Raw genomic sequence first — 205,278 nt, 5'->3', positions numbered from 1 at the left:
GCCCCGGGCGCCCGGCTGCCCCCCGGGGGCCCCCCCCCCCCCCCCCCCCCCCCCCCCCCCCCCCCCGGGCGGCGGCGGGGCGGATGGCCGGGGTGGCCGCTTGCTATGCGAAGTCGCCGAAGAACTGGACCTCGCCGAGGTTGCCGTGCCAGCGGTTCGGGTTGTAGATCTTGAAGTAGCGGTAGTACGTGTCGTCGGAGACGGGCTTCCCCTGCCAGACACCGGCCGCGGTCTTGGTCAGCGGCTCGGTCAGGGTGGTCCAGGACTGGCCGTCATTGGAGCCCTGGACGATGGTGCCGTCGGACCGGGAGGTGCAGCACAGCCGAGGCAGGAAGAACACCTCGTCAAGGCGCACGGACGCACCTTCCCCGAAGTCCACTGTGTAGTACGAGCCCACGCCGGTGTTCAGGTCCCCTGCCGTGTTCTCGTCGCCGTCGAAGAGCAGGTAGCCGATCTCGTCGGCGGGGAGCCCGTTGCCGGGCCACTGCTTGTCGGAGGCGAGCACGGTGGCGAGGTTCGCCACGTCGATCAACTGGTCGCGGTTGCCGCCGACGAACAGCTTGGAGCCGTCGGTGGTCCCGTAGAGGGTGGGACCGGCTTCGCCGTCAACCTTGTAGTCGGCGGCGAACGTGACCGGTCCGGCCTCGACGCCCTCGAGCGGCACCGCCGCGGTCCAGGTGACACCGTCCGCTGAGGCCGCCTCCGCGGTCACGCCCATCACGTTCACCGAGACGGCGTCGACCGGCTGTTTCGTGATGACCGTGGCGGTCACGGTGTCACCGATGGCGACCTTGCCCGCCACCGCGTCCTCTGAGGCGATGGTGGCGGACTTGATCTGGTTCCCGATCTCGTGGCGCTCGCCGTAGATGTGGAACTCGGTCATCTCGAACACGCCCCGGATGATCCCGTAGAGGACGTCCGGGAGCTGTTCGATCATCTGGACCTTGACATACCTGAACTGGTCGTCCCGGAGCTCCGGTGCCACTTCAAGGGTGTTGAAGTCCTGGGTGAACTGCGTGACCCCCGGCGTGAGCCGGGTCCAGTTGACGCCGTCGTTCGAGCCGTACACCGCCGAGTTGGCGAGCCGGTCCGCGAAGATGTTGCTCTGGAACCCGAACTCCCTCGCCGACACCCGGAAGTCAGGGCCGAAGTCGAAGACGTGCGACTTGTTGACGGCCTGCGGGTAGCCGGTGCCGGTCTGGTTGTCGCCGTCCACGAGGAGCGGCGTGCGCTCTGCAGCGGTGGAGGCGTGGAGGACGTCCGAGTAGTCGAGACTGCCGTCCACATCGGTCTTCGGCGAGATCAGGCGGAGCCCGTCGACCGCGGCGACCATGCCCGCCAAGGCGGTCGCGAACGCCGCGTCCGTGCCGTCCTGAAGCGCTGCCTCGGCCGCTGCACGAGCGGCGGTGAAGGCGGCCTCGGTCGCCGATTCGTACCCGTCCTCGGGCTCATACTCCTCTTCGGCTAGCGCCAGTGCTTCCTGGCGATCGGAGGCGGCGTCGAGGACGATCGTGCGCGCGGCGACGCTCGTGCCGTCGTCAGCGGCGACGGTGATCGTGCCCGAGTCATCGCCGGTCCACGTCAGAGTGCCGGTCTCAGGGTCGAGTTCGGCGCCGTCGGGGAGGTCGGAGGCGCTGTAGGCGATGCCGTCGGGGCCGGTGGCGGCGAGGTCGAGCGTGAGGTCGGCGCCGGACCAGCCGACGATCCGGTCGGCCGCGTCCTCGGGGAAGACCGGTCCGTCGAGCTCGGCCCCGGCGTTGGCGTTGATGTGGTCGATGTCGACCGTCGCGCCCTCGGTCTCGATGAACAGGATGTTGTCCATGCCTCTGGTGACCGTGACGTAGCGCCACTCGCCGCCGGTGTCCGGCACGGTCACCGTGGTGTCGCGCCTGACGGTGTCATTGTGGCTGACGCCGCCCAGGTGGATCACGGCCGCGCCTTCGGTGCGGACGAGGAAGCCCTGCTCCGGCTTGGTGTTCGCGCCGCTGAGGTAGGCGATCTTCGATCCGCCTGCCATGCTCACGAATCCGTCGCCTTCCTGGACGTCACCGGCGAGGTGCGTGTACCGCTGCTCGACCTCGAGGATGTTCGGGTCGCCCGGCGGCGGGGCCGATTCGCCGACCGCTTCAGCGGGCGCGAACATCCACGAGTCGCCGCCGCCGTCGCGGCCGTCCCAGCCGATGAAGGCGGGACCGGGCCGGTTGGCGTAGGCCTCGGCGAAGAAGGGGGCCATCTCCTCGACGTCTTCACCGCGCGTGAACGTGTAGTAGTAGTAGATCTCCCAGAAGCTCGCGGTCCCGTACCGGCCTCGGTAGCCGTCGGCGATGTGGTCGTAGGTGTCGCGGATCGTGCCGTCGGGCGAGATCGCGTATCCCACGGGCGTCCACTCGGGGTCGCGGCCGGACATGAACTGCCAGAAGTAGTCGGCGGCCTTGAGGATGCGGTCGTCCAGGAACTCGTAGGGCCCCACGGCGTCCTCGGCGGTCGAGACCGTGCCGTCGACCGGGTCCACCTTCGTGCCCTGCGCCATCATCATGCGCGACAGGGCCGCGAAGTTCGTCAGGTTGCCGCCGCCGTGGGCCTGGTCTCGGCCCATCTCGACGAGCTGCACGTGGGGGTCGTCGATGGCCTCGCCGGTCTTGTCGTTCTTGTCGACCCAGCGGGCCAGCCGGGCGATGGAGCCGTTGAAGCCCTCGTCCTTGGCGGTCTCATTGACGGTGAACCATTCGACCTTCTCCTCGTACAGCGCGGTGTCGTCCATGAAGATCGATCCGGCCATGGAGCCCAGGAGCGGGTAGTTGTGCTGGTTCATGAAGTGGTCCGGGGAGGACATGAACGTCGCGATGGCGGGCCTGATGAGGTTGTCGCTGAAGGCCCGGGCGTCGTCGTCGGTCAAGACGAGGGCCGGGTCCTCGCCGCAGCTGGTGTACCGCAGCAGCTCGGCGGCGGCGGCCATGCGGAAGAGCGGCATGCCGTTGTGGATGTGCGAGTCGGTGTAGTACTCGAACTTGGTGGGGTCCATCTGCTTCCAGTTGCGGATGATGGCCAGGGCGTTCTTGCGGTACACCTCCTTGCCGGTGAGCACGTGCATGACCGCCTGCGTGTAGGACTTCAGGCCGTCCGCCTCGAACATCCCTCTGGTGCCCGCGTTGAACGCGGTCGTGCGCGGCTTGGTCGGGTCGGAGCCGGCGTTGGACGGTTTCACGTTCTCTCCGGCGGCGCTGGACTGCTTCAGCGCCTCGAACCCGGAGGCCCACGGCTCGGCCCCGGCGGCGAGCTGGGTGCGCACGTTCTCCAGGATCGGCTCGGTGAACCCGATGCCGGGGTGGTTGAACCCGGCGTCGCTGGTCGAGGAATGGATCTGCACGTCGCAGGTCCCGGCGTCTTGCCCGGCCGCGGGTTCGGCGGCCGGGACGAGTTGGAAGAGTCCGATGGACAGCAGCATCGCCGCCGTGAACGCGACAGCCCGCCTGGGGAAGGCGGCGCGGTCGCGAAGGGCGGCCGTGGGGGGATGCATTGAGGTACCTACTCCGTTCGAGAGATCGTTTTCTATCGATGGATAACGATATCTCATTGCAGTCCCGGAGACAAGGTTCATGCACGAGACTACAAACCGCCTGCATGAGACCAGATTCGACGATGGCCGCCTCCGGCACAAGGGCATGAAGCCCACTGATCCAGGCCATTGAAAAGCGCGAAGGGAGGAGTGGATAGATATCGTTATCTGGCGTCTTCTGGGCATCCGCGGACAGCGAACCCGGGACCGGCACGGCCGGGCGGCCCTCGAGAAACACCTCCGGGCCGGAGCGAACCGCTCCGGCCCGGAGGCGAATGGATTTGTCAGCTCCACAGCGAGTAGCTGTTGCAGTTGAAGTTGCGGCCTCCGGCCGACGAGGTGATCTCGAAGCCGAACGCGATCTCGTCGATGCGGACCCGCGGCATGCGGCCGTTGGCCACCAGCCACTGGCAGTGCGCGGTGATGTCCACCCAGGAGTCGGTGGTGTGCGAGCGCGCCAAGAAGCTGTGAACGGCGTTCGAACCGTTGCTGCCCTGGTAGTACGCCCAGGCGCGGCTACCGAGGTTGACGTCGGTGACGTAGGAGCCGATCGGGCCGACGGCGCCGTGATACTGCGTCCAGATCATGACCTCGTAGTCGTGGCCGTTGCCCCACACGTCGTAGGTGGTGCAGTAGGCGAGGTTCGAGCCGGTGGGCACGGTGACGTTGTGGTTGCTGGAGACGTTCCCCATGTTCCACACGTCGCGCCCGAGCTGGTAGCTGACGTGCGGGTAGGACTTGACGCCGCCCGTGTTGGGATGGTCGGCCCAGACACCCCAGTTGGAGTAGGAGTTCGCCCAGATGGACTGGGCGCCGGCGCCGCTGCCCCAGACGTGGTTGGCCACCGTGAACGCGCCATCGGTCCACCGCCCCCAATCGTCCTCGGTGTACCAGGCGGCGGCTTGTGCGGGGGACTGGAGGGCGCCGACGGCGCCTGCGGTGGCCAGCGGTGCGGCCAGTGCTGCGGTAAGGAGCGATCTGCGTCTCATGAAGGACACGCCTTTCTCGAGGAACTCGGCTTCAGCTTTGCGAAGTCCACGCATCTAAAACCATCGATACATTAATACAATCACATTACAAAGTCAATGTCCATACCCCTCATATCACACTAAATCGGCCAAGGACGCTTGAGTGGATGTGTGAAGGGTGCGAGGCGATTTGCCCTCAACTCAGGTGCAACGCCCAGCAACTTAATCCTGTCGGTTGACAAACTCGACGGTTGTTGCGTACTGTGCTGCACAGTACTTCAGAGATCTGCATTCCTCGATGCGTCGACCCCCCGACCCTTCGCAGCACAACAAAGCAGACCTGCGCGGTCGCACCGCCGCGCAGGTCGATCCCTAATCTATTGTCCACAAGGGAGTACTTTATGCGACGACGCACATTCACCACTTCGCTCGGCGCGGCAGCGGTCGCGGCCAGCGCCCTGCCCGCCCCGGTCCTCGCCAAACCCGGCCCGCAAGGCGGCGATGCCTACTCCTGGAAGAACGTCGTGGTCAACTGCGGCGGTTTCGTGCCGGGCATCGTCTTCAACGAGACCGAGCCGAACCTGATCTACGCCCGCACCGACGTCGCCGGCGCCTTCCGGTGGCAGGAGGAGACGCGGACCTGGAAGCCGCTGACCGACTGGGTATCCCGCGACAAGTGGGGCTACCAGTACGTGGTCTCGATGGCCTCCGACCCGGTCGAGACCGACCGCGTCTACGCCGCGGTCGGGGCTTACACCATCAGCTGGGACGGCAACAACGGCGCGGTCCTGTACTCCGACGACAGGGGCGAGACCTGGGGCGTCGCCGAGCTGCCGTTCAAGCAGGGCGGCAACATGCCCGGGCGCGGCATGGGCGAACGCCTCGCCGTCAACCCCGCCGACAACGCCGAGCTGTACCTGGGAGCCCCTTCCGGCAACGGCCTCTGGCGCTCGAAAGACTACGGCCGCACCTGGGCGAAGGTCGAATCCTTCCCGAACCCCGGCAACTTCGTCGTCGACCCCGACAACGAGTACCTCTCCGACAACCAGGGCGTCATCTGGATCGACTTCGACCAGATCGGCGGCAAGATCTATGTGGGCGTGGCCGACCCGGCCGACCCGCTGTACGTCTCCGAAGACGGCGGCGCCACCTGGCAGGCCGTCCCCGGAGCCGCCGAGGCGCTCGGCAACGCGGACGGGAACCGCACCATCCCCAAGCAGTCCGCTGTGGACAACACGAACGGCTACCTGTACGTCATCACCAGCTGGGACCCCGGCCCCTACAACGGCGGTCCCGCATCCGGCCGGGGCGGCCGGATCCAGCGCCTGTCGACCCAGACCGGCGAATGGACCGACATCACCCCGCCCTACAACCCGGGCCGCCCCGTCCCCGGCTTCGGCGCGGTCACCGTGGACCGCCAGAACCCCGGCACCCTCATGGCGTCCACGTGCAACAACTGGGGCCCTGACGAGATCCTGTTCCGCTCCACCGACTCCGGCGCGACCTGGTCGCTCAGCTGGGACCTGGTGAGCGAGAACGTGCGCACCGACCGGTTCGTCATGGACAGCACGGACTCGCCGTGGCTGGACTGGCGCGGCACCGACAACGGAGCCTCGTACGCGGTCAAGCACGGCTGGATGATCGAGGGCCTGGCGATCGACCCGCACAACTCCGACCGCATCATGTGGGGCACCGGCGCCACCATCTGGGGCACCGAGAGCCTGACGCAGTGGGACACCCAGGGCGAACTGATCGGCGAGAACGAGGCCGGCGAACGCGTCGCGCTCCCGGTAGACCGGTTCACCGTGGGAGTGCGGGCAGAAGGCATCGAGATGACTTGGGTCCGCGACCTCGCGGCGCTCGGCGGGACGCTCGTCTCGGCCATGGGCGACGTCAACGGGTTCGTCCACACCGACCTCGGCCGGGCCGAGCGGATGTTCCACGGCGGCTGGGGCGGCCAAAGCCTCGACTACGCCGCCTCGGACCCGGATGTCATCGTCGGCAGCGGCGACGTCCACAGCGACACCGCCGGCCACGTCACCGTCTCCACTGACCGCGGCCAGACCTGGCAGGACGCGACGCGACCCGCGGGTGTCCAGAACGGCAGCGGCGGCACCGTCGCGATCACCGCCGACGCCAAGGTGATCGTGTGGTCCCCCAACAACACCGACAAGACCCCGTTCTACAGCACTGACCGCGGTCAAACGTGGCAGTCGGTCCAAGGGCTCCCCGCCGGTGCCCGGGTCCGCTCCGACCGCGTCGACGCCTCGGTCGTATACGCCTACTCGGGCGGCAAGTTCTTCCGCAGTAACGACGCGGGCAAGACCTTCGCCGACACCGGGGCCACCGGCCTGCCCGCCGAAGGCGTCGACGACTTCCGCGTCGCACCCGGCAACAAGGGCCACGTCTGGCTCTGCGGGCGCAGCGACAAGGCCGAGGTCGCGACCGGCCTGTGGCGCTCCAAGGACGGCGGCACCACCTGGACCCGCATCGCCGCGGTCGACCTGGCGATCGGCGTCGGCTTCGGCAAGGCCGCCTCGCGAAGGGGCTACCCGGCGATCTACATCTCGGCCGATGTCGAAGGCCAGGAGGGCATCTTCCGCTCGATCGACTGCGGCACCACCTGGATTCGCATCAATGACGACGCCCACCAGTGGGGCTTCGCCGGGTCCGCCATCACCGGCGACCCGAACATCTACGGCCGCGTCTACCTCACCGCCCGCGGCATCGTTTACGGCGACATCGCCTGAACGAGCAGGCCGCCCCGCCCTGCGGGGCGGCCTGCCCCAGACTCCGATCCCCGCACCCTTCCGGATTCCCCCCTTCCGACAAAGGAGTCTCGAGATGAATCCCACTACCGGGCAAAGGAGACGGTTGCGCCTCGGCGTGATCGCCGCCTCCGCCCTCGCTCTGCTGGCCACCAGCCCCCTCGGGGCGGTCAGTGCCCAAGCGGCCCAAGGCTGCGAGGTCGGCTACCAGGTCACCGGCCAGTGGTCGGGAGGCTTCAACGCCAATGTCGAGGTCACCAACCTCGGCGACCCCATCGACGGCTGGACCCTCGAATGGTCCTGGCCCGACGGCCAGCGCGTCACGAAACTGTGGAGCGCCAAGGACAAGAGCGCGGGCGATGCGGCCAAGGTCGAGTCCTTGGGCTACAACGCGAAGCTCGCGACCGGCGGCTCGACCTCCTTCGGGTTCACCGGCTCCTGGACCGGCGCCAACACCGACCCGACCGGGTTCCGCCTCAACGGCCGCCTCTGCGACGGCACCGTCGGCGAGCCGTCGACCGGCTGGGCCAACGCTGAAGAGCAGGTCGCCGCCATGCAGCCGGGCTGGAACGTCGGCAACACCCTCGACTCGCTCGGCGGCGAGACCAACTGGGGCAACCCGATGATCACCGAGGCGCAGCTCCAGACGGTGAAGGCGGCGGGCTACAACTCGATCCGCCTGCCGGTCACCTGGGACGAGTTCACCGGCGAGAGCCCGGATTACACGATCGCCCCTGAGCGCATGGAGCGCGTCGCGCAAGTCGTCGACTGGGCGCTCGCGAACGACCTCCAGGTCATGCTCAACATCCACCACGACTCGTGGATGTGGATCGACCAGCTGCCGAGCAACCACGACAACGTGATGGCCAAGTTCGAGGCGATGTGGACGCAGATCGCGACGCGGTTCAAGGACTACCCGGCCGGATTGTCGTTCGAGAGCAACAACGAGCCGGCGTTCGAGGGCGTCTCCCTCGAGGAGGGCGACGTGTACAACGCGGAGCTCAACCAGGCGTTCTACGACGTCGTGCGGAACTCGGGCGGGAACAACGGCGACCGGCTCCTGATCCTGCCCTCGCTGCACACCAACGCCGAGCAGGTGCGCCTGGACCCGCTCAAGACCATGATCGAGGGCCTTGAGGACCCGATGGTCGCCGCGACGATCCACTACTACGGCTTCTGGCCGTTCACCGTGAACATCGCCGGTTTCACCACTTACAACGAACAGGTCCAACAGGACCTCGCCGGCTATTTCCAGCGGGCGCACGACACGCTGGTGGCGAACGGCATCCCGGTGATCGTGGGCGAGTGGGCGGTGTTCAACTACTCCCATTGGTCGCCCGAGCGGATCGAGCAGGGCGAGATGCTGAAGTTCTTCGAGGACCTGCAGTTCCAGGCCCGCGAGAACGAACTGACGACGATGCTGTGGGACGCGGGCCAGTTCCTCAACCGCGAGACCCTCGAATGGCGCGACCCGTACATCGCCGAGCGTCTCCAGACGGAAGTGACCTCGCGTTCGGGTACGACCTCGTTCGACCGGATCTACCTGGAGCAGTCCGGGACCATCACCGACGAGTCGCTCACGTTGAACCGCAACGGCCTTGATTTCGAAGGCCTGTGGGAGGGAAATGTGAAACTCTCCGAGGGCACCGACTACACGGTCTCGGGCGACACGCTCACCCTGACCGCCGCGGCCCTCACCCGCCTCGCCGGCGACCGCGCCTACGGCGTCAACGCCATTGTCGAGGCCCGCTTCTCGGCCGGATCGCCGTGGCGGATCTACATCAAATCCAATGACCAGCCCGTGCTCTCGGACGCGACCGGAACGACGACCTCGTTCGACATCCCGACCGAGTTCAACGGCGACAACCTCGCCACCATGGAGGCCAGGTACGCCGACGGCACCAACGCCGGGCCCGCGACCTGGACCCCGTTCCAGGAGTTCGGCCACAGCTTCATCTACGACTACGAAGCAGGCACGATCATCCTCAACACCGCGTTCCTCGACACCCTCAGAGAGGGCGAGCCCGCCACCCTGACCTTCCACTGGTGGGGCAGCGACACCGTCGCCTACACGGTCACCAAGACCGGCACGACAGTGACCGGCACGGCTACCTAACCCCCCTGAACGCGGGTCCGGCGCAAGGGACGGCGCCGGGCCCGCGTCCCCTGATCACAAGGAAGGAACCTTTCGATGACTGCAGTCCACCAATGGCGCCGCAGTGCCGCCGCGGTCTTCGCGGTCGCGCTCACGCTGGCGTCCGCGCTGGCGGTCTTCATGGCCCCCAAAGCAGCCCATGCCGCACAGCTCACCCAGATCACCGAGTTCGGGGACAACCCCGGCAACCTCGAAATGTACGTGTACGTGCCCGACAACATCGGACCGAACCCGGCGATCCTCGTCTCCAACCACTGGTGCACCGGCTCCGCGACCAACCTCTACGACTGGATGCAGTTCGACGAGATGGCCGACCAGTACGGCTACATCGTGGTCTACCCGTCGGTCACCCGCGCCAGCAAATGCTTCGACGTCGCCTCGCAGGCCTCCCTCTCGGGGACCGGCGGCGACTCGGTCAGCATCAAGTCGATGGTGGACTACGCCATCGACGAACTCGGCGGCGACCCCGACCGGGTCTTCGCCACCGGCATCTCCTCGGGCGCGATGATGACCAACGTCCTCCTCGGGGTCTACCCCGAGGTGTTCAAGGCCGGGTCGGTCTACGCGGGTGTGCCGTTCACCTGCTTCGCGACGACGGACGGTTCGGAGTGGAACAGCACCTGCGCGACCGGGATGATCGACCGCACACCGCAGGAATGGGGCGACGCGGTCCGCAGCGCCAACCCCGGTTACGACGGGCCGTGGCCACGCATGCAGATCTTCCACGGCACCGAGGACCAGGCGCTCTACTACCCGAACTTCCAAGAACAGATCGACCAGTGGACCAACGTCCACGGCACCGACCAGGTCGCGGAGTTCACCGACCACCCGGAGCCGAACGCGACCCGCACCCGCTACGGCACCATCGGCGGCCAAGCCCTGGTCGAGGCGGTCAGCTATGAAGGCGTCGACCACAGCGTGCCGCACCGGCTCCTCGAGACGCTCCGTTTCTTCGGGCTCGTCTCGGCCGAACCGATCGTCGGCGAGATCGCGGGCGCGGCCTCGAAGCGCTGCGTGCACCTCCCCGGCACGGGGACGGTGAACGGGACGCAAGCGGTGCTGTGGAAGTGCAACGGGGGCGCCAACCAGACGTTCACCCAGACCGCCTCCGGCGAGCTGCAAGTGAACGGCAAGTGCCTCGAAGCGAAGGACTCGGGAACGGCAAACGGCACCAAGGCCGTGATCGACGACTGCTCGCGCGGTACGAGCCAGCTCTGGAACGTCAACGCCGACGGCACCATCACCAACGTCCACAACGGCCTCTGCTTGGACGCATTCGGTGGCGGTACCAACAACGGCACCGAGATCATCCTGTGGATCTGCACCGGCGGATCGAACCAGCAATGGACCCTCCGCTAGCCGATCCCCGAGACGAGCCCGCTTGACTCTCGCACGAGGCTGGCGACCCTGAGGCATCCGAATCCGCGCCGCCTCAGAGGGTCTGCCAGCCTCGGTGGGTCGCCCAGCGTCAGTGATGAACTCGCGGACGGCGTGCTCACCTAGTGGCCGAGAGAAGCCGAACACCCCGGTCGGCGGAGCAAGGTGTCTTCAAAGATCAGCGCCGCAGCGAGACTGGCCCGGGCAGGGGATGGTGGCGAGGGTCCAATATGGTGGAATCGTGGTTGCACCCCTCAGAGCCCGAACGCTCCTGGCCGCTCAGGTGCTCTTCGTCCTCGTGCTCAGCATCGTCTGGATGTGCACGTTGGGCGAGTTGGTGATGTCGGAAGCGGCGCTGTGCATAGCCCCGGACGCGCCGGCGGGCTGTGCGGAGTCGAACCCCGCATTGACGGCCCGGAACGCATTGTGGCTGGTCCCGGTCCTCGTGGGTGGACCGCTGATCGCAGCCGCCGCTTGGCTGGCGCTGACACCGCGCGGCCAGCGGAATGCACCGGCCTGCGTCCTGTTCTCCTTCATCTGGCTCTGCGCGGCTCCGGCCCTGTTCCTCGACGCCCACTCTTGCACCGCGGCAGTCGACCGGTACTGCGGGAGCCACGCTCCGATCGCCAACGTCCTCAAGGAGGTCGCTGCGTCGGTCGGCCTCGTGGGGGGACCGGTGGTCCTCGCTGCGATCGCCTACCGCTCCGGCAGGCGCAACCTTGGGCGCGTCTTCGCCGTCGCGGCATTCGCCGCGATGGTGCTCGTCCTGGTCAAGACCGCCGCCGCCATCATCCTCTAAACCGCCGCCTGGAGCAAGCTCGCCGAACCGGCTTGTTCCCCGCCGCGCTCGACGGTTCTCTGAAGGCTGTCCCGTTCTTAGAGAGCATTTGGGGCCCGGTTCGGTGAATCGATCCTGTCTCACGCGAGACATACACCGAAACTGGTCGCCGCCGCCAGACACGGCCGGCTAATCCCCGCCCGTCGAGAGCTGGTCACCGAGGACGCGGGCCGTGACGTCCCTGAGCCACATGTGGGCGGGGTCGCTGTCATGGCGCCGGTGCCACAACAGGTGGAGGGGGATCGAGGGCAGCTCGAGCGGGAGTGCCAGTGCGGCCAGGCCGAAGTGCTCGCGGGCGGCACGGGTGGTCCTGTCGGGCATGGCGACCACGAGGTCGGTGTCTCGGGTGAGTTGGAGGGCGATGGCGATGTTCGGTGCCGAGGCGACGACCCGTCGCCGGTGCCCGAGCGAGCTCAGGGCGTCGTCGATCGGGTCGTACAGGCGTCCGCGCCGTGAGACGGTGAGGTGTTCGACCGCCGCGTAGCGTTCGATCGTGACGGGTTCGCTCATGAGGGGATGACCGGGTCGTACGGCGAGGATGAGCGGGTCGCAGCCGATGAGCCGGTGGCGGGTGTCCGGCAGCGACGGCGGGCCGGCATTGGTGGCGAGGTCGACCTCTCCTCGGCGCAGTTCGGGGGAGTCGCTGCCGAGTTCGGCGGTGAGGCGCAGCCGCACTCCCGGGGCCCCGCCGCGTACCGCGGCTACCAGTGCGGCCCCGCAAGTGGTGGCGAGCGCGTCGTGCAAGCGGACGGTGAAGACCCGGTCCAGCGTCGCGAGGTCGAGCGTCGTCTGCGCGGAGAGGAGCTGATGGGCCTGCTGCACCAGGGCGTGGACCTCGGTGCGCATGGCGACGGCACGGGTCGTGGGCGTCATGTGGCGGCCGGCGCGGACCAGGATCTGATCGCCGGTGGCCCTGCGAATGCGGCCTAGTGAGCGGCTCATCGCCGGGGCGGTGACGTGGAGGCGAGCGGCGGCCCCGGCGACGCTTCCTTCTTCGAGCAGTGCGTCCAGAGCCGTGAGCAGATTCAAATCCAGTTGCATGGCGGTAATTGTATGAGTAACGAACATGCACTTGCCGGTAGCATCCAGCGCTTGTAGGTTTCTGAGCGAAAGACGGAGAAACCTCTCGAATCGGCTCGCCTTCAACGAGATCCGGGGACAAGCCGTGGACATTGCCGTGCAGTCTGCCCCTCAACACTCCACTGTCGACGGTTGGTATCGCCGCTTCGCGCTGACTTCGCCCCCTACTAACGGAATCGAACTCACATGACGACCACCGTGCCGACGCACAACCTCGAAGGCGCCGGCCTGGCGCCGATGCACGACCGCGCCGACCGGCACCGGCACGCGTCGGCCGCACCTGCATGAACCGTCGCTCACGTGCAGGATGGGCGGACCTTGCAAAGGGCATCTGCATCATCCTCGTCATCCTCTGGCACGTCATCACCAAACACGCCCACTTCGTCGACTGGGGACCGGCGCAAGGACTCGCCTCCCTTTGGGCGGTGTCCAGTGCGCAGCTGCTGCCGCTGCGGATGCCGCTCTTCTTCCTGATCTCCGGTGTCTTCGCCGCCGGGGCCGTGTTCTCCGCCGACTGGAGCCGGACCCGCCGCCGCATGGCGCTGCTGTTCAGCCTGTACGCCCTGTGGTTGACGATCCAGACCTTCGCGCTGTGGGCGATCGCCCCGGACTTCGACACGGCCCGAGCCCACAACGTGCTCGAATACCTCGCCGAGCTGACGATCAGCCCCACCAACCTCTGGTACCTGCTCGCCCTCGGCTGGTACCTGGCCATCGCCCGTGCCACCAGGAACGCCCCCGCACCGCTCGTCCTCGGCGCGGCCTTCGCCGCGGCGGCGGTCGCCGGTACCGGCATCCTGCCGGACGGCCTGGGGAATCTGTGGCAGGTCATCCAGAACCTCGTGTTCTTCCTTGTAGGCGTACGTCTACGAGACCTCGTCACCCGCGTGGCGGGCTCGGTCGGCGTATGGAAAGCCCTGGCGGCGGGTGCGGCCTTCGCCGTCGGCCTCGGCGCAGTGGGGTACCTGGACGCACGTGCCTGGTTCGGCGTCTGGACACTGCTGTGCCTGGCGGCCGTGTACGCCGGCCTGTCCTGGTGCGTCCTGTTCGACCGGTGGCTCCCACGAGCTTCATCGCCACTGCTCAGGATCGGGAGAAACACGCTCCCGATCTACGTCCTCCACATGCTGCCCCTGGCAGCGATCGACCGAGTCGTGCGCGGCACCGGAATCGAGGACGCGCTGGCGAACCACCCGACGGCGCTCGGCTATCCGGTCGTATTGACCGCGTTGGTAATCGCGATCTGCACGTTGCTGCACCCGCTTCTGGACCGAATCGGCCGTGGATTCCTGTTCAACCCGCTCGTCGTGCTCCCCGCCAAAGCCGAACCGGCCGCTCCCAAGTCGATCGATGCGACACTGCAACTGCCACGGCAGTTCGGCAATCCGCCCGCGCCCTCTCCTCTGAGGAGCTACGGGCAGCCGATGAGCGACGCGACCGTGCTCCTGACTCGACGCCCCCGCGGCCTCGTCAAGCAAACGCCCGAAACGGTGCGGCCGCCGGTCGACGACCGCACCCTGCTCCTACCCCGTCAGCCGCGGACACCGCCGCGAGACGACCCTCCCCCAGCGGTCGGAAACGAGTGAGGTGCAAGTCTCCGACCTCGGTCGGAGGCCAACTGACGATAGCCTGTCCGAGTGCCGGCATCTACTACGTCTTCGGCCGGGCGGCTGCGCTCGGACCTGAACCAAACGGTCTCTTAGCGCCGAGGGTCGCCGATCGCTGCGGTTCAGTTCAGCAGCGCAACTTGACTACACCCGAACCACCAGGAACACCACCGCGACCGGCAACCCTCAGCTCCAAGAAGGGACCGCCTTGGGGTCAGCGGAGCTGTTCCGTCCGATTGCGCAACCGCCAGACTGCGGCGAGGAGGACGAGCAGGGCTCCCAGCAGTGTCGCCGCGAGGCCGATCGCCGAGACCATGCCGGTCCCTTACCCTTGTGCGACAGGAAGACTAGGAAATCGGTACAGCACGAGGCTTCCGTTGGCCGGGCGCATCTGATGCGCGTCTTCCGGCGCAACGCGCTCGACTAGCGCACGGATCGCACGAAATGTAGTGCCATGGGTGAAGGCCACAACGTTGACCGACGCCGCAACGGCTTCCTGCGCTTCGGTAAGCCATGGCCGCACCCGCGCCATGACATCGGAGAGCGACTCACCGCGGGGAATCGACATTCCTAGCTCAGGGTGGCGTGACCGATGCACTGCCTGGCGCGGGTCGTCGACATCAATGAGCGGAGGACGCTCATCGCCCCAACGCCACTGGTCCACTCTGTCCACACCGTGAGTCGCGGCCAGATCTGCACGCAGCGCACCTTCCAGATCGCCGACATGACGTTCGTTGATGCGCCAGTCAACGATGTGCGTAGTGGGACGGTGGCTCAGCTCAGCCAAAGCTACGGTCGCTGTCTCCACCGACCGGCGCAGAGTAGACACGTAGACGGTGTCCCACTGCACACCGGCTTTGGCCAGAGCCATCCCGGCCGCCTGGCCGTCGAGGCGCCCCTCCTCGGTGAGTCCCTCATCGGCCCAACCGGTGAAGACGCCGGTGCGGTTCCACTCAGTTTGACCGTGCCGCACGATAGCCAGGTACGTCACCTGCTCACCTCTTCAAGGATGCGAACGACGGCGCCGCGACACCGCATGTCGGAGATCAGCAGGTTGACCACCTTCATCGTTGTGCAACTCCTTCGATCGTGGAGGCTTGCTGCGCACCGGTGACCGGCGCGATAGTACCCGTCAAGGCGATGATGCCGCCGCCGTCTTCGACGGCAACGGCATCCTCGACCTGCCGACGTCGCAGCGGCTCTAGTGCGCTCCTGCTGCGCGCCGACCCTGATCAGCTGCTGCTGATGGGAAGTGCGTGAGGGCCTGCGGCGAGCCCGCGACTTCGTGAAGCACTCCCCCGGTCTCAGTGCTCGCCGCAGATCGTGCAGGTCGGCGGCGCTGGTGGGAGGCCATCGCCGAGCCGCTGAGCGAACGCGAGCGCGAAGTGGCCCGCCTGGTCGCCCGTGGCCTCACCAACGCGGAGATCGCCGCCGAACTCTTCAACAGGACCGGCACCGTCAAGAACCACTTGGCGAACGTGCAGCGCCGCCTGGGCGTCCGCAACCGCGTCGAAATCGCCGCTTGGGCCTGGTCGACCGGCGAGGTGAGCGCCTGAGCCGTCATCAGCCCCCATCGCATAGTGCTCCGGAGGAAGGTGATCGGGCTTCCTCCGGAGTCGCGAGTCAGCGCTGGGTGAGCGAGATGCGGTTGCCGCTGGGATCGGCGACCACGGATCGGCGGGGCGCGTAGTCGGTCTCGAAGGGCGGTTGGACGAGTGCGGCTCCCGCGGCGAGCGCGGCCGCGTGAGCGGCGTCGAGGTCGTCGACGTAGAGTCCGAACATCGCGGGACCGAACTGGCCGCCCGCTCCCGCCGACTCATCGAGCGTCAGCAGGAAGAACGAGTCGGTCTCCCACGCCCCGAACTGGAACGAGGCGATGCTCTGGTCGTATTCGAGGCCGAACGCCTCGGTGTAGAACTTGACGGTCGCTTCGAGGTTCCGAGCCGGAACGGTCACTTGTACCACCCGGTCCTCCTTCATCATCTCCATGTTGGTCCCTTCTTCGTAGTGCCGGCCGATGGTCTCGGCCAGGCGTGCGATGGCATGAGCCCGCTCCAGGAGCCGCTCGCGGTGTGCGTGCAGCACCGCGACGGCATCCGGTCCGCTCTGGTCGGCCAGCAGGGTCCGGATCTGGTCGATGGGCAGGTCAACTGATCGCAGGTGCCGGATCAGCGTCGCCTGTGCCGCTTGGTCGAGCCGGTAGCGCCGGTAGCCGGTGCCGGGATCGACCCGGGCCGGTCGCAGCAGATCGACCTCGTCGTAGTGGCGCAGCGCCGGTATCGACAGGCCCGTCTTGACGGAGAACTCGCCGATGCTGAGCAGTTCGCGATGACTCATGCCGACAAAGCTATGGGCTCCGGTTACCTGAGAGTCAAGCCTCGGCCGGAACTCGTTTGGCGCCTCGCGCCGATCTGGGCTGCGCTCGTGAGGCGTCTCCCATTCGATCGCACGCCCCAATGGATTGTCGTCATCGCAAGTGCTTGCTGTGCCTCATGATTCGATAGTTTCCAAGTGGGCATACAGTGGCTCAAGAGGGGCAAACCCGAAGCCCGCCATTGTGACCGAGGTCGTACGATGTGCGCATCGTTCCTTCGACGCAGAGGATGAGCCGATGGCAGAGAACGCGGAATACGCGCCCGACTTCGACATCTCCAGGCCGACCATCGCCCGTGTCTACGACGCGCTCCTCGGCGGGAAGGACAACTTCGCCGCCGACCGCGAAGGGGCGGCCGCCTATCTCAAGTACGTGCCCGACTCCGGCAAGGTCGCCAAGGAGAACCGCGCGGCCCTGTCCAAGGGCGTGCGGTTCATGGCCGAGCAGGGCATCGACCAGTTCCTCGACATCGGCGCGGGCATCCCCACGATGGAGAACACCCACCAGGTCGCCCAGGCGGTCAACCCCGACGCCAAGGTCGTCTACGTGGACAACGACCCGATCGTGCTCGCGCACGGCCGTGCCCTGCTGGCCGCCAACAAGTCGACCACTGTGGTGACGGCTGATCTGCGGTTCCCCCAGGACATCCTGGACCACCCCGAGATCAAGGAGATGCTCGACTTCACCCGCCCGATCGGGTTGATGGTCGTCGGCCTCCACATGCACTTCCACGACGACGAGCAGCCCGACGAGTGGGTGCGGACCCTCCTGGACGCCTGCCCCTCCGGGTCGTACCTGTTCATCACCGACTTCGTCGACACCGGTGAACCGCTCCAGAAGGGCATGGAGCAGGCCGGACTCGAAAGCCTCGGAAACGGCTGGATCCGCACGCCCGAGCGGATCACCGAGCACTTCCTGGGCCTGCCCCTGGTCCGGCCTGGGCTGGACTTCCTGGCCCGCTGGTTCCCCAGTGAACCCGACAGGGAGCTCACGGCCGCCGAGGATTTGGAACCGTGGCAGCGGATCCTGATGGCGGGCATCGGTTACAAGGCCTGATCCCAAAGTCAGACGACCTGGAAGGCGCGCGGGGTGCCCCGCGCGCCTTCGTCGTTCCCCAGCCACTCCTCATCGGTTTCACTCGATCGAGTGAAATCCCTCGATTCCTGCGAGTGCCTCCCTGAGCAGGACGCCGGACGGGCGGGCTTTAGAACTTCCAGCGCTTGGCGGCGAGTCGAGCGAGAGCGTGGCGCTCGGGCCGGGCGAGGACAGCCTCGTACCGGTGGCCGAGGTAGATGCAAGGGGGCTCAGAGTCAATGCGGAAGACGTTGCCGATCCAGCCGACGGGTTGGCCGTCGACCATTTCCCACAGCTGGACGATGCGGATGGCGCGGGTCATCGTCATTCTGATGTGGAGTCCCTCGAACTCGATCTCCTCGATACGGAGCCCGATGGTCTCGGCGTCGGGGTACCCGCTCAGAGGCGGGTTGTCGGGTCCGTTCAATCCGGGCCACCCGTTCGATGCAGTGATGACAATTCGGTTCTCATCATCGCATACCACGGTATGCGAGCAGGCGGCGTATGGATTGCGGCATACCACACGCCCTGGCAGGAAAGCCGCTGTGTCCCATCATCATCACTCGTCCGGCGGACGGACAACGGGGCCAGGCACCGCGAGCAGGCACCCTCCTTGGAGGATGGCCGCCTCGCCTTGGCTCACAGACAGGCACCAGACCGGTGCGACTGATGTGGCGTGGCGTGACCTGGCGTGCACGGAAATGGTATTGACCTGGGGCGATACCGCGGTTACGCTCCCCGCAAACGCTTGCGCAACGGCGCGTTCCGTCCCCTCGTCTCCCTTGCCCCCGCCCTGCTTCCACGCAGGGCGCCGGTTCGCGCGTCCTGGGTGCGGACGCCCAGCGCCTCCAAGCGCTGCGCGGGCCCGGCATATTCAAGGAGAACGGGATCTCATGCAGGACGCCCCGGACAGACGCGTGCCCAAGCGGCGGAAGGCGATCATCGCCGCAGCGGCGATCGGCGTACTCGCCATCGGCTCGGTCGTGTACTTCGTGTACGACGGCCCCGGCGAGGAGACGGCCGCTCCGGCCGAACCGACCGAGGCACCCACGAGCGGCGAACCCACCGAGTCGCCCGAGATCGGCGTACCGACCGCGATACCCTCCGAGGAAGCGACCGAAGCCCCGGTCGACACCTCGAAACCCGTCGGCTACGCCTCCATGAACGGCGGCACCGCCGGCGGGTTCGGCGCCGACACCGTGAACGAGGTCGTCCTGAGCGAGTACTGGCCCGGCAGCGCCGCCTCCCCCGGCGATGCGCTGGCCGAGCTGCTGGGCGAGCACCAGGACGCCTCCGGCGAGGGTTTGGTGGTCTATGTGGACGAATCGATCGCCGCTGATGACACCGGGGCCGAGGAGATCGACGTCAAGGACGTGGAGCACGTCTCGATCCTCGGGGTCGGCGAGGCGGGCGTGCTCGACGGCGTCGGGATCAACGTCTCCGGCGCGCACGACATCGTCATCCGCAACCTCGTCATCCACAACGTGAGCGAGGGCGAAGGCGACGGCATCGGGGTCCAGAACGCCAGCTCCCAGGTCTGGATCGACCACAACGAGCTCTACAACGAGTACCCGGACGTCGACAAGGACTACTACGACGGCCTGATCGACATCAAGGGCGAGTCGCGGTACATCACCGTCTCGTGGAACCACCTGCACGACTCGTGGAAGACCATGCTCACCGCAAGCTCGGACGACGAGGGCGAGAACGGCGACTACATCACCTACGCGGACAACTGGTTCGAGAACCTGAACTCGCGCGTGCCGCTCATCCGCCGCTCGCAGGTCCACATGCTCAACAACTACTTCCACAACGTCGAGGACACCGCCATCAACGCCCGCATGGGCGCACAGGTCCTGGTGGAGGGCAACTACTTCGAGAACGTGGGCAGCGGCTCGGTCGACGGCGAGTCCGGCGACGTCCACGGACCGGTCGGCTGGTTCTACGGCAGCGACGAGCCCGGCTACTGGAACCTGGTCGACAACACCTACATGGACACACCCCACGAACACCTGGAGTCCACTACGGACTTCACCGTCCCGTACGAGTACGAGGCGCTGGCCTCGTCCGAGACGAAGACCCACGTGACCGAGGGCGCGGGCGCAGGGGTCATCGACGTGGCCCCGTAACGCCCGCTGATCGGGATTCAGCGCTAGCCGGCGCGGGGACGCGGCTGGAGCGGACCGATCGGGGAAGGGTGCCCGGCCGACCCTGGCGGGGTCGGCCGGAGCTCAGTGGTCAGACTCTGGTCCACCTCTGGTTGTCGCCGCTCCAGCAGCTGTAGAGCTGGACCGGGGCGCCGTCGGACGAGCTGTAGACGTCCAGGCACACGTTCGCGTAGCCGACGCTGCGGATCGTCCCGTCGGAGCCGAAGGTCCACTTCTGCGCTGCGGTGTTGCCGCACGCGTTGATCTGCACTTGCGTTCCATTACTGCCCGAGGGCGCTTCGAGGCACTTCCCGAGGACGCGCAGCTCCTGAGCCGCGGTGTAGGTGAACTGCTGGTTCACGCCTTCGTAGCAGGTGTAGAGCTGGACCTTCGCGCCATTGGCGGTGTTGCCGCCAGGCACGTCGATGCATTTCCCGGCGGAGGTACTCCGCAGCAGGTCGGTACCAGTGCCACCGCCACCGCCGCCGCCGCTGCCGTCGGGGGCGACGGCCCGGCCGGTGCTCGGGGAGATCATCCCCGCGCACAGCCCGCGCGAGCGCAGGTCGGCGGCGATCTGCGGGATCGCGTTGATCGTGTTCTGGTAGGCGTCGTGCATCAGGATGACGCCGCCGTTCTGGAGGTTGCGGGCGGCTTGCGCGATCTGCGCGGTGCTCGCCCCGTTCCAGTCCTGCGAGTCGACGGTCCAAAGGACCTCGGTGAGCCCGTACTGCGCCTCGACCGATTTCAGGTTCGCGTTCGTCTCCCCGTACGGCGGCCGGAAGAGCTTCGGGGTGACGCCGGTGGCCTGCTGGATCGCCTGCTGAGTACTGGAGATCTCCTGGGCCATCTGCGAGGTGCTCAACTGGGTCATGTGCGGGTGCGACCAGGAGTGGTTCGCGACCCACATGCCCGCGGTGACCTGCGCGCGGGCGAGCGACTGGTTGCTGGAGACCCGCTGGCCGGTGTTGAACATGGTCGCCCGCAGATTGTTCGCGGTGAGGGCGTTGAGCAGGTTGGTGGTGGTGCTCGGGTTGGGTCCGTCGTCGAAGGTCAGCGCGACGTAGCCGTTGCAGGTCTGCGCCTGCGCGGGCGAGGCGGCGCCGAGCACCGCGGCGGTGCCGACGGCGACGACGAGGGTGGACAGGGTGGCGATGAGCGTTCTCATGCGACTTCGCATGATCGGCCTCCTCGGGGTGTCGCCCGGGGTCGCGCGCCGAAGGGACGGCGGCGCACCGGGGTACGGCGCATCAGTCGCGTCGACGAACTCCCAGGGGTGAGGGCCCCAGTCGCCATGAGGGGATGACGATGGATCGATGTCCCGTGCGTGAACAGGAACGAATTGAATTATCCGGACGGATCCGCTGGAGGACAAGGGTCCCGACCGTTCAATAAATCGATATGCATCGATTTATACGCGGCCGGGCGGGGAACGGTCGGCGAACGGGAGACGAGCGGAAGCGCCGGGCCTCCCGCATCCCGGACGAGCATTTGGCATATTCCTACTGAAGCACTAGGGTTATGTGGATGCCCGCCCGCACCGCCCGCCCTGATGGAGTGATCCGCCCGATGCGACAGCTGTTCGGCTTCCCCAACCCGGTCAACGAGGTCTCCGCCCGGCTCGTGGCGGCCGGCGTCGTGCTGATGAGCCTCGCCGCGCTGGCCTTCCAGCTCGAATGGCTTGTGGTCGTCATCGCGCTCGGGTTCATCGCCCGAGTGTCCACCGGCCCGACCCTCAGCGTGCTCGGGCAGCTGGTCACCCGGGTCATCACGCCGCGACTGCCGGTCCGGGCCAAGCCCGTCCCCGGTCCGCCCAAGCGCTTCGCCCAGGGCATCGGCGTGGTCTTCGCCGTCACCTCGGCGGCGCTCCTGCTCGTCTTCGACGCCGACCTGGCCGGCTGGATCGTCCTCGGCGCGCTGGCCGCCGCCGCGACGCTGGAGTCCGTCTTCGCGTTCTGCCTGGGCTGCCAGATCTTCGCGTTGCTGATCCGCGTCGGCCTCGTCCCCGCATCGGTCTGCGAGGCCTGCAACGACATCCGGGCCCGCACCGAGGCGAATCTGCGCGAGCGCGAACTCGCCCAAGAGGGGGCCTGACCCGGCGGCCGCGACGCGGTCGCGGAAATCGAGGCGGCGCCCCCGGCCGGGCACCACCTCGACGTCGTTCCGTCAGACGGCGACCGACTCCTTCGGGGCCGCCTGCTTCGGGGGTTCCGGATCCGCCGCGGGCATGTGGTCGTCGACCAAGGTCGCCTCGTTGAACGGCTGGTCCCCCGCGAGCACCCGGTTCGCCCGGTCGCGGTTGAACTCCTTCGTCCAGGTCCCGATGAGGACGGTCGCGACGGCGTTGCCGGCGAAGTTGGTCAGGGCCCGCGCCTCGGACATGAACCGGTCGATGCCGAGGATGAAGCCGACGCCGTCGACCAGCTCGGGCCGGTGCGACTGCAGGCCGCCGGCGAGCGTCGCGATGCCCGCGCCGCTGACGCCCGCGGCGCCCTTGGAGGCGATGATCATGAAGACGAGCAGCGAGATCTGCTCGGCGAGGCCGAGCGGCTGGCCCTGGGCGGTGGCGATGAACAGCGTCGCCATCGTCAGGTAGATCGCGGTGCCGTCCAGGTTGAACGAATAACCGGTCGGCACGGTGATGCCGACGACGGGCTTGCTGACGCCCAGGTGCTCCATCTTGGCGATCAGGCGCGGCAGCGCCGACTCCGAGGAGGATGTCGACACGATCAAGAGGAACTCGCGGCCGAGGTAGCGCAGCAGCTTGAAGATGTTGACGCGGGCCCCGAACCACAGGACGGCGCCGAGCACGCAGAAGACGAACACCAGGCAGGTCGCGTAGAAGCCGAGCATGATCACCGCGAGGCTCTTCAGCGCGTCCCAGCCGGTCTCGCCGACCACGGCCGCGATCGCGCCGAACGCGCCGATCGGCGCGGCCCACATGATCATGGCGAGGATGCGGAAGACCAGCTTCTGCAGGTACCCGATCCCGCGCAGGATCGGCTCGCCGGCGGTGCCCATCTTCTGCAGAGCGAACCCGGCGAGCAGCGCCACCAGCAGCGCCTGCAGCACCGAGCCGTCAGTGAACGCGGACACCATGCTCTCGGGGATGATGCTGAGCAGGAAGTCGACGGTGGTGTGGCCGCCGGCCTCGGCCGCCGTCTCCTGCGCGGCGGAGGCCGCGTCAGGATCGAGGTTCATGCCCGAGCCCGGGTTCAGGAGGTTGCCCACGACCAGGCCGATGGCCAGCGCGAACGTGGACATCAGGAGGAAGTAGCCCAGGGCGATGAGCCCGACCTTGCCGACGCTCGCGGCCTTGGTGACCGAGCCGATCCCGAGCACGATGGTGCAGAAGATGATCGGGACGATCATCATCTTGATGAGGGCGACGAAGCCGGTGCCGAGCGGCTTCAACTGGACGGCGAATTCGGGGAACGCGAAGCCGACCAGCACGCCGAGGACCACGGCGACGATCACGGCCAGGTAGAGGAAATGGGTTCGGTCGCGGCGGCGCTTCAGGGGTGGTGGGGTAGACATCTTCGTCTCCTTAGGGATTTTCGGTGAACGACAGAAGTCTCCATGCCCCTGTGAAGCCAGTCACTATTCTGTTCATTACGGTCGCGTTAGCGGCGCGTGTACACATGGGGTGTGAAGCAACCATGGCCGCTCGCCCGGCAGCTCCTCGTGCTGCAGCTCGTCCTGGTCGTCCTCCTGGTCGGCGGCGGGATGGCGCTCGCCTACGCGGACGCCCGACGGGCCACCGACGACAACGCTCGGGAGCTGGTCGTCACGGTCGCCGAGACCGTCGCCGACTCGCCGAGCCTGACCGACGCGCTGGCGGCACCCGATCCCAGCAGTGAGCTGCAGCCGTTCGCCGAGCGGGTCAGGACCGACACCGGGGTCGACTTCATCACGATCATGGATCCGGACGGCATCAGGTTCACGCACCCGGACCCCGACCGCATCGGCGAGCCGTTCATCGGCAACACCGAGGAGGCGCTGGCCGGACGTACGTTCACCGAAACCTACACCGGGACGCTGGGCCCTTCGATGCGCGCGGTCGTGCCCGTCCTCGACGGGGACGCCGCGGTCGTCGCTCTGGTGGCGGTCGGGATCACGATCGAGGCGATCACGGCGGAGCTCAACGAGCGGCTCCTCCCGCTGGCCGCAGTGGCGGCCGGCGTGCTCGTCATCGGCGTCGCCGGCAGCTACCTGGTGAGCGCCCGCCTTCGCCGCCAGACCCGCGGCGTCGCGCCGGCGGAGCTGCGCGACATGTTCGAGTACTACCAGGCGATCCTGCACTCGGTCCGGGAAGGACTCGTCCTCGTCGGCAGCGACGGGCGTGTGGTCCTGTGCAACGACGCGGCGCTCGACCTGCTCGGCATGCCCGCGGACGTGCGCGGCACCCCGGTCGCCGAACTGGGCCTCGCCGAGGACCTGGCGGCGGCGTTCACCTCGCCCGAGTCGCGCGAGGACGAACTGCACCTCACCGACACCCGGGTGCTGCTGGTGAACTCGGTGCCGGTGCGCTCCCGCGACCGGGGCATGGGCAACGCGGTCACACTGCGCGACCACACCGAGCTGCAGAACCTCAGCGGGGAGCTCGACACGGTTCGCGGGTTCGCCGAATCCCTGCGTTCCCAGGCGCACGAGTCCGCGAACCGGCTGCATGCCGTGATCTCGCTGATCGAGCTCGGCCGGGTCGACCGGGCCGTCGCGCTGGCGACCGCGGAGTTGGAGACCGCGCAGCAGCTCACCGATCGGGTCGTCGGCTCGGTGGCCGAACCAGTGCTGGCCGCGCTGCTGCTCGGCAAGTTGAGCGAGGCGAGCGAGCGCGGCGTCGAGCTGATGCTGACCGCGGACACGGCCATGCAGGACACCGGCACCGATGTCGATGCACGCGACCTCATCACGATCCTGGGCAACCTCATCGACAACGCGATGGACGCCGCGGTCGAGCACGCGGCCGCGCGCGCCCCGAAGGTCACGGTCACCGTCAGGACCGAGCCGGGCGAGCTGTTCGTGCGGGTCGCCGACACCGGTCCGGGCGTCGTCGAGCGGGCCGACATCTTCAGGCGCGGGTGGTCGACGAAGCCGGCCGCCGAGACCGGGCGGGGCCTGGGCCTCGCCCTCGTCGGGCAGGCGGTGCGCCGCTACGGCGGGAGCATCGACGTCGACAACGGCAGTGCGCCCGACGGAGGTGCCTCCGACGGCGGCGGCGCCGTGTTCACCGTGCGGCTACCGATATCGTCAAGCCGATGATCCGCGTACTCGTGGTGGAAGACGACCCGGTGGCCGCCGACGCCCACCGGGCGTACGTCGAGCGCGTCGCCGGGTTCACCGTGGCCGGCGTGGTGCATTCGGGCAACGACGCCATCCGGTTCTGCTCCCGCAACCCCGTCGACCTGGTGCTGCTGGACTTCTACCTGCCGGACACGCACGGCCTGGCGGTGTGCGCGGCGCTGCGGGCCGCCGGCGCCCCGGTGGACGTGATCGCCGTGACCTCGGCGCGCGACCTGTCCGTCGTCCGCGCGGCCGTGTCCTCCGGCGTCATGCAATACCTGCTCAAGCCGTTCACGTTCGCGACGCTGCGCGGAAAGCTCGAGACCTATGCGGCGTGGCGGGAGCAGGTCGTCCAGCCCGGCGAGGTCGGCGGCCAGAACGATGTCGACCGGATGCTGTCCGAGCTGCGCACCCCCGGCCAGGGGCCGTTGCCGAAGGGCCTCAGCGCCTCCACATTGGAGTCGATCAGTGCCGCGCTGGCCGACGCGGCCGAAGGACTGTCCGCGGCGGCCATCGCCACGACGGTGGGCATCGCGCGAGTCACCGCGCGCCGCTATCTGGAGTACTTGGCCGACAACGGGATCGCGCAGCGGCGCCCGCACTACGGCAGCGTCGGCCGCCCCGAGGTCTGGTACGTCCTCGTCCGGCGGTAAGCCTTCAGGATCCGGTCGGGCCTCGAGCGTGCGGCATCGATCGAGGGCGCAGGGAATTCGCGCTCCCATCTCAATCCGACGTGCGCGGGGCCGCGGGTGGGCTGGCTCCGACTTCGCCGGCGGGAGAAGCGATCACCGATAGACGAGGCCCGATACCGTTGCCGCGTGAGAACGATTGACCGCCGCTCGCCGCGTGTCCCGATCCAGGCCCGTCGATGACCGTCCGGCCCGGTGATCACTGGCGGCGCCTGGTATCGACCGACCGGAGTCTGCTGCGGGCCAACCGGATCGTGCGAACGGGTCGATCGTTGCGAGCCGGTGGCGCACGAATGCTCGCGGCGGTGGCCGGTTGGCCGCACGTGGTCGACATCGCCGCGGGGCTGCACCGGTCGGGCGTCCCGGCGACACCGTCGTCGGTCATGTGGCGATCCGGTCCAGCGACACTCCAGCGATACACGAGCGGCGACCGCGCCTCCGGGACGCCCGTCCTCATGGTGCATTCGCTGGTCACCCGCTCCTGGGTGCTCGACCTGGCGCCGGGCCGCAGCCTCATCGCGGCGCTGCTCGCGGCGGGCCACGACGTGTACCTGCTCGACTGGGGCATCCCCGGGCCCGCCGAGGCCGGACGCGGGTTCGACGACTACGCCGCCACCCTGATGCTCGCCGAGCAGGTGGTCCGGGACCGCACCGGGCGGCCCCGGGTGCATCTGGTCGGGTACTGCCTGGGCGGCACGCTGGCGCTGAGCACGCACGCGGCTCTCGGCGATACCGGGTTGGCCTCCCTCACCGCGATCGCCCCGTCGGTCGACACGGCGGTCGACGGCCGCCTGGACGGGATCCTCCGCTCACTGCGGCTGCCCCCGGTGTTCGCCCTCGACGGTCACGGTCTGGTGCCCGCCCCGCTGATCCGGGAGAGCTTCCACTGGCTGCACCCCATCGCACTGCGCGCGGCCCGCCAGGTCTGGCGACGGCGGCGGAACCGAAACTGGCGAGCCGTGGCGGGACCGCTGTCCCGGTGGGTCTGGGAGCACACGCCCTTTCCGGGTGCGCTGCTGTTCGACCTCGTCGACTACGCCCGCGGCAATGCTCTCAGCGGCGGAAGGTGGCTGGTGCACGGCCGGCCGGCACGCCTCGAAAGCCTCGAGGTGCCGGTCCTGCTCGCGGTCGCCGCGACCGACCACATCGTGCCGCCACCGGCGAGCCTCGCCCTCGTCGACCTCCTGCGCCGCCCGCCCCGAGTCGTGAGGTGCCCCGGCGGGCACGTCGCCATGCTCACCGGTGTCGGCACCCGATCGATCCTCTGCCGCGAACTCCTGGACTTCCTCGCCACCGCTTAAGTAGGACTCCGGCCTCTCGCGAGGCTGCAGAGCCGCTATCGCCTTGGCGGGCGACACCGCTGAAAGCGCGCACCTCACGCAGCGGCGGGACGAGGCGTCACCGGAACGACCGGCTCCAACGGCGCTGCCCTTCAAGCGGACTCGTCTTCAACGCTCCGCAGTGCGGCCCGGTATTGGCCGGGGCTGGTGCCGACGAGCTTGGCGAACTGGGCGTAGAAGTTGCTGCCCGAGCCGAAACCGGCCGCGTAGCCGACCGCGGAGCAGTCGAGCTCGGTGGTGGCGAGGAGGCGCTGGGCCTCGGCCACGCGCCGGCGCAGCAGGAAGTCGCCGATCGTCATGCTCCAGGCCTTACGGAACAACGTCATGGCGTACTCAGTGTTCAGATGGGCCACGGCCGCGACGTCCGCCGCGGTGATCGGATCACGGAACCGCTCCATGACGAACGCCGCCATCTCGAGCGGGCGCGAGGTCGGTCCGGTGTCCGACGGCTGCATCCGCGCGGCGCGCAGGGTCCGGCGCATGAAGGCCTGCACCTCCAGGAGGGCGGCATCCGCGTCTCGGCCCGCGAAGTCCGATCCCCAGCGCCGCCAGACGCTGGAAGCATCCACATCGGACGGCACGGTCGCGAGGGCCGGCCGGCCCTCGAGGAGGGAGCGCAGGTCGGCCGCGGGCAGGTCCCAGGTCAGCACCGTGGAGAGCGGGACGTGCGCCCAGCAGACCTCGGCGGGCTCCCCCGGAGGCGCGAGCAGCCGGTGCGGCAGACTCGCCCAGAAGACGGCCGACTGGCCCTGCTCGACGCGGACGCGCCGCTCGCCCATCAGGTACTCGATGGCGCCCCTGGTGACGACGTTCAACTCGATGTCGTCGTGGCTGTGGGCGCGGGCCATCGCCGGGGCGGTCCCCTGGGCGACCCAGATCCCCGGGGGCGCGAGCTCCACCACCGCTTCGTACTTCACGAGGGGCGATGCTAGCCGAACAAAGGATCCCGGAGGAACGACCAAGCGGGCAGGATTCGCGTTCGCTCCATCACGGCTACGTTGACTACATGACGTCGACATCTGCCAGGAAGCACGCCGCGAAACGTCCGCCCATGGGCTGGAACAGCTGGGACTGCTTCGGCAGCTCGGTGACCGAGGACCTGGTCCTCGCCAACGCCGAGTTCATGGCCGCCGAGCTCAAGCCGTTCGGATGGGACACGATCGTGGTCGACATCCAGTGGTACGAACCGAACCCGGGCGAACACCACTACAACGCGGTCTCCGACCCCGTGCTCGACGCGTGGGGACGGCAGCTCCCGGCGCCGAACCGGTTCCCCTCGGCATCGGACGGGTCGTTCAAGGCGCTGGCCGACCGCGTTCACGCGCTGGGCCTGCGGTTCGGCGTCCACATGATGCGGGGCATCCCGAAGAAGGCGGTCGAACTCGACCTCCCGGTCCTCGGGGGCGACACGACCGCGTCGAAGATCGCGGACCGCGACAACGCGTGCACCTGGAATCCGGACAACTTCGGGATCGATCATTCGGCGCCCGGCGCGCAGGCGTATTACGACTCCCAGGTCGCGCAGTTCGCCGAATGGGGCGTCGACTTCGTGAAGCTCGACGACGTCCTCCACCCGCCGACGCAGAGCGTCGAGATCGCCGCGTACTCGCGCGCGATCGACAAGTGCGGGCGCCCGATCGTGCTGAGCCTCTCGCCGGGGAAGGCGCTGTCGTTCGCACACCTTGACGCGCTTCGGGAGCACGCGGAGATGTGGCGCATCTCCGACGACCTCTGGGACGACTGGAGCGCGCTGCTGGAGATGTTCCAGCGCGCGGCCCGCTGGGCGCCGTATCAGGTTCCGGGAGCCTGGGGCGACGCCGACATGCTGCCGCTCGGGCGCATCGGCATCCACGCGCACGTCGGCGAGGACCGGTTGTCGCGGTTGACGTTCGAGGAGCAGCGCACGATGCTCACGCTCTGGTGCATGATGCGGTCGCCGCTGATGTTCGGCGGGCACCTCCCGGACACTCCGTCCGACACGCTCGAACTGCTGCGCAATCCCGAGGTCCTCGCGCTGCTCGAGAGCCGCAGCAGCCGCGAGATCGTCCGCGACCACTCGCTGGTCATCTGGAAGGCCGAGCTCGAGGACGCCGAGGCGTGCGCGGTGTTCTGGCTCGGCGACGACCCGGCCGACCTCGAGGTCCACTTGGCCGATCTCGGCTGCACGCAACGCACTCGCGTCCGCGACCTGTGGGAGGGCGCCGACGTCCCGATCGAGGACGGCCGGGTCCGCGTCAGGGTACCGGCGCACGGCGCCCGGCTGCTGCGACTGGAGTAGCCGCACCGGGTCAGGCGTCGCGGGCGGCGCGCCATTCCGGGGCGAGGACCGACCAGATCTCCATGTCGTGGCGGACGCCGCGGTGGAGGTAGGCCTCGCGCGCGACGCCTTCCCTGGTCATGCCGAGGCGCTTGGCGACGGCGATGCTGGGGGCGTTGCGGGTCGAGGCCCACCAGTCGACGCGGTGGATGCCGCGGACCTCGATCGCCCAGTCGATGATCACGGTGACCGCGCGGGTCACGAGGCCCTTGCCGACGGCGGCGGGCTCGAGCCAGCAGCCGGCCTCGGCGGTCTCCATCCGGAAGTCCATGGCGCGGAAGAGGACGCCGCCGACGAGGGTGCCGTCGACCCAGATGCCCCAGATTCGCCCGGTGTCCGCGGCGGCCTTCTGCTCGTAGGTCTCGAGGATCCTCCGGGCCGCATCGAGGTCGGCGACGGTGTCCGCGAGGGCGACGTGGCGTCCGATGAACTCGCGTCCGCGGTCGATGTGGGCCAGGAACTCCTCGGCCGAATCCGCCTGCAGGGGGCGCAGTTCCGCGCCTTCGCCCAGGGAAGTCTTGAACATGCGTCCTCCGAATCGACCGCGCCGCAACAGACGACATGCTCTCACATGTGGATCGTGCGCGGCCCCGTCCGGGTGCTGCTTCACGGCCGCCGTGCCCGAGCGAGGCCGCGGCGCTGCGTGCCGCCGCGTTGCCCCGCCGTTCGGCCACGGCGCGGATCGCGCCGGGACGGGTCACGCCTCTCGGTGCCGGTCGAGGCGCTCGGAGAGGTGCCGGAATCCGGCGGACGCGTAAGTGGCGACGGCGCCGGCCAGGGAGCTCGGGGTGCAGACGATCGCGCCGGAGGAGCCGAGCTCCCGGAGCGCGGCCGCTGCGGCGACGCAGATCGCCTTGCCGTAGCCGCGACCGCGGTGGTCCTTGTGGACGCCCATGGGCTCGATGAGCCCAGGGCGCCCGGGCCCGGCCGACCACACCGTCACGGCGGCGACGGCGTTCGCGGCCTCGTCGAACCCGAGCAGGCACCGGGCGTCGGCGTACGGCGAACCGGCCGCCATCGCGTGCCAGCGCGCCTCGGAGAAGGCCGAGCCCTCGAAGGCGGAGCGATGCACGGCGGCCCGCAGGTCGGCCAGTTCCGGCCCGGCCACTCCGATCCGCAGGCCCGGGTCCTCCACCGGGTCCGCGAGGTCGCGCTGCAGCGGCGTCCACGCTTCGTCAGTGCCCCAACCGATCTCGGCGAGGTGCTCGTGGAGGGCCGCGCCGTTCGGAACCTCGACGTTCACCTTGCCCGCGGGGAGGACGCCGCGCTCGGGATCGGCGATGTCGGCGGCCATCCGCCGGGCGAGCCCCGCATCGTGCAGGAACTGCGGTGCGGTTGTCACCCGCAGCACGTCGGGGCCGTCGAGCAGCCCGACGGCGAGCACCCGTCCGTCCTGGTTCCAGGTCCGGACCGCTGCGGCGGTCGCTTCACCGCCGAATCGCCAGAACCAGCCGAGGTCGCCCGGATGCAGCTGCATCGGGGCGTCGTCGGACTGCCATTCCCGGAGCGCCGCGACCGCTTCGCCGAGTTCGTCGATGCCGGGGACGCGCAGTTCGAAATCCATGGCCGGATCACACCCCAGCGCGCCGGTCCTCCGCAACCGGTTATCGGGCACCCGCCGCGGGTATCTTCGGCCCCGCAGGCATTCGACGAAAGGACGCCGATGGCGCTCATCCTGATCACCGGAGCCTCGACCGGGCTCGGTCTGGCCGCCGCGCGGACGCTGACCGAGGAGGGCCATGCGGTCGTCGTCCACACGCGCAGCCCCGACCGGGTTCCGGATCTCGCGCCGCACGGGTTCGTCCACGGCGACCTGTCCCGAATGGACGAGACGCTCGCGGTCGCCGAGCAGGCCGACGCGTTCGGGCGCTTCGACGCGGTGATCCACAACGCCGGGGTCTACCGCGACCCCGGTGCGCTGCAGGTGAACACGGTCGCGCCCTACCTGCTCACCGCCGCGATGTCCAAGCCGCGCAGGCTGATCTACCTGAGCAGCGGCTACCACCTCGACGGCTCCACGGACCTGGACGCGATCGACTTCGCCGAGACGCGGGCCCGCCCCGGGGCGTACGAGGACTCGAAGCTGTACGAGACGACCCTGGCGTTCGCGGTCGCGCGCCGCTGGGCCGACACGGTGGCGCACGTGGTCGACCCCGGCTGGGTCCCGACCCGCATGGGCGGCCCGGGCGCGCCCGGCGACCTCGAGGAGGGGCACCGGACGCAGGAGTGGCTGGCCGCGGCGCCCGACGAGGCGATCGTGCCGCGCACCGGCGGCTACTGGCATCACGGCCGCATCAGCCGCTCCCACCCGGCGGCCTCGGACCCGGATTTCCAGCACGAGCTGATCGGGCGGCTCGAGGCCCACACCGGGGTCGAGCTGGGTTGACGATCGGCGCGTGCCCGAGGCGCAAGGATCGGACCCGAAGGCGCCCAAGCGGAGCCGCTGCGTGTCCCGCTGCGGCCGGGTCACCGGTCCCGGTTGAGCCGGGCGGCCTGCTGCAGCAGATGGGTGTGCTCGGCCTCGATCACCGTGGCCTGCGCCGCCGCCTTGTAGAGCCGGGCCGCCTCGGCCCGGTTGCCGGCCCGCTCGTGCAGGTACGCGGCCACGGCGTCGCGGCGCGGCAGGCCGGGGTCGAGCGCTTCGACCAGGCGGAGCCCCGCGAGCGGGCCGTCCACGTGCCCGACCGCGACCGCCCGGTTGAGCGCCACGACCGGGCTGTCCGGGGTGAGGCGCGCGAGTTCGTCGTACCACTCGAGGATCTGCGGCCAGTCGGTCGTTTCGGCCGAGGCCGCGTCGTCGTGGAGCGCGGCGATCGCGGCCTGCGCCTGGTATTCGCCGACCCGGTCCATCGCCAGCGCGTGCTGGAGCAGGTCGACGCCCTCGGCGATCATCGCCTCGTCCCAGAGGGAGCGGTCCTGTTCGGCGAGCGGCACGACCCGGCCCGAGTCGTCGCGGCGGGCCGGGCGGCGGGCGTGGTGCAGGAGCATGAGCGCGAGCAGGCCCGCCGCTTCCGGGTCCCGCGGCACCGAGGCGACGAGCTGCCGGGTCAGGCGGATCGCCTCTGCGGAGAGGTCGCCGCCCGTCCGGTCGTCGGCGAAGCCCTGGTCGAACATCAGGTACAGGACGCGGAGCACGGTTCGCGCATCGCCGAGCCGCTCGAACCGCTCCCCCGCGAGCGTCCGCTTCGCGCGCGAGATGCGCTGCGCCATGGTCGATTCGGGGACGAGGAACGCGCGGGCGATCTGGGCGGTGGTCAGGCCGCCGACCGCGCGGAGCGTCAGCGCGATGGCCGACGCGGGCGAGAGCGCCGGGTGGCAGCAGCGGCTGAGCAGCAGGAGCGTGTCGTCCGCCTGCTCGGCCGGGCCCGGGGCCGGTTCTCGGTGCGCCGCGACCTCGCGCATGACCCTGGCGGACGCCGAGCGGCGCGCGTCCAGGAACTTGCGCCAGGCCCCGGTCACCAGCCAGGCCTTGGGCTCGTCGGGCGCCTCGCCGTCCCAGCGCCGCACCGCTTCGGCGAGCGCGTCCTGGACGGCGTCCTCGGCCGCCGCGAAGTCGGCTCCGCGGCGGACGAGGACGCCCAGCACTTGCGGGGTGAGATCCCGCAGCAGGTGATCGTCGATCATCTGACAGGTATTCCTCGGCCGTGCTTACTCGACTGTGCTTATTCCACCACCGGCGGCTCGGTGAGGAACGGCCGCACCTCGAGCCATTCGTGAAGCGGCAGGCCGTCCTTCCCGGGCGCGGAGGAGAGGTAGGCGGCGGCCTCGTAGGCGCGCTCCTTGGATTCGACGTCGATGACCATCCACCCGGCGATGAGGTCCTTGGTCTCGGCGAACGGGCCGTCGGTGACCGGAGGCCTCCCGTCGCCGTCGTAGCGGACGAACTCGCCTTGCGGGGCGAGCGCCTGCGCGTCGACGAACTCGCCGCGCTCCTTCAGGTCCTCGATCATGTCGCCCATGAACTGGATGTGCGCGGTGATCTCCTCGGGAGTCCAGTCCTCCATCGGCGCTTCGGCGTTGGCGTGCTGCTTCGGTCCGCCGCGGTAGTGCTTGAGCAACAGGTACTTGGCCATGACGGCCCTCCTTCGTTTCGGGCGGCTCGTTCGCCGCTGACAACCCTAGGACGGAGCCGTCCACCGGTTCTCGACATCCCGGGAGGACATTTTCCGGATTTCTTTTCGGGGGGGCTGCCGCAGCCGGAATCCGGGGGCTGTCCTGACTGCGCCGAACGGCCTCATTGCGAAGAATCCAAGCGGACAGCACCGCTCCAGGAACGAAGGAAACGCCATGTCCCGCTTCATGATCGCGGCGCTCGCGGCCGAGGTCAACGGTCTCGCGACGGTGGCGACGCCGGCCGACTCCGCGCAGCTGGAGGAGCTGGTGGCGCAGCTGCAGATCGAGGACGGGCCGCTCGCCGAGTTCGTGGCGATGCGCGCCCGTGTCGCGAACGGCGCGACCGCCGACCGCGCCGAGGTCGGGGCGATCGCCGAACTCTATGGGGCCGTGAACTTCCCGGCCGATCCGTTCCCGGCCTTGGTCTGCCTGGAGGAGGAGTCCCGCGAGCTGCAGGCGCACCTGCTCCGCGAGATCGGCGGCGATGCGGCCACGGAGCTCTACGCCGTGGCCCCTTCAGCGGTGAGGACTTCGCGCTGTTCGTCGATCGCGTTCCGGGCACCTTCACGTACGTCGGCGTCCGCGCCCCCGGCACGGACATCGCCACTCGTACCCGCACTTCGGCGCGTTCGAGCCCGACGAAGCGGCGATCGGCCTCGGCGTCCGCGCCATGGCCGGGTGGCTCGCCCGCCGCACCCGCTGCTGGCGACGGCGAAGGCCCGGCCGGGAACCCGGCCGGGCCTTCTTCTTGCGTTCTAGATGGCGGTCCAGCGGCTCTCGTCCGCGGCGCTCGCCTCGACCGCGGCCAGGACCCGCTGCACGCGCAGCGCGTCGGCGAACGAGGGCGTGGGCTGCTCGCCGTTCGCGATGGCGCCCACGAGGTCCACGACCTGGTGGGTGAAGGCGTGCTCGTAGCCGAGGCCGTGCCCGACCGGCCACCAGTTGCCCGTGTACGGGTGCTCGGGCTCGGTGACCTGGATGCGGCGGAAGCCCGCGTTGGGCTCCTCGCTCGCGTCGTAGAACCACAGCGAGTTCATGTCCTCGAAGTCGAACGCGAGGGACGCCTTGGTGCCGTTGAGCTCCACGCGCATCGCGTTCTTGCGGCCCAGCGCGAAGCGGGTGGCCTCGAAGACGCCCACCGCTCCGTCGTCGAAGCGCGCGGTGAACATCGCGGCGTCGTCCACGGTGACCGGGCCCTTGGGGCCGTCGGCGCCGCCGACGCCGCCCAGGCCCACGAAGTCGCCGCCGACGGGCCGCTCCTTGACGAAGGTCTCCAGGATCGCCGAGACACCCGTGATGTTCGATCCGGCGACCCACTGCGCGGCGTCGATGATGTGCGCGCCGATGTCGCCCAGCGAGCCCGAACCGGACAGCGACTTGTCCAGACGCCAGGTCAGCGGCGCGTTCTCGTCGGTCAGCCAGTCCTGGAGGTACTGCGCGCGCACGTGCCGGATCGATCCGAGCGCGCCCGATTCGACCAGGCGCTTCGCGAGCGCGAGCGCGGGCGTACGGCGGTAGGAGAAGCCGCACATCGCGTACACGCCTTCGGCTTTCGCCGCCTCGGCGGCCGCCGTCATCCGCTCGGCCTCCTCGACCGAGTTCGCCAGGGGCTTCTCGCACAGCACGTGCTTGCCCGCCTCGAGCGCGGCGATCGCGATCTCGGCGTGCAGGTTCCCGGGGACGCAGATGTCGATGAGGTCGATGTCGTCCCGCTCGATCAGACGACGCCAGTCGGTCTCGCTGGAGTCCCAGCCGAGCTTCGTCGCGGCGGCCGCGACCCGCTCGGGGTCGCGCCCGGCGAGCGCGGTCATGCGCGGGGCGAGCGGCAGGTCGAAGAAGCGCGGCGCGGTGCGCCACGCGTGCGAGTGGGCCGCGCCCATGAAGGCGTAGCCGACCATGCCGACGTTGAGGGATTCACTCACTGTCGCTCCTCTTAGAGCTCAGGGCCTCCCGGACGGAAGGCCACGATTTCAGTACGGCGAGCACCTCCGGGTCGCGCTCGGTCGCGAGCGCAGAGGCGTAGGAGCGGTCGAGCACGTCGTCGATCGCGACCCGCGACCCCTGTGCCGCACTCTGCGTCGCGGCCTCGACCATAGCGAGGCTCATGATGTTCGCGTGCACACGCCCCATCGGTTCCAGTCCGTGCCGCAGCGCGGCGACGAACTGCCGCAGGGAACCCCCGATGTCCCGGCCGAGGTCCTCGCCGGGCTCGAACGGCTCGTCCGGGGCGGCGACCGGGTCGTCCTCGCCGTTCCACAGGACCGAGCCGCGCTCGGCCGAGACCCGCCACGAGCCGTTCCAGGAGGTCTCGTGACCGGGGCTGCACCAGGACCCGTTGAACGTGAACCGGGCGCCGCCTTCCATGGCGAAGACCGCGTTCGCGGCCGCGTCGCCCCGGTACCAGCTCCAGGCCGGGTTGTACTCCTCGCAGGAGACCGAGACGGGGTCGGCGTCGAGGAGGTAGCGGGCCATGTCGAACTGGTGGATGGCCATGTCGAGCAGGAGCGGGCTGGCCATCTCGTCGCGGAAGCCGCCGAAGTGCGGCGACTGGAAGAAGTCGACGGAGACGATCCCGACCGCGCCGAGCCCGGTGAGCCGCTGCTTGGCCTGGTGGAGCGCCGGGTGGTAGCGGCGGTTCTGGCTGACCATGAACAGCTGCCCGGTGAGCTGGGCGGCGGCCGCGAGCGACAGGCCTTCGGCCACGGTCGAGGCGACCGGCTTCTCCCCCAGCACGGGGAAGCCCGCGTTGAGCGCGGCGATCGTGACCGGGTGGTGCGCTTCGGGAATGGTGGCGTTCACGATCGCGTCGGCACCGGTGCGCTTCGCCAGTTCGATCGCGTCGGTGCCGGTGGCGAGGCCCTCGATGCCGGTCGCGGCGGCGAGCGACGCGGCGGACTCCGGGTAGAGGTCGGCGATCCCGACGAGCACCGCGTCGGGGCTGGCGGCGATGTTCCGGGCCCAAGCCCCGCCCATGCCGCCCGCGCCGACGACGATGAGGCGAAGGGGCCCTTCGGATTCGATGGTGCTGAAGCTCATCGCTCGAATGCCCCTCGGTAGCCCTGGCCGTTGAAGAAGTCGTCGGTGTCGTAGCGCAGCAGCGTCGGCGTCTCGCGCTCGCGGTCCGGGCGGGCCCATTCGATGCCGTTGGCGATCACGTGGTTCACGTCCGGGTGGTGGTAGACCGGGAAGTCCTGGTCACCGGGGCTGAAGTAGAAGATCCGGCCGAAGCCGCGGCGGTAGGTCATGCCGCTGCGGAAGACCTCGCCGCCGGTGAAGCCCGAGATGAAGATGAGCTCGTCCGGGGTGGGCACGTCGAAGTACTCGCCGTACATCTCCTGCTCGGGGATGACGATCGGGTTCGGGATGCCGCGCGCGATGGGGTGCTGCGGGTTGACGGTCCACACCAGTTCGCGGTCGTGCTCGCTGCGCCAGCGCAGCGTGCAGGTGGTGCCCATGAGCTTGGTGAAGATCTTGGACCAGTGCCCGGAGTGGAGCACGATGAGGCCCATGCCTGCGAGGACGTGGCGGTGCACGCGGTCGACGATCTCGTCGGCGACCTCGCCGTGGGCGGCGTGGCCCCACCAGATGAGGACGTCCGTGGCGTCCAGTACATCGGAGGTCAGGCCGTGCTCGGGCTCGTCGAGAGTGTGGGTCGTGATGTGGGCCTTCTCGCCCAGCCATTCGCCGACGCCCTTGGCGATGGCGCCGTGCATGCCGTCGGGGTAGCGCTCGGCCACGGAGGCCTCGACCTGCTCGTGGCGGTTCTCGCCCCAGACGACGACTCGGATCGGTTCATTGGACATGCGGTGTGTCTCCTTTGGTGGTTTCGCACATTGTGAGCTTAAAAATCGTTGGGCGCCTTCGCGATTCATCAGATCATCGGTCGGTGCTGGACCGTTCGATAAGCGCGGGCGGCAGCAGCAGGTGCTCGGGTTCCTCGGGCTGCTCGACCACGAGGCGCACCAGCTCTGCGGCGATGGCCGCCGAGGGCTGGCGGACCGAGGAGATGCCGACGGTGCCGAACGAGGTGAGCGTCGTGTCGTCGTAGCCGGTGACGGCCACGTCCTTGCCCGGCTCGAGCCCGCGGCTCTGGAGCGTGATGACGGCGCCGGCCGCGAGGGGGTCGGAGACGCAGATGACGGCCGTGGGCGGCTCGGGCGCATCGAGGAGCGCCGCGGCGACGCGGACGCCCGTCTCCAGGTCGCGGCCGCATGCGACGATCCGGCCTGGCGCGAGCGACCCGGTGAGGCCGCGGCGCCCGCAGGCCTCCCGGTAGCCGATCTCGCGCTGCACCATGGTGACGATCCCCTGGTCGGCGCCGACGAACGCCAGTTCGCGGTGCCCGCGGTCGGCGACGTGGTCGACGGCCATCGCGATGCCCGTCGCCGCATCGGCCTCGACCCAGCTCCACGGGCTCGTGAACGCCTCGGCGGTGCGGCCGTACGCGGCGAACGGGATGCCCCGCTTGCGCAGGCCGACCGGCCGGGGGTCCTCGGGTCCCAGATTGGAGATGACGAACCCGGCCGCGGACTGCCCGAAGTAGAGGTCCTCGCAGGCGGACATGAGCGCTTCGGTGCCCTGCTGGGCGACGAGGGTGAGGTTGCGGTCGAGGGCCTGGCAGCTCGCGGCGAGGTCGTGGACGAACGCGTCCATGTACTGGTTGCCGCCGACGTCCTGGGCGGGCAGCACGTAGGCGATCTGCCGCGGCTGCGCGAGGCGCAGGCTCCGGGCGACGAGGTTGTTGCGGTAGCGCAGCTCGCGCATCGCGGCGTGCACCTTCTCGCGGGTGACCTCGGAGACGATCTCGGGGCGGTTGATGACGTTCGAGACGGTCATCGCGGAGACCCCGGCGAGGTCGGCGACGTCGGACATGCTCGCCTTGCGGGCACCGCGCGTCTTGCCGCTCATCCGCCGCCTCCTCTCTGAGTCCGTTCCGGCCCGCCGAAGATTTTAAGCATAAAAATGAGCGTGGGTCAAACCCGGCGATGAATTCGGCGGACGCTTGTCGTCAGTACCGGTGACACCCACTGCAACGAGGAGACGCCATGACCAAGCCGCACAGCCACACCATCGACGCCCCCGGCGCCGTCCTGCACTACGACCTGCGCGACGGCGCCGAGCCGACCCTGCTGCTCGTCGGCTCGCCGATGGCCGCCCCTGGGTTCGCCACGCTCGCAGGCCACTTCACCGACCGCCGCGTGGTCACCTACGACCCGCGCGGCTCCGAGCGCAGCGTCCGCACCGACGGCGCCGCCGAGAACACCGTGGAAGAGCACGCCGACGACCTGCGCCGCCTGATCGACGCGGTCGGCGGCGGACCGGTCGACCTGTTCGCCAGCAGCGGCGGCGCGGTGAACGCGCTCGCGCTGGTGGCGAAGCACCCCGAGCAGGTCCGCACCCTCGTCGCCCACGAGCCGCCGGCGTCGAGCGAGCTGCCCGACAGCGAGGTGATCCTCAGGGCCTGCGAGGACATCCGCGACACCTATCTGGCCTCCGGTTTCGGTCCGGCCATGGCGAAGTTCATCGCCCTGGTCTCCCACCAGGGCCCGTTCACGGCGGCGTACCTGGAGCAGCCCGCGCCCGGCCCGGCCGCCTTCGGGCTGCCGACCGAGGACGACGGCAACCGCGACGACCCTCTGCTGGGTCTGAACATGATCTCCTGCAACGCCTTCCGGCACGACTTCGCGGCGCTGCGGGCGGCCTCGACCCGCATCGTCCTCGCCGTGGGCGCGGACTCGGGCGAGATCCTCCCGGCCCGCGCCGCGCAGGTCGTCGCCGAGGAGCTGGGGACCGCGACCGTCGCGTTCCCCGGCGACCACGGCGGCTTCCTCGGCGGCGAGTACGGCCAGACCGGCAAGCCCGACGAGTTCGCGGCCGCGCTCCGGGAAGTCCTGGAGGCGTAGACGCAGCGGCGCCCCGGAGTCCGAGGACTCCGGGGCGCTCGCGTGCTTGCTCTAGTCGGTGCCGAACTCGATCGCGGCGTGGTCGAGCAGCGCGTCGAGGGGCTCGTCGTCGGTGGCTTCGCTGCCGCGCGAGGCGATCGCGACCGCGCCGCCCTTGTCCATCGCGCCGATCAGGCCGGTCGAGGCGGCCTGGGCCGCGCCGATCATCGTCGGGTGCGCGCTGCCGACCATGCCGATCCCGGCGTACTGCTCGAGCTTCGCCCGCGAGTCGGCGATGTCGAGGTTCCGCATGGTGAGCTGGCCGATCCGGTCGTTCGGGCCGAACGCCGAGTCCTCGGTCCGCTCCATCGAGAGCTTGTCCGGGTGGTAGCTGAACGCGGGCCCGGAGGTGTCGATGATCGAGTAGTCCTCGCCGCGCCGCAGCCGCAGGGTGACCTCGCCGGTGACGGCGGTGCCGACCCACCGCTGGAGCGATTCGCGGATCATGAGCGCCTGCGGGTCGAGCCACCGGCCCTCGTACAGCAGCCGTCCGAGCCGCCGCCCTTCGGCGTGGTAGATCGCGAGGGTGTCCTCGTTGTGGATGGCGTTCACGAGCCGCTCGTAGGCGGCGTGCAGGAGCGCCATGCCGGGGGCCTCGTAGATGCCCCGGCTCTTGGCCTCGATGATCCGGTTCTCGATCTGGTCGGACATGCCCAGGCCGTGCCGCCCGCCGATCGCGTTGGCCTCCAGCACCAGGTCGACGGCGGAGCCGAACTCCTTGCCGTTGATGGTGACCGGCCGGCCCTGCTCGAAGCCGATCGTGACGTCCTCGGTCTCGATCTCGACGGCCGGGTCCCAGTGCCGCACGCCCATGATGGGCTCGACGATCTCCATGCCGGTGTCCAGGTGCTCGAGGGTCTTGGCCTCGTGGGTGGCGCCCCAGATGTTGGCGTCCGTGGAGTAGGCCTTCTCGGTGCTGTCCCGGTACGGGAGCCGCCGGTCGGCGAGCCATTCGGACATCTCGGTCCGGCCGCCGAGCTCGCTCACGAAGCCCGCGTCGAGCCACGGCTTGTAGATCCGCAGCGAGGGGTTGGCGAGCAGGCCGTAGCGGTAGAACCGCTCGATGTCGTTGCCCTTGTAGGTGGAGCCGTCGCCCCAGATCTGCACGTCGTCCTCGAGCATGGCCCGCACCAGCAGCGTGCCGGTCACGGCCCGCCCGAGCGGGGTGGTGTTGAAGTAGGTGCGCCCGCCGGACTTGATGTGGAAGGCGCCGCAGGCGAGGGCGGCCAGGCCCTCCTCGACGAGCGCGGCCTTGCAGTCGACGAGCCGCGCGATCTCGGCGCCGTAGGCCTCGGCCCGGCCGGGGACGGTGTGGATCTGCGGCTCGTCGTACTGGCCGATGTCGGCGGTGTACGTGCAGGGCACCGCGCCCTTCTCGCGCATCCAGGCGACCGCCACCGAGGTGTCCAGGCCACCGGAGAAGGCGATGCCGACGCGTTCGCCGACGGGGAGCGAGGAGAGAACTTTAGACATGGTTATGAGTATGCATGATGCTGAATTTTCATGCAACCCGGGGTCGGGCCCTGTCTGAGGTGAACGGCCGCGACCAGGATCGACGCGGCGCGATCATGGCGAGCCTCACTTCCGGGCAGCGGAAAGCGGGCCGTCCTCGCGATCGAGGACGGCCCGCTGCGTCGGTGGTCAGGCCGCGGGCGTGCGGGCGGCCTGCTGCGCGCGGAGCGCGGCGAACATGGGCTTGCGGGACGGCGATTCGGCCAGGCCGCTGTGGAGGACCGCGGTGATCGCGACCGAGGCGGCGGCGTCGTCGGCGGCGGCGACCCCGGCGGCGACCATGTCGAGGATCTCGTTGGCGGCGGCCGACACGAGCTCGGGGTCGGCGTTCTTGGACGCGCGCGAGAAGCCGAAGGCCAGGTCCTTGTCCGCGGTGACGTTCCAGACCGCGCAGGTGTGGAGGCGCGTGCCGTAACCGGTGCCCTCGATCCAGCAGTCGACGGCGTACACGAACGTACGGGCATCGTGGTCCCACAGCAGTTCGGCATCGAGCATGTCCGAGAGCGCGGCGAGACGCTGCGCCTTGGGATACTTGGACTCGAGGACGGCCGTGGCATCGTCGCTCGAGAGATAGCTGTAGGTCATTCTTCAACGGTAGCCGCCCGGCACGGGGTTCCCGCAAAGCCCGGACCGCTCGTTTCGACGAGACGGGTGGGTGCTTCCTCACCAGAGACCCAGAAATCGGACTTTGAATCGTTTTCAGGCACATATGTCCGAGCTGATTCAGCGGGAAGGCACAGTGCGCCCCGGCACTGTGCCTTCTGGAATGAGCGGCTAGCCGACCACGTCGCAGTACGGCTTCACCGTCTCGACGATGGTGGGGCCCTCGGCCTCCTCGACGCCGAAGAGCTCGGCGGCGTCGCGGGCGAGCTGCTCCTCGTCGGCGTTGGCCGCGACCTGGCCGCAGATCTCCTGGGCGTTGTGGAGGATCTCCTCGGGCGAGGCGTCGGGGACGACCTCCCACAGGTCGGTGGCGAGATCGGCGGGGAGCTCGGAGGCGAGTTCGTCGAGGGAGGACTCCCAGTCGGGGAGGCTGGGCGAGTCGGTGGGGACTTCGAGGCCGCCGTCTTCACTGCAGGCGCTGAGCGCCAGGAGCGCGCCGATGGCGAGGGCGGCGAGGGTTCGTCGTGCCGTCATTGGTTCTCCGTTCGCGTGATTTCGGGCCACGCTAACAGCCGGAGATCACCGATTTGCCCGAAGCATACGGTGTTGCCGCATACGTCACCGCCGCCGCGGCGCGGGCCGGGCGCCCGCGCCGTTCCGCTTGCGGCCCTAAGCGGCTTCCCATTCGAAGCCGTCGGCGTCCGTGAAGGTCCCCGCGGGGCTGCCGAAGACGATGCGGTGCGACCCCGAGCCCTCGGGGGAGACGAACGAGGTCTTGGCGGCGAACTTGCGGCTGTAGAGCGAGAGGGACACGGCCTCGTCGGGGGCCTCGAACTCGACGTATTTGCGGCCGAAGCTCTTGGCGACCTTGAGGCCGTGATCGGTGTAGAACTGCTTGGCGGCGGCGACGTCCGCGACGCCGATGCCGACGTTGACCGAGTCGACCTCGCGGGCGGCCGGGCCGGTGTGCTTCTTCTGGGAGGTGGCGATCTTCCAGATGTTGCCGTAGGGGTCCTGGAGGACGCAGCCGTAGCCCCACAGGCTCTTCTCGGGGGCCTTGATCGCGGTGGCCCCGGCGGCGATCGCGGTCTCGGCGAAGCTGTCGACGGTGCCGGGCCGGGTGACGACGAGGGAGATCGCGAAGCCGCGGAAGCCGCTGCTCGGGTCCTTGGCGGGCCGCACGCGCAGCCAGGAGTCCTCGCCGAGGTCGAAGGCCGCGGCGTAGAAGGCCTCGGCGGCGGCGGTGTCGTCGACTTCGAGGGTGACGGTCTGGATGGCGTTCACGGTCGGCTCCTTAGTGGCTGCGCTGTGTTCAAAACTGCTGCTCTTGCTCATGTCCACAACGATATTTCCGGGAGGGCCCCCGGTGCTTCTCGATTCCTGATCACTCCGCGGCCCTTCTCGATCGCCCGATTCGGGTATATATTCATGAAAGTCGATATACAGGTGCAAGTCCGCCGTCGGGTTGGGGTGGAGCGGACCCGACCAGAGGAGGACAGTGCATGCCTGTCATGCGAACTCGGCGGCTCTTGGCCGTCGTCGCCGCCTGCGGGGCGCTCGCCGCGGGAACGATCGCGGTGGTCGCGGCGAGCCCGGCGCACGCCGACGCCTGCGAGCGGATCGATTACACGGTCGTGAGTTCCTGGAACGGCGGCCACCAGGCCGCCGTGTCGCTCACGGCCGGGAGCGAGCCCGTGAGCGGCTGGACCATCGCGTTCGACCTGGCGAGCGGCGCCTCGGTCCAGAGCGCCTGGAACGTCGACTGGGAGCAGTCGGGGACGAGGTTCACCGGCTCCGACGTCGGCTGGAACGCCGCTGTCGCCGCGGGCCAGTCCCGGGAGCTGTTCGGGATGGTCGTCTCCGGCGGGGCGGTGCAGCCGCCTTCGTTCTCGCTCAACGGGATCGAATGCGGCGGCGTCAGCCAGCCGACCGAGACCCCGAGCGAGACGCCCAGCGAGGACCCGACGACCGATCCGCCCGGACCGGTCGACTGCCCGGCCGGGGCCGTGTGCGACGACTTCGAGGACCAGACCGGCACCGTCCCCGGCGGCGAGTGGACCGTCGGCGCGGCCGACTGCACCGGCACGGGCACCGCGGCCGTGGACAAGGCGGTCGCCAACAGCGGCGGCACCTCCATCCGCATCGAGGGCGGCGCGACCTACTGCAACCACGTGTTCATCGGGCGCGACCTCCCGGCCGACGCCGAATGGTTCCGCGTCTACATGCGGCACACCACCGCGCAGCCGCAGAACCACACCACGATGATCGCCATGCAGGACCGGAACGACGCGAACACCGATCTGCGCCTGGGCGGGCAGAACGGCGCGCTGCAATGGAACCGCGAGTCCGACGACGCAACCCTCCCGGCCCAGAGCCCGGCCGGAGTGGCGCTGAGCCGGCCGCTGCCGGTCGCGACCTGGACCTGCGTCGAGTTCCGGATCAGCGGCGGCGACCTCGCCACCTGGGTCGACGGCGAAGCGGTCGAGGGCCTGGCCGTGGACGGCGTGCCGACCCATGACGTGGACGCGCAGTGGCTCGCGAAGCCGGGCTGGAACCCCGACCTCGCCGACCTGCGGCTCGGCTGGGAGAGCTACGGGAACGACGCGGACACCCTCTGGTACGACGACGTCGCCTTCGGCCCCGAGCGGATCGGCTGCTGACGCCGGAGCGCCCCGGCGAGCGATCGCCGGGGCACTCTCCTAGCGGTTGAGGAGCAGCTCGAACAGGCCGAGCCGCCAGGCCGCGTCGCGGGCCACGAGGAAGCCGACGATGCCGAGCACCCAGCCGGTCGTGGAGGCGGCGTGCTTGACCATCCAGTCGTTGATCCGCTTGAGCAGCGGCTCCACGGCACCGCGCGCGACCAGGCGGGCCGCGAGCAGCACCAGTGCGGGCAGCACCATCACCAGGCAGTACCCGGCCATCGTCAGCGTGATCCCGGCCGCCCCGATCCCGGCGGACGTGACCAGCCCGATCGCGGCCAGGTACGGCAGCATCGTGGCGACCTCGATCGTGGCCGCCGCGAGCGCGAGGCCCATGAGCGGCAGCACCGAGGAGCGGGTGCGGGTCGCGCCTGCGCCTTCGGCCGCATCGACGCCGAGCGCCCGTTCGCGCCAGCGCGCCACCCGTCCGCCCTCCCCGTGCTGCTTCTTGGAGTCGAAGCGGAAGCTGAGGACGAGCAGGCCGATGCCGAGGACGAGCTGGGTCCACAGTGCGGGTCGGGTGTCGAGGAGCGCGCCGATGTCGTCGATGAAGGTGGCGGCGCCGACGGCGATGAGCAGGCCGACGGCGAAGTAGAACACGGCGATGGTGGCGAGGTAGGCGAGCATCCGCCCGGCCCGCACCCGGCCGGGGGCGAGGAGCAGCCAGACCGGGATGAGGAGCGTGCCGAAGCTGGTCGAGTCGATGAGCGCGAGGGCCGCTAGGGAGGCGGCGAGTGCGAGGTCCATGTTCCGAGCGTATGGAGCGGCGGGGCCGGGCGCGTCGGCCTCGGGGCCGAGGTTCGGCTGGGGCCCTGCATCTTTGGTGGCACTCCGTTGGGTGCGGTCGGGGCCGCCCCAGGCCTTGATACCGCTTTCCGATACTGTCGGTCCTCGATGCGTCCGTGCCGCGCGGACCAGCCGAAGGAGGCCGTCATGCCCCGATTCGCCGAGCCGAACGTCGTCAATGACAACGGCGCATGGTGCTGGTTCCAGGACGAGCGCGCCCTCGTCGACCCCGAGACGCAGCAGCTCGTCGTCGGGTCCATCGCGGCCGCCGAAGGCCCCGGCGGCGAGGCCCGCTCGGGCAACGTCGAACTCGCGGTCGTCGACCTCCGCACCGGCGCCTCCCGCATCGCGGTGCTCCATGAGCGGTTCGAGACCGACGACCACGACGTTCCCGCCCTGTGGAGGCGCAGCGACGGCCGCTGGCTCGCCGTCTACACCAAGCACAAGACCGACGACCTGACCCGCTGGCGCATCAGCGAACCGGGCGACCCCACCATGTGGGGCCCCGAGCGCAGCTTCGACTGGAGCCCGCACACCGAGGGCCGCGGCGTCACCTACTCGAACCTGCGCGCCATGGACGGGCGCCTCTACTGCTTCGCCCGCGCCGTGAACGACGACCAGTGCGCGATCGTCTCCGACGACGAAGGCGAGACCTGGGCCTACGCCGGGAAACTCTTCACCCGCCCCAAGGTCGGCTACGTCAACGGCTACACCCGCTACGCCGCCGCCGGAGACCGCCTCCACCTGGTCACCACCGACCACCACCCGCGCGACTTCGACAACTCGATCTACCACGGCTACCTCGAGCACGGCGCGCTCCACCGCAGCGACGGCACCGTCCTCGACCCCAAAGCCCTCAACGGAGAAGCGCCCTCGCAGGAGGGCCTGACCACGGTCCTCGCCGCCGGTTCCCGCTGGGGCGGCACGCGGATCTCGCACTGCTGGACCACCGACATCCGCACCACCGCGAACGGCGGCGTCGCCGCGATCCTCACCGCCCGCGCAGGCGAGGAGGAACTCGATCTCGACCGCAGGCGGGCCGCCCCGGACCTGCGGTTCTTCTACGCCCGCATGGCACCCGGCGGCGAATGGACCGTCAACGAACTCGCGAAGGCCGGGCCCGGCCTGATGCCGCACGAAGAGGACTACACGGGCCTCGCCGCGATCGACCCGTACGACCCCGGCTCGGTCTACATCTCCACCCCCGTCGACCCCCGCGACGGCGCGGTACTCCCCCACCGCGAGATCTTCCACGGCCGCGCCGCCGCCGCGGGCAGGTTCTGGGCCTGGACACCCGTCACCGAGAACTCCGAAGTCGACAACCTGCGGCCGATCGTCGCCCCCGGCGACCCGTCCCGCACCCCGCTCCTCTGGTTCCGCGGCCCCATGACCGCCTCCCAGCACTACCGCTGCGAGGTCGTCCTCCTCGACCTCCCCCGCCCCTGACCGCTCGTTTACACCCGGTTCACAGCACGGCCCCTACCGTTCGGCCCATGAGACGCATCTCCATGGCCCTCGCGGCCGCCCTGCTGGCGGCCGCCTGCACCGCCGACCCCGAGACCGACACCGCGACCGCGGGCTGCGACAGCGCGTTCACGAGCGCGCTGAGCCGCTGGGCCGACGCCGGTTTCAGCGGCGCGCTGGCGATCGGCGACGGCGCGGGCGACTGCCGGGCCGCGTTCGGCATGGCGGACGAGTCGACGCCGAACACCGACGAGACGGTGTTCGCGATCGGCTCGATCAGCAAGGCGTTCACCGCCGCCGCGGTCATCGGCCTCGCCGACGAAGGCGCGTTCGCCCTCGAGGACCGCGCGGGCGCGCTCCTGCCCGGCCTCGAGGGCCCGGCCGCCGACACCACAGTGGAGCAGCTGCTGCTGCGCACGAGCGGCCTCGGCGGCGTCCTGGGCGAGGACCACCGGCCGCTCGAACGCGACGAGGCGATCGCGAGACTCAGCGCATTGAACCCGGCGTTCGAGCCGGGCACCGAGTTCTCGTACTCGAACGCCGGATACGTGCTGCTGGCGCTCATCGTGGACGAGACCACGGGCGACTACCGCGGCTACCTGGCCGAGGAGATCCTGCGGGTCGACGGCGAGCCGATCGGCGGGTTCTGGGACGGCGAGCCGGCCGCGCCGGGGCCGCGCGCGGTCGGCGTCGTCGACGGTCAGCCCTCGCGGCAGAACGGCGAGTTCGCCGGTCCGCACTGGGCGCTCGCCGGGAACGGCGACCTGGCGATGACCGCCGCTGAACTGCACGCCTGGACCAGGGGCCTGTTCACCGGCGAGGTCATCGCACCGGAGGCAGTGGACCTGCTGCTGGGCACCGGGTTCGACAACGGCGACGGCACCGAGGAGCTCCCCGGATGGGTGTCGGTCGGACCCGACGTGTTCGGCGCACCGCTCATCACCGCTTCGGGAGGCGGCGGCGACACCGGCCACAACGCGGTCGCGGCCTGGCTGCCCGAGACCGGCACGGCCCTGGCCGCCGCCTCCAACTCCGAGGCGGTCATCGCCGGGGAGCTGGTCGAGGCGATCGCCCCGGCGTTCATCGCGGGGGACCCGATCCCCGCCCCTGAGGGCGCCGCCGAGGTCGACCCCGCCGAACTGCAAGCGCGCGAAGGCGTCTACACGATCGAGTCCGGATCGACATTCCACGTCACCGCCACGGAGGACGGCCTCGAGGTCGCGGCCGACGGCGCCGACGCGGCGGCGGCCCTGTTCTCCTCCAGCGAGTTCAGCGCCGACGACGTCGCCGCCCACGAAGCCGACGTGCTCGCGCTCCTGAACGGCGGGACCGACGCGGGCCGCGACGAACGCGAGGCGATCGAAGCCGACCTCGGCGCGATCGAGGGCGGCGAACTGCACACCTACGTGCGCATCCGCACCGCGGGCGACGGCGTGCTCGGCTGGTACACGCTGGAGGAGCACGGCGGGGTGGGCGCCGTTTCGCTCGGGGTCGAGCCGCCCGCGTTTACGCTGGTGCCCACGGGCGACGGCGAGTACCGCCAAGCCGATCTCGCCGGTGCCGGGGCGGGCGTCCGGGTGTCCTTCGAGGACGACCTGATGACCGCCCACGGCACCGCGGGCACCGTCGAAGCCCGCCGCGACGCGTAGGAAAGGGGAGGCGTGCGCATCCTGCTGGTCGAGGACGACCGCGACCTGGGCCCGGTCCTGGCACTGGGCCTGCGCAACGAGGCCTACGCCGTGGACCTCGCCCAGAACTGTGCCGAAGCCGAAGCGCTGTTGTGCTGCAACGACTTCGACGTGGCGTGCCTCGACCTCGGCCTGCCGGACGGGGACGGCCTGGAGCTGCTGCGGCGACTCGGCGCCGACCCCGCGCTGCGCCGACCCCGCCGCCTGCTCGTGCTCACCGCCCGCGACGCCGTCGACGACCGCGTGGCCGGGCTCGACGCGGGCGCGGACGACTACCTCGTCAAGCCGTTCGACTTCCAGGAGCTGGCCGCGAGGCTGCGCGCGCTCGCCCGTCGCGCCGACGCGCACGACGCGGTGCTCGCGGTCGGCGACCTGCGGCTCGACACCGCCGCGCACCGGGCCTGGCGCGGCGGCGGCGAACTGGACCTGACCCCGAGGGAGTTCTCGATGCTGCGGTACCTCATGCACCGCGCGGGCCGGACGGTGAGCGCCGAGGAACTGCTCGAGCACGTCTGGGACGCGAACGCCGACCCGTTCACGGCCTCGGTGCGGGTGATCCTGAGTCGCCTGCGCCGCAAGCTGGGCGAACCCGGGCCGATCTCCACGGTGACCGGTGTCGGGTACGTCCTGCGGGAGGCGCCGTGATCGGGCTGCTGCGCTCGCTGCGCGCCCGGCTCGCGCTCACCGGGGCCCTCGCGATCTACCTGCCGGTGGTGCTCGTCTTCGCGGTGACCTCGATCGACCGGAACGAGGTCACCGAGACGGCGCCCGACGGCACCACCCGCCTGGTCTCGGCATCCGATGTGGACCCGACCGGGTGGGCGTGGTTCACGGTGGTCGCGCTGCTGCCGGTCACGGGGGCGCTCGCGTGGTGGTGGTCGGGCCGGGCGGTGCGCCCGTTCGAGCGCATTCGCGAAGCGGCCGAACGGATCGAGGCCTCCGACTTGAGCCTGCGCGTGGGCGGCGCGCAGGGCACGACCGAGGCGATCGGGCTCGCCGCCGCGTTCGACGCGATGCTCGACCGCCTCGAGCGGTCGGCGCAGGTGCAGCGGCGGCTGGTCGAGGAGACCAGCCACGAGCTGCGGACCCCCCTCGCCGTCTTGATCACCGGCGCCGATGTGGTCCTGCGCCACCCCGAACCCGATCTCTCGCTCTACCGGGAGGGTTTGGAGCGCAGCCGGAACGCGGCCGAGCGGCTGCGGGTCGCCGTGGGCGAGCTGCTGGTGGACGCGCGCGGGCGGGCCCGCGTGATCGACCGGCGCCCGACGGACGTCGCGGCGCTGGTGCGCGAGGTCTTCGAGGAGGCGGCGGCCTTCGCGGCCTCGCGTACGGTCCGCCTGGAGCTGCGCGGCGAGGCGTCGGCGGAGGCCCCGGTCGACGGTCCGAGCGTCCACCGCGCGGTCGCGAACCTGGTCCACAACGCCGTCAAGCACGCCCCGGAGGGCACGGCCGTCGACGTCGAGGTCCGGCGTTCGGAGGCAGGGATCGCGGTGGTCGTCACCGATGAGGGCCCGGGTATCCCTGCGGCCGAGCGGGAACGGGTCTTCGTACGGTTCTGGCGCGGTCACGCCTCCGGGACGGGGCTCGGGCTGCCGATCGCGCGGCAGATCGCACAGGCCCACGGCGGCGAGGTCGAACTCCTCTACGCGGACCGGGGCTGCCGGTTCCGGTTGACGCTGCCGGTCCGGAACGCATAGCGCTCAGCGGCCTTCTTGCTCGTCCTGCTCGCGCATGAGCCGCTCGGCGGCGGCCCGCTCGGCGTCCTCCACCGCCTGGGCGAGGCGGTTCGCGGCGAGGAGCCGCTCGTATTCGGCGCGCTGCGCGTCGGTCAGCTTCGTCAGGTCGGGCGGGTGCCGCTCGAGGTCCTCGATGCCCTCGCGGAGTTCGCGGCGCGCCGCGCGCACGCCGAAGTAGAGGGCGCCCGCGAGGCTGACGAGGATGGCGAGGGTCCAGATCAAGGTCCGCCGTTGTCCTTCCGCTCCTGCTCCATCCGGTCGTCGAGGTTGCGGCCGCGGTTGATCTCGGTCGCGGAGTACTTGAGGACCTTCTGGGTGTTGATCGGGTTGCCCCAGTTGTTCTTCAGCGGGTCGAAGGACTTGCGGAGGGTGTCGAGCGAGGCGTTGCGCATGTTCCCGGCGCCGTTCATGGTCAGGCGCCCGCCGTTCATGAACGCCTTCGACGAGCCCTTGAGCAGCTGGTCGGTGGTGGCGTCCATGGCCTTCTTCAGGCCTTGCGACTGGGTGCCGAACCTGCGGAACGAGGCGATGTAGCGCCCGAACTTCGACATCAGCTGCCCGACCTTGCCGACGATGTTCGCGAAGACGCTCACGGCCTTCGAGACGATCCGGGCGATCGCGGCGGCGAGGGTCGCGCCGAAGGTGAACCCGGCGGTGGCCAGCGCGCTGAGCGCCCACATGATCGCCTCGGCGATGAAGTTGGTGATGAGCTCCAGGATGATCGTGCGGAGGATGCCCACGGCCACGCCGGCGATGTTGACGCCGTTCGCGGTGGTCGCGGCCGCTTCGGCGCTGGAGCGCAGGACCTGCTCGAACCCGGCCGCCGCGTTCCGGTAGGCGGTGGCGTCCGCGCCGTCCCAGTCCTCGATCGTCTTGAGCTCGGCGGCCCATTCGTCCGCGGCGGTGCTCATCTCCATCGCGATGTTGTTCCAGGTCAGTGCCAGGCCCTCGATCGCCTGCGGGTTGCCCGCGACCCAGTCGAGGGGTTCACGCAGGAACGAGATGTGCTCGAAGAGCCAGCCCACTCCGGCCTGCAGCAGGTGTTTGAAGGGGTTGGCCACGAAGGAGAGGACGTCGAGCGCGGTGGTGGCGGTGGCGACCCCGGCGTCGAGGAAGCTGAACGGCTCCGAGGTGAACGCGGTGCCGTAGGCGGTCGCGGTCTTGGCGAGGCCGCCGATCACCTTGGTGCCCTGGAGGGCCGAGGTCGCGGTCTCGCCTTCGATGAGGGGGTTGGTCATGGGGTGTGCCCGTCCAGTTCCTTGCCGAGTTCGTCGAAGAGGGCCGCGACCTCCTGGTCGGCGGCGAGGTGCTGGATCGCGGTGTCGTTGACGACTTCCGCGAATCCGAGGCCGAGGTCGTCGGCGGAGTTGAGGGCGGCACCGGCGTCGTCGAGGAACAGGTCGAGGACGGGTGGGATGACCTGTGCGAAGACGATGCCGTACGCGTCCTCGTCGCCGAGGCGCACGGTGTTGGCGGCGTCGGCGGCGGTCCTGACCCTCGCCATGGGGCCGTTCGCGAGCCGCGCGGCGTGGTCGCGCAGCGCCTGCGGGTCGACCTGGACCATCAGTCCTCCGTCTTCGGCGCGGTGAACGACTGGAGGAGGCCCATGGCCTCCTGGTCGCCGCCGAGCAGATCGGACATGATCGCGGCGGTCTTCTGACCGGACGCCTCGACGGCCCGCCGGTACGTGTCGAGCACGAGTGCGGCGAGTCCGGTGCCGGACATGTGCTTGGCCTCGTTGGAGAAGCGGAGGCCGGTGAGCGCGCCGCCCGCGTTCACCGTGACCGTGACGGCGCCTTCGTCGCTGGCGAGCGTCGTCTCCGATGCGGCCAGCGCCTGCTCGGCGCGGCCGGCCTGCTCCTGGATCACGGCCACGCGGTGCTCCAGGTCCTGCATGATCTCTTCGGGGGTGCGCATCGTCTTCCTTCGCCGTTGCTGAGCCTGGTGGTGCGATTGTCAAGCTAGTCAACGAGAGTGAACCGATGGTGTCCCGATACTGAACGGGGCGCGGCGCGGGTTCAGGTGCGGCGCAGTTCGGCGAGGAGTTCGGGGCCGGTCCAGTCGCGGCGCCCGCCGTCCTCGGCGGCGTGCACGAGCGCGGTGAGGTGTTCGTTGACGTGCGCGGTGAGGCCGTGTTCGGCCGCGAGGGAGACGATCTCGCCGTTCAGGTAGTCCACTTCGGTTGGGCGTCCGGCTTCGAGGTCCTCCCAAGTGGAGGATCGGGCGAGCGGGTCCATGGCGAGCATCTTCGCGGCGGTGCGGGTGAACAGCGCGTCGGGCAGGCCGAGCAGGGCGGGAAGCAGGCGCGGGTCGAGCCCGGCGGTGGCGGTGGGGCGCAGTCCGGCGGCCTTGTACGCGGCGAGGGCTTCGCGTTGGGCGAGCGCGAGGCAGCGGCGGTAGGCGCGCTGCGACAGCTCGGTCTTGAGCGGCAGCCCGGAGAGCGCGTTGACGGCGTTGTTGAGGTTGAGCAGGAGTTTCGCGGCCTGAACTCCGCGCAGGTCGGTTTCACGGGCGAGCGTGAGTCCGGCGCTCGCGAATGCGGGCCCGAACGCGTCGAGCGCGGGATGGGTTTGGACGCCGAGGTCGCCCGCGGTGCCCTGGTGGAAGCGGCCGGGTCCGGAGTGGACCACGTTGAACGCGACCATGCCCGGCAGCACGGTCGCCTGCGGCAGCTGCTCGCGCAGGACGTCCGCGTTGCGCAGCCCGTTCTGGAAGCTGATGACGACGGTGCCCGGTTCCAGGTGCGGCGCAAGGGCTGCCGCCGCCGCCCGCGTCCCGGAGGACTTGACGGTGACGAGCACGAGATCGGCACCGGCGACGGGAGACGTCTCGAACCGGGGCGCGTCCACGTGCAACGCCGTGCCGTGCAGATCGGTCAAGGCGAGACCGTGCGTCGCCGCCTCGTCGGCGATCCGCTGCCGCCCGACGAACACCACCTCGGCTCCGGCGGCCGCGAGCCTGCCGCCCACGTAGCAGCCGATGCTTCCGGCGCCGAACACGCAGATCATCCCCGGATGCTACTCGACCCGGGCCGCACCCGCGCCGGTCGAATGACGGGGGTGCCTTTCACGGCCGAAGCGTTTCGGGATCGACATCGCTCGTTCAATATAGGGTCATGGGATGACCTCCCTGGCCAGGTGCAATACTCCTCACATATTTCCTCGCATCCCTCGGCGCAGCAGACTGGAGCACCACATGACCGTCAACCGCAGGACCCTTCTGGGAGCATCGGCCGCCGCGGGGGCGGCCGCTGCCGTCGCCGCGGCCTCGCCCGCCGAAGCCAAGCAGCAGCACCGCTACTCCTTCACCGTGATGGGCACGACCGACCTCCACGGCAACATCTTCAACTGGGACTACTTCAAGGACGCCGCCTACAGCGACGCCGCCGGGAACACCCGCGGCCTCGCCCGCGTCGCCACCCTCGTCAAGCAGGTCCGCGAGGAGCGCGGCGCGAAGAACACCATCCTCATCGACGCGGGCGACACCATCCAGGGCACGCCCCTCGCCTACTACTACGCGCGCGTCGACCCGATCGTCGCCGACGCCGGCCCCGTCCACCCCATGGCCCAGGCCATGAACGCCATGCACTACGACGCCGCGGCCCTCGGCAACCACGAGTTCAACTACGGCCTCGACACCCTCGCCAAGTTCGACTCCCAATGCGAGTTCCCGCTGCTCGGCGCCAACGTCGTCGACACCGCCACCGGCGAACCCGCCTTCCCGCCCTACCACATCCAGCGCCTGCGCACGCCCTGCGGCAAAGACGTCAAGGTCGCCGTCCTCGGCCTCTGCACCCCCGGCGTGACCATCTGGGACAAGGCCTATGTAGAAGGCGTGCTCGAGTTCCCGAGCCTGGAGTCCACCGCCGCCCACTGGGTGCCCAAGCTCAAGGCGCAGGGCGTCGACGTCGTCATCGTCTCCGCCCACTCCGGCACCTCCGGCAAGTCCGCGTACGACACCTCCACCGGCCTCGGCATCGAGAACGCCTCCGCGCTCGTCGCCCAGCAGGTCCCCGGCATCGACGCGATCCTCGTCGGCCACGCCCACATCGAGGTCCCCGAATCCCGCGTCGCCGGACCGGACGGCCGCGAAGTCGTGCTCTCCGAGCCGCTCTGCTACGGCCAGCGCCTCACCCTCTTCGACTTCGACCTGGTCCTCGAGCGCGGGAAGTGGAAAGTCGAGTCCGTCGCGGCCTCCGTCCTCAACTCCAACACCGCCGCCGAGGACGAGGAGATCGGCGCGATCCTCTCCGACGAGCACAACGAGGTCGTCACCTACGTCAACCAGGTGGTCGCCGAGGAGGCGGTGGTCCTCCTGACCACCGCCGAGGCCCGCTACAAGGACGAGCCGATCATCGACCTCATCGCGAAGGTCCAGGTCGACACGGTCACGACCGCGCTCGCGGGCACCGAGTACGCGGACCTGCCGGTGATCGCGCAGGCCTCGCCGTTCTCGCGGACGGCGGAGCTCCCGGCCGAGAACGTCAAGATCAAGGACCTCTCGAGCCTGTACATCTACGACAACACGCTCGTGGCGAAGCTGATGACCGGCGCGCAGATCCGGGCGTACCTCGAGTACTCGGCGGAGTACTTCGTGCAGACCCCGGCGGGCGCCGAGGTCATCGTCGACGCGGCCGCGAAGACCGACAACATCACGGGCGCGGGCGGCCGCCCCGACTACAACTACGACTACGTCTCCGGGCTGGCCTACGAGATCGACATCGCGCAGCCGGTCGGCTCGCGCATCGCGAACCTCCGGTACCAGGGCGCGGCCCTGGCCGACGACCAGCGGTTCGTGCTGGCGGTCAACAACTACCGGGCCAACGGCGGCGGGAACTTCCCGCACGTCGCCGCCGCGACCGAGGTCTGGAGCGAGTCGATCGAGATCCGCACCCGGATCATCGAGTGGGTGACCGCGAAGAACCGCCTCGACCCCGCCGACTTCGCGTCGGTCGACTGGGTGCTGACCCGCGAGGGCACCCCGGTCTTCTAAGGGACGCAAGCGGAACGGCGCCGTCGCTCGGCGGTGCCGTTCCGCGCGTCCGAGTGCGTTCCGGCTCAGGTCATTTCCACGCGGTCGATGACCGGGTCGGGCCGCTCGCCGAGGAACTCGACCCAGGCGTGCCGGATGCACGGATAGTGGGTGGCGGCCTCGACCAGGTCCATGAACGCGGCGACGTTGTCGGCCAGGCGTTTGCGGAGCGGGTCGTCCGCGAGGTCCCCGTCGGCGGTGAAGGCGTCGTGGGCCTGCGCGAGCGAGAACATGTCGGGGTAGACGCGGGCCCCCAAGTGCTCCAACGGGATCCGCAGCGCCCACAGGCCCCGGTTGCCGCCCGCCATCGACGGCGAAGCCGACATGACGAGGACCTGCTTCTCGTGGAACGGCTGCGGGTGGATCCGGGAGGTCCAGTCGATGAGGTTCTTCACCGACCCGGGCAGGGACGCGTTGTACTCGGGGCTGGCGAGGATGAACGCGTCGTTGAACTGCAGTCGCCGACGGAACTCCTCGGCGCCGTCCGGGATGCCATCGCCCCCTTCGAGGTCGCCGTCGTAGACCGGTACGGCGAAGTCGGTGATCAGGGCGGCGTCCACGATCCCGCCGCGGTCGGAGACCACTCTGGCGGCCCGGTCGGCGAGCCGCCGGTTGACCGAGCCGGCCCGGCCGGATCCGGCCATGACGAGGTACTTGAGCGGTCGGATCTGGGTTTCCATGTCGGCTCCTCGGTCGGTGCGGCCCCTGCGCAAGGTCTAGCCCACTCGGCCGCCGCGCGGGACGGGAACGGGGAAATCGGCCGCGCAAAAGGCCTGTGCGCGCATCGGGCCGACATGGCAGTATTGCGTTCATCTGAACGACTTGCCGCACGGCTAGTCGACGAGAACCCAATACGCCCCAGGAGTACAGATGGACTTTCGGGAAGAGGCCGCAGCGATCGCGCCCGAGCTGATCGCGCTGCGCCGCGAACTCCACAGGATCCCCGAGGTCGGACTCGACCTTCCGAAGACGCAGGCGGCCGTCCTCGCGGCGCTGGAGGGCCTGCCGCTGGAGATCACCCTCGGGCAGAGCTCGACGGCCGTCACCGCGGTGCTGCGCGGCGGGAAGCCGGGCCCGGTGGTGCTGCTGCGCGGCGACATGGACGCCCTGCCGGTCACCGAGGAGACGGGCGTGGACTTCACGTCGGAGCACGTGGGCACGATGCACGCGTGCGGCCACGACCTGCACACAGCCGGGCTCGTGGGGGCCGCGAAACTGCTGTCGGCGCATCAGGCCGAGCTGGCCGGGGACGTGGTGTTCATGTTCCAGCCGGGCGAGGAGGGCCACGACGGCGCGGGCCACATGATCGCCGAGGGCGTCCTGGAGGCGGCGGGCCGCAAGGCCGATGCCGCGTACGGGCTGCACGTCATCTCGGACATGGTGCCGCGCGGGGTGTTCACGACGAAGCCGGGGCCGATGATGGCCGCGTCCTCGGGGCTGTTCGTGACCGTGGTCGGCAAGGGCGGGCACGGTTCGCGCCCGCAGGCGACGCTCGACCCGATCCCGGTGGCGGCGGCGATCGTCACCGCGCTGCAGACGCTCGTGACGCGCCGGTTCTCGACGTTCGAGCCGATCGTGATCACGGTCGGGACGTTCCACGCCGGGACGCGGCACAACATCATCCCCGACAGGGCCGAGCTCGAGGCGACGGTGCGGACCTTCTCGCCGGAGGCGCTCGACCAGGTCGAGAAGGAGTCGGTGAAACTCGCCGAGGACATCGCGACGGCGCACGGCCTGACGGCTGAGGTCCGGTTCGACCGGGAGTACCCGGCGACGGTGAACGACGCGGACGAGGCGGCGTTCGTGGCGGCCACGGTGAAGGACCTGTTCGGGGCCGAGCGGTACACGGAGATGCCGAACCCGGTGATGGGTTCGGAGGACTTTTCGCGGGTGCTCGAGAACGTGCCGGGCAGCTACATGTTCTACGGCGCGACCATCCAGGACGACCCGGACGAGGCGGCCTCCAACCACTCCCCGCGGGCGGCGTTCGACGACAGCGTCCTGGCGGACGGCGTGGCGCTGCTGGCCGAACTCGCGGTCAGGCGCATGGCCCGTGGATAGGCGACTAGGTGTCTAGGTGACTAGGTGTGGGGGGGGGGGGGGGGCGGTGCGGGGGCGCGCGGTCGCGGGGGGGGGGCGGCGCCCCCCCCCCCCCCCCCCCCCCCCCCCCCCCCCCCCCCCCCCCACCCTCGCCTTTACCAACACGCTCACCGTCGCCCTCACGGACCGCATGGCCCGCCGCCGGCCGCTTCCCGCGCCGGCCATCCGATCGATGCCTCGTCGACGTACGACTCCCCTCGCGGCGCTATCCCGATCGGGTGAATCTGCGTCCTAGGGCAGGGCTTTCGCCGGTTTTCTGTCGGACCCGCCTGCCACGCTCTCCTCTACAGTCGCTTCCCCTCCGGGTGGGTGGGGGCTTGGGATGGTAGACGGCCTTAAGCTCTAAAACCCGCCAGTTGCCCGGTCTCCAGCGCCGCCCAGACCGTGCCGTCGGGTGCGATCGCGATGCCGTGCGGCTCGCTGTTCGCGACCGGCAGGTCGTGGCCGGCGGCCTTGCCGTCGGCGGTCACATGCCCGATCCGGTTGCCGCCCCATTCGGTGAACCAGCAGCCGCCCGCGCCGTCGGCGATCACCGCGTGCGGCTTCGCGCCCTCGCTCAGCGTCGCGACCGTGACCGCGCCGTCATTGCCGATGCGCCCGATTCGGTCGCCCATGATGTCGGCGAACCACACCGCGTCCGCGTCTGCCGCGATGCCGACCGGCGCGGCCCCTTGCAGTTCGAGTGGCATCACGGTCACGGCTCCGTCCGGATCGACTCGTCCCACCGAAGCCGCGGCGTTGAGCGTGAACCACAGTTCGCCGCCGGGCGCGGCGGCGATCGCCGATGCGAATCCGCCCTGCCGCGGGATCGCGAAGCGGGTCACCGCACCGCCCGAATCGATTCGTCCGATGTGGTCGGTTGTGGTCTCGGTGAACCACACCGCGCCGTCATGGCCGACCGCGATGCCGTACGGCCCTGCGCCCTGCGCCAGTCGGAACTCGCTCAACTCGCCGTCGGCGCCGATGCGGCCGATCGTGTCGGCCTTGTACTCGGTGAACCAGGCCGCGCCGTCAGGCCCTACGGCGATGACCGTGGGCTGCGACCCGTCCGCGAGCTCCCAGTAGACCGGTGCCCCGCCGTCCGGGCTGATGCGCCCGACGCGGTTGCCCTCGGCCACGGTGAACCAGGTCGCGCCGTCCGCGGCGAAGGCGATGCCATACGCGCCCTTGGCGACTGCCACAGTATCCATCAGATGAAATCCTTCCGGCTCGCTATTCCGTACACTGTACAACATTAGTGAGCGTGAACCAGCGGTCGGCGGGGCCCCCTTGCGCCCCGCGCTCGCCGCAACCGGGCCGGGGGCCGTTCGCGCCGTGGGCGCTAGCGGACGAGGCCCTGGCAGACGCGATCGGCGATCTGCTCGGGGGCGGCGGCGACGTCGACGGAGATCCCGTCCTCGTCGTCGCCGAGCGGTTCGAGGTCGGCGAACTGGGAGTCGAGCAGGGTGGGCGGCATGAAATGCCCGCTGCGCGAGGCCATGCGCTCGCCGATGACCTCGCGGGTGCCGCTGAGGTGGACGAAGCGGACGCGGGCGGTCGCGCCGCGGAGGAGGTCCCGGTAGGAGCGCTTCAGCGCCGAGCAGGTGACCACGGTCCCCTGTCCGGCGGCGTCGTGCTCGCTGATCCAGTCCCGGAGCGCCACGAGCCACGGCTCGCGGTCGGCGTCGGCGAGCGGGATCCCGGCGCTCATCTTGGCGATGTTCGCCTCCGAGTGGAACTCGTCGGCCTCGGCCATGGGCCGGCCGAGCCGATCGGCGAGCAGCCGCGCGACGGTGCTCTTGCCCGAGCCCGCGACCCCCATGACCACCAGGCAGGTCGTCGCCATGGACCCTCCTCATCGAAAGGTAGTACTTAATCAACGGAAAGGTAACACCATTTGGACCCTCACGCAAACCCGGCCCGTATAGGATTCCGACATGGGCGACAGGCAAAGGGACACACGGCACCACCGGCACGGGGCGACCGCATGATCGAACGCCGCAAGCAGTCCGGCTCCGGCCTCCACGACCCCATCCTCGAGAAGCTCGGCATGGAGATCGCCGCCGGAGACCTCCCGGCCGGTCACGTCCTCACCCTCGACGGCATCCAGGAGCGCTTCGGCGTCTCCCGCACCGTCGCCCGCGAGGCCATGCGCATCCTCGAATCCATGGGCCTCGTCCAGTCCCGCCGCCGCGTCGGCATCACCGTCCGCCCCATCGCCGACTGGAACGTGTTCGACCCCAAGGTCATCTGGTGGCGCCTTTCCGGCCCCGCCCGCGCAGCACAACTCCGCACCCTCACCGAACTGCGCATCGCCGTCGAACCCCTCGCCGCCGGCGCCGCCGCCCGCGCCGCCACCGCCGCGCAGCGCTCACACGTCGTCGAAGTCGCCGCCACCCTCCGCCGCCTCGGCGAAGCCGGCGAACTCACCGAATTCATGGAACGCGACGTCGAATTCCACGCGATCCTCCTGCAAGCCAGCGGAAACGAGATGTTCGGCGCACTGGCCGACGTGGTCGCGGCGGTCCTGCGCGGCCGCACCCAACTCGGCCTCATGCCCCACAAGCCCGTCCCCCAGGCCCTCGACCTGCACGAGGCCGTCGCCGCGGCGGTCGCGGGCGGCCGGTCCGCCGAAGCCGAGACCGCCATGCGGGCGCTCCTGGTCGAGGTCCGCGCCGCGATGCTCCCGGGCTGAGGTCCGCTAGCTCTCCGCGCGGTGTCGAAACCGCATCAACGGGTACTCCTTCAACGATCTCCCGGCCCAACAACGATGAGGGAGGCGGAGATGTCAGACAGTCGAATGAAGGCGACCCGGGGACGGGCGCCGGCACAAGTGGTGGCGATGGTCGTCGCGCTGGTGTTCACGCTGGTCGGCATTCTCGGGTTCATCCCGGGGATCACCACCGACTACGATTCGCTCACCTTCGCAGGCCACGACTCGTCCGCGGAGCTACTCGGGATCTTCGCGGTCTCAGTGCTCCACAACATCGTCCACCTGCTGTTCGGGATCGTCGGATTCATGATGGCCCGCACGGCCGGCGGCTCGGTGACGTACCTCCTCGCCGGCGGCGCGATCTACCTCGTGCTCTGGCTGTACGGGGTGCTCATCGACCTGGACTCGAACGCGAACTTCGTGCCGGTCAACGACGCCGACAACTGGCTCCACCTGGCACTCGGCGTCGCCATGGTCGGCTTCGGAGCCGTGTTCGCCCGAAGCCGCCGAACCTGAACCGAACCTCGCCCGCTCCGCCGAGCCGACCGCGAACCCGGCTCGGCGGGGAATGCACCCCTACCCTCCGGCACGTGTGGCTCCCGCCTTCAGCGGACCGCTGTCCGGCGCCGCGCACCGCTGCCCGGCACGGCGAATTCCTTCGTGCGCATCGCCACACCCGGGCGTGTGCAACTTGCAGTAGTACATCACGCGTCACATACCCAGAAAGGTATTCACGACACCCCGCCAGCAAGCAGCAGACCGACACCACAGCAGTCCCTTGTGACACCCGCGCTGGCACGCGGGCGTTCCGGCCGCGTCCGAACGGGTCCGAACGGGTCCGACCGAACCGTATTTGTGCGGCAACACGGCGTTTCTCCTGGTCTGACCAGTGAGGCACGGTCAGTAACCGCATAGCATGTGCCACAACACCACCCCCGGCCCACAAGGCCGCGACACCACCGCAGATCGGACCAGCCATGCCCGAGTTCGCACCAGTGCGATTGCCGCACTACGACGGCCAAGGCCCGCACTCGCTCCTCGCCGATGTCGCCGCCTGGACCGGCTCCGAGCCGATGCGGGGGCTCCTCGCCCTCTTCGGCGGGCAGCTCCCCGGCACCGGCACCGCGGAGGATCTGGCCTACCTGGAGGCCTTCTCGGCCGACCACTGGGACTTCCGCGCCGGGCGGGAACGCCACGAGACCGCGCCCCAGCCGCTCACCCCCGAACACGAGCACGCCGCCACCCGGGCGGCACTCGCCCTGGGCCTCGGCGCCGCGGCGCGGCCGCGACTGGCGCACTACACGCACGTGCTGGTCCTGGGCGGCCTCGTCGCCTCCTGCCTGTTCCGCACCCGCTTCGCCGCCGAACTCCTCGCGAGCGGCATCGGCGCGGACCATGTCACCGGCGTCGGCGGCTTCCGCCCCCTGGGCGGACCCGACCTCGAATCCGCGGCGCTCAGCGGCATCGACTGCGGCGAGTTCGAAGTGGACGCGATCGAGGCGAGCCTCAAGCGCGCCTTCAAGATCGGCGGCGATCCTCTCGTCGACGAGGGCGGCGACCCGCTTCTCGACCCGGGCCGGGCCTGGAAGGTGGCGACCTACACGGCGGGCCCGGTCACGGTCCGGGCCGTCGCCGCGCCGTCCTCGCAGCCCGGCCGCCGCCGCGCGGACACGGTGGACACCTGCCGGTTCTGGGCGGACCGCGTCGTCGACCTCGCCCCCGGCGACAGCGTCCTCGTCGTCACCTCCGCGCCCTACACGGCGTTCCAGCACTGCGACGCGATCACCCACATGGGACTCCCGTACGGCTGCACGGTCGACACCGTCGGCGTCGACCCCGCCGCCCTCCCCGAGCCGCACTTCCGCAAGCACCACACCGCGAGCGGCTACCTCCAGGAGGTGCGCTCGGCGATCCGCTCGATGCGGCAGCTCTACCACTCCGCCTACGCCGCAGCGCAATCCCCGATGCGGACCATCGAGTCGGTGGCCGGTCGGCGTTTAACGCCGCGCACCGACCGTCGCCGCCACTGAACCGGTGACCGAAAACATCGATGTCGATATATATTTAAAAAGCACGGTGGGGCCGGACCGTGCGGGTACGGTCCGGCCCCACCGTTTCAGGAGGGTCCGCGAGAGTCGTGCGGTGCCCGGTTCAGCCGCCGTTGGCGAGGAACCTCGTGTACGCAGGGATGGTGAGGAACGTCGGGTAGGACTCCCCCAGCGCGCATTCGGTGAAGACCGAGAGCGCGTCGTCGAAGCGGTCGCCCTCGAAGCGCTCCATCCGCGCGAACTCGTCCTTGAGCAGCCGCTCGACCCAGCCGCGCGTCACCGTCCGCCCGTCGCCGGTCTTGGCCTCGGCGTTGATCCACTGCCAGATCTGCGAGCGCGAGATCTCGGCGGTCGCGGCGTCCTCCATGAGGTTGTTGATCGCCGCCGCGCCGTTGCCGCGCAGCCACGACTCGATGTACCGCACGCCGACCTCGAGGTTCTTGCGGATGCCCGCCTCGGTGATCTCGCCGGGCGTGGCCGCGACGTCGAGCAGGGCGGCCGCGTTCGGCACCACGTCCTCGCGCTGCTTGTCGATCTGGTTCGGCAGCCCGCCGAGGGTCTCGTCGAAGACGGCCGTCGCCACGGGCACCAGGTCGGGGTGGGCCACCCAGGAGCCGTCGAAGCCGTCGTCGGCCTCGCGGGTCTTGTCTGCCCGCACCTTCTCCAGCGCGATCGCGTTCGCCTCGGCGTCCTTGCGGCTGGGGATGAACGCGGCCATGCCGCCGATGGCGGAGGCGCTGCGCCGGTGGCAGGTGCGCACGAGCAGCTCGGTGTAGGCGCGCATGAACGGCGCGGTCATCGTCACCTGGTCGCGGTCGGGCAGGACGAAACGCGGTCCCCGCTCGCGGAAGTTCTTGATGACCGAGAAGATGTAGTCCCAGCGGCCGGCGTTGAGCCCCGACGAGTGGTGGCGCAGCTCGTAGAGGATCTCCTCCATCTCGAACGCGGCGGTGATGGTCTCGATGAGGACGGTCGCGCGGATCGTGCCCTGCGGCAGTCCGAGCAGGTCCTGGGCCATGACGAACACGTCGTTCCACAGCCGCGCCTCGAGGTGCGATTCGAGCTTCGGCAGGTAGAAGTACGGGCCGCGGCCGAGCTCGATGAGCCGGTGCGCGTTGTGGAAGAAGAACAGCCCGAAGTCCACGAGGGAGCCGGCGACGGGGACGCCGTCGATGCGCATGTGCAGTTCGGCCAGGTGCCAGCCGCGCGGGCGCACGATGATCGTCGGCAGGTCGGTGAGCGTCTCGCCCGTGAGGCGGTACTCCTTGCCCTGAGCGCTGGTGAAGTCGATGCGCCGCTCGATGGCGTCGCGGAGGTTCACCTGCGAGTCGATCACGTTGTGCCAGTTGGGCGTCGAGGAGTCCTCGAGGTCGGCCATCCAGCATTTCGCGCCGGAGTTGAGGGCGTTGATCGTCATCTTCCGGTCGCAGGGGCCGGTGATCTCGACGCGGCGGTCCTCCAGGCCCGGGGCGAGGGTGGCGACGCTCCAGGAGAAGTCCTCGCGCACTTCCTCGGTCTCGGGCAGGAAGCCCGGGTCGACGCCGTTGGCGATCTTGGTGCGGCGCTCCTGGCGGCGCTGCAGTAGCTCCTGCCGGCGGGGCGCGAAGGCCCGGTGGAGGGCGGCGACGAACGCCAGCGCCTCCGGGGTCAGGATCTCGTCCTGGCGGTCGACGGCGGGCCCGTTGACCGCGATGCCCGTGTCGTCACGAGTCTCGGTTGAAGTAACCACTTGGTTCTCCTCTTGTGGCGGGCGGAGTCCGGCGGTGCGGACTCCGCCTCGGCGGACAGGTCGCAGGGCAGCTAGTGGAATTGTCCCGCTTCGGTGGAGCCCGCGAGCGCGAGCGTCTCACTTTGCGGGTTGAGAGCGGCGGTGACGCGGTCGAAGTAGCCGGTGCCGACTTCGCGCTGGTGCTTGGTCGCGGTGTACCCGTGCTCCTCGGAGCCGAACTCGCGTTCCTGGAGTTCCACGTAGGCGGTCATGCCGTCGCGGGCGTAGCCGTGGGCGAGGTCGAACATGGAGTGATTGAGGGCGTGGAAGCCCGCCAGCGTGATGAACTGGAAGGTGAAGCCCATGGAGCCGAGTTCGCGCTGGAACTTGGCGATGGTGTCGTCGTCCAGGTGGCGCTTCCAGTTGAAGGACGGCGAGCAGTTGTAGGCGAGCATCTGGTCGGGGTGCTCGGCCTTGACGGCTTCGGCGAATCTGCGGGCGGCTTGGAGGTCGGGCGTGCCGGTCTCCATCCACAGCAGGTCGGCGTAGGGCGCGTAGGCGTTGGCGCGGGCGATGCAGGGTTCGATGCCGTTGCTCACCCGGTAGTAGCCCTCGGCGGTGCGGTCCCCGGTGATGAACGGGTGGTCCCTTTCGTCCACATCAGAGGTGATGAGGGTGGCGGCCTCGGCGTCGGTGCGGGCGATGATGAGCGTCGGCACGCCTTCCACGTCGGCCGCGAGCCGCGCCGCGTTCAGGGTCCGCAGGTGCTGCGAGGTCGGGACGAGCACCTTGCCGCCGAGGTGGCCGCACTTCTTCTCGGAGGCGAGCTGGTCCTCCCAGTGCACCGCCGCGGCGCCGGCGTTGATCATGGCCTTCATGAGCTCGAACGCGTTGAGCGGGCCGCCGAAGCCGGCTTCGGCGTCGGCGACGATGGGCACGAGCCAGTCCTCGACGCTCTGGACGCCCTCGGAGGCCTCGATCTGGTCGGCGCGCATGAGGGCGTTGTTGATGCGGCGCACCACCTGCGGGACCGAGTTGGCCGGGTAGAGCGACTGGTCGGGGTAGGTCTGGGCGGCGAGGTTGGCGTCGGCGGCGACCTGCCAGCCGGAGAGGTAGATGGCGTGGAGGCCGGCCTTGACCTGTTCGACGGCCTGGCCGCCGGTCATCGCGCCGAGCGCGTGCGTGTACCCGCCGGTGGCGGCGTCCTCGGTGAGCCGGGACCAGAGGCGCTCGGCGCCGCGGCGGGCGAGGGTGTGCTCTTCGGTGACGCGGCCGCGGAGGCGGACCACGTCTTCGGCGGTGTAGTCGCGCGTGGTGTGGGCCCAGCGCGGATCGGAGGCCCACTCGAGGGCCAGCCGTTCGGCGGCGAGGTCGAAATTCGCTTCGCGGTTGATGTCGTTCATCGTCGGCTCCGAGCGCTCGGGGCCGCAGCAGCGGCCATTACTTGCAGGTAACGACAATCTTTCATCCACTGCCACGCCTGAGTAGCGGATTCGAGTGGAAAGATCGTCAGTCCTTCGCAATACTGGGGAAATGACGAACCTCTCCGCGAACGGCCCCGGCCCAGGCGCGAACGACGCGCAGAGCAATGCCGATGGCAGCGGTAACTCACGCCCGGCCGCGCGTTCCAAGGGCGTTCGTGCGCTCGCGAAGAACGGCGATTCCTCTGATTCGGCAGCCGCCCGTCGGCCTTGGGGCGCGGCCGAGGCCGCCGAACTGGCCGCCGACGACGGCAGCGTGGACCTCATCAGCCTGGGCAAGCAGATCCGCCACCTGCGAAAACAGCGCGAGATGAGCCTCGACGACCTCGGCGCGGCCGTCGGCTCCGCCGCCTCGCAGCTCTCCCTCATCGAGAACGGCAAGAAGGAGCCGAAGCTGTCGATGCTGCGGGCGCTCGCCCGCGCCCTCGGCGTCTCCTCCGACGAGCTGCTCGGCGCCGAGCCGCCCAACCGCCGCGTCGCCCTGGAGATCGCGCTCGAACGCGCCCAGCGCAGCGCCCAGTACCGGGCGCTCGGCCTGCCGAACGTGAAGCCGTCCGGGCGCACTCCCACCGAGATCCTCGAGGCGCTCGTGGGCCTCCACCGGGAAGTCGAACGCCAGGTCAACCTGCACACGGCGACCCCCGAGGAGGCCCGGAGGGCCAATACCGAGCTGCGTCGGCGCATGCGGGACAAGGACAACTACTTCGCCGACATCGAGGCCGAGGCCCGCACGCTCCTCGCCGGCGTCGGCTACTCGGGCGGTCCGCTCTCGCAGCACCAGATCGCCGACCTCGCCGCGTACCTGCGTTTCACACTGCACCATGTGGACGACCTCCCGCATTCCACCCGCTCGGTCACCGACCTCAAGCACCGCCGGATCTACCTGACGCAGGTGGGCACCGGCTCGCACGACCCGCGAACGGTGCTGCTCCAGGCGCTCGCGAGCCATGTATTGCAGCACGAGGTGCCGCGCACGTACCTGGAGTTCCTGGGCCAGCGGGTCGCGACGAACTATCTGGCGGCGGCGCTGCTCATCCCGGAGTCCAGCGCGGTGGCGTTCCTGCGGCAGTCCATGACGGGCAAGGAGATCGCGGTCGAGGACCTGCGCGACAACTTCGCGGTCTCGTATGAGGCGGCGGCCCACCGCTTCACGAACCTGGCCACGCACCACCTGGGCATCAGGACCCATTTCCAGAAGGTCCACAAGTCCGGGATCATCTTCAAGGCCTACGAGAACGACGACGTGGCGTTCCCGGCCGACCCGACCGGCGCGATCGAGGGCCAGCCGATCTGCCGCTACTGGACGAGCCGCCAGGTCTTCGACGTGCCCGACAAGTTCAACGCGTTCAACCAGTACACGGACACCGCCACGGGCACTTACTGGTGCACCGCCCGCACCGAGCGCAGCGCCGACGGGCTCTTCTCCCTCAGCATCGGCGTCCCCTACGAGTCCGCGAAGTGGTTCCGCGGCAAGGAGACCAAGGCCCGGTCGGTCTCCAAATGCCCCGATCCGGACTGCTGCCGCAACCCTCCGCGGGCCCTCGCCGACACCTGGTCCGGCCAGGCCTGGCCCACCGCCAGAGCCGCCAGCTCCCAACTCGCCGCCATGCCCCTGGGTTCCTTCCCCGGCGTCGACGAGACCGAGGTCTACCAGTTCCTGGAGCGCCATTCGAAGGAATGACCCCGGGCCCGGTTCCGGGCGCGATGGCAGACTTGCGGGCATGGCGCCTTCCCTCGATCGCATCGCACTGGTCTCGGACATCCACGGCAACCTCACCGCGTTCCAGGCGGTCCTCGACGACCTCGCCGCGCGCGGCATCACGCGGATCTTCAACCTGGGCGACACGATCGGCAAGGGCCCGCGCGGCGCCGAGTGCGTGGACCTCTCGCGCGAGCGCTGCGAGGTCCACGTCCAAGGGAACTGGGAGGCGACGATGTGCGCCCCCGACCGGCGGCCCGAAGGCGACCCCTTCGACTGGTGGCACGACCGGCTCGGCGAGGCGCGGCGCAAATGGCTGTGGGACCTGCCGTTCAGCCACGACTTCCGCATGAGCGGCAAGCACCTCCGGATCTTCCACGCCTCGGCCGACAGCGTGTTCCACCGCGTGTTCTGCGACCACGACGAGGCGGAGTTCCTCGGCATGTTCGCCAACACCGAGGCCACAGGGGACGGACCGGCGCCGGACGTGGTGGGGTACGGCGACATCCACGACCCGTACCTGGAGAACGACCTCGGACGCACGCTGATCAACGTCGGCAGCGTCGGCAACTGCCTCGGCGACCCGATGCCGTCCTATGTGATCCTCGAAGGCGTCTACGGCGCGACCGAGCCGGGCTCGTTCTCGGTGCAGTTCGTGCGCCTCCCTTACGACGTCGAGGCCGAACTGGCCGTCACCCGGGAACTCGCGATGCCCTCGGCGGAGTACTGGGAGGTGGAGCTGCGCACCGGGGTCTACCGGGGCAGGCAGCACGAGGACGGCCCGCCCGTCTACCACCGGCACCGCCACTGCGGCGCCTGACCGCGCACGACACCGTCTCGCGGGTCCCGGGTCGGACAACTCGCCTTAAATATTGACACTTCTCGATGATTGCGGTTACCGTGAGGATTCGGCGTTGGCAAGCGCCTTCTCCGATTCTCGTACCGGCACTCGAGAAAGCGACCCTCACATGACCACCGAACCCACACGCGCGATCGCACGCGCTGCGCGCGGCGGAGCCGCCGCGCCCGCCGACCGGGCCCGCCACTCCTGGGCCCGGCAAGCGGTCCTCGCGCTCGCGGCGCTCACCGCCGCTGCCGCTGCGGCGGCCGCCGCGCTCGCCTGGACCGGCACGGCCTCCGCGCAGACCGCCACGATCACCGTGGCCGCCAATGGCAGCGACGCGAACCCCGGCACCGTCGCGGCCCCGCTCAAGACCATCCAGGCCGCCGTCGACAAGGCGACCCCCGGCACCGTCATCCAGATCCGCGGCGGCACCTACGCGCCCGGCACCAACGTCCAGGTCAACTCGAACGGCACCGCCTCCGCCCCGATCACCATGCGCCCCTATGGCACCGAGAAGGTGATCATCGACGGCGAGAACATGCCGTACACCCCCGGCGCCGTCGGCTCCTCGATCCCCCGCGCCGACCGCGGCGCCCTCCACATCGAAGGCGACCACTGGCGCTTCGAACGCCTCGAGATCATCCACGGCCCGTACGGGATCTTCGCGCTCGACAGCAACAACAACGTCTACGACCGCCTCATCACCCGCGACAACTACGAGTCCGGGCTCCACATCCAGGGCGCCTCGGCGAACAACCGGATCGTCAACCTCGACGCCTACGGCAACCGCGACCCGCGCAAGAACGGCGAGAGCGCCGACGGCCTCGCCATCAAGGAGGGCTCGGGCACCGGCAACACCGTCATCGGCGCGCGCCTGTGGAACAACGCCGACGACGGCTTCGACGCCTGGGAGTTCCTCTCCCCCATCCGCATCGAGGACTCGGTCGCCTACGGCAACGGCTACAACCACTGGAACCTCCCGAATTACTCGGGCGACGGCAACGGCTTCAAACTCGGCGGCGGCGACCCCGACCCCGCCGCGAACCACGTCGTCGTGAACTCGACGGCCTGGCGCAACTCCGCGCACGGCTTCACCGACAACGGCAACCCCGGCTCGCTCCAGGTCAGCCGCTCCACCGCCTGGAAGAACGGCAAGACCGGGTTCGACTTCGACGCCTCCGCCTCGAAGCTCACGGCGAACCTCGCGGTCAACAACGCCGCTCCCGTCGCGCTCGGCTCCTCCACCGGGACGGGCAACTCCTGGGACATCAAGTCCAAATGGGTCGACGCCGACCTCGCCAACACCAGCACCTCGGTGATCACCGGCGCCCGGGCCGCCGACGGCTCGATACCGCCCACGAACTTCCTCGTCCCGAGGAGCTACCCCAACCTCGGCGCCACCTTCGCCTGAGGCCGGGCCCTGCCGCATTCGCGGCAGGGCCTTCCACCCGGTCCGGTGCGATAATCACCGGATGACACCGACGTTCGTCCTCATCCACGGCTCCAACGCCAACTCGTTCACATGGGCCCCGCTCCAGCGCGAGCTCGCCCTCCTGGGCCACCGCTCGCTCGCGGTCGACCTGCCGGGCCACGGGTTCGAGGCGGGCGTCCCGTCCTCGTACCAGACCCAGGACGCGGCGGAACTGGCCGAGGCGCCGTCGAACCTCGACGGCGTGGGACTCCAGGCGAACATCGACCACATGGTCGCGATCCTGCGCCGCGCCAAGGAGCACGGCCCGGTCATCGCCGTCGCCCACAGCCGCGGCGGCCTCACCCTCACCGCAGTCGCCAACCGCCACCCCGAGCTCATCGACCGCCTCGTCTACGTCTCGGCCTGGTGCTGCGTCGAGCACGGCCCGCGGGAGTACATGCACCTCCCCGAGGCCGCCGCGTGCGTCCTCGACCAAGTCGCCGGCGTCGCCGCCGCGAACCCCGCCAGGCTCGGCGCGGTCCGCATGAACTGGCGCACCGCTGACCCGGTCCTCCTTGCGGCGCTGAAGGAGTCGATGCTCGCCGACGGCAGCGACGACGAGTTCCGCGTCTTCCTCAGCACCCTCACCCCCGACGAGAGCCTCGACGCGGGCGGCCCGGACGACCTCGTGAACGCCGAGACGTGGGGGCGCCTCCCCCGCAGCTACATCCGCGTCACGCAGGACACGTCGATCCCGGTCGAGCTGCAGGACCTCTTCATCAAGGAGGCCGACGCGCTCACCCCCGACAACACCTTCGACGTGCACACCATCGAGACCAGCCACGTCGGCTTCCTCGTCCGCCCGGAACGCGCCGCCGCGATCCTCGCCGGGATGGCCTGACCCCTACGCGCGGTGGCACACCGCGTGCCAACTTCCGGCCGGTTCGGCGCCGCAAAGGCCTCCGAACCGGCCTTTAGTCCCAATAGGACACTCAGGTTCCAGGTCAGGACGCGTCATGTACCCCCGGAGACGTGAGGCGATCACATACTGAGGCGGTCACGACCCCTGTTCAAGGAGTGCCCATGCGCCTCATCGTCCAACGTTTCCTGCTCGCGGTCGCGCTCGCCGTGTCCGCGGTCTTCATCATCCCCGCGCCTGCCCAAGCGGGCGGCGACACGATCACGATTTGCCCCTACATGGGCCTCCCGGACGACTGCGTCACGTGGGAGATCCCCATCCTCGAACCCGATTGGGAGTGGCCCCCCGGCGGATGCCCGGAGTGCCTTCTTTCCATCGACATCCTCGACGACCTGGTCAACCCAGCAATCTTCACGGAGTTCAACGCCTACTTCGGCAAGGGCTTCGCGCTCCTCGCCGAATCCCGCTTCGTGCAGGACCCTGACGCGGCCAAGGAGATGCGGTGGGCGTCGGTCGAGTACTTCCTGTACGCCGCGAAGGTGATCGAGAAGAACGAAATCGCGCTCGACAGCGTCGGCTGGTTCGACCCGAAGGCCGGCAAGTTCTTCGAGGACGAGAAGACGCAGCCGTATCTGGACGTCTTCGGCAAGGAACTCGCCGCCGGAGCGCAGGCGTTCCAGGCGCTCGCGGGCGACCCTGAACCCCAACCGAACATCGAAGCGGCCCTGTCCCACCTCGACGCCGCGCTCGCGGTCTTCTCGAAGACCGGCTGACCGCTCACCCATGAGCATCCGGCCGGGGTCCCCGCGGGTTCCGGCCGGATGCAGGGCGGCGCCACTCCGGTCACGCCGGTCAGCACCGGCACGCCCGCGGGCCACGTCTCCCGCGGCCGGGCGCGGCGAACCCACGCAGGGGCGGCGAGCGCGGCAGATCGGTTCGGCAACCCGGACGTAGACTGCATCCCGTCCGAGCTGTACGGCCCGTCTCCGCCTCACCGCAAGAGGAGTGCACCCGCCTTGACGCCTCCCTCCGCACCCGGCGATCATGAAGTGGTTGTGGCCGAACGGGTTCGCGTACGCGATCTCGTGCTCTTCGCCGTTGCGGCCGTCGCCGTGGTCGCCACGCCCTGGATGCTCGTGAGCGCCGGCTCCGACCCGGTCGCCTACCGCGACTCCCGCGGGCTCGACACCGAAGCCCCGGCCTGGATGGGCGTGCTGGTCTACCTCGTGCCGCTGCTCGGCTGGTCCGGGATGAAGGCCTACCACCTGCTGCGCCGACCGGCCGCGGCCATCGTCGGTCCGGACGGCATCCGCCTGTTCGCCGATGTCGGCGGGCTGTACATGCGCGCTGAAGCACCACGCGTGCATCTGCCCTGGGACGAGGTCGAGCGGATCGTGGTGTGGCGGCTCCGCCGGAAATGGCTGTGGTGCCTCCCGGTCTGGCAGTCGCGCGTGGGGGTGGAACGGACCACCGACTGGTACGAGGTCGCCCAGAAGGAGCCGAGCGCGAAGCAGCGGCAGAGTCTTCGACTGCGTCCTGACGGATCACCGGTTCGTCTGGGGGCCATGCTCAATGCGCGCAGCGTCCGCCTCGCACCGCATCGCGCAAGGGTGATCGCCGCGGCCGCGGCACGATTCGCACCCGGAGTCGCGGTAGTCGACGAACGCGTGCCCGGAAGACCACGGACCATCGAGCCGAAAGAGCAACGCGAACGCCGGACCTACTGAACCGGTCGACCCGCCGGAAGTCCGCAACGCGATTGACCGACCTCGTCGGCCGGAGGCCACAACTGCAACAGCTACGAGCTGTGGACGTAGCAGGCGAACCGACCGCCGGGCCCGAATGCGGGCCCGGCGCGGGCCGTCGTCTCAGTCTCAGCTCTTGGCGGGCCACACCGGCTCATTGCCGTTCCACACCACGCCCTTGTTGTGGCACAGGCAGAACGGGTGGCCGACCGGGTCGGTGTAGACCCGCCAGCCGTATCCCTCGGGTCCGATGTTGTCCTTCAGCAGCGTCGCGCCCAAATTGACGACGCGACGCTCCTCGGACTCGATGTCGTCCACTTCGAAGTCGAGATGGAACTGCTTGGGGTGTTCGCTAGTGGGCCAGCTCGGGGGCACGAATTCATCCACTCGCTGGAAGGCCAGCTCGATCTCGCCGAAGGCGATGCCGGCCCAATCCTCGTCGCTGTCGTCCTTGACAGCGCGCCCCGTCACTTCGGCGTAGAAGGCCGCGAGCTTCATCGTGTCCGGGCAGTCGATGATGAAATCGGTGAGTTTCAGCATCAGCCGATGATGTCACAGGGCAGGGCGCAGCCGAAATCACTTTCAAGGAGCCCTCCGAGGTGCTGCTGGCGGCCGGGCCACGCCTTCGAAGCCGCCCGCGGCCAAATCAGCCGAGCCGAGTACATCATCGACTCCGAGACCATTGACCTCAAGAGCCCGATCGGGCAGCAGGCAGTCGACCACCTGCTGCCCGAACGGCGGCTGGCGTTCCGGTTAAGGGGCGGTCTGCTCCTTCCGCCACCGGACCATCACGACGCCGATACCCATCAGGAGCAGCGCTCCGGACGCCAGCAGCGGCACGCTCAGCGGCGAACCGGTGGTCGGCAGCGCCGCCGGGACCGGGCAGGTGATCGTGAAGACCACGGGGTCCGAGGACTCCGAGGTGTTCCCTGCCGCGTCGGTCTGCGTGGCGGTGACCTCGTCCTCACCGCAGCTCAGTTCGCTGCTCGGAACGAGCGACCAGATGCCGTCGTCGGCGACGACCGCCGTGCCAACGGGTTCGCCGTCGACGCTGACCTCGACCGTGGCCCCGGGCTCCCCTTCACCGGTGACGGTCGGTGTGGCGTCGCCGGTCTCCTCGCCGCCAGTCGGGCTCGTGATGATCGGCGCCGCGGGCGCCGTGGTGTCCACGATGAACGACACCGGATCGGAAGGACCCGAGACGAGCCCGGCGATCTCCTGGGTGGCCTCGATAGTGTGCTCGCCGGGAGCGAGCGGGACGGTCGGGACCAGTGACCAAGTCCCGTCATCGGCGACGACCGCGGTGCCGATGACGGTGCCGCCCTCGGTGACCGTGACCGTGGCGCCGGGGACGCCGGTACCCGCGATGGTCGGGAACTCGTCGGTGAACTCCCCTTCGGTCGGCGAGGTGATCACCGGCGCGTCGAGCGCCTCGCACTCGACGCCGCCTTCCGGTGCCAGCGCCGTCGCCTCGAGCGGGAGCAGGTCGAGTGCCAGGCTCGCGAGCTCAGCGCCTCCCAGAGCCGAGACGGACCCGGAGATGCTCACGAACGTCAGCGACCCCGATGCGAGCGCACCCGAGGAGCTGTCGATGAGCTCCCCGACGCTGATCGTCAGGTTCGCGCTGGCGACGGACGGGATGCTGAGGTTGACGGTGATCGATTGGCCGGCGCCGAGCATGGTCGTGACCCCGTTGGCGGTGACGGCGATGCCGTAGTCGTTGGCGGTGACCGTTCCGGTCGTGCCGTCGGAGTCGGCGGTCAGGATCGGATTGGTCTCCACCTCGACCTCCACCAGGTCGTTGATGAGCGACAGCGATTCCAGGTTTCCGGAGCTGGTCGAGACCACGGATCCGCTCTGGAGGGTCGTCTGGCCCTCGGTCTCCAGCTCGCCGGCGTTCAGGAGGTTGACGTCGGGGACGTCGAGGCTGGTGCTCGCGAGGCTGGTGGACGACGTCGCGATGGGCGTCCCATCCGGGACGCAGGCCTGGTCGCCGGCCCAGTTCGTCGATCCCGTGCCGACGAGGACACCGGTGTCGAGGAGCCCGGCGACATCCAATTGGCCCAATCCGCTGCTGTAGCTGTCGGTCGGCGTGGTGTTGTCGGAGTTTGCCTCGTCGGAGACGACGCTGACCGGGATGCCGAGTGCGCCGGCTTCGAGGTTGGCGGACTCCGCATGGGCGCGCGGGTCCCCGTTGCTGTCGACGGCGGTGGACGAGTGTCCCAGCGCGGCGTCGACGGTCTGCGCGGCCGCGGTGACGTCCAGGTTGATCGTGTTGCCGTGGGTCGAGCCGCTGTACTCTGCGGGCAGCGGGTCGGCGCTCGCGGCGCCGGGGATCAGGAATGCGAGCAGCAGCGCGGACGCGCCGGCCCAGGCGACGGTTCGCTCGACGCCGACCTGGACGGATCGACGGTCTGCTCCTCCGCCCGGCAGGCGGAGGCCCACCAGGCCGGAGATAGTAGACAACCGGCTTCGAAGACTCACGGACACACTCCTCAATGGTCAAAAGACACTCAAGGAGCGACCGTACGGAACGCACGCGTCCCGCAAGGCGGATCTGTGGAATTGGTCGAGTGAAAGCACTGGATCGAGGTAGGTCCGCAGTAGACCCGGCCGGTCAAATCGGCGGGGCTGAGTATCAAACGCAGCGGCCGAACTCGACGAGCGCCAGCTTGGCGAACACCTTCTCGTAGGTGCCGTCGGCGAGGCGCCAGCCGAAATCCGGCGCCCGGCGATCGGCGATACTCGCGGTATGCGCGCTGGTCGTCTTATCTCGATGCTGCTCCTGCTGCAACAACGCGGGGGCATGACCGCCGAGCGCCTCGCCCGGGAGCTCGGCGTCTCGATCCGCACCGTCTATCGCGATGCCGAAGCCCTCGCGGCCGCGGGCGTTCCGATCTACGGGGAGAGCGGCCACGCGGGCGGGTACCGGCTCCTCGACGGGTACCGGACCAGGCTGACCGGGCTCACCGAAGGCGAGGCCGAGGCCCTCGCGCTGTCGGGCGTCCCGGAGGCGGCGGCCGACCTGGGGTTGCAGACCGAGCTGGCGGCGCTCGAACTCAAGCTCTCGGCCGCGATGCCGAAGGCCCAGCGGGAGCGGGCCGAGACGGCCAAGCGGCTGTTCCATCTCGACGTCGCGGGCTGGTTCCGGCGCGCCGAACCGGTGCCGTTCTTGGCGTTGGTCGCCAACGCCGCCTGGGAGCGCCGGCGGTTGCGGGTGCGCTACCGGCGTTGGGCCGAGCCGAAGGAGATCGAGCGCGAGCTGTGCCCGCTCGGACTGGTGCTGAAGAGCGGCCAGTGGTACCTCGTGGCGACCGCGGAGTCCGGTCCGGCGCGGATGTACAAGGTGACGAACCTGTTGGCGGCCAAGAAGACCGGCAACACCTTCGAGCGCCCCGAGGACTTCGACCTGGCGGCCTGGTGGTCCAAGCAGCTCGACGACTTCGACGCCCGCCGCTACCAGGGCAAGGCCCTGGTGCGGTTTTCGCCGGAGGCGGTGGAGAAGGCCCCGGACAACCTCGATGCGGACTCGGTGGCGGCCATCGGCGAAGGCACGGTGGATCAGGACGGTTGGACCGTTGCGACCGTCCCGATCGAGACCCACGCCCATGCGGCGGGCGAACTCCTGCGCCTCGGCGGCGTCGAAGTCCTCGAACCGACATCGTTGCGGCGATTCATGCGCGAACTCGCCCTGGAAGCGGCCGCACTTCACGCCTGATCACGGGGGGGCGGGTTCACTCCACTCACGTTCACTCACCCGCCGGCCGTGATCGAGCAGGCCCCCGCGCTGGGGCCTGAGCAAGGTCACGGTGCAATCCGGCACGCGAACGATCCCCGTGCACGCCCGCAACGGTTTCGAGGGCTCACCGAAGCTGCTCGTGGCCGACCTGGCCTGACCGACGCCGAAGCGTCGCCGCGACGACCGCGGTCGCCACCGCGCAGGCCGCGCCGAGCACGTAGAACCCGTACCGGATGTGCGTCGTGTCGGCGATGTACGCGATCAGCACCGTCATCCCCGCCGCCAGGCCCAGGCCCGCCGCGTTGATCGCGCCGAAGAGCCGCCCGGCCCGCCGCTCCGGCACCGCCGCCAGCAGCAGCGACCGCAACCCGACCCGCGACGATCCGATCAGGAACGCCGCGGGCGGAATGCAGATCAGCAACGCCGCCAAATGGATCGGGAACACGAACGAGAACAGCGCGCACCCGACGCCGCCGACCACCGCTGTCCGCAACTCCCCGAAACGCCCGCTCACCTTGGGGTACAAGGCCGCCGCGATGCAGAACCCGACCCCGGCCAGCGCGTCGACGAGCCCGTAGACCCCCGCGCCGCGCCCGAAGCCCTCGTAGACCAGCACGATCAGGGTGGTGTTGCTGACCATCGTCATGACCTGGCAGAGCGCGTAGAGGAAGCCGAGTCGCAGCAGCGGCGCACCATCCACTTCGTTCGGTTCATCGAGCGGTTCGGCGGTCTCGGTCTCGCGCGGTGCGCGGCGCAGCGCCCACATGGCCGCGGCCGAGGCGAGGAACGTGGCGCCGTTGAACACGAACAGCGGTGTGGTGCCGACGAAGTGGATGAGGAATCCGCCGATGGAGGCGGCCAGGAGGGTGCCGAGCTGGAGCGCCATCTCGTAGTGGGCGCTGAAGCGGGCGACCCGGGCCGGGTGCACGCGTTCCTTGATGAGCGCGTTGCCGGCGGGCATGAACAAGGCGGCGAGCAGTGCGAGGGCGAACGCGGTGCCGTAGGCGGCGAGGCCGGGCTCGCCGCCCGCGAGCATCCAGATCGGCAGGACGAGTGCGGCTGCGGCGCTGGCGAGGTCGGCGAAGAGGCAGAGGGTGCGGCGGTCGAAGCGGTCGGCGACGGTGCCGAACCAGAGCGAGAGCAGCGCGGGCGGGACGGAGACGGCGATGAAGAGCCAGCCGACGGCCAGTGCGCTGTGCCCGGTGGTGAAGACGAGGACGGCGGAGGCGACGAGTTGGATGCCGTTGCCGAGGCTGGTGATGAAGGTGGCGGGCAGCAGGAGTCGTTCGGCGCGCCCGGGGCGGGGCAGCGCGGTGGCCGGCTGCGGGGCGTCGGCGGTGATGGTCATGGGGGCAGTGTGCGAGGGGTTCACTGACATCTCATGTCAGTGAAGTGTCGTGGGGTCGGTCACAGCTGCGGATCGCGGGGCTGGAGGAGGCGGGCGCGGAGGTGGGCGCCGGCGCCCTCGTACATGTCGGGCAGTTCGGGGAGCAGGGTGAGGGCGGCCTCGATGAGTTCGGGGCTCGCGTTCGGGTCGTGGCGGACCGCTTCGAAGGCGGCCGTCGCGCTCATCGGGGCGAGCCGGTAGTGCCAGGCGGGGTGCGCGTGCGTAGAGGCGTAGTGGGCCGTCAGGGTCTCGATGGGGGTCAGTGCCGCGCTGATGCGGCGCATGAGCGGAGCGAGGCCGTATCGCGCGACCATGTCGCAGATCTCGTGGGCGGAAGCCCGGTTGCGGTGGTGCGCGTCGTGGATCTCGTAGACCACGGCGTAGACGAGCGACCGCTCGCGTTCCGTCGCGGGGGCGGGATGGGGCACGTCCCTCCACAGTGTTTCGACCGCGGCGGGGCTGATCTCCGGTCGCCGACGGGCATCGTCGGCGGAGATCGCGACGGCCAGGCGGACGGCGCCGAGGGCGACGGCGTCCTCCGAGTACCGGCGCAGGTACCGGAGTCCCGGGGCCGCTTCGGGTTCGGCCGCCTCAGCGTCGCGGCGCACCTGTGCGACGGTCGGGCCATCGGCCCAGGCGAGCGTCCATGCCTGCGCCGAGTCGTCGTATTCGACCTCGATCGACTCGTGGAGGGTGGCGGCGAGGCGGCGGAGGCGGTCGGGGTCCGAGGAGGCCGTGGTCATGCGCTCATGCGCCCCGCCCATCCCGCGCGGCCCGCAGCGAGCGCGGACGCCCGCGGGCGACCACCGCGCCAGGCCGGAGGTCCGGCCTGGCGCGGTGGTCGCCGTTTCGCCTACTGCTGCTTGATGCGGACCATGTTGCCCGCCGGGTCGCGGAAGGCGCAGTCGCGGATGCCGTACGGCTGGTCGGTGGGCTCCTGGACGACTTCGGCGGTCTCCTGGAGCTTCGCGAAGACCTCGTCGAGGTCGGGCGTCGACAGGTTGATGGAGGCGTAGGTGCCCTTGGCCATCATCTCGGCGATGGTCGCGCGCTCCTCGTCGGTGATGCCCGGGTCGGCTGCCGGCGGGTGCAGGACGATGGAGACGTCCGGCTGCCCGACGGGTCCGACGGTGATCCAGCGCATGCCCTCGTAGCCGACGTCGTTCCGGACTTCGAAGCCGAGCACGTCCCGGTAGAACTCAAGGGCGGCTTCAGGGTCGTTCTGCGGCAGGTAGGCCTGGTAAATGCTGATGTCCATGCGGGCAAGCCTATTTCTTGGCGGTGCGAGGTGCTTCTCGATTCCTGATCGGTCTGCTGATCTGCTTGGAGACGCACGCGGGGATGCCCTGGGTCGAGTCGGCGGCCTTCTCCTTGTAGACGCTCGGCGGCATGCCGACCAGTTCGGTGAACCGCGTGCTGAACGTGCCGAGTGAGGAGGATCCGACCGCGAAGCACACCTCGGTCACGTTCATCTCGCCGATGCGCAGCAGGGCCATCGCGCGTTCGATGCGCCGGGTCATGAGGTAGGAGTAGACCGATTCGCCGTACGCGGCTTTGAATTCGCGGCTGAGGTGCCCGGCCGACATGTGGACGCCGTGGGCGAGGGCCTCGACGTTGAGCGGTTCGGTGTACTCGCGGTCGATGCGGTCGCGCACCCGCCGCAGGAGCGCGAGGTCGCGCAGGCGCTGTGCTGAGGTCGGTCGGCTGGTCACGGGCATATTCTGCCACCGCCGGCCGACGTCGGCGAAGAGCGGCGCCCGCCGGGAGCACCGCACGCCCGCGACGGGTCGCGGGCGTGCGTGAACGGTGCCGGTCAGGCGCCGACGTACTCGGCGAGGTGCTTGGCGGTCAGGGTGGAGCGGTCGGCCACGAGGTCGGCGGGCGTGCCCTCGAAGACGACCTTGCCGCCGTCGTGGCCGGCGCCCGGGCCGAGGTCGATGATCCAGTCGGCGTGGGCCATCACGGCCTGGTGGTGCTCGATGACGATCACGGTCTTCCCGGAGTCCACGAGCCGGTCGAGCAGGCCGAGGAGGTTCGCCACGTCGGCGAGGTGGAGGCCGGTTGTCGGCTCGTCGAGGATGTAGACGCCGCCCTTGTCGCCCATGTGCGTGGCGAGCTTCAGGCGCTGCCGCTCCCCGCCGGAGAGGGTGTTGAGCGGCTGCCCGAGGGTGAGGTAGCCGAGCCCGACGTCGGCGAGGCGGAGGAGGATCTTGTGCGCAGCGGGGGTCTTGGCCTCGCCGTCGCTGAAGAACGCCTCGGCCTCGGCGACGGACATGGCGAGGACCTCGCTGATGTCGCGGCCGCCGAGGTGGTATTCGAGGACGGTGGCCTCGAACCGCTTCCCGCCGCAGTCCTCGCAGGGCGTGGACACGGTCTCCATGAACCCGAGCTCGGTGAGGATCACCCCGTTGCCGTTGCAGGTGGGGCAGGCGCCTTCGGAGTTGGCCGAGAACAGCGCCGGCTTGACGCCGTTGGCCTTCGCGAAGGCCTTGCGGATCGGGTCGAGCAGGCCGGTGTAGGTGGCGGGGTTGGAACGCCGGGAGCCCTTGATGCCGGTCTGGTCGACGACGACCACGCCCTCTTGTCCCGCGAGGTGGCCGTGGATCAGGGAGCTCTTGCCGGAGCCCGCCACGCCGGTGACGACGGTGAGCACGCCCGCGGGGATGTCGACGTCCACATTGTCTAGATTGTTCGTGGTCGCGCCGCGGATCTCCATGGCGCCGGTGGCCTTGCGCACGTCCTCCTTGATCGCGGCCCGGTCGTCGAGGTGGCGGCCGGTGACCGTGTCGCTGGACCGCAGCCCGTCGAGGGTGCCCTCGTAGCAGATGTCGCCGCCGCCGGTGCCCGCTCCGGGTCCGAGGTCGACGATGTGGTCGGCGATGGCGATCGTCTCGGGCTTGTGCTCGACCACGAGCACGGTGTTGCCCTTGTCGCGCAGCCGCAGGAGCAGGTTGTTCATCCGCTCGATGTCGTGCGGGTGCAGGCCGATGGTGGGCTCGTCGAAGACGTAGGTGACGTCGGTGAGCGAGGAGCCGAGGTGCCTGAGCATCTTGATGCGCTGGGCCTCGCCGCCCGAGAGGGTGCCGGAGGGGCGTTCGAGGCTGAGGTAGCCGAGCCCGAGTTCGACGAACGAGTCGAGGTTCTCGCTGAGCGCCTGCAGCAGCGGCGCGAGCGACGGCTCGTCGATGCCCTTGACCCATTCGGCGAGGTCCGTGATCTGCATGGCGCACACGTCGGCGATGCTGGCGCCCTTGATCTTCGAGGAGAGGGCGGATTCGCTGAGCCGGGTCCCGCCGCAGTCGGGGCACGCGGCGAACGTGGCGACCCGTTCCACGAAGGCGCGGATGTGCGGCTGGAGCGCGTCGAGGTCCTTGGACAGCATCGACTTCTGGATCTTCGGGATCAGGCCCTCGTAGGTGACGTTGATGCCCTTGGCCTTGATCTTCGTGGGCTCCTTGTAGAGGAAGTCGTGGCGCTCCTTCTTGGTGAACTTCGCGATGGGCTTGTCGGGGTCGAGGAAGCCCGATTCGCGGTAGGTCTGCACCATCCAGCCGTCGGCGGTGTAGCCGGGGACCGAGATCGCACCCTCGGCGATCGACTTGGACTCGTCCAGGACCTGGGTGAGGTCGATGTCCGAGATCCTGCCGCGGCCTTCGCACCTGGGGCACATGCCGCCGTGGTAGACCGCCTCGCGCACGATGGTCTTCTCGCCGGTGGCGGAGGTCAGGACGCCGCTGGCCTTGCGCGCGGGGACGTTGAACGAGAACGCGATCGGCGGCCCGATCTGCGGCGAGCCGAGCCTGCTGAACAGGACCCGCAGGATCGCGTTGGCGTCGGTCACGGTGCCCACGGTCGAGCGGGGGTTGGCGCCCATCCGCTCCTGGTCGACGATGATCGCGGTGGTCAGGCCGTCGAGCACGTCGACCTCGGGGCGGGCCAGGGTGGGCATGAAGCCCTGGAGGAACGCGCTGTAGGTCTCGTTGATGAGCCGCTGCGACTCGGCGGCGATCGTGTCGAACACGAGCGAGCTCTTGCCCGAGCCGGAGACGCCCGTGAACACGGTCAGGCGGCGCTTCGGCAGCTCGACGCTGACGTCCTTGAGGTTGTTCTCGCGGGCGCCCTGCACACGGATCATGTCGTGGCGGTCGGCGTCGTGCCTATCGGAGGGCTTCACGGCTTTGCTCATGACCGCCACTCTAGAGGGAGGGTCCGACGCTCGCTTCTCGATTCCTGACCGGATCCGCCTCGCGCGTGCGGCCTGCGGAAACGCCTAGTCTGCGACGAGTTTCGCGAACCGTTCGGGCCGCGGCCACTTCACGTCCGAGACCCAGCCCGCGCGTTCCATGAACCAGATGATCCGGGCCGAGGTGTCGATCTGCCCGCGCTTGACGCCGTGGCGGGCGCAGGTCGGGTCCGCGTGGTGGGAGTTGTGCCAGGACTCGCCGCCGGAGAGCAGCGCGAGCGGCCAGAAGTTCGCGGCCTTGTCGCGGCTCTTGAAGGGCCGCTCGCCGATCATGTGGCAGATCGAGTTCGTCGACCACGTGGCGTGGTGCAGCGCCGAGACGCGGACCAGGCTCGCCCAGAAGAACGCGGTGGCCGCGCCCGTCCAGGAGCCGGCGATGAGCCCGCCGAGCACGGCCGGCAGGAAGAACGTCGCCACCGTCCACACCCAGAACAGGCGGTCGACCATGACGAGGTCGCGGTCGCGGCGGAGGTCCGGCGCGAAGCGCTCCTCGTTGGACGTGTTGCGCGGCTGGAACATCCAGCCCATGTGGGCGTGCCAGAATCCCCTGGTCAGAGCGAGCGCGGAGGTGCCGAACAGCCACGGCGAGTGCGGGTCGCCCTCCTTGTCGGAGAACGCGTGGTGGCGGCGGTGGTCGGCGACCCAGGTGATGAGCGGGCCCTGCACGGCCATGCTGCCGAGGATCGCGAGCGCGATCTTCACCGGCCGGTTCGGGTTGAACGAGCCGTGCGTGAAGAGGCGGTGGAAGCCCACCGTGACGCCGTGGAGGGTCAGGAGGTAGAAGCCTACGGCGAGGCCGATGTCGGTCCAGCTGAGCAGGCCCGTGTTCCAGGCGAACGGGACGGCGGCGGCGAGCGCGGCCATCGGCACGAGGAGGAACAGGTAGATCAGGGATTGCCGTCCGGCGTCGCGCACGTCGCCGAGGATCGGTTTGGGACCGGTCGTGACCGCCGGGGTGCCCGGGGTGGGGCCCGTCTGCGTGAGAGTAGCCATCGCACGTCCTCGCTTTCGATTCGTCCGACAGCTCAATCGTCGTCCCGTACGGGCGCTGGCGCAGTGGGGCGGATCGGTGCGTTTCGGGCCGCTGATGCCCCTCGCCACAGGGGACGTAGACCCTCCCGGTCAGTTGCCTTCGAGGTAGGCGAGGACGGCGAGGACGCGGCGGTTGTCGTCCTCGGACTGCCCGAGGCCGAGCTTGCGGAACACGTTCGCGGAGTGCTTGCCCACGGCCTTCTCGGTGATGAACAGGCTCGCGGCGATCGCGGCGTTGGTGCGGCCCTCGGCCATGAGGCCCAGCACCTCGAGTTCGCGCGGGGTGAGCGCGTCGAGCCGGTTCTGCTGCCTGCCGAGGAGGCGGGCGACGACCTCGGGGTCCATGGCGGTGCCGCCCGCGGCGACGCGGCGCAGGGCCTCGATGAACTCGGCGACGTTCGAGACGCGGTCCTTGAGGAGGTAGCCGACGCCGCCGCGGCGGTCGCCGAGGAGTTCGCGGGCGTACAACTGCTCGACGTACTGGGAGAGCACGAGGATCGGCAGGGCCGGGATGTGGCGGCGGGCCTCGATGGCGGCGCGCAGGCCCTCGTCGGTGAACGTCGGGGGGAGGCGGATGTCGACCACTGCCACGTCGGGCCGGTGCTTGAGAAGGGCGGCGGTGAGCGCGGGCCCGTTGTCGACCGCCTCGACCACGGTGAAGTCGTGGGCTTCGAGCATGCGGGTCAGGCCGTCGCGCAGGAGCGAGTGGTCTTCGGCGAGGACGACGTCCATCTGGCACTCCTTGTTGTTCAGCTCGATCATTCAACGTCTCCGGTCGGCGGCGCCGATCCGGCGTTGCACTGTGCCATATGACATGTCACGCGTGACACGCCCTGCGGCCGCCTCAGCCCGGATTCGACCTGGCCGCATTATGAGCGCCGCCGGGCGCGACCGCGGCGGCGGGGATCGTCATGGTGACCACGGTGGGGCCCCCTTCGGGGCTGTCGACGTTGACGGTGCCGTCGAACGCGGCGAGGCGGCGGCGCACGCCGTCGAGCCCGCCTCCCGCGGAGAAGGACGCGCCGCCGACGCCGTCGTCGCGGACTTCGATCACCACCTGGTCCTGCTCGCGGTTGACGACGACCTGCACCTGGGTGGCCTCGGCGTGCTTCGTGATGTTGGTGAGGACCTCGTTCGTCGCGAAGTACGCGGCGGCCTCGAGGGGCGCGGGCAGCTTGTCGACCAGACGGTCCACAACAGACACAGGGAGCGGGTGGTCGAGCGCCATCGCCTGCAGCGCACCGGTGAAGCCCCGGTCCGCCAGCACCGGCGGGTGGATGCCCCGCACCAGCTGCCGGATCTCCTCCAGCGCGTCCGAGCAGGCCTGCCGGGCCTCCCCGACGAGCGCCGCGGCCTGGCCCGGCCGGTTCTGCGAGAGCAGCTCCTCCGCCATGCCGAGGGTGAGGCTGAGGGCGGCGATCCGCGCCTGCGCGCCGTCGTGCAGGTCCCGCTCGATCCGCCGCAGCTCGGCCGCGGCGTGGCCGGCGGTCTGGTCGCGGGCCTGCCGCAGCTCCGAGACCCGCTCGGTGAGCAGGGCCTTCGCGGTGGGCCCGAGCAGCAGCACGCCCAGGTGCGCGTACCAGCGAAGCAGCAGCTCGCCCCAGCGCCACCAGGCGACGCCGCAGGCCAGCGCGAACGGCACCAGCATGAGCGTCTTGGCGGGCGAGTCGAACTCGTAGAACCCGAAGTCGTTGACGAAGGGGCTCGGCGCGGCGTGGAAGACCGTCGCGAGGAGCAGCGGCTGCACCAGGTAGTAGACGGCGATGCCGAAGACCCCGAGGTAGAGCAGGTTCACGAGGAACCCGAGGGTCGCGTCGATCGCGAGCCACGCGAAGTCGCGCCAGGTGGCGGCCTCGCGGATGAGCCACAGGGCCTGCTGGTCGAAGCGGCCCTTCGACCGCGGCCGGTACGGGGCGGGGATGTGGACGCCGAGCTGCTCGCCGATGACGCGCCGCTGGGTGTTGGCCCAGACGCGGATGGCGAGGAGGACGAAGACGGCGACGGGGATGCCGATCCAGAAGACGACGAGCACGCCGGTGACGATCGCGGCGGCCAGGAGCGCCCCTGCGACGAGTGTGAGGCTGAATCGCAGGACCGACCAGCCCGGAAGGGCCAGTCGCCGCGTGATGGGATTGGCCGGTATCGACATGGTGCGGCAAGCCTACCTGCTGCTTTTCTGCCCTTCCCGCCACTGCCTGCGGCGCGACCGCTCCGGCGGCGCCGCTCGCTAGGCTGGGGCCTGCCTTTCCATTATCGCAGAGGGGGACCGGCATGGCCGAGGGAACGTGGGCGCTGGTCACGGGCGCTTCGGCGGGACTCGGGTCGGCCTTCGCGCGGCAGTTGGCGGCGCGCGGGCACCACCTGGTTCTCGTGGCGCGGTCCGAGGCGAAGCTGGAGGCGCTGGCGGCCGAGCTCAGGTCCGCGTACGGCGTGGAGGCGCGGGTGGCGGTGCAGGATCTGGCGGCGCCCGGCGCCGCAGAGCGGATCGCGGAGGCCGTGGCGGGGGCTGGGATCGCCGTCGAGGTGCTGGTGAACAACGCGGGGATCGGCACGTTCGGCCGGGACGCCGAGATCAGCGCCGACTACAACCGCGATGTGGCGATGGTGAACGTGGTGGCGGTCGCGGACCTGGTGCAGCGGTTCCTGCCGGGGATGATCGCGCGCGGGTCGGGCGCGGTGGTGAACGTGTCGTCGATGGCGGGGTTCCAGCCGCAGCCGTACATGGCGCTGTACGCGGCGACGAAGGCGTTCGTCGTGAACTACAGCCTCGGGCTGTGGGTGGAGACGAAGGGCACGGGGGTGAAGGTGCTGGCGGTGTGCCCGGGCCCGGTGGACACGGACTTCCCGATCGCCAACGGCATCAAGTACGACGAGCGGCGCCTGGGCTGGCTGCTGGCCGACCCGGAGTCGATCGTGCGGCAGTCGCTGCGGGCGCTCGACCGCGACAAGGGCTACGTGGTCCCGGACTGGAAGAACTGGCCGGAGGCGCATCTGCTGCCGCGCCGCCCGCGGCGGCTCATGACCCGCCTGATCGGCCTGGTCCTGCGCCGCTTCGCGGACTACCAGCGCCGCTGACGCGCTAGACGACGCGGGCGATCGAGAGGCCGTCATAGCCTTTGACGCCCACGGTCTGCATGACGGTGCCCTCGAGGCGCGGGTCGGCCGCGACCTTCTCCAGATAGGACCGCACGCCTTGCACGTTCGGGTCCCGGCTGAGCCCGTCGGCCACGGCCCCGCCGCGCACCACGTTGTCGGCCACGATGAGTCCGCCGGACCGGGTCAGCTGGAGCGACCAGTCGAGATAGGCCGGATACCCGCCCTTGTCGGCGTCGATGAAGACCATGTCGAAGAGCTCGCCGCCCTCGGCGGCCAGCTTCGGGAGGCTTTCGGCAGCGGCGCCGACGCGGATCTCGACGATCCCCACCAGGCCCGCGCGGGCGATGTTCCCGCTCGCGACCTCGGCGTGCCGCGGGCTGTACTCGAGGCTCACGAGGTGCCCGTCCTTGGGCAGCGCCCGCGCCATCCAGATCGCGCTGTAGCCGCCGAGCGTCCCGATCTCGAGCACGCGCTTCGCGCCGAGGGTCTTGGCGAGCAGGTACAGGAGCTTCCCCTGGGCGGGCGATACCGAGATCGGCGGCAGTCCGGCGCGCTGCGCGGCGGCGGTCGCCTCGGAGAGGGCCTCGTCTTCGCCGACGAGCAGTGAGGTGAGGAACGCGTCGACTTCGGTCCATTGCGCCTGGCCCATGGTTCGCTCCTTCCAAGGAGTCCGAGAACGTCGGTCAAACGCTATCACCGCCGCCGCGCCCGATTCACGCCTATGATTTCCGGGATTCGCAACCGAGTCGTAACGCCGTTTTGCGACTACCCCGACTGGAGGTCGGGAATAGTACCGCTAAAGAGTGAAGGACGTTGTTGTAATTACGACACAGAACGATGATTGACCGTGGTTTTTTGTCGGGATTTGCACCCTTATCAGGGGAACGCGCCGGTCTCGGTCTTGCGGATCGTCGTACGGCGCAACGGCTTGAATGATAGACCTGAATCACGACTTGTTCGCGGCCGAGGTTCCGGACCTCCGGTGCGGCGGCGGATTGGAATGACGGCTGGCTTCGGGGGGAGCCGGTCGCACACTGGGGGGTAACGCTATGAGCATGGCACGATCGGCGACAGTCGATATCGGCACCACCATGCGGCTCGTCGCGCCCGATTTCGCGACGGTCAGTGTGCGCGCGAGCCTGCGCTACGACCCGGACGATCCCTACGCCGTCTGCGTCATGTTCCACCCCGACGGCACGGACGCCGATCAGGTGGCCTGGTCCTTTTCGCGGGAGCTGCTCGCGAAGGGGCTGGAGGAGCCCACCGGGATCGGCGACGTGCGGGTGTGGCCCTGGACCACCCCTCGGGGCGAGTCGGTCGCGCTGGCGCTGTCCTCGCCTGACGGGAACGCGCTGTTCGAGATCAACCGGGGCGTCGTCCAGCGGTTCCTCCGCCGGGCCTACAGCCTGGTGCCGCGCGGCCGCGAATCCGGCTACGTGGACATGGACACGACCCTCACCAAGCTCCTGGCCGGCGGCGTCTAGCCCGCCGACCTGCCATACCAGTGAGCGAAAGGGCGGACCGGGAACCCGGTCGGCCCTTTCGCCGCGCCGCTGCGGTCATTCCGGGCGGTTCCCGGCGGGACCGCCGATGCGGAACGGCTCGCCGACCCCCTCGTAGGACAGGTGCGCGACCAGGCCCTCCGCGGCGTGCGGCAGGTTGTGGCAGTGGTCCATCCAGATCCCCGGGTTGTCCGCGACGAAGGCGATCTCGTACTCCTCGCCGTCGCGCACCTCCAGCGAGTCGACCCACCAGGGGCTGCCGGTCGCGGCGACCCCGTCGCGGTAGAGCACCACGGCGTGATGGCCGTGCAGGTGCATCGGATGGGCCTCGCCGCTGTCGTTGGCGATGCGCATCCGAACGACGTCGCCGTACGCGACGGTGAACATCGGCACGTCGGGGACCATGGCGCCGTTGACGGTCCACCAGAACCCCGGCTTGCCGTCGAGGAATCCGGGCCGGCGGCCGATGCCGAACTCGAACTCGCGGTCCGCGTCCGCGGCGTCGAAACCGATCGGCGCCGCAGTGCCATAGTGGAGTGGATCGAGGACGTCATCCGGTTGCGCGGAGGCCTCGATGTCGCCCTCGCCGACGAGCAGGGCCGCCGACGCGCTCAGGTTGACGCGGACGACGCCGCTCTCGGGCACGGTGAACACGAGGTCGTTCCGTCCGCCCGCGGTCACCTCGACGACCGCGCCCTCGACCCCTTCGGGACCGTGGAGGTCGGTGCCGTCGACGGCGGCAACGCGGAACGGGGCGCCGTCGACCCAGACCGGCATCACCCCGAAGTCGGTGTTCACCACCCGGACGCGGACCGTGTCGCCCGGCTCGGCCGCGACCCGGTGCTCGCCGTCGCGGCCGTTCACGGTGCGCCGCCCGTCGTAGAGGTGCGACAGCGCGAGCACGTCGACGTCGGCGCCGGTGCCGCCCGCCGGGGTGATGACGAGGGGGCCGAGGAGCCCGCCCAGCACCTGCTCGTGGGAGACCTGATGCGAGTGGTACCAGAAGGTGCCGACCTGTTCGGCGACGAACCGGTAGACGAACGACTCGCCGACGCCGACGGCGTCTTGGGTAACCCCGGCGGCCCCGTCCATAGCGCCGGGCACGTCGACGCCGTGCCAGTGGAGGGTGACGCCGTCGCGGACGTCCGAGTTCTCGAGGACGACCTCGACGAGCTGTCCCTGCTCGGCGCGGATCTCCGGGCCCGGCGACGCCCCGTTGAGGGTGTAGCCGTCCACCTCGCGGCCGGAGGCGAGCGTGAAGCGCCCGTGTTCGGCGGTGAGCTCGACCTTGACGTCGGCTTCGAGGTCGTCGGGGACGGTGAGCGCGTCCACCGGGACGGTGGACGCGCTCGGGTCGCCGGTGTGGCCGCCGTGGTCGTGGTCGCCCATGTCGGTGACCGAATAGGACTCGGGCAGCAGACTGGCCTGCCAGAACCAGGCGACGGGCGCGAGGACCGCGACGGCCGCGGCGACCGCGGTGAGGGCTTTGGCGCGTCTAGAAAGGCGCATTCCCGGCCGCGGGCTCCGGAGTGGGCTTCTTGGCGCGGTAGCCGGCCATGAAGGCGGTCCCGTAGACCGCGAACGCGACGAGGCCGTGGAGGAGGCCGAAGATCGCGGCCTCATGGCCGAAGATGCCGAGGAAGATCTGGACGATCACCCAGCCGAGGAGGATGAGCGCGTAGACGACGCCGCGTTGGATCTTGGCGAAGAACGAGATGATGAGCAGGATCAGGGCGAGCGCGGGCATGACGAACATGCCGTTGATGGCGTGGACGGCGAAGCCGATGACCTCGTCGAACGGGGCGTCGTCGCTTTCGATGACGGCCGAGTCGAGGACGCCGCCGTCGTCGATCCAGATGCCGAGTCCGGCGATGGCGTAAGCCATGAACGCGGCCTGGATCGCGACATTGGCGGCGATGATGTACGCGAGGATGCGGTAAGTGACTCTCATCGTGGTGCCCTCCTGTTCGGGTTCAGGACCCGTTTCCGAGGGTGATGATAAGCACACTGTGCGTGTCATCGTTCGGAGAAAGCACGGAGCCGCGCCGGGAATCGGGACGCGGCTCGGTCGGTGGCGGCTGCCGGGGCGTCAGGAGCGCAGGAGCGCGGCCGTCTGCGAGGCGATCTCGCCTTCCTCATTGGTCGGGATGACCATCACCGTGATCGGCGACTGCGGAGTCGAGATGACCGGTCCGCCCGCCGCGTTCGCCGCCTCGTCGAGGTGCACGCCGAGCGCCACCAGCGAACCGAGCGCGCCCGCGCGCACCTCAGCGCTGTTCTCCCCCACTCCGGCGGTGAACGCGATCGCGTCCGCCCCGCCGAGCGCGGCGATGTACGAGCCGATGTATTTGCGGATCCGGTAGCAGTAGATCTCCAGGGCGATCTGCGCCGACCGGTCGCCCGACGCGGCGGCCGCCTCGACCGCGCGCATGTCGATCTGCCCGGTCAGGGCGAGCATCCCCGACTCCTTGTTCAGCGCCGCATCCAGATCCGCGAACGAGGCGCCTGTCTGGCGGTGCATGTGGAACACGATCGCCGGGTCGATGTCGCCCGAACGCGTCCCCATCACCAGGCCCTCCAGCGGCGTCAGCCCCATCGACGTGTCGATCGAGCGCCCGCGCTCCACAGCGGACACCGAAGCGCCGTTGCCGAGGTGGGCCACGATCACGTTGACTTCCTTGGGGCTCCTGCCGAGCAGCTCGGCGGCCTTCCGGGAGACGTACGCGTGCGAGGTGCCGTGGAAGCCGTACCGGCGCACCCCGTGCTCCTCGCGCCAGGCGCTCGGCACCGCGTACAGGTGCGCGCGCTCGGGCATCGTCGCGTGGAACGCCGTGTCGAACACCGCGACCTGCGGAAGCTTCGGGAACAGCTTGCGCGCCACCCGGACGCCCTCCAGGTTCGCCGGGTTGTGGAGCGGCGCGAGCGCCGACAGCTCCTCGATCGCCTGCTCGACCTCGTCGTCCACGACCACGGGCTGCACGAACCGCTCGCCGCCGTGCACCACCCGGTGCGCCACCGCGATGAGCCCGGCCTCCGAGAGCGGGGTCCCGTGCTCCTCGAACGCCGCGACCATCGCCTCCAGCCCGGCGGCGTGGTCGGCGAGGTGCGCGGTCGCCTGGTGCTTCTCGCCCGCGTGCCTGTGGGTGAGGATCGACTCCGCCTGCCCGATGCGCTCGATGAGGCCCGAGGTCGAGGCCTCCAAGGTCTCGCCGTCGACCAGCTGGTACTTGATCGACGACGACCCGGAGTTGATCACCAGGACCGGTGCGCTCATGGCTTTCCTTTCTCGCGCTCAGGCCCGCGGGAGCTCAGGCCTTCCAGGAATCAAGCCGGCTGGCTCGCCTGGATGGCGGTCAGCGCGACGGTGTTGACGATGTCGGGCACGGTCGCGCCCCGCGACAGGTCGTTCACGGGCTTGCGCAGGCCCTGGAGCACCGGGCCCACCGCGATCGCCCCGGCGGAGCGCTGCACGGCCTTGTACAGGTTGTTGCCGGTGTTCAGGTCGGGGACGATGAAGACCGTGGCCTTCCCCGCCACCTGCGATTCGGGCAGCTTCGTACCGGCGACGCCGGCGTCGGCGGCGGCGTCGTACTGGATGGGACCCTCCACCGGGAGGCCCGGCCTGCGGGTCCGGACGATCTCGGTGGCCGCCCGGACCTTGTCCACGGCTTCACCGTGGCCCGAGGTGCCGGTGGAGTAGGAGAGCATCGCCACGCGCGGTTCCACGCCGAACTCGATGGCGGTGTCAGCAGAGGATAGCGCGATGTCGGCCAGTTGCTCGGCATCGGGGTTCGGGTTGACCGCGCAGTCGCCGTACACCAGCACGCGGTCCTCCAGGCACATGAAGAACACCGAGGAGACCACGGCCACTTCGGGTTTCGTCTTGATGATCTCGAACGACGGCCGGATCGTGTGGGCCGTGGTGTGCACCGCGCCCGAGACCATCCCGTCGGCCATGCCCGTGTGGACCATCATCGTGCCGAAATAGGAGACGTCCGCGACCGTGTCGTAGGCCTGGTCGACGGTGACGCCCTTGTGCGCGCGCAGCTGCGCGTACTCCTTCGCGAAGCGCTCCCGGATCTCGTGGTCGCCCGGGTTGAGGATCGAGGCACCGCCCAGGTCCACGCCCAGTTGCGCCGCCTGCGAGCGGATCTCGGACTCCTCGCCGAGGAGGGTCAGGCGGGCGACGTCGCGCCGCATGAGGATCTCCGCGGCCTTGAGGATCCGCGGTTCGGCGCCCTCGGGGAGCACGATGTGCTTGTCGAGGGCCTTGGCGCGCCCGATCATCGCGTGCTCGAACATGATCGGCGTGACCACGGTCGGCTTCGACAGCGCGAGCCGGTCGAGCAGGTCGTCGCCGTCCACACCGGCCGCGAAGTCCTCGAGGGCGCGGGTGATCTTGCGCTGACCGCCGGCGGCGAGCGAGCCGGAGACGTCGCCGACGAGGTTCGCCATGTCGAAGGTGTCGTGCTGCACCAGGGCGATCGGCAGGCGCGAGTCGAGTCCGGCGACGATGTCGAGGATCTGCGGCTCGGGCCGGATGCCGCCGGTGAGGAACACGGCCGAGAGGCTCGGCGTGCCTTCGGCGAGGTGGGCGGCGAGGAGTCCGAGGAGGACTTCGGAGCGGTCGCCGGGGAGGATCACGGCCTTGTCGTCGGCGAGGCGCGTGAGGAGGTTGGGGAGGGTCATCGCGGCGACGACGACGTCGCCGACGGTGCGGGTGAAGACGTCGGGGTCGCCGGAGATGAGGGTGGCGTCGGCGGCGGCGATGAGCTCGCCGACGGTGGGGGCCTCGATCTCCGGGTCTTCGACGATCACGCCGGTGCCGGGGTGCGCGCCCTTCACGGCGTCGGCATAGGAGGCGTCGACGCGGTTGACGATGGTGCCGAGCACGGTCGCGTGTTCGGCTTCGGCTTGGGCCACACCGAATCGCAGCGCCGCCGCGATGTCCGGGGGGCTCTTGTGGAAGCCCGTGATGACCAGGAGCATCGGCGCGGCGAGGTTCACGGCCACGCGGGTGTTGAAGGTGAACTCGACCGAAGCGCCCACATCGGAGTAGTCGGAGCCGACGACGAGGACGACGTCGTGCGCGTCGGCCAGCGCGTGGTAGCGCTCGACGATCTGGGTGAGGGCGGCGTCGGCGTCTGCGCGGACGTCGGAGTAGGTGGCGCCGACCGAGGCCTCGTAGGGGCTCGGCAGGCGGTATTGGTCGCGGAGGAGGGTGATGACGGGGTCGCCGGCGACGGTGTTGTCGTCGCGGACGATGGGGCGGAATACGGCGACGGAGCCGGCCCGCCGGGTGAGCAGGTCCATGACGCCGACCGCTACGGCGGACTTGCCGCTGCCGGGGTCGAGACTGGCGAGGTAGAGACTTTGAGCCACGGCTCCAACGCTATCCATCCCGTGCGAGCCGCGCAGCGGATCTGCGCGGCGTCTCACCTGTGAGCTTGCGCCCGTGTCCGCCATCCCAAGCCCCCACCCGCCCGGGGAAAGGTAGGTCCCACATTGCCGCGGGGGTCCGACAGGAACGCGCCGTCAAGGCGATGGTGTCGCCCGAAAGCGTGAGCGCCTGCGAGGACCGCTCGTCTCAGTCGGCGTAGCCGTCCTCGGGGACGGGCTGCGGAGGCGGGGTGCCGGTGTAGCGGGCCCTCGGTCGGATGATCTTGGAGTCGCGGGCCTGTTCGAGGATGTTGGCGCTCCAGCCGACCACGCGGCTGGTGGTGAACGTCGGGGTGAACATGGTGCGCGGCACTCCGGCGAGGTCCATCACCACGCCGGCGTAGAACTCGACGTTGGTGTAGAGCTTGCGGCCGGGCTTGACCTCGGCGAGGATTTCGACGACGCGGCGTTCGACGGTCTTGGCGAAGTCGACGATCTCGCCGTCGAGTCCGTCGGCGACGTCCCGCAGGTGCAGTGAGCGCGGGTCGTCGGTCTTGTAGACGGCGTGGCCGAAGCCCATGATGCGGCGCCCGGCTTCGAGTTCGCCGCGGATCCAGGCGTCGATGTTGTCGGGTCCGCCGATGGCGTCGAGGGCGTCGAGCGCGCGGGCGGGCGCGCCGCCGTGCAGCGGGCCGGAGAGCGCACCGATCGCGCCGACCAGGGCCGCACCGAGGTCGGCGCCGGTGGAGGCGATGACGCGGGAGGTGAACGTGGAGGCGTTGAAGCCGTGGTCGATGGTGAGGATGAGGTAGTGCTCGACGGCGCGCGCGGCGGTTTCGGAGGGAACCTCGCCGGTCATCATGTACAGGTAGTTCGCGGCGTAGCCGAGGTCGTCGCGCGGGTCGAGGGGTTCGAGGCCCTGGCCGATGCGCCACATGGCGGTGAGGATCGTGGGCGTGACGGCGCAGGCGAACAGCGCGTCGTCGGCGCGGGCGGCCTCGTCGATGTCGAGCAGGGGCTTCATGGGCCGGGACGCGCACGCCGCGGAGAGCGCGGTGCGCAGGCCGTCGAGCGGCGTGGAGCCCTTGAGGTGGGGCAGGAGCTCGCGGAGTCCGGGGGTGAGGGCGCGGTAGGGGGCGACCTGGGCCTTGAACTCCTCGAGCTGGGCACGCGTGGGCAGCGCGGCGTGGGTCATGAGGTACCAGACCTGCTCGAACGAGCACCGCTGCGCGAGTTCCACGGCGTTGTACTCGCGGTAGTGGTAGAAGCCCTCTTCGCCGCGGACGTCGCCGATCTCGGTGTCGGCGACGATGACGCGGTCCAGGCCTTTGGGGACTTCGATGAATTCGGTCATTGGGTACTCCTCGTCCGACGCGCCTCTTGGCCGCCCGTGACACCTGCTGTCGAGATCGCCGCTCCGGTTCGCTTGTCAGCCTACGGGATTTACCCCGGCGAGGGCCCGAACGGCCACTCGGAACCTCACGCCCGGCCGTCGGGGCGGCGCACTGGTGCGGAAGAGGTTCCTCGGGCGGTTCCCGGCGCATGGCAGGTGCGCTTTAGAGTGGACCTCCTGCCCGACAGCAGCGCCGACACCGAGAGCCGCCGGTTTCCGTCTCCCCATGGCCCGCAGGCGATCGCGCGACTGGACACCCCGAACGAGGTTTGCCCGTGGACTCCGGAACGCTCATTGCCGGCCGTTACCGACTGGACCGGTCGATCGACTCCGGCGCCATGGGCGCCGTGTGGAGCGCCAGCGACGAGCGACTGCGCCGCGAGGTCGCGGTCAAGATCCTCCTGCCGGGCCTCGACGGGACCGGGGAGCGCTTCGAGCGGGAGGCGCAGATCCTCGCAAGTCTCAAGGGCCCGAACTACGTTGAGGTCTACGACTTCGGCGAGGAGCTCGAAGGCGACCGCACGATCCAGTTCCTGGTGATGGAGCTGGTCGAGGGCGTCTCCCTGGCACGGCTGCTCGCACGCGAGGGGAACCTGGACCCAGCGCGGACAATGCGGATCATCGCCGAGGCCGCCGACGCGCTCGGCGCGGCCCATCGCAAGGAGATCATCCACCGCGACGTGAAGCCCGCGAACCTTCTCATCGACGCCGACAACCGGGTCCGCTTGGTGGACTTCGGCATCTCATTGCTCGTGGGGCGTTCGCGGCTGACCGACAGCAAGGAAATGCTCGGCACGGTTCCGTACGTCTCCCCCGAGCGGCTGCGGAACCAGGACGTCACCGGGAAGTCCGATCTGTACTCGCTCGGCGCGGTCGCCTACGAGTGCCTGACCGGGACGCCGCCGTTCCCCGCGCAGGACCCTATGGCGGTCATCCACAGCCACCTGTACGACGAGCCGCCCGCTCTGCCTGAGTCGATCCCGCCGCAGATCGCAACGGTGGTGGCGCGGTCGCTCCAGAAGGACCCGGGTGAGCGCTGGGAGTCGGGCGAAGAGCTGGCCGAGGCGTGCCGGTCCGCGGTCACCGGGGAGATCCTGATCCCGGCACCGCCCGAGCCGGAGGCCGGGCCGACCGAGGCGGAACCGCCGCGGAACCGGACGCGTCTGGCGCTCGTCGGCATCGCCACGGCATTGGTGCTGGCGGTGCTCGCGGTCGTGGTGTGGAGCCCGTGGAGCGGCGACACCCCGGGGATTGCAGGAGGGGGCGACGGCGGTACTTCGGCCGCGACGGGAACCGCCGAGGAGACGGCGGGGAGCCCTGCCGTGACCGAGGAGGCGACCGCATCTGAGACGGCTGCCGAAACGGCGACCGCCGAGGAGACGGAAGCCGCAGAGGAGGTCAGCGGCACCGTAGGCGACAGCCCCGACGAGACCGGCTCCGACGACGACACGAGCGACAACGAGACGGTGAACGAGAATAGCGGCGAGGTCCCGCCCGTCACGGGCATGACCACGTTCGAGGCCAGGGATCACCTGGAGGGCCTGGGATTCACCAACGTGGTCGCCGAGCTCGGATGGTATGACGTCGATCCGGAACCCGAGCACTGCGAAGTGATGAGCCAGAACCCTGCCAGCGGCCAGACCGTCGACTACTCCACGCAGATCAGTTTGTCCTACCACCGGCGGACCAGCCCTGTCGATTGCGGGTGGTGAACCGGTGACAAGACGACGGAGCGGGTTGACCTGCCAGGCCCCGGCCTGAATGATTGAGTGAGCGACCGGTACAAAGATCGAGGCACGGTCGCATCGGACGGGATTGGGATCAAGTTGGACGAAGGCATCAGCTCCGCACCGGGCGTGGTGGTCGGTGTGCTGCTCATCATCGCGGCGGTCATGTGGTTCTCCCCGGGCGCCCGCCACAAGTTCCGCAAGGCCACGCTGTGGCTGGTGATCGCGGCGGTCGCGATGATCATCATCTTCGAGCTGCTCAAGGGGACGCAGCAGACCTGACCCCTGCTGCCGCGTACGCCCGGTCGCTCGTCGGCCGGGCGTTTTGGCTGCTCAGGACCGGCTTCCGGAACCTCCGAAATACTCGGCCCTTCTATTGGAACAGATCGTTCCGGTCTGTTATAGTGGAATCAAGCGTTCCGTTCCAATGAACACAGATAGCCCGGAGGCAGCCGTGACCTTCACCGCCGAAACCCCGACCACCGACGCCGCGCCCGCAGGCGCCGCGTCCCTCGACACCGCCGAGACCGTCTCGGCCCCGACCGAAGCGCCCGCGACCTACCCCCGGCGCTGGCTCGGGCTCATCGCGATCCTCGCGACGACCCTCCTCAACCTGCTCGACGCCTCGATCGTCAACGTCGCCGCCCCCGCGATCCGCACCGAACTCGGTGGCACCGCCTCGACCATCCAGTGGCTCGCCGCCGGATACACCCTCGCCCTGGCGGTCGGCCTCCTCACCGGCGGACGCCTCGGCGACATGTTCGGCCGCAAGCGGGTCCTGATGATCGGCCTGGTCGGCTTCCTCGTCGCCTCGCTCGCCTGCGGCGCCGCCGGAACGATCGAGCTGCTGCTCGCCGCCCGCGTCGTCCAGGGCGCGTTCGCGGCCGTGATGGTGCCGCAGTGCTTCGGGCTCATCCGCGACCTGTTCGGCCGCGACATGGGCAAGGCCTACGCCGTCTTCGGCCCGCTCATCGGCCTCGCCTCGATCGCCGGCCCGATCGCGGCCGGTCTCCTCGTCGACGCCGACCTCTTCGGCACCGGCTGGCGCTCGATCTTCCTCATCAACCTGCCGCTCGGCATCGCCGCACTCGTCCTGGGCGCCAAGGTCCTTCCGGCCGGAGCCCCCAAGACCCCGGGCCTGAAGCTGGACCTCGGCGGAGCGGTCATCGCCGCCGTCGGCATGAGCCTCCTGCTCGTCCCGCTCGTCGAGGGCCGCGAGCTGGGCTGGCCCGCCTGGTCGATCGCGATGCTCCTCGCCTCCGTCCCGGTGCTCGCCTACTTCGTCCGCACCCAGGTCAAGCGCGCCCGCTCCGGCCGCACCGCGCTGATCGAACTGAGCGTGTTCGCCAAGCGCTCCTACACCTCCGGTATCGCGTTCGTGGTCGTCTTCTTCGGCGCCGTCACCGGCTTCTCGCTCGCGGTCGGCCTGTTCCTCCAGCTCGGCCTGGGGTTCGGCCCGCTCAAGGCGAGCCTCGCGATGGCGGCGTGGGCGGTCGGCGCGTTCGTCGGCTCCGGCGCCAGCGCTGGCCTCGCCCCGAAGCTCGGACGCGGCGTGCTGCACCTCGGTCTCGCGATCATGACGGCCAGCCTGGTAGCGCTGTGGCTCCAGTTCGGTGCCGCCGCTGCGCCCGGCACGTGGGCGCTGGCCCCGGCCCTGCTGTTCTACGGGATCGGGATGGGCATGATCTTCGTGCCGCTGTTCGGGATCATCACCGGCGAGCTCGAGGACCACGAGGTCGGCTCGGCTTCGGGTCTGCTCGAGTCCTTCCAGCAGGGCGCGGCGGCGCTGGGGGTGGCGGTGCTCGGGACGGTGTTCTTCAGCCGCTTCGCGATCGGCGGCGGCGCGGCCGAGGCGATGGGCGCGGCCCAGTGGGTCACGGGCCTGACCGTGGGCCTGACGGTGGTGGCATTCCTGGTGGCCTTCGGGCTGCCGAAGCAGGCCAAGGCCGAACACTGAGCCACTGAGTCCTCTGACCGGTCGGGCCTTCGCGGGCGCGGCCGGTCGCAGGCGTTACGCAAGGAAGGCTCAACAGAATGAATCACTCTGTTCCGGATAGGATGCCGTCATGACCGACAAGCCGCTGAGCGGGCGCAAGGCGCAGGCCGCCCGCAACGACAAGCTGATCCTCGAGGCGGCCCACGAGGTGTTCGTCGCGAACCCGGACGCGCCGATCGCGGAGGTCGCCAAGCGTGCCGGGGTGGGCATCAGCGCGCTGTACCGGCGCTATCCGAGCAAGGAGGACCTGCTCCGCAAGCTCTGCGGCGACGGCCTGGCCAAGCACGTGGAGCTGGTGCAGGATGCCGTCGACTCCGAAGGCGACTTGTGGGAGGCCTTCTGCCGCTTCATGAGGCAGGTCGTCGCGGCCGACACCGCGTCGATCACGGTCAAACTGGCGGGGACGTTCACGCCGACGCCGGACATGTTCGGGGCGGGCGCCGCGGCGGCCGAATTGAACGACGTGCTCATGAGGAAGTTGCACGACGCGGGCGTCATCCGCGATGACGCGAAGATCGGCGACGTCATCATGATCACCGAGTCGCTGGCCTCGATCGACATCGGCGACACCGAGCGGACCCGGGAAGTGCGGCTGCGGAGCCTGGAGCTGTACCTTCAGGCATTGCGCGCCCCGGGCGCGGGCCCGCTGCCGGGCACGCCCCCCACAGAGGAGGAAATGAACGCCCGCTGGATCCCGAAGGACGCGAAGGCATAGCGAAAAAGGGCCGCCCATTCGGGCGGCCCTTTCTGCAGGAAACGAAAAAGCCCGGCATCGCTACCGGGCCTTCTCCTTCTGAGCGGACGACCGGGATCGAACCGGCGACCTACCCCTTGGCAAGGTGTCGCACCAGCGCGAAGCGCTGCAATCAGCACCGCCAACTGCGCTACGTCCCCCCCGAGCAGGCCCCGATTCCCGGGCAACGAAAAAACCCGGCATCACTGCCGGGCCTTCTCAATCTGAGCGGACGACCGGGATCGAACCGGCGACCTACCCCTTGGCAAGGTGTCGCACCAGCGCGAAGCGCTGCAATCAGCACCGCCAACTGCGCTACGTCCCCCCCGAGCAGGCCCCGATTCCCGGGCAACGAAAAAACCCGGCATCGCTACCGGGCCTTCTCAATCTGAGCGGACGACCGGGATCGAACCGGCGACCTACCCCTTGGCAAGGTGTCGCACCAGCGCGAAGCGCTGCAATCAGCACCGCCAACTGCGCTACGTCCCCCCCGAGCAGGCCCCGATTCCCGGGCAACGAAAAAACCCGGCATCACTGCCGGGCTTTCTCCTTCTGAGCGGACGACCGGGATCGAACCGGCGACCTACCCCTTGGCAAGGTGTCGCACCAGCGCGAAGCGCTGCAATCAGCACCGCCAACTGCGCTACGTCCCCCCCGAGCAGGCCCCGATTCCCGGGCAACGAAAAAACCCGGCATCACTACCGGGCCTTCTCCTTCTGAGCGGACGACCGGGATCGAACCGGCGACCTACACCTTGGCAAGGTGTCGCGCTACCAACTGCGCTACGTCCGCATTTCTCCGGTGTTGACCGGGGAACGGTGATTACTTTAGCGCATCGTTCACCGGGCCTTGATAGGGCCTTGGGACCGATTGGGGCGCGGCTCACGCCTGAGCCGCGCCCGCCCCGGTCACTGCTCGGACTCGCCCAGGCCGAGCATCGCGAGGACCTCGGCGTCCAGACCATCGATCGCGACCTCGTGTTTGCGGTGGGCCTCCCAGTCCTCGCGGGAGAGACGCCAGCGCCAGTCGAGTCGCCGCACGCCCTGCACGATGTGGTATTCGCGGCCGTCCGCCTGGTACCCGAGCTTGCGAGAGACGCCCGCCGAAGCGGCATTGCCGTCGAACGACGCGCTCGTGGCCCAGTCCGCGCCGAGGCCCGAGAAGGCGAAGTGGAGTACCGCGGCGCGCATCTCGGTCCCGATGCCTTTACCGTGGTTCGCCAGCCCGAGCCACGAGCCCGTGCCCACTTCGCGTTTGAGGGCGAACTCCTTGCCGTCGATCTCCTGGATGCCGATGGGTCGGCCCTCGAAGAAGACCGTGAAGGGGAGGGTCCAGTCGTCCTTGCTCCAGCGGCCGATGACGCGGTGGCACCAGAGGGCGACGCTGCGGCCGCGCTCGGCGGGAGTGGCGTCGGTCCAGGGGAAGAGGAAGGGCATGAAGTCCGGGTCGTGGACGCCCGCCGCGGCGGCGTCCGCCAAGGCGCCGATTTCGTCGTCGCGAGCGATGCGGAGCTCGAGGCGCTCTGTCCGCAGCCGGAGCCTGTAGATCGGGAGGTGGTCGGCGAGCGTCATGAGGTTTCCTTCGTTAGACCGAGCATGTCCTTCACGTCGTCGTCGAGCCCTTCGACGACGACCTCGTGTTTGCGGTGGGCCTCCCAGTCATCGCGTGAGAGCCGCCAGCGCAATTCAGTGCGTCGAACGCCTTGCACCACAGGGAGCCTGATGCCGTCGTCGCGGTAGCCGAGGCTGCGGGAGACGCCGGCGGAAGCGGCATTGGCGTCGTACGAGCTGCTGGTCGCGTAGTCGGCGCCGAGCTCGGCGAAGGCGAAGTGGAGCACGGCGGCACGCATCTCCTTGCCGATGCCCTTGCCCTGGTGGGCGCGGCCGATCCAGGAGCCGGTGGCGACTTCGCGGGTGACGTCGAGTTCCACGCCTTTGATGTCCTGCACGCCGATAGGTCGTCCTTCGAGGAAGACGTAGAAGGGCAGGGTCCAGGCTCGGGCGTCCCAGCGACCGATGACGTGGTGGTAGTAGATCGCGACGTTCCGGGCTGTGGTCTTGGGTCCGTCGGCGGTCCACGGGATGCCGAAGGGCATGAAGCCGGGGTCGTGGACGCCCGCTGCCGCGGTGTCGGCCAGTTCGGCGATCTCGTCGAAGTTCTCGGGCAGGCGCAGTTCGAGGCGTTCGGTCCTGAGGCGCAGTCGGTAGATCGGCAGGTGGTCGGCGAGCATGGGTCAGATTCTTCCGGGCGGGCGTGCGAGGGTGCAATCGAAATTCGCGGCTTGCAGTCGCCGCTGACATGTGTCAGAATTTTCTGACATACGACAAGGATGGTTCTCATGGAGCCCGAGGAGTTGACCGGCGCGGCCCTGCTCGCGGCCTGCTCGGCCCTGGCGAACCCGCACCGGCTGCGCATTCTGGGCGCGCTCGCGGACGGGAGGCAGTACGTGAGCCTTCTCGCCCGCCAGCTCGGGATGAGCCGCCCGCTGCTCCACATGCACCTGCAGAAGCTCCAGGCTGCGGGCCTGGTGACGGGGTCGCTGGAGCTCTCGGAGGACGGCAAGGCCGTCAAGTACTTCGATGCGGTCCCGTTCGCCTTGGAGATCACACCGCAAATCGTGAAGTCGGCGCTGCCGACCCTGCCCGACACCGCAACCACTGCCGCCGACCCAGAGAAGGAAGCCTCGTTATGTCCACCGCCAACGCCGGAATGCTGTTCGTCTTCGGTTTCTTCTTCCTGATAGCCGCGATCGTGATCGCCTCGATGTTCGTCTGGGCCACCACGAAGAAGGCGCAGGCTTCGGCCGCCCGCGAGGCGAACTACCGCGAACTCGCGGAGAAGGCCGGCATGGACTCCGCCGAGATCAAGGCCTCGCTCATCGAGGTCAAGTCCCGTCTCGTGTCGGTGGAGCGGATGCTCAAAGAGGTCGGCTGACAGCGCGAGCGCCCACGCGAGGAATTCGCGTGAATCGCGGTTAAGGCGCGCCCTATACGGCACCCTCGGACGCATGGACACGACGCAATCGGGCCTCGCCACCGCGCCCTTGACCGACGAAGAGCTAGCCCGCATCGACGCCTACTGGCGGGCGGCGAACTACCTCACCGTCGGCCAGATCTACCTGCTCGACAATCCGCTCCTCAGGGAGCCGCTGCGCCCCGAGCACATCAAGCCCCGCCTGCTCGGACACTGGGGCACCAGCCCCGGCCTGAGCCTCATTTATGCGCACCTGAACCGCTGCATCGCCGCCCGCGACCTCGACATGATCTTCGTGACCGGCCCCGGCCACGGCGGCCCCGCGATCGTCGCCAACACCTGGCTCGAAGGCACCTACCCGGAGCTGCATCCCTCGGTGAACCACTCCGAAGAGGGCATGAAGCGGCTCTTCCGCCAGTTCTCCTTCCCCGGCGGCATCCCCTCGCACGTGGCCGCCGAAGTGCCCGGCTCGATCCACGAAGGCGGCGAACTCGGTTACGCGCTCTCGCACGCGTACGGGGCCGCGTTCGACAACCCCGAGCTCACCGTGGCCTGCGTGATCGGCGACGGCGAGGCCGAGACCGGCCCGATGGCCGGCTCGTGGTTCTCGAACGTGTTCCTCAACCCGGTCACCGACGGCACGGTCCTGCCGATCCTGCATCTCAACGGCTACAAGATCGCCAACCCGACGATCTTCGCGCGCATCTCCGACGAGGACCGCATGTCCTTCTTCCGCGGCGTCGGCTACGAGCCGTTCCTGGTGGAGGGCGGCGACCCCGCGAGCGTCCACCAGCAGCTGGCCGCCGCGCTCGACGCCTGCTTCGACCGGATCGCCGAGATCCGCGCCGACGCGCGCCGGAACGTGAACGGGAAGCCCGTGCGGCCGCGCTGGCCGATGATCGTCCTCCGGACCCCGAAGGGCTGGACCGGACCAGACGAAGTGGACGGTGTACCGGTCGAGGGCACGTGGCGGGCCCACCAGGTGCCGCTCGCGGCAGTGCGCTCCAACCCGGAGCACCTGGCGATGCTCGAGGAGTGGATGCGCTCGTACCGGCCCGAGGAGCTGTTCGACGCCATGGGCGGGCCCGCGCCTGAACTCCTCGGCCTCCACCCGCAGGGCGCGCGGCGCATGAGCGCCAACCCGCACGCGAACGGCGGGCTGCTCCTGCGCGACCTCGTGCTGCCCGACTACCGCGACTACGGCCTCGCGATCGAGGGCCACGGCCGCACCACCGGCGAGGCCACCAGGGTCCTCGGCAAATGGATCCGCGACGTCATCAGCGCCAACCCGGACCGGTTCCGGCTCTTCGGTCCCGACGAGGTCGCCTCCAACCGGCTCGACGCGGCCTTCGAGACCACCGATCGGCAGTGGACCGCCGAGATCCTGCCCACGGACGAGCACCAGGCCCCGCACGGGCGGGTCATGGAGGCCCTCTCGGAGCACCTGTGCGAAGGCTGGCTGGAGGGCTACCTGCTGACCGGCCGCCACGGCCTGTTCACCAGCTACGAGGCGTTTATCCACATCGTCGACTCGATGTTCAACCAGCACGCGAAGTGGCTCGACTCCTTGAGCAAGATCCCGTGGCGCCAGCCGATCGCCTCGCTCAACTACCTATTGTCGAGCCACGTGTGGCGCCAGGACCACAACGGCTTCTCGCACCAGGACCCCGGGTTCATCGACCACGTGATGAACAAGAAGGCCGACATCGTGCGCGTCTACCTGCCGCCGGACGCCAACACCCTGCTGTCCACCATGGACCACTGTCTTCGCGGCCGCCAGTATGTCAACGTGGTCGTCGCCGGGAAGCAGCCCTCGCTGCAGTACACGAGCATGGACGAGGCCGTGCGCCACTGCGAGCGCGGCCTCGGCATCTGGGAGTGGGCCTCCACCGACGACGGCCAGTCGCCGGACGTGGTGCTCGCCTGCGCCGGGGACGCGCCCACATTGGAGGTGCTGGCCGCCGCGGACCTGCTGCGCCAGGCCCTGCCCCGGCTCAAGGTGCGCGTCGTCAACGTCGTCGACCTCATGCGGCTCCAGCCCGACACCGAGCACCCGCACGGCCTCGGCGACCGCCAGTTCGACACCATCTTCACCGCCGACAAGCCGGTCCTGTTCGCCTTCCACGGCTACCCGATGCTCATTCACCGGCTCACGTACCGGCGCACCAACCACGACAACATCCACGTGCGCGGCTACAAGGAGGAGGGCACCACGACCACGCCGTTCGACATGGTCGTGCTCAACGACCTCGACCGGTACCGCCTCGTCATGGACGTCATCGACCGCGTGCCCGGCCTCGGCCAGAACGCGGCGGGCCTGCGGCAGCGGATGGTCGACGCGCGGCACGCCGCCCGCGAGCACACCCGCACCCACGGCGAGGACCTGCCCGCGGTCGCCGAATGGCAGTGGCCGCACTAGACGGATACCGAAGCGGCGCAGCCGGATTCGTCCAGCGCCTTGACACGAGGTGAACACGTTTCGTTAGTCTCTAAGGGGAGGCATGCTCGCAACCCCCTGGGAGGACTGCACGTGGCGAAGGTCAGGCCCGGTCGCGTCGTGGTCGACTACAGCGAGGACCTCGTGGTCTTCACGGTCGGCATGCGGATCAACAAGTTCTGGAAGTTCCGCAAGTGGGTGCCGGTGTTCGCGTCGATGCCGAAGATGCTCCGCGAACTCGAAGCCGACCCCGACCTGGGCCTGCTCGACTCGCGGACCATGATCGGCGGCCGCGTCATCATGGTCGTCCAGTACTGGCGCAGCGAGGAGCACCTGGAGCGCTACGCGCACTCGCAGGCGCACGCCCACCGCGGCTTCTGGAAGTGGTTCAACCGCAACGTGAAGAGCAACGGCGAGGTCGGGCTGTGGCACGAGCTCTACAAGGTCCGCGCCGGCGACTACGACACCTCGTACATCAACATGCCGCCGTACGGCCTCGCCCGTGCCACCAAGGAGCGGGACGCGACCCGCACCGACCCGGACGACCACGACCACGAGGCCGGGGCCGTCCACTAGGCTCGGTCAGGCTTTCAGGGACGCGAGGTTCTTGACGAGGCTCTCGGTCGACCAGCCGCGCTGATTCGCGGTCAGCTCCTCGTCGAAGCCGCGCACCTCGCATTCGGCGATGAGAATGAGCATCAGGTAGATCCGGTAGAGGGTCAGCCGCCGCTCCTCCCCTGCTGTCAACCCGCGGCCGAGGAAGCCTTCCACGGCCGCCGCCGACTCATCGTCCGGGCAGAACTCCAGGGAGACGATCTCGGCGATCGGGTCCCCGTAGAATGCCCGCTCGCCGTCGATGAACGCCTCGACGCGCCAACCGGCGTCGGCCCGCTCCACGAAGACGTTGCCGTCCCACAGGTCGAAGTGGACGAGCGCGGGCCGGGTCACCTCGTCGAGCAGGTCGCTTTCGGCCGCGACGAGCGCCGTGATCTCCCCGGCGGGGCAGGGCAGCGGCGAGCCGTTCTCCGCGATGTCGGCGAGCACGTCCGCGATCATCGCTTGGAACGACGCCGACCAGGTGTCGGCGACGGTGCGGCCGCTCTTGCGCGGATAGCCGAAGCGCTCCCCCGAGACCGTGGCGAAGCGGGCGCTCAGGGCGCCGATCTCGCGGCGCACGACCAGCAGGTCCGCCTTGGACATGTCGTCCTTGGCCTTCGGGAACGAGATGCCCTTGAGGCGGTCGATGATCATCACGCCCCCTTCGGGATCGCCGAAGTGCAGCGCCGGCATCGGCACGCCCGCGGCGAGGCCGCGCTCGAAGCACTCGATCTCGGTCGCCATGAGGTCGACCTCGTAGCGCAGCAGCTTGTGCGCCTTGTCCGGGGCGACCTTGACGACCACATGGCGGCCGTCGGCGAGCTCCAAAGCGTGCGCGGCGTTGAAGAACCCGTCCTTGAACTCTTCATGGGCGATGACCTCGACCGGTCCCGGGAGGTGCTTCCGGGCGATCTCCTCGACGTCGGCGCGGTCGAGCTTGGGGCGAATGGCGATTTCCACCGGATCAGTCTGGGGCCGCGCGAGGCCACGGCGCAAGCGGGAATCCGGACCTCAGTCGAACCACCTGCCACTGCGCGACGACTCCGCGTGATCTGAGCCACGGCAGAAATATTCGGATCCGGCCGGACGTCGTATAGGTCGTTAGCACTCTCCACCGCCGAGTGCTAATCCTGAGGAAGGAGACAGCCACCATGATCGTTCGCTACCAGCACCCTTACGCGGCGTTCCGGCAGTTCGACCGCGAGTTCGAGCGCCTGGCCCGAGCAGGCTTCGGCCAGCGCTCGGTTCAGTACACGCTTCGCTCCGACGTCTACACCGAAGGCGAGGACCTCGTGGTCACCGCCGCGGTTCCGGGCGTGAGCCCAGAGGACGTCACGGTCGAGCTCGAAGGGCGACGCCTCTCGATCACCGCCGAGCGCCGCCAGCGCGAGGCGGCCGAGGGCGACCGCTACCTCGTGCGGGGTCTCGCCGGCGGCACGTTCCGCCGCGAGTTCCAGCTTCGCGAGGGCATCAGCGCCGACCAGCTCAGCGCGGAGGTCACCGACGGCATCCTGACGATTCGCATCTCGGGCGCCGTCAAGCCGGCCCCGCAGGCCCAGCGCATCCCGATCAAGGGCGTCGAGCCCAAGGCCGCAGTGGTTGAAGGAAGCGCAGTCGAGGGCGAGGCGACGTCCGAGGACGCCGAGTAATCACCTGAAGCCGATGGCCCCGGAGGAGACCCCGGGGCCGTTCGCATGTCCGCGAAAGGAATGCGCATCGTCGATGCACCAGGCCGACGGCCTCGGCGCCCGCGTGCTCGGCTTCAGTTGACTGCGGCGCTGTCGATGTCGACTGTCACGCTCTTTTGGATCATTGGGCGGACCAAGGGCGGACGGGCGCCCGATCGGCGCGGCATGCGCTTCCAGGAAAACGATATCGAGGTCTTGATTCCTGTTTCCTCGATCATTAGCATCAATTGAAGGATAACGATATCCCGATTCTTCGGCGTGCCGCAGTCTCGTCCCCCCGAGCGCGCCGAACCACGGAAGGAACCCTTCGATGAACCAACGCAGAGCCGTTGCACGACCATGGCCGATAGTGGTGACCGCCGTGCTGGCGGTCGTGGCGAGCATGGTCGTGTTCGCATCTCCGGTGCAGGCCGCCGAGTACAACGGGCTGATCACCGACAACGTGGTCGCGATCAACGAGACCGTGAGCGACGCCGGGTTCGTCCACCCCGGCGTGGGACTCTCGGCCGAGGATCTGCGGACCACCCAGGAGATGGTCCGGTCCGGGCAGGAGCCGTGGGCGTCCTACTTCGACGCCATGTCGAAGACCGGCTTCGCGTCCACGACCTGGCGGGCGTCAAACGCCTTGTCTGCGGCCGAACCCGACAAGGCCCGGACCCGGGTATTCGACAACGCTGGGATGCGCGGCCGGGAGACCAATGACTCCTTCGGCGCGCTCACCCAGTCCCTCATGTGGGTCACCACAGGCGACGAGGTCTACCGCAAGAACGCGATCCAGGCCCTGCGCGTCTGGGCCGACATGGACCCGAACGGCTACACGTACTTCCCCGACGCGCACATCCACACCGGGCACCCGCTCTACCAGTTCCTCATGGCCGCCGAGATCATCCGGGCTACCGAACCGGCTGACGACGACACCCCCGGGCAGCACGACGGGTACGACGTGGTCTGGAGCGCCGAAGACGACGAGCGGCTGCTCGGCAACTTCGCCAACCCCGTCCTCGAGACGTTCCTGGCCTCCAACCACCACTGGATGAACCAGCACAACTTCGGCCTGTTCGGACGGATCGCGACCGCGATCTACTCGGACGACGCCGCAGGCTACGCCAAGGGCGTGGAGTGGTACACCGTCAACGAGGGCGACGACGCCTACGACAACGGCTCGATGGCCGAGCAGATGCCGCTCATCGAGGCCGACAACCCGATCAACCCGTACGGCTACGACTTCGTGCAGGTCCGCGAGATGGGTCGCGACCAGGCCCACGGCGAGACCAACATCGACAACTTCGCCGGGCTCGCGCGGATGGTGGAACTGCAGGGCACCAAGGTCGACCCCGTGGACGGGACCGTCTCGACCGCCGAGGACGCCGTCTCCGCCTACGACTTCCTGGACCAGCGGCTCCTCCAAGGCGCCGAGCAGTTCTACAAGTACATGCAGGGCGCGTGGATGCCGTGGGTCGACGAACGCGGCGAGGACTGGTTCGGCACCGTCTCGCAGTCGTACCGGGGCCGCATCTTCAACACGATCTCGGTCGCGGAGCTGTACTACGAGTACAAGATCGAACGCGGCGTCGACGTGGAGGCCGAGGCGCCGTGGCTGGCCCGCCTGGCGTCCCGGATGGACGGTCCGATCTACACCCGCGGCTCCTCGACGACGGCGAACTTCTGGGTCCCGGGCGACAAGAACCCCGAGTACTGGGTCGCGTTCCCCGAGGAGCTGGCCGGAACCGTGCCGCCGCCGTCCCGCGAGGACCCCGCCTGGCGGTTCGACAAGGCGGGACTCCTGCTCGACGACCGGACCGAGCTCGTCACCGAAGGCGGTCAAACGTTTGCGCGCGCGAGCCTCAGCGAGGAGGGCACGACGAGTGCCATGTCCCGCGTGGAGTTCCCCAAGGACGCCGTGTTCGGCCTGAAGTTCCGCAGTGACGGCCCGGCGCGCCTGGAGGTGCTCCACAACCCCGAGCCCTCGGGGCTCAACCCGCATGAGGCGCCCAAGAGCATCTTGGCGGTGCGCGACCTCCCCGACACCGATGGCGAGTGGCGCTACGTCGCGTACCCCATGACCGGCAATCCGATCAACTACTTCCGGCTCTCCGGCGCCGAAGGCACCACTGTAGACATGGACAGTGTGATTACGACCGGCGCGAAGGACCTGACGCCGCCGCAGTTCCCGCAGGCCGACGGCACTCTCTACCTCGCCGCGAGCATGGAGCGGACGCTCGATGTCAAGGCGGTCGACACCGGCGGGAACGTGTCGTACTCGGTGAACGGCCTGCCTGAGGGCGCCTCGTTCGACACTGCGACCGGCGACTTCTCCTGGACGCCCGGCGACGTCGACCGGGGCCGCCACGAGGTGCAGATCATCGCCGACGACGGCCAGACGGTCCAGTCCCGGACCTTCGAGCTCGTCGTCGCGGCCAATCGCCCCAAGACGATCGACGCGATGCTCGCCGACCTCTACGATCCCGACGCCGTGTACGAGACCGCCAGCGCCGCGCACTTCGACTCGGTTCTGCGCGAGGCCAAGGAGGCCTCTGAATCGGGCACGGACGAAGCGTTCCTGACCGCGCTCGAAGCGCTGCGGGACGCGGCCGAGGGGATGCGACTGCTCAACCCGCGCCTGGAAGACGGCGGCCTCGACATCTCCGGCGGCATGGTCACACCGCACGACGTCACCGCCGCCCAGGTGGACACCATCGTCCGCCCCGGCCACACCGGCAATATTCTCCACACCTCATTCGTGCTCGACTTCGGCACCCGCTTCCGGGTCGCGGCCGAGGAGTTCGCGTTCCAGGGACCGTTCGCGTTCGCGATGCGCTCGGCCGGGACCAACGTGTACGGATCGAACGACGGGATCGAGTGGGACCTGCTGTCGGAGCGGCCCACCGCCGAGGTCAACAGCTGGGAGCACATCCCGGTCATCGAGGAGCACCGCGAGGAGCAGTACCGGTTCCTCAAGCTGCAGGTCGACGAGCCCGCCCTGCCGAACGACCCGGCCTACCCGGGCATCTGGATCGTCGACGAGTTCCACATCATGGGCGAGCGCACCGAACTGCCCGGCGCGATCGACGAGGTGTCCTTCACTTCCCCTGGCGCGCTGCGGGAGCGGGTGACGGCCGGTGACACCGCCGAACTCAAGTTCACCAGCGACGAGGCGATCAGCGATGTGGCGGTCGAGATCGGCGGCCACCAGGTCGAAGCGGTCAGCGAGGACGGGCTGTCGTGGAAGGCCAGCCTCGAACTCGGCGAGGACACGCCCGTCGGGGACATCACGTTCAGCATCGACTACAGCATCGACGGCGAAGCCGCACCGACGGTGCTCGGGACGACCGACTTCAGCCGGCTGTACTTCTCCGATGAACGGAACATCGTCGACCCGGCGACATTCGCCGAGGTCGTGGACGACAACGGCGCATCCGACGCCATGAGGGAGGCGCAGGCCGCGCTCATGCTCGACGGCAAGGTGAACAGCATCGGCGCGTTGAGTGGAACCACCGGCGAGTACCACGTGACCTGGGACTTCGGCGCAGGCCGCGGGCTCGCGCTCGACCGCGTCGACTTCCTGACCAACCAGGACCCCAGGTTCCATGGACTCATCGACAACCTGGTCTTCCAGGGCTCCAACGACCTCCAGAACTGGACGACGCTCACCGAACCGGCGTTCAGGGGCTTCGACTGGCAGAACCTGGAGAGCGACGACGACACCCCGTACCGGTACCTGCGACTGCGCAACCGGTACGCGATCTCGATCTCGGAGTTCAGGCTCTTCGGCGACATCGGAGGCGACCTCGACACCGTGCTGGAGCAGGCCGACGCCGTGAACCTGGAAGCGTACACGCGCGGATCGCGGATCCTCTTCCCGCGCGAAGTGGCGGCGGTCCGGGAGGCCCGCGAGGAGCCGGGCGCCGATGAGGACGCGCTCGCGCGGCGGCTCATCGACGCCTGGAACCTCTTGGACCCCTTGGTAACCGAGGCCCCGGCCGCGCTCGACCGGGCCTGGGTCACCGCGAGCACCGTGAGCTGGGACGGCCAGCTCAATGCGGCCGACAACGGCTGGCGCATGTTCGACGGGGACCCCGGCACCTGGACCGACACCACCACGAAGTCGTGCACGAACACCGTGCTCCCGACCGACGGGACCGGGTTCGAGGTGGTGGGCATCAGGTATTTCCCGAAGGACTCCGCGGCGAACCGCGCGACCAACATGTCCATCGACGGCTCCAGCGATGGCGGCGCCACCTGGACCACGTTCGCCAACACCGGGACCCCGGTGCGCGGCTGGAACACCGTCCCGCTGGCCGAGCCGGTCAGATACGGGGCGCTGCGCCTCAGCGGCGGCAACGGCTACTGCAACGTGGCCGAACTCGAGTTCCTGGTCAAGGTCGTCGACAAGACCGGGATCGACGTGCTCCTGGCCGACGCGGCGGCACTGAACGAGGCCGACTGGACTCCGGAGTCCTGGGCAGCGCTCGTCGCAGCACGCGACGCCGCCCAGGCCGCGAAGGACGGCAAGGGCGCCACCCAGGAGGAGGTGGACACCGCGGTCTCGGGTTTCGCCGACGCGATCGCCGGACTGACGGAGGCTTAGCCGCACAACACCGGAGCCTCTGAATTCAATGACGGCCGCGGGGCCGGCGCTGGTGCGCGGCCCCGGCGGCTTGTCCTGTGAAGGATCCGCCTTTGTGGCGGGAAGGACGCGATTACGACGCCGTTCCGGACATGGTGGTGCCGTTCTTGGCGACCGTGTAGGTGACCGAGTCGCCGCCCCAGAAGTGGTAGGTGACCGTGACGGGTTCGCCGTCCCTGATCGCGTTCACGACCTGCTCAGCCCCGGACCAGGTAGCAGTCATCGAATCCCCCAGATCGGTCCGGGTCGGTTGCTCCCTGGCCTGCTCCCCGAACAGGTCTGGGGCTCCTACCTCCGCGGCATACTCAGCCGGGACGTGTCAGCACGGCTGCCGCGACGCGTTCAGGCGGGGTCGGCGGAGCGAGCGGTCTTCTCCCAGGCCCGCCAGGTCTCGATGCGCTGCTCGTGGGCGGCGAGGACCAGGTCGTATCCCTGAGAGGCGAGGATGAGGCGGGTGGGCGGCTCGGCCGCGTCGACGGCCGCAAAGAACGCTTCGATGCTGTCCTCAGCGGTCGGCGTCGGACCGCGGCCCCAGTTCGCCATCGCATCGCGTAGCGGCTGGTACAGCGGGTTCGCCTGCGAGCGGCTGGCGGAGGCGCCGGCCCAGTCGGTCGCGAAGCCAGAGGGCTCGATCAAGGTGGTCTTGATGCCGAATCCGGCGACTTCTCCGGCCAGCGCCTCGGTGAGTCCTTCCAGGGCCCATTTGGAGGCGTTGTAGACGCCCAGCCCGGGGAACGCGGTCACACCGCCGATGCTGGAAACCTGGACGATGTGCCCGCCGCCCTGTTCGCGCAGCAGTGGGATCGCGGCCTGGGTGATCCACAGTGCGCCGAAGAAGTTGGTCTCCATCTGCGCGCGGGCCTCGTCCTCGGTGGTCTCTTCGGTGGTCCCGAAGTGGCCGTAGCCGGCGTTGTTGACGACCACGTCGAGGCGGCCGAAGTGCCGGTGCGCGGCCTGGACGGCATTGATGTCGGCGTCGCGGTCGTTGACGTCGAGTTGGATCGGCAGTACGGCCTCGCCGTAGCGGTCGCTCAGTTCCTTCAGCGTTTCGGTGTCGCGGGCGGTGGCGGCGACCTGGTCGCCGCGTTCGAGGGCGGCGGTAGTCCAGGCGCGGCCGAAGCCGCGGGAGGCGCCCGTGATGAGCCATGTCTTCGACATTGGAAGTCCCTTCGATCCTCCGGCGGAAGCCGGGAGCGATGCGGCGCCGGCGACTTGCGGCGACGCCTTCGATGACTTCACTATACGCCTAACATGTCTCAGTGAGTCAAGTCAGGCCAGATGTGCTCAAGGCAACTCTTCGTGTCGAGCGGTGTACGCTGTCGTCATGGAGGAGCCGAAGGTGGGACTGCGCGAGCGCACCCGCAACGCGGTGGGCGCGGAGCTGGCGCAGGCAGCCCTGAAGCTGTTCGTCGAGCAGGGCTTCGAGGCGACCACGGTGGAGCAGATCGCGGCCGCGACGGGACTGTCCCGCCGCAGCTTCCACCGCTACTTCGCCAGCAAAGAGGACGTGTTCGGGCAGTGGTTCGTGGAAACGGGCCGGCAGCTCGCCACGGCCCTGGGATCACGTCCGACCGAAGAGCGCCCGTGGCTCGCACTGCGCCGGGCCTTCGACGACCTCGTGCAGGGGTTGAGCGATCGGCCGCAGTCGCTCCAGATCACCCGGATGGTCCTGAATACCCCTGCGCTGCATGCCACTCACCTGCACAAGCACGCCCTGTGGCGGGACGCGCTCGCCGACGTGCTGCAGCGCCGCCTGTCCGAGGACGGCCGTGAACTGGGGAGGATCGCCGCGGTCGCACTCGTCGGCGCCGCCCTGGCCGCCCTCGACTCCGCTCAGTCCGCATGGGTGTCCGAGGACAACCAGCAGCCGCTCGGCGCGCTGCTGGACGAGGCCATGAACGCCATCGCACCGCTGACGGAACCGGCACCCGTCACGCGCCCGCACCGGTCATTACCGACTCGCGGCCACGAGACAGCAGCTTCCAGCCGCCGCCGGAGTCGGCGGCAGTCCTTCTCGAGAACCCCGGGTGGATGCGCGCACCCGCCACCCACCCCACCGGGCGATCTCCACCCCCGGTCGCCCGGGCCGCTTTGCTCTACCCCCGGGCGGGCCGCGGTCGGCGCGGCAATGATGTTGGCGGCGTATGACTCCCGCGTCTGCGGATCGACCACTGGCAGGTGGACGAACACGCCGTCCGCTCCACGGCAGGCCTCTTCGAGCTGCTCACGCGAGGCGAGGTCGACGATGAGCGTCCTCGCGCGCAGTCCAGCTCCGTATGCGGGTGATAGCGGTGGCCGGCGCCCCCTTCGCGGCGAGCGCGGTGATGACGGGACCTCCTTGGGCGCCGGTGGCGCCATGCACTGCATAAGTCATGACGCCATTAACAATCGATGCATCGGTTACTTCAACTGCACTAATGGCCCTCGGGACTGCGGACTCAGAGTCATCACGGGTCGCAATCGAAATTCCGTTCTATGGAAGCACGCTGCAAACCGGAGGACGCTCATGGATCTGATTGAACCGACCGCCCTCCTCCGCAACCGGGGTGCGAACTTCAAGCACGCTGACACTGCTACTGCAGGTCGAGTAGCGAGGTCCACCGGTTCGCCGGCCTAACGGCTTCGAGGCGCACACGCGCACCCCAGAGGAATCCGAGCGATTCCCCCCTGATCGGGCGACATGACTTCTGAGCAGGCGATACGCCGCCACGATGGTTATCCAGGAACCCCTTGGTCTCACGGACCAACGATGGACCAAACGTGGATCGGGTGGCGGCGGGGCCCGCGAACCGGGCCGAAGCGACGAGAAGAGTGTGGAGGTGGGTACGGGATTCGAACCCGTGTGCACGGCTTTGCAGGCCGTTACCTAACCACTCGGACAACCCACCCTGACGCGAAAGGCCCAAGCCTTGTGAACCTGGGCCTTCCACTTCGGTGGACGATACTGGGATTGAACCAGTGACCTCTCCCGTGTCAGGGGAGTGCTCTCCCGCTGAGCTAATCGTCCGGGATAGCGCTCTTTCGAGCTCCGAGCGGACGACCGGGATCGAACCGGCGACCTACACCTTGGCAAGGTGTCGCGCTACCAACTGCGCTACGTCCGCATGTCATTTCCAGGGGCTTTTTCGTTCCCCCGGCGACGGGATAGAACTTTACCCAATGCCCGACCGAGCGTCCACCGGGGGGTCGGGGCTTCCGGCTTCGGACCATGTTGTCGCAGCCCTCTGGCAGAATCCTCCCGTGGCTCAAGCTATCGATCAACGCATCGCCGAGGAACTCTCGGTCGGCTCCCATCAAGTCCGCTCGGCCGTCGCGCTACTCGACGACGGCTCCACCGTTCCGTTCATCGCCCGGTACCGAAAAGAGGCCACCGGGGGCCTCTCCGACGAGCAGCTGCGCGCCCTCGAGGAGCGCCTCGGCTACCTGCGCGAGTTGGAGGCACGCCGCAAGGCGGTGCTCGAATCGATCGCCGAGCAGGGCAAACTCACCGAAGCGCTCGCCGCGCAGATCGACGCCGCCGACACGAAGGCGCGGCTCGAGGACCTCTACGCGCCCTTCAAGGTGAAGCGCCGCACGAAGGCCCAGATCGCCCGCGAGGCCGGCCTGGAGCCGCTCGCGGAACTCCTGCTGAGTGATCCCTCACAGGACCCGGAGACCGCTGCCGTCGCGTACGTCGACGCCGCGAAGGAGGTGCCGGACGCGGCCGCCGCGCTGGCCGGGGCCCGCGCGATCCTCACCGAGCGGTTCAGCGAGGATGCCGACCTCATCGGCGACCTGCGCGAACGCATGTGGCGGCGGGGCCGGCTGGTCTCGAAGGTCCGCGACGGGGCGCAGGAGAAGGGCGCGAAGTTCTCGGATTACTTCGAGTTCGCGGAGACGTTCACCACGCTCCCCTCGCACCGGGTGCTCGCGCTCATGCGGGGCGAGAAGGAGGAGGTGCTCTCGCTGTCCCTGGAGCCCGGCGAGTCCGAGGTGGACGGGGCCGACTGCGAGGCCGTGATCGCCGCGAAGTTCGGGATCCGGGATGAGGGCAGGCCCGCCGACGCGTGGCTCGCCAAGACCGTCTCGTGGGCATGGCGCACGCGCATCCTCGTCAAGCTGGGCGTGGACCTGCGGATGCGGCTGTGGCAGCTCGCGGAGGACGAGGCCGTGAAGGTCTTCGCCGCGAACCTGAAGGACCTGCTGCTCGCGGCCCCAGCCGGGCCGAAGACCGTGATGGGCCTCGACCCGGGCTACCGCACTGGTGTCAAGGTGGCCGTGGTCGACCCGACCGGCAAGGTGCTCGACGCGACCGCGATCATGCCGCACCAGCCCCAGAACCAGTGGGACGCTTCGCTGGCGACCCTCGGGGCGCTCGTCAAGAAGCACGGCGTGCAGCTCATCGCGATCGGCAACGGCACGGCCTCGCGCGAGACCGACCGCCTCGCGGCCGACCTCATCAAGGCCCTCGGCAGTCCCGATCTGGCGAAGATCGTGGTCTCCGAGGCCGGGGCCTCGATCTACTCGGCTTCGGCGTACGCGACGAAGGAGCTCCCGGGCATGGACGTGTCCCTGCGCGGGGCCGTCTCGATCGCGCGGCGGCTCCAGGACCCGCTCGCGGAGCTGGTGAAGATCGAGCCGAAGCACATCGGCGTAGGTCAGTACCAGCACGACCTGACTGAGTCCAAACTCACCAAATCCCTTGAGGCCGTGGTCGAGGACGCGGTGAACGCGGTCGGCGTGGACCTGAACACCGCTTCCGTTCCGCTGCTGTCGCAGGTGTCGGGCCTCTCCGAGAGCGTGGCCGCGAACATCGTGGCGTACCGCGACGAGAACGGCCGCTTCGCCGACCGCAAGGCGCTGCTGAGCGTGCCCCGCTTGGGCCCCAAGGCCTTCGAGCAGGCCGCCGGGTTCCTCCGGGTCGCGGGCGGGGCCAACCCGCTCGACGCCTCGGCGGTGCACCCCGAGGCCTACCCTGTGGTCGAGCGCATCCTCGCCGCCACGGGAGCGCCGATCGGCGGGCTCGTGGGCGACGCCAAGACGCTCCGCAAGCTCAGGCCCGGCGACTTCGCCGACGACCGCTTCGGCGTGCCCACAGTCTCCGACATCCTCGCCGAGCTCGAGAAGCCCGGCCGCGACCCGCGGCCGGAGTTCAAGGCCGCCACCTTCAAGGAGGGCGTGGAGAAGGTCTCGGACCTCAAGCCCGGGATGCTCCTCGAAGGGGCCGTGACGAACGTCGCGGCCTTCGGCGCGTTCGTCGACATCGGCGTCCACCAGGACGGCCTGGTGCACATCTCGGCGCTCGCCAACCGGTTCGTGGAAGACCCCCGCGAGATCGTCAAGCCCGGCGACGTGGTCAAGGTCAAGGTCGTCTCGGTCGATCTGCAGCGCCAGCGCATCGCTCTCACGATGCGCCTCGACGACGAGGTGGGGGCCGGCGGCAGCGAGCCGCGCGGCGGCCAGCGCCAAGGCGGAGGCGGCGGCAAGGGCGGCAAGGGGAACGGGCGGCAGCAGCCGCGCCAGCAGCGCGGCGGCCAGCAGGCGGCCCCGCAGAGCGCGATGGCCGAGGCGCTGCGCCGGGCCGGGCTCACGAAGTAGCCGCGGATGTCGGAGCGCCCGGCCGCGGCCGGGCGCTCCTCCTTAGGCTTGGAGGCGTGTCGCAACGCTTCTCGATCTCCCGCATGGATCTCCTCGTGGGGGCCCTCAACGCCGTGATCGTGCTGGGCTGGACGCTCACGCAGTGGGCCATGCGGGTGCGGGACACGGAGGGGCTGAACGAGTCCCTGGCGTGGACGGTCCTGTTCGTCTCGTGCGCGGTGCTGTTCCTCCGCAGCGCGTTCCCGCTCGCGGTCACGTTGATCACGATGGCTTGCACGATCGTGTACTACCCGGCGTCGTCGACCGATGGGCCGATGCTCCTGGCGTTCGTGATCGCGCTGTACACGCTCGCGGCGCTGGGGCGGTTTTGCGCGGCGGGCGTGATCGCGGGGCTGGTGTTCCTGACGGTGGTGATCTCGGAGATCATGGCGGACTTCGCGCACATGACCGAGAGCGAGACGTTCATGCTCGGCGGATGGATCATCGCGGTCCCGGCGATCGGCGCGGTCGTGGCGCACTACCGGCGGTACCGGGCCGAAACGGCGGTGGCCCTTGCGGAGACGCAGCGGCGGAGCGTGGCCGAGGAGCGACTGCGGATCGCGCGTGAGCTGCACGACGCGGTCGGGCACCACTTGTCGCTCATCAACGTGCAGACGGCGGCGGCACTGCGGAAGCTCAAGCGGGACCCCGCGTTCCGCACCGAGGAGACGCTGCAGGTCATCGCGGACACGAGCCAGATGTCGCTGCGGGAGCTGCGGGCGATGGTCGGGGTGCTGCGCGAGCCAGGTGAGGATTCGCCGACCGGGCCGGGGCCGAGTCTGGAGCAGCTGCCCTCGCTGCTGGCGGCGGCGCGGGCGTCGGGCCTCGAGGTGGAACTGCGGAAGGACGGCAGTGCCGAGCTGCCGGTGGCGGTGGACGCGGCGGCGTACCGGGTGGTGCAGGAGTCGCTGACGAACGTGCTGCGGCACGCGAAGGCGAAGCGGGTGCTGGTCAAGATCGTCACCGGGACGTCGACGCTCGCGGTCGCGGTGATCGATGACGGCGCGGGGGACGCCAAGGGCGCCAAGGAAGCCGGAAACGGCCTGACGGGGATGCGCGAGCGGGCCGAGAGCCTCGGCGGTACCTTCAACGCGGGGCCGCGCGATGACGGCGGCTTCACGGTCGAGGCCACATGGCCGCTGGAGGTTGACAGGTGATCCGGGTGATGCTGGTGGACGACCAGCGGCTGGTTCGGGCGGGCTTCGCCTCGATCCTCGGCGACGAGGAGGACATCGAGCTGGTCGCGGAGGCGGGCAACGGGGCGGAGGCCCTGGAGCTGGCGCGGCGGCACCGTCCCGACGTGGCGCTCATGGACATCCGGATGCCCGATATGGACGGCCTGGAGGCGACCGAGCGGATCGGGAAGGACCCCAAGCTCGACGGCGTCAAAGTGGTGATCCTGACGACCTTCGACGAGGACGACTACGTGTACCGGGCGCTGCGCGCGGGCGCGAGCGGGTTCCTCGTGAAGGACACCGACCCCGACGAACTGATCCACGCGATCCGGGTGGTCGCGGCCGGCGACGCGCTGATCTCGCCGAAGGTCACGCGGCGGCTCATCGGCGAGTTCGCCGGGCGCATCGCCCGGCCGGAGCCGAGTTCGAAGCTGAACGCGCTCACGGAGCGAGAGACCGAGGTGCTCAAGCTGGTGGCCACGGGCATGAGCAACGACGAGATCGCCGGGGCCCTGTTCCTCTCCCCCGCCACGGCGAAGACGCATGTCAGCCGCATCATGTCGAAGCTCTCGGCGCGCGACCGGGCGCAGCTGGTCGTCACCGCGTACGAGTCGGGCCTGGTGCGGCCGACCTGGACCGACGGCGAGTGACGCTCGCGGTCGCTCCTGCGCCGGTGATCAGAGCGACCGGCCCGCGCCGGAACCTGGTGGCACGGCGCAGCCGGTCCATCCGGAGGCGGACCGGCCGGCGTTGATCAGTTTTGTCGTGCGCGGCGCCGTGCGACGATCGCGAACAGTCCGCCCGCTGCGATGAGCGCAAGACCCGCGCTCACGACGGCTGTCGATACGCCGTTGCCGGTGGTGGGCAGTCCTTCGCCGTTCCCGGAGCCGTCGGCCGAATCATCCACACCCGAGCCTGAGCCGTCGTTGTCCGAATCGCCGTTCCCTCCGGAATCGCCGTTCCCACCCGAGCCGCCGTTCCCACCCGGACCGCCGGAACCGCCACCGGGCCCGCCAGTTCCGCCAGTTCCGCCAGTTCCGCCAGGACCGTCGGTCGGGTTGTCCGTCGGGCCGTCCGTCGGCGGGGACGTCGGTGCGCAAGCCGGTGCGGTGATGGTATTGGTGTCGAGCGTCACCGCGGCGGTCTGCGCCAGTGCGCGGCCTTCCAGGTTCGCGCCGGTGTTCATGGTGATCGAGGCCGAGGCCATGATGTTCCCTATGAAGTCGGTCCCGGTCCCGAGCGTCGCCGAACTGCCGACCTGCCAGTAGACGTTGCACGGCGAGGCGCCGTTGACGAAGATGACGCTGCTGTCGGACGCGGTGATGAGTGTGGACTCGATCTGGAAGATGAAGACGCCCTCGGGGTCCTCTTCGAGGTCGAGCGTCAGCTGTCCGGTGAGCTGTGCCGCGGCGATGCGGTAGACCCCGGCCGTCAGGGTCTCACCGCCCAGTTCCGCGTCCAGGTCCGTGAACGGGGTGCGTCCGGCCGCGTCGTTGTAGGCGGTCGTGAGATCGAGCTTCGCCTGGTCGGCATCCGCATCCGCCAGGTGCGTCTCTCCGCCTACGGTGCCGGGCGGGAAGCCTGTGGCGGTGCTGCCGGGACTGACGCCGAGGCTCTGCTCCAGAGTGGTGTCCCCCGTGTTGGTGACGGTCGAGCCCGCCAGAACCGAGTATTCGTCGGCGGTCCCCAATCCGACCGGCGCTTCCTGGGCTTGGGCGCCCGCTGGAAAGGACATCGTCAAGGCGGCGGCGATCCCCACGGTTGCTGGAACGGCGGCCACTGGAGTGAGCGTTCGCCACCGAAGTCTCCGCAGGCTTGCCTTCATTTGATTCCCGTTTCCGTCGTCCGTGTCGGAACGACCCATCGTCCTGAGCAATACCCCAAAGAGCACGTGATGATCACCTAACCATGTGTTCAGGCGATATGACGCGCTCTTGTGAATTCAACGTGCTCCGCCGGACCGGGCTGAACGGATCCGAGACGGTCAATCGCGGGCGATGCGACTCAGGACGTAGGCCAGGGCGGTGGGTCTCATCCCTGGGACGTAGGGCGGACACCGCTGCTGAGCCGATGCGGGGAGGCGTGTCGGACGGCGACAGTGGTCATCATGAAGCCACACCTTGACGCAAGGCCCTCAGCGCTCGCGCGGCTGTCCGGTTGGACGCAGCGCCGCCCGCTGATCGCACTCCTCCTCTGGGTCCTCGTGTTCGCCGCCGCCATCGGCGCGTCGAGCATGGCCGGTTCCGCTTTTGAAGACGACAGCTCGATGCCCGGCACCGAGTCGCAGGAGCTCTCCGACCTCCTCGACGAGCGCGCCCCCGAAGCCAACGAGTCCACCGTGCAGGTGGTCTTCGGCGCCGATGACGTTGCCGCCCAGCAGGACCGGGTCACGGCCTTTCTCGACGACCTGGCCGGCGAGCCGGGCGTGACCGGCGTGAACGACCCGTTCGCCGAGTACGGCGCCGTCAGCGAGGACGGCACGGTCGGCTACGCCACCGCGACCTGGGAGGGCACCACCGCTGAGGCGGCGGAGCTGATCCCGATGGCCGAGGAGGCCTCCGGCGACGGCGTGACGTTCGCGCTCGGCGGCGACGTGATCCGCGAGGCCGGCGAGGGCGGCGGCGGCGCGGCCGAGGGCATCGGCATGCTCGCGGCCCTCGTCATCCTCGTGCTCATGTTCGGGTCCCTGCTGGCCGCGAGCCTCCCGCTCATCACCGCCGTGTTCGCCGTGGGCACCGCGTTCTGCCTGTCGATGCTGGTGTCCCATGTGGTCACGCTGCCGACCTTCTTGACGCCCATCATGTTCCTCGTCGGCTTCGGCGTGGGCGTGGACTACGCGCTGATCATCTTCGCCCGCTTCCGCGCCGAGCTCCAGCACGGCGCGAGCCGCAAGGCCGCCGCCGCTACCGCGCTCGACACGGCCGGACGCTCGGTCCTGTTCGCCGGTTCGGTGGTCATCGTGGCGCTGATGGGCCTGTTCGCGCTCGGCCTGGGCTCGCTCCAGGCGGTCGCGATCGCGGTGGCGCTCACCGTGCTCGTGACGATGCTCGCCTCGGTGACGCTGCTGCCCGCGCTGCTGGCGCTGTTCGGCAAGCGGATCGAGAAGTCCGTGCGCAAGAGGGCCGCGAAGGCCAAGCGCGCCCCGGGTTCCCGCTGGGTCGGCTGGTCCCGGTTCGTCGAGAAGCGGGCGTGGCTCGCGATCATCGTGGTCACCGCCGGACTCGCGGCCCTCGCGACCCCGCTGCTCGACCTGCGCCTGGGCTTCGCCGACGCCGGGACCGACGCCGAGGGCACGACCAGCCGCGAGGCCTACGACATGCTCTCCGAGGGATTCGGGGAGGGCTTCAACGGCCCGCTGATGGTCGTCACCGACGGCACCGAAGCCGAAGCGACCGCCGCCTACGACGCCATGTCCGGCATGGACACCGTGGAGCTGGCCTCGCCGCCCTTCGCGATCGGCGAAGACCTGTGGCTGTCCACGGTCGTCGGCACCGCCGGGCCGGCCGATCAGGCCACTGTGGATCTCGTCCACGAGCTCCGCGACGACGTTTTGAACGACGTCGAGGGTACGCAGCTCGTCGGCGGCTCCACCGCCGCCGCGATCGACTTCAGCGACATCATGATCGAGAAGGCCCCGCTGTTCCTCCTCTTCGTCGTCGGCCTGTCGCTCCTGCTGCTGATGATCGTGTTCCGCTCGGTCCTGATCCCGGTCAAGGCCGCGATCCTCAACCTGATGACGATCGGCGCGAGCCTCGGCGTGGTCGCCTGGATCTTCCAGGAGGGCATGTTCGGCATCCCGGCCGGACCGGTCGAGGCCTTCGTGCCGGTGATGTCCTTCGCGATCATCTTCGGGCTCTCGATGGACTACGAGGTTTTCCTCATGTCCCGGATGCGCGAGGAATGGCAGCGCACCGGCAACGCGACTGAAGCGGTCCGCCGCGGCCTCGCCTCAACCGGCGGCGTCGTGACCGCCGCCGCGGCGATCATGATGGCCGTCTTCGGCTCCTTCATCCTCGACGACGCCCGCCTCCTCCAGCAGTTCGGCATCAGCATGGCCGTCGCGATCTTCATCGACGCCTTCGTGATCCGCAGCCTCCTCGTCCCCGCGATCATGAAGGTCATGGGACGCGGCGCCTGGTGGATCCCCCAGTGGCTCGACAAGGCCCTGCCGCACGTCACCGTCGAACCCGAGACCGAGCCGAAGCAGGCCGAACGCGAACCGGTCGCGGCCCGCTAGAACCCCAACGGAAACAGGAGCATTGCGGCCCCGACGCGAACCGTCGGGGCCGCAGTGCTCCCGAACGCCTCAGCCGGCGGCGGTCCGGATCGCGGCGATTTCGGTCGGCGACGACAGCCGCGTGACCGCGCCGATCTCGGCCATGTAGCGGCGCAGCTCTGCGGGGAAGCTCGCGAGCACCTTCGCCGGGTCCGCCAGGAGATCGGGGTAGATCGCGAGTCCATCGGCGTAGAAGAGGTCGACCAGGCGCGGCTCGCCGGCGGGCGTCGCCATGACGTTGCTCGGGTTGCGGTCGAGACCGCCCCAGTACGGGATCGCTTGGGCCGCTTCCTTATTCAGTCGCTCGGCCTCGCGCCGCACCGCGATGACCGGGTCGTCGGCCTCCGGCTCGTCCCAGCGTTTCCAGACCGAGGCGGCCTGGTCGGCATCGGACGGGGCCAGGAACTCCATCACCGAGAGCCGCCCGCCGCCTTCGAGCGGCGAGTCGAGCTCGATGCGCGGCAGGAGCGGATTGCCGGGGAGCGAGCGGCACAGGCTCACGAAGACCGCGTAGGCCGGTTCGAACGGGCTGACCCGGGCGGCCAGCTCGCCGTCGGGCGAGCGCCACACCGTCGCCCAGTCCCCCACACCGCAGACGTTCCACCCGTCCGCCAGCAGCCACCCGGCCGCCTCCCGATGGTTCAACTCCGCCAGAGCGGCCGGATCGGACGGGAACCCGCGCAGCGCATCACTCACGCCCGCAGCCTACGCAGCCGTCGCGAGACGGCGAACCGATTTTTCGGCCCGCCGTCCCTGCCGGTCGGTTCAGGCCATCAGCCCGAGGTACCGGACCACCGCGTACTCGACCTGCTCCATGTCCTCACGGTTCAGGAAATCGACGAGATCCCCGGCGATGTACTGGGTGTCGATGGTCCGCAGCTGATCGACCGGCATGCGCGTCGACCGTTCCGCTATGCCCGCCCTGCCGGGTTTCAGGGAATTCATGTTGGTCGGTCCGGTTGGGTCTAGCCTCGGAAATAGAAGTGTTATCGCAGGTGGAACGGGGTGGTCGCGATGCTCGAATTGCTCGCCAAGAACTGGGCCTGGGTGCTGGTGCGGGGCATCTTCACCATCGTGTTCGGCGCCGTGGCGGTGTTCTGGCCCGGGATCACGCTGTACGTGCTCATCGTCCTGTTCGGCGCCTATGCGATCGTTGACGGCGTCACCGCGATCGTCATGGGCGCGAAGCGATCCAACGGACGCGGCTTCTTCATCTTCATGGGCGTCGTCGGCGTGGTCGCCGGCCTCATCGCGCTCGTCTGGCCGGGCATCAGCGCTCTCGCGCTGCTGTACGTGATCGCGTTCTGGGCGATCATCACCGGCGTCGGCTCGATCGTGAGCGGGTTCGGCCTCTCGCGCGACGCGGGCGGACGCTGGCTGTTCGTCATCTCCGGTCTCGCCGGGGTCGTCCTGGGCATCCTGCTGCTGGTCAACCCGGACGAAGGCGCCGTCGCGCTGGTCGTGACCATCGGGTTCTTCGCGATCATCTGGGGATTCTTCACCGTCTTCACGGCGGTGCGGCTGCGGCGGCTCGCCAAGGAGCTTGACGCCCGCCAGGACTTCACGGATATTTAGGAATGTACATATAAGACGACGGAGCGCGAAGGTTGGGCGCGCACCCCTTCAGACGACTTGGAGTCGCCATGAACCCGCCGCACACACTCCGACACGCGATGAGGACCACCTTGGTGGTCCTCATCGCTATACTCGCCGTCCTCACCGCCACCCCGGCATCGGCCGCGTCACCGGTCGGGTTCGCGACCGAGGCGCTCGGCGAGGACTACTGCACCCTCTACGAAACCGCCGGCGAGGCCGAATGGGCCGACATCGCCGTCGAGCCGACGGTGAACGTCTCCGGCAAGGCCTGGACCACGTTCTTCCGGGACGGCCGCATCTGCCTGGGCGTAGAGCCGTTCGACCGCCACCTCGAGTTCATCGCCTACGACAAGGACGCCCCCGTGGACGTGGAGCGCATCGCGATGCCGGACCGCGGCGACGCATTCGGCTACGCGTTCGCGCTCACCGCGGACGAGACCGCCTCGATCGACTACCTGACCGTGGCCCTCTGCCGCACTGAACCGGTCATCGGCAACCCCTCCCAGCATTGCGCCGGAAAGATCGTCATCACGCCGCCCGCTTAGCGGATGCAGACGACAGCGGCCCGTGCATCGCACGGGCCGCTGTCGTCGAGCGGTAGTGGGCCGCTACTCGGCCCAGGCCTTCCAGGCGTCGATCTGCTCGCGCACCTGCGCCAGCTGGTCGGCCACCGGCTTCGGGCCCGTCGAGCCCGGGGTCGTGCGGCCCGCCAAAGCGCCGTCCACGTCGAGGACCGCCTTCACCGACGGGTCGAGGTGCTCGGAGATGCCCGCCAGGTCGGCGTCGGCGATCTCGTGGAGCTCGATGCCGCGCGTCTCGCAGTGCGCCACGCAGGAACCGGCGATCTCGTGGGCGCTGCGGAACGGGACGCCCTTGCGCACCAGCCAGTCCGCGATCTCCGTGGCGAGGCTGAAGCCCGTAGGGGCCGACGCGCGCGGCACCTCCACATTGAACTTCATGGTCGCGACCATGCCCGTCACGGCCGGAAGCAGGAGCGCCAGGTTGTCAAGGGAGTCGAAGACCGGCTCCTTGTCCTCCTGGAGGTCCTTGTTGTACGTGAACGGCAGGCCCTTGAGCGTGACGAGCAGGCCGGTCAGGTTGCCGACGAGGCGGCCCGACTTGCCGCGCGCGAGCTCCGCGACATCGGGGTTCTTCTTCTGCGGCATGATCGAAGAGCCCGTGGAGAACGCGTCGTCCAGAGCGACCCAGCCGAATTCCTGGCTCGACCAGAGGATGACCTCCTCCCCCAGGCGGGAGAGGTGGATGCCGACCATCGAGCACACGAACAAGAGCTCAGCCGCGAAGTCGCGGTCGGAGACGCCGTCGAGCGAGTTCGCGACGGGACCGTCGAAGCCGAGCTCCTCGGCGACCGCGACCGGGTCCAGCGGCAGCGACGAGCCAGAGAGCGCCCCGGAGCCCAGCGGGGACAGCGCGGCGCGCTTGTCCCAGTCCCGCAGGCGGTCCAGGTCGCGCAGGAGGCCCTGGGCGTGGGCCAGGAGCTGGTGGCCGAGGGTGATCGGCTGGGCGTGCTGGAGGTGGGTCATGCCCGGCGCGGGCGCGTCCACGAGACCGGCGGCCTGCTCGGTCAAGGCGCTGACCAGGTCGGTGAGGTCGGCGGCGAGGCCGCGCGCGCGGTCGCGGCAGTACAGGCGCAGGTCCGTGGCGATCTGGTCGTTGCGCGAGCGGCCCGCCCGGAGCTTGCCGCCGAGATCGCCGAGGCGTTCGACGAGGCCGCGTTCGAGCGCGGTGTGCACGTCCTCGTCGGCGACGGTGCCGGTGAAGGCGCCCGAGGCGACGTCCTCGCCGAGTTCGTCGAGCGCGGTGAGCATCTTCGCGAGCTCGTCGGCGGTGAGCAGCCCGGCCCGGTTGAGCACGCGCGCATGGGCTTTCGAGGCCTTCAGGTCGTACGGCGCGAGGCGCCAGTCGAAGCCGATCGAGGCGTTCAGCGCCTCGAGGGCGGCGGCCGGGCCGCCGGAGAAGCGGCCTCCCCACAGTTTCGCCATTACGCCGCGTCCCCCTCAGTGTGCTTCACGGTCATTGCTGGTGCTCCTTGGCGTTGTTCACAGGCTCGTCGTTGGCGTATGGATCGGGCCCCTTGCCGGCCCAGTGCAGCATCTGGTCGGCCACGTGGGCGCCCGTGACGCCGTCGCGGGCGATCACGGCGATCGTGTCGTCCCCGGCGATCGTGCCGATGACGTCCGAGAGGCCGGAGCGGTCGATGGCGCTGGCGAGGTACTGGGCCGCGCCGGGCGGGCAGCGCAGGACCGCCATGTTTCCTGAGTGGTCGGCGCCGACGAGCAGTTCGCGCAGGAGCCGCTGGAGGCGGTCGGAGGCGACCTCGGTGTCGCGAAGGGGCCGTTCGCCTTCCGCGAAGATCGAGTAGACGGCGCTGCCGCCGTCGGTACCGCGCACCTTGACCGCGCCGAGCTCTTCGAGGTCGCGCGAGAGCGTGGCCTGGGTGGCCTCGATGCCGTCGTCGGCGAGGAGGTTCGCGAGCTCGGTCTGCGAGCGGATCGGTCGGCCCGAGATCAGCTCGACGATGCGGGCCTGGCGGGCCGCCTTCGTGGTCGGTTGGTTCATCACCGCTCCTTGAGCAGCCAGGCGAGGAGGGCCTTCTGGGCGTGGAGCCGGTTCTCGGCCTGGTCGAACACGCGCGAGTGCGGGCCGTCCATGACCTCGTCGGTGATCTCCTCGCCACGGTGGGCGGGGAGGCAGTGGAGGACGATCGCGTCGTCGGCGGCGTGATCGAGAAGTGCCCCGTTGAGCTGGTAGGGGGTGAGCTCCCCGATGCGCTTCTCGCTGTCGGCCATGCCCATCGAGACCCAGGCGTCGGTCGAGACGACGTCCGCGCCGGAGACGGCCTCGACCGGGTCCTCGGTGACGACGACGGAGCCGCCGGTCGACGTGTTGATCGCGGACGCGCGGGCCAGGACCTCGGGCGCGGGCTGGTAGCCCTCGGGAGCACCGACGCGGACGTGCATGCCCGCCATCGAGCAGGCGATCACCGTGGAGTTGCCCATGTTGAACGCGGCGTCGCCGAGGTAGGCGATGCTCGTGCCCTTCAGCGGCTTGTGCTCGGCGATGGTCTGGAGGTCGGCGAGGAGCTGGCAGGGGTGCCAGCCGTCGGTGAGCGCGTTGACGACCGGGACGGTCGCGTTCGCGGCGAGCTCCTCGATGCGGTCGTCGCCGAAGGTGCGGATCACGATGGCGCTCACGTACCGCGAGAGGACCCGCGCGGTGTCGGCGACGGTCTCGCCGCGTCCGAGCTGCGTGGACTGGGCGTCGATCACGACCGAGTGGCCGCCGAGCTCGGCGATGCCGATGTCGAAGGAGAGGCGGGTCCGGGTGGAGGGCTTCTCGAAGACGACCGCGACGGACTTGGGGCCCGCGAGCGCGGGGTAGGCGTAGCGGTCGGCCTTCATCTTCGCGGCGAGGTCGAGGACCTCGGCCTGCTGCACGACGGTGAGGTCGTCGTCCTTGAGGAAGTGCTTCAGGTTCGGCGGAGCCGAGTGCTTTGCGGTCACGGTCGACCTCCGGGCGCGGGGATGACGATGTCGAGGGCTTCGATGAGCTTGTCGCAGAAGGCGTCCAGCTCCGACTCGGTGATGGTGAGCGGCGGGGCGATCCGGACCGTGTCGGGACGGGGGGCGTTGGCGAGCACGCCGAGGCCGATGAGGTGCTCGACCGCTTCGACAGCGACCGGTGCGGAGAGGTTGATGCCGCGCCACAGGGCCTGGCCGCGCACTTCGGTGATCCGCGGGTCGGCGAGGAGCCGGTCGCCGAGGCGCTGCCCGAGGGTGAGCACGTTCTCGAAGAGGTGGTCGCGCTCGATCGTGTCGATCACCGCGAGGGACGCGGCGCACGCGATCGGGTTGCCGCCGAACGTGGAGCCGTGGACGCCCTTGGTGAAGAGCGCGGCGGCCGCGTCGGTGGCGAGCACCGCGCCGATCGGGACGCCGCCGCCGAGGCCCTTGGCGAGGGTCACGACGTCGGGGACGATGCCTTCGGCGTGGTGGGCGAACCAGGCGCCGGTGCGGCCGAAGCCGGACTGGATCTCGTCGAGGATCAGCAGCGCGTTGTGCTCGGCGGTGAGTTCCCTTGCGGCCTTGAGGTATCCGGCCGGGGCGGGGACGACGCCGGTCTCGCCCTGGGTGGGCTCGAGGAACACGGCGGCGACGGTCTCGTCGACGGCGGCCTTGAGGGCGTCGATGTCGCCGTAGGGCACGAACACGACGTCGCGGCCGAAGGGCGCGAAGGGCTCGCGGATCGCGGCCTTGCCGGTGATCGACAGGGCGCCGAGGGTGCGGCCGTGGAAGCCGTTCTCGGTGGCGACGATCCGGGTCTTGCCGGTGGCCGTGCCGTGGAGGATCGCGAGCTTGAGTGCGGCCTCGTTGGCCTCGGTGCCGGAGTTGCACAGGAAGGCCTTGCCGGGGTTGCCCCACAGTTCGAGGAGCTTCTCGGCGAGTTCGATCTCCTTCTCGTGCAGGAAGAGGTTCGAGGTGTGGGCGAGGCGGGCGGCCTGGCCGCTCACGGCCTCGACCAGCGCGGGGTGGTTGTGGCCCAGGCTGGAGACGGCGATGCCGCCGATCATGTCGAGGTAGGTGTTGCCGTCCACATCGGTCACGGTGCGGCCTTCGCCCTCGCGGATGGCGACGGGCGGGAGGCCGTAGTTGCCCATGAGCGCGGCGGTGTACCGGGCCTTGATCTGCTCGGTGTAGGTCATTTCGTCTCCTGGACCATGGTGCCGACGCCGTCGGTCGTGAAGATCTCCAGCAGTGTGGAGTGGGGGACGCGCCCGTCGATGACGTGCGCTTGGGGGACGCCGCCCTTGACGGCGCGCAGGCACGCCTCCATCTTGGGGACCATGCCCGCTTGGAGGGAGGGCAGCAGGCCGGCGAGCTTGTCGGTGGTGATCTGCCGCAGGAGCGAGCCCTTGTCCGGCCAGTTCTCGTAGAGGCCTTCGACGTCGGTGAGGACGATGAGCTTCTGAGCACCGAGGGCTTCGGCGAGCGCGGCGGCGGCGGTGTCGGCGTTGAGGTTGTAGAGGACGCCGTCGTGGTCGAGGGCCACAGTGGAGACGACGGGGATGCGCCCGGCGTCGATGAGGTCGTCCACGGCGGCGGTGTTGACGGACGCGACGTCGCCGACGCGGCCGACGTCGACCTGCTCGCCGTCCACGTCGGCCCAGCGCCGCTTCGCGGTGAACAGCTGGGCGTCCTCGCCGGACATGCCGACGGCGAACGGACCGTGGTTGTTGATGAGCCCCACCAGTTCCCGGCCGACCTGGCCGACCAGGACCATCCGGACCACGTCGGCGGCCTCGGGGGTGGTGACGCGCAGGCCGCCCTTGAACTCGGAGGCGATGTTGAGCTTCGCGAGCATGGAGGAGATCTGCGGGCCGCCGCCGTGCACGACGACGGGCTTGATGCCGACGTAGTGCAGGAACACCATGTCGGCGGCGAACGCGGCCTGGAGCTCGGGGTTGATCATGGCGTTGCCGCCGTACTTGACCACCACGATGGAGCCGGTGAAGCGCTGCAGCCACGGCAGGGCCTCGATGAGGGTCTCGGCCTTGCCGAGGGCCTTCTGGAGGTGCGGTGCGAGGTCGTCGGTAAGGCTCATGTGCTGTACGCCGAATTCTCGTGAACGTAGTCGTGGGACAGGTCGTTGGTCCAGATGGTGGCCGAGGCCGGGCCGTTGTGGAGCTGGATGTCGATCTTCACGTCGCGGCCTTTGAGGTCGACGAGTTCGCGCGGTTCCCCGGCGGCGCCGGCCTTGCAGATCCACACGCCGTTGACGGCGACGTCGACCGCGTCGGCGTCGAAGGGCGCCTTGGAGGTGCCGACGGCGGCGAGGATGCGGCCCCAGTTCGGGTCGGAGCCGAAGAGGGCGGTCTTGACGAGGTTGTCGCGGGCGACGCAGCGGGCGACCTCGACGGCGTCGTCCTCGACCTCGGCGCCCGAGACGGTGATGGTGACGTCCTTGGTGGAGCCTTCGGCGTCCGAGAGGAGCTGCTGGGCGAGGTCCTGGCAGAGCTCGGTGAGCGCCGCGATGAACGCGTCCGCTTCGGCCTCGACGCCGGAGGCGCCCGAGGCGAGGAGGAGGACGGTGTCGTTGGTGGACATCGAGCCGTCGGAGTCGAGCCGGTCGAACGAGTACCGGCAGGCGGTGCCGAGCGCGGCGTCCGCGAGCGGCTGGTCGACGACGGCGTCGGTGGTGAGCACGACGAGCATCGTGGCGAGGCCGGGGGCGAGCATGCCCGCGCCCTTGGCGATGCCGCCGACGGACCACCCGGCGGGGCTGGTGACGACGGCGTTCTTCGCGACGGTGTCGGTGGTCATGATCGCGGACGCGGCCTGCTCGCCGCCGTCGGCGGTGAGCGCGGCGGCGGCGGCTTCGACGCCGGGCAGGAGCTTGCCCATGGGCAGCTGCTCACCGATGAGGCCGGTGGAGCAGACCGCGATTTCGACTGCGCCGCAACCGAGGAGCTCGGCGGTCTTCTCGGCGGTGGCGTGCGTGTTCTGGAAGCCCTGCGCGCCGGTGCAGGCGTTCGCGCCGCCGGAGTTGAGGATGACGGCCTTGAGCTGCCCGGTGGTGAGCACCTGCTGGGTCCACTTGACCGGGGCGGCCTTCACGCGGTTGCCGGTGAAGCGGCCCGCGGCGACCTGGAGCGGGCCCTCGTTCACGACGAGCGCCATGTCCGGCTTGCCGGAGGCCTTGAGTCCGGCGGTGACGCCGGAGGCCTTGAAGCCCTTGGGGGTCGTAACGGTCACGGTGCCACTCCGTTCACGGTGAGGCCCGCGGCCTCGGGGAGGCCGAGCATGAGGTTGGCGCACTGCACGACCTGCGCGGCCGCGCCCTTGCCGAGGTTGTCGATCGCCGAGGTGACGATGATCCGGCCCGAGTCCTTGTCCACGGTGCCTTGGAGCTGGACGGCGTTGGTGCCGAACGTGGAGGCCGTGGAGGGCCACTGGCCTTCGCGCAGGACGTGCACGAAGTGCTCGCCGTCGTAGGCCTTCGACAGGGCGGCGCGGACGTCGGCGGCGTTCACTTCGGCGGCGGCCTTGGCGGTCACAGTGGAGATGATGCCGCGCGGCATCGGGGCCAGCAGCGGCGTCATCGAGATCGAGGCGGCGCCGGAGGCCTGCTTGATCTCGGGCACGTGCTGGTGCGCGCCGACCTTGTACGGGCTCATCGCGCCCATGACCTCGCTCGCGAGGAGGCTCTTCTTGGGGGCGTTGCCCGCGCCGGAGGTGCCGGAGGCCGCGACGACCACCACGTCCTCGGGCGAGGCGATCCCGGCGTCCAGGAGCGGCCGCAGGGCGAGGATCGTGGCGACGGCGTAGCAGCCGGTCGCGGCGACCCGCGTCGCCGCGGCGATGGCTTCGCGCTGGCCGGGGAGCTCGGGCAGGCCGTATGTCCAGGTCCCGGCGTGCGGGCCCGGGTAGTAGGCTTCCCAGGCCGCGGCGTTCTCGAGCCGGTGGTCGGCGCCGAGGTCCACGATCTTCTGCTCTGCCGGGAGCTGGGCGGCCAGCGCGGCCGACTGCCCGTGCGGGAGGGTCATGATGACCAGGTCGGCGCCCGCGAAGGCTTCCGGGCTGGTCGGGGTGAAGCGTCGGTCGCCGTACGCGGTGAGGTGGGGGTGGACTGCGGTGATGTACTCACCGGCGTTGCTGTGCGCGCCCGCGGCCACGACCTCGAGCTGCGGGTGGTCGGCGAGCAGCCGGAGCACCTCGCCCCCGGCGTAGCCGCTTGCGCCCGCCACGGCGACCTGAAAAGTCACTGGAAACCTCCATGCTGAATGACTATGCAGAGTACTGTATCAGCATTCAGGTCGGGCGTCGCACTTGTATACCGGAAGCTGAGACGTGATCATCGCCCCTGTTCGCGAGGGACGACCCGACCGCCGTCCGCCAAGGCCCCGCCCGCGGTCAATGTGCCTGCTCGCGGGCGAGAGCCGACCGCCGTCCGCCAAGGCCCCGCCCTCAGCGTGCCTGCTCGCGCGCAAAGATGGCCGCCTGCACCCGACTGGCCAGCCCGAGTTTCGCGAGTACCCGCGTGACGTGGGATTTCACCGTAGCCTCGGCCATCCCGAGCTCCCCCGCGATCTCCGCGTTCGACATCCCCTCGCCGATGAGTGCGAGCACCTCGGTCTCGCGCGGCGTCAAGTTCGCCAGCCCCGCGTGGTCGACCGCGATCGGCGCGTAGGCCGGACGCGAGCGCGCGAACTCCGCGATGAGCCCGCGCGTGACCGCCGGGGAGATGAGCCCGTCCCCGCGCGCGATCGTGCGCACCGCCTCCACCAGGGTCTCGGCGTCGGCGTCCTTGAGCAGGAACCCGCTCGCCCCGGCCCGGAGCGCGTCGAACACGTTCTCGTCCTCGCCGTAGCTGGTCAGCACCAGCACGTCCGCGACGCCGCGCAGCTCGGCCGCCGCCGCGATGCCGTCCTTGCGGGGCATCCGCACGTCCATGACGACCACGTCGGGTCGGAGTCCCCTCGCGAGCGCGACCGCCTCGACCCCGTCGGCGGCCTCGCCGACCACCTCGATGTCGTCGGCGCTGTCCAGGAGCATCCGCAACCCGGCGCGGACCGCCGCGTGGTCGTCGGCGAGCAGGACCTTGATCATCGTTGTGCACTCCGTTTCGGGAAGCGGCCGGCGGGCGCCGGGGATGCGGGCTCGTCGAGGCCGCCGGCGGGGATCTCGGCGCGGACGCGCCAGCGGCGGCCCTCCGGCCCGGCCCGCACCTCGCCGCCGAGGATCCGCACCCGCTCGGTCATGCCGACCAGTCCCGCTCCCCCGCTGGGCACCTCGTCCCCGCCGGGACGGACCGCGTTCTCGACCTCGACGGTGATCCGCTCGTCGCCGTACCGGATCGCGACCGCGGCGTCCGAACCGTACTTGAGCACGTTCGTCAACGCCTCCTGGACCACCCGGTACGCGGTCAGCTCCACCTCGCCCGGCAGCGCCCGCTCGGGCCCCTCCACGGTGAACGCCACCTCGAGGCCGACCTTGCGCATCCGTCCGACCAACTCCGGCACCTGGTCGAGCCGGAACGACGCCAGCTCTTCACCGGCCCCGTTGTCCGTCGCGCGCAGCAGGCCGATGATGCGCCGCAGCTCCGCCAGCCCCTCGACGCTCGAGGAGCGGATCGCCGCCACGGAAGTGCGCACGGTCTCGGCGTCGAGGTCCTTGCGGGCCTGGAGCGCGGTGGACTGCAACGCGATCGCCGAGAGGTAGTTCGCGACGGTGTCGTGCAGCTCGCGCGCCATCAGCGTGCGCTCGCGCAGGACCGCTTCACGGCGGCGCACGTCGGCGAGCCGCGCGGTCTGCTCGGCCCGTTCGGACTCGAGCATCGCCCGCTCGTGGGCCTGGCGGACGATGATCGCCGAGAAGATCGGGGAGGCGAGGACCAGCGCGGCGATCGCCAGCATGCTGATCACCGCGGCCGCCCGGCCGTCCACGACCGCGACGTAGACGCCGGTCGCGAGCACCGCCGCGACCGCCGCCGGCAGCATGATCCGCAGCCCGCGCCGGGACCCGTAGCGGGCGTACGCGTACAGGTTGTCGGTGAAGACGAACACGACCGCGAGCGAGAAGCCGATCGCGACCTCGGCGCCGAAGCCGATGAGGCCCAAGGCGAGGGTCAGCCCGGGCCGGGCCCGCCGCAGGACGACGCCCGTGCAGACGAAGGCCAGCGGGATGAACCGCACCCATTGCGGCGCCTCGATGCCGAACCGCTCGTAGCTGCCGAGAGCGAGCAGCAGCGAGCCCACCGCGAACAGGAGGACTGCCGCGATCGCATCGGCGCGTTTGACCGCGCAGAGGTTGAGGACGCTGCGGCGGGGCGGGCTGGTCATGGACCCATCCCATCACGTCCGGCCGCTCGCGGCCTCGGTCTGGATGCCTATCCCGGACTCCGACTTTGGTCGCACCCGGCGCGGCCGCACCTCGCGCGGACCGACATCATGGACGCGTGCCCGAACCCGAACGCCCCTCGAACGCCCCCGCCGGTCCCGAATGGGTCCGCTACTCGGGCCCGGTCCGGACGCTCGTGCTCCTGAACTCGCTCCTGGCGTTCGTGCTGGAGATGGCGATGTTCGCCTTCGTCGTCTGGTGGGTCCTCACGCTCGACCTCGCACTGTGGGCGAGGATCCCGCTCGCCGTCGCGGCCTTCGGCGGCCTCGCGACCCTGTGGGGGCTGCTGGTCTCGCCCAGGGCCCGCTACCCGCTGCCGACGGCGTGGACCGTCGTGTTCAAGCTGGCCGCGTACGGCGGCAGCGCGCTGGCGCTGTGGGGCGTGGGATACCCGGCGGCGGCCGTCGCGTTCGCGGTCCTCGCGGCCGCGAACACGGCGGTCATCACGTACGTCCGAACCCGCCCAGCAATCTGAACGCCCAGGTCGGGTCGTCGGTCGGGAAGTCGCTGTACCAGTCGCCGTTCTCGAGCTCGTTGACCGCGGTGCCGACGACCACGAACACGAAGATGTAGTACGCGATCCAGAAGATGGTCGCGGCCACGCCGATCCAGCCGAGCACGATACCGGCGGTGGCCATGCCGTCGCCCTGGTCGCCGGTCTCCCGGATCTGGCGCTTCGCGATGTTGCCGAAGATGAGCGCGAGGATGCCGATCGGGCTGCATACGCCGACGATGCCGCAGATCATCGCCGCGATCGCCATGCCGTTCGTCGGGCGCGGCGGGACGTACGGATACCCGTAGGGCGGCGGCTGCGGGTACGGCGCGTACGGAGGCGGGACGGGCGGCTGGTACGGCGGCGGTCCCTGGGGCTGGGAGTTCGGGTCGGGCGTGGTCATGTAGGGCACCTCTCAGAATGAACTGCCATCAGCTTAGGTGCTCGGAGCCAGTCCCCTGTGTCCCCGAATCCGCCGTCTCGAGCGCGACGCCTTCCCGAAGGGCGCGTTCGCGGTCGAGGAGGGGCGAGAGGGCCCACCAGACGAAGACGGCGACGGCGGCGCCGGTGGCGGCGCCCGCGACCGTGTCGGTCAGCCAGTGGGCGTGCTGCCAGTTCCGGGCGAGCATCATGGCGCAGGTCAGGACCACCGCGACCGGCCACCAGCGTTGCAGGTGCCGGGCCGGGACCATCAGGACGGCGATGACGACCACGACGGCGGCCATCCGGGAGGCGTGCCCGGAGGGAAACGCCCATGACCCGGTGTCCACGGTGATGTCGGTCGGGCGCGGCCGCTCGGCGACGGCTTTGAGCCCGTCGGTGACGAGTTTGGTAGCCGCCAGCGCCGCACCAACGTAGACGGCGGAACGCCAGCGCCGCACGACGAGCAGCGCCACCACCGCGACCGCGCCGAGGACGAGGCCGAGTGCGCCGCCGAGGAGGTTGAAGCACTCCGCGACGTACCACAGGGGACTGCCGACGGGGCTGCCGACGAGGCCGTTCCACCAGTCGTCGAGGCCCTGCCAGGGCGGGCCTTCGGGGTCGGTGCGCACCCAGATCGCGTCGCCGAGCACCGCCAACGGCACCGCGATCGCGAGGGCGAGGAGCAGTCGCGATCGCGGGAAGCCGTTGGGAGTCAAGTTAGTACCCCGGGGTGTTGGTGAGCGTTGTCGCGGCTGTGGAGATCACGGAGATCATGATGACGAAGTAGGCCACCCAGACCAGCGAGAAGGCGATGCCGATCCAGCCGAGGACGCGTCCGGCCTTGGCCATCGGGCGGCCGATGCCCATGCCCATGTCGATCTCGCGCTGGGCGCTCTTGCCGAGCACGAGCGAGATGATGCCGAGCAGGCCGGTGCAGAAGAGGACGCCGCAGACGAGGGCGGCGACGGCCTTGCCGTTGATCTCGACCCCGGCCTGCTGCTGGGGGTAGCCGGGGGCTTGCTGGGGGTAGGCCGGGGGCGGCTGCATCCCCGGAGGCTGGGACTGCTGCTGCGCGTAGGGGTCGAACGTCATCGCGGGCTCCTTGAGGTTGGGCGAGCTTGCGCCAGCACCGTAGCACTCTGGGTCAGCAGAACGGCCAGTTGCACTCCTCCGTTGTAGAGGGTTCCGGGTCGGGTTCGGAGCTATCCGAGGGCTCGGGCTCGGGTTCCGAGGAGGTGGGGTCGGGGTCGGGTTCGGGTTCTTCGGTGGTGTCGTCGGGCGAGGGCGAGTCGGAGGCGCTCGGCGAGGACGATGCGCCGTCGCACCCTTCGGCGTCGGGGTTGGCTTCGCAGTAGGCGCTGTCGGGATCGATCTGGCCGTCGTCGCCCACGATGTCGTCGGTGAGGTCCTCGCCTTCCCCGGAGGCCCCGGGCAGCTGCTCGGCCTCGTAGTCGTTCGCTTCGATCGCGGTGTCGATGACGTTGCGCCACAGCGATACACCGCCGTCGGCGGCGGCTTGGCCGTTGGCCCAGGCGGCGACGCTGAGCTGGGGTATCGCACCGACGAACCAGGCTTGGGTGGTCTCGCCGTGGTAGTCGGCGCCCGCGCCGAAGAAGTCGCGGTCCTCGATGGCCTGGGCTTCGCCGAGGCCGAGGAACTGGAGGTCCTGGGCGGTGGTCTCGGCGAGCGCCTGGTTCGTGGCGATCTCCTGCTCGGCCGGGATCGCTTCGTCGCCGGAGTCGATGACGCGTTCGATGAAGTGGGTCTCGGCCTGGAGGCCGTCGGCGGCGATGGTGGCGTAGACGCTCGCCATGTCGACGACGCTCACGGGGTAGGTGCCGAAGTCGGCGGCGTTGAGCCCGCCGTACTCGCCGGTGTCCAGATCGTAGACGGTGCCTTGGCCGTCGGCGATGGTGTTGAGCCCCATGCTCTTCGCGGTTTCGAGCACCGTTTCGACGCCGTATTTCAGGGCGACGGCGTCCATCGCGCCGGTCCGGGACTCCTGGACGGCCGCGGCGAGCGTGACGTCGTCGTCCTGGTCGCTCCACCAGGATTCGATGGAGGCGCCCGCTTCGAGCGCGGTGGCGGCGGTGATCATGTCGAACACCGAGGAGGGCGGGTGCGGCGAGGCGGCGCCGACCTGGTCGGTGCCGGTGGCGCCCTCGGCGCCGTAGTAGCAGCGCACCGCGCCCGTGCCGGGTTCGACGGCGACGACGCCGGCCTCGCCGGAGGTCTTTTCGGCGGCTTCCTGGAGGGTCTGGTCGAGGGTGAGGACGACGCGGAGGCCGTCGGGCCGGGAGGCCTCGTCGTAGAGCGCTTCTGGGGTGAGCCCGTAGCGCGCTTCGAGTTCGGCGTTGATCTGCTCGACCAGCGAGGGGTGCTGGTCGGCGAAATCGTCGGGGAGGGCCTGGCCGCCCGCGTAGAGGTAGGCGGCGTCCTCTTGGTCGGCGCCGCCCGCGCCGCCGTCGGGGAGGTTGCCGAGCACGATGGTGACGCCGATGGCGATGACGAGGCCCACGGCGCCCGCGACGGCCAGGTGGAGCTTGTTCAGCTCGAGGTCGTCGAGCTTGCCGGGCAAGGGGATCGCGACGGCCGCCGCACCTGCCGCGCGGCGCTTGCCGCTGTAGCCGGAGCTGCGGGCCCCGGCCCGACGGTGCCCGGACGAACCGCCCTGCTGCGAGCCGGTCCGCCTCCGCCGCCTGCCGACGCGAGAGGGGTTCCCGTTATTCACGACACGTAGCTTAAAAGGCGCGGATGATGCGCTAACCCCCGGCTCAGCGTTTACTGCGCGTAACCATCCCATTTGGACAATCAAATGGGGCGCACCATCGCACCTGCGATGTTGCGCCCCAAACAGTTACAGGGATTACTCCCGAATGGCCGCACCGAAGCGCTCTGCGGCGACCGCGACAGCCGCGTCGCGGACGGCCACGCCCTCCTCGTTGGTGAGCGTCCGGTCGGCGGCGCGCAGCTCCAGCTTGAAGGCGAGCGACTTCTTGCCTTCACCGAGCTTCGCGTCGCGGTAGACGTCGAAGAGCCGAAGCGAGTCGAGCAGCTCCCCCGCGCCTGCGCGCAGGGCCGCCTCGACCTCGCCCGCCGGGACCGTCTCGCCGACCACGATCGCCACGTCGATGAGCGTCGCCGGGAAGTGCGAGATGACCGGCGCGGGCGCCAGGTCCGGCAGCGGCAGGGCCGTCAAGTCCAGCTCCATCGCGGCGGTGCGCCGCGGCAGGCCGAGGCGCTCGCAGACCTCCGGGTGCAGCTCGCCCGCGTGGCCGACGACGACGCCGTCCACCCGCAGCGCCGCGCACCGGCCCGGGTGCCACGGCGCGGCCTCCCCTTGGGCCACATCGAGCGTCACGCCCGAAGCGGCCGCCACGACCTCGGCGGCCTCGACCGCGTCGGCCCAGTCCACAGCCCGTCCGGGCGCGTCGACACCGGCGGGCACGGCCTGCCCGCACAGCACTGCCGCAACGTGGCGCGGCTGCACCGGCAGCCGCCGGATCGCGGCCGCGATCGCCTCGTCCTCGGGACGCTTGGAGACCGGCAGCTCGACCACTTCGAGGTCGCTCCAGCCCTCGGCGGGCTGGAAGACCAGGCCCTCCTCGAACACCGCGAGGTCCTTGGCGCCGCGCGAAAGGTTGATGCGGACCGCGTTCACCAGGCTCGCGAGCACGGTGGTGCGCAGCAGGGGGGCCGCGTCGTCGAGCGGGTTGAGGACGGCGACGGCCTCGCGCTGCGGGTCCTTCTCGTCCAGGCCCAGCTCGTCGGCGCGGTCGCGCGAGACGAACGGGAACGTGTAGGTCTCCACGAAGCCGTTGTCCGCCAAGGCGCGGGCCACGCGGCGGCGGCGCCGCTGCGAGGAGGTCAGGCCGGTCCCCGCGATCGCGCGCGGGATGCTCGACGGGATGTGGCCGTAGCCGTGCAGGCGGGCCACCTCCTCGACGAGGTCGGCCGGGTCGGTCAGGTCGGGACGCCACGACGCCGGCGTCACCGTCAGCACCTCGTCGCCCTCCACGGTGCACCCCGCGGCCTCGAGCATGGCGACCACAGTGGAGCGGTCGTAATCGACGCCGATGGTCTTCGAAGGCAGATCGACCGGGATCGTGATCGGCGTGATCGGCTCCCGGTGGTCGATATCGGCCACCGCGTCGACGAGGGTGCCGCCGCCGTACTCGACCAGGAGGTCCGCCGCGCGCTGGGCGGCGAGCAGCGAGATCGCCGCGTCGGCGCCGCGCTCGTAGCGCTTCGAGGCCTCCGAGGTCAGCTTGTGCCGCCGCGAGGTGCGGGCGATCGCCGTCGGGTTCCAGTGCGCCGCTTCGATGAGCACATTGCGAGTGGTCGGCCCGACCTCGGAGGTCTGGCCGCCCATCACGCCGGCGAGCGAGAGCGGGCCGGTGCCGTCGGTGATGACCATGTCCTCGGGGTCGAGCTTGCGCTCCACGTCGTCCAAGGTGGTCAGGGTCTCGCCCGCTTTCGCCCGGCGCACGACCATGACGTCCTCGAGGGCGTCGCGGTCGAAGGCGTGCAGCGGGTGCCCCAGCTCGAGCATCAGGTAGTTCGTGACGTCCACGGCCAGGCCCAGCGGGCGCATCCCGGCCTGGGTGAGCCGCTTGGCCATCCACTCCGGCGACTCCGCGTTGGCGTCCACATCGCGCACCTCGCGCAGCGTGAAGCGCGAGCAGCCGTCGGTCTCGACCCGCACCGGGTAGGGCGGGTGCTCGGTCGCGGCGGGCTCGACGGCCTTCGCGGCCGGGTCGGTGAACGCGACTCCGAGACGGTGCGCGACCTCGCGGGCGATGCCGCGCACGGAGAAGCAGTAGCCCATGTCCGGGGTGATCGCGAGCTCGAACACGACGTCGTCGAGGCCGACGACCGGGCGGGCGTCCTCGCCCACGGTGCCGCTCTCGAGGACGATGATGCCCTCGTGGTCGTCGGATACGCCGAGTTCGCGGGCCGAGCAGATCATGCCGTCCGAGAGGCGGCCGTAGGTCTTGCGCGAACCGATCTTGAAACCGCCGGGCAGCTCCGCGCCCGGCAGCGCCACGACGACGAGGTCGCCTTCGGCGAAGTTCCGCGCGCCGCAGATGACCGAGCGCGGCTCGGCCTCGCCGACCTCCACCCAGCAGTGGCGGATCGGCTTCTTGAACTCGGTGAGCTCCTCGATGGAGGCCACCCGGCCGACCACGAGCGGGCCGGTCACGCGGCCGCGCAGGTCGTCGACCTCTTCGACTTCGAGCCCGGCCTCGACCAGGACGGCGTCCAGCGCCTCCGTGGTCAGGTCATCGGGCAGGGCGGCGTACTCGGCGAGCCAGGAAACGGGAATCCTCATCGTCTACTCCTCCACCTTCAGCCCGGCGGGGAACCGGACGTCGCCGTCGATGATGTCGCGCAGGTCGGTGATGCCGTGGCGCAGCATGAGCGCGCGCTCCACGCCCATCCCGAACGCGAAGCCCGAGTACACGTCGGGGTCGATCCCGCAGGCGCGCAGCACGCGCGGGTTGACCATGCCGCAGCCCCCCCACTCGATCCAGCGCGGCCCGTCCTTGTGCGCGGCGAACCAGACGTCGACCTCGGCGCTCGGCTCGGTGAACGGGAAGTACGAGGGGCGCAGGCGGGTGATCGCCTCGGCGCCGAAGACCGACTTCGCGAAGTGGTCGAGCGTGCCCTTGAGATCGGCCATGGTGATGCCCTTGTCGACCACGAGGCCCTCGGTCTGGTGGAACACGGGCGAGTGCGTCGCGTCGACCTCGTCGGTCCGGTACACGCGGCCGGGCGCGACCGTGTAGATCGGCGGCTCCTGCGTGAGCATGGTGTGGATCTGCACGGTCGAGGTGTGCGTGCGCAGCACCATGTTCGAGCCGTACTCGCCCTTGCCGTCGGCGATGTGGAAGGTGTCCATCATGGTCCGGGCCGGGTGGTCCGGGTGGATGTTGAGCGCGTCGAAGTTGAACCATTCCAGCTCGACCTCGGGGCCTTCGCCGATCTCGTAGCCCATGGCGACGAACAGGTCGGCGATGCGGTCCATCTGGACGTTGATCGGGTGGCGCGCGCCTTCGCGGCGGCGGGCCGTGCGGGCCGTGACGTCGACGGTCTCCTCGCGGAGGATGCGCGCGGCCTCGGCGGCCTTGAGGATCTCCTCGCGGGCCTCGTACAGGCCGGTGATCTCGGTGCGGGCGGCGTTCACGTTGCGGCCGGCCTCACCGCGCTCCTTGCCCGGGATCGAACCGATAGCCCTGCGGGCCAAGGAAACCGGTGCCTTGTCACCGAGCGTGGCGGACTTGGCGGCGGCGAGTTCCTCAAGGTTGGAGGCGGCCGCGATGATCGCGGCGGCGTCCTTGACGGCCCCGGCGAGGGCCTCGGGCTGGAGCAGGCCAGCCTCAATGTCTGTGCTCATAACGTCTTTCTCCTGGCGGGACCTAAAGGAGTCTAGAAAAGGCAGGCGGCTCGGCCGCAGCCCGCCAGGCGCATTTATGGCTCGCAAGCGTCGCCAAGACTGGAGACGTGGACGACTAACGCCACAGCCCGCACCCGGCGGGCTGGATAAATTCGCGAGAGCCGATTGACATGCCACAAGTCTAACTTCCGGCGCTGAGCGGCCGCACTCGCGTAAAGGCAAACCCCGGCCGCAACGGCCAGGTTCAAGCTCTCGGCTTTGCCCCAGATCGGGACGCCCACCTTGCGGTGCGCCAAAGCAGCGGTGGCTTCGTCGAGGCCATGGGCCTCGGAGCCGAAAAGCCAAACCGTGGGCGAGTCCAAGTCCCCAGCGCTGTCCAGGGCGTACAGGTCGTCCCCGTCAGCCGCCGCGGCGAGGATCTGGGCGTGCGGGAACAGGTCGAGCGCGTCGGCAGTGTCGGCGGCGCGGACCACCGGCAGGTGGAAGAGGCTCCCGGCGGAGGAGCGCACGCACTTGCCGTTGTAGGGGTCGACCGAGTCGGTCGCGAAGACCACGCAATCGGCTCCGGCGGCGTCGGCGGCACGGAGCACCGTCCCGGCGTTGCCGGGGTCGGTGATGCCGTGGAGCACCGCGACCAGGGTCGCCTCCTCGGGGAGGGACTGGTCCAGGAACCGGCAGACCGCGACGAGCCCCTGCGGGGTCACGGTCTCGGCCAGCGCGGCCAGGCCGTCATCCGTGCACGGGTGCACGTGGGCGCCCGCGGCGACGGCGGCGTCGATCAGGTCCGAGTGGCGGGTGTCGGCGTCGAGGTCGTAGAAGAGGTCTTCCACCACTCCGGCGGCGATGGCCTCGCGGACCGCCTGGGGCCCTTCGGCGAGGAACCGCTCGACCTTGTCGCGGCCGCGGCGGCGCTGCAGCTTCCGGGCATTGACAACCCGGGACGATCGCGCGGTGAGCGCGTCCGTCCCGGGTGGGTCAAGTTGCATCTACTGCTCGGCGGGAGCGTTGACGTCCGCGGGGAGGGCCTGGCGGGCGACCTCGACGAGGGCGGTGAACGCCGCCGCGTCGTTGACGGCCAGCTCGGCGAGGATCTTGCGGTCCACCTCGACCTCGGCGAGGGACAGGCCCTGCATGAAGCGGTTGTAGGTGATGCCGTTCGCGCGCGCGGCGGCGTTGATGCGGGTGATCCACAGCTTGCGGAACTCGCGCTTGCGGTTCTTGCGGTCGCGGTACGAGTACGTGTACGAGTGGAGCAGCTGCTCCTTGGCCTTGCGGTACAGGCGCGAGCGCTGCCCGCGGTAGCCCTTGGCCTCTTCGAGTACGACGCGGCGCTTCTTCTTGGCGTTCACCGAACGCTTGACGCGTGCCACAGTTCAGTCTCCTTGCGTTTAAAGCGGATGGGTAGTCAAACGGAGTGCGGGCTTAGCGGCCCAGCAGCTTCCGGACCTGCTTCTGGTCGGCGGGGGAAACCTCGCCGCGGCCCTGCTGCTCGCGCTTGAACCGACCGCTCTTGTGCTCCATGAGGTGGTTCTTGCCGGCCTTGCGGCGCATCAGCTTGCCGGAGCCGGTCACCTTGAACCGCTTCTTGGCACCGCTGTGGGTCTTCATCTTCGGCATCGTGCTTCTCCTCTGTGTTCAATGCCGGTCGGGGGCGGGCGCGCGAGGGCGCCCGCTTCCGGCCGGTGAGTAGGTGCTCGGGGTCAGGCCTCGGGCGTCTCGGTGGACGCCTCGTCGGCGGCTTCCGAAGGAGCCTCCGCAGGTGCCGCTTCCGGGGCCGCTTCGGCCTGTTCGGCGTCGCCGCCGCGTCCGCTCTTGCGTCCGCCACCGCCGCCGCCCTTGACGATCTCGCCCTTGGGGCGGATCGGGGCGACGACCATGATCATGTTGCGGCCGTCCTGCTTCGCGGCGGACTCGATGACCGCGAGGTCCTTGAGCTCTTCCGCGAGCTTGTCCAGCAGGCGCCGGCCGAGCTCGGGGCGCGACTGCTCGCGGCCGCGGAACATGATCGTGATCTTGACCTTGTCGCCGGCCGTGAGGAACCGCACGATGTGACCCTTTTTGGTCTCGTAGTCGTGCTTGTCGATCTTCGGCCGGAGCTTCATCTCTTTGATGACGGTCTGCTGCTGGTTGCGGCGCGAGGCACGGGCCTTCTGAGCGGACTCGTACTTGTACTTGCCGTAGTCCATGAGCTTGCAGACCGGCGGACGGGCGGTGGGTGCGACTTCGACCAGGTCCAGGTCGACGTCGGCGGCCAGTTGCAGGGCTTTGTCGATCGACACGATGCCGACCTGTTCTCCTGCCGGGCCGACCAGGCGCACTTCCTTGGTCCGAATCTGGTCGTTAATGCGCAGATCGCTGATGGGGCCTCCTTGGTTCGCGATTCTCGCTGACATAACGTCAGCGCCCCTGTGGCTGTTCCGGTCGTCGGGGCGGGAGCCCCGGCGGCTTGTCGTTGCAAGCGTGACCCAGCACAGGCCTCACGCGGGTGAGGTCCCCAAAAGAAAAGACCCCGGCGTCAGCCAGGGTCCACTCCAAGGGCACGGCGATCATGTCGCCGTACGTGACCCGTTCGCCTGTCGGACTCCCCGTGAGAGGGTCCCGGCTGCGGGTGGGAGCTGGACTCCGCTTGCGGCACCGCTGGCCATACGAGACGGCACGGTGCGATCGACACGCAATACTAGCACCTAGCTGCGGGACCGCTCCATGAGTGCTCGCAGGTGTTTGATCGCCGCCACAGCGCGCTCCTTGTCGCTGACCTGGACGGCCATGATCGACATCTCGTCGTCGTCCGCGAGTTCCACGGTGGCCCAAGTCATCTTGTCCGTGAAGTTGATGGCGGTCACGACCTGCCACGGGAAGTAGCGCTTCGAGGCGACGTTGGTCACCTCGATGCCCTTCTCGTCGGCGCGGACGCGCAGGCGCAGGAAGGCGAGGGCGATGCCGGCGCCGATGACGCCGAGGCCGATCATGGCGATCTGGTCGACCCAGGTGATGGTGCCGCCCTCGTAGGTCCGGTTGCCGAGGGTGAAGGACAGGGCGGTGAACCCGCCGAATGCGATGACCGCGCCGATCCAGGCCCCGATGCGGGACTTGCGGGGCCGGTAGTCGAGTTGCCCGAGATCGGTCATGGTCTGCTCCTGTACGGCGGTCACGCCCACTCCTCCATTGTCCTGCTGTCCCCGGTTCAAGGCAATTGGTCGATCTCGAGGCTCGAGTCGAATGCAAGCAGCGTCTTGGGTTCGCCTGTCACGATGGGCCAGCCGGGGCGGTTCAGGCCACACCACGCGACGTGTCCGGCGGCGATGTTCCCGTGCTGGCGCGAGCGCGACAGCATGAGGCCGACATCGCGGGCGGACTTCTGGTCGAGGTCCATCACGACGGTGACGGGCAGGCCGAGCAGCACGAGCAGGGCGTCGCGGTCGCGGCGGCGGGCCTGCGACCAGGCCTCGGCGAGGGCCCCTGAGGGGATCGCGAGGACCACGTTCTGCTCGAGCGCGGTGAAGACGACTGCCTGCGGGTAGGGCATGGAGGTGGCGAAACCGACGATGGCGGACACGTCCAGGATGCGGCCGCCGATCACTTATCGGCCTCTCCTTCTTTGTCGTCGACGCCGAGCTTCTCACGGGCCCAGGCGAGGTGCTCGGCGCTGGGCGCGTGGCCCTTGCGCTCGAAGAGGTCCTGGAGCTCGGCGAGCGAGCGGTCCCGTTCGAGGCGTTCGGCGACGGCCGCGGCGACGTACTCGTCGACCGAGGAGGCCCGTCCGACCGCGACGAGGCGGCGGATCTGCTCGAGCTGGGAGCCGGAGAGCGTGACGCCTGAACGCGAGGGCCCCGCCCCCGCGCCGGCGGGAGGATTGAGCGACGAGTTGGCGCGATCGGTCACGATTTCCAGGGTAGCGGTGGCTCGGGCGTTCGCACGAGCCGCCATCGCCGTCTCACGCCCCTTGACGAAGCTTGCGAGTCATGAATTTGTACTGCGGTACCGTCGTGGTGAGGCACATCCACCTCACTTCGGCGAAGCTTGCGAGCCGAGCATTGGCGCGGCATCGATGGTTGGGAAAGGACCTGTCATGGCTGAGAAGAAGTCCGGCGAGCGGCCCCACGACCCCAAGTTCCCCGAGAAGTTCCTGAACTTCATGCGCACCGGCTGGGGTGCGACGGAACTCGACGTGGCCGAGTCGGCGCAGGCGGCCTACACGGCCCGCCGCCGCGATGCGGTCTCATCGGCCTTCCCCGGCGAGACGGTCGTCGTCCCCACGGGCGCCGAGAAGACCCGCTCGAACGACACCTTCTTCCGCTTCCGCGCGGGCTCGGACTTCGCCTGGCTCACCGGCGACCTCGACCCCGAGGGCGTGCTGGTCCTGCACCCGAACGGCTCCGGCCACGACGCGGTGCTGTACCGGCGCCCGCGCAAGGGCTACGACTCCGACGAGTTCTTCCGGTCAGCGAAGTACGGCGAGCTGTGGATCGGCCGCAAGCGGTCGCTGCAGGAGACCAGCCTGGAGCTGGGCATCGAGGTCCGCGATGTCGAACGGCTCGAGAGCGAGCTGGCGGGCGTGGAGCGCGGCAAGGTCCGCGTGCTGCGCGGCTTCGACGCCGGGGTCGACGCGCACTTCGCGGCCGAGGAGCCGACAAAGGACTTCGAAGGCCGGCCGCAGCTGACCCGCGACGGCGAACTGGCCGCGGTGCTCTCCGAACTCCGCCTGGTCAAGGACGCCTGGGAGCTCGAGCAGTTGCAGGAGGCCATCGACATCACCGTGCGCGGCTTCGAGGACGTGGCGCGGGTGCTGCCCTCGAACGGCTCGATCCCGGAGCGGGCCCTCGAAGGGGTGTTCGGCCTGCGTTCGCGCCTCGAGGGCAACGGCCTCGGGTACGACTCCATCGTGGGCGCCGGTTCGCACGCCACCACGCTGCACTGGATCACCAACGACGGCCGGACCACGCCGGGCGAGCTGATCCTCATGGACATGGGCGTGGAGAACAACCACCTCTACACCGCCGACGTCACCCGCACACTGCCGGTGAGCGGGCGGTTCACGCCGCTGCAGCGCGAGGTCTACGACATCGTGCACGCCTCGCAGCAGGCCGGCATGGACGTCATCAAGCCCGGCACCGAGTTCCAGGAGATCCACCAGACCTGCATGCGGGTGCTGGCCGAGGGCCTCAAGGACCTCGGGGTCCTGCCGGGTTCGGTCGACGAGGCGCTCGACAAGGACTCGCTGATCTACCGCCGCTGGACGTTGCACGGCTTCGGCCACATGCTCGGACTCGACGTGCACGACTGCGCGAACTCGCGCCCCGAGCACTACTACAAGGGCGCCGTCCAGGAGGACTTCGTGCTCACCGTCGAACCGGGCCTGTACTTCCAGGCCAATGACGAGCTGGTGCCCGAGGAGCTGCGCGGGGTCGGCATCCGCATCGAGGACGACGTGCGGGTCACCGCCGAGGGCTGCGAGAACCTCTCGGCCGGGCTGCCGCGCACCGCGGACGACGTGGAGTCCTGGCTCGAATCGCAGCGCGCGGCGGGTCCTCGCTTGCCGACGCTCGAGGCATGAATCTGCGGAGCCTAGCTGTGCAGACCATGCGGCGACGGGCATCACAGGGGCGGTGCATGCCCGGCGTGCCCGCAGCGTATAGTCCGAATTAAGACTTATATCCACCGCACCGGGCCGACGGCGGCCTACATCACCGCACACCGGCCGCCGTCGGCCTTTAACCTGTCCGGGCCTGGATGCGCTCTCCTGCAAGACGACTCAGCCTCGCAGCACCTCGTTAGGCTCGGCTAAGCAACGCCCTCGAAACGCCGAGTGCTACAGTTGGCCTCGTTAAATAAGACGGACGTACTGTTTAAAAGGCGGCTGCTCTGCCCGACCTCGGTTCCCGGCCCTTCAGGTTGGGGCAGACTGAAGCCGATCTTCAAATCCTGAATCGAGGAGCTCTCATGGTGAGTACGGACTCCTTCGGCGCCCGCGAGACGCTGCGGGTCGGCGAACACGAATACGACATCTTCAACATCGCAAAGGTCGAGGGACACGACCGGCTGCCGTACAGCCTCAAGGTCCTCCTCGAGAACCTGCTGCGCAACGAAGACGGCGCGGACATCACCGCCGACCACATCCGGGCGCTCGGCTCCTGGGACCCCGCCGCCAAGCCCAGCACCGAGATCCAGTTCACGCCCGCCCGCGTGATCATGCAGGACTTCACCGGCGTCCCCTGCGTCGTCGACCTCGCCACCATGCGCGAGGCCGTCCGCGACCTCGGCGGCGACCCGTCCAAGATCAACCCGCTCGCGCCCGCCGAGATGGTCATCGACCACTCCGTGATCGTCGACTTCTTCGGGCACCCCGACTCCTTCAAGCGCAACGTCGAGCGCGAATACGAGCGCAACCGCGAGCGCTACCAGTTCCTGCGCTGGGGCCAGACCGCCTTCGACGAGTTCAAGGTCGTCCCGCCCGGCACCGGCATCGTCCACCAGGTCAACATCGAGCACCTCGCGCGCGTCGTCATGACCCGCGACGGCGTCGCCTACCCCGACACCTGCGTCGGCACCGACTCCCACACCACCATGGAGAACGGCATCGGCGTCCTCGGCTGGGGCGTCGGCGGCATCGAGGCCGAAGCCGCGATGCTCGGCCAGCCGATCTCGATGCTCATCCCCCGCGTCGTCGGCTTCAAGCTCTCCGGCGACCTCCCCGCCGGGACCACCGCCACCGACCTCGTGCTCACCATCACCGAGATGCTGCGCGACCACGGCGTCGTCGGCAAGTTCGTCGAGTTCTACGGCGAGGGCGTCTCCTCCGTGCCCGTCGCCGACCGCTCCACGCTCGGCAACATGGCCCCCGAGTTCGGCTCCACCTGCGGCATCTTCCCGATCGACGAGCGCACCGTCGACTACCTGCGCCTCACTGGACGCACCGACGAGCAGATCGCGCTCGTCGAGGCCTACGCCAAGGCCCAGGGCATGTGGCACGACCCGTCGAAGGAGGCCGCGTACTCCGAGTACCTCGAGCTCGACCTCTCCACCGTCGTGCCCTCCATCGCCGGACCCAAGCGTCCGCAGGACCGCATCCAGCTCGACCAGGCCGGGCACCAGTGGCGCCGCGACGTCGCGAACTACGTCCACGACGAGGCCGGCGAGGAGTCCTTCCCGGGCTCCGACGCTCCCGCCGAGAAGGCGAACGGCGCCCGCCCGCACAACCCGCAGACCGTCAAGTCCGACGCCGGCGAGTTCGAGCTCGACCACGGCGCCGTCGTGATCGCCGCGATCACCTCGTGCACCAACACCTCCAACCCGTACGTCATGGTCGGCGCGGGCCTCCTCGCCAAGAACGCCGTCGAGGCCGGCCTGCTCTCCAAGCCGTGGGTCAAGACCTCCCTCGCACCGGGATCGCAGGTCGTCACCGGCTACCTGACCCGCGCCGGGCTCAGCCCGTACCTCGACAAGCTCGGGTTCAACCTGGTCGGCTACGGCTGCACCACCTGCATCGGCAACTCCGGCCCGCTCCCCGAGGAGACCTCGGCCGCGGTCCAGGCCGGCGACCTCGCCGTCGCGGCGGTCCTCTCGGGCAACCGCAACTTCGAAGGCCGCATCAACCCCGACGTCAAGATGAACTACCTGGCCTCCCCGCCGCTGGTCGTCGCGTACGCGCTGGCCGGGACCATGGACCTCAACCTGACGTCGGACCCGATCGGCCAGGGCAAGGACGGCCAGGACGTGTACCTGCGCGACATCTGGCCTTCCGCCGAGGACATCCGCGAGGTCGTCGACGGCAACATCGGCCGCGACATGTTCCTCAAGGAGTACGCCTCCGTCTTCGACGGCGACGAGACCTGGCAGTCCCTGCCGATCCCGACCGGCAACACCTTCGAGTGGGACGACGCCTCGACCTACGTGCGCAAGGCCCCGTACTTCGACGGCATGCCGGCCACCCCGGCCGCCGTCGAGGACATCACCGGCGCCCGCGTCATGGCGAAGCTCGGTGACTCGGTCACGACCGACCACATCTCCCCCGCCGGCTCCATCAAGGCCGACTCGCCCGCGGGCGAGTACCTGAAGGTCCAGGGCGTCTCCCCGGCCGACTTCAACTCCTACGGCTCGCGCCGAGGCAACCACGAGGTCATGGTCCGCGGCACCTTCGCGAACATCCGCCTGCGCAACCAGCTCGCGCCGGGCACCGAAGGCGGCTGGACCCGCGACTTCACCCAGGCCGGCGGCCCGGTGTCGACCATCTACGACGCCTGCCAGAACTACGCCGCCGAGGGCACCCCGCTGGTCGTCTTCGCCGGCAAGGAGTACGGCACGGGTTCGAGCCGCGACTGGGCCGCGAAGGGCACCCGCCTGCTGGGCGTCAAGGCCGTCATCGCCGAGTCCTACGAGCGCATCCACCGCTCGAACCTCATCGGCATGGGCGTCCTCCCGCTCCAGTTCCCGGAGGGCGAGTCGCACCAGAGCCTCGGCCTCACCGGCGAGGAGACCGTCTCGATCTCGGGCGTCACCGCGATCAACGACGGCATCCCGGCCACGGTCACCGTGACCGCCGTCAAGCCCGACGGGGCCGAGACCACCTTCGAGGCCGTGGTCCGCCTGGACACCCCGGGCGAGGCCGAGTACTACCGCAACGGCGGCATCCTCCAGTACGTCCTCCGCGGACTGCTGGCCGAATAACCGCTGAAGAGTCCTGAGGGGCGGGCCAGTGGCCCGCCCCTTTTCCCTGCGCCCGAGGAGGAAGACCGTGACCGACCCCGCCCGGTACCGGGACCCGCGCGGAGCCGCCGGGCACCGGGTCGACGGGGATGCGGACGTCATCGGCTACCGGCGCTGCTACACCCGCGATCCCTTCGGCAACCGCCTGGAGTTCCTCACGCCCTTTGAGGACTGAGTCCCCGGCGAATCCCAGTCGACTGGGGTGCGACTGGGTTTCGCATGCAGCCGTTGACGACGGGTGCGGAGCGCTGGCAGGCTCGTGGCATGAGTGCGGGATATGAACTGGCGCAGGTGAACATCGGGCGGATCCTGGCGCCCTTCGACAGCGAGGTGATGCAAGGGTTCACTTCCAAGCTGCAGGAGGTGAACGCCGTCGCCGACCACGCCGAGGGTTTCGTGTGGCGCTTGATCGACGAGCAGGGGTCGGACGCGACCGCGTTCCGGGTGTTCGACGACGAATGGCTCGCGGTCAACATGTCGGTGTGGACCTCGCCGGAGGCCCTGAACGCCTATGTGTACGGGCCCGAGCACCGCGCGATGCTCAAGCGGCGCCGCGAATGGTTCGCGCACCTCACCGAGGCGTACTCGGCGATGTGGTGGGTCCCGGCCGGGCACCGGCCGACCCTGCCGGAGGCGGAGAAGCGGCTCACGATCCTCCGCGAGAAGGGCCCGACCGCCGAGGCGTTCACGATGAAGGAGTTGTTCCCCCGCCCTGAGTGAACGGGCTCACCTCGCGGAATCACCTCCTCCTCCAAGTCGTTCCACTAGAGGTGATTCGCGAGGTCGAGGTCGTCGTCATCGGGGCCGGGCAGGCCGGGCTCTCGGCCGCCTACTTCCTGCGGCGGCACTTCGAGCCCGAGACCGAGTTCGCAGTGCTCGACCACGCGCCGCATGCGGGCGGCGCCTGGCAGTTCCGCTGGCCGACCCTCACATTCGAGACGGTCAACGGCGTCTACCGGCTCCCGGGCATGGCCGTGCCCGAACCCGAGCCGACCACGCCCGTCTCCGGGGTCATCTCCTCCTACTTCGCCGACTACGAGCGCGAATTCGACCTGCGCGTGCAGCGGCCCGTCTCCGTGGGATCGGTGCGGCCGCTCCCCGACAAGCGCCTCGAGGTCGTCACCGATCGGGGCACCTGGATCACCCGCGCGCTCATCAACGCCACCGGCACCTGGGAGCGCCCGTTCTGGCCCCGGTACGCGGGGCAGGAGACGTTCGCCGGCAGGCAGCTGCACACCGCGCAGTACCGCGGTCCCGAGGAGTTCGCGGGCCGTCGCGTCGCCGTGATCGGCGGCGGCATCTCCGGGATCCAGCACCTGCTGGAGATCGACCCGGTCGCCGCGTCCACGCACTGGATCACGCGGCGCGAACCGCAATGGCGCTCAGGGGACTTCAACCCGGACCGGGGCCGCGAGGTGGTCGCGATGGTCGAGGAGCGGGTGCGGCGGGGACTGCGGCCGCAATCGGTCATCAGTGTGACCGGCGTGCCGCTGACGTCCGAGATCCGGGCCGCGCGGGCCGCGGGCGTCCTCGATCGGCTGCCGATGTTCGACTCGATCACGCCCGAGGGTCTGAGCTGGGACGACGGAACGTTCATCCCCGTCGACACCATCCTGTGGGCCACCGGATTCCGGGCGGCGCTCGATCATCTCGCGCCGTTGAAGCTGCGCGGGTCCGGCGGCGGGATCGTCATGGACGGCACCAGGGCGGCGGCCGACGCGCGCGTGCACCTGGTGGGCTACGGCCCCTCGGCCAGCACGATCGGCGCGAACCGGGCGGGTCGCGCAGCGGTCAGCGAGATCCGTGAGTTCCTCGGCGTGCGCCCGGGCGCGGCTCGCGCCGGGGCACGAGACTGAGCACCGCCTGGACCGGCCAGTGGTCCGAAGGGGTCAGGCCCCCTTCGGCATAGGAGTTGACTCCGGCGCGGTGGACCTCGACGGCGCAGTCCGCGCTCGGCCGGGCGAGGATCCAGTCCATGCGGGTCGGGCCCTCGGCGGGCACGGGCCGCCAGCGGTTGAACGTGGCCCAGTTCGGGGTGATGTGCTCGTCCGCGCTCTCCCAAGCGTCCGCGAGGCCACCGCCGGTGAGCGCCCGGTAGGTCGCCGAATCGGGGCCGCAGTTGAAGTCTCCGGCCACGATCACCGGGTCGAGGAAGGGAGCGATGGTCCGCAGGAGCAGGTCCGCGCCCTTGCGCCGGGCCTTCTCGGAGCGGTGGTCGAAGTGGTTGTCGACCACGTAGAACCGGCGTCCGGTCACGCGGTCCTCCAAGTGCACCCAGGTGAGCATCCGGACGGTGCCGCTCCCCCAGTTGCGCGAGCCGATCACGTTGGGGTGCTTGGAGAGCCAGAGGTGGTCGTATTCGAGCGGGAGGAGCCGGGCGGTGTCCCAGAAGATCGCGGTGGCCTCGCTGCGGGAGCCGCCGCCGCGGCCGAGGTGGACCCAGTCGTAGCCGTCGAGGTCTTCGCGGAGTTCGAGGAGCTGGCGGAAGCGGCCCTCCTGGGTGCAGATCACGGAGGGCAGTTCGTTGTCGAGGACCGCCTTGACGAGGGGGCGCCGCCGCCACCAGGAGTGCGGGGCGCTGCCGGAGGCGGACTTGAGGTTGTAGGTCATGACATGCAGGAACGGCGGTTCCACGGGACCCAGCAGCGGGTGCCCGGGCGGGGCGGCGATCAGCGCGTCGTTCACCTTTTCAACGGTATCCGCGCGATCGCCGCCCCGGTGACCGTTTACGGGAGCTCGATGAGCGCCTGCGCGGCCCAGTGGTCGGAGGGCGTGCGCCCGTCCTTGGAGTAGGTGTTGACGCCGGCCTTGAGGATCCGCACCTCGGGGGTGGTGAGGATCCAGTCGATGCGCCGCTCCTCCTCGGTCGGGACCGGGTCCCAGCCGTTCCAGGTGCCGTAGACGGGGGTGACCTGCTCGTCGGCGGCGAGCATGGTGTCGACGAGGCCGCCGTCGGTGAGGATCTGGTAGATCGGCGTGTCCGGGGTGTTGTTGAAGTCCCCGGCGACGACGACCGGGGAGGTCCAGGCGGCGATGACGTCGAGGTTCATCTGCGCGCCCTTCTGGCGCGACGGCTCGGACTGGTGGTCGAAGTGGTTGTTAACCACATAGAAGTCCTTGCCGCTCAGCAGGTCCTGGAAGCGGACCCAGGTGAGCATCCGGACGACGCTGTTGCCCCAGCTCTTGGAGCCGATGAGCAGCGGCGTGTCCGAAAGCCACAGGTGGTCGTACTCGAGTGCCTTGAGTCGCTTGCGGTCCCAGAAGACCGCGGTGGCCTCGCTCTTGGAGCCGCCGAGACGGCCGAGGTGGATCCAGTCGTGGTCCTTGAGGTCCTCGAGGACGTCCTGGTTCTGGCCGTACAGACCCTCCTGCGTGAACAGGATCGTGGGCTGCTCGCGTTTGAGGACCGTCTTGACGAGCGGGCGGCGCTCGTCCCAGGTGCGGGGCGAGGGGTCGCCGCCCTCGTAGCGGAGGTTGAAGGAGATGAGGTGGAGCTGCTCGCCGTCGGGCGCGCCGATGAGGGAGCCGGTGAGGGTCTCCTCGGCTTGGGCCGCACCGGCAATGGCACCGGAGGCGACGGCGGAGGCGCCGACCGCGAGGCCGGCGCCGAGGACGTTTCGTCTACTGAGGATGGTCATGGAACCTCTATATCTCAGGTGAAACCGGGTGGAGGGTAAGTGAACGACAAATGCCACTTTCCGGCAACCTGCAACCGGTGAACTCGGGATGAATGCACCTCGGCCCCATGCGAAACGCCCTCCCCTTCCAGGGAGGGCGTCGGCCCGGTCCGCGACTCCATCGGGGACGGCCCGCCGGCTTGCTACAGCACCGAGTCCCCGACTTCGTCGCAGACCGAGCGCCGGTTTCCTAGAGCGGCAGGGTGCGGATGCCGTCGAGCATGGACAGACCGACGGCACCCGTATGGAGCATCAATACGGTTCTGAAAGAACGCAGTTGAGGGTTTGCGAGCGCCAGTGCGATGGTGGCCGCGGCAGGGAAGCGAACTTCGGTGCCGTAGAGCTCCGCATCGGTCGGCGGAGCAGGGGGTTCAGGAGCGGTGGCCATGGCGAGGGGCGGCTCCGGGCGTGATGAGGCGGGGTGAGGCGCTGTGATCATCCCGGGAACGGCTCAGGGCCGCGGGAGGTGAGAAACCCGCGGCCCTGGATCGTACTGCCGAAGATAGGTTAGCATAACCTAACTCGATGCATCAATCGGTGGTCACCAGCGCAGGAACGCGCCGACCCCTCCCGCCTTCTCGTCGAGCTGCACGCCGTCGTTGAGGATCGACACCCTCGCGTCCGAGGCCAGCGCCATCTCGATCATCGCCTCGCCGAGCTGGGCGTCCGCGATCGCGGTGGCGAGCTCGGGCTCGCCCGGTGCGATCGAGTCGGCCAGGACCGTGCCGTCCGGGATGCGGCGGCCGCTCCACACCGAGTCGCGCTCGATGACGAGCCGGTCGACCCGGCCGTCCTGGAGCGCGTCGAGCACGGCTTCGGAGCCTGCGACGGTCTTGCGCGGGGACTCGGCGAAGTCCTCGGTGAGGCGCTTGTCGCGGGCCGCCCGTGCGGCGGCGATCTCAGGCGCGAGGGCCTGCTGGATCTGCGCGGGCGTGGACTGGCTGAGCACCAGTTGCGAGGGCACGACCTCGGCCTTGAACCCGTTGCGCAGCGATTTGGAGGAGGCCTCCACGAGCTCGGGTTCGCCCGAGATGACGAGCTGCTCCCAGCCGAAGGTCGCCACGTGCTCCTCCAGCGTGGAGTGCGCGGCGGCGAGGAACTTCTGGAGGTGCTCGGCGATGCGGTAGTCGAACAGGTCCTGCTGGTTGGAGGAGACGTAGCCGTCCCGACCGCCCCAGGCGCTGTGGGAGGCGCCGGGGCCCTTCATGACCCGCCATTCGGCGGTGTCGAGCGCGAAGTGGAGCCCGGAGACCTCCTCGCACCTGCCGAAGCGGCTGTCGAAGAGGCGCATGCCCTTGCCGTCGACGACGGCGATGCCGGTCGGGGAGCCCTCGGCCCAGGCGGCGAACATCGGGGCGATGTGGGAGCGGGGGGCGAGGGCGACCCGGTCGGTCAGCGGCGTCTGCATCTCGACGCTGTAGGTCTGGCCGCTGGCGAGGCCGACGAACAGCGCGCGGCCGATCCCGGGTGCGCCGGGTCGGACGAGCTGCTCGATGTCGAGCTTCATCTCCTCGAGGCGGCGGCCGAGCGCGGAGCGCGTGCCGTTGTCGACGGATTCGAGCAGTTGCTTCAGGCCCTGGTCGAGCCGGGTCTTCCAGGGCGGCTGGGAACCTTCCTGCCGGGGGTCGGCGTTGACGTAGAGCGAGAGCACGCCGGTGTCGTCGCGCAGTTTCACCAGCCTGAGTTGCGTCTCGCGGTCCATCGGCATGGCTATCGCCTCCTCGATCGAGCGGAATTCGCCTCAGGATATTCCCGCAGCTGCCCGTTCGTGAAGGTTTCGCAAGTTAGGCCCGGACCCGTTTCAGATGGGGCATCCGTCGGGGCCGCACGCCTCGGCGTCCTCGGCGCCGCCGATCGTGGTCAGCGCCGGACGCTTTTCGCTCCACGCCTTTTCCAGGACCTCGGCGAAGAGCGCGGTGGGCTGGGCGCCGGAGACGCCGTACTTCTCGTCGACGACGAAGAACGGCACGCCGGTCGCGCCGAGGGCGGCGGCTTCGGCCTCGTCGGCGCGCACGGCCTCGCGGTAGGCCTCGGGGTCGTCGAGCACGGCGACGACCTCGGCCTTGTCGAGCCCGGCGGCGACCGACACCTCGATCACCCGCTCGCGTTCGAAGATCGAGGCCTCGTCGGCGAAGTTCGCGCTGTAGAACGCCTGCCAGACCTCGGCCTCCAGGCCCCGCTCGGAGGCGAGGTGCAGGAGCCGGTGCAGGTCGAAGGTGTTGCCGTGGTCGCGGCCCTCCGCCTGGTAGTCGAGGCCTTCGGCCTTCGCCAGGTCTTGGAGCCGGTACTCCCCGGCCTGCGCCTGGGCCGGGCTCATGCCGTACTTCTTGACGAGCATGTCGACGACAGGGGCGGTGTCGCCCGGTTCGCGGTGCGGGTCGAGTTCGAAGGAGCGGTGCCGGATCTCGACGTCGACCTTCCCGTCGAGCTGCTGCACGGCCTTGTCGAACCGGGCCTTTCCGACGTAGCACCACGGGCAGGCGATGTCGGACCAGATGTCCACACGTAGCTTTTCCACGAACCCAACAACACTTGAAGCTTCCACCGAATTCCGGGCTGTGCCGCACGCCTCCCCCGGCGTCCACGATGCGGAACGGCCGGTATACCCGCCATTCGCGCCCAAGCCTCCGTTCAGGTACCCTTTCTCAGGCTCGGCGCGCTCCCGCGCGCCCTCCGGGTGCTTAGCTCAGCGGTAGAGCACCTCGCTTACAACGAGGTGGTCACAGGTTCGATCCCTGTAGCACCCACAACATATTCCTATTCTTGAATCTCGTTCATATTTGTTGTGTCCCAACACATCTCACCTCATCATGAATGAGACCGACGCGATCCATGCCATGAGCCCGGCCTTGGGCATCGGCGCCAACACGGCGCTGCGCGACGCGCACGTTCTCAGAGGGGAACTGCTCGCCGTCGCCTGGGGAGGAAAGGAACTGCTGGACGGTATCGGCGCCTACGAACAGGCCATGCGCGACTACGGGTACAAGGCGCTTCGGACGTCCGCAGCAGTAGGGCAGAAGTGATCGGCCACCTTCCGCCGCCTGAGTAGGCCGCGCTCGAGCCAGATCGCGTCTCGAACGAGTCGTGAAAGGGTTCGCTTTCAGATCATGTAGGAGCCCGGGCGCCGCAGCGCCCGGGCTCTCATTTCCAGGGTGGTCAGGACTCGACAAGTGCGTCGAGCGCGTCGGCGAGCGCGTCGGCGGCGGTGTCCACCTCCTTCTGGGTGGCGCCCTTGTCGTCGGAGACGGTTCGGGCGTTGTCGCGGGCGGTGGTGAATACGGCCCAGGAGTCGGACGTCCAGTCGGTCTGGTTCAGCGCCTCGCTCTCTGACAGGTAGAGATCGAGGCCGGTCTTGTCGATCGCGTGGACCAGGAACTGGACTTCGGCGAAGTTGGTGAAGCCGTCGGCCCCGCTGACGCGCAGCTCCTCGTACCGCACCGCCTCGGCCAGGTTCACCGTGTTCCAGCCCGCAACGGCGGTGCCGGTACTGGCGAAGGTCGTCCAGGTCGCGCCGCCGTCGTTGGAGCCCTGGAGGTCAACGTTGCTGGCGCGGACGGTCAACCCCGAACGCGGGTAGTACTTGACGGCTTCGACCGAGAAGGCAGTGCCGTCGGTCGGGATGACCGAGACCCAGCCTGCCGCTGTCTTGGTGTCCGTGAACGTGCCGGTGTTCCCGTCGAACATGGCCCAGCCGTTGGCGGCCGCGTCCCGCTTGCCGTCCCAGGACACCGAGCTGGCCGTCACCCAAGACGGGTCGAGGGTCGCGGCGATCCGGGTCGCCGACGGTTCGAGCAGGTCCCAGGCGTCCAGGAGCCGAAGTGCGAGCACGGTCTCGTCCGCACCGTCCTCGGCCGCAGCGGCCTTGACGGCCCCCAGCTCACGGGTGAACAGGATCGCCGAAGCCCGCGAGTAAGCGGTCAGGTCGACCGCTTCGGCGCGGGCGATGACCGGGTCGAGGTCGAGGTGAAGGTCGCCGAAGACGCGCAACTCGGCGATGTCGATGTAGGTGCTGCTGCTGACCCGCAGGTAGCGGTAGTTTCCGGTGTCGGTCGCCTCCAGGTTCTGCCACGACATGGTCTTGAACGGCTGCTCGGCGATGGTCGTCCAGTGCTCAAGGTCGTCAGAGCCCTGGAAGACCAGATCGGGCATGCGGACCATGCCGTTGTTGTTCTGCGCGGCAAGGTAGTCGATCCGGTCCAGAGCGACGCTCGAGCCGGCCCCGAAGTCCCAGATCAGGTGGAACTGCCCGTCCACTGCGGGCACGCTGCTCTGCGTGGAGGCGCTGCCGTCGAGCATGAGCGAGGCCTGAGCGGACTTCGCCGTATCGGCCTCACCGGAGGCACCTACGACCTGGAAATGGGCGAAGTCGATCAGGTTCGACTCATCGGCCCCGTAGAGGTACGTGCCGTCGGTCGTTCCGTGGATCGTCTCGGCAATCTGGCCCTTCGTGGTGGTGTGATCGATCGCGATGTCGAGCGGTCCTCCGCCCTCGAGCGCTCCGAGCGCTCCGGTCGCACTCCATGACAGGCCGTCTTCGCTGGTCGCTGGCAGCGTCTGGCCGCCCACGGTCACTTCGACGTCCGAGATCGCGGTGGGGCTGGAGAAGGCGACCGTGACGTCGTCGCCCTCGGTGACGCGGCGCGCGAGCGCGTCCGGGGAGGTCACCGACACGGTGTCGATGTCGCCCTTGACCTCAGAGCGGATGCCGTCGATGCGGAACCGCTGGAAGCACCACAGGCCCGGATAGGCCGGGTCGGTCGCGATGCCGGGGTTGTCGACCTGGAGCTTCAGGTAGCGGTATTGCTCTCCCCGATGCTCCTCGACGACGCCGATGGTGTCCCACTTGTTGGTGTTCTCGGTGTCCCGCTCGGTCAGGAGGTCCCAGGTGATGCCGTCGTTCGAGCCGTACACATTGGTGCCCTCCATCCGGTTCCCGAACGTGAAGTTGGCCAGGAAACCGAAGGAGTCGGCGGCGACCCGGTACTGGGGTCCGAAGTCGAGCACGAAGGATGCCACGAGCAGGTTCGGAATGCCTCCGTCGCTGCCCTCGCTGGCGAGGAGGTCCACCGCCGCGGGCGAGATCACGGTCGGAGTGACCACCCCGTCGCCGAAGTCCAGCGTGCCGTCCTCCAGATGCGGGTTGAGCAGCCGCAGGGCGTCGACAGCGGCGAGCAGCTTGGTGAGCGCCGCCTCGAACTCCTCCTGCGAAGCTCCCTCGGGCACGTTCTTGGCCTCGTGGAGCGCCGCGAGGAACGGCTCGTGCGTGACCGTCGTGTAGACCGCGAAGCTCAAGGTGCCGTCCGCGAGGACGGCATCGATGGTCTTCGCGCGGTTCTTGGAGGCCGCCAACGTGAAGGTGCGGGCGGCAACCGTCTGGCCGTCGTCGGCGATGACCTGGACCTCGTAGCGGCCGGACTGGCCGTCAGCGGGTTTCCAGGTCAGTTCGCCGGTCGCGGCGCCGAGCGACGCTCCTTCGGGCAGACCGGCGGCCCTGTAAGCCACGTTTCCCCCGGTGTCGACGGCGGACAGGTCGATCGACTTCTCGTTCCGCTCCGTGAAGTAGAAGCGGTCGTCGGCCTGCGTGAACTGCGGTGCGGTCAGGTCCTTCGCGGCGGTGAGGATCACGCTGTGCAGGTCCACGGTGGTGCCTTCGGCGCCCTTGAGGCGATAGAAGTGTACGTTCTGACCGCCCGCCGGGTAGGCCACGTAACGCCATTCGCCGCCCGTGTCCGGCAGCTCCATCGACGGCACGATCGGATCGAAGTCGTACTCGTCCGGGTTGATCCCCGAGGGGTCCTCCTTCTGCAGCACTTCGAGACTCGCAGGCCCGTCACTGCGGTACTTCAGGCCCAGCAAGGTCTGCCCGCCCCACATCACGCGGCTGACGACGCTGGTCGTGCCGGTCTCGGAGAGCGAGGCGCGCGCGAACGTGGCGCCGTCCTCGGTCACCATCTCGGTGCTGTCGTCGAGCAGCAGCCCGGCCTTCTCAAAGGTCAGCGCCGCATTCCCGGGCAGCGGCTTCGGGGTGGTCCCGGCCAGCTCCTCGGGGAACGCGACCCAGTACTCGGGGTTCTTGTCGCCCGCGGCCCAGAAGTTCGCGACGGCGGTCCCCCCGTAGAAGTACGGGCCGTCCATACGGTTCGACAGCTCGGCCACCCAGGGCGCTTCGGTCTCGACGTCGACGCCGCGCTCGTACCGGTACTCGTAATACAGCTCGTTGACCGGGTTGAACATCCGGCCCCGGTACGCCTCGGAGACACTGCCGTCCCAGCCCTCGCCGCGCTCGTCGGCCCAGGGGATCCGCGATCCCAGCATGAACCCGAAGAACTGGTTCGCACCATCGAGGAGCCGCTGGTCGAGGAAGTCATAGGCGCTCACCGCGTCCGAGGCGGTCGAGACCGTCCCGGCGTCGGGGTCGACTTTGGTGCCCTGGACTTCGAGCATCCGCGCCAGGGCGGTGAAGTTGTCGATGTTGCACTCGCCGTGGGCCTGGTCGCGGCCCATCTCGCGGACCTGCACGAAGTCGTACCCGTAGGGGTTCGCCGGGTCATCGGCTTCAATGAGCGGGATCTGCGGGGCGATCGCGCCGTTGTCGTAGCCGTCATACGTCGAGTTCACCGTGGTCCACTCGACGCCCTTGGCGTAGCCCTCGGCGTCGTCCGCGTAGATCGCGGTCGCGATGCGCCCGAACAACCCGAAGTTGTGCTGGTTCATCCACTTCTTGTTGGAGAAGTTGAAGACATCGACGACCGGATTCGCATAGTTGCCGAGCAGGTTCGCATCGTCCTGATCGCTCCACACCACGTCATAGCCGTTGTAGGTCCCCGGCGTGTCGTCGGCGAGCGGCTCGGTGGCGCGAATGATCTCGGCGGCCATGAGGTGCTGGTAGAGCGGGTGCCCGGTGTGGATGTGCGCGTCAGGGAAGTACGCGTACCCCTCGGGGTTCATGTCGGCCCAAGCCCGCAGGGACTGGACCGCGTTGCGCCGGTACACCTCGTCGCCGGTCATGACCCACATCAGCGACTGGGTCAGCGAACCGAACGAGTCGTTCCGCTGGCGGGTGCGCATGCCGCCCTGCACGTAGGTGTCGGTGAGCGCCTTGTCGGGTTCAGCGGCCGACTTCGAGTTCGAGGCCCGGTAGGTCGTCGACGCGAAACCGGTGGCGGTCATGGCATCGAAGTAGGAGGCCCACGGCTCCTGGTTCGAGCGGACCATCTCCTGCGCGTTGCGCAGATCCTCCGCCGACAGGCCCACACCGGGGTGGACGAACCCGGCGTCGGACACGGTCTCGTTGATCACCACGACGTTGTCGGTGATGAGGTCCTCGTACTCGGCGGCCTGCACCGCCTGCGGGGGTGCGGCGAGCATCCCCGCGGCTATGGCGGCCGCAGCGGCGAGTGCCGGCAGGCGACTCGGCCGCGGTACCGCGACTTTGGTTCTCAAGAGAGGTTCCTTTCATTGCAGGGCGGGCGGTCGGGCCCGCGATCACGGGCCCGACCGTAATCGCGGGTCAGCTCGTGATCCGGAAGGTGGCGTCGGCCTTGCCGACGCTGTCGCCGCTAGGGACCACGGCGGTCCGGAGGATGTTGTACGCGTGGCGCACATGCAGGCTGGAATCGCCGTAGAGCTGGAACGAGGTCCAGGCCGAGTCCGCGAGGCCGGCGACCGTGCGGAATGTGGCGTCCTTGGCGAACTGCGCCGAGCCGTCGTTCTCTTCCAGCTTGAGGACCGTGTCGTTCACGCGCAGGTAGTAGCCGGGGAGGTTGACCGACTCGAACGAGACGCAGTCGTCGGCGCGGTCGGCCAGGCCTGAGGACACCTGAAACCAGGTGTCCGCCGCGGGGCTCGCGTTCTCCGCGACGCCCGCGGCGAAGCCGACGTGGCGCCAATACCGGGTCTGGAAGTTGTAGGACTGGATCCGGTTGTAGGGCACCGTGGTCCGGTCGCGGGAATACAGGAGTGTGCCGTACCCGAGAGCGTCGTATCCGCCGGAGGTCGAGCCGTAATCGCCGCCGCCTCCTTCCGGATCGATCGAGGCGGCGATCGCGGCCGTGTTCGGCATCTCGATGCCGCGCCGGGAGTGGTAGTGGCCGTAGACCATCGCCCACACCGGCCGCACGCTGCCGCGCCCACCGCTGCCGATGACCGTCTGCTCGTTGTAGGCGCAATTGTTGCCCGAGCCCCAGCTGTAGGTCGTGTAGGGGACGTTGTTGCCGAGGTTGTAGGAGGCGACGTACTCGGCGACCTTGGCGAACGCGTTGTCGTCGGCCGAATAGAGGTCGATCCCCTGGTTCCAGGCCGTCTCCATGAACGTGGCCATGAGCCCGATGCCGAGGATGGTGTGGGCCTGGTCGCGGCCGGACTCCTGCCACTGCGCGAGGCCGTCGTCGTGGGTGAAGGGGATCGCGCCCCGGATGGAGCCGTTGCCGACGCCGTTCCAGAAGTAGTCGATCGCCTGGTCGATGATCGTGTCGTCGTCGCAGAGAATGCCGGTTGCGAGCACAGCGTTCATCGCGGCCAGGTCCCAGTTCGCCCAGTAGTGGGTCGCGCAGGTCCCGTTGTGGCTGCCCAGGAAACCGGTGGTCAGAGGATGGAAGACGTCCATCATCATGTTCTGGAACGCGCCGAGGTCGAAGCCCGGGGCGCCGCGCAGCAATTCGGCGGCGTTCGCGAACTGGTAGCCCTGGAGCCCGGCGCACAGCAGCGCGTCGGTGCTGCCGTTGATCTCGGTCAACGTCGACGACCACGCGTTGCAGATCGCGACGGCGGCGTCGCGGTTGGCGGTCGTGCCGGCGATGCGCCAGCGCAGCGCGTTCTGATAGGCGGCGTGGACGTCCCTGTAGAGCACCGGGTAGTTCTGGGTGCCGGAGCCTCCGCGCGTGATGACGGAGGTGGCGCTGGGGGTCCGGGTGCTCTGCGAGTGCGAGCTGGCCGCCAGCTTGTTCCAGCCGGCGAGCCAGGGCTCGGCGCCGGCGGCGACTTTCGCCGCGATGTAGTCGAGGTCGGGCTGGGTGTGCAGCATCGCCGGGTGGCTGACGGCCTGGATGCCGGCCGTCTGGGCCTCGGCGTTCTGCGCCGAGTCGAAAGCGAGGCTGCCGAGTCCGGCGAGAGCCAGGCCGCCAGTGACAGCGGCGCCTTTGAGGAGGGGTCGCCGGGCGAGGCGGCCTAGGTCGAATGGTGTCATGGTGCTCCTTTGCGCCATGCGGTGTGCGATGCCGGGGAATTGCCACCGCGAACCGGATGAGATCTGCGTGATCGCTCACGCAGCATGAGTACGATAGCGCTTTCTATGAATTCATGTCAATACATCGAGGGGTCTGATGTGCGGATACGCGGTGGCGCACGGCGATAGAACGCAGTCCTCCACTGGATCGAGGACTAAGCCGAGGGGCGAACTATCGCCGAGGCGAACGACCAGGGCGGCAGGATCAGGTCGATCCCGTTCTCGCCCTTGGCTTTCTCGGTGACCGGTCGGATCGGGGACGCCTCGAAGAGTGCGCCCTCGTCGGGTCCGGCCCCGGCCAGGAGCTCGATGTCGGCCGCGACTGGGCCGGGCGCGTCGTCGAGGTCGACGCGGACGGGCTTCTCGGTATCCTCGGCGTTGACGAGCCTCACCACGTACTCAGTCCCGCCGTCTGCCGCGGTGCGCGAGAGCGCCCCCGCGGCGACGCGGTGTTCGGGCCGGGTGTCGAGTTCGAGGTCGTGGTGAAGTTCGCCGTCGACCCAGACCCGGAGGCGCGGCCCGTCGAGGCGGACCCGCACTCGGACGGGGACGCCGTCGCCCCACTCGGGCCACGGGCGGGTCGCCTCCCAGTTGTCGATCCCGTCATCGCGGCGGAACACCACGGTGTTGCGGTTGCCGCCCATGCAGAAGTTGAACTTCACGGAACTCGACGGGTCGTCTGGGCCCAGTCGCAGTGAGAAGCCATCGCTGCCGTCCCGTCGGACCGCGGTGAACTCGATGTCGGCGGCGTCGGGGCCGATCGCTGCGAGAACCGCGCCGTCGATTCCGGGGACGGTGGCGTAGTCGGGGACCGGTCGCCCGTCGAACACGACATCGCTGAAGGCCACAGTGGCCCGAGGCGAGTGCACGTGCGCCTCGCCGGTTCCCGCGACGGGCCGGGTCCACGGCACCACGCCTTCGAGTTCGACTGCGCGAACCCGCTCGCCTCGCTCGGTGCCGAACGCGCGCTGCACGTAGTAGGAGGCGGTGAGGCGCACCTCGTCGGCGGTGAAGTAGATGAGGTCAGGGGTCCATTGCGAGTGCCCGACGCGGGCGAGGAGCGGGGCGTAGGAGGCGAGGCGCACGACGTCGGGGTTGCGTTCGAGGCCGATCATGTACGCCGCCTCGGCGAGCGCCGAACGCACCGTGCTGGAGCAGCCCGCGTATTCGCCGAGGTAGACCTTGGGCCCGTCGGGGTCGTAGGCGGCGTAGCGGTCGAGGTTCTGGTGCAACCAGCGGGGGTTCTGATAGCCGTGCTCGTCGACCATCGCGACGCCGCGCTCTCGCGCGTACTGCCAGCCGGCCTCGAAGTCGGGGCCGGTGGTGCACGGTCCGGAGGTGCCGATGACGGTGATCTCGGGGTGGGCTTCGCGGACGGCGTCCTCGATGCGGGCGTACCGGTTTCGGAACGCGTCGGTGATCTCGTCCTCGTTGCCGAGGCCGAGGTACCGCAGCCCGTATGGCTCGGGGTGCCCGTGTTCGGCCCGTTTCGCGCCCCAGCGCGTTTCAGGTCCGCCGTTGGCGAACTCGATCAGGTCGAGCACGTCCTGGATGTAGTCCTTCATCTGCGATTCTGGGATCGCGTGCTGGCCGCCGGGCGAGTTCTGGCAGCAGACGCCGGCGGCGACGATGGGGATCGCGGTGGCGCCGAGGGCTTCGCACAGCTCGAAATACTCGCCGTAGCCGATCTGCCGGGACTGATGGTAGGCCCAGATGTTCCGCGTCTGCGCTCGCCTCCATCGGGGTCCGATGGTGTCCTTCCAGTGGTAGATGTTGCCGAGGCCGTAGCCGTGGGCGAGGCAGCCGCCGGGGAAGCGGATGAAGCTCGGGGCCAGGTCCTTCAAGGCTTGGAGCAGGTCTGGCCGGAAGGTCAGGGGCGAGCCGTCGTCGGCGAGGGGCCGCAGGGTGACGGCGTCGAGGTCGGCGTCGGCTCCGGCGGGCACGGCGATCCGCAGTTCGCCGCACCCCGTCGCGGTCGGAGCGAGGTCGGCTTCCAGGTAGTGCCATCCGCCGGGCTCGACGTCGAGATCGGTGCTCGCGAGGCCGTTGCCAAGGGTCACGGCCAGGCGGGTCTGCTCGGTCACGCGGGCGAACAGGGACAGCCGCAGTCGCTTCCCTTTGGTCACGCTGATGCCGTACCAGCCGCTGTTGGCGATGGCGGCCGGGCCGATGAGTGACGCGTAGTGGCGGTTGTTCGGGTGCAGCGGGGATCCGGTCCGCACCTGGACAGGGCCCTCCGTGGCCCATCCGGTGAGGTGGTGGAAGTCGTTCCGCTCGGACGGGTCGAACTCGAAGTCGCCGTTGCGGATGAGTTCGGCGTTCAGCCCGCCGTCAAGGGCGTCGTTGAGGTCTTCGATGAACAGGCCCCACAGGTCGGGGGCGGTGTCGGCGGTCGCGGCACCGACGCGGACGGCGATTCGGTCGTTCATGGTTGCCTTCCTGGGCAGTTGGTACAGGACCGTCTGCGGCGGCGCCGCTTCCGGCTGTGGGGTGAAACCGCGTTCCGACCGGAACGGCATCGACGGGGATAATGGGGAATATGCAGCGACGTGTAACGATCGAGGACATCGCCCGCGAGGCTGGAGTCTCCCGGCAGACCGTGACCCGGGCGATGAACGGGATGCCGCGGATCAGCGAAGCGACGCGCGCCCGCATCCTTGAGATCAGCGAGCGGCTCGGCTACCGCCCCAGCCGCTTTGCGTCGAACCTGGCCCGGACGAGCAAGACGAAGACGATCGCTTTCGTCGTCGATTCGTTCCGCAACCCCTACTACTCCGAGCTCGCCGCCGACCTGCTCGACGCCGCGTCGGCACGCGGCTGGCAGATGACGATCGTCTCGCACGAGGACGAACCGGAGCTCCAGCTGATCAGCCGCCTCGCGAACCAGGTCGACGCGGTCGTCGGCTATCTCGGCGAGACGGACGAGGCGGCGTTGGCCGCGGCTGCCCGCGGTGTCCCGTTGGTCCTTCTGGGCCGCACTGCTACCAGCGAAGGTCTCCACTCGGTCGACTTCGACTTCGGTCCCGCCTTCGCCCACCTCGTGGACGAGCTGCGGAAGCGCGGTTCGAAGCGGTTCGGGTTGCTGGAGAGCCAGCCGCTCGGCACGGTCTACAAGCCGAGCACTCGCCGGATCGCCTATGAGGACGCGGTCGACCCGGTGTCGGCCGAAGCGGTGGTCGTCTGCGAGGCCCCGCCGCAGTCCGTGGACGCCGGCGAACTCGGCTTCAACGACCTCATGGACCGCTTCCCCGAAACCGACACCGTAATCGCCTTCAGCGACCTCATGGCGATGGGCGCACTGAGGGCCGCCCACCGCCGCGGCATCGACGTGCCAGGACAGGTCCGACTTGTCGGCGTCGACGGGCTGTCGCTCGGCGCCGTCACCTCCCCCGCGCTCACCACCCTGGCGATACTGGGTACCGCATTCGCCGAGCAGATCGCCGACGTCATCGGGGAGGCTTTGGACGGCGCCGGGGACAGCGCCGAGCGTCGACGCACGGCGCTGCCGATCCTCTGGCGCGAATCCGCCTGAGCGGCAAGGGTTCACGGCCCGCCTGGCGGCAGGATGGGCGCAGTCAGCACCTTGTCCCGATCGCACACCAGCCGCCCGTCTACTACATGCGCCCGCGCCACCTGGATCGAGGTGCGCCGGTGTTCGTAGAGGTCGTCGCGGATCCGCTCGCCGGGGACGCGCCCGGGATGGGTGAAGTAGAAGACGAACGCGTCCTCGCCGACGACGACCACATCGGCGTGGAGCCCGTTGCCGCCGTCGTCGGCACCCGAGCCGGACTCGGCGAGGATGCGGCCCTGGATCTCCCAGGCGCGCAGATCATCGGAACGGTGGACCCGCAGGCCGGCCCACTCGTCGGTGAGCATCCAGTACGAGCCGCCGAGCGCGAAGACGTTCGGCCCTTCATGCGGGCGGTTCTCGATGGCGGGCCCGGTCGGTCGCCACTGGTAGAGGTCGGGGCTGTCGGCGGTGTAGGTGTGCGAACCGCGTGAACTGTCCTTGAACCACATGCGCCAGCCGCCCTCGGAGAGCGGGAAGACGCACGCGTCGATGACCTGCCTCGAATCGAGGTCCAGCGTGGACTGGTACTCCCAGTGTGCGAGGTCCTCGCTGGTGTAGTGGCGGATCAGTCCTTCAGCCCCCCACCGCGAATGGACGCCCTCGATGCAGCTCGCGTACATGTGGTAGGTCTCGCCGTCGTCGATGATCTCAGGCGCCCAGAACGTGTTGCGGCCCCAGCCGGTCTCCAGGCCTTCCGCGATGCCGCGGTGGACCCACGTCGCCCCGCCGTCCTCAGAGGAGGCGATGCCGATGTCGGTGCCGAACACCCAGGACACATCGTCGAACGGCGGCGACCAGACCCGCCGGTTGGTGTAGAACATCCACCACTCGCCGAAGGCCCGGTTCCAGATCACGGTGGGGTCGGCGGCCCCGTCGTGGATCGGGTCGCGGAACAGCGGTTTCGGAATAGCGCTCATCATCATTTCCCCTTCTTCGCTCAGCCGATGGTGATGCAGGTCCAAGAGACCGGCGGAAGCTCGATCGTGATCGTGCCGTTCTCGCGGCTGATCTTGGTGTTCTCGCGCAGGGTCACGCGCTCGGGCTGGTCGAGGGTGTTCTTCGCGTGGCGGTCCTCGTCCCAGATGCCTTGGGCGCGAATGGTTCCGTCGATGCCAAGGGAGGCGATGTCGATCGTGAACTGCGCGGTGTCGTCGATCGAGCGGTTGAGGACGAACACGGCGGCGCGGTCGCCGTCGAGGGTGGCGACGGCGTCGACGGAGGGCACGTCCCCGAACTTCGCGGTCGAGACTTCCGGTGCGTCCAGGACACCGCGCAGCGCGGTCCCCGTCGCCAGACGTGAGGTCGTGGCGAACGGGAAGAACGTGGTCTGGCGCCAGGCGGGCCCGCCCGGCTCGGTCATGATCGGCGCGATCACGTTGACCAGCTGCGCGAGGTTCGCGGCCGTGACGCGGTCGGCGTGTTTGAGCAGCGAGATGAGGAGCCCGCCGAGGACCACGGCGTCGGTGACGGAGTACTGGTCCTCGAGCAGGCGGGGGGCGATCGGCCACGAATCGAGTTCGAGCGTCTGCCCGGCCTGGTACCAGATGTTCCACTCGTCGAAGGAGATGTCGATCCTGCGGTCCGACCGCTTGACCGCGCGGACGTGCTCGATCGTGTGCACGACGCTTTCGATGAAGGCGTCCATATCCGCACCGGAGGCGAGGAAGCTCGCGACGTCGCCGTCCACTTCGTGGTAGTAGGCGTGGCAGGAGATGTAGTCGATCTGGTCGAAGGCGTGCTCCAGGACCGTCCGCTCCCAGACTCCGAAGGTGGGCATGCCCCGCCAGGAGGAACCGCAGGCGGCGAGCTTGAGGTCCTGGTCGATCGCGCGCATGGCGCGGGCGGTGACGGCGGCGAGCCGACCGTACTCCTCGGCGGTCTTCGACCCGATCTGCCAGTCGCCGTCGAGTTCGTTGCCCAGGCACCACAAGCGCACGTCGAGGGGCTCCTCGCGGCCGTTCTCACGCCGCGCGTCGGAGCGGGTGGTGCCGGAGGGGATGTTGGCGTACTCGAGGAGGTGCAGGGTCTCGCGGGTCCCCCCGGTCCCGAGATTGGTGCCCAGCATCAGCTCCGAGCCGACGAGGTCGGCCCAGTCGGCGAACTCGTGGAGGCCGACCTCGTTGGTCTCAATCGAGTGCCAGGCCGGGTCGAGGCGCCGGGGCCGCTGGTCGACCGGGCCGATGCCGTCCTCCCAGTCGTAGGCGGACACGAAGTTCCCGCCCGGGTAGCGCACGTGCGAGATGCCGAGCTCGCGGACGAGGTCGACCACGTCGCGGCGGAACCCGTCCGGGCCGGCGGTGGGGTGGCCGGGCTCGTAGATGCCGCCGTAGATGTGGCGGCCGAGGTGCTCGACGAACCCGCCGAATACCTGACGGGAAACCGGGCCGACGGTGAAGGCCGGATGCAGTTTGAGGGAGGCCTGGAACATTCCTTGGGTTTCCTGTTCGTTCGTGGGTGCAGATGCGGACAGCGCGGGTTCAGCCCTTGACGCTGCCGGTCACGAGACCGGAGACGATGTGGCGCTGCGCGACGATGAAGAAGACGACCAGCGGCGCGAGCACGATGACGCTGAGCGTCATGAACGCGGGCCAGTCGGTGGAGAACTGGCCGACGGCGCTGTAGACCTGGAGGACCAGGGTCTGCTTGTCGGGCGAGTTGATGAACACGTTCGGGGTGATGAAGTCGTTCCAGACCCACATCGCCTGGAAGACGCCGACGGTGACCAGGATCGGGCGGATCAGGGGCAGCACGATCGACCGGTAGATGCGGAACGCGCTCGCCCCGTCGATTCGGGCTGACTCGAACAACTCCATCGGGATCGTCCGCATGTACCCGATGATGAGGAAGTAGCAGAAGATCGAGCCCGCCAGGTAGAGGACGATCAGGCCCTCCAGTGTGTCCACGAGGTACATGCCGGAGAGCATGCGGTACAGCGGGATCAGTGTGGTCTGGCCCGGCACGAGGAACGCGATCAGGCAGATCACGCCGATGAACTTGGTGAGCCGTCCCTGGCCGATGAGCATCCCGTAGGCGGCCATCGAGCCGATCAGCAGCATCAGGGCGATTGAGACGACGCCGACGTACAGCGTGTTCAGGAACGACTGCCAGATCGGGAGCGCTTTGAAGACCTCGGTGTAGTTGGAGAAGTCCAGGCCGGACGGGAGGCCGAGCGGGCTCGCGGAGATCTCCGGCTGTGTCTTGAGCGTGTTGACGAGGATGTAGTAGAAGGGGATCGCGACGATGCCCGCGAGCGGGAGCATCACGACGCTCAGGAGGATGCTGCGCAGCTGCTTCATGAGAACCGGGCCTCCATTCGGCGGGAGAGAGCCAACTGGGCGACGATGATGAGCCCGACCGCGACGAAGAAGACGACGCTGAGCGCGGAGGCCTTGCCGGCCTCACCTTGAGCGATGCCGTTCTCGATGATCGACTGCGTCAGCGTCCGCGTCGCGAAGCCGGGGCCGCCGCCGGTGAGCGTGTACGGCAGGTCGTAGACCTTCAGCCCGCCGGTGATCAGCAGCAGCTGGCTCACCGTGATCGCGGGGGTGAGCAGCGGCAGCGTCACGTACCTGAACTGCTGCCGGCGCGAGGCGCCGTCAATGCTCGCGGCCTCGTAGAACTCGGAGGGGATCGCCTGGAGGTAGGCGAGGTAAAGGACTGCGTGCCAGCCGGTGCCGCCCCACACGGCGACGACGACGACGCTGATCCGGGCGAGGTCCGGTTCGGCGAGCCAGGCGATCGGCTGGGCGCCGAACCAGCCGATGATCGAGTTGATGACGCCGGTGCCGAGCGGGGCGAAGATGAAGCCCCAGACCAGGCCGAGGATCGCGACACTGACCACCGATGGGAAGAAGAACACCGAGCGGACGAGGTTGCGGCCGAAGAACTTCCGGTTGAGCACGAGGGCGAGCGGGATCGCGAGCACGGTGATGGCCACGGTGGTCCCCACGGTGAAGACCAGGGTGAAGCCGAGCGCGGAGAGCATCGATGTGTCCCGCCAGATCGTGGTGTAGTTCTCGAAGCCGACGAAGTTCGCTTCCGTGGAGTAGCCGTTGAAGTCAGTGAGGCTGTAGTAGAACGACTGCGCCAGCGGGATCGCGAACAGCACCACGAACACGACGATGACCGGAAGCGTGAACAGGTACGACTCGACGCCGCGCCGGCGCAGGCGCTGAAGGCGTGTGGGCCGGGGCGCGCTTTGGAGGTGCGGCGCGGGCCGGGGTGGGGCGAGGGTGCTGCCCATGTCGGGGTCTCCTCTCTGAGACGGGGCGGGGCGCCGGGGCGAGTGCGCGGTTCCCGCCCCGGCACGACTGTCACTGCAGGGAAGCGAGCTTGGCGTCCAGTCCCCTCCCGACGTCCACGGGCTCGATCTCGCCGGTAGCGAGCTGCTGGACCAGCGCGTTCGCCTCGCCGGAGAGGGCGTCGTTGTTGTCGATCCAACTGGTCGCGGGCAGGTAGTACTGGCCGTCCTGCACGGCAGGGACGAGGTCGCCGAGCTGGGCGGGCAGTTCGGGCTCGTAGTCCTTTGTGGTGGAGATAAACTGGTTGGCCCGCTGGTAGAAGCTGACCCCGGGTTCGGTGGACATCCACTCCAGGAAGACTTTGGCGGCATCGGGGTTCTTCGCCTTCACGTTGAGGGCGAGTCCGGGCGAGACGGCGCCGGACCAGTAGGGCTGGCCTTCGAATCCGGGCACGGCCTTGAACTCGAAGTTCAGGTCGGGTGCGCCGCCGGTGATCCCGCTGATCCCCCACGAGCCGGTGGTCATGACGGCGAGGCGGCTCTGCTGGAACTCCGGGAGCACCAGGTCGCCGGTGATGCCGGCCGCGGAGGAGTCGAGGATGCCCTCTTCGAAGAGCCGGTACCAGGCCTGGGCCGCGGGGGTCCAGGCCTCCTCGAAGGTGAGGTCGCCGTCCCAGATCTGCTGGTCCATGGTCCCGCCGTAGGCGAGGTTCTGCATGCCGACGAAGGCGCAGAAGGTGTCGGTCATGCCGCCGACGGCCTCCATGTACGCCACGGTGCCGTCGGCCTTGAGCTGCTTGCACAGCTCGATGAAGCCCTCCCAGTCGGTCGGGAAGTCGCCGGGCACGAGATCGCGGTTGACGACCATGCCGCCGGCCCAGGCCGAGATCGCCGAGCCGTAGAGCTTGCCGTCCTGGGTGTAGGTCGCGGCGGCCGTTTCGTTGAGGTTGGCGGCCCAGGACTCGCCGGAGAGGTCCTGGACGAAGCCGCCGTCCATGAGCTGGTGCTTGTTCTCGGCGGTGATGATGAAGACGTCAGGGGCACTGTTCGAGCCCAACTGCGTCTGGAGCTTCTGGATGTAACCGGCCACGGGCGGCGCATACTGCGCCTCGACGTGGTAGTCGGGGTTCTCCTTCTCGAACTGCTCGATCACCGGACCCATCACCTCGGCGTTGTCCCAGGACAGGAACGTGATCGCGTTCAGGTCGGACTCGCCGGAGCAGGCGACCAGGGTTCCGGCGGCGGGGACGGCGACCGTGGCGGCGGCCGCGATCCGCCCGAGGGACCGGCGGGTGAGCCGGGGTGCGATTGAAGGCTTCATTGCGCTTTTCCTCGTTCAGTAGGGGTCGGAGAGGCGGGCACTGCTGCCGCACCTCGGGACGCCGCGCCGGGGCCGAATCGCCGCTGGCGTCATCCTGGATTGCATTTCCGCGTCGAGCGAGCGCTCGCTCGGTTCGAGCCGATCGGGGTCCGCGAGCGGACCAGCGAGCCCATTTGCGTGAGCGCTCACGCACCCTGAACGTATCACCGTTGTCAACCCCCGGCGCCGCGGGTGGCCGAAGTGCGGGCGGCGGCGATCCGCGCCGACCCGCCCAACCGGACCATCACTGGAGTGGCAACCATGTCGCGGACATGAGCGCGCGACGCCGTTTGCGTGAGCGATCACGCAAACGCTACGATGACACCCCGGCACCGGCGCCACATCGACGAACAGGAGCAGCGGCAATGTACTTCGGCGGCGACTACAACCCCGAGCAATGGCCCGAGGAGGTATGGGACGAGGACGTCCGCCTCATGCGCGAGGCGCGCGTCAACCTCGTCAGCGTCGGCATCTTCGCCTGGGCGCGCCTGCAACCGGACGAGGGCGAGTTCGACTTCGCCTGGCTCGACCGGCTCCTCGACAAGCTCCATGACGGCGGTATCAGCGTCGACCTCGCGACCGCCACCGCCTCCCCGCCCAACTGGCTCGTGCGCCGCTACCCCGACGTCCTGCCGGTCACCGAGACCGGCACCGTCCTCGGCCCCGGCAGCCGCCAGCACTACGCCCCCACCTCCCCGGACTACCGGCGCCTCGCCGCCGACCTCGTCACGGAGCTCGGACGCCGCTACGCCGACCACCCCGCGGTCGCCATGTGGCACATCAACAACGAGTACGCCTGCCATGTGCACGCCGACTACTCCGAGCACGCCGCCCTGGCCTTCCGCACCTGGCTCACCGACCGCTACGGCGACATCGACGCGCTCAACGCTGCGTGGGGGACGGCCTTCTGGTCCCAGCACTACAGCGGCTTCGACGAGATCCGGCCCCCGCGGGCCTCACCGACCACCCAGAACCCCTCGCTCGTGCTCGACTGGCGCCGCTTCACCTCCGACTCGGTGCTCGACCTCTACCGGATGGAGCGCGACGCGCTCCGCGCCGCCGGAGCCGAGCAGCCGATCACGACGAACTTCATGGGAGCCTTCCCCGCGATGAACTACTGGGACTGGGCCGCCGAAGTGGACGTCGTATCCCACGACGGCTACCCCGATCCGCGCGAGCCCGACGCGCACCGCCACGCCGCGTTCGCCGCCGACCTCATGCGGTCCCTGAAGCCCGACCGGCCGTGGCTGCTCATGGAGCAGGCCCCGAACGCCGTCCAATGGCGGCCCAACAACGCCGCCAAAGCACCGGGGCAGATGGCCGCCTGGAGCGAGCAGGCCGTCGCCCGCGGCGCCGACGGCGTCCTCTTCTTCCAATGGCGCCAATCCCGAAGCGGTGCAGAGAAGTTCCATTCCGCGATGCTTCCCCATTCGAGGAAGCGCTCACGGACCTGGAAGGAGATCGCCCAGCTCGGCGCCGCCCTGGAGGACCGTGAACCGGCATCGCCGCCGCCCGGCGACGTCGCCATCGTCTTCGACTGGGAGAACCGGTGGGCGCTCACCCAGCCCGACCTCCCCGCTGACATCGACTACCAGGCCGAGGTCTTCGCCTGGTACGAGGCGCTGCACGCCCGCCACGTCCAGGTGAGCTTCGTGCGCGCCGAAGCCGACCTCTCCGGATTCCGCCTGGTCGTCGCCCCCGCCCTGTACCTGCTCGCCGAGGACGGGGCCGCCTCGCTCGAGCGGTTCGTCGAGACCGGCGGCACACTCGTCACCACCGCCTTCACCGATATCGTCGACGAGCACGACCGTTTCCGCCCCGGCGGCTACGGCACCCAGCTCGGCGAGGTCCTCGGCGGTCGGCCCGTCGACTTCTTCGGCGTCCTCCCCGAGGAAGGCCGCATCGCCAGCGCGAGCGGCGCGGACTTCGCCGTCACGACGATGATCGAGGACTTCGACCTCGACGGCGGCGACGTCCTCGCGCGCACCCGCGAAGGCGAACCCGTCCTGATCCGCAACCGCTTCGGCTCCGGCACCTCACTGCACCTGGCCTGCTTCACCGACAGGGCGGGCACCGGACTCGCATTGGACCATGCCCTCGAAACCGCTGCCGTGACGTCGATCGTCGACGGACTCGACCCCGCGGTCGAAGCCGTCGCCACCGTCCACGGGGTCACGCTGATCAACCAGTCCGCGAACCCTGTCGCGGTCAAGAACGAGAACGACGCCTTCACTATGGCCCCGTTCGAAGTCCGCCACCTGTCCCAGTGACCCGCGATCAAGCCAACCCACAGACCGGAAACCCGCCATGCGCAACTCCGAACGCCCGAATGCCCGCGACCTCACCGGCCCAGGGCGGCTCCTCGTCGGCGCCAACTACCATCCGCACGACTCGGATCCCGCGACCTGGCGGCGCGACGCGGCGATGATGCGCGACGCAGGACTCCAGATCGTCCGGCTCGGCCACCTCGCCTGGGACACCTTCGAACCCGCCGACGGCGACTTTCGCTTCGACTGGTTCGACGACGTCATGGACCTGATGCATGACCACGGCATCGGTGTCATCCTCGACATCGCCGCGCGCCCTGCACCGCTATGGCTGCACCGCAAGCACCCCACCATCGATGTCATCGACCCCGACGGCACCCGCCGCTACCCCAACCACCGCTACACAGTGGACGCCGGCGACCCCCACTTCCGCGAACACGCCGTGCACTTCACCGACCGCCTCACCCGCCGCTACGCGGGCCATCCCGCACTGGCGGCCTTCGGGATCGACAACGAGCCCGGTGACGGCCCGATTTCGTTCTCCCCCACCGTCCGCGCCCGCTTCATCGACTGGCTCAAGGCGAAGTACGGCACGGTGGTGGCCCTGAACCGCGCCTGGGCAGGACAACGCTGGTCCCGCCAGGTCAGTGACTTCGAGGAGATCGGCCTGCCCCGTCCCGGGGTCGCGGGCGGCGCGCCCGAACGCGTCCTGGACTTCCGCCGCTTCGTCTCCGACGAGATGAATGGCTACCTCGACGCGCTGTTCGACACGGTTGAAGCGAACGCGCCGGGCGCGCTCACCACCTCCAACATGTGGTACTACACCGCGAGCAAGCACTTCGACTGGGCACCGGGCGCCTACGCCGGACGCCTGACCCGCCCGGGGAACGGCCTCTACCCCAGTCTCTCCCTTTTCGATACCGAGAGCATCCGGGACGCCTTGTTCGGCATCGCGCGCATCCGCTACGAGCGTCCGGAACCGTTCTGGTGCACCGAGTTCACGACCATGACCGCTGCCCCCGGCTCCATCCGCCGCTCCGCGTACGCCTCACTGATGCTCGGGAACCAGCTCGTATGCGGCTGGACCTGGCAGACGATGCACGCCGGCGAAGAGCAGTTCCTCCAGGGCATGGTCGACTGGGACGGCGAGCCGACCCGCAAACTCGACGAGTACCGCCAGATCGCCGCCGAATTCCGCAAGCTCGAACCCCACGGTTTCCCCTATGCGGTGGACGCGGAGATCGCGATCGCGATGGACTTCCCGAGTCAGATCGCCAGCGCCGCCTTCCCTGAACGCCACGACGACCAGGCGCTGACGGCGTTCCGCACCGTCCTGGACCGCAATCTGGACGTGCGCATCGTCGACTTCGCGCACTCCGAACTGGACTACAAGCTCCTCATCGTCCCGGGCGTGCTCGTCCTCGACGAAGCGGCCGCCCAGGCGATCCGCGGTTTCGTCGAGCGGGGCGGGACGGTGGTCATGACCTCGTATTCGGCGATGCTCGACGCCGACGGCCAGGTCTTCCGCTCCACCCGGCCCGGTCGTCTCGCCGACGTCTTCGGCGTCCGCGCCGGCCCGAACGAGGAGACCGCGCTGCTCAATGAACTCGCGAAGGGGCGCAGGGGAGACGACGAGGTCGAAGTGCGGTGCGGCGACCGTGCGGTGCGCACCAGTGCGCCGCGGTTCGACCTGGTCGAGCCGCGCGGCGCGGCGGTGGCGGCCACCATCGAGCTGGACCGCGAATACCCCGTCGTCACGACGCACCGGTACGGCGGGGGCACCGCGATCTATGTGGCACTGCCCGCCCGCCAGGAAGTGCTCGACTTGGTGCTGGACGGCGAGATCGAACGCCTCGGCGTCCGCCCCGGGCCGCAGGTCCCCAAAGGCGTCATGGCCCGCGCCGTCACCGACGAGCACGTGCTCTACCTGAACCTCGACCGGGAGCCGAAGCCGATCGCCTTGCCCCGCAGCGGCTCCGGCGTGCTCAGCGGCGAGCGCCACGAGGGCGGTTTCACCCTCGCGGCGTGGGACGCCGAGCTGATAGCGCTCGACCCGCCCCGGTAGCGATGATGGAGGGCCGCCCGGGCCCTCCATCATCGCTCTCAGCGGGTCATCGGCCGTTCGATTGGCGGGTGCCTCCGGCGAGGGCCTCGAACGTGTAGAGGTATCCGCCGTCGGCGCCGCTGACAGTGAGCTTGTTTCATCGTGATCGGTGTTCGTAGTCGTTGAGGACTTGGATCGCCTTGGCGATCTGGGTGACCCGTTCTGGCGTGCAGCGGACCAGGTCGAGGACGGCCCAGGTCTTGATTCGCCTTTGCGCAGGTGGGCGAGGGTGAGCAGGGCCTGGGTGCCGGGGTCCAGGGCCCGCCAACGAGAGCCGATGGTCTTGCGGATGAGCCGGGCGACTCGGTCGAGGGTCGCGGTGGACAGCGGTGCGGCAGGGTAGAACAGCAAGGGGAAGCTCCTGGCGGACAGCGGATTTCAGCACCTGCGTTCTACCAGGAGCTTCTTTGCTGCTCGCCATCAGGGATCGTTGAGCTTACGCCGGATGCGCTGCACCGCAACAGAACTCAGCCATTTTGAAGCAGGCTCACTGTTGGTCCAATTGGCCACGTGTCGGTCGTCAGCCCGCGTCGGGTGGCCAGCGGGGATTGCTTGGCGGACATAGAATCCGTAGGGTAAGCCGGGTCTTGCTGAGAGGGCCGGTGACATCTTTTCTGGTTCCATCTTCTCCTACGACCGGGTCCGGCTCTGGGCCTCTGAGGAGCGATGCCTTGCAAACCCGACTGCTGCAAATCGCCCAGCTCATCGCCAGTTACGAAGCAACCGGCATCGGCGGCTTCATCTCCAGGGCCGAGAAGCTCAGCCGGAATCTCGAGGCTGAAGCGCCGCGGCATCTGCAAGCGCGGGCGGTCGCCATGCGCGGCACCGTGCTCTGGACCAGGTTCGAGCATGCCCGCAAACCTGCGGACTTGCAGGAGGCCATCGCCTGCTTCGAGCGGTCGGTCATCCTCGCGGACTTCGATGTCGACGCCTGGGCCTCAGCGCTTGCCGAATTGGCGGCACTGGCGCGGCTGCGCTGGGAGACCCACGGCGAGGCTGAGGACATCGAGAACGGGCTCGAATGCATCGGGAAGGCGCTCGACGTCACCGAGCGGTCCGACCAGAACTACCCGGGACGTGAGGTCAAGAAAGCCAGTCTGCTGGAGGCCCGCTACCTCGTCTTCGGCGACCGCTCCGACCTCCACGCCGCCGCTCAGTGCTACGAGCACGCACTGTCGGCCTCTGATGCGCCTTCCGCGAGCCTGTTCGGCCTGACTGCCTCCTCCTATGACGTCGCCATGGCGGCCGGCATGCACTCGAACCTCGCGCTCGTGCTCGTCACCGGACAGGCCGCGATCCCCCGAGGGCAGCTCGACACGGCGTTGCAGCACGCCGAGACGGCGGTAGCCGGAGTTCCCGAGCGGCACCGCCTGCACGCGCGATTCTTGTCGAACCTCTCGCAGGTGCGGCTGCGCCGCTACGAGCAGACCAGTGATCTCGACGAGTTGCGGGCCGCCTACCTCGCTTCCGAAGCAGCGGTGGCCGCCACTCGCCCCGGCGATGCCGCCGCCCCCATCCGACACCTCTGCCTCGCACGAATACTCGACGCGCGCCTGCGCCACGATCCTCACCCGCTCTACCTCGACCGGCAAGTCTGGCTCACCCGCCGTATCCGGCGGCTTCCGCGAAACAGCGAATCGGTGATCGCTCAGGCGGCCCTACTGGAGGCCAAGGCGCTGCGGGTGGGAAGCGAGTTCGCATCGGGTCGCCAGTTCGCTGCGGCTGAGCGGCGCCTCGGCAAGTTCGCGCGGCGATGGCGGCTGCCGGCCGACCTTCAGACCGCTGTGTTGGAGGAGTGGGCCCACCTCGCGCTCCGCCGGTCCCCGCGCGAGGCGCTGCCCCGCTTCGAGCAGGCCGTCGAGCGGCTGGCCATGCTGCGGCCCAGGAGGGCCGTGAGCCTCGACGAAATCCAGCTGCTCGCCGACTTCCGTGGACTCGCCGGGAACGCCGCGGCCTGCGCGGTCATGGCCGGGCATCCCGACAGGGCCGCTGCGCTGCTAGAGCGGGGGCGCGGCGTTGTGCTCACTCGTCAACTCGGCGTTAACCGTCCGCTGCTGCGGCTCAAGCGCGACCACCCGGATCGCGCTGCGGCATTCGAGAAGATCCGGGACCAGCTCAACACCCGGCGGCCGAACGGCCCCAATGAGCGTGAGCAACTCGCCCGCGCCTTCGGCGCGATCATCAGCGAGGTCAGGGCGCTCGGCGGCTACGAGGATTTCTTCGACCTTGACTTCGAACCTCAGCAGTTCGCCGATCGCGTTCCGCTCGTGTGGGTCAACGTGGCCCGGCTCGGCTCGCACGCGATCATCGCCGACAACGGATTCGAAGTCGTCGAATTGCAGGGCGTGGACGAGCGGACCGTCAAGTCAGCCGTCGTCAACCTGCAACGCGCGGCGACCGGAGGACCCGAACAAGCTCGCGAGACCGAAGCCGTCCTGGAGTGGACCTGGACGCACATCACCGCCCCGATCCTGAGTCGCTTGGGCATCGACGGACCGCCGACCGATGGGCGCTACCCGACCGTGTGCTGGATTCCGACCGGACTGGCGACGCAGTTGCCACTCCACGCCGCAGGAAAGGGCGACGAGGCCGTCATCGACCGAGTGGTCTCGACCTACGCCCCCACCGCGATGAGTCGGCGCGAGCGGGGGACGGTGCGCCCCGACCGTCGAGTGCGGGCAGTAGCGGTGGCGGTTGCGTCGCACTCCGGACTGGCCCGGCTCAGGGCTGCCGGGAAGGAGGCCGCCATCGTCGCGGGGCATGTGCCGGGCACCAGGATCCTGAAGGACGAAGCGGCCACTGCCGCGGCAGTGAGTGAGGCCCTGAACAACGCGGATCTGGCGCACTTCAGCTGTCACGCAGCGGCACCCGACCGCGCCGACCCCGGCTCGGGCGGACTCATGCTGCACGGCAGCGAGCGGTTGGCACCAGGCGACGTACCGGTCTCCGAGACCGCAGCGCTGGCGTTCCTATCGGCCTGCCGTACTTCGCAACCGGCGATCGAGATGGTCGACGAGTCGCTGCACATCGCCGGTGCTTTCAAGCTCGCCGGCTACCGCAGCGTCATCGGAACCCTCTGGCCCGTCCGGGACCGACAGGCGGTGGCGGTGGCGGACGCGTTCTACGGGCACTTCGATCCTGCGCAGCCGCAGACCTCGGCCGAGGCACTGCATCTGGCGCTCCGCGAGATCCGATCGCGCACACCGAAGGACCCCCGAACCTGGGCAGGATACATCCACTTCGGATAACCGGCGCTGGGCGGATGCGTCAGCGCCTGTGCCTCCGTAATCCTCGATGTCGGGAGGACCCCCGTCGAGGTCGCCCTTGGGCTGGAAGCCAACGAAGTCGGTGTCATCCCAGCCGCCGTGGTCGCCGCGGAACGGATCCACTGCCGAGTCCGGTGCCTCATCCTGTGGCGCAGACTCGCGGTCGCGTTCACTCATGGCCTGGTACCTCCTTGTCGCCGGCGTCGCCACGATCCTGTCTCCCGGCCCCGTGAAACTCCACGAAAGCGATCTCGTCGCCGTTGATCCACACCCCGTCGCTTGACGGGACGGGAGGCCCGTAGACCTTGCCCGTTCCGGGCATGAACTGCCGTTCGAGGAACAGGTCCCGCCGGGACGGATCCGAGGCCGCGAACGACCGCGAACCCAGGTACCCCAGCACGACCCGGTGGTCCTTGAGGTGCACCCGGACGAAATCGGGGCGGCGCCGGCTGAAATGCCATTGCCATGCATCGGGGGTACGAATGTGATGGGCCAGCGCGGTGTAGTCGAGCGCAGCCGCCACCCAGCGCGGACGGCGCAGCCGCACTGCCGTGGCCGCGATCGACCCGGCGAGTACCGGTGCCGCAATGAGCACCACCAGCGCCCACACTGCGAACTCCCACGCGCTCGAGGTGCCCTCTCTGAGCCCTTCGATGAGCCGGAACGTCCACGGCAGGGCGAGCGAGTGGACGATGAGCGACCCGACCACCGTGCGGGCCAGAAATAGTCGGTCGTGAGGTTCGGGGGATCGCAGGCCGCGTGTGTAAGCCGAGTACAGCAGGAATCCGGGAACCGTGAACAGGACCGGCACCGCGAGGCTCGAAACCACGGCTACCGCGATCGAGGCGAGGACTTCGTTCACGTTGCCTCCGAGGGGGGGACCTGCATAATACCCAGACCGCTCCAACCATGCGCACCTCGAAGCGCAGGGCGAAGTGAAGGGCGGCGACTTCGGCGATGCCCACGGCCAATAAACCCAGTTCAGTGACAGTGAAGCGTTACGAACCCACACGCGCTGGCCAGACAGACCTGACATGCGGTTACCAGGCCCGATTGGGGAAGACCTCCTGGTGCCGGCCTCAGTATTGAGGTCCTCCTCGGGGTGACTCGCCCCGGCCCGTGCCGCCTCGACCAGGCGCTCGTACTCCTCCGGGGCGAAGCGATCCCGGATTGCGCGAGGCTTCTCGGGTGATGACGTCGATCGGCCTTGGAAGGTTGTGAACACGACGGCCGGCGCGGTCAGTAGTCGTAGGGCAGGTGGCCGGTGAAGGCAGTGCGGAAATAGACCGAGCCTGCGAGGTGCGCGAGGTATCGGGCGTCGGCCACCGTGGACTCGAAGAAGGCCGATTCAGGCCCGTTGTCGAGCACCTTGTGGTCGGTGATGATCGCGGCGGTGCGGCGTTTGAACGCGGCGGCGTCGCCCTTGAGCGAGACGTAGTGCCGGCCTCGGGACATGCCGCGGCCGACGATGCGGTCCCCGTAGCACTCCTTCGCCGAGATCCGCGGCTCGCTCACGCTCCCGTCTTCAGCGAGCAGGAAGCCGTCCGGGTCGGTCGGCACCTCCGGGCCCAGGAAGATCTCGAACAGCGCTTCGAACTCGGCCGCGGTCTCGGGCGAGACCAGGTCCCGGCCCGTGCGCGCCTCCTCCCGCCACGCGTCCATGAGGATCTGGAGGGCGAACGCGGGGCTCTCGTTGACCCGCCCGATGTCGCCGGCCAGGGAGTCCACGCTCCAGCAGAACGAATCGCCTTGCGGCGGTTGGATGAGCACGGTGAAGATGTCGGTCATGGGAGGGCAGGGTAATTCGGGCGGGCAACCGCATCGCGTGCCCGTCGCATGGCAGAAGGGGCCCGGCGGTCGTCCGCCGGGCCCCTTTCCCCTATCCGCGGCGTTCCCAGCGGCTGGGGATCGGGAAGTACGCCTCCAGGAAGGTGCGGACCACCCGCTGCTGCTCGGCGGGCGGGACCTCGCCCTCGCCGTCGGCGATGCAGAAGGCGTCGCGGTGGCGCAGCTGGAGCAGGCGGGTCAGGAGCTGGTGGTGCGCCGGCTCGGCGCTATTGACGTACTCGCAGCCCATGGTGCTCGCCACCGCGTACCCGCGGGCGCGCCCGTAGTGGTGCGCCAGCGAAGCGGCCACCGAGAGGTCCTCCATGCTGCGGAACCGCGAGCCCATGGTCTTCGCGAACTCCGCGGGAAACTCCCCGGCCAGCTCCTCGAGCACCGAGCGCCGCAGCGCGTGCGGGGTGTGGAGGAACCCGTGCGTCACGGTGACGCCGAACCGGTCGGCGAGCAGACGCTGGTTGTTGCGGCTCGCGCCGAAGTACGGGTCGTCGGGCTCCTCGCCGGGGAACGGCACCCGCGTCGGGCTGGGGAAGAACCGGGTGCGGCCCGCCTCGTCGAAGAACCGCTTGGGCGACAGGCGCTTGCCGATGAACACGTCGTCGTTGAAGTAGAGGAAGTGCTCGGACAGGCCCGGGACGCGGTGCAGCTGCGTCTCGATCGCGTGCGAGTTGAACACCGGCAGCACGGACGGATCGGCGAACAGCTCGCGGTGGTCGACCACCGTGAGACCGCCCGCCGAGGCGTCGAGCCAGTCCGGGACCTGGCCGTCGGTCACGAGATGGACATGGCGGACCCACGGCAGGAACATCTCCAGCGACCGCAGCGAATACCGCAGCTCGTCGCGGCTGCGGTAGCGCGTCTCCGCCCCGTCGACCTGATCGGACGAGCCGGGAGCGTACCGGTCGCGGCGCTCGCGCCAGGCCGGATCGGCGCCGTCGACCCAGGTGTAGACCACGTCGACCGGGACGTCGACGTCGTCGGCCAAGCGCCGGTTGAACATCGCGAGCGTCGGCACCCGCACGCCGAAGAGCTCCATCGCGTCGTCCGGCTCCAGGATCGGCAGGAGCCGCCCGTACGCGGTCGGCTGCCGTGGCGTGGTGAAGCCGGGGCCGTCCTGGCTCTCGGGCCAGAACTCGATGTCGCACCCGAACGACGCGCCGAAGCGGACCGTTCCCGAGCGGGTCGCCGTCGGCGTGAAGACCCGGACGGCCGCGAGCTGCTCGTCGCCGGTGAGCTGGCGCGCCAAAAGGATCCCGTCCCTCTCGCGCGCAGCGGTGCTGAAGACCTCGGCGTACACCGGCTCCCCCGCGGCCGCCGCCGCGACCGCCTCGATCGCTTCGCGGCGCAACCGCCGGTCCACGGCGAGCCGCGCGTGGGTGCCGTCGTGGCGCAGCCCCACGAACGGAACGCCCGCCTCGCGCAGCGCCCGGTCCGCCCAGGACACGACGCGGCCCGTGAGCGTCTCGGGCATGACGTCCTCGATGCGCATGAGCGTGCCGTCGACGCGCACGAGGTCGGCGCGCCGCTGCTCCAGCGCCGCTTCGAGGTCCCGGTCGACCGCCCCGAGGGTGCCGAGGTTGGCGGGCGCGGCGCGGCTGAAGACGAGGCCGGAGTCACGCGCCTGCGCAGCCATGCGGCGCTGTCGGGCGGCGGACCGCTCGGGCGAGTCGGCGGCCGCGACCAGCGGCTCCAGCAGGGCCCGCCACTGCTCGACGACCTTCGCGGCGCTGAACCGGTCCAGGCCCTCCTTCGCGGCGGCGCCGAAGCGGGCGAGCCGCTCGGGGTCGCCCATGAGGTCGGCCATCGCGGCGGCGAGCCCCTCGATGTCGTCCTTGGCGACGAGGAGGCCGTCCACGTCGTGGCGGATGATCTCGGCCGGTCCGGTGAGGATGTCGTAGGACACCGACGGTACGCCCGCCGCGGCCGCCTCCAGGAACACCAGCGGGAACGCCTCGCCGTGCTCGGAGGTCAGGACGTTCAGGGACGCGCGCGCCCACTGCGCCGCCATGTCGCGGGTCGCGCCGAGGAGTTCGACCGAGGATTCGAGGCCGCGCTCGGTCACGAGCCGTCCGAGCTTGCGGCGCTCGGGGCCGTCGCCGAGGATGCGCAGGCGCCAGTCGGGGAAGTCCTCGCGCAGCAGCGCGAACGCCTCGATCACGTCGGCCACCCGCTTGTCGGGCACGAGCCGCCGCGCGGTCACGATCGTCCTCGTGTCGAGGCCGGACTGCGGGACGAACCCTTCGGGGGCCGCATTCGGGATGGCGGCGAGGACCGGGGCGGCCTCGCCGAGGGATTCGGCGAACCAGTCCTTGGTGCGGTCGGTGAGGACCACGAGGCCGTCGAGCCGGGACGCGTACCGCAGCAGCGGCATCCCGGTGGGCCCGCGCAGCTGCGAGGGCCGGTGCTCGGCGTGGAGCGTGACCGCTCGCGACGCGGCGTGGCGGGCGATGAGGGCCATGATCGGCGGCGAGGTGCTGATGACGACGTCGCTGTCGCGGCCGGGCAGCGCGGCCTCGAACGCGAGGTCGGTGAGGCGGCTCCAGCCGTACTCCCACTCCTCGCGCACGAGCTCGCTCGGCACCGTGCCGAGCGCGGCGGCGACGTCGTCCAACGTGGAAGTCCACAGGGGACGCGGGGTGGGGCCGCGCGAGTCGACGAGGTAGTCCACGCGGATCCGCGAGCCGATCGGGAAGAACGGCTCGTCGCGGGTGCGGAAGACGCTGAGCACCTCGACCTCGTAGTGGTCGGCGAGCTGGGACGCGAGCGTGAACGTCGCGAGCTCGGTGCCGCCGAGCTCGTCGGCGTTGCGCAGGACGAAGGTGACCTTCACTGGGCCTGGACCTTTCCGGACAGGCTCAGCACGAGCGCGCCCGTCTTGTCGTACCGGAGCCGCGTCTGCCGCATGGCCCCTTGGGCGTCGATATAGGAGAGGCGCTGCCCGCGCAACTGGCGGGCCGGGTTGACCAGGTCGGTGGTCCATCGGCCGACGGGGAGTTCGGTGCGGCCGGCGCGCAGGCTCAGCCGCCAGTCGGTGTCGGCCTCGGCGTGCTCGATCAGCTCGATCGGCAGCCGGGCGCTGAAGCGGCCGTCCTCGATCCGCACCGGCGTCGCGACCGGCTCCGAGCGCCGGCCGGCGCCGGTGGCGACGAGTTCGCAGTCGCCGACGCGGAAGAAGGCGCGGCCGTCGATCTCGACGGCGGTGCACCCGAGCCGCGCGTCGTCCACTTCGACCGACGGCCGGGCGGCGCGGACCTCGAGGCGGACTCCGGCGGCCCCGAGGTGCTTGAGCGCCAGGCTCATCCCGAGGTCGGGCCGAGAGAAGGAGGAGCGGGTCGGCTCGCCGGCGGTCCCCCGGGGCGGGCGCAGCGCCCACGTCCCCTGCTCGCTTCCCGAGCGGCAGCGCAGCAGCAGCCGGTAGTCCCCGGCGGGCAGCGGCCGCGCGCCCGAGCCGTCGCCGCGGAGGGCGATGCGGCGGCTCGCGGAGGCCGACCAGCCGCCCCGGTCGGGTCGGAGCTCGAGTTCGATCGCGGCCCTCGGGCGGCGGCTCCACTTCGGGACGAACAGGAGCTCGGCCGCTGCGGGAGCGTCGATCGGCACCGGCACATCGATATTGAGCGTCGCACCGTCGAACGCCCCGAGGCAGCGCGGCACCGCATAGCCGCTCCAGCCGCGCCCGGGTGCCAGCGCCACCAGGTCCGCCCCGGAGCGCGCGGCCACCGCCGCGGCGCCGCGCGCGCGGCGTGCGGCGCCCAGGCCCCGCCGCGCCAGGCGCCGGGCCGTGACGATCATCGCCCGGCCTCAGGCAGTTCGAACGGCGAAGCGACGGGGAAGTACGCCTCGAAGAAGCGGCGGCAGACCTCGCCCCGCAGCTCGCGTTCCGCTTCGGTGCCATCGGTGTCGTTGAGGCACAGCATGTCCCGGTCCCGGCTCCGCAGCAGCTCGCGGAGCCGGATCGGCGTCGAGGGCATCGTCAGGTCGGCGTAGAACAGCGCCAGCGGCCAGGGTGCGGCGCGGCCGCTGAGGTAGGCCCAGTAGTGGTGGAGGGAGGAGGTCATCGAGAGGTCCTCGGGGTGGCGGAACTGGTGGCTGGCCGTCGCCTCGACCTGCTCGGGGTTCGCCTCGGCGATCTCGGCCAGGACCTCCCGCTGCAGGGCGTGGGCGGCGTGCTTCATCTTGTTGACGTTGATGCGCCCGAACCGCTCTTGGAGGAGGCGCCGGTTGTTCCTGGCGGCGTGCTCGACCGGGGTGTCGCGCGGTCCGGGCCCCGCGGTGTCCACAGTGGCGGGCGAGCGGAAGAAGTGGCTGCGGCCCACGGGGTCGAAGAACGTCTCGGGGCCGAGGGGCCGGGCGAACATGACGTCGTCGTTGACGTACAGGAACTGGTCGCTGAGGCCCGGGAGCCGGTGCAGCTGCGATTCGATCGCGTGCGAGTTGAAGGTCGGCAGGACGCCGCGGTCGCCGAAGAGCTCCTTGTGCGACACGACGCGCAGCCGCGGGTGCTCGGTGTCGAGCCAGTCGGGCACCTGGTCGTCGGTGACGAGGTAGACGCGGCGGAACCAGGGCGCGTAGGACCAGAGCGAGCGCATCGAGTACCGCAGTTCGCCGTGGTCGGTGTAGCGGGACTCGTTGGAGGCCAGGGCGTGGTGCTCGAAGCCGCGTTCGGCCAGTGCGGCGTCGCGGCGCGCGCGCCAGGCCGGGTCGCCGCCGTCGACCCAGGTGTAGACCACGTCGATCGGGAAGTCGACGCGCTGCGCGGGGGTCTCGGTGAATTCGGGCCGGGTCGGCCAGACCGAGGCGTCGTCGAAGTCCGCGAAGGGCCCGAAGGTCGACTCGGCCCGCTCGGTGAGCGGGTGGTCGGCGCGCACGCGCTGGGTCATGGCGTTCGGGAGGTCGGTGACGAGCTCGCTTCCCGAAGGCCGCCATACGTTCACGGTGCAGCCGAATTCGGGCGAGCCGCTCCAGACGTTCCATGAGGCGCCCGCCCGGCGCTCGATCGCCAGGCCTTCGGCCTTGATGCGGCGCATGAGCCCGGCGACGGCGTCGGCGTCGGTGACGCCGATCTGCGTGGCGAACGGGCGGCGGGCCGGGACCCTGAAGTAGTCGACGCCCGCCCCTTCGAGCGCACCCCTGACCGCGGTGAGCGCCCGCTCCTTGTGCCGGTGCGGGAGCATCCCCGCGGGCATGGCGGGGGCCGGGATGAACTTCGCGACCGCTTGGGTCAGGAGCAGGCGCCGCTGCGGCGGAACGAGCTTGATGAGCTTGCGCTGCATCTGTTTGACGAGCTTTGACATGGCGGACTACTCCACGGTCATGTAGGGGGATTGGCTCGGAGGTGATCAGAAGATGACCGGTGTTCGAACATCGTTCTGAATCCCCTTCGGACTTCACACGCTCCCAAGAGTCCGGCGGGTTGCATCCACGTTGCGTCGCCGTATTGATCACAGAGTGCATCAAAACAGGGGGGCCCGAGCGTTGCCGACGCCCGGGCCCCAGATCTGTCTAGTTTGTTTACTTATGCGCCATGGCCTTCGCGGTGAGCTCGACCGAGCGGATGCGGTCGGGGACCGCTTCGGCGTAGTGGGCGGTGATGAGCTCGTCGGCGCGGACGGCGGCGGCGAACTCCTCCAGGTAGGCGCGCACGTCCTCAGGGCCGCCGGTGGCGGTGTACTTGGCCATGGCCGAGAGCTGATGGCCGCCGGCGGATGCCAGGAACGCGTCGATCTCGGCGTCGGTGTACTCGCGCTTGTCGCCGCGGGCGATGAAGGCGCGGGCCCGGTTGCGGAAGGCGATCACGCGCTGGGCCTCGGCTTCGTCGCGGTCCTCGGCGGCGAAGACGTTGACGCCCGCGATCACGTACGGCCGCTCGAGCTGCTCGGAGGGCTGGAACTCCTCGCGGTAGGCGGCCACCGCCTCGAACAGGGCGTCGGGCGCGAAGTGGGAGGCGAACGCGTACGGCAGGCCGAGCTTCGCGGCGAGCTGCGCGCCGAAGAGGGAGGACCCCAGGAGGTACAGGGGCACTTCGCCTTCGGGGACGGGCACGGACTGCACGCCCGGGACGCGCGAGCGGCCGCTGAGGTAGCCCTGGAGTTCGAGCACGTCCTGCGGGAAGGTGTCGGCGGAGGTGGCGTCGCGGCGGATGGCGCGCATGGTCTGGCGGTCGGTGCCCGGGGCGCGGCCGAGGCCGAGGTCGATGCGGCCGGGGAACAGGGTCTCGAGGGTGCCGAACTGCTCGGCGATCACCAGCGGGGAGTGGTTGGGCAGCATGATGCCGCCGGCGCCGAGGCGGATGGTGTCGGTGTGCTCGGCGACGTGGCCGATGACGACGCTCGTGGCGCTGGAGGCGATGGTCGGCATGTTGTGGTGCTCGGCGTACCAGACCCGCCGGTAGCCGCTGCGTTCGGCGGCGCGGGCGAGTTCGACGCTCGCCGCGAGGCTCTCGCGGGCGGACCGTCCCGGGGCGATCGGCGCCAGGTCGAGGATCGACAGGGCTACGGGCATGGGTGCGCTCCTTATAGGTTGCGGTGGAGGTCGTCGGTGAACGCGCGGATGCGCTCCTCGTCGCGGCGGTAGTAGATCCACTGGCCGCGCCTGGTGGCCTGCAGGAACCCGGCGCGCTGGAGGATCGCGAGGTGCGCGGAGACCGTGGAGGCGGAGGCGCCCGACTTCTGCTGGATGAGCCCGGCGCACACGCCCAGCTCCGCCGTGTCCCCGCACGGGAAGTTCGCTTCGGGTTCCTTGAGCCAGTGGAGGATTCGCAGGCGCGTCTCATTGGAGAGGGCCTTGCACTGGTCGAGCACGTCCACCGCCCTTCGGCATTTCGCTAATTTCCGAAACTATCCCGAAGGCGGGCGGACCGCAAAATGAGGCTCGTCACCCGGCCGCTAGTGGTGCGGGTGCCGTTCGAGCGGGGCCGCCGCGGGGCCTTGGAGGACGGCGCCGCCGGTGGAGAACCGCGAGCCGTGGCACGGGCACTCCCAGGTGTGCTCGGCGTCGTTGAAGCCGACCACGCAGCCGAGGTGGGTGCACGTGGACGAGAGGACGCGCAGGCCGCCGTCCTCGTCGCGGTAGACGGCCCGGAGCGCGCCGTCGAGGCGCATCACCGCGCCCTCGCCGGGCGCGAGCTCGTCCGGTTCGACGGGGACCGTGCGCATGCGGTCCCCGATGTAGTGGCGCACCACGTTGGCCTGGTTGGCGGCGAGGCGGCCCGCCTCCTTGAGCAGGTGGAACCGGCCGGGGCCGAACAGCTCGGCCCACGGCCGGGGCTCCCCGCCCATGGCGCCCGCGATGATGCGCGCGGCCGCGACGCCGTTGCTCATCCCCCACCCGCCGAAGCCGCACGCGACGTACACGCCGTCCTTTCCGGACAGTTCGCCGACGAACGGGACGCGGTCGGTGGTCGTGTAGTCCTGGGCGGCCCAGCGGTAGGCGATCGGCCCCGTGTCGAACCGGCCGCTCGCCCAGGCGGTCAGGCGCTCCAGCCGGAGGCTCGCGTCGAGTTCGCCGGGCGTGGCCGCCTCCCCGGTGACGATGAGGAGCCGCCGCCCCTCGCCGTACGGAGCGGTGCGCACCGAGCGCAGGTGATCCTCGCGGGTGAGGTACATGCCGCCGGGGTCGGCCGAGACCGGGATCGGCGCGGCGACCACCATTTCGCGGCGGGGCATGAGGCGCGCGTACAGCTTGATCGTGTCGACAATGACCGGGAACTGGGTCGCCATCACGACCTCGTCGCAGCGGACGCTGCCGCCGCCGTCGACGGCGAGGACGTGCCCGCCGTCGACGGATTCGAGGCCGGTCACGCGCGAGCGCTCGAAGATCTTGCCGCCGTGGGCGATGAAGTCGGCGGCGAGCGCGAGCAGGAACCGGCGCGGATGGAACTGCGCCTGGCCCTCGACCCGCACGGCGCCCGCCACCGGGAACGGCAGCCCGGTGTCGGTGGTGAACGCGGCATCCAGGCCGGCCTCGCGCGCGGCCTCGGCCTCCTCGCGCAGCGCTTCGACGCCGTCCTCGGATTCGGCGTAGACGAACGACGGGGACCGCTCGAAGTCGCAGTCGATCCCGAGCTCGTCGGCGAGGGCGGCCACGTGCTCGATCGCGTCGGTCTGCGCGTCCGCGTAGCCGCGGGCCGAGTCGTCGCCGAAGGCGTGGCGCAGGTGCGCGTAGATCGCGCCGTGCTGCGCGCTGAGCTTCGCGGTGGTGTTGCCGGTGGTGCCCGTGACGATCCGCTCGGCCTCGACCACGGCCACCGACCGGCCCGCGCGGGCCAGCTCCCAGGCCGTGCAGAGCCCGGCGATGCCGCCGCCGACGACGGCGACTTCGGCGGCGACCTCGCCTTCGACGGGCGGATACGCGGTTGCCTCGGTCGAGGCGATCCAGTAGGACTCCGGCTGGAACAGCGGTTTCATACCGCCCGGGTACCCATGGAGCCGCGTGTCACTCCACGGGCTTGACGGGCTGGCGCAGGATCGTCCTGAGCTTGGCGGGGGCGGTGCGTCTGGCGTCGCTGAGGTAGATCTCGTGGTGGTCGCCGTTGAAGGTGAGCTTGTTGTACGGCAGGTAGTGCTCGTGCAGGCGCTGCAGGACGGGCGTCTCGTCGTCGTATGAGCCGATGTGCAGGGTCTGGACGCAGAGTCCCTCCGTGAACCTGACGAACCGGAGCTGCTCGAACGCCGGGTTCGGGTGCTTCGCGGCGGCCTCCCCGGCGGCGACCGTGACCATCTCCTCGGTGATCCACTCGGGCTGGCCGATCATCATGGTCCACTCCCACGCGCCCTTTTCGCGGGTGAGGAACACGGCGGGGTCGTCGGCCCGCCACAGGCCTTCCATCGGGGCGACCACGAAGTCCCGGCCGAGGGTCCGCTTGCTGGCGAACTTCAGCGTGTACGCGGTGCCGTAGAGGGCCGCGACGGCCTCGGCGTACGCGTCGGCGGTGTTCGGGTCGCCCTTGCCGTCGACGGCCAGGTACCGGAACTCGGGCACCTCCACGAGGGCGAACGCGTCGCGCGGCGGCGAGTACAGCTGCTTGTGGGCCTTTTTGACGTCGTACTTCTCCATGCCCGCAGTGTCGCATCCCGCTGTGACAACGGCGCCTCTACAACAGAGGGGCGGCCTCAGATGGCGGTCGGCACCCGGGTGGTCACGAGGCCCACGTCGCCGAGGAAGCGCTCGAGCGCGATGGTCGCTATCCCGGTCGCGACGGAGTTGCCGCGCACCGTGGAGACCTCGATCGCGAGGTCCGAGGCGGAGTGGCCGGGCGCCTCCTCGAGCACCCGGCGGCGCACGGCCGGGACGAGGTGGTCGCCCAAAGCCCAAGCGGTCCAGCCGGTCAGGGTGATCATCTCGGGGTTGACGATCGCGCACAGGTCGGCGATCGCGGACCCGAGGTACCGGGCGGTGAGTTCGAGGGTCTCGGTGAGCGCGGGGTGCGCGGGGGGTTCGAGAGCGGCGGCGAGGGCCCCGATGAACTCGCGCTGCATCGGCACGGCCGCGAGCGGGTGCTCGGGGGCGATCGCGGCGAGGGTCTGCTGGATGCCCGCCGCGCCCACATACGCCTCGACGCATCCCAGGCGGCCGCAGCGGCACTTGCGGCCGTCGAGGGCGAGGAGGCTGTGGCCCCACTCCCCCGCCCCGTTCTGGGCGCCGCGCAGGATCGTGCCCTCGAGGACGATCCCGGCGCCGACGCCGGTGCCGAGGTTGACGGTGATCATGCTCTTGTGGCGCCTCCCCGCGCCGAACCAGAGCTCGGCGGTGGCGATCGCCTTGAGCGGGTTGTCGACGACCATCGGCAGGCCGATGCGCTCGCGCAGCAGGTCCACGTGGAGCCACGGCGCGTTCGGCACCACCACGGCGACCTCCGAGCGCCGCTGCATCCCGCCGGGGAGCGAGATGCCCACGCCGAGCACGTCGTCGCGGGTGGCGGGCGCGCCCTCGACGGCGCTCTGCTCGAGAGCGTCGTCGAGGGCGCGCGCGATCGCGTCGGCCACGTAGTCGTGCTCGTCGTGGTGCTCGTCGGTGGCGATCTCGGCGGAGGCCAGCTCGTCGAGCGCGGAGTCGAACACGGTCGCCCGCACGTACGTCTCCGCGACGTCGACGCCCACGATGCGGCCGCGGTTCCCGTTGAGCCGCAACGTGGTCGTCGGCCGTCCGATGCGCCCGCCGGTGCGGCGGGCCTCGGTGACGATGCCGCCTTCGAGCAGGTCGCTCACCACCGTGGCCACGGTCGCGTTGCTCAGGCCCGTCACGGCGGCCAGGTCGCCCCGGCTCGCCTCGCCCGCGGCCAGCAGCGCGTGCAGCACGTCGAGCCGCGACTCGCTGCGGATGTCGCGCGAGGTGCGCCTGGTGACGGCCATGTGGATCTCCTGTGCAGCTACTGGATCATTCCGGCGACGCGGCGGCGGTGACGCGCGCGAGGCGCGGCCGGTCGCCGCCCGCGGTGCCGTGGACCAGCAGGCGCACCGCGCCGGTGTTCCATGATCCCGGAATCCACAGTCGACCGGGGTCACCGCCGGTGAAGTTCGGCCGGGCCGCGTCGTCGAGCCACACGCGCCCCAGCAGTTCACCGCCCGCGAACGCGCTGACGCGCACCTGCTCGCCCTCGAACCGCAGGGAGCGGCCGCCGGACGGGACGGGCACGTCGAGCCAGACTTCCTCTCCCGGAGCGAGTTCGAGCGGCAGCGCGATCTCGGTCCCGGTGCCGTCCTTCTGGGACAGCGCGAGCAGGTCGTGGTCGGCCTGCGCCTCGACCTGCCAGTCTCGCACAGCCTCCAGCCGCAGCAGGGTTGCACCGCCGCCGTCGACCGGCCAGTGCGGCATGGTGATCGCGATCTCGCGGCCCTGACCGGGCGCGAAGTGGACCCACGGGTCGTTCGGGCTCACTACGGCCGACTCGCCGTCGACGGTGATCTCGCACGGGGTCTGGAGTCCGTCGAGGTGCAGCGCGTAGTGGCTGGTGCCGTCCACGGGCAGGCCGCGCCGGTACGTGACCGGGCGTCCGATCCGGGTGCTGCTCCAGCCCGCTAGGGTGCGCACCGGAGCCGGTTCCCCGGCCCACTGCTCACCGCCGTCCACGGTCCACAGTGAGGCGACGTCCTCGCTCGATGCGATCGCCCACACGCGGCCGAGGCCGCGCAGCGACCCGATCGCGAGGCCGGGCAGGCGCGAGTCGTCGAAGTTCGCGTGGCCCCAGGTCTCCACCGTCGCCTCGAGCCGCGAAGCGCCTTCGACCGGGAGGCGAACCGTCGCCCCGAACGTCGCGAAGCTCGGCAGCGCGGTGCCGTCGAGCGCGAGGTCAACGATGTCGCCGGCGCCCTCGATCAGGAGCTCGCCCGCACCCGCCACCGAAGCGGCGTAGTGGGTGCGGCCGCGGTAGACGCCGACCTCCTCCGAAGCCGGGGGCAGGTCGTGCGCCGAGGTCTCGCCGGTACGGGTCTCGAGTTCGAGACGCGTTGCGCCGGTGAGGCTCTCGGGTTCGGGCAGCGCCGGGGAGATGACGCCCTCGGTGCCGTCCGGGGTCGGCACGTCCTCGGGGTGGTGGACCACGACGGTCCACCGGTCCCCGCCGGAGACGACCTCGGTGAGCACCGAGCCGCCGCGTGCGGGCGCCTCGATCTCCACGGTCTGGACGCCGCCCGCGCCTTCGAGCGCGATCACGCTCGGCACGCGGGAGGCGAATTCCAGGCCCTCGCCGTCCGCTCGCACGAGGTCCGCCGAAGCGAACTTCAGCGTGCCGGGCAGGTCGAAGCCTCCGAGCGGCAGGCCCCGGACGACCAGCGCGCACGAGAAGGGCGCCAAGGCGATCGCGAGCTCGGGCAGGCCGCCCTCGGCCGCGAAGACCGCCGTGCCCGGCTCCTCGCCGAGGTTCGGGACGCCGGTGAGCGTGCCTCCGCCGTCGAGGACCAGCGCCGATCCGGAGGCGCTGGTGGGGACGTCGACGCTGAGCACGCCTTCGGCTTCGGTGGTCCGCGCGTTCGCGAGCGCCGGGCCGAGGGTGCGGCTGAGGGCCGCGAGCACGCGGGCCTCGGCCGTCTCCGCGCGGGATTCGCCCACAGGGGACAGATACCCGCCGAAGTCGTAGTCGTGGGTCATGAACCCGCCGGGGTCGCCCCAGTTGCCGACCGAGGGCGTGTACCCGAAGTCGTAGCCGGAGGCCTGGAGGTAGGGCGCGAGCAGGGTCGCGCCGCTCGCCATGAGCCGCCGCAGGGTGGTGTGCGCCCGGTTGGTCTCGGTGACGAGCAGCGGGAGCCCCTCGGCGCCCACCAGGTCGGCGTAGCGGCGCACTTCGGCCTCGATGAACGGCGAGCGGTCGTCGGGGTAGAAGTTGAACGCCGGGGCGACGCCGTCGACGCCGCCCGTCGCGCCGTTCAGGTCGCCCTGGCCCGCGCAGGCGACGAGCGGCACGTCGATGCCGTGGCCGATCGCCATGTCCCGCAGCGCGCTGATGTAGGCGTGGCGGTCGTGCGTGTCGAAGAAGTCGAGCTCGTTCTCCAGCTGCACGGCCGCGACGCTGCCGCCGCGGCCCCACTGGCGCGCGGCGAGGATCGGCATCGCTTGCGCGAACCAGCGCTCCACTTGGGCGAGGAACTTCGGTTCCGCCTGGCGCAGTTGCAGTCCGTCTTCGAGCGCGAGCCACGAGGGCAGCGCGCCGCCGTCCCATTCGGAGCAGATGTACGGGCCGGGCCGCGCGATGACCGCGAGGCCGGCCTCGTGCGCGAGGTCGAGGAACGCGCCGACGTCGCGGCGGCCCTCGAAGTCCCACACGCCCGGGGCGGTCTCGTGGAAGTTCCACGGCAGGTAGACGTCGATCGCGCGGTAGCCGGTGGCGCGCACCTGCGCGAGCCGCGCCTCCCAGACCTCGCGGGGAAGCCGGAAGTAGAACAGCGACGCGCACAGCAGCGCTTCCTCGCGGTCGTCGAGGACGAGCCCAGAGCGTCCGAGCCGGACGGTCGCGGTGGACGGATCAGTCACTTCACACCAGCACTTCCACCTTGGAGGTTCATTTCGTACAGGTACTTCTGGCCGAGGTAGTAGATGACGATCATCGGCAGGGTCAGCATGATCGACCCGACCATGACGAGGTTCCACGGCGGCAGCTGCATCTCGTTGCTCGTGCTCGTCATGTACTGCAGGCCGAGCGCGAGCGGCATCTGGTTCTCGGCGTTGAGGTAGATGAGCGGGCCCATGAAGTCGCCCCACGCGTGCGTGAGCGTGAAGATCGCGATCGCGGTGAGGATCGGCCACATCATCGGCAGGATGATCCTGCGGTAGACGCCGAAGTAGCCGAGCCCGTCCATCTGCGCCGCCTCGTCGAGCTCCCCGGAGATGCGGGAGACGAACTGCCGCACCAGGAACACGTTGAACGCGTTGGTGAAGAAGTTCGGGATGATGAGCGGCAGGTAGGTGTTGACCCAGCCGAGCTCCTTGAACAGCAGGAACTGCGGGATCATGGTGATCTGCGCGGGGATCATCATCGTGGCGAGCACGATCATGAACATGACGCCCTTGCCCGGCGCCCGCAGCCGCGCGAACGCGTACCCGACGAGCGAGGACGAGATCACCTGGCCGACGGCCGAGAGGGTCGCGATGATGACCGAGTTGCCGACGAACCGCCCGACCGGCAGGCCCGTGGCGGTGAAGACCTCGGTGAAGTTGCGCCATTCGAACTCGGTCGGGATCACGGTGAACGCGTTCTGCGAGCTCGTCAGGTCGCTCGAGAGCGCGATCGAGATCATGAGGATGAACGGCACGAAGAAGATCGCCGAGACGACCAGGAGCACCGCGTACGTGGCGGGCGAGGCTTTGAAGACCGAGAGGCCGCGTGTGGCGAAGTCCTTCTCGGACTTGCCTTTGGCTCCCGTCGCGGTTTCGGTGGCGAGGGCCATCAGCGCACCTCCGTCTCGTAGAAGACCCATTTGCGGGACGTGCGGAAGGCGATCAGGGTGAACGCCATGATCACGATGAAGAGCAGCCAGGCGACCGCCGAGGCGTAACCGAAGTGGTAGAAGCGGAACGCCTCGTCGAACAGGAGCGGCACCATCGTCTTGCTGGCGTTGTTCGGACCGCCGGCGGTGAGGATGTAGACCTGCGAGAAGATCTGGAACGCCCCGATCAGCCCCATGATGAGGTTGAAGAAGATCACCGGGGTGATCTGCGGGAACGTGACGGACCAGAACTGGCGCCAGGGAGTGGCGCCGTCGATCTCGGCGGCCTCGTAGAGCTCGCGCGGGATGCCGTTCATCGCCGAGAGCAGGAGCACCGTGGCGCCGCCCGCGCCCCAGGCGGAGAGGACGATCAGGGCGGGCTTGACCCAGGTCTCGTCGATGAGCCAGCTGGGGCCGTCGATGCCGAACCAGCCGAGCATGTCGTTGAGCGGCCCCGAGGGCGCGAGCACCATCTTGAAGACCATCGCGGTCGCGACGAGCGGGACGAGCGTGGGCAGGTAGATGAAGGTGCGGAAGAGCTTGCGTCCGCGCACCCGCTTGTTGAGCAGGTTCGCCAGCCACACGCCGATGACCAGGCCGAGCGGGACGGAGACCGCCGCGTAGTAGAAGGTGTTCCACAGCGCCTTCCAGAAGACCGGGTCCTCGGTGAGCGCTTCGGTGTAGTTCTGCAGCCCGACCCATTCGGGGGCCGTGAACGAGTCCCACTCCGTCAGCGAGATGTAGACGGAGGCGATCATGGGGCCGAGCAGGAACCCGACGAATCCGATCAGCCACGGCGAGATGAAGAGCCAGAAGTAGAAGGCCTCCTTCTTGCGCCGCGAGGACATCTTGTGGCGACGCCTCCCGGCGCCGCGCGACTCGCGCGCGGCGCCGGGGGCTTCGTCGGCAACGACGAGGTTCGACATCGGAGCGTTCCTACTCGATGACCGACTCGAGCTGCGTCTGGATCTTGTCCAGTTCGGTCTTGGCGTCGCCGCCCTCGTTCCAGAAGGTGCCGAGGTTGTCGTTGAACGTCGCCTGCATCTCCTCCCACTCGGGGATGAAGGGAGCGCGGAAGATGAACTCGGAGGACTCGCCGAACGCGCCCATGTTCAGGCCTTCGGGAGCCCACGCGGGCTTGAGGAACGCGTCGGACTGCTGCACCTGGATGTTGGCGGGCACGTCCTGGGCCTTGTCGATGATGACCGTCTGGGCCTCGGTGTCGGTGAGGAAGTCGATCGCCTCGAAGGCCTTCTCGGGGTTGTCGCTGTCGCGGGTGATGGACAGGCCGGAACCGAAGGCGGAGACCGCCTGCTCCTTGCCGCCCCACAGCGGCGCGATGCCCCAGTTGATGTCGGACTCGAGGAGTCCGCCGATGCCCCAGAAACCGGTGGCGTTCATCGCGACGGTGCCCGCGGCGAAGGCGGGGTCGCCGCCCATGTCCGGGCCCATGTCGGCGTACTCGGCCGCGGTCGGCGCGTAGTGGTACTTGTACTGCAGGTCGTTGGCCCACTGGAGCGCGTCGACGACCTCAGGGGAGTTGACGGCGGGCTTGCCGCTGTCGTCGATGATCTGGCCGCCGTTCTGGTAGGCGAAGCTCCACCACTGGGCCCACCAGCCCGCGCCGGAGAAGCCCCACTGCTCGCCGGGGATGGTCAGCTTCTCCATGGCGGCCTGGGCGTCTTCCTGGGTCCAGGCGGCGGTCGGGTACTCGACGCCGGCGGCGTCGAAGAGGTCCTTGTTGTAGTAGAGGATCATCGCGCCCGAGCGGTCGGGGATCGCGTAGGTCTGGTCCTCATAGGTGTAGAGCTCGCCCGCGGGGCCGAAGCGCGCGTCCATGTCGAGGCCGGCGGACTCGATGTACTCGTCGAGCGGCAGCAGCTGGCTCTTGGAGGAGTACGAGTTGACGTTCTCGGCCACCTGCATGATGTCGGGGCCGTCGCCGCCCGCGATCATCGTCTGGACCTTCTGCGCGTACTGGTCCGAGGGGATCAGCTGGAGTTCGATCTTGGTGTCGGGGTTCGCGGCCTCGTAGAGGTCGATGCGGGCCTGGTAGGTCTCCTTGTCGAGGTCGCCGCCCCAGACCACCATCTTGAGGGTGCCGTCGTCCTCGGCCTCGCCTCCGCCGCAGGCGGCGAGGGCCGCCGCACCGAGCAATACCGTCGCGGCGAGCCCGGCGCCTCTGCGCCATTGAGCCTTGTCCACCATGTCTTCCGCCTCCTTGCGGTCGGGGGTTCGGACGCCGGCGGGCCGCCGGCGCGAGTTAAGACAAGGCAAAATCTAACCCATAGATAAAGGGTTGGATAGACGTGTTGGGTAACGATTTCGACGCGGTGAACATCGGATGACCGGACCGTGCCTCGGCCCGCGGGGGCGTACGCTAGTATTCCTATCGTTTTAATAGACTTCCATTTCGGACGGCATTATGGTGTGATGCATGTCTGTGAGTCTTTCCCCCGGAATAACGTGAAAGAGCCTGCTATGCCCCCGACATCACCCCGCCGCGAGCTCCGGGCCACCAGCCTCGCCGCCGCGGCCGCCGCTCTCGCCCTGACCTTGACCGCCTGCGGCGGCGAGGAGCCCGCCGAGACCGGCGTCGGCTTCGAGGACTGCCTGACCGAACCCACTACCTGCAACTCCGGTCCCCGCGCCGACGGCGGCGATCTCGTCTGGGCGGTGGGCGGCCAATGGGAGGCCTGGGGCCAGGCCGACCTCTACGGCTCCAGCCTGTCCACTTCGATCATCAACCAGCCGCTGCGCCCCAGCGTGTTCACGTACGACCAGGCGGGCGAGATCCACTACAACGACGGCATCTACACCGAGGGCCCCGAACTGCTCTCGGAATCACCGCTCACCGTCGCCTACCACCTCAAGCCGGAGGCGACCTGGGGCGAGGGCACCCCGATCGGCCTCGACGACTTCCTCTGGCACTGGAAGGCCACCTCCACCGACGAGGCCCAGTGCGCCGGGTGCACCCCCGCCACCGACTACGGCTCCAATGTGGCCTCCATCGAACAGGGCGAGGGCAGCACGATCGTCGTCACCTACAAGGGCGGCTACCTCGACGCCGAGTGGTACGCCGCGCAGGTCATCACCCACCCCGCGCACATCGCCGAGGCCCGCGGCCACGCCGACTGGCGCACCGACCCCGCCGTGATGGCCGCGTCCGTCGCCGACTTCTCCGAGAACCCGCCCCTCGACTACAGCGCCGGGCCGTTCCGGATGGTCGAGGGCGTGCTCGGCGACTACGCGAAGTACGTGCCGAACCCGGAGTGGACCGGATCCCAGCAGTCCACGCTCGACTCCTTGACGCTCAAATACATCGAGGGCGCCGACGCCATGGCCACCGAGCTGCGGCAGGGCACCATCCACGGGGCCGCGCCCTCCAGCTTCGACCCCGAGATCCTCGACCAGCTCGCCGCCGAGTCCGGGCTGAAGTACAGCGTCGCGCCCCAGTCCGGCTGGTCCCACATCGACGCGAACTTCGACAACCCGTTCCTGGCCGCCGAACCGCTGCGCCGCGCGATCTTCACCGCGATCGACGCGGACGAGATCAACGCCCGCGCGTACGGCACCGCCTTCGAGGACACCGAGACGATGACGAACGTGCTGTTCCGCCCCGGCTCGGAGTACCACACCGACCAGATCGGCGACTCCGGCCTCGGCTCGGGCGACCAGGCCGCGGCCCGCGCGATCCTCGAGGAGGCCGGGTACACGTGGGAGGGCGACGCGCTGCTCACTCCTGAAGGCGAGCCGGTGTCGCTGCGCTTCCGCACCGGCATCGAGGGCGAGGCGTTCACGCCGATCATCCAGGACCTCGTCATCACGTACCTGGGCGACCTCGGCATCGACCTCACCACCGACCCGATCCCCGGGGGCGACCTGAACTCGGTGCTCGAGGAGCGCGACTGGGACCTGATCCTGTTCTCCTGGATCGAGACCCCGCTGTTCGCCTCCTCCGCGGCCGACTACTGGGGCGAGGGCAACCACACCGGGTTCCAGGACGACCGGGTGGACGCCATCGTCGCCGAGCTCGCCGCCACCCTCGACCGCGACCGCGCCGCCGAACTCAACAACGAGGCCGCGCAGATCTCCATCGACGAGTCCGTGCAGCTGCCGCTGGCGTGGACCCCGCAGCTGGTCATGGTCGACCGGGACGTCGTGAACGTGCGCGACAACTGGGCGACCACGATGCGGGTCTTCTACAACGTGGGGGAATGGGGTTTCGCCCAGGAATGACTCGCCTAGGCTCGGAGCCGTGAGCGATGCGGCGGCGGAGGTCAAGTCCGAGAGCGTGATCACGGTGCTCGTCGCCGCGCTGATGAACCTCGGCATCGCCCTGGCGAAGCTCGTCGCCGGGATCCTGGGCGGCTCGGCGGCGATGGTCTCAGAGGCCGCGCACTCGGCGGCCGACACCGTCACCCAGGCCATGCTGTACATCGCCCTGCGCAGCAGCGCGAAGCCCGCCGACGAGGCGCACCCCTTCGGCTACGGCAGCACGGCCTACCTGTGGGCGGCACTCGCGGCGGCGTTCACGTTCGTGGCGGGCGGCCTGTTCTCCATCACGCACGGTTTCCACTCGCTGCGCGGCGGCGCCGAGAGCGACTACGTCCTCTCCTACGTGGTCCTTGCGATCTCGTTCGTGCTCGAAGGCGTCTCGTTCATTCGGACGATCACGCAGGTGCGGCGCGAGTCGCGGTACTGGAAGGTGAGCCCGGTCCGGTTCCTGCGGCGGACGCCCGACACGACCGTGAAGGCGGTGTTCCTGGAGGACTTCGCCGCGCTCATCGGGTTGCTGCTGGCCGCCGCGGGCCTCGCACTCGCCCAGATCACCGGCGACCCGGTGTGGGACGGGGTCGCCTCGATCCTCATCGGCGCGCTGCTGCTCACGGTGGCCGTCCTGCTCGGCCGCGCCAACATCGCGTTCCTCATCGGACTGAGCCTGCCGCCCCGGTTCCGCGACGCGGTGCGCACCGAACTCGAAGCGGGCGAGGACATCGCGGCCGTGCAGGACCTCTTGACGCTCCAGCTCGGACCCGCCTCGGTGCTGGTCGCGGCCAAGATCGACTTCCGCGACAGCGCGAGCGGCGAGGCCATCGAGCGCTCGAGCCGCGCGGTCGAGGCCCGGCTGCGCGAGCGCTACCCGATGGTGCGGTACGTGTTCCTGAGCCCTTGGGGCGACGCCCCGTGAGCCGGGCGAGTGCCGGGCGCGCTAGCCGAGCCTGCCCGCTCCGGCCCAGGCCGGCACCAGGATCGGGACGAGCCGGACGGCGTGGATCTTGCCGTGGAGGACCGGCAGTTCGGTGACGGTGTCGCTCATGGGCGCCTCCGGGTTGGCCTCGTTCCAGGCGGCGAGCAGGTCGGTGCGCTGCCCGTTGAAGAGGCTGCCCTCGACGTGCATGGCGTCGCCGCCCCAGTTGTAGATCGCGGCGGAGGCGTCGACGCCTTCGACGTCCCAGGCGTTGTTCTCGGCGTAGATCTGCGAGTACCTGCCCGCGCCGATCGAGTAGAAGTACGGGTAGCCCGAGTCCGGGTCGTACGTGTAGTAGTTGTTGTAGACGTGGTTCTGGCCCCAGCGCAGGCGCGGAGCGCGCTGGGCGGCGTTCTCGAACCAGTTGTGGTGCACGGTGACGCGCAGCTTGTCGTCTTCGCCGTAGCGGTCGGAGTCGGTGTTGCCGATGAGCATGGTCTTGTCGTGGTTCTGGATGTGGTTCCAGGACACGGTGACCAGGTCGGAGGCGCGCACGATGTCGATGGCACCGTCGAGGTACTCGACGCGGGCGCCCCAGATGACGGGCGCCTGGTAGTCGTGGGTGGTGCCGTCGGTGACCGTGAGGTGGTCGAGCCACACGTGGGTGGAGCCGGAGACCTCGAAGTTGTCGAACTCGCCGTCCCAGGCGGTGCCCTCCCAGGCGGGGAAGCAGTCGTACGAGTCGTGGACGCCGAGGTTGCGGACGATCACGTTCTCGGTGTTGCTGATGAAGAACGCGCCGTGGGTGACCGAGGCGTCGCCCGCGCCGACGATGGTGGTGTTGGCGCCGATGGAGAGCAGCACGTGCTGGCGGTAGGCGTTGTAGGAGCGGACCCGGGCCTGCTCGACCGGCCCGGAGGGGGCGTTCCAGCCCCAGACCTCGGGGTCGTAGGTCTCGAGGTAGGACTCCCACGTGTAGCCGGGGTCGTTCCAGTCCTCGCAGGTGAGGGCATTGCCTTCGGCGTCGGTCCAGGCGTCGATGTCGCCCTTGACCTTGACGATCTTGGGCTCGTCGCCCGCCACCGCCGCTTTGAGCTCGGCCCAGGTGTCCACGGTGTACACGTGGTCGCGGGCGGCGTCGGAGCCGCCGGTGGTGCCGCCGTCGTACGCGGCCCAGCCGTCGTCGGCGGCGATCGCCTGCCGGCCGAGGTCGAAGCGGCCGTGGGCGTCGGCGGCGCCGGGCACGGCGGTGGCGGCCAGGACCGCGATCGCGGCCGCGGCGAGTACTCGTCTGGCAGGACTGTTCATCGTCGAAGGTCCTTTCGGGGGTGAGGGTGGCGACTCGGCTCGCACCACCGAGCGCAACCGGTTGCAAGAAACCGGTTGCCTTAGCTTGGCCCAACCGAAACCCCATGTCAAGCATTCGCCTATGTCAATATCGCCGGACATGGCGAAGGGCCGCCGGGATACCCCGGCGGCCCTTTCGGATGGTCCTAAGCGGCCAGTTCGGACAGGGCCTTCTGCCACGCGCCCTGGTCGCGGGCCTCGCCCGGCATGTTCATCTCGGCGAAGCGGACGACGCCCTGCTTGTCGATGACGAAGGTGCCGCGGTTCGCCATGCCGTTCTCGTCGTTGAAGACGCCGTAGGCCTGGGCGACCGCGCCGTGCGGCCAGAAGTCGCTGAGCAGCGGGAACTCGAAGCCCTGCTGGTTCGCCCAGACCTTGTGGGCGTACGGGGAGTCGATGGAGACGCTGAGGACCTGGACGTCGTCGCTCTGGTAGGCGTCGAGGTTGTCGCGGATGCCGCACAGCTCGCCCTCGCACACGCCCGTGAACGCGAACGGGTAGAACACCAGCAGGACGTTCTTCTCGCCGAGGAAGTCGTCGAGGCTCACTTCCTGGTTGTTCTGGTCCTTCAGGGTGAAGCCGGGGGCCTTGGTTCCGGGTTCGATCGTCATGCGCGCTCCTCGCGGTGCGGCCCTCGCGGAGGGCCTTTGAATCCTGACGAGCTGAACGTTAGCGGCAGGCGCCCGGACCGGCGATCGGGCCCGCCGGAAAGCGGGCCCTCGCGACATTCCGGGACTCAGCGGCGGGCGACGACCATGCGGGACGCGACCCAGTCCGGGGAGGCGTTCAGGGTCTTCGTCGATTTCAGGCCGGCGAGGGTCGTCGACTCCTCGATGTCGGCCGGCTCGATGTGGCCGGGCCGTCCCGCCTTGGGGGTGAGGAGCCACACGACGCCGTCGTCGGCGAGCGGGTCGCGGGCGTCGAGGAGGAGGTCGACGAGGTCGCCGTCCTCTTCGCGGCACCACAGGAGCACCGCCCCCACGATCTCGTCGGAGTCCTCGTCGAGGAGTTCCCCGACCGCCTCGATGACGGCGCTGCGCAAGGCGGCGTCGACGTCGGTGTCGAAGCCGATCTCCATGACGGACTCGACGCCTTCGAGTCCGAGTCGCTGCACCACGCTCGATGAGTCCACCGGGCTGCTCGGAGCGTTCACTGCGTCCCCTCCATTGGTCGGGCTGCCAGAGCGTCCGCTCTGCTCTGCACAGCATATGAAGTAGACCATAGGCGCCGCGGCATATCCAGCGCTCGCGCACGCGCGCGGAAAGAGGTCCGCCCGGCGCTTCCGCAAAGCCGTCCAAGGACTTCGTGCGGACACGTTCACACGGCGGTGATCTCGCTTTCCGAGACGGCTTTCACGACGCTGCAGGTGAGCGCGTTTCATAGTTGCGGGGAGTGTGGGCGCGGTCGCATCAAGGCGGGTGGGTCGACGATGCTCGCGGTAGATTCAAGGGAGGATGGTAGAAAACGATGACACTCTGCTGCCTGAAGAGCAACCCTGCAAAGCCGCAGTCTTAGAACGAGGGATCGCCCGTGACCACGGAACAGAACCGGCCGCCCATCAGTGACGGATTGCCGACCCAAGGACCGGACACTGACCCTGGGGAGACCAGCGAGTGGCTGGAATCCCTGGACGGCCTCCTCGACGGCGGCGGGCGCACCCGTGCCCGCTACGTCATGCAGCGGCTGCTCGAGCACGCCCGCAAGCGCCAGATCGGCGTACCGGCGTCCACGAGCACCGACTATGTGAACACCATTCCCGTCGAGGCCGAGCCGCACTACCCCGGCGACGAGGCCATCGAGCACCGCATCCGCTCGTACGTGCGCTGGAACGCGGCGATGACGGTCCACCGCGCGCAGCGACCCGGTATCGGCGTGGGCGGCCACATCTCGACGTACGCCTCCGCGGCGAACCTCTACGAGGTCGGCTACAACCACTTCTTCCGCGGCCGCGACCACGAGGGCGGCGGCGACCAGATCTTCTTCCAGGGCCACGCCTCCCCCGGCATGTACGCCCGCTCGTTCGTCGAGGGCCGGCTCACCGAGGACGACCTCGACGGCTTCCGCCAGGAGGTCTCGCGGCCGCAGGGCGGGCTCCCCTCCTATCCGCACCCGCGCCTCATGCCGGACTACTGGCAGTTCCCCACGGTGTCCATGGGCCTGGGCCCGATCAACGCGATCTACCAGGCGCTCTTCAACCGCTACATGGACGACCGCGGCATCAAGGACACCAAGAAGCAGCAGGTGTGGGCGTTCCTCGGCGACGGCGAGATGGACGAGGTCGAGTCGCGCGGCGCGCTGCAGTTCGCGGCCGGCGCCGAGCTCGACAACCTCACGTTCGTCGTCAACTGCAACCTCCAGCGCCTTGACGGCCCGGTGCGCGGCAACGGCAAGATCGTGCAGGAGCTCGAGTCGTACTTCCGCGGCGCGGGCTGGAACGTCATCAAGGTCATGTGGGGCCGCGAGTGGGACCCGCTGCTCGCCGCGGACGCCGACGGAGCGCTGGTGAACCTCATGAACACCACCCCCGACGGCGACTTCCAGACCTTCAAGGCCGAGTCGGGCGCGTTCATCCGCGAGCACTTCTTCGGCCGCGACACGCGCACGAAGGCGCTCGCGCAGCCCCTGTCGGACGACGACATCTGGAACCTTCGCCGGGGCGGCCACGACGACCGCAAGATCTACGCCGCGTACAAGGCCGCGATGGACCACGAGGGCCAGCCGACGGTGATCCTCGCGCACACCGTCAAGGGCTACAAGCTGGGCTCGACCTTCGAGGGCCGCAACGCGACCCACCAGATGAAGAAGCTCTCGCTCGACGACCTCAAGGGCTTCCGCGACGCCCTCGACATGCCCGTCACCGACGCGCAGCTCGAGGCCAGCCCGTACCTGCCGCCGTACATCAAGCCCGAGGCCGGTTCGCCCGAGGACGAGTACCTGCAGGCCCGCCGCGCCGCCCTCGGCGGTTCGATCCCCAAGCGCCGCAACACGGTCATCCCGCTGAGCCTGCCCGGCGAGGAGGCGTACAAGTCGACCCGCCGCGGCTCGGGCAAGCAGAAGGCCGCCACGACCATGGCGCTGGTGCGCCTGCTCAAGGACCTCATGCGGGACAAGGAGACCGGCAAGCGCTGGGTCCCGATCATCCCCGACGAGGCGCGCACGTTCGGCATGGACGCGATGTTCCCGACAGCGAAGATCTGGTCGACGCACGGCCAGCAGTACCTGTCGGTGGACCGCGACCTGTTCCTCTCCTACAAGGAGTCCGCGCAGGGCCAGCTCATGCACGTGGGCATCAACGAGGCCGGTTCGATGGCCGCGTTCACGGCCGCGGGCACCGCCGGCGACACGCTCGGCGAGCCGATGATCCCGTTCTACATCTTCTACTCGATGTTCGGGTTCCAGCGGACCGCCGACTCGATCTGGGCCGCCACCGACCAGCTCGCGAACGGCTTCCTCATCGGCGCCACCGCCGGGCGCACCACGCTCAACGGCGAGGGCCTGCAGCACGAGGACGGCCACTCGCTGCTCCTCGCGCACACCAACCCGGCGGTCGTCTCCTACGACCCGGCGTACGGCTACGAGATCGGGCACATCGTCCAGGACGGCCTGCGCCGCATGTACGGCGAGGGCGAGCACGTCTTCTACTACATGACCGTCTACAACGAGCCGATCGTGCAGCCCGCCGAGCCGGAGGACGTGGACGTCGAGGGCATCCTCAGGGGCATCCACAAGGTCCAGACCGCGGAGGGCTCCGGCCCCCGAGTACAGCTGCTGACCTCGGGTTCGGGCATGTCCTGGGCCGTCAAGGCCGCGGAGCTGCTCGCCGCCGACTGGGGCGTGGCCGCCGATGTCTGGTCGGTCACCTCGTGGACCGAGCTGAGCCGCGACGGCATCGCCGCCGACCGCCACAACCTCCGCCACCCGGAGGCCGAGAAGCAGGTCCCGTACGTGACGCGGAAGCTCGCGAGCGCCGAGGGCCCGTTCATCGCCGTCAGCGACTACATGCGGGCCGTGCCGGACCTCATCAGCCGCTGGGTGCCGGGCGACTACACCTCGCTGGGCACGGACGGCTTCGGCCACTCCGACACCCGCGGGGCCCTGCGCCGCCACTTCAACGTCGACGCCGAGTCGATCACCGTGGCCGCCCTCCAGCAGCTCGCCGCCCGCGGCGAGGTCAAGCCGGAGCTGGCCGCCCAGGCGGCCGCCAAGTACCAGATCACCGACCCGACCGCCGCCGAAGCCGGCGAAGCGGGCGGCGACTCCTAGTACGACGCAAAAGGGCGGGGCCGCGAGCATTGCGCGCGGCCCCGCCCGTCGACGTGCCCGGGCCTAGTGGCGGGGGGC

The 205,278-nt window shown here is 69.5% G+C and carries 174 protein-coding genes, 9 tRNA genes and 1 pseudogene; 67 read left to right on the top strand and 117 right to left on the bottom strand.

All coding sequences use genetic code 11. The annotated features are described in order from the left end of the window. Positions 1-103 precede the first annotated feature (103 nt). Complete coding sequence (locus O1R50_RS02030; RefSeq protein ID WP_270108180.1) at positions 104-3,517, bottom strand: discoidin domain-containing protein; 3,414 nt, start codon at positions 3,515-3,517, stop codon at positions 104-106. Between the two features lie 323 nt (positions 3,518-3,840). Continuing rightward, positions 3,841-4,545, bottom strand: a complete 705-nt coding sequence (locus O1R50_RS02025) for a GH12 family glycosyl hydrolase domain-containing protein (protein WP_270108179.1) — start codon at positions 4,543-4,545, stop codon at positions 3,841-3,843. Positions 4,546-4,925: 380 nt separating this feature from the next. Between O1R50_RS02025 and O1R50_RS02020 the strand changes: the two genes are divergently transcribed. The 4 genes from O1R50_RS02020 (at position 4,926) to O1R50_RS02005 (ending at position 11,623) form a co-directional block, all read left to right on the top strand. After that, a complete protein-coding gene (locus O1R50_RS02020; RefSeq protein ID WP_270108178.1) occupies positions 4,926-7,274 on the top strand; it encodes a sialidase family protein in 2,349 nt (782 codons plus the stop codon). A gap of 94 nt (positions 7,275-7,368) precedes the next feature. Further along, complete coding sequence (locus O1R50_RS02015; RefSeq protein WP_270108177.1) at positions 7,369-9,408, top strand: cellulase family glycosylhydrolase; 2,040 nt, start codon at positions 7,369-7,371, stop codon at positions 9,406-9,408. Positions 9,409-9,483: 75 nt separating this feature from the next. Next, positions 9,484-10,806 carry an extracellular catalytic domain type 1 short-chain-length polyhydroxyalkanoate depolymerase gene (locus O1R50_RS02010; RefSeq protein ID WP_270108176.1) on the top strand — a complete coding sequence of 441 codons (1,323 nt, stop codon included), beginning with the start codon at positions 9,484-9,486 and terminating at the stop codon, positions 10,804-10,806. Positions 10,807-11,065: 259 nt separating this feature from the next. Next, a complete protein-coding gene (locus tag O1R50_RS02005) occupies positions 11,066-11,623 on the top strand; it encodes a hypothetical protein (protein ID WP_270108175.1) in 558 nt (185 codons plus the stop codon). 168 nt (positions 11,624-11,791) lie between these two features. On the opposite strand, the gene O1R50_RS02000 is transcribed toward O1R50_RS02005, so the two are convergent. Next, positions 11,792-12,703, bottom strand: coding sequence for a LysR family transcriptional regulator (locus O1R50_RS02000; protein ID WP_270108173.1), 912 nt, complete (start codon positions 12,701-12,703; stop codon positions 11,792-11,794). A gap of 323 nt (positions 12,704-13,026) precedes the next feature. Here O1R50_RS02000 and O1R50_RS01995 point away from each other — a divergent pair, with 323 nt between their 5' ends. After that, entirely contained in the window at positions 13,027-14,328 is a 1,302-nt protein-coding gene (locus O1R50_RS01995) for an acyltransferase family protein (protein WP_270108171.1), read from the top strand. Positions 14,329-14,674: 346 nt separating this feature from the next. Here the strand turns inward: O1R50_RS01995 and O1R50_RS01990 are convergent, their stop codons facing one another. Beyond that, positions 14,675-15,340: a 2,3-bisphosphoglycerate-dependent phosphoglycerate mutase gene (locus O1R50_RS01990; RefSeq protein ID WP_270108169.1), complete on the bottom strand. Its 666-nt coding sequence runs from the start codon at positions 15,338-15,340 to the stop codon at positions 14,675-14,677. A gap of 364 nt (positions 15,341-15,704) precedes the next feature. Here O1R50_RS01990 and O1R50_RS01985 point away from each other — a divergent pair. Continuing rightward, positions 15,705-15,905 (top strand): annotated as a pseudogene (locus O1R50_RS01985) (response regulator transcription factor); the annotation flags it as partial. Positions 15,906-15,972: 67 nt separating this feature from the next. On the opposite strand, the gene O1R50_RS01980 reads toward O1R50_RS01985, so the two are convergent. Beyond that, positions 15,973-16,686 carry a MerR family transcriptional regulator gene (locus tag O1R50_RS01980; RefSeq protein WP_270108167.1) on the bottom strand — a complete coding sequence of 238 codons (714 nt, stop codon included), beginning with the start codon at positions 16,684-16,686 and terminating at the stop codon, positions 15,973-15,975. Positions 16,687-16,960: 274 nt separating this feature from the next. Here O1R50_RS01980 and O1R50_RS01975 point away from each other — a divergent pair, with 274 nt between their 5' ends. After that, a complete protein-coding gene (locus tag O1R50_RS01975) occupies positions 16,961-17,779 on the top strand; it encodes an SAM-dependent methyltransferase (RefSeq protein ID WP_270108166.1) in 819 nt (272 codons plus the stop codon). Between the two features lie 148 nt (positions 17,780-17,927). Here the strand turns inward: O1R50_RS01975 and O1R50_RS01970 are convergent, their stop codons facing one another. Further along, positions 17,928-18,224 carry a hypothetical protein gene (locus tag O1R50_RS01970; protein ID WP_270108165.1) on the bottom strand — a complete coding sequence of 99 codons (297 nt, stop codon included), beginning with the start codon at positions 18,222-18,224 and terminating at the stop codon, positions 17,928-17,930. Positions 18,225-18,690: 466 nt separating this feature from the next. Between O1R50_RS01970 and O1R50_RS01965 the strand changes: the two genes are divergently transcribed. Beyond that, a complete protein-coding gene (locus tag O1R50_RS01965; RefSeq protein ID WP_270108164.1) occupies positions 18,691-19,926 on the top strand; it encodes a pectate lyase family protein in 1,236 nt (411 codons plus the stop codon). Positions 19,927-20,035: 109 nt separating this feature from the next. On the opposite strand, the gene O1R50_RS01960 is transcribed toward O1R50_RS01965, so the two are convergent. Further along, a complete protein-coding gene (locus tag O1R50_RS01960) occupies positions 20,036-21,121 on the bottom strand; it encodes a polysaccharide deacetylase family protein (protein WP_270108162.1) in 1,086 nt (361 codons plus the stop codon). 389 nt (positions 21,122-21,510) lie between these two features. Between O1R50_RS01960 and O1R50_RS01955 the strand changes: the two genes are divergently transcribed. Further along, positions 21,511-22,035: a DUF4395 domain-containing protein gene (locus O1R50_RS01955; RefSeq protein ID WP_270108161.1), complete on the top strand. Its 525-nt coding sequence runs from the start codon at positions 21,511-21,513 to the stop codon at positions 22,033-22,035. Positions 22,036-22,107: 72 nt separating this feature from the next. Here the strand turns inward: O1R50_RS01955 and O1R50_RS01950 are convergent, their stop codons facing one another. Continuing rightward, positions 22,108-23,478: a cation:dicarboxylate symporter family transporter gene (locus O1R50_RS01950; protein ID WP_270108159.1), complete on the bottom strand. Its 1,371-nt coding sequence runs from the start codon at positions 23,476-23,478 to the stop codon at positions 22,108-22,110. Between the two features lie 111 nt (positions 23,479-23,589). On the opposite strand from O1R50_RS01950, the gene O1R50_RS01945 reads away from it, so the two are divergent. From O1R50_RS01945 to O1R50_RS01935, 3 genes are all read left to right on the top strand, one after another. Further along, positions 23,590-25,203 carry an ATP-binding protein gene (locus O1R50_RS01945; protein WP_270108157.1) on the top strand — a complete coding sequence of 538 codons (1,614 nt, stop codon included), beginning with the start codon at positions 23,590-23,592 and terminating at the stop codon, positions 25,201-25,203. Further along, a complete protein-coding gene (locus O1R50_RS01940) occupies positions 25,200-25,877 on the top strand; it encodes a response regulator (protein ID WP_270108156.1) in 678 nt (225 codons plus the stop codon). Before O1R50_RS01945 ends, O1R50_RS01940 begins: the two co-directional genes overlap by 4 nt. A 341-nt stretch (positions 25,878-26,218) precedes the next feature. After that, complete coding sequence (locus tag O1R50_RS01935; protein WP_270108154.1) at positions 26,219-27,214, top strand: alpha/beta fold hydrolase; 996 nt, start codon at positions 26,219-26,221, stop codon at positions 27,212-27,214. A gap of 131 nt (positions 27,215-27,345) precedes the next feature. Here O1R50_RS01935 and O1R50_RS01930 read toward each other — a convergent pair whose 3' ends face one another. Further along, positions 27,346-28,170: a helix-turn-helix domain-containing protein gene (locus O1R50_RS01930; protein WP_270108153.1), complete on the bottom strand. Its 825-nt coding sequence runs from the start codon at positions 28,168-28,170 to the stop codon at positions 27,346-27,348. Between the two features lie 89 nt (positions 28,171-28,259). Here O1R50_RS01930 and O1R50_RS01925 point away from each other — a divergent pair, with 89 nt between their 5' ends. Beyond that, entirely contained in the window at positions 28,260-29,531 is a 1,272-nt protein-coding gene (locus O1R50_RS01925; protein WP_270108152.1) for a glycoside hydrolase family 27 protein, read from the top strand. A gap of 10 nt (positions 29,532-29,541) precedes the next feature. On the opposite strand, the gene O1R50_RS01920 is transcribed toward O1R50_RS01925, so the two are convergent. Both O1R50_RS01920 and O1R50_RS01915 read right to left on the bottom strand, forming a co-directional pair. Then, the gene (locus O1R50_RS01920) at positions 29,542-30,096 is read right to left on the bottom strand and encodes a GNAT family N-acetyltransferase (RefSeq protein WP_270108151.1); all 555 of its coding nucleotides are present in this window, start codon (positions 30,094-30,096) and stop codon (positions 29,542-29,544) included. A 171-nt stretch (positions 30,097-30,267) separates the two neighbouring features. Continuing rightward, entirely contained in the window at positions 30,268-31,134 is an 867-nt protein-coding gene (locus O1R50_RS01915; protein ID WP_270108150.1) for a GNAT family N-acetyltransferase, read from the bottom strand. A gap of 99 nt (positions 31,135-31,233) precedes the next feature. Here O1R50_RS01915 and O1R50_RS01910 point away from each other — a divergent pair, with 99 nt between their 5' ends. Continuing rightward, positions 31,234-31,956: an SDR family NAD(P)-dependent oxidoreductase gene (locus O1R50_RS01910; protein ID WP_270108149.1), complete on the top strand. Its 723-nt coding sequence runs from the start codon at positions 31,234-31,236 to the stop codon at positions 31,954-31,956. An 80-nt stretch (positions 31,957-32,036) separates the two neighbouring features. Here O1R50_RS01910 and O1R50_RS01905 read toward each other — a convergent pair whose 3' ends face one another. Both O1R50_RS01905 and O1R50_RS01900 read right to left on the bottom strand, forming a co-directional pair. Then, the gene (locus tag O1R50_RS01905) at positions 32,037-33,191 is read right to left on the bottom strand and encodes an RNA polymerase sigma factor (protein ID WP_408612579.1); all 1,155 of its coding nucleotides are present in this window, start codon (positions 33,189-33,191) and stop codon (positions 32,037-32,039) included. A gap of 41 nt (positions 33,192-33,232) precedes the next feature. Beyond that, a complete protein-coding gene (locus O1R50_RS01900) occupies positions 33,233-33,643 on the bottom strand; it encodes a YciI family protein (protein ID WP_270108147.1) in 411 nt (136 codons plus the stop codon). 214 nt (positions 33,644-33,857) lie between these two features. On the opposite strand from O1R50_RS01900, the gene O1R50_RS01895 reads away from it, so the two are divergent. Beyond that, on the top strand, positions 33,858-34,442 hold the full coding sequence (locus O1R50_RS01895) for a hypothetical protein (RefSeq protein ID WP_270108146.1): 585 nt from the start codon (positions 33,858-33,860) through the stop codon (positions 34,440-34,442). Here the strand turns inward: O1R50_RS01895 and O1R50_RS01890 are convergent. From O1R50_RS01890 to O1R50_RS01875, 4 genes are all read right to left on the bottom strand, one after another. Beyond that, on the bottom strand, positions 34,439-35,581 hold the full coding sequence (locus O1R50_RS01890; RefSeq protein WP_408612578.1) for a Gfo/Idh/MocA family protein: 1,143 nt from the start codon (positions 35,579-35,581) through the stop codon (positions 34,439-34,441). The genes O1R50_RS01895 and O1R50_RS01890 overlap by 4 nt on opposite strands. A 16-nt stretch (positions 35,582-35,597) precedes the next feature. Then, positions 35,598-36,719, bottom strand: a complete 1,122-nt coding sequence (locus O1R50_RS01885; RefSeq protein ID WP_270108143.1) for a Gfo/Idh/MocA family protein — start codon at positions 36,717-36,719, stop codon at positions 35,598-35,600. Next, the gene (locus O1R50_RS01880; protein ID WP_270108142.1) at positions 36,716-37,486 is read right to left on the bottom strand and encodes a ThuA domain-containing protein; all 771 of its coding nucleotides are present in this window, start codon (positions 37,484-37,486) and stop codon (positions 36,716-36,718) included. The genes O1R50_RS01885 and O1R50_RS01880 overlap by 4 nt, the downstream gene beginning before the upstream one ends. Positions 37,487-37,559: 73 nt before the next feature. After that, positions 37,560-38,591, bottom strand: coding sequence for a LacI family DNA-binding transcriptional regulator (locus O1R50_RS01875; RefSeq protein ID WP_270108141.1), 1,032 nt, complete (start codon positions 38,589-38,591; stop codon positions 37,560-37,562). A gap of 137 nt (positions 38,592-38,728) precedes the next feature. Here O1R50_RS01875 and O1R50_RS01870 point away from each other — a divergent pair, with 137 nt between their 5' ends. After that, positions 38,729-39,586 (top strand): alpha/beta fold hydrolase, encoded by an 858-nt coding sequence (locus O1R50_RS01870; RefSeq protein ID WP_270108140.1) that lies wholly within the window; start codon positions 38,729-38,731, stop codon positions 39,584-39,586. A gap of 51 nt (positions 39,587-39,637) precedes the next feature. Here O1R50_RS01870 and argG read toward each other — a convergent pair whose 3' ends face one another. The 4 genes from argG to O1R50_RS01850 all read right to left on the bottom strand — a co-directional run bounded on the left by argG (position 39,638) and on the right by O1R50_RS01850 (position 43,024). Continuing rightward, positions 39,638-41,098 (bottom strand): argininosuccinate synthase, encoded by a 1,461-nt coding sequence (gene argG, locus O1R50_RS01865; protein WP_270108139.1) that lies wholly within the window; start codon positions 41,096-41,098, stop codon positions 39,638-39,640. Positions 41,099-41,266: 168 nt separating this feature from the next. Further along, positions 41,267-41,722, bottom strand: a complete 456-nt coding sequence (locus O1R50_RS01860) for a hypothetical protein (RefSeq protein ID WP_270108138.1) — start codon at positions 41,720-41,722, stop codon at positions 41,267-41,269. Positions 41,723-41,911: 189 nt separating this feature from the next. Continuing rightward, positions 41,912-42,274 carry a hypothetical protein gene (locus O1R50_RS01855; protein ID WP_270108137.1) on the bottom strand — a complete coding sequence of 121 codons (363 nt, stop codon included), beginning with the start codon at positions 42,272-42,274 and terminating at the stop codon, positions 41,912-41,914. A 135-nt stretch (positions 42,275-42,409) separates the two neighbouring features. Then, positions 42,410-43,024 (bottom strand): glyoxalase, encoded by a 615-nt coding sequence (locus tag O1R50_RS01850; RefSeq protein ID WP_270108136.1) that lies wholly within the window; start codon positions 43,022-43,024, stop codon positions 42,410-42,412. 218 nt (positions 43,025-43,242) lie between these two features. Here O1R50_RS01850 and O1R50_RS01845 point away from each other — a divergent pair, with 218 nt between their 5' ends. Continuing rightward, positions 43,243-44,400 (top strand): cellulose binding domain-containing protein, encoded by a 1,158-nt coding sequence (locus O1R50_RS01845; RefSeq protein ID WP_270108135.1) that lies wholly within the window; start codon positions 43,243-43,245, stop codon positions 44,398-44,400. A 39-nt stretch (positions 44,401-44,439) separates the two neighbouring features. Here the strand turns inward: O1R50_RS01845 and O1R50_RS01840 are convergent, their stop codons facing one another. Continuing rightward, entirely contained in the window at positions 44,440-45,186 is a 747-nt protein-coding gene (locus O1R50_RS01840) for a GAP family protein (RefSeq protein WP_270108134.1), read from the bottom strand. 186 nt (positions 45,187-45,372) lie between these two features. On the opposite strand from O1R50_RS01840, the gene O1R50_RS01835 reads away from it, so the two are divergent. From O1R50_RS01835 to O1R50_RS01820, 4 genes are read left to right on the top strand one after another with little or no spacing between them, the layout of a single operon-like run. Beyond that, positions 45,373-46,671, top strand: coding sequence for a BNR-4 repeat-containing protein (locus O1R50_RS01835; RefSeq protein ID WP_270108133.1), 1,299 nt, complete (start codon positions 45,373-45,375; stop codon positions 46,669-46,671). Between the two features lie 47 nt (positions 46,672-46,718). Next, positions 46,719-48,338 carry a serine hydrolase domain-containing protein gene (locus tag O1R50_RS01830; protein ID WP_270108132.1) on the top strand — a complete coding sequence of 540 codons (1,620 nt, stop codon included), beginning with the start codon at positions 46,719-46,721 and terminating at the stop codon, positions 48,336-48,338. 12 nt (positions 48,339-48,350) lie between these two features. Continuing rightward, positions 48,351-49,022, top strand: coding sequence for a winged helix-turn-helix domain-containing protein (locus O1R50_RS01825; RefSeq protein WP_270108131.1), 672 nt, complete (start codon positions 48,351-48,353; stop codon positions 49,020-49,022). Continuing rightward, positions 49,019-50,074 carry a HAMP domain-containing sensor histidine kinase gene (locus tag O1R50_RS01820; protein WP_270108130.1) on the top strand — a complete coding sequence of 352 codons (1,056 nt, stop codon included), beginning with the start codon at positions 49,019-49,021 and terminating at the stop codon, positions 50,072-50,074. Before O1R50_RS01825 ends, O1R50_RS01820 begins: the two co-directional genes overlap by 4 nt. A gap of 3 nt (positions 50,075-50,077) precedes the next feature. Here O1R50_RS01820 and O1R50_RS01815 read toward each other — a convergent pair whose 3' ends face one another. The 5 genes from O1R50_RS01815 to O1R50_RS01795 form a co-directional block, all read right to left on the bottom strand. After that, positions 50,078-50,335 carry a hypothetical protein gene (locus O1R50_RS01815; protein ID WP_270108129.1) on the bottom strand — a complete coding sequence of 86 codons (258 nt, stop codon included), beginning with the start codon at positions 50,333-50,335 and terminating at the stop codon, positions 50,078-50,080. Beyond that, on the bottom strand, positions 50,332-51,351 hold the full coding sequence (locus O1R50_RS01810) for a WXG100-like domain-containing protein (protein ID WP_270108128.1): 1,020 nt from the start codon (positions 51,349-51,351) through the stop codon (positions 50,332-50,334). Before O1R50_RS01810 ends, O1R50_RS01815 begins: the two co-directional genes overlap by 4 nt. Further along, on the bottom strand, positions 51,348-51,677 hold the full coding sequence (locus O1R50_RS01805) for a hypothetical protein (RefSeq protein ID WP_270108127.1): 330 nt from the start codon (positions 51,675-51,677) through the stop codon (positions 51,348-51,350). The genes O1R50_RS01810 and O1R50_RS01805 overlap by 4 nt, the downstream gene beginning before the upstream one ends. After that, positions 51,677-52,030 (bottom strand): YbaB/EbfC family nucleoid-associated protein, encoded by a 354-nt coding sequence (locus O1R50_RS01800; protein ID WP_270108126.1) that lies wholly within the window; start codon positions 52,028-52,030, stop codon positions 51,677-51,679. Before O1R50_RS01800 ends, O1R50_RS01805 begins: the two co-directional genes overlap by 1 nt. Positions 52,031-52,131: 101 nt before the next feature. Continuing rightward, positions 52,132-53,121: a 2-dehydropantoate 2-reductase gene (locus tag O1R50_RS01795; RefSeq protein WP_270108125.1), complete on the bottom strand. Its 990-nt coding sequence runs from the start codon at positions 53,119-53,121 to the stop codon at positions 52,132-52,134. Positions 53,122-53,308: 187 nt separating this feature from the next. Between O1R50_RS01795 and O1R50_RS01790 the strand changes: the two genes are divergently transcribed. Beyond that, the gene (locus O1R50_RS01790; protein ID WP_270108124.1) at positions 53,309-55,105 is read left to right on the top strand and encodes a bifunctional metallophosphatase/5'-nucleotidase; all 1,797 of its coding nucleotides are present in this window, start codon (positions 53,309-53,311) and stop codon (positions 55,103-55,105) included. 65 nt (positions 55,106-55,170) lie between these two features. On the opposite strand, the gene O1R50_RS01785 is transcribed toward O1R50_RS01790, so the two are convergent. Beyond that, entirely contained in the window at positions 55,171-55,824 is a 654-nt protein-coding gene (locus tag O1R50_RS01785) for an NADPH-dependent FMN reductase (RefSeq protein WP_270108123.1), read from the bottom strand. A 190-nt stretch (positions 55,825-56,014) separates the two neighbouring features. Here O1R50_RS01785 and O1R50_RS01780 point away from each other — a divergent pair, with 190 nt between their 5' ends. Next, positions 56,015-57,205 (top strand): M20 metallopeptidase family protein, encoded by a 1,191-nt coding sequence (locus O1R50_RS01780; protein ID WP_270108122.1) that lies wholly within the window; start codon positions 56,015-56,017, stop codon positions 57,203-57,205. A 374-nt stretch (positions 57,206-57,579) separates the two neighbouring features. Here O1R50_RS01780 and O1R50_RS01775 read toward each other — a convergent pair whose 3' ends face one another. Continuing rightward, positions 57,580-58,434 (bottom strand): Vgb family protein, encoded by an 855-nt coding sequence (locus tag O1R50_RS01775; RefSeq protein ID WP_270108121.1) that lies wholly within the window; start codon positions 58,432-58,434, stop codon positions 57,580-57,582. A 131-nt stretch (positions 58,435-58,565) separates the two neighbouring features. Further along, positions 58,566-59,069: a gluconokinase gene (locus O1R50_RS01770; RefSeq protein WP_270108120.1), complete on the bottom strand. Its 504-nt coding sequence runs from the start codon at positions 59,067-59,069 to the stop codon at positions 58,566-58,568. Positions 59,070-59,210: 141 nt separating this feature from the next. Here O1R50_RS01770 and O1R50_RS01765 point away from each other — a divergent pair, with 141 nt between their 5' ends. The 3 genes from O1R50_RS01765 (at position 59,211) to O1R50_RS01755 (ending at position 61,966) form a co-directional block, all read left to right on the top strand. Then, positions 59,211-59,918: a FadR/GntR family transcriptional regulator gene (locus O1R50_RS01765; protein ID WP_270108119.1), complete on the top strand. Its 708-nt coding sequence runs from the start codon at positions 59,211-59,213 to the stop codon at positions 59,916-59,918. A gap of 90 nt (positions 59,919-60,008) precedes the next feature. Continuing rightward, positions 60,009-60,452: a DUF4383 domain-containing protein gene (locus O1R50_RS01760; RefSeq protein ID WP_270108118.1), complete on the top strand. Its 444-nt coding sequence runs from the start codon at positions 60,009-60,011 to the stop codon at positions 60,450-60,452. A gap of 461 nt (positions 60,453-60,913) precedes the next feature. Further along, positions 60,914-61,966 (top strand): hypothetical protein, encoded by a 1,053-nt coding sequence (locus O1R50_RS01755; RefSeq protein ID WP_270108117.1) that lies wholly within the window; start codon positions 60,914-60,916, stop codon positions 61,964-61,966. A 121-nt stretch (positions 61,967-62,087) separates the two neighbouring features. Here the strand turns inward: O1R50_RS01755 and aceB are convergent, their stop codons facing one another. Beyond that, positions 62,088-63,677, bottom strand: coding sequence for a malate synthase A (aceB, locus tag O1R50_RS01750; RefSeq protein WP_408612577.1), 1,590 nt, complete (start codon positions 63,675-63,677; stop codon positions 62,088-62,090). Positions 63,678-63,784: 107 nt separating this feature from the next. After that, the gene (gene aceA / locus O1R50_RS01745) at positions 63,785-65,095 is read right to left on the bottom strand and encodes an isocitrate lyase (protein WP_270108115.1); all 1,311 of its coding nucleotides are present in this window, start codon (positions 65,093-65,095) and stop codon (positions 63,785-63,787) included. Between the two features lie 130 nt (positions 65,096-65,225). On the opposite strand from aceA, the gene O1R50_RS01740 reads away from it, so the two are divergent. From O1R50_RS01740 to O1R50_RS01715, 6 genes are all read left to right on the top strand, one after another. Continuing rightward, positions 65,226-66,854 (top strand): helix-turn-helix transcriptional regulator, encoded by a 1,629-nt coding sequence (locus O1R50_RS01740; protein ID WP_270108114.1) that lies wholly within the window; start codon positions 65,226-65,228, stop codon positions 66,852-66,854. 40 nt (positions 66,855-66,894) lie between these two features. Then, the gene (locus O1R50_RS01735; protein WP_270108113.1) at positions 66,895-67,692 is read left to right on the top strand and encodes a metallophosphoesterase family protein; all 798 of its coding nucleotides are present in this window, start codon (positions 66,895-66,897) and stop codon (positions 67,690-67,692) included. Positions 67,693-67,840: 148 nt separating this feature from the next. Next, a complete protein-coding gene (locus O1R50_RS01730) occupies positions 67,841-69,127 on the top strand; it encodes a right-handed parallel beta-helix repeat-containing protein (protein ID WP_270108112.1) in 1,287 nt (428 codons plus the stop codon). Between the two features lie 61 nt (positions 69,128-69,188). After that, positions 69,189-70,028 (top strand): alpha/beta fold hydrolase, encoded by an 840-nt coding sequence (locus O1R50_RS01725; RefSeq protein WP_270108111.1) that lies wholly within the window; start codon positions 69,189-69,191, stop codon positions 70,026-70,028. A gap of 182 nt (positions 70,029-70,210) precedes the next feature. Then, positions 70,211-70,819, top strand: a complete 609-nt coding sequence (locus O1R50_RS01720; RefSeq protein ID WP_270108110.1) for a hypothetical protein — start codon at positions 70,211-70,213, stop codon at positions 70,817-70,819. A 282-nt stretch (positions 70,820-71,101) separates the two neighbouring features. After that, positions 71,102-71,773, top strand: coding sequence for a hypothetical protein (locus tag O1R50_RS01715; RefSeq protein ID WP_270108108.1), 672 nt, complete (start codon positions 71,102-71,104; stop codon positions 71,771-71,773). 147 nt (positions 71,774-71,920) lie between these two features. Here O1R50_RS01715 and O1R50_RS01710 read toward each other — a convergent pair whose 3' ends face one another. From O1R50_RS01710 to O1R50_RS01700, 3 genes are all read right to left on the bottom strand, one after another. Then, positions 71,921-72,331: a VOC family protein gene (locus tag O1R50_RS01710; RefSeq protein WP_270108107.1), complete on the bottom strand. Its 411-nt coding sequence runs from the start codon at positions 72,329-72,331 to the stop codon at positions 71,921-71,923. Positions 72,332-72,544: 213 nt separating this feature from the next. Next, complete coding sequence (locus O1R50_RS01705) at positions 72,545-74,275, bottom strand: Ig-like domain-containing protein (RefSeq protein ID WP_270108106.1); 1,731 nt, start codon at positions 74,273-74,275, stop codon at positions 72,545-72,547. Positions 74,276-74,429: 154 nt separating this feature from the next. After that, positions 74,430-74,588: a hypothetical protein gene (locus tag O1R50_RS01700; RefSeq protein WP_270108105.1), complete on the bottom strand. Its 159-nt coding sequence runs from the start codon at positions 74,586-74,588 to the stop codon at positions 74,430-74,432. Positions 74,589-74,597: 9 nt separating this feature from the next. Between O1R50_RS01700 and O1R50_RS01695 the strand changes: the two genes are divergently transcribed. Continuing rightward, on the top strand, positions 74,598-75,509 hold the full coding sequence (locus O1R50_RS01695; RefSeq protein WP_270108104.1) for a helix-turn-helix transcriptional regulator: 912 nt from the start codon (positions 74,598-74,600) through the stop codon (positions 75,507-75,509). A 145-nt stretch (positions 75,510-75,654) separates the two neighbouring features. Here the strand turns inward: O1R50_RS01695 and O1R50_RS01690 are convergent, their stop codons facing one another. From O1R50_RS01690 to O1R50_RS01655, 8 genes are all read right to left on the bottom strand, one after another. After that, the gene (locus tag O1R50_RS01690; protein ID WP_270108103.1) at positions 75,655-76,878 is read right to left on the bottom strand and encodes an MFS transporter; all 1,224 of its coding nucleotides are present in this window, start codon (positions 76,876-76,878) and stop codon (positions 75,655-75,657) included. 59 nt (positions 76,879-76,937) lie between these two features. Continuing rightward, positions 76,938-77,660: a hypothetical protein gene (locus O1R50_RS01685; RefSeq protein ID WP_270108102.1), complete on the bottom strand. Its 723-nt coding sequence runs from the start codon at positions 77,658-77,660 to the stop codon at positions 76,938-76,940. Positions 77,661-77,770: 110 nt separating this feature from the next. Then, complete coding sequence (locus O1R50_RS01680; RefSeq protein ID WP_270108101.1) at positions 77,771-78,175, bottom strand: VOC family protein; 405 nt, start codon at positions 78,173-78,175, stop codon at positions 77,771-77,773. 10 nt (positions 78,176-78,185) lie between these two features. Further along, on the bottom strand, positions 78,186-78,629 hold the full coding sequence (locus tag O1R50_RS01675; protein WP_270108100.1) for a helix-turn-helix transcriptional regulator: 444 nt from the start codon (positions 78,627-78,629) through the stop codon (positions 78,186-78,188). Positions 78,630-78,730: 101 nt separating this feature from the next. Beyond that, entirely contained in the window at positions 78,731-81,103 is a 2,373-nt protein-coding gene (locus tag O1R50_RS01670) for an excinuclease ABC subunit UvrA (RefSeq protein WP_270108099.1), read from the bottom strand. An 84-nt stretch (positions 81,104-81,187) separates the two neighbouring features. After that, positions 81,188-82,153 (bottom strand): acyl-CoA desaturase, encoded by a 966-nt coding sequence (locus O1R50_RS01665; protein ID WP_270108098.1) that lies wholly within the window; start codon positions 82,151-82,153, stop codon positions 81,188-81,190. Positions 82,154-82,282: 129 nt separating this feature from the next. Beyond that, a complete protein-coding gene (locus tag O1R50_RS01660; protein ID WP_333490249.1) occupies positions 82,283-82,924 on the bottom strand; it encodes a response regulator transcription factor in 642 nt (213 codons plus the stop codon). A gap of 112 nt (positions 82,925-83,036) precedes the next feature. Continuing rightward, the gene (locus O1R50_RS01655; RefSeq protein ID WP_270108096.1) at positions 83,037-84,341 is read right to left on the bottom strand and encodes a sensor histidine kinase; all 1,305 of its coding nucleotides are present in this window, start codon (positions 84,339-84,341) and stop codon (positions 83,037-83,039) included. 122 nt (positions 84,342-84,463) lie between these two features. On the opposite strand from O1R50_RS01655, the gene O1R50_RS01650 reads away from it, so the two are divergent. Further along, positions 84,464-85,267, top strand: a complete 804-nt coding sequence (locus O1R50_RS01650; protein WP_270108095.1) for an SDR family NAD(P)-dependent oxidoreductase — start codon at positions 84,464-84,466, stop codon at positions 85,265-85,267. 4 nt (positions 85,268-85,271) lie between these two features. Here O1R50_RS01650 and O1R50_RS01645 read toward each other — a convergent pair whose 3' ends face one another. Further along, positions 85,272-85,937 carry an O-methyltransferase gene (locus O1R50_RS01645; RefSeq protein WP_270108094.1) on the bottom strand — a complete coding sequence of 222 codons (666 nt, stop codon included), beginning with the start codon at positions 85,935-85,937 and terminating at the stop codon, positions 85,272-85,274. Positions 85,938-86,337: 400 nt separating this feature from the next. On the opposite strand from O1R50_RS01645, the gene O1R50_RS01640 reads away from it, so the two are divergent. Beyond that, complete coding sequence (locus tag O1R50_RS01640) at positions 86,338-86,772, top strand: SsgA family sporulation/cell division regulator (RefSeq protein ID WP_091043033.1); 435 nt, start codon at positions 86,338-86,340, stop codon at positions 86,770-86,772. Positions 86,773-86,847: 75 nt separating this feature from the next. Here O1R50_RS01640 and O1R50_RS01635 read toward each other — a convergent pair whose 3' ends face one another. The 5 genes from O1R50_RS01635 to O1R50_RS01615 form a co-directional block, all read right to left on the bottom strand. Further along, positions 86,848-88,299 carry a multicopper oxidase family protein gene (locus O1R50_RS01635; RefSeq protein ID WP_270108092.1) on the bottom strand — a complete coding sequence of 484 codons (1,452 nt, stop codon included), beginning with the start codon at positions 88,297-88,299 and terminating at the stop codon, positions 86,848-86,850. Further along, on the bottom strand, positions 88,286-88,741 hold the full coding sequence (locus O1R50_RS01630) for a hypothetical protein (protein WP_270108091.1): 456 nt from the start codon (positions 88,739-88,741) through the stop codon (positions 88,286-88,288). Before O1R50_RS01630 ends, O1R50_RS01635 begins: the two co-directional genes overlap by 14 nt. 138 nt (positions 88,742-88,879) lie before the next feature. Then, complete coding sequence (locus O1R50_RS01625) at positions 88,880-90,064, bottom strand: acetate/propionate family kinase (RefSeq protein WP_270108090.1); 1,185 nt, start codon at positions 90,062-90,064, stop codon at positions 88,880-88,882. Positions 90,065-90,114: 50 nt separating this feature from the next. Next, positions 90,115-92,190 (bottom strand): phosphate acetyltransferase, encoded by a 2,076-nt coding sequence (gene pta, locus O1R50_RS01620; RefSeq protein WP_456298962.1) that lies wholly within the window; start codon positions 92,188-92,190, stop codon positions 90,115-90,117. 187 nt (positions 92,191-92,377) lie between these two features. Beyond that, positions 92,378-93,523: a citrate synthase/methylcitrate synthase gene (locus O1R50_RS01615; protein ID WP_270108088.1), complete on the bottom strand. Its 1,146-nt coding sequence runs from the start codon at positions 93,521-93,523 to the stop codon at positions 92,378-92,380. A gap of 314 nt (positions 93,524-93,837) precedes the next feature. On the opposite strand from O1R50_RS01615, the gene O1R50_RS01610 reads away from it, so the two are divergent. From O1R50_RS01610 to O1R50_RS01595, 4 genes are all read left to right on the top strand, one after another. After that, positions 93,838-95,274 carry a serine/threonine protein kinase gene (locus O1R50_RS01610; protein ID WP_270108087.1) on the top strand — a complete coding sequence of 479 codons (1,437 nt, stop codon included), beginning with the start codon at positions 93,838-93,840 and terminating at the stop codon, positions 95,272-95,274. A gap of 114 nt (positions 95,275-95,388) precedes the next feature. Next, positions 95,389-95,571 (top strand): hypothetical protein, encoded by a 183-nt coding sequence (locus O1R50_RS01605; RefSeq protein WP_270108086.1) that lies wholly within the window; start codon positions 95,389-95,391, stop codon positions 95,569-95,571. A gap of 145 nt (positions 95,572-95,716) precedes the next feature. Next, entirely contained in the window at positions 95,717-97,246 is a 1,530-nt protein-coding gene (locus O1R50_RS01600; RefSeq protein ID WP_270108085.1) for an MFS transporter, read from the top strand. Positions 97,247-97,355: 109 nt separating this feature from the next. Next, positions 97,356-98,000, top strand: a complete 645-nt coding sequence (locus O1R50_RS01595) for a TetR/AcrR family transcriptional regulator (RefSeq protein ID WP_270108084.1) — start codon at positions 97,356-97,358, stop codon at positions 97,998-98,000. Positions 98,001-98,081: 81 nt separating this feature from the next. On the opposite strand, the gene O1R50_RS01590 is transcribed toward O1R50_RS01595, so the two are convergent. The 7 genes from O1R50_RS01590 to O1R50_RS01560 all read right to left on the bottom strand — a co-directional run bounded on the left by O1R50_RS01590 (position 98,082) and on the right by O1R50_RS01560 (position 100,248). After that, positions 98,082-98,179 (bottom strand) — tRNA-Gly (locus O1R50_RS01590). A gap of 66 nt (positions 98,180-98,245) precedes the next feature. After that, positions 98,246-98,343, bottom strand: a tRNA-Gly gene (locus O1R50_RS01585). Positions 98,344-98,409: 66 nt separating this feature from the next. Next, a tRNA-Gly gene (locus O1R50_RS01580) sits at positions 98,410-98,507 on the bottom strand. A 66-nt stretch (positions 98,508-98,573) separates the two neighbouring features. Then, positions 98,574-98,671 (bottom strand) — tRNA-Gly (locus O1R50_RS01575). A 66-nt stretch (positions 98,672-98,737) separates the two neighbouring features. Then, positions 98,738-98,810 (bottom strand) — tRNA-Gly (locus tag O1R50_RS01570). Between the two features lie 116 nt (positions 98,811-98,926). Beyond that, positions 98,927-99,589 carry a GNAT family N-acetyltransferase gene (locus O1R50_RS01565; RefSeq protein ID WP_270108083.1) on the bottom strand — a complete coding sequence of 221 codons (663 nt, stop codon included), beginning with the start codon at positions 99,587-99,589 and terminating at the stop codon, positions 98,927-98,929. Next, entirely contained in the window at positions 99,586-100,248 is a 663-nt protein-coding gene (locus O1R50_RS01560; protein ID WP_270108082.1) for a GNAT family N-acetyltransferase, read from the bottom strand. The genes O1R50_RS01565 and O1R50_RS01560 overlap by 4 nt, the downstream gene beginning before the upstream one ends. 108 nt (positions 100,249-100,356) lie before the next feature. Here O1R50_RS01560 and O1R50_RS01555 point away from each other — a divergent pair, with 108 nt between their 5' ends. The 4 genes from O1R50_RS01555 to O1R50_RS01540 all read left to right on the top strand — a co-directional run bounded on the left by O1R50_RS01555 (position 100,357) and on the right by O1R50_RS01540 (position 104,004). Next, positions 100,357-100,758: an ArsR/SmtB family transcription factor gene (locus tag O1R50_RS01555; protein WP_270108080.1), complete on the top strand. Its 402-nt coding sequence runs from the start codon at positions 100,357-100,359 to the stop codon at positions 100,756-100,758. After that, positions 100,707-100,952, top strand: coding sequence for a hypothetical protein (locus O1R50_RS01550; protein WP_270108079.1), 246 nt, complete (start codon positions 100,707-100,709; stop codon positions 100,950-100,952). The genes O1R50_RS01555 and O1R50_RS01550 overlap by 52 nt, the downstream gene beginning before the upstream one ends. Positions 100,953-101,025: 73 nt before the next feature. Beyond that, positions 101,026-103,410: a phosphoketolase family protein gene (locus O1R50_RS01545; RefSeq protein ID WP_270108078.1), complete on the top strand. Its 2,385-nt coding sequence runs from the start codon at positions 101,026-101,028 to the stop codon at positions 103,408-103,410. A 111-nt stretch (positions 103,411-103,521) separates the two neighbouring features. Continuing rightward, positions 103,522-104,004 carry a DUF4188 domain-containing protein gene (locus tag O1R50_RS01540; protein WP_270108077.1) on the top strand — a complete coding sequence of 161 codons (483 nt, stop codon included), beginning with the start codon at positions 103,522-103,524 and terminating at the stop codon, positions 104,002-104,004. A 6-nt stretch (positions 104,005-104,010) separates the two neighbouring features. On the opposite strand, the gene O1R50_RS01535 is transcribed toward O1R50_RS01540, so the two are convergent. Then, on the bottom strand, positions 104,011-104,985 hold the full coding sequence (locus tag O1R50_RS01535) for an aminoglycoside phosphotransferase family protein (RefSeq protein WP_270108076.1): 975 nt from the start codon (positions 104,983-104,985) through the stop codon (positions 104,011-104,013). Between the two features lie 191 nt (positions 104,986-105,176). Here O1R50_RS01535 and O1R50_RS01530 point away from each other — a divergent pair, with 191 nt between their 5' ends. Together O1R50_RS01530 and O1R50_RS01525 are read left to right on the top strand one after the other, a co-directional pair. Then, complete coding sequence (locus tag O1R50_RS01530) at positions 105,177-105,674, top strand: Hsp20/alpha crystallin family protein (RefSeq protein ID WP_270108075.1); 498 nt, start codon at positions 105,177-105,179, stop codon at positions 105,672-105,674. A gap of 349 nt (positions 105,675-106,023) precedes the next feature. Continuing rightward, positions 106,024-110,301 (top strand): Ig domain-containing protein, encoded by a 4,278-nt coding sequence (locus O1R50_RS01525; RefSeq protein WP_270108074.1) that lies wholly within the window; start codon positions 106,024-106,026, stop codon positions 110,299-110,301. A 112-nt stretch (positions 110,302-110,413) separates the two neighbouring features. Here O1R50_RS01525 and O1R50_RS01520 read toward each other — a convergent pair whose 3' ends face one another. Together O1R50_RS01520 and O1R50_RS01515 are read right to left on the bottom strand one after the other, a co-directional pair. Beyond that, the gene (locus O1R50_RS01520; protein WP_270108073.1) at positions 110,414-110,563 is read right to left on the bottom strand and encodes a hypothetical protein; all 150 of its coding nucleotides are present in this window, start codon (positions 110,561-110,563) and stop codon (positions 110,414-110,416) included. A gap of 119 nt (positions 110,564-110,682) precedes the next feature. Further along, positions 110,683-111,498, bottom strand: coding sequence for an SDR family NAD(P)-dependent oxidoreductase (locus O1R50_RS01515; protein WP_270108072.1), 816 nt, complete (start codon positions 111,496-111,498; stop codon positions 110,683-110,685). Positions 111,499-111,664: 166 nt separating this feature from the next. On the opposite strand from O1R50_RS01515, the gene O1R50_RS01510 reads away from it, so the two are divergent. Next, on the top strand, positions 111,665-112,957 hold the full coding sequence (locus O1R50_RS01510) for a TetR/AcrR family transcriptional regulator (protein ID WP_270108071.1): 1,293 nt from the start codon (positions 111,665-111,667) through the stop codon (positions 112,955-112,957). A 197-nt stretch (positions 112,958-113,154) separates the two neighbouring features. On the opposite strand, the gene O1R50_RS01505 is transcribed toward O1R50_RS01510, so the two are convergent. The 3 genes from O1R50_RS01505 to O1R50_RS01495 all read right to left on the bottom strand — a co-directional run bounded on the left by O1R50_RS01505 (position 113,155) and on the right by O1R50_RS01495 (position 113,444). Further along, positions 113,155-113,228: transfer RNA gene (locus O1R50_RS01505), tRNA-Cys, on the bottom strand. A 47-nt stretch (positions 113,229-113,275) separates the two neighbouring features. Beyond that, positions 113,276-113,347 (bottom strand) — tRNA-Val (locus O1R50_RS01500). Between the two features lie 24 nt (positions 113,348-113,371). Then, positions 113,372-113,444 (bottom strand) — tRNA-Gly (locus tag O1R50_RS01495). 136 nt (positions 113,445-113,580) lie between these two features. Between O1R50_RS01495 and O1R50_RS01490 the strand changes: the two genes are divergently transcribed. From O1R50_RS01490 to O1R50_RS01480, 3 genes are read left to right on the top strand one after another with little or no spacing between them, the layout of a single operon-like run. Continuing rightward, positions 113,581-115,917, top strand: a complete 2,337-nt coding sequence (locus tag O1R50_RS01490; protein WP_270108070.1) for a Tex family protein — start codon at positions 113,581-113,583, stop codon at positions 115,915-115,917. Positions 115,918-115,973: 56 nt separating this feature from the next. Continuing rightward, positions 115,974-117,113, top strand: a complete 1,140-nt coding sequence (locus O1R50_RS01485; RefSeq protein ID WP_270108069.1) for a sensor histidine kinase — start codon at positions 115,974-115,976, stop codon at positions 117,111-117,113. After that, positions 117,110-117,781 carry a response regulator transcription factor gene (locus O1R50_RS01480; protein ID WP_270108068.1) on the top strand — a complete coding sequence of 224 codons (672 nt, stop codon included), beginning with the start codon at positions 117,110-117,112 and terminating at the stop codon, positions 117,779-117,781. Before O1R50_RS01485 ends, O1R50_RS01480 begins: the two co-directional genes overlap by 4 nt. 104 nt (positions 117,782-117,885) lie before the next feature. On the opposite strand, the gene O1R50_RS01475 is transcribed toward O1R50_RS01480, so the two are convergent. Next, entirely contained in the window at positions 117,886-118,911 is a 1,026-nt protein-coding gene (locus tag O1R50_RS01475) for an ice-binding family protein (RefSeq protein ID WP_270108066.1), read from the bottom strand. 327 nt (positions 118,912-119,238) lie between these two features. Between O1R50_RS01475 and O1R50_RS01470 the strand changes: the two genes are divergently transcribed. Further along, positions 119,239-121,368: an MMPL family transporter gene (locus tag O1R50_RS01470; protein ID WP_270108064.1), complete on the top strand. Its 2,130-nt coding sequence runs from the start codon at positions 119,239-119,241 to the stop codon at positions 121,366-121,368. Between the two features lie 69 nt (positions 121,369-121,437). Here the strand turns inward: O1R50_RS01470 and O1R50_RS01465 are convergent, their stop codons facing one another. Together O1R50_RS01465 and O1R50_RS01460 are read right to left on the bottom strand one after the other, a co-directional pair. Beyond that, on the bottom strand, positions 121,438-122,103 hold the full coding sequence (locus tag O1R50_RS01465; RefSeq protein ID WP_270108062.1) for a hypothetical protein: 666 nt from the start codon (positions 122,101-122,103) through the stop codon (positions 121,438-121,440). 69 nt (positions 122,104-122,172) lie between these two features. Further along, on the bottom strand, positions 122,173-122,301 hold the full coding sequence (locus O1R50_RS01460) for a hypothetical protein (protein WP_270108060.1): 129 nt from the start codon (positions 122,299-122,301) through the stop codon (positions 122,173-122,175). Positions 122,302-122,421: 120 nt separating this feature from the next. Here O1R50_RS01460 and O1R50_RS01455 point away from each other — a divergent pair, with 120 nt between their 5' ends. Then, entirely contained in the window at positions 122,422-122,982 is a 561-nt protein-coding gene (locus O1R50_RS01455; protein WP_270108059.1) for an HdeD family acid-resistance protein, read from the top strand. A 98-nt stretch (positions 122,983-123,080) separates the two neighbouring features. Next, positions 123,081-123,548, top strand: a complete 468-nt coding sequence (locus tag O1R50_RS01450; protein WP_270108058.1) for a hypothetical protein — start codon at positions 123,081-123,083, stop codon at positions 123,546-123,548. Between the two features lie 63 nt (positions 123,549-123,611). On the opposite strand, the gene argH is transcribed toward O1R50_RS01450, so the two are convergent. The 9 genes from argH to O1R50_RS01405 form a co-directional block, all read right to left on the bottom strand. Beyond that, positions 123,612-125,006, bottom strand: a complete 1,395-nt coding sequence (argH, locus tag O1R50_RS01445) for an argininosuccinate lyase (protein ID WP_270108057.1) — start codon at positions 125,004-125,006, stop codon at positions 123,612-123,614. Positions 125,007-125,037: 31 nt separating this feature from the next. Next, complete coding sequence (locus O1R50_RS01440) at positions 125,038-125,583, bottom strand: arginine repressor (RefSeq protein ID WP_270108056.1); 546 nt, start codon at positions 125,581-125,583, stop codon at positions 125,038-125,040. Continuing rightward, on the bottom strand, positions 125,583-126,527 hold the full coding sequence (gene argF / locus O1R50_RS01435; protein WP_270108055.1) for an ornithine carbamoyltransferase: 945 nt from the start codon (positions 126,525-126,527) through the stop codon (positions 125,583-125,585). Before argF ends, O1R50_RS01440 begins: the two co-directional genes overlap by 1 nt. Continuing rightward, positions 126,524-127,726 carry an acetylornithine transaminase gene (locus O1R50_RS01430; protein WP_270108054.1) on the bottom strand — a complete coding sequence of 401 codons (1,203 nt, stop codon included), beginning with the start codon at positions 127,724-127,726 and terminating at the stop codon, positions 126,524-126,526. Before O1R50_RS01430 ends, argF begins: the two co-directional genes overlap by 4 nt. Beyond that, complete coding sequence (gene argB, locus O1R50_RS01425) at positions 127,723-128,625, bottom strand: acetylglutamate kinase (protein WP_270108052.1); 903 nt, start codon at positions 128,623-128,625, stop codon at positions 127,723-127,725. The genes O1R50_RS01430 and argB overlap by 4 nt, the downstream gene beginning before the upstream one ends. Beyond that, the gene (gene argJ / locus O1R50_RS01420; RefSeq protein WP_270108050.1) at positions 128,622-129,776 is read right to left on the bottom strand and encodes a bifunctional glutamate N-acetyltransferase/amino-acid acetyltransferase ArgJ; all 1,155 of its coding nucleotides are present in this window, start codon (positions 129,774-129,776) and stop codon (positions 128,622-128,624) included. The genes argB and argJ overlap by 4 nt, the downstream gene beginning before the upstream one ends. Then, positions 129,773-130,786, bottom strand: a complete 1,014-nt coding sequence (gene argC / locus O1R50_RS01415) for an N-acetyl-gamma-glutamyl-phosphate reductase (RefSeq protein WP_270108049.1) — start codon at positions 130,784-130,786, stop codon at positions 129,773-129,775. Before argC ends, argJ begins: the two co-directional genes overlap by 4 nt. Before the next feature lie 202 nt (positions 130,787-130,988). Further along, the gene (locus O1R50_RS01410) at positions 130,989-131,630 is read right to left on the bottom strand and encodes a response regulator (RefSeq protein WP_270108048.1); all 642 of its coding nucleotides are present in this window, start codon (positions 131,628-131,630) and stop codon (positions 130,989-130,991) included. Beyond that, a complete protein-coding gene (locus O1R50_RS01405; protein WP_270108047.1) occupies positions 131,627-132,862 on the bottom strand; it encodes a sensor histidine kinase in 1,236 nt (411 codons plus the stop codon). The genes O1R50_RS01410 and O1R50_RS01405 overlap by 4 nt, the downstream gene beginning before the upstream one ends. A 116-nt stretch (positions 132,863-132,978) precedes the next feature. On the opposite strand from O1R50_RS01405, the gene O1R50_RS01400 reads away from it, so the two are divergent. Continuing rightward, on the top strand, positions 132,979-133,395 hold the full coding sequence (locus O1R50_RS01400) for a YrdB family protein (protein WP_270108046.1): 417 nt from the start codon (positions 132,979-132,981) through the stop codon (positions 133,393-133,395). Here O1R50_RS01400 and O1R50_RS01395 read toward each other — a convergent pair. The 13 genes from O1R50_RS01395 to O1R50_RS01335 all read right to left on the bottom strand — a co-directional run bounded on the left by O1R50_RS01395 (position 133,364) and on the right by O1R50_RS01335 (position 144,115). Then, on the bottom strand, positions 133,364-133,816 hold the full coding sequence (locus O1R50_RS01395) for a DUF4190 domain-containing protein (protein WP_270108044.1): 453 nt from the start codon (positions 133,814-133,816) through the stop codon (positions 133,364-133,366). The two genes, O1R50_RS01400 and O1R50_RS01395, sit on opposite strands and share 32 nt — an antisense overlap. Before the next feature lie 28 nt (positions 133,817-133,844). Continuing rightward, positions 133,845-134,552 (bottom strand): phosphatase PAP2 family protein, encoded by a 708-nt coding sequence (locus O1R50_RS01390; RefSeq protein WP_270108043.1) that lies wholly within the window; start codon positions 134,550-134,552, stop codon positions 133,845-133,847. A 1-nt stretch (position 134,553) separates the two neighbouring features. Continuing rightward, a complete protein-coding gene (locus O1R50_RS01385; RefSeq protein WP_270108042.1) occupies positions 134,554-134,928 on the bottom strand; it encodes a DUF4190 domain-containing protein in 375 nt (124 codons plus the stop codon). Positions 134,929-134,980: 52 nt separating this feature from the next. Further along, on the bottom strand, positions 134,981-136,567 hold the full coding sequence (locus tag O1R50_RS01380) for a penicillin-binding transpeptidase domain-containing protein (protein ID WP_270108041.1): 1,587 nt from the start codon (positions 136,565-136,567) through the stop codon (positions 134,981-134,983). A gap of 135 nt (positions 136,568-136,702) precedes the next feature. Next, positions 136,703-139,168: a phenylalanine--tRNA ligase subunit beta gene (pheT, locus tag O1R50_RS01375; protein WP_270108040.1), complete on the bottom strand. Its 2,466-nt coding sequence runs from the start codon at positions 139,166-139,168 to the stop codon at positions 136,703-136,705. Between the two features lie 3 nt (positions 139,169-139,171). Beyond that, positions 139,172-140,233 carry a phenylalanine--tRNA ligase subunit alpha gene (gene pheS / locus O1R50_RS01370; RefSeq protein ID WP_270108039.1) on the bottom strand — a complete coding sequence of 354 codons (1,062 nt, stop codon included), beginning with the start codon at positions 140,231-140,233 and terminating at the stop codon, positions 139,172-139,174. A gap of 74 nt (positions 140,234-140,307) precedes the next feature. After that, positions 140,308-141,219, bottom strand: a complete 912-nt coding sequence (locus O1R50_RS01365) for a TrmH family RNA methyltransferase (protein WP_270108038.1) — start codon at positions 141,217-141,219, stop codon at positions 140,308-140,310. Beyond that, positions 141,220-141,603 carry a 50S ribosomal protein L20 gene (rplT, locus tag O1R50_RS01360; protein WP_270108037.1) on the bottom strand — a complete coding sequence of 128 codons (384 nt, stop codon included), beginning with the start codon at positions 141,601-141,603 and terminating at the stop codon, positions 141,220-141,222. Between the two features lie 52 nt (positions 141,604-141,655). Then, positions 141,656-141,850 (bottom strand): 50S ribosomal protein L35, encoded by a 195-nt coding sequence (gene rpmI / locus O1R50_RS01355; protein ID WP_205323837.1) that lies wholly within the window; start codon positions 141,848-141,850, stop codon positions 141,656-141,658. A gap of 83 nt (positions 141,851-141,933) precedes the next feature. Further along, on the bottom strand, positions 141,934-142,578 hold the full coding sequence (gene infC, locus O1R50_RS01350; RefSeq protein WP_408612576.1) for a translation initiation factor IF-3: 645 nt from the start codon (positions 142,576-142,578) through the stop codon (positions 141,934-141,936). A 339-nt stretch (positions 142,579-142,917) separates the two neighbouring features. Next, positions 142,918-143,385 (bottom strand): PH domain-containing protein, encoded by a 468-nt coding sequence (locus O1R50_RS01345; protein ID WP_270108035.1) that lies wholly within the window; start codon positions 143,383-143,385, stop codon positions 142,918-142,920. 32 nt (positions 143,386-143,417) lie between these two features. Continuing rightward, positions 143,418-143,813 (bottom strand): hypothetical protein, encoded by a 396-nt coding sequence (locus O1R50_RS01340; protein ID WP_112140276.1) that lies wholly within the window; start codon positions 143,811-143,813, stop codon positions 143,418-143,420. Then, a complete protein-coding gene (locus tag O1R50_RS01335; protein WP_270108034.1) occupies positions 143,810-144,115 on the bottom strand; it encodes a hypothetical protein in 306 nt (101 codons plus the stop codon). Before O1R50_RS01335 ends, O1R50_RS01340 begins: the two co-directional genes overlap by 4 nt. Positions 144,116-144,302: 187 nt before the next feature. Between O1R50_RS01335 and O1R50_RS01330 the strand changes: the two genes are divergently transcribed. The 5 genes from O1R50_RS01330 to O1R50_RS01310 all read left to right on the top strand — a co-directional run bounded on the left by O1R50_RS01330 (position 144,303) and on the right by O1R50_RS01310 (position 150,792). Then, a complete protein-coding gene (locus O1R50_RS01330; protein ID WP_270108033.1) occupies positions 144,303-145,787 on the top strand; it encodes an aminopeptidase P family protein in 1,485 nt (494 codons plus the stop codon). Between the two features lie 389 nt (positions 145,788-146,176). Further along, a complete protein-coding gene (gene acnA / locus O1R50_RS01325) occupies positions 146,177-148,897 on the top strand; it encodes an aconitate hydratase AcnA (protein ID WP_408612575.1) in 2,721 nt (906 codons plus the stop codon). A gap of 67 nt (positions 148,898-148,964) precedes the next feature. Beyond that, positions 148,965-149,111: a hypothetical protein gene (locus O1R50_RS01320; RefSeq protein ID WP_270108031.1), complete on the top strand. Its 147-nt coding sequence runs from the start codon at positions 148,965-148,967 to the stop codon at positions 149,109-149,111. 89 nt (positions 149,112-149,200) lie between these two features. Next, positions 149,201-149,656 carry a DUF3291 domain-containing protein gene (locus tag O1R50_RS01315; RefSeq protein WP_270108030.1) on the top strand — a complete coding sequence of 152 codons (456 nt, stop codon included), beginning with the start codon at positions 149,201-149,203 and terminating at the stop codon, positions 149,654-149,656. Between the two features lie 53 nt (positions 149,657-149,709). Continuing rightward, positions 149,710-150,792 (top strand): NAD(P)-binding domain-containing protein, encoded by a 1,083-nt coding sequence (locus O1R50_RS01310; protein WP_408612574.1) that lies wholly within the window; start codon positions 149,710-149,712, stop codon positions 150,790-150,792. Here O1R50_RS01310 and O1R50_RS01305 read toward each other — a convergent pair. From O1R50_RS01305 to O1R50_RS01285, 5 genes are all read right to left on the bottom strand, one after another. Continuing rightward, positions 150,728-151,621 (bottom strand): endonuclease/exonuclease/phosphatase family protein, encoded by an 894-nt coding sequence (locus tag O1R50_RS01305; RefSeq protein ID WP_270108028.1) that lies wholly within the window; start codon positions 151,619-151,621, stop codon positions 150,728-150,730. The genes O1R50_RS01310 and O1R50_RS01305 overlap by 65 nt on opposite strands. 41 nt (positions 151,622-151,662) lie before the next feature. Continuing rightward, complete coding sequence (locus O1R50_RS01300) at positions 151,663-152,574, bottom strand: endonuclease/exonuclease/phosphatase family protein (RefSeq protein WP_270108027.1); 912 nt, start codon at positions 152,572-152,574, stop codon at positions 151,663-151,665. Positions 152,575-152,803: 229 nt separating this feature from the next. Then, complete coding sequence (locus O1R50_RS01295) at positions 152,804-153,001, bottom strand: hypothetical protein (protein WP_270108026.1); 198 nt, start codon at positions 152,999-153,001, stop codon at positions 152,804-152,806. A gap of 153 nt (positions 153,002-153,154) precedes the next feature. Next, positions 153,155-154,321, bottom strand: coding sequence for a VLRF1 family aeRF1-type release factor (locus O1R50_RS01290; RefSeq protein ID WP_270108025.1), 1,167 nt, complete (start codon positions 154,319-154,321; stop codon positions 153,155-153,157). A 93-nt stretch (positions 154,322-154,414) separates the two neighbouring features. Further along, positions 154,415-155,131 (bottom strand): DsbA family oxidoreductase, encoded by a 717-nt coding sequence (locus O1R50_RS01285; protein WP_270108024.1) that lies wholly within the window; start codon positions 155,129-155,131, stop codon positions 154,415-154,417. 157 nt (positions 155,132-155,288) lie between these two features. Between O1R50_RS01285 and O1R50_RS01280 the strand changes: the two genes are divergently transcribed. Continuing rightward, positions 155,289-155,360, top strand: a tRNA-Val gene (locus O1R50_RS01280). Between the two features lie 63 nt (positions 155,361-155,423). Then, a complete protein-coding gene (locus O1R50_RS01275) occupies positions 155,424-155,636 on the top strand; it encodes an FAD-dependent oxidoreductase (RefSeq protein WP_270108023.1) in 213 nt (70 codons plus the stop codon). 133 nt (positions 155,637-155,769) lie between these two features. Here O1R50_RS01275 and O1R50_RS01270 read toward each other — a convergent pair whose 3' ends face one another. The 3 genes from O1R50_RS01270 to O1R50_RS01260 all read right to left on the bottom strand — a co-directional run bounded on the left by O1R50_RS01270 (position 155,770) and on the right by O1R50_RS01260 (position 164,265). Then, complete coding sequence (locus O1R50_RS01270) at positions 155,770-160,056, bottom strand: putative Ig domain-containing protein (protein ID WP_270108022.1); 4,287 nt, start codon at positions 160,054-160,056, stop codon at positions 155,770-155,772. Positions 160,057-160,123: 67 nt separating this feature from the next. Further along, the gene (locus O1R50_RS01265; protein ID WP_270108021.1) at positions 160,124-161,797 is read right to left on the bottom strand and encodes an AbfB domain-containing protein; all 1,674 of its coding nucleotides are present in this window, start codon (positions 161,795-161,797) and stop codon (positions 160,124-160,126) included. Positions 161,798-161,991: 194 nt separating this feature from the next. Beyond that, positions 161,992-164,265 carry an alpha-L-arabinofuranosidase C-terminal domain-containing protein gene (locus O1R50_RS01260; RefSeq protein ID WP_270108020.1) on the bottom strand — a complete coding sequence of 758 codons (2,274 nt, stop codon included), beginning with the start codon at positions 164,263-164,265 and terminating at the stop codon, positions 161,992-161,994. A 110-nt stretch (positions 164,266-164,375) separates the two neighbouring features. On the opposite strand from O1R50_RS01260, the gene O1R50_RS01255 reads away from it, so the two are divergent. Then, complete coding sequence (locus tag O1R50_RS01255; RefSeq protein ID WP_270108019.1) at positions 164,376-165,368, top strand: LacI family DNA-binding transcriptional regulator; 993 nt, start codon at positions 164,376-164,378, stop codon at positions 165,366-165,368. A gap of 11 nt (positions 165,369-165,379) precedes the next feature. Here the strand turns inward: O1R50_RS01255 and O1R50_RS01250 are convergent, their stop codons facing one another. The 5 genes from O1R50_RS01250 to O1R50_RS01230 form a co-directional block, all read right to left on the bottom strand. After that, positions 165,380-166,324: a glycoside hydrolase family protein gene (locus tag O1R50_RS01250; RefSeq protein ID WP_270108018.1), complete on the bottom strand. Its 945-nt coding sequence runs from the start codon at positions 166,322-166,324 to the stop codon at positions 165,380-165,382. A 20-nt stretch (positions 166,325-166,344) separates the two neighbouring features. Beyond that, entirely contained in the window at positions 166,345-167,835 is a 1,491-nt protein-coding gene (arfA, locus tag O1R50_RS01245) for an arabinosylfuranosidase ArfA (protein ID WP_270108017.1), read from the bottom strand. Positions 167,836-167,884: 49 nt separating this feature from the next. Further along, positions 167,885-168,703, bottom strand: coding sequence for a carbohydrate ABC transporter permease (locus O1R50_RS01240; RefSeq protein ID WP_270108016.1), 819 nt, complete (start codon positions 168,701-168,703; stop codon positions 167,885-167,887). Then, positions 168,700-169,650 (bottom strand): carbohydrate ABC transporter permease, encoded by a 951-nt coding sequence (locus O1R50_RS01235; protein ID WP_270108015.1) that lies wholly within the window; start codon positions 169,648-169,650, stop codon positions 168,700-168,702. Before O1R50_RS01235 ends, O1R50_RS01240 begins: the two co-directional genes overlap by 4 nt. Before the next feature lie 70 nt (positions 169,651-169,720). Then, a complete protein-coding gene (locus tag O1R50_RS01230; protein ID WP_270108014.1) occupies positions 169,721-170,968 on the bottom strand; it encodes an ABC transporter substrate-binding protein in 1,248 nt (415 codons plus the stop codon). Positions 170,969-171,372: 404 nt separating this feature from the next. Between O1R50_RS01230 and O1R50_RS01225 the strand changes: the two genes are divergently transcribed. The 3 genes from O1R50_RS01225 (at position 171,373) to O1R50_RS01210 (ending at position 178,626) form a co-directional block, all read left to right on the top strand. After that, positions 171,373-173,277, top strand: a complete 1,905-nt coding sequence (locus tag O1R50_RS01225) for a beta-galactosidase (RefSeq protein WP_270108013.1) — start codon at positions 171,373-171,375, stop codon at positions 173,275-173,277. Between the two features lie 37 nt (positions 173,278-173,314). Further along, positions 173,315-175,339 carry a beta-galactosidase gene (locus tag O1R50_RS01220; protein WP_270108012.1) on the top strand — a complete coding sequence of 675 codons (2,025 nt, stop codon included), beginning with the start codon at positions 173,315-173,317 and terminating at the stop codon, positions 175,337-175,339. 710 nt (positions 175,340-176,049) lie between these two features. Next, positions 176,050-178,626, top strand: a complete 2,577-nt coding sequence (locus O1R50_RS01210; RefSeq protein ID WP_270108011.1) for a CHAT domain-containing protein — start codon at positions 176,050-176,052, stop codon at positions 178,624-178,626. Positions 178,627-178,813: 187 nt separating this feature from the next. Here O1R50_RS01210 and O1R50_RS01205 read toward each other — a convergent pair whose 3' ends face one another. The 14 genes from O1R50_RS01205 to O1R50_RS01140 form a co-directional block, all read right to left on the bottom strand. Continuing rightward, on the bottom strand, positions 178,814-179,506 hold the full coding sequence (locus tag O1R50_RS01205; RefSeq protein ID WP_270108010.1) for a DUF6338 family protein: 693 nt from the start codon (positions 179,504-179,506) through the stop codon (positions 178,814-178,816). Positions 179,507-179,883: 377 nt separating this feature from the next. Next, entirely contained in the window at positions 179,884-180,432 is a 549-nt protein-coding gene (locus tag O1R50_RS01200) for a hypothetical protein (RefSeq protein WP_270108009.1), read from the bottom strand. A 91-nt stretch (positions 180,433-180,523) separates the two neighbouring features. Then, positions 180,524-183,316, bottom strand: coding sequence for a stealth conserved region 3 domain-containing protein (locus tag O1R50_RS01195; RefSeq protein WP_270108007.1), 2,793 nt, complete (start codon positions 183,314-183,316; stop codon positions 180,524-180,526). Further along, positions 183,313-184,275 (bottom strand): hypothetical protein, encoded by a 963-nt coding sequence (locus O1R50_RS01190; RefSeq protein WP_270108006.1) that lies wholly within the window; start codon positions 184,273-184,275, stop codon positions 183,313-183,315. The genes O1R50_RS01195 and O1R50_RS01190 overlap by 4 nt, the downstream gene beginning before the upstream one ends. Beyond that, a complete protein-coding gene (locus O1R50_RS01185) occupies positions 184,272-185,777 on the bottom strand; it encodes a stealth family protein (RefSeq protein ID WP_270108004.1) in 1,506 nt (501 codons plus the stop codon). The genes O1R50_RS01190 and O1R50_RS01185 overlap by 4 nt, the downstream gene beginning before the upstream one ends. A gap of 217 nt (positions 185,778-185,994) precedes the next feature. Continuing rightward, positions 185,995-186,984: an LLM class flavin-dependent oxidoreductase gene (locus O1R50_RS01180; RefSeq protein ID WP_270108003.1), complete on the bottom strand. Its 990-nt coding sequence runs from the start codon at positions 186,982-186,984 to the stop codon at positions 185,995-185,997. 11 nt (positions 186,985-186,995) lie between these two features. Further along, positions 186,996-187,289 (bottom strand): ArsR/SmtB family transcription factor, encoded by a 294-nt coding sequence (locus O1R50_RS01175; RefSeq protein ID WP_408612559.1) that lies wholly within the window; start codon positions 187,287-187,289, stop codon positions 186,996-186,998. Positions 187,290-187,367: 78 nt separating this feature from the next. Continuing rightward, the gene (locus O1R50_RS01170) at positions 187,368-188,888 is read right to left on the bottom strand and encodes an FAD-dependent oxidoreductase (protein ID WP_270108001.1); all 1,521 of its coding nucleotides are present in this window, start codon (positions 188,886-188,888) and stop codon (positions 187,368-187,370) included. Positions 188,889-188,916: 28 nt separating this feature from the next. After that, complete coding sequence (locus O1R50_RS01165; protein ID WP_270107999.1) at positions 188,917-189,537, bottom strand: GyrI-like domain-containing protein; 621 nt, start codon at positions 189,535-189,537, stop codon at positions 188,917-188,919. Between the two features lie 56 nt (positions 189,538-189,593). Then, entirely contained in the window at positions 189,594-190,832 is a 1,239-nt protein-coding gene (locus O1R50_RS01160; RefSeq protein ID WP_270107997.1) for an ROK family transcriptional regulator, read from the bottom strand. Between the two features lie 25 nt (positions 190,833-190,857). Next, entirely contained in the window at positions 190,858-193,446 is a 2,589-nt protein-coding gene (locus O1R50_RS01155) for a beta-galactosidase (protein WP_270107996.1), read from the bottom strand. After that, positions 193,443-194,360: a carbohydrate ABC transporter permease gene (locus O1R50_RS01150; protein ID WP_270107995.1), complete on the bottom strand. Its 918-nt coding sequence runs from the start codon at positions 194,358-194,360 to the stop codon at positions 193,443-193,445. The genes O1R50_RS01155 and O1R50_RS01150 overlap by 4 nt, the downstream gene beginning before the upstream one ends. After that, a complete protein-coding gene (locus O1R50_RS01145) occupies positions 194,360-195,247 on the bottom strand; it encodes a carbohydrate ABC transporter permease (protein ID WP_408612573.1) in 888 nt (295 codons plus the stop codon). Before O1R50_RS01145 ends, O1R50_RS01150 begins: the two co-directional genes overlap by 1 nt. Before the next feature lie 88 nt (positions 195,248-195,335). Further along, positions 195,336-196,607, bottom strand: coding sequence for an ABC transporter substrate-binding protein (locus tag O1R50_RS01140; RefSeq protein WP_270107992.1), 1,272 nt, complete (start codon positions 196,605-196,607; stop codon positions 195,336-195,338). Between the two features lie 273 nt (positions 196,608-196,880). Between O1R50_RS01140 and O1R50_RS01135 the strand changes: the two genes are divergently transcribed. Continuing rightward, positions 196,881-198,638, top strand: a complete 1,758-nt coding sequence (locus tag O1R50_RS01135) for an ABC transporter substrate-binding protein (RefSeq protein WP_270107991.1) — start codon at positions 196,881-196,883, stop codon at positions 198,636-198,638. A 19-nt stretch (positions 198,639-198,657) separates the two neighbouring features. Beyond that, on the top strand, positions 198,658-199,590 hold the full coding sequence (locus O1R50_RS01130; RefSeq protein ID WP_270107990.1) for a cation diffusion facilitator family transporter: 933 nt from the start codon (positions 198,658-198,660) through the stop codon (positions 199,588-199,590). 21 nt (positions 199,591-199,611) lie between these two features. Here the strand turns inward: O1R50_RS01130 and O1R50_RS01125 are convergent, their stop codons facing one another. The 3 genes from O1R50_RS01125 to O1R50_RS01115 form a co-directional block, all read right to left on the bottom strand. Then, positions 199,612-200,898: a pectate lyase family protein gene (locus O1R50_RS01125; RefSeq protein WP_270107989.1), complete on the bottom strand. Its 1,287-nt coding sequence runs from the start codon at positions 200,896-200,898 to the stop codon at positions 199,612-199,614. 185 nt (positions 200,899-201,083) lie between these two features. Then, positions 201,084-201,548 carry a peroxiredoxin gene (locus O1R50_RS01120; RefSeq protein ID WP_270107987.1) on the bottom strand — a complete coding sequence of 155 codons (465 nt, stop codon included), beginning with the start codon at positions 201,546-201,548 and terminating at the stop codon, positions 201,084-201,086. A 125-nt stretch (positions 201,549-201,673) separates the two neighbouring features. Next, complete coding sequence (locus O1R50_RS01115; RefSeq protein ID WP_270107986.1) at positions 201,674-202,090, bottom strand: DUF3052 domain-containing protein; 417 nt, start codon at positions 202,088-202,090, stop codon at positions 201,674-201,676. 377 nt (positions 202,091-202,467) lie between these two features. Here O1R50_RS01115 and aceE point away from each other — a divergent pair, with 377 nt between their 5' ends. After that, entirely contained in the window at positions 202,468-205,200 is a 2,733-nt protein-coding gene (aceE, locus tag O1R50_RS01110; RefSeq protein ID WP_270107985.1) for a pyruvate dehydrogenase (acetyl-transferring), homodimeric type, read from the top strand. Positions 205,201-205,278: the final 78 nt, after the last annotated feature.

Origin of the sequence: Glycomyces luteolus (genome assembly GCF_027622875.1) — a bacterium.
Classification (GTDB): Bacteria; Actinomycetota; Actinomycetes; order Mycobacteriales; family Micromonosporaceae; genus Glycomyces; species Glycomyces luteolus.
The sequence above is the reverse complement of the archived record's forward strand: the minus strand, read 5'-3'. Positions and strand labels throughout refer to the sequence as shown.

What these genes read in the sequence shown, in the direction of transcription:
- aceA (WP_270108115.1), bottom strand. Translation starts at nt 65,095, where the DNA reads ATGAACGACATCAACCGCGAAGCGAATTTCGACCTCGCCGCCGAACGG.
- O1R50_RS01430 (WP_270108054.1), bottom strand. Translation starts at nt 127,726, where the DNA reads ATGACCTACACCGAGCAGATCAAGGCCCGGTACACCGCCGCGCTCATG.
- O1R50_RS01615 (WP_270108088.1), bottom strand. Translation starts at nt 93,523, where the DNA reads ATGACCGAATTCATCGAAGTCCCCAAAGGCCTGGACCGCGTCATCGTC.
- O1R50_RS01185 (WP_270108004.1), bottom strand. Translation starts at nt 185,777, where the DNA reads ATGTCAAAGCTCGTCAAACAGATGCAGCGCAAGCTCATCAAGCTCGTT.
- O1R50_RS01295 (WP_270108026.1), bottom strand. Translation starts at nt 153,001, where the DNA reads ATGGCCACCGCTCCTGAACCCCCTGCTCCGCCGACCGATGCGGAGCTC.
- O1R50_RS01655 (WP_270108096.1), bottom strand. Translation starts at nt 84,341, where the DNA reads ATGTCGATACCGGCCAATCCCATCACGCGGCGACTGGCCCTTCCGGGC.
- O1R50_RS01870 (WP_270108140.1), top strand. Translation starts at nt 38,729, where the DNA reads ATGACCAAGCCGCACAGCCACACCATCGACGCCCCCGGCGCCGTCCTG.
- O1R50_RS01960 (WP_270108162.1), bottom strand. Translation starts at nt 21,121, where the DNA reads ATGCGAAGTCGCATGAGAACGCTCATCGCCACCCTGTCCACCCTCGTC.
- argH (WP_270108057.1), bottom strand. Translation starts at nt 125,006, where the DNA reads ATGGCGAAACTGTGGGGAGGCCGCTTCTCCGGCGGCCCGGCCGCCGCC.
- O1R50_RS01695 (WP_270108104.1), top strand. Translation starts at nt 74,598, where the DNA reads ATGACCGCCGAGCGCCTCGCCCGGGAGCTCGGCGTCTCGATCCGCACC.
- O1R50_RS01785 (WP_270108123.1), bottom strand. Translation starts at nt 55,824, where the DNA reads ATGGAAACCCAGATCCGACCGCTCAAGTACCTCGTCATGGCCGGATCC.
- O1R50_RS01190 (WP_270108006.1), bottom strand. Translation starts at nt 184,275, where the DNA reads ATGATCGTCACGGCCCGGCGCCTGGCGCGGCGGGGCCTGGGCGCCGCA.
- O1R50_RS01410 (WP_270108048.1), bottom strand. Translation starts at nt 131,630, where the DNA reads ATGATCAAGGTCCTGCTCGCCGACGACCACGCGGCGGTCCGCGCCGGG.
- O1R50_RS01635 (WP_270108092.1), bottom strand. Translation starts at nt 88,299, where the DNA reads ATGCGCCTTTCTAGACGCGCCAAAGCCCTCACCGCGGTCGCCGCGGCC.
- O1R50_RS01665 (WP_270108098.1), bottom strand. Translation starts at nt 82,153, where the DNA reads ATGGCTACTCTCACGCAGACGGGCCCCACCCCGGGCACCCCGGCGGTC.
- O1R50_RS01140 (WP_270107992.1), bottom strand. Translation starts at nt 196,607, where the DNA reads ATGGTGGACAAGGCTCAATGGCGCAGAGGCGCCGGGCTCGCCGCGACG.
- O1R50_RS01995 (WP_270108171.1), top strand. Translation starts at nt 13,027, where the DNA reads ATGAACCGTCGCTCACGTGCAGGATGGGCGGACCTTGCAAAGGGCATC.
- O1R50_RS01160 (WP_270107997.1), bottom strand. Translation starts at nt 190,832, where the DNA reads ATGGCCGTCACCAGGCGCACCTCGCGCGACATCCGCAGCGAGTCGCGG.
- O1R50_RS01955 (WP_270108161.1), top strand. Translation starts at nt 21,511, where the DNA reads ATGCGACAGCTGTTCGGCTTCCCCAACCCGGTCAACGAGGTCTCCGCC.
- O1R50_RS01165 (WP_270107999.1), bottom strand. Translation starts at nt 189,537, where the DNA reads ATGGAGAAGTACGACGTCAAAAAGGCCCACAAGCAGCTGTACTCGCCG.
- O1R50_RS01735 (WP_270108113.1), top strand. Translation starts at nt 66,895, where the DNA reads ATGGCGCCTTCCCTCGATCGCATCGCACTGGTCTCGGACATCCACGGC.
- O1R50_RS01525 (WP_270108074.1), top strand. Translation starts at nt 106,024, where the DNA reads ATGAACCAACGCAGAGCCGTTGCACGACCATGGCCGATAGTGGTGACC.
- O1R50_RS01135 (WP_270107991.1), top strand. Translation starts at nt 196,881, where the DNA reads ATGCCCCCGACATCACCCCGCCGCGAGCTCCGGGCCACCAGCCTCGCC.
- O1R50_RS01685 (WP_270108102.1), bottom strand. Translation starts at nt 77,660, where the DNA reads ATGACCACGGCCTCCTCGGACCCCGACCGCCTCCGCCGCCTCGCCGCC.
- O1R50_RS01145 (WP_408612573.1), bottom strand. Translation starts at nt 195,247, where the DNA reads ATGTCCTCGCGGCGCAAGAAGGAGGCCTTCTACTTCTGGCTCTTCATC.
- O1R50_RS01235 (WP_270108015.1), bottom strand. Translation starts at nt 169,650, where the DNA reads ATGGGCAGCACCCTCGCCCCACCCCGGCCCGCGCCGCACCTCCAAAGC.
- O1R50_RS01940 (WP_270108156.1), top strand. Translation starts at nt 25,200, where the DNA reads ATGATCCGCGTACTCGTGGTGGAAGACGACCCGGTGGCCGCCGACGCC.
- O1R50_RS01530 (WP_270108075.1), top strand. Translation starts at nt 105,177, where the DNA reads ATGATCGTTCGCTACCAGCACCCTTACGCGGCGTTCCGGCAGTTCGAC.
- O1R50_RS01805 (WP_270108127.1), bottom strand. Translation starts at nt 51,677, where the DNA reads ATGGTCCAGGTCGACCCGCAGGCGCTGCGCGACCACGCCGCGCGGCTC.
- O1R50_RS01840 (WP_270108134.1), bottom strand. Translation starts at nt 45,186, where the DNA reads ATGGACCTCGCACTCGCCGCCTCCCTAGCGGCCCTCGCGCTCATCGAC.
- O1R50_RS01515 (WP_270108072.1), bottom strand. Translation starts at nt 111,498, where the DNA reads ATGTCGAAGACATGGCTCATCACGGGCGCCTCCCGCGGCTTCGGCCGC.
- O1R50_RS01550 (WP_270108079.1), top strand. Translation starts at nt 100,707, where the DNA reads ATGTCCACCGCCAACGCCGGAATGCTGTTCGTCTTCGGTTTCTTCTTC.
- O1R50_RS01565 (WP_270108083.1), bottom strand. Translation starts at nt 99,589, where the DNA reads ATGACGCTCGCCGACCACCTCCCGATCTACAGGCTCCGGCTGCGGACA.
- pheS (WP_270108039.1), bottom strand. Translation starts at nt 140,233, where the DNA reads ATGAGCACAGACATTGAGGCTGGCCTGCTCCAGCCCGAGGCCCTCGCC.
- O1R50_RS01405 (WP_270108047.1), bottom strand. Translation starts at nt 132,862, where the DNA reads ATGACCAGCCCGCCCCGCCGCAGCGTCCTCAACCTCTGCGCGGTCAAA.
- O1R50_RS01800 (WP_270108126.1), bottom strand. Translation starts at nt 52,030, where the DNA reads ATGCGCACCCCCGAAGAGATCATGCAGGACCTGGAGCACCGCGTGGCC.
- O1R50_RS01595 (WP_270108084.1), top strand. Translation starts at nt 97,356, where the DNA reads ATGACCGACAAGCCGCTGAGCGGGCGCAAGGCGCAGGCCGCCCGCAAC.
- O1R50_RS01755 (WP_270108117.1), top strand. Translation starts at nt 60,914, where the DNA reads ATGCCCGAGTTCGCACCAGTGCGATTGCCGCACTACGACGGCCAAGGC.
- O1R50_RS01510 (WP_270108071.1), top strand. Translation starts at nt 111,665, where the DNA reads ATGGAGGAGCCGAAGGTGGGACTGCGCGAGCGCACCCGCAACGCGGTG.
- O1R50_RS01775 (WP_270108121.1), bottom strand. Translation starts at nt 58,434, where the DNA reads ATGGATACTGTGGCAGTCGCCAAGGGCGCGTATGGCATCGCCTTCGCC.
- O1R50_RS01255 (WP_270108019.1), top strand. Translation starts at nt 164,376, where the DNA reads ATGCAGCGACGTGTAACGATCGAGGACATCGCCCGCGAGGCTGGAGTC.
- rpmI (WP_205323837.1), bottom strand. Translation starts at nt 141,850, where the DNA reads ATGCCGAAGATGAAGACCCACAGCGGTGCCAAGAAGCGGTTCAAGGTG.
- O1R50_RS01890 (WP_408612578.1), bottom strand. Translation starts at nt 35,581, where the DNA reads ATGGTCGGCTACGCCTTCATGGGCGCGGCCCACTCGCACGCGTGGCGC.
- O1R50_RS01920 (WP_270108151.1), bottom strand. Translation starts at nt 30,096, where the DNA reads ATGTTCAAGACTTCCCTGGGCGAAGGCGCGGAACTGCGCCCCCTGCAG.
- O1R50_RS01150 (WP_270107995.1), bottom strand. Translation starts at nt 194,360, where the DNA reads ATGGCCCTCGCCACCGAAACCGCGACGGGAGCCAAAGGCAAGTCCGAG.
- O1R50_RS02020 (WP_270108178.1), top strand. Translation starts at nt 4,926, where the DNA reads ATGCGACGACGCACATTCACCACTTCGCTCGGCGCGGCAGCGGTCGCG.
- O1R50_RS01720 (WP_270108110.1), top strand. Translation starts at nt 70,211, where the DNA reads ATGCGCCTCATCGTCCAACGTTTCCTGCTCGCGGTCGCGCTCGCCGTG.
- O1R50_RS01470 (WP_270108064.1), top strand. Translation starts at nt 119,239, where the DNA reads ATGAAGCCACACCTTGACGCAAGGCCCTCAGCGCTCGCGCGGCTGTCC.
- O1R50_RS01520 (WP_270108073.1), bottom strand. Translation starts at nt 110,563, where the DNA reads ATGACTGCTACCTGGTCCGGGGCTGAGCAGGTCGTGAACGCGATCAGG.
- arfA (WP_270108017.1), bottom strand. Translation starts at nt 167,835, where the DNA reads ATGTTCCAGGCCTCCCTCAAACTGCATCCGGCCTTCACCGTCGGCCCG.
- O1R50_RS01900 (WP_270108147.1), bottom strand. Translation starts at nt 33,643, where the DNA reads ATGGCCAAGTACCTGTTGCTCAAGCACTACCGCGGCGGACCGAAGCAG.
- O1R50_RS01225 (WP_270108013.1), top strand. Translation starts at nt 171,373, where the DNA reads ATGTACTTCGGCGGCGACTACAACCCCGAGCAATGGCCCGAGGAGGTA.
- O1R50_RS01640 (WP_091043033.1), top strand. Translation starts at nt 86,338, where the DNA reads ATGAGCATGGCACGATCGGCGACAGTCGATATCGGCACCACCATGCGG.
- O1R50_RS01200 (WP_270108009.1), bottom strand. Translation starts at nt 180,432, where the DNA reads ATGACCGACATCTTCACCGTGCTCATCCAACCGCCGCAAGGCGATTCG.
- O1R50_RS01265 (WP_270108021.1), bottom strand. Translation starts at nt 161,797, where the DNA reads ATGACACCATTCGACCTAGGCCGCCTCGCCCGGCGACCCCTCCTCAAA.
- O1R50_RS01770 (WP_270108120.1), bottom strand. Translation starts at nt 59,069, where the DNA reads ATGGCGACGACCTGCCTGGTGGTCATGGGGGTCGCGGGCTCGGGCAAG.
- O1R50_RS01170 (WP_270108001.1), bottom strand. Translation starts at nt 188,888, where the DNA reads ATGAAACCGCTGTTCCAGCCGGAGTCCTACTGGATCGCCTCGACCGAG.
- O1R50_RS01275 (WP_270108023.1), top strand. Translation starts at nt 155,424, where the DNA reads ATGAATGAGACCGACGCGATCCATGCCATGAGCCCGGCCTTGGGCATC.
- O1R50_RS01980 (WP_270108167.1), bottom strand. Translation starts at nt 16,686, where the DNA reads ATGAGTCATCGCGAACTGCTCAGCATCGGCGAGTTCTCCGTCAAGACG.
- O1R50_RS01455 (WP_270108059.1), top strand. Translation starts at nt 122,422, where the DNA reads ATGCTCGAATTGCTCGCCAAGAACTGGGCCTGGGTGCTGGTGCGGGGC.
- O1R50_RS01765 (WP_270108119.1), top strand. Translation starts at nt 59,211, where the DNA reads ATGATCGAACGCCGCAAGCAGTCCGGCTCCGGCCTCCACGACCCCATC.
- O1R50_RS01315 (WP_270108030.1), top strand. Translation starts at nt 149,201, where the DNA reads ATGAGTGCGGGATATGAACTGGCGCAGGTGAACATCGGGCGGATCCTG.
- argB (WP_270108052.1), bottom strand. Translation starts at nt 128,625, where the DNA reads ATGAGCCTTACCGACGACCTCGCACCGCACCTCCAGAAGGCCCTCGGC.
- O1R50_RS01725 (WP_270108111.1), top strand. Translation starts at nt 69,189, where the DNA reads ATGACACCGACGTTCGTCCTCATCCACGGCTCCAACGCCAACTCGTTC.
- O1R50_RS01740 (WP_270108114.1), top strand. Translation starts at nt 65,226, where the DNA reads ATGACGAACCTCTCCGCGAACGGCCCCGGCCCAGGCGCGAACGACGCG.
- O1R50_RS01730 (WP_270108112.1), top strand. Translation starts at nt 67,841, where the DNA reads ATGACCACCGAACCCACACGCGCGATCGCACGCGCTGCGCGCGGCGGA.
- O1R50_RS02030 (WP_270108180.1), bottom strand. Translation starts at nt 3,517, where the DNA reads ATGCATCCCCCCACGGCCGCCCTTCGCGACCGCGCCGCCTTCCCCAGG.
- O1R50_RS01670 (WP_270108099.1), bottom strand. Translation starts at nt 81,103, where the DNA reads ATGAGCAAAGCCGTGAAGCCCTCCGATAGGCACGACGCCGACCGCCAC.
- O1R50_RS01290 (WP_270108025.1), bottom strand. Translation starts at nt 154,321, where the DNA reads ATGCCGATGGACCGCGAGACGCAACTCAGGCTGGTGAAACTGCGCGAC.
- O1R50_RS01845 (WP_270108135.1), top strand. Translation starts at nt 43,243, where the DNA reads ATGCCTGTCATGCGAACTCGGCGGCTCTTGGCCGTCGTCGCCGCCTGC.
- O1R50_RS01645 (WP_270108094.1), bottom strand. Translation starts at nt 85,937, where the DNA reads ATGGGCCAGGCGCAATGGACCGAAGTCGACGCGTTCCTCACCTCACTG.
- O1R50_RS01625 (WP_270108090.1), bottom strand. Translation starts at nt 90,064, where the DNA reads ATGAGCGCACCGGTCCTGGTGATCAACTCCGGGTCGTCGTCGATCAAG.
- O1R50_RS01555 (WP_270108080.1), top strand. Translation starts at nt 100,357, where the DNA reads ATGGAGCCCGAGGAGTTGACCGGCGCGGCCCTGCTCGCGGCCTGCTCG.
- O1R50_RS01915 (WP_270108150.1), bottom strand. Translation starts at nt 31,134, where the DNA reads ATGGATTTCGAACTGCGCGTCCCCGGCATCGACGAACTCGGCGAAGCG.
- O1R50_RS01895 (WP_270108146.1), top strand. Translation starts at nt 33,858, where the DNA reads ATGTCCCGCTTCATGATCGCGGCGCTCGCGGCCGAGGTCAACGGTCTC.
- O1R50_RS01230 (WP_270108014.1), bottom strand. Translation starts at nt 170,968, where the DNA reads ATGAAGCCTTCAATCGCACCCCGGCTCACCCGCCGGTCCCTCGGGCGG.
- O1R50_RS01860 (WP_270108138.1), bottom strand. Translation starts at nt 41,722, where the DNA reads ATGACCTACAGCTATCTCTCGAGCGACGATGCCACGGCCGTCCTCGAG.
- O1R50_RS02000 (WP_270108173.1), bottom strand. Translation starts at nt 12,703, where the DNA reads ATGCAACTGGATTTGAATCTGCTCACGGCTCTGGACGCACTGCTCGAA.
- O1R50_RS01560 (WP_270108082.1), bottom strand. Translation starts at nt 100,248, where the DNA reads ATGCTCGCCGACCACCTGCCGATCTACCGACTGCGCCTCAGGACCGAA.
- O1R50_RS01180 (WP_270108003.1), bottom strand. Translation starts at nt 186,984, where the DNA reads ATGCCCGTAGCCCTGTCGATCCTCGACCTGGCGCCGATCGCCCCGGGA.
- O1R50_RS01910 (WP_270108149.1), top strand. Translation starts at nt 31,234, where the DNA reads ATGGCGCTCATCCTGATCACCGGAGCCTCGACCGGGCTCGGTCTGGCC.
- O1R50_RS01120 (WP_270107987.1), bottom strand. Translation starts at nt 201,548, where the DNA reads ATGACGATCGAACCCGGAACCAAGGCCCCCGGCTTCACCCTGAAGGAC.
- O1R50_RS01240 (WP_270108016.1), bottom strand. Translation starts at nt 168,703, where the DNA reads ATGAAGCAGCTGCGCAGCATCCTCCTGAGCGTCGTGATGCTCCCGCTC.
- O1R50_RS01250 (WP_270108018.1), bottom strand. Translation starts at nt 166,324, where the DNA reads ATGAGCGCTATTCCGAAACCGCTGTTCCGCGACCCGATCCACGACGGG.
- O1R50_RS01835 (WP_270108133.1), top strand. Translation starts at nt 45,373, where the DNA reads ATGCCCCGATTCGCCGAGCCGAACGTCGTCAATGACAACGGCGCATGG.
- O1R50_RS01790 (WP_270108124.1), top strand. Translation starts at nt 53,309, where the DNA reads ATGACCGTCAACCGCAGGACCCTTCTGGGAGCATCGGCCGCCGCGGGG.
- O1R50_RS01330 (WP_270108033.1), top strand. Translation starts at nt 144,303, where the DNA reads ATGGCTGAGAAGAAGTCCGGCGAGCGGCCCCACGACCCCAAGTTCCCC.
- O1R50_RS01680 (WP_270108101.1), bottom strand. Translation starts at nt 78,175, where the DNA reads ATGGACATCAGCATTTACCAGGCCTACCTGCCGCAGAACGACCCTGAA.
- O1R50_RS01395 (WP_270108044.1), bottom strand. Translation starts at nt 133,816, where the DNA reads ATGACCACGCCCGACCCGAACTCCCAGCCCCAGGGACCGCCGCCGTAC.
- O1R50_RS01830 (WP_270108132.1), top strand. Translation starts at nt 46,719, where the DNA reads ATGAGACGCATCTCCATGGCCCTCGCGGCCGCCCTGCTGGCGGCCGCC.
- O1R50_RS01780 (WP_270108122.1), top strand. Translation starts at nt 56,015, where the DNA reads ATGGACTTTCGGGAAGAGGCCGCAGCGATCGCGCCCGAGCTGATCGCG.
- O1R50_RS01650 (WP_270108095.1), top strand. Translation starts at nt 84,464, where the DNA reads ATGGCCGAGGGAACGTGGGCGCTGGTCACGGGCGCTTCGGCGGGACTC.
- pheT (WP_270108040.1), bottom strand. Translation starts at nt 139,168, where the DNA reads ATGAGGATTCCCGTTTCCTGGCTCGCCGAGTACGCCGCCCTGCCCGAT.
- O1R50_RS02010 (WP_270108176.1), top strand. Translation starts at nt 9,484, where the DNA reads ATGACTGCAGTCCACCAATGGCGCCGCAGTGCCGCCGCGGTCTTCGCG.
- O1R50_RS01760 (WP_270108118.1), top strand. Translation starts at nt 60,009, where the DNA reads ATGTCAGACAGTCGAATGAAGGCGACCCGGGGACGGGCGCCGGCACAA.
- O1R50_RS01855 (WP_270108137.1), bottom strand. Translation starts at nt 42,274, where the DNA reads ATGACGGCACGACGAACCCTCGCCGCCCTCGCCATCGGCGCGCTCCTG.
- O1R50_RS01660 (WP_333490249.1), bottom strand. Translation starts at nt 82,924, where the DNA reads ATGGACGTCGTCCTCGCCGAAGACCACTCGCTCCTGCGCGACGGCCTG.
- O1R50_RS01810 (WP_270108128.1), bottom strand. Translation starts at nt 51,351, where the DNA reads ATGACCAACCCCCTCATCGAAGGCGAGACCGCGACCTCGGCCCTCCAG.
- O1R50_RS01260 (WP_270108020.1), bottom strand. Translation starts at nt 164,265, where the DNA reads ATGAACGACCGAATCGCCGTCCGCGTCGGTGCCGCGACCGCCGACACC.
- O1R50_RS01300 (WP_270108027.1), bottom strand. Translation starts at nt 152,574, where the DNA reads ATGACCATCCTCAGTAGACGAAACGTCCTCGGCGCCGGCCTCGCGGTC.
- O1R50_RS01950 (WP_270108159.1), bottom strand. Translation starts at nt 23,478, where the DNA reads ATGTCTACCCCACCACCCCTGAAGCGCCGCCGCGACCGAACCCATTTC.
- O1R50_RS01545 (WP_270108078.1), top strand. Translation starts at nt 101,026, where the DNA reads ATGGACACGACGCAATCGGGCCTCGCCACCGCGCCCTTGACCGACGAA.
- O1R50_RS02025 (WP_270108179.1), bottom strand. Translation starts at nt 4,545, where the DNA reads ATGAGACGCAGATCGCTCCTTACCGCAGCACTGGCCGCACCGCTGGCC.
- O1R50_RS01440 (WP_270108056.1), bottom strand. Translation starts at nt 125,583, where the DNA reads ATGAACCAACCGACCACGAAGGCGGCCCGCCAGGCCCGCATCGTCGAG.
- O1R50_RS01630 (WP_270108091.1), bottom strand. Translation starts at nt 88,741, where the DNA reads ATGAGAGTCACTTACCGCATCCTCGCGTACATCATCGCCGCCAATGTC.
- O1R50_RS01880 (WP_270108142.1), bottom strand. Translation starts at nt 37,486, where the DNA reads ATGTCCAATGAACCGATCCGAGTCGTCGTCTGGGGCGAGAACCGCCAC.
- O1R50_RS01875 (WP_270108141.1), bottom strand. Translation starts at nt 38,591, where the DNA reads ATGAGCGGCAAGACGCGCGGTGCCCGCAAGGCGAGCATGTCCGACGTC.
- O1R50_RS01710 (WP_270108107.1), bottom strand. Translation starts at nt 72,331, where the DNA reads ATGCTGAAACTCACCGATTTCATCATCGACTGCCCGGACACGATGAAG.
- O1R50_RS01385 (WP_270108042.1), bottom strand. Translation starts at nt 134,928, where the DNA reads ATGACGTTCGACCCCTACGCGCAGCAGCAGTCCCAGCCTCCGGGGATG.
- O1R50_RS01450 (WP_270108058.1), top strand. Translation starts at nt 123,081, where the DNA reads ATGAGGACCACCTTGGTGGTCCTCATCGCTATACTCGCCGTCCTCACC.
- O1R50_RS01965 (WP_270108164.1), top strand. Translation starts at nt 18,691, where the DNA reads ATGCAGGACGCCCCGGACAGACGCGTGCCCAAGCGGCGGAAGGCGATC.
- O1R50_RS01220 (WP_270108012.1), top strand. Translation starts at nt 173,315, where the DNA reads ATGCGCAACTCCGAACGCCCGAATGCCCGCGACCTCACCGGCCCAGGG.
- O1R50_RS01795 (WP_270108125.1), bottom strand. Translation starts at nt 53,121, where the DNA reads ATGATCTGCGTGTTCGGCGCCGGAAGCATCGGCTGCTACGTGGGCGGC.
- O1R50_RS01925 (WP_270108152.1), top strand. Translation starts at nt 28,260, where the DNA reads ATGACGTCGACATCTGCCAGGAAGCACGCCGCGAAACGTCCGCCCATG.
- O1R50_RS01125 (WP_270107989.1), bottom strand. Translation starts at nt 200,898, where the DNA reads ATGAACAGTCCTGCCAGACGAGTACTCGCCGCGGCCGCGATCGCGGTC.
- O1R50_RS01600 (WP_270108085.1), top strand. Translation starts at nt 95,717, where the DNA reads ATGAACACAGATAGCCCGGAGGCAGCCGTGACCTTCACCGCCGAAACC.
- O1R50_RS02015 (WP_270108177.1), top strand. Translation starts at nt 7,369, where the DNA reads ATGAATCCCACTACCGGGCAAAGGAGACGGTTGCGCCTCGGCGTGATC.
- argG (WP_270108139.1), bottom strand. Translation starts at nt 41,098, where the DNA reads ATGTCTAAAGTTCTCTCCTCGCTCCCCGTCGGCGAACGCGTCGGCATC.
- O1R50_RS01460 (WP_270108060.1), bottom strand. Translation starts at nt 122,301, where the DNA reads ATGCCGGTCGATCAGCTGCGGACCATCGACACCCAGTACATCGCCGGG.
- O1R50_RS01690 (WP_270108103.1), bottom strand. Translation starts at nt 76,878, where the DNA reads ATGACCATCACCGCCGACGCCCCGCAGCCGGCCACCGCGCTGCCCCGC.
- O1R50_RS01365 (WP_270108038.1), bottom strand. Translation starts at nt 141,219, where the DNA reads ATGCAACTTGACCCACCCGGGACGGACGCGCTCACCGCGCGATCGTCC.
- O1R50_RS01885 (WP_270108143.1), bottom strand. Translation starts at nt 36,719, where the DNA reads ATGAGCTTCAGCACCATCGAATCCGAAGGGCCCCTTCGCCTCATCGTC.
- pta (WP_456298962.1), bottom strand. Translation starts at nt 92,190, where the DNA reads ATGGATAGCGTTGGAGCCGTGGCTCAAAGTCTCTACCTCGCCAGTCTC.
- O1R50_RS01975 (WP_270108166.1), top strand. Translation starts at nt 16,961, where the DNA reads ATGGCAGAGAACGCGGAATACGCGCCCGACTTCGACATCTCCAGGCCG.